190 protein-coding genes, 5 tRNA genes, 3 rRNA genes and 1 CRISPR repeat array (2 of these 199 running past the window's edge) are annotated in these 226677 nt (G+C 68.6%); of the genes, 108 read left to right on the top strand and 90 right to left on the bottom strand.

What is annotated here, in order from left to right; all coding sequences use genetic code 11:
* From cas2e to OCT48_RS18500, 3 genes are all read left to right on the top strand, one after another.
* Window positions 1-2 carry a 2-nt sliver of a type I-E CRISPR-associated endoribonuclease Cas2e gene (gene cas2e / locus OCT48_RS18510; RefSeq protein WP_263590595.1) on the top strand. Its footprint begins 295 nt before the window's first position, so just 2 of its 297 coding nucleotides fall inside the window; its start codon lies beyond the left edge, outside the window; the stop codon is cut by the window's left edge — 2 of its three bases fall inside, at window positions 1-2.
* Window positions 3-108: 106 nt separating this feature from the next.
* Window positions 109-8189: a CRISPR direct-repeat array (repeat unit 29 nt; unit sequence CCGGTCCCCGCAGGCGCGGGGATAACCCG).
* A 163-nt stretch (window positions 8190-8352) separates the two neighbouring features.
* A complete protein-coding gene (locus OCT48_RS18505; protein WP_263590594.1) occupies window positions 8353-8943 on the top strand; it encodes a DUF4202 domain-containing protein in 591 nt (196 codons plus the stop codon).
* A 101-nt stretch (window positions 8944-9044) separates the two neighbouring features.
* Window positions 9045-9302 (top strand): hypothetical protein, encoded by a 258-nt coding sequence (locus OCT48_RS18500; RefSeq protein WP_263590593.1) that lies wholly within the window; start codon window positions 9045-9047, stop codon window positions 9300-9302.
* On the opposite strand, the gene OCT48_RS18495 is transcribed toward OCT48_RS18500, so the two are convergent.
* The 4 genes from OCT48_RS18495 to OCT48_RS18480 form a co-directional block, all read right to left on the bottom strand.
* Window positions 9299-10152, bottom strand: a protein-coding gene (locus OCT48_RS18495; RefSeq protein WP_263589241.1) for an IS5 family transposase whose coding sequence is annotated in 2 segments (ribosomal slippage) — window positions 9299-9810 and window positions 9810-10152 — 855 coding nt in all. Because the reading frame shifts where the segments join, the coding sequence is not laid out codon by codon here. The two genes, OCT48_RS18500 and OCT48_RS18495, sit on opposite strands and share 4 nt — an antisense overlap.
* A 262-nt stretch (window positions 10153-10414) precedes the next feature.
* Complete coding sequence (locus tag OCT48_RS18490; RefSeq protein ID WP_263590592.1) at window positions 10415-11470, bottom strand: C45 family autoproteolytic acyltransferase/hydolase; 1056 nt, start codon at window positions 11468-11470, stop codon at window positions 10415-10417.
* A 79-nt stretch (window positions 11471-11549) separates the two neighbouring features.
* Window positions 11550-12806: a dicarboxylate/amino acid:cation symporter gene (locus OCT48_RS18485; protein WP_263590591.1), complete on the bottom strand. Its 1257-nt coding sequence runs from the start codon at window positions 12804-12806 to the stop codon at window positions 11550-11552.
* 117 nt (window positions 12807-12923) lie between these two features.
* The gene (locus tag OCT48_RS18480; RefSeq protein ID WP_263590590.1) at window positions 12924-13673 is read right to left on the bottom strand and encodes a dienelactone hydrolase family protein; all 750 of its coding nucleotides are present in this window, start codon (window positions 13671-13673) and stop codon (window positions 12924-12926) included.
* A 239-nt stretch (window positions 13674-13912) separates the two neighbouring features.
* Here OCT48_RS18480 and OCT48_RS18475 point away from each other — a divergent pair, with 239 nt between their 5' ends.
* Window positions 13913-15127 (top strand): ABC transporter substrate-binding protein, encoded by a 1215-nt coding sequence (locus OCT48_RS18475; RefSeq protein WP_263592647.1) that lies wholly within the window; start codon window positions 13913-13915, stop codon window positions 15125-15127.
* Window positions 15128-15293: 166 nt separating this feature from the next.
* On the opposite strand, the gene OCT48_RS18470 is transcribed toward OCT48_RS18475, so the two are convergent.
* The 7 genes from OCT48_RS18470 to typA form a co-directional block, all read right to left on the bottom strand.
* Window positions 15294-16595, bottom strand: a complete 1302-nt coding sequence (locus tag OCT48_RS18470; protein ID WP_263590589.1) for a branched-chain amino acid ABC transporter permease — start codon at window positions 16593-16595, stop codon at window positions 15294-15296.
* Window positions 16595-17599: a branched-chain amino acid ABC transporter permease gene (locus OCT48_RS18465; RefSeq protein WP_263590588.1), complete on the bottom strand. Its 1005-nt coding sequence runs from the start codon at window positions 17597-17599 to the stop codon at window positions 16595-16597. Before OCT48_RS18465 ends, OCT48_RS18470 begins: the two co-directional genes overlap by 1 nt.
* A gap of 31 nt (window positions 17600-17630) precedes the next feature.
* Window positions 17631-18335: an ABC transporter ATP-binding protein gene (locus OCT48_RS18460; RefSeq protein WP_263590587.1), complete on the bottom strand. Its 705-nt coding sequence runs from the start codon at window positions 18333-18335 to the stop codon at window positions 17631-17633.
* Between the two features lie 83 nt (window positions 18336-18418).
* A complete protein-coding gene (locus tag OCT48_RS18455) occupies window positions 18419-19189 on the bottom strand; it encodes an ABC transporter ATP-binding protein (RefSeq protein WP_263590586.1) in 771 nt (256 codons plus the stop codon).
* Between the two features lie 48 nt (window positions 19190-19237).
* The gene (locus tag OCT48_RS18450) at window positions 19238-20680 is read right to left on the bottom strand and encodes a sodium-dependent transporter (protein ID WP_263590585.1); all 1443 of its coding nucleotides are present in this window, start codon (window positions 20678-20680) and stop codon (window positions 19238-19240) included.
* 161 nt (window positions 20681-20841) lie between these two features.
* Window positions 20842-21165, bottom strand: a complete 324-nt coding sequence (locus OCT48_RS18445) for a hypothetical protein (RefSeq protein WP_263590584.1) — start codon at window positions 21163-21165, stop codon at window positions 20842-20844.
* Between the two features lie 116 nt (window positions 21166-21281).
* On the bottom strand, window positions 21282-23108 hold the full coding sequence (gene typA, locus OCT48_RS18440) for a translational GTPase TypA (protein ID WP_263590583.1): 1827 nt from the start codon (window positions 23106-23108) through the stop codon (window positions 21282-21284).
* A 532-nt stretch (window positions 23109-23640) separates the two neighbouring features.
* On the opposite strand from typA, the gene glnA reads away from it, so the two are divergent.
* The 5 genes from glnA (at window position 23641) to ntrC (ending at window position 28741) form a co-directional block, all read left to right on the top strand.
* Entirely contained in the window at window positions 23641-25047 is a 1407-nt protein-coding gene (glnA, locus tag OCT48_RS18435) for a glutamate--ammonia ligase (RefSeq protein ID WP_263590582.1), read from the top strand.
* Window positions 25048-25292: 245 nt separating this feature from the next.
* Window positions 25293-25877: a DUF4124 domain-containing protein gene (locus OCT48_RS18430; protein ID WP_263590581.1), complete on the top strand. Its 585-nt coding sequence runs from the start codon at window positions 25293-25295 to the stop codon at window positions 25875-25877.
* Between the two features lie 69 nt (window positions 25878-25946).
* On the top strand, window positions 25947-26132 hold the full coding sequence (locus OCT48_RS18425; protein WP_263590580.1) for a hypothetical protein: 186 nt from the start codon (window positions 25947-25949) through the stop codon (window positions 26130-26132).
* 163 nt (window positions 26133-26295) lie between these two features.
* The gene (gene glnL, locus OCT48_RS18420) at window positions 26296-27342 is read left to right on the top strand and encodes a nitrogen regulation protein NR(II) (protein WP_263590579.1); all 1047 of its coding nucleotides are present in this window, start codon (window positions 26296-26298) and stop codon (window positions 27340-27342) included.
* Window positions 27335-28741 (top strand): nitrogen regulation protein NR(I), encoded by a 1407-nt coding sequence (gene ntrC, locus OCT48_RS18415; RefSeq protein ID WP_263590578.1) that lies wholly within the window; start codon window positions 27335-27337, stop codon window positions 28739-28741. The genes glnL and ntrC overlap by 8 nt, the downstream gene beginning before the upstream one ends.
* Window positions 28742-28766: 25 nt before the next feature.
* Here the strand turns inward: ntrC and OCT48_RS18410 are convergent, their stop codons facing one another.
* From OCT48_RS18410 to OCT48_RS18380, 7 genes are all read right to left on the bottom strand, one after another.
* Entirely contained in the window at window positions 28767-29093 is a 327-nt protein-coding gene (locus OCT48_RS18410; RefSeq protein WP_263590577.1) for a type II toxin-antitoxin system RelE/ParE family toxin, read from the bottom strand.
* The gene (locus OCT48_RS18405; protein WP_263590576.1) at window positions 29090-29365 is read right to left on the bottom strand and encodes a type II toxin-antitoxin system Phd/YefM family antitoxin; all 276 of its coding nucleotides are present in this window, start codon (window positions 29363-29365) and stop codon (window positions 29090-29092) included. Before OCT48_RS18405 ends, OCT48_RS18410 begins: the two co-directional genes overlap by 4 nt.
* A gap of 33 nt (window positions 29366-29398) precedes the next feature.
* Window positions 29399-30658: a Wadjet anti-phage system protein JetD domain-containing protein gene (locus OCT48_RS18400; protein ID WP_263590575.1), complete on the bottom strand. Its 1260-nt coding sequence runs from the start codon at window positions 30656-30658 to the stop codon at window positions 29399-29401.
* A 1-nt stretch (window position 30659) separates the two neighbouring features.
* Complete coding sequence (locus OCT48_RS18395) at window positions 30660-34043, bottom strand: ATP-binding protein (RefSeq protein WP_263590574.1); 3384 nt, start codon at window positions 34041-34043, stop codon at window positions 30660-30662.
* Window position 34044: 1 nt separating this feature from the next.
* The gene (locus OCT48_RS18390) at window positions 34045-34662 is read right to left on the bottom strand and encodes a DUF4194 domain-containing protein (protein WP_263590573.1); all 618 of its coding nucleotides are present in this window, start codon (window positions 34660-34662) and stop codon (window positions 34045-34047) included.
* The gene (locus OCT48_RS18385; RefSeq protein WP_263590572.1) at window positions 34659-36125 is read right to left on the bottom strand and encodes a DUF3375 domain-containing protein; all 1467 of its coding nucleotides are present in this window, start codon (window positions 36123-36125) and stop codon (window positions 34659-34661) included. The genes OCT48_RS18390 and OCT48_RS18385 overlap by 4 nt, the downstream gene beginning before the upstream one ends.
* A gap of 137 nt (window positions 36126-36262) precedes the next feature.
* Window positions 36263-38083 (bottom strand): aminopeptidase P family protein, encoded by a 1821-nt coding sequence (locus OCT48_RS18380; protein ID WP_263590571.1) that lies wholly within the window; start codon window positions 38081-38083, stop codon window positions 36263-36265.
* A gap of 165 nt (window positions 38084-38248) precedes the next feature.
* Between OCT48_RS18380 and OCT48_RS18375 the strand changes: the two genes are divergently transcribed.
* Window positions 38249-39586: a deoxyguanosinetriphosphate triphosphohydrolase gene (locus tag OCT48_RS18375; RefSeq protein WP_263590570.1), complete on the top strand. Its 1338-nt coding sequence runs from the start codon at window positions 38249-38251 to the stop codon at window positions 39584-39586.
* Window positions 39587-39601: 15 nt separating this feature from the next.
* On the opposite strand, the gene OCT48_RS18370 is transcribed toward OCT48_RS18375, so the two are convergent.
* The gene (locus OCT48_RS18370) at window positions 39602-40411 is read right to left on the bottom strand and encodes an ATP-grasp domain-containing protein (protein WP_263590569.1); all 810 of its coding nucleotides are present in this window, start codon (window positions 40409-40411) and stop codon (window positions 39602-39604) included.
* A 4-nt stretch (window positions 40412-40415) separates the two neighbouring features.
* Here OCT48_RS18370 and OCT48_RS18365 point away from each other — a divergent pair, with 4 nt between their 5' ends.
* Window positions 40416-41261 (top strand): ribonuclease I, encoded by an 846-nt coding sequence (locus OCT48_RS18365; RefSeq protein WP_263590568.1) that lies wholly within the window; start codon window positions 40416-40418, stop codon window positions 41259-41261.
* A gap of 8 nt (window positions 41262-41269) precedes the next feature.
* Here OCT48_RS18365 and OCT48_RS18360 read toward each other — a convergent pair whose 3' ends face one another.
* Window positions 41270-42160, bottom strand: a complete 891-nt coding sequence (locus tag OCT48_RS18360) for a nuclease-related domain-containing protein (RefSeq protein WP_263590567.1) — start codon at window positions 42158-42160, stop codon at window positions 41270-41272.
* Between the two features lie 139 nt (window positions 42161-42299).
* Between OCT48_RS18360 and OCT48_RS18355 the strand changes: the two genes are divergently transcribed.
* On the top strand, window positions 42300-43157 hold the full coding sequence (locus OCT48_RS18355) for an NAD-dependent protein deacetylase (protein ID WP_263590566.1): 858 nt from the start codon (window positions 42300-42302) through the stop codon (window positions 43155-43157).
* Here OCT48_RS18355 and OCT48_RS18350 read toward each other — a convergent pair.
* Window positions 43138-43512, bottom strand: coding sequence for a translation initiation factor Sui1 (locus OCT48_RS18350; RefSeq protein ID WP_263590565.1), 375 nt, complete (start codon window positions 43510-43512; stop codon window positions 43138-43140). The genes OCT48_RS18355 and OCT48_RS18350 overlap by 20 nt on opposite strands.
* A 49-nt stretch (window positions 43513-43561) precedes the next feature.
* The gene (locus tag OCT48_RS18345; protein ID WP_263590564.1) at window positions 43562-44227 is read right to left on the bottom strand and encodes a helix-turn-helix transcriptional regulator; all 666 of its coding nucleotides are present in this window, start codon (window positions 44225-44227) and stop codon (window positions 43562-43564) included.
* Window positions 44228-44520: 293 nt separating this feature from the next.
* Between OCT48_RS18345 and OCT48_RS18340 the strand changes: the two genes are divergently transcribed.
* Both OCT48_RS18340 and OCT48_RS18335 read left to right on the top strand, forming a co-directional pair.
* Entirely contained in the window at window positions 44521-45933 is a 1413-nt protein-coding gene (locus OCT48_RS18340; protein ID WP_263590563.1) for an aminotransferase, read from the top strand.
* A gap of 114 nt (window positions 45934-46047) precedes the next feature.
* Window positions 46048-47454: an APC family permease gene (locus OCT48_RS18335; protein ID WP_263590562.1), complete on the top strand. Its 1407-nt coding sequence runs from the start codon at window positions 46048-46050 to the stop codon at window positions 47452-47454.
* Between the two features lie 87 nt (window positions 47455-47541).
* On the opposite strand, the gene OCT48_RS18330 is transcribed toward OCT48_RS18335, so the two are convergent.
* Entirely contained in the window at window positions 47542-48723 is a 1182-nt protein-coding gene (locus OCT48_RS18330; RefSeq protein WP_263590561.1) for an alpha-hydroxy acid oxidase, read from the bottom strand.
* A 134-nt stretch (window positions 48724-48857) separates the two neighbouring features.
* On the opposite strand from OCT48_RS18330, the gene OCT48_RS18325 reads away from it, so the two are divergent.
* From OCT48_RS18325 to uxuA, 8 genes are all read left to right on the top strand, one after another.
* On the top strand, window positions 48858-49595 hold the full coding sequence (locus tag OCT48_RS18325) for a GntR family transcriptional regulator (RefSeq protein ID WP_263590560.1): 738 nt from the start codon (window positions 48858-48860) through the stop codon (window positions 49593-49595).
* Entirely contained in the window at window positions 49592-50803 is a 1212-nt protein-coding gene (manD, locus tag OCT48_RS18320; RefSeq protein ID WP_263590559.1) for a D-mannonate dehydratase ManD, read from the top strand. The genes OCT48_RS18325 and manD overlap by 4 nt, the downstream gene beginning before the upstream one ends.
* 12 nt (window positions 50804-50815) lie before the next feature.
* The gene (locus OCT48_RS18315; protein WP_263590558.1) at window positions 50816-51838 is read left to right on the top strand and encodes a Zn-dependent oxidoreductase; all 1023 of its coding nucleotides are present in this window, start codon (window positions 50816-50818) and stop codon (window positions 51836-51838) included.
* Between the two features lie 68 nt (window positions 51839-51906).
* On the top strand, window positions 51907-52875 hold the full coding sequence (locus tag OCT48_RS18310) for a TRAP transporter substrate-binding protein (RefSeq protein ID WP_263590557.1): 969 nt from the start codon (window positions 51907-51909) through the stop codon (window positions 52873-52875).
* Between the two features lie 81 nt (window positions 52876-52956).
* Window positions 52957-53529 carry a TRAP transporter small permease gene (locus tag OCT48_RS18305; protein ID WP_263590556.1) on the top strand — a complete coding sequence of 191 codons (573 nt, stop codon included), beginning with the start codon at window positions 52957-52959 and terminating at the stop codon, window positions 53527-53529.
* The gene (locus OCT48_RS18300) at window positions 53529-54809 is read left to right on the top strand and encodes a TRAP transporter large permease (RefSeq protein WP_263592646.1); all 1281 of its coding nucleotides are present in this window, start codon (window positions 53529-53531) and stop codon (window positions 54807-54809) included. The genes OCT48_RS18305 and OCT48_RS18300 overlap by 1 nt, the downstream gene beginning before the upstream one ends.
* A 34-nt stretch (window positions 54810-54843) precedes the next feature.
* Window positions 54844-56319: a mannitol dehydrogenase family protein gene (locus tag OCT48_RS18295; RefSeq protein ID WP_263592645.1), complete on the top strand. Its 1476-nt coding sequence runs from the start codon at window positions 54844-54846 to the stop codon at window positions 56317-56319.
* A 16-nt stretch (window positions 56320-56335) separates the two neighbouring features.
* Complete coding sequence (uxuA, locus tag OCT48_RS18290; RefSeq protein WP_263590555.1) at window positions 56336-57514, top strand: mannonate dehydratase; 1179 nt, start codon at window positions 56336-56338, stop codon at window positions 57512-57514.
* 77 nt (window positions 57515-57591) lie between these two features.
* Here the strand turns inward: uxuA and OCT48_RS18285 are convergent, their stop codons facing one another.
* The 5 genes from OCT48_RS18285 to OCT48_RS18265 all read right to left on the bottom strand — a co-directional run bounded on the left by OCT48_RS18285 (window position 57592) and on the right by OCT48_RS18265 (window position 62747).
* Window positions 57592-58269, bottom strand: coding sequence for an HAD-IA family hydrolase (locus OCT48_RS18285; RefSeq protein ID WP_263590554.1), 678 nt, complete (start codon window positions 58267-58269; stop codon window positions 57592-57594).
* Window positions 58270-58570: 301 nt separating this feature from the next.
* On the bottom strand, window positions 58571-59554 hold the full coding sequence (locus tag OCT48_RS18280) for a sugar kinase (RefSeq protein ID WP_263590553.1): 984 nt from the start codon (window positions 59552-59554) through the stop codon (window positions 58571-58573).
* An 80-nt stretch (window positions 59555-59634) separates the two neighbouring features.
* The gene (locus tag OCT48_RS18275) at window positions 59635-60672 is read right to left on the bottom strand and encodes a LacI family DNA-binding transcriptional regulator (protein WP_263590552.1); all 1038 of its coding nucleotides are present in this window, start codon (window positions 60670-60672) and stop codon (window positions 59635-59637) included.
* Window positions 60673-60871: 199 nt separating this feature from the next.
* Entirely contained in the window at window positions 60872-61558 is a 687-nt protein-coding gene (locus OCT48_RS18270; protein ID WP_263590551.1) for an HAD-IA family hydrolase, read from the bottom strand.
* A gap of 157 nt (window positions 61559-61715) precedes the next feature.
* Window positions 61716-62747, bottom strand: coding sequence for a sodium:calcium antiporter (locus OCT48_RS18265; protein WP_263590550.1), 1032 nt, complete (start codon window positions 62745-62747; stop codon window positions 61716-61718).
* Between the two features lie 193 nt (window positions 62748-62940).
* Here OCT48_RS18265 and OCT48_RS18260 point away from each other — a divergent pair, with 193 nt between their 5' ends.
* Window positions 62941-63228, top strand: coding sequence for a DUF4235 domain-containing protein (locus OCT48_RS18260; protein WP_263590549.1), 288 nt, complete (start codon window positions 62941-62943; stop codon window positions 63226-63228).
* On the opposite strand, the gene OCT48_RS18255 is transcribed toward OCT48_RS18260, so the two are convergent.
* The 7 genes from OCT48_RS18255 to OCT48_RS18225 all read right to left on the bottom strand — a co-directional run bounded on the left by OCT48_RS18255 (window position 63225) and on the right by OCT48_RS18225 (window position 69880).
* A complete protein-coding gene (locus OCT48_RS18255) occupies window positions 63225-63809 on the bottom strand; it encodes a hypothetical protein (protein ID WP_263590548.1) in 585 nt (194 codons plus the stop codon). The genes OCT48_RS18260 and OCT48_RS18255 overlap by 4 nt on opposite strands.
* Before the next feature lie 235 nt (window positions 63810-64044).
* A complete protein-coding gene (locus tag OCT48_RS18250; protein ID WP_263590547.1) occupies window positions 64045-64353 on the bottom strand; it encodes a hypothetical protein in 309 nt (102 codons plus the stop codon).
* A gap of 126 nt (window positions 64354-64479) precedes the next feature.
* Window positions 64480-65073 (bottom strand): hypothetical protein, encoded by a 594-nt coding sequence (locus OCT48_RS18245; protein ID WP_263590546.1) that lies wholly within the window; start codon window positions 65071-65073, stop codon window positions 64480-64482.
* A gap of 1 nt (window position 65074) precedes the next feature.
* Window positions 65075-66451, bottom strand: coding sequence for an AAA family ATPase (locus OCT48_RS18240; RefSeq protein ID WP_263590545.1), 1377 nt, complete (start codon window positions 66449-66451; stop codon window positions 65075-65077).
* Between the two features lie 52 nt (window positions 66452-66503).
* Window positions 66504-67568 carry a class II fructose-bisphosphate aldolase gene (fba, locus tag OCT48_RS18235; protein ID WP_263590544.1) on the bottom strand — a complete coding sequence of 355 codons (1065 nt, stop codon included), beginning with the start codon at window positions 67566-67568 and terminating at the stop codon, window positions 66504-66506.
* 76 nt (window positions 67569-67644) lie between these two features.
* Window positions 67645-68808, bottom strand: a complete 1164-nt coding sequence (locus OCT48_RS18230) for a phosphoglycerate kinase (protein WP_263590543.1) — start codon at window positions 68806-68808, stop codon at window positions 67645-67647.
* 37 nt (window positions 68809-68845) lie between these two features.
* Window positions 68846-69880 (bottom strand): type I glyceraldehyde-3-phosphate dehydrogenase, encoded by a 1035-nt coding sequence (locus OCT48_RS18225; protein WP_263590542.1) that lies wholly within the window; start codon window positions 69878-69880, stop codon window positions 68846-68848.
* Window positions 69881-70062: 182 nt separating this feature from the next.
* Between OCT48_RS18225 and OCT48_RS18220 the strand changes: the two genes are divergently transcribed.
* From OCT48_RS18220 to OCT48_RS18210, 3 genes are all read left to right on the top strand, one after another.
* Window positions 70063-70524, top strand: a complete 462-nt coding sequence (locus OCT48_RS18220) for an Hsp20/alpha crystallin family protein (protein ID WP_263590541.1) — start codon at window positions 70063-70065, stop codon at window positions 70522-70524.
* A gap of 37 nt (window positions 70525-70561) precedes the next feature.
* Window positions 70562-70954, top strand: coding sequence for an Hsp20/alpha crystallin family protein (locus OCT48_RS18215; protein WP_263590540.1), 393 nt, complete (start codon window positions 70562-70564; stop codon window positions 70952-70954).
* A 255-nt stretch (window positions 70955-71209) separates the two neighbouring features.
* A complete protein-coding gene (locus tag OCT48_RS18210) occupies window positions 71210-72262 on the top strand; it encodes a class I fructose-bisphosphate aldolase (RefSeq protein ID WP_263590539.1) in 1053 nt (350 codons plus the stop codon).
* A gap of 228 nt (window positions 72263-72490) precedes the next feature.
* Here the strand turns inward: OCT48_RS18210 and tkt are convergent, their stop codons facing one another.
* On the bottom strand, window positions 72491-74494 hold the full coding sequence (tkt, locus tag OCT48_RS18205; protein WP_263590538.1) for a transketolase: 2004 nt from the start codon (window positions 74492-74494) through the stop codon (window positions 72491-72493).
* A 534-nt stretch (window positions 74495-75028) separates the two neighbouring features.
* Between tkt and metK the strand changes: the two genes are divergently transcribed.
* From metK to OCT48_RS18180, 5 genes are all read left to right on the top strand, one after another.
* On the top strand, window positions 75029-76249 hold the full coding sequence (metK, locus tag OCT48_RS18200; RefSeq protein WP_263590537.1) for a methionine adenosyltransferase: 1221 nt from the start codon (window positions 75029-75031) through the stop codon (window positions 76247-76249).
* A 102-nt stretch (window positions 76250-76351) separates the two neighbouring features.
* On the top strand, window positions 76352-78040 hold the full coding sequence (gene ligB / locus OCT48_RS18195) for an NAD-dependent DNA ligase LigB (RefSeq protein ID WP_263590536.1): 1689 nt from the start codon (window positions 76352-76354) through the stop codon (window positions 78038-78040).
* Between the two features lie 71 nt (window positions 78041-78111).
* Entirely contained in the window at window positions 78112-79521 is a 1410-nt protein-coding gene (gene ahcY / locus OCT48_RS18190; RefSeq protein ID WP_263590535.1) for an adenosylhomocysteinase, read from the top strand.
* Between the two features lie 48 nt (window positions 79522-79569).
* Window positions 79570-80745: a GGDEF domain-containing protein gene (locus OCT48_RS18185; protein ID WP_263590534.1), complete on the top strand. Its 1176-nt coding sequence runs from the start codon at window positions 79570-79572 to the stop codon at window positions 80743-80745.
* 84 nt (window positions 80746-80829) lie between these two features.
* On the top strand, window positions 80830-81651 hold the full coding sequence (locus tag OCT48_RS18180; RefSeq protein ID WP_263590533.1) for a UDP-2,3-diacylglucosamine diphosphatase: 822 nt from the start codon (window positions 80830-80832) through the stop codon (window positions 81649-81651).
* A 19-nt stretch (window positions 81652-81670) separates the two neighbouring features.
* Here the strand turns inward: OCT48_RS18180 and OCT48_RS18175 are convergent, their stop codons facing one another.
* From OCT48_RS18175 to OCT48_RS18165, 3 genes are all read right to left on the bottom strand, one after another.
* Complete coding sequence (locus OCT48_RS18175) at window positions 81671-82135, bottom strand: hypothetical protein (protein WP_263590532.1); 465 nt, start codon at window positions 82133-82135, stop codon at window positions 81671-81673.
* A gap of 21 nt (window positions 82136-82156) precedes the next feature.
* On the bottom strand, window positions 82157-82528 hold the full coding sequence (locus tag OCT48_RS18170) for a DUF6152 family protein (RefSeq protein ID WP_263590531.1): 372 nt from the start codon (window positions 82526-82528) through the stop codon (window positions 82157-82159).
* A 119-nt stretch (window positions 82529-82647) separates the two neighbouring features.
* The gene (locus tag OCT48_RS18165) at window positions 82648-83193 is read right to left on the bottom strand and encodes a TetR/AcrR family transcriptional regulator (RefSeq protein ID WP_263590530.1); all 546 of its coding nucleotides are present in this window, start codon (window positions 83191-83193) and stop codon (window positions 82648-82650) included.
* Window positions 83194-83305: 112 nt separating this feature from the next.
* Between OCT48_RS18165 and OCT48_RS18160 the strand changes: the two genes are divergently transcribed.
* A complete protein-coding gene (locus tag OCT48_RS18160; protein WP_263590529.1) occupies window positions 83306-83962 on the top strand; it encodes a glutathione S-transferase family protein in 657 nt (218 codons plus the stop codon).
* Between the two features lie 99 nt (window positions 83963-84061).
* Here OCT48_RS18160 and OCT48_RS18155 read toward each other — a convergent pair whose 3' ends face one another.
* Window positions 84062-84994, bottom strand: a complete 933-nt coding sequence (locus OCT48_RS18155) for an AEC family transporter (RefSeq protein WP_263590528.1) — start codon at window positions 84992-84994, stop codon at window positions 84062-84064.
* Window positions 84995-85279: 285 nt separating this feature from the next.
* Here OCT48_RS18155 and metF point away from each other — a divergent pair, with 285 nt between their 5' ends.
* Window positions 85280-86122, top strand: a complete 843-nt coding sequence (gene metF, locus OCT48_RS18150) for a methylenetetrahydrofolate reductase [NAD(P)H] (protein WP_263590527.1) — start codon at window positions 85280-85282, stop codon at window positions 86120-86122.
* An 87-nt stretch (window positions 86123-86209) separates the two neighbouring features.
* Here metF and OCT48_RS18145 read toward each other — a convergent pair whose 3' ends face one another.
* Together OCT48_RS18145 and OCT48_RS18140 are read right to left on the bottom strand one after the other, a co-directional pair.
* Window positions 86210-88399 carry a TRAP transporter permease gene (locus OCT48_RS18145; protein WP_263590526.1) on the bottom strand — a complete coding sequence of 730 codons (2190 nt, stop codon included), beginning with the start codon at window positions 88397-88399 and terminating at the stop codon, window positions 86210-86212.
* A 107-nt stretch (window positions 88400-88506) separates the two neighbouring features.
* Window positions 88507-89496, bottom strand: a complete 990-nt coding sequence (locus OCT48_RS18140; RefSeq protein ID WP_263590525.1) for a TAXI family TRAP transporter solute-binding subunit — start codon at window positions 89494-89496, stop codon at window positions 88507-88509.
* Between the two features lie 444 nt (window positions 89497-89940).
* Between OCT48_RS18140 and OCT48_RS18135 the strand changes: the two genes are divergently transcribed.
* Window positions 89941-91014 (top strand): TAXI family TRAP transporter solute-binding subunit, encoded by a 1074-nt coding sequence (locus OCT48_RS18135; protein WP_263590524.1) that lies wholly within the window; start codon window positions 89941-89943, stop codon window positions 91012-91014.
* Between the two features lie 457 nt (window positions 91015-91471).
* Here the strand turns inward: OCT48_RS18135 and lpdA are convergent, their stop codons facing one another.
* From lpdA to prlC, 7 genes are all read right to left on the bottom strand, one after another.
* Entirely contained in the window at window positions 91472-93583 is a 2112-nt protein-coding gene (lpdA, locus tag OCT48_RS18130) for a dihydrolipoyl dehydrogenase (protein WP_412031022.1), read from the bottom strand.
* A gap of 12 nt (window positions 93584-93595) precedes the next feature.
* Window positions 93596-95170 carry a dihydrolipoyllysine-residue acetyltransferase gene (gene aceF / locus OCT48_RS18120; protein WP_263590523.1) on the bottom strand — a complete coding sequence of 525 codons (1575 nt, stop codon included), beginning with the start codon at window positions 95168-95170 and terminating at the stop codon, window positions 93596-93598.
* Window positions 95171-95187: 17 nt separating this feature from the next.
* Window positions 95188-97857 (bottom strand): pyruvate dehydrogenase (acetyl-transferring), homodimeric type, encoded by a 2670-nt coding sequence (aceE, locus tag OCT48_RS18115; protein WP_263590522.1) that lies wholly within the window; start codon window positions 97855-97857, stop codon window positions 95188-95190.
* A gap of 36 nt (window positions 97858-97893) precedes the next feature.
* Window positions 97894-100164, bottom strand: coding sequence for an NADP-dependent malic enzyme (locus OCT48_RS18110; protein ID WP_263590521.1), 2271 nt, complete (start codon window positions 100162-100164; stop codon window positions 97894-97896).
* A gap of 367 nt (window positions 100165-100531) precedes the next feature.
* Window positions 100532-101509 carry a TAXI family TRAP transporter solute-binding subunit gene (locus OCT48_RS18105; protein WP_263590520.1) on the bottom strand — a complete coding sequence of 326 codons (978 nt, stop codon included), beginning with the start codon at window positions 101507-101509 and terminating at the stop codon, window positions 100532-100534.
* A gap of 366 nt (window positions 101510-101875) precedes the next feature.
* Window positions 101876-102118, bottom strand: coding sequence for a YheV family putative zinc ribbon protein (locus OCT48_RS18100; RefSeq protein WP_183383345.1), 243 nt, complete (start codon window positions 102116-102118; stop codon window positions 101876-101878).
* A gap of 303 nt (window positions 102119-102421) precedes the next feature.
* Window positions 102422-104470, bottom strand: a complete 2049-nt coding sequence (prlC, locus tag OCT48_RS18095; protein WP_263590519.1) for an oligopeptidase A — start codon at window positions 104468-104470, stop codon at window positions 102422-102424.
* Window positions 104471-104576: 106 nt separating this feature from the next.
* On the opposite strand from prlC, the gene OCT48_RS18090 reads away from it, so the two are divergent.
* The 3 genes from OCT48_RS18090 to OCT48_RS18080 all read left to right on the top strand — a co-directional run bounded on the left by OCT48_RS18090 (window position 104577) and on the right by OCT48_RS18080 (window position 107229).
* Window positions 104577-105917, top strand: coding sequence for a sodium-dependent transporter (locus OCT48_RS18090; RefSeq protein ID WP_263590518.1), 1341 nt, complete (start codon window positions 104577-104579; stop codon window positions 105915-105917).
* A gap of 15 nt (window positions 105918-105932) precedes the next feature.
* Window positions 105933-106481 (top strand): gamma carbonic anhydrase family protein, encoded by a 549-nt coding sequence (locus OCT48_RS18085; protein WP_263590517.1) that lies wholly within the window; start codon window positions 105933-105935, stop codon window positions 106479-106481.
* A gap of 76 nt (window positions 106482-106557) precedes the next feature.
* Complete coding sequence (locus tag OCT48_RS18080) at window positions 106558-107229, top strand: metal-dependent hydrolase (protein ID WP_263590516.1); 672 nt, start codon at window positions 106558-106560, stop codon at window positions 107227-107229.
* Here OCT48_RS18080 and OCT48_RS18075 read toward each other — a convergent pair.
* From OCT48_RS18075 to OCT48_RS18065, 3 genes are read right to left on the bottom strand one after another with little or no spacing between them, the layout of a single operon-like run.
* On the bottom strand, window positions 107205-108587 hold the full coding sequence (locus OCT48_RS18075; protein ID WP_263590515.1) for a sigma-54-dependent transcriptional regulator: 1383 nt from the start codon (window positions 108585-108587) through the stop codon (window positions 107205-107207). The genes OCT48_RS18080 and OCT48_RS18075 overlap by 25 nt on opposite strands.
* A complete protein-coding gene (locus tag OCT48_RS18070) occupies window positions 108580-110502 on the bottom strand; it encodes a sensor histidine kinase (RefSeq protein WP_263590514.1) in 1923 nt (640 codons plus the stop codon). The genes OCT48_RS18075 and OCT48_RS18070 overlap by 8 nt, the downstream gene beginning before the upstream one ends.
* Before the next feature lie 4 nt (window positions 110503-110506).
* On the bottom strand, window positions 110507-111280 hold the full coding sequence (locus OCT48_RS18065) for a GntR family transcriptional regulator (RefSeq protein WP_183383352.1): 774 nt from the start codon (window positions 111278-111280) through the stop codon (window positions 110507-110509).
* A 318-nt stretch (window positions 111281-111598) separates the two neighbouring features.
* Between OCT48_RS18065 and OCT48_RS18060 the strand changes: the two genes are divergently transcribed.
* The 9 genes from OCT48_RS18060 to rrf all read left to right on the top strand — a co-directional run bounded on the left by OCT48_RS18060 (window position 111599) and on the right by rrf (window position 122005).
* Complete coding sequence (locus tag OCT48_RS18060; RefSeq protein ID WP_263590513.1) at window positions 111599-112354, top strand: (Fe-S)-binding protein; 756 nt, start codon at window positions 111599-111601, stop codon at window positions 112352-112354.
* The gene (locus tag OCT48_RS18055; RefSeq protein WP_263590512.1) at window positions 112351-113790 is read left to right on the top strand and encodes a LutB/LldF family L-lactate oxidation iron-sulfur protein; all 1440 of its coding nucleotides are present in this window, start codon (window positions 112351-112353) and stop codon (window positions 113788-113790) included. The genes OCT48_RS18060 and OCT48_RS18055 overlap by 4 nt, the downstream gene beginning before the upstream one ends.
* The gene (locus OCT48_RS18050; RefSeq protein WP_263590511.1) at window positions 113787-114443 is read left to right on the top strand and encodes a LutC/YkgG family protein; all 657 of its coding nucleotides are present in this window, start codon (window positions 113787-113789) and stop codon (window positions 114441-114443) included. The genes OCT48_RS18055 and OCT48_RS18050 overlap by 4 nt, the downstream gene beginning before the upstream one ends.
* Before the next feature lie 151 nt (window positions 114444-114594).
* Window positions 114595-116271, top strand: coding sequence for a hypothetical protein (locus tag OCT48_RS18045; protein ID WP_263590510.1), 1677 nt, complete (start codon window positions 114595-114597; stop codon window positions 116269-116271).
* 518 nt (window positions 116272-116789) lie between these two features.
* Window positions 116790-118327, top strand: a 16S ribosomal RNA gene (locus OCT48_RS18040).
* A gap of 98 nt (window positions 118328-118425) precedes the next feature.
* Window positions 118426-118502, top strand: a tRNA-Ile gene (locus OCT48_RS18035).
* A gap of 105 nt (window positions 118503-118607) precedes the next feature.
* Window positions 118608-118683 (top strand) — tRNA-Ala (locus OCT48_RS18030).
* 230 nt (window positions 118684-118913) lie between these two features.
* Window positions 118914-121801: ribosomal RNA gene (locus OCT48_RS18025) — 23S ribosomal RNA — on the top strand.
* A gap of 88 nt (window positions 121802-121889) precedes the next feature.
* Window positions 121890-122005 (top strand): 5S ribosomal RNA (gene rrf / locus OCT48_RS18020).
* The 16S, 23S and 5S rRNA genes sit together here with 2 tRNA genes alongside, the layout of an rRNA operon.
* Window positions 122006-122289: 284 nt before the next feature.
* Here rrf and OCT48_RS18015 read toward each other — a convergent pair.
* Together OCT48_RS18015 and hisC are read right to left on the bottom strand one after the other, a co-directional pair.
* Window positions 122290-122703 carry a VOC family protein gene (locus tag OCT48_RS18015; protein WP_263590509.1) on the bottom strand — a complete coding sequence of 138 codons (414 nt, stop codon included), beginning with the start codon at window positions 122701-122703 and terminating at the stop codon, window positions 122290-122292.
* 63 nt (window positions 122704-122766) lie between these two features.
* Entirely contained in the window at window positions 122767-123822 is a 1056-nt protein-coding gene (hisC, locus tag OCT48_RS18010; protein ID WP_263590508.1) for a histidinol-phosphate transaminase, read from the bottom strand.
* A 119-nt stretch (window positions 123823-123941) separates the two neighbouring features.
* Here hisC and OCT48_RS18005 point away from each other — a divergent pair, with 119 nt between their 5' ends.
* The 5 genes from OCT48_RS18005 to mnmH all read left to right on the top strand — a co-directional run bounded on the left by OCT48_RS18005 (window position 123942) and on the right by mnmH (window position 129134).
* Complete coding sequence (locus tag OCT48_RS18005) at window positions 123942-124838, top strand: AEC family transporter (protein ID WP_263590507.1); 897 nt, start codon at window positions 123942-123944, stop codon at window positions 124836-124838.
* Between the two features lie 110 nt (window positions 124839-124948).
* Window positions 124949-125401, top strand: coding sequence for a copper resistance protein NlpE (locus OCT48_RS18000; RefSeq protein ID WP_263590506.1), 453 nt, complete (start codon window positions 124949-124951; stop codon window positions 125399-125401).
* Window positions 125402-125507: 106 nt separating this feature from the next.
* Window positions 125508-126887 (top strand): DNA repair protein RadA, encoded by a 1380-nt coding sequence (radA, locus tag OCT48_RS17995; protein WP_263590505.1) that lies wholly within the window; start codon window positions 125508-125510, stop codon window positions 126885-126887.
* Between the two features lie 88 nt (window positions 126888-126975).
* The gene (selD, locus tag OCT48_RS17990; RefSeq protein ID WP_263590504.1) at window positions 126976-128013 is read left to right on the top strand and encodes a selenide, water dikinase SelD; all 1038 of its coding nucleotides are present in this window, start codon (window positions 126976-126978) and stop codon (window positions 128011-128013) included.
* Complete coding sequence (mnmH, locus tag OCT48_RS17985; RefSeq protein WP_263590503.1) at window positions 128010-129134, top strand: tRNA 2-selenouridine(34) synthase MnmH; 1125 nt, start codon at window positions 128010-128012, stop codon at window positions 129132-129134. Before selD ends, mnmH begins: the two co-directional genes overlap by 4 nt.
* Window positions 129135-129137: 3 nt before the next feature.
* On the opposite strand, the gene OCT48_RS17980 is transcribed toward mnmH, so the two are convergent.
* Entirely contained in the window at window positions 129138-129830 is a 693-nt protein-coding gene (locus OCT48_RS17980; protein ID WP_263590502.1) for a type 1 glutamine amidotransferase, read from the bottom strand.
* Window positions 129831-129880: 50 nt separating this feature from the next.
* Between OCT48_RS17980 and OCT48_RS17975 the strand changes: the two genes are divergently transcribed.
* Entirely contained in the window at window positions 129881-130174 is a 294-nt protein-coding gene (locus OCT48_RS17975) for an MGMT family protein (RefSeq protein WP_263590501.1), read from the top strand.
* A gap of 182 nt (window positions 130175-130356) precedes the next feature.
* Window positions 130357-130938 (top strand): YjaG family protein, encoded by a 582-nt coding sequence (locus OCT48_RS17970; RefSeq protein ID WP_263590500.1) that lies wholly within the window; start codon window positions 130357-130359, stop codon window positions 130936-130938.
* A gap of 276 nt (window positions 130939-131214) precedes the next feature.
* Here OCT48_RS17970 and hisF read toward each other — a convergent pair whose 3' ends face one another.
* The 4 genes from hisF to hisB all read right to left on the bottom strand — a co-directional run bounded on the left by hisF (window position 131215) and on the right by hisB (window position 134123).
* Entirely contained in the window at window positions 131215-131988 is a 774-nt protein-coding gene (gene hisF, locus OCT48_RS17965; protein ID WP_263590499.1) for an imidazole glycerol phosphate synthase subunit HisF, read from the bottom strand.
* A 2-nt stretch (window positions 131989-131990) separates the two neighbouring features.
* Complete coding sequence (gene hisA, locus OCT48_RS17960) at window positions 131991-132743, bottom strand: 1-(5-phosphoribosyl)-5-[(5-phosphoribosylamino)methylideneamino]imidazole-4-carboxamide isomerase (protein WP_263590498.1); 753 nt, start codon at window positions 132741-132743, stop codon at window positions 131991-131993.
* Between the two features lie 116 nt (window positions 132744-132859).
* Window positions 132860-133501: an imidazole glycerol phosphate synthase subunit HisH gene (hisH, locus tag OCT48_RS17955; RefSeq protein ID WP_263590497.1), complete on the bottom strand. Its 642-nt coding sequence runs from the start codon at window positions 133499-133501 to the stop codon at window positions 132860-132862.
* A 28-nt stretch (window positions 133502-133529) separates the two neighbouring features.
* Complete coding sequence (gene hisB / locus OCT48_RS17950) at window positions 133530-134123, bottom strand: imidazoleglycerol-phosphate dehydratase HisB (RefSeq protein WP_263590496.1); 594 nt, start codon at window positions 134121-134123, stop codon at window positions 133530-133532.
* 195 nt (window positions 134124-134318) lie between these two features.
* Here hisB and OCT48_RS17945 point away from each other — a divergent pair, with 195 nt between their 5' ends.
* From OCT48_RS17945 to OCT48_RS17915, 7 genes are all read left to right on the top strand, one after another.
* Window positions 134319-134771, top strand: a complete 453-nt coding sequence (locus OCT48_RS17945) for a PanM family protein (RefSeq protein WP_263590495.1) — start codon at window positions 134319-134321, stop codon at window positions 134769-134771.
* Window positions 134768-137116 carry an AsmA family protein gene (locus OCT48_RS17940; RefSeq protein WP_263590494.1) on the top strand — a complete coding sequence of 783 codons (2349 nt, stop codon included), beginning with the start codon at window positions 134768-134770 and terminating at the stop codon, window positions 137114-137116. The genes OCT48_RS17945 and OCT48_RS17940 overlap by 4 nt, the downstream gene beginning before the upstream one ends.
* Before the next feature lie 65 nt (window positions 137117-137181).
* Window positions 137182-138294: an A/G-specific adenine glycosylase gene (gene mutY, locus OCT48_RS17935; RefSeq protein ID WP_263590493.1), complete on the top strand. Its 1113-nt coding sequence runs from the start codon at window positions 137182-137184 to the stop codon at window positions 138292-138294.
* Window positions 138295-138297: 3 nt separating this feature from the next.
* The gene (locus OCT48_RS17930; RefSeq protein ID WP_263590492.1) at window positions 138298-138570 is read left to right on the top strand and encodes an oxidative damage protection protein; all 273 of its coding nucleotides are present in this window, start codon (window positions 138298-138300) and stop codon (window positions 138568-138570) included.
* 93 nt (window positions 138571-138663) lie between these two features.
* A tRNA-Phe gene (locus tag OCT48_RS17925) sits at window positions 138664-138739 on the top strand.
* A gap of 6 nt (window positions 138740-138745) precedes the next feature.
* A tRNA-Gln gene (locus OCT48_RS17920) sits at window positions 138746-138820 on the top strand.
* A 47-nt stretch (window positions 138821-138867) separates the two neighbouring features.
* A tRNA-Thr gene (locus OCT48_RS17915) sits at window positions 138868-138943 on the top strand.
* A 546-nt stretch (window positions 138944-139489) separates the two neighbouring features.
* Here the strand turns inward: OCT48_RS17915 and OCT48_RS17905 are convergent.
* The 3 genes from OCT48_RS17905 to OCT48_RS17895 all read right to left on the bottom strand — a co-directional run bounded on the left by OCT48_RS17905 (window position 139490) and on the right by OCT48_RS17895 (window position 141666).
* On the bottom strand, window positions 139490-139720 hold the full coding sequence (locus tag OCT48_RS17905) for a hypothetical protein (protein ID WP_263590491.1): 231 nt from the start codon (window positions 139718-139720) through the stop codon (window positions 139490-139492).
* Between the two features lie 413 nt (window positions 139721-140133).
* Window positions 140134-140337 (bottom strand): hypothetical protein, encoded by a 204-nt coding sequence (locus OCT48_RS17900; protein ID WP_263590490.1) that lies wholly within the window; start codon window positions 140335-140337, stop codon window positions 140134-140136.
* A gap of 528 nt (window positions 140338-140865) precedes the next feature.
* A complete protein-coding gene (locus tag OCT48_RS17895; RefSeq protein WP_263590489.1) occupies window positions 140866-141666 on the bottom strand; it encodes a helix-turn-helix transcriptional regulator in 801 nt (266 codons plus the stop codon).
* Between the two features lie 122 nt (window positions 141667-141788).
* On the opposite strand from OCT48_RS17895, the gene OCT48_RS17890 reads away from it, so the two are divergent.
* From OCT48_RS17890 to OCT48_RS17810, 17 genes are all read left to right on the top strand, one after another.
* Complete coding sequence (locus tag OCT48_RS17890) at window positions 141789-142658, top strand: ornithine cyclodeaminase family protein (protein WP_263590488.1); 870 nt, start codon at window positions 141789-141791, stop codon at window positions 142656-142658.
* 83 nt (window positions 142659-142741) lie between these two features.
* Window positions 142742-144208 (top strand): Na+/H+ antiporter NhaC, encoded by a 1467-nt coding sequence (gene nhaC / locus OCT48_RS17885; protein WP_263590487.1) that lies wholly within the window; start codon window positions 142742-142744, stop codon window positions 144206-144208.
* Window positions 144205-145482 (top strand): NAD(P)/FAD-dependent oxidoreductase, encoded by a 1278-nt coding sequence (locus tag OCT48_RS17880; protein ID WP_263590486.1) that lies wholly within the window; start codon window positions 144205-144207, stop codon window positions 145480-145482. Before nhaC ends, OCT48_RS17880 begins: the two co-directional genes overlap by 4 nt.
* 109 nt (window positions 145483-145591) lie before the next feature.
* Window positions 145592-149257 carry a bifunctional proline dehydrogenase/L-glutamate gamma-semialdehyde dehydrogenase PutA gene (gene putA, locus OCT48_RS17875; protein ID WP_263590485.1) on the top strand — a complete coding sequence of 1222 codons (3666 nt, stop codon included), beginning with the start codon at window positions 145592-145594 and terminating at the stop codon, window positions 149255-149257.
* 117 nt (window positions 149258-149374) lie between these two features.
* Complete coding sequence (locus OCT48_RS17870; protein ID WP_263590484.1) at window positions 149375-150370, top strand: sugar-binding transcriptional regulator; 996 nt, start codon at window positions 149375-149377, stop codon at window positions 150368-150370.
* Window positions 150371-150503: 133 nt separating this feature from the next.
* Entirely contained in the window at window positions 150504-151814 is a 1311-nt protein-coding gene (locus OCT48_RS17865; protein ID WP_263590483.1) for an ABC transporter substrate-binding protein, read from the top strand.
* 63 nt (window positions 151815-151877) lie between these two features.
* Window positions 151878-152768: a carbohydrate ABC transporter permease gene (locus tag OCT48_RS17860; RefSeq protein WP_263590482.1), complete on the top strand. Its 891-nt coding sequence runs from the start codon at window positions 151878-151880 to the stop codon at window positions 152766-152768.
* Between the two features lie 16 nt (window positions 152769-152784).
* On the top strand, window positions 152785-153672 hold the full coding sequence (locus OCT48_RS17855; protein WP_263590481.1) for a carbohydrate ABC transporter permease: 888 nt from the start codon (window positions 152785-152787) through the stop codon (window positions 153670-153672).
* A gap of 13 nt (window positions 153673-153685) precedes the next feature.
* Window positions 153686-154831 carry an ABC transporter ATP-binding protein gene (locus tag OCT48_RS17850; protein WP_263590480.1) on the top strand — a complete coding sequence of 382 codons (1146 nt, stop codon included), beginning with the start codon at window positions 153686-153688 and terminating at the stop codon, window positions 154829-154831.
* Window positions 154832-154842: 11 nt separating this feature from the next.
* On the top strand, window positions 154843-155562 hold the full coding sequence (locus tag OCT48_RS17845) for an HAD family hydrolase (RefSeq protein WP_263590479.1): 720 nt from the start codon (window positions 154843-154845) through the stop codon (window positions 155560-155562).
* Window positions 155559-156335: an L-iditol 2-dehydrogenase gene (locus OCT48_RS17840; RefSeq protein WP_263590478.1), complete on the top strand. Its 777-nt coding sequence runs from the start codon at window positions 155559-155561 to the stop codon at window positions 156333-156335. The genes OCT48_RS17845 and OCT48_RS17840 overlap by 4 nt, the downstream gene beginning before the upstream one ends.
* 26 nt (window positions 156336-156361) lie before the next feature.
* Window positions 156362-156994: a nucleoside triphosphate hydrolase gene (locus OCT48_RS17835; RefSeq protein WP_263590477.1), complete on the top strand. Its 633-nt coding sequence runs from the start codon at window positions 156362-156364 to the stop codon at window positions 156992-156994.
* A 53-nt stretch (window positions 156995-157047) separates the two neighbouring features.
* Complete coding sequence (locus tag OCT48_RS17830) at window positions 157048-158535, top strand: mannitol dehydrogenase family protein (RefSeq protein WP_263590476.1); 1488 nt, start codon at window positions 157048-157050, stop codon at window positions 158533-158535.
* Entirely contained in the window at window positions 158535-160022 is a 1488-nt protein-coding gene (xylB, locus tag OCT48_RS17825; RefSeq protein ID WP_263590475.1) for a xylulokinase, read from the top strand. Before OCT48_RS17830 ends, xylB begins: the two co-directional genes overlap by 1 nt.
* A gap of 23 nt (window positions 160023-160045) precedes the next feature.
* Window positions 160046-161002: a transaldolase gene (gene tal / locus OCT48_RS17820; protein WP_263590474.1), complete on the top strand. Its 957-nt coding sequence runs from the start codon at window positions 160046-160048 to the stop codon at window positions 161000-161002.
* A gap of 179 nt (window positions 161003-161181) precedes the next feature.
* Entirely contained in the window at window positions 161182-162180 is a 999-nt protein-coding gene (thpD, locus tag OCT48_RS17815; protein ID WP_263590473.1) for an ectoine hydroxylase, read from the top strand.
* A gap of 76 nt (window positions 162181-162256) precedes the next feature.
* Window positions 162257-162922: a fumarylacetoacetate hydrolase family protein gene (locus OCT48_RS17810; RefSeq protein WP_263590472.1), complete on the top strand. Its 666-nt coding sequence runs from the start codon at window positions 162257-162259 to the stop codon at window positions 162920-162922.
* An 80-nt stretch (window positions 162923-163002) separates the two neighbouring features.
* Here OCT48_RS17810 and speA read toward each other — a convergent pair whose 3' ends face one another.
* The 3 genes from speA to OCT48_RS17795 all read right to left on the bottom strand — a co-directional run bounded on the left by speA (window position 163003) and on the right by OCT48_RS17795 (window position 166286).
* Window positions 163003-164925 (bottom strand): biosynthetic arginine decarboxylase, encoded by a 1923-nt coding sequence (gene speA, locus OCT48_RS17805; protein WP_263590471.1) that lies wholly within the window; start codon window positions 164923-164925, stop codon window positions 163003-163005.
* Window positions 164922-165881: a homoserine kinase gene (locus OCT48_RS17800; RefSeq protein ID WP_263590470.1), complete on the bottom strand. Its 960-nt coding sequence runs from the start codon at window positions 165879-165881 to the stop codon at window positions 164922-164924. The genes speA and OCT48_RS17800 overlap by 4 nt, the downstream gene beginning before the upstream one ends.
* A 111-nt stretch (window positions 165882-165992) precedes the next feature.
* Window positions 165993-166286 carry a DUF2782 domain-containing protein gene (locus tag OCT48_RS17795; protein ID WP_263590469.1) on the bottom strand — a complete coding sequence of 98 codons (294 nt, stop codon included), beginning with the start codon at window positions 166284-166286 and terminating at the stop codon, window positions 165993-165995.
* Between the two features lie 163 nt (window positions 166287-166449).
* Between OCT48_RS17795 and polA the strand changes: the two genes are divergently transcribed.
* The gene (gene polA, locus OCT48_RS17790) at window positions 166450-169209 is read left to right on the top strand and encodes a DNA polymerase I (protein ID WP_263590468.1); all 2760 of its coding nucleotides are present in this window, start codon (window positions 166450-166452) and stop codon (window positions 169207-169209) included.
* Between the two features lie 46 nt (window positions 169210-169255).
* Here polA and OCT48_RS17785 read toward each other — a convergent pair whose 3' ends face one another.
* Window positions 169256-170167 carry a LysR family transcriptional regulator gene (locus tag OCT48_RS17785; protein WP_263590467.1) on the bottom strand — a complete coding sequence of 304 codons (912 nt, stop codon included), beginning with the start codon at window positions 170165-170167 and terminating at the stop codon, window positions 169256-169258.
* Window positions 170168-170294: 127 nt separating this feature from the next.
* Here OCT48_RS17785 and OCT48_RS17780 point away from each other — a divergent pair, with 127 nt between their 5' ends.
* From OCT48_RS17780 to OCT48_RS17770, 3 genes are read left to right on the top strand one after another with little or no spacing between them, the layout of a single operon-like run.
* On the top strand, window positions 170295-171680 hold the full coding sequence (locus tag OCT48_RS17780) for a uracil-xanthine permease family protein (protein ID WP_263590466.1): 1386 nt from the start codon (window positions 170295-170297) through the stop codon (window positions 171678-171680).
* 4 nt (window positions 171681-171684) lie between these two features.
* A complete protein-coding gene (locus tag OCT48_RS17775; protein WP_263590465.1) occupies window positions 171685-173145 on the top strand; it encodes an amidohydrolase family protein in 1461 nt (486 codons plus the stop codon).
* Complete coding sequence (locus OCT48_RS17770) at window positions 173138-173851, top strand: sulfite exporter TauE/SafE family protein (protein WP_263590464.1); 714 nt, start codon at window positions 173138-173140, stop codon at window positions 173849-173851. Before OCT48_RS17775 ends, OCT48_RS17770 begins: the two co-directional genes overlap by 8 nt.
* Before the next feature lie 146 nt (window positions 173852-173997).
* Here the strand turns inward: OCT48_RS17770 and OCT48_RS17765 are convergent, their stop codons facing one another.
* Window positions 173998-175026 (bottom strand): Fe(3+) ABC transporter substrate-binding protein, encoded by a 1029-nt coding sequence (locus OCT48_RS17765; protein ID WP_263590463.1) that lies wholly within the window; start codon window positions 175024-175026, stop codon window positions 173998-174000.
* A gap of 242 nt (window positions 175027-175268) precedes the next feature.
* Between OCT48_RS17765 and OCT48_RS17760 the strand changes: the two genes are divergently transcribed.
* Window positions 175269-176462 (top strand): ABC transporter ATP-binding protein, encoded by a 1194-nt coding sequence (locus OCT48_RS17760; RefSeq protein ID WP_263590462.1) that lies wholly within the window; start codon window positions 175269-175271, stop codon window positions 176460-176462.
* On the opposite strand, the gene OCT48_RS17755 is transcribed toward OCT48_RS17760, so the two are convergent.
* The 4 genes from OCT48_RS17755 to dctP form a co-directional block, all read right to left on the bottom strand.
* Complete coding sequence (locus OCT48_RS17755) at window positions 176349-178061, bottom strand: ABC transporter permease (RefSeq protein WP_412031021.1); 1713 nt, start codon at window positions 178059-178061, stop codon at window positions 176349-176351. The genes OCT48_RS17760 and OCT48_RS17755 overlap by 114 nt on opposite strands.
* A 147-nt stretch (window positions 178062-178208) precedes the next feature.
* Window positions 178209-179537, bottom strand: a complete 1329-nt coding sequence (locus tag OCT48_RS17750; RefSeq protein WP_263590461.1) for a TRAP transporter large permease — start codon at window positions 179535-179537, stop codon at window positions 178209-178211.
* Window positions 179534-180037, bottom strand: a complete 504-nt coding sequence (locus OCT48_RS17745; RefSeq protein WP_263590460.1) for a TRAP transporter small permease subunit — start codon at window positions 180035-180037, stop codon at window positions 179534-179536. The genes OCT48_RS17750 and OCT48_RS17745 overlap by 4 nt, the downstream gene beginning before the upstream one ends.
* A 96-nt stretch (window positions 180038-180133) precedes the next feature.
* Complete coding sequence (gene dctP / locus OCT48_RS17740; RefSeq protein WP_263590459.1) at window positions 180134-181240, bottom strand: TRAP transporter substrate-binding protein DctP; 1107 nt, start codon at window positions 181238-181240, stop codon at window positions 180134-180136.
* Window positions 181241-181560: 320 nt separating this feature from the next.
* On the opposite strand from dctP, the gene OCT48_RS17735 reads away from it, so the two are divergent.
* Together OCT48_RS17735 and OCT48_RS17730 are read left to right on the top strand one after the other, a co-directional pair.
* Entirely contained in the window at window positions 181561-183723 is a 2163-nt protein-coding gene (locus OCT48_RS17735) for a tRNA(Met) cytidine acetyltransferase TmcA (RefSeq protein WP_263590458.1), read from the top strand.
* Window positions 183724-183755: 32 nt separating this feature from the next.
* A complete protein-coding gene (locus tag OCT48_RS17730; protein WP_263590457.1) occupies window positions 183756-185222 on the top strand; it encodes an aminoacyl-histidine dipeptidase in 1467 nt (488 codons plus the stop codon).
* Window positions 185223-185242: 20 nt separating this feature from the next.
* Here the strand turns inward: OCT48_RS17730 and OCT48_RS17725 are convergent, their stop codons facing one another.
* Window positions 185243-185590 carry a hypothetical protein gene (locus OCT48_RS17725; protein ID WP_263590456.1) on the bottom strand — a complete coding sequence of 116 codons (348 nt, stop codon included), beginning with the start codon at window positions 185588-185590 and terminating at the stop codon, window positions 185243-185245.
* A 161-nt stretch (window positions 185591-185751) separates the two neighbouring features.
* Between OCT48_RS17725 and rmuC the strand changes: the two genes are divergently transcribed.
* Entirely contained in the window at window positions 185752-187209 is a 1458-nt protein-coding gene (gene rmuC, locus OCT48_RS17720; protein WP_263590455.1) for a DNA recombination protein RmuC, read from the top strand.
* On the opposite strand, the gene OCT48_RS17715 is transcribed toward rmuC, so the two are convergent.
* A complete protein-coding gene (locus tag OCT48_RS17715) occupies window positions 187197-187670 on the bottom strand; it encodes a Dps family protein (RefSeq protein ID WP_263590454.1) in 474 nt (157 codons plus the stop codon). The two genes, rmuC and OCT48_RS17715, sit on opposite strands and share 13 nt — an antisense overlap.
* 173 nt (window positions 187671-187843) lie before the next feature.
* Here OCT48_RS17715 and OCT48_RS17710 point away from each other — a divergent pair, with 173 nt between their 5' ends.
* Together OCT48_RS17710 and OCT48_RS17705 are read left to right on the top strand one after the other, a co-directional pair.
* Entirely contained in the window at window positions 187844-188386 is a 543-nt protein-coding gene (locus tag OCT48_RS17710) for a hypothetical protein (RefSeq protein WP_263590453.1), read from the top strand.
* Entirely contained in the window at window positions 188383-188742 is a 360-nt protein-coding gene (locus OCT48_RS17705; RefSeq protein WP_263590452.1) for a hypothetical protein, read from the top strand. The genes OCT48_RS17710 and OCT48_RS17705 overlap by 4 nt, the downstream gene beginning before the upstream one ends.
* A gap of 6 nt (window positions 188743-188748) precedes the next feature.
* Here OCT48_RS17705 and OCT48_RS17700 read toward each other — a convergent pair whose 3' ends face one another.
* Complete coding sequence (locus OCT48_RS17700) at window positions 188749-189180, bottom strand: HIT domain-containing protein (protein ID WP_263590451.1); 432 nt, start codon at window positions 189178-189180, stop codon at window positions 188749-188751.
* Window positions 189181-189299: 119 nt separating this feature from the next.
* Here OCT48_RS17700 and OCT48_RS17695 point away from each other — a divergent pair, with 119 nt between their 5' ends.
* Both OCT48_RS17695 and OCT48_RS17690 read left to right on the top strand, forming a co-directional pair.
* Window positions 189300-190046 carry a sulfite exporter TauE/SafE family protein gene (locus OCT48_RS17695; protein WP_263590450.1) on the top strand — a complete coding sequence of 249 codons (747 nt, stop codon included), beginning with the start codon at window positions 189300-189302 and terminating at the stop codon, window positions 190044-190046.
* An 86-nt stretch (window positions 190047-190132) separates the two neighbouring features.
* Window positions 190133-190264: an entericidin A/B family lipoprotein gene (locus OCT48_RS17690; protein WP_263590449.1), complete on the top strand. Its 132-nt coding sequence runs from the start codon at window positions 190133-190135 to the stop codon at window positions 190262-190264.
* A gap of 4 nt (window positions 190265-190268) precedes the next feature.
* On the opposite strand, the gene OCT48_RS17685 is transcribed toward OCT48_RS17690, so the two are convergent.
* The 3 genes from OCT48_RS17685 to OCT48_RS17675 form a co-directional block, all read right to left on the bottom strand.
* Window positions 190269-190772 carry an acyl-CoA thioesterase gene (locus tag OCT48_RS17685; RefSeq protein WP_263590448.1) on the bottom strand — a complete coding sequence of 168 codons (504 nt, stop codon included), beginning with the start codon at window positions 190770-190772 and terminating at the stop codon, window positions 190269-190271.
* Between the two features lie 90 nt (window positions 190773-190862).
* Window positions 190863-192173 carry a short-chain fatty acid transporter gene (locus OCT48_RS17680; protein ID WP_263590447.1) on the bottom strand — a complete coding sequence of 437 codons (1311 nt, stop codon included), beginning with the start codon at window positions 192171-192173 and terminating at the stop codon, window positions 190863-190865.
* A gap of 113 nt (window positions 192174-192286) precedes the next feature.
* A complete protein-coding gene (locus OCT48_RS17675) occupies window positions 192287-193621 on the bottom strand; it encodes an MATE family efflux transporter (protein WP_263590446.1) in 1335 nt (444 codons plus the stop codon).
* A 429-nt stretch (window positions 193622-194050) separates the two neighbouring features.
* Here OCT48_RS17675 and OCT48_RS17670 point away from each other — a divergent pair, with 429 nt between their 5' ends.
* Window positions 194051-194380 carry a hypothetical protein gene (locus OCT48_RS17670; protein WP_263590445.1) on the top strand — a complete coding sequence of 110 codons (330 nt, stop codon included), beginning with the start codon at window positions 194051-194053 and terminating at the stop codon, window positions 194378-194380.
* Between the two features lie 111 nt (window positions 194381-194491).
* Here OCT48_RS17670 and OCT48_RS17665 read toward each other — a convergent pair whose 3' ends face one another.
* From OCT48_RS17665 to OCT48_RS17650, 4 genes are all read right to left on the bottom strand, one after another.
* Complete coding sequence (locus OCT48_RS17665) at window positions 194492-195115, bottom strand: outer membrane beta-barrel protein (RefSeq protein WP_263590444.1); 624 nt, start codon at window positions 195113-195115, stop codon at window positions 194492-194494.
* Window positions 195116-195495: 380 nt separating this feature from the next.
* Window positions 195496-195744 carry a YfhL family 4Fe-4S dicluster ferredoxin gene (locus OCT48_RS17660; RefSeq protein ID WP_263590443.1) on the bottom strand — a complete coding sequence of 83 codons (249 nt, stop codon included), beginning with the start codon at window positions 195742-195744 and terminating at the stop codon, window positions 195496-195498.
* Window positions 195745-195832: 88 nt separating this feature from the next.
* Window positions 195833-196312 (bottom strand): pantetheine-phosphate adenylyltransferase, encoded by a 480-nt coding sequence (coaD, locus tag OCT48_RS17655; protein WP_263590442.1) that lies wholly within the window; start codon window positions 196310-196312, stop codon window positions 195833-195835.
* The gene (locus OCT48_RS17650) at window positions 196309-198201 is read right to left on the bottom strand and encodes a beta-ketoacyl synthase (RefSeq protein WP_263592642.1); all 1893 of its coding nucleotides are present in this window, start codon (window positions 198199-198201) and stop codon (window positions 196309-196311) included. Before OCT48_RS17650 ends, coaD begins: the two co-directional genes overlap by 4 nt.
* 381 nt (window positions 198202-198582) lie before the next feature.
* Between OCT48_RS17650 and trmB the strand changes: the two genes are divergently transcribed.
* The gene (gene trmB, locus OCT48_RS17645) at window positions 198583-199272 is read left to right on the top strand and encodes a tRNA (guanine(46)-N(7))-methyltransferase TrmB (RefSeq protein ID WP_263590441.1); all 690 of its coding nucleotides are present in this window, start codon (window positions 198583-198585) and stop codon (window positions 199270-199272) included.
* Window positions 199273-199278: 6 nt separating this feature from the next.
* On the opposite strand, the gene OCT48_RS17640 is transcribed toward trmB, so the two are convergent.
* Window positions 199279-200172 carry a LysR family transcriptional regulator gene (locus tag OCT48_RS17640; protein ID WP_263590440.1) on the bottom strand — a complete coding sequence of 298 codons (894 nt, stop codon included), beginning with the start codon at window positions 200170-200172 and terminating at the stop codon, window positions 199279-199281.
* Between the two features lie 120 nt (window positions 200173-200292).
* On the opposite strand from OCT48_RS17640, the gene OCT48_RS17635 reads away from it, so the two are divergent.
* The 6 genes from OCT48_RS17635 (at window position 200293) to aroQ (ending at window position 206572) form a co-directional block, all read left to right on the top strand.
* Window positions 200293-200709, top strand: coding sequence for a PACE efflux transporter (locus OCT48_RS17635; RefSeq protein WP_263590439.1), 417 nt, complete (start codon window positions 200293-200295; stop codon window positions 200707-200709).
* Window positions 200706-201038 (top strand): DMT family transporter, encoded by a 333-nt coding sequence (locus tag OCT48_RS17630; protein ID WP_412031052.1) that lies wholly within the window; start codon window positions 200706-200708, stop codon window positions 201036-201038. The genes OCT48_RS17635 and OCT48_RS17630 overlap by 4 nt, the downstream gene beginning before the upstream one ends.
* Before the next feature lie 98 nt (window positions 201039-201136).
* Window positions 201137-202585, top strand: coding sequence for a D-alanyl-D-alanine carboxypeptidase/D-alanyl-D-alanine-endopeptidase (dacB, locus tag OCT48_RS17625; RefSeq protein WP_263590437.1), 1449 nt, complete (start codon window positions 201137-201139; stop codon window positions 202583-202585).
* Window positions 202586-202694: 109 nt separating this feature from the next.
* A complete protein-coding gene (locus OCT48_RS17620; protein ID WP_263590436.1) occupies window positions 202695-203066 on the top strand; it encodes a diacylglycerol kinase in 372 nt (123 codons plus the stop codon).
* A 72-nt stretch (window positions 203067-203138) separates the two neighbouring features.
* On the top strand, window positions 203139-206141 hold the full coding sequence (glnE, locus tag OCT48_RS17615; protein WP_263590435.1) for a bifunctional [glutamate--ammonia ligase]-adenylyl-L-tyrosine phosphorylase/[glutamate--ammonia-ligase] adenylyltransferase: 3003 nt from the start codon (window positions 203139-203141) through the stop codon (window positions 206139-206141).
* A complete protein-coding gene (gene aroQ, locus OCT48_RS17610; RefSeq protein ID WP_263590434.1) occupies window positions 206138-206572 on the top strand; it encodes a type II 3-dehydroquinate dehydratase in 435 nt (144 codons plus the stop codon). Before glnE ends, aroQ begins: the two co-directional genes overlap by 4 nt.
* Here aroQ and OCT48_RS17605 read toward each other — a convergent pair.
* Window positions 206569-207348, bottom strand: coding sequence for an IclR family transcriptional regulator C-terminal domain-containing protein (locus OCT48_RS17605; RefSeq protein ID WP_263590433.1), 780 nt, complete (start codon window positions 207346-207348; stop codon window positions 206569-206571). The genes aroQ and OCT48_RS17605 overlap by 4 nt on opposite strands.
* 363 nt (window positions 207349-207711) lie before the next feature.
* Here OCT48_RS17605 and OCT48_RS17600 point away from each other — a divergent pair, with 363 nt between their 5' ends.
* The 6 genes from OCT48_RS17600 to OCT48_RS17575 all read left to right on the top strand — a co-directional run bounded on the left by OCT48_RS17600 (window position 207712) and on the right by OCT48_RS17575 (window position 213629).
* The gene (locus OCT48_RS17600; RefSeq protein ID WP_263590432.1) at window positions 207712-208530 is read left to right on the top strand and encodes a CoA transferase subunit A; all 819 of its coding nucleotides are present in this window, start codon (window positions 207712-207714) and stop codon (window positions 208528-208530) included.
* Window positions 208530-209303 carry a CoA-transferase subunit beta gene (locus OCT48_RS17595; protein WP_263590431.1) on the top strand — a complete coding sequence of 258 codons (774 nt, stop codon included), beginning with the start codon at window positions 208530-208532 and terminating at the stop codon, window positions 209301-209303. Before OCT48_RS17600 ends, OCT48_RS17595 begins: the two co-directional genes overlap by 1 nt.
* 156 nt (window positions 209304-209459) lie before the next feature.
* On the top strand, window positions 209460-210665 hold the full coding sequence (gene pcaF, locus OCT48_RS17590) for a 3-oxoadipyl-CoA thiolase (protein ID WP_263590430.1): 1206 nt from the start codon (window positions 209460-209462) through the stop codon (window positions 210663-210665).
* 226 nt (window positions 210666-210891) lie between these two features.
* Window positions 210892-211722, top strand: a complete 831-nt coding sequence (locus OCT48_RS17585) for a 3-keto-5-aminohexanoate cleavage protein (protein WP_263590429.1) — start codon at window positions 210892-210894, stop codon at window positions 211720-211722.
* Between the two features lie 250 nt (window positions 211723-211972).
* Entirely contained in the window at window positions 211973-212764 is a 792-nt protein-coding gene (locus OCT48_RS17580; protein WP_263590428.1) for an alpha/beta fold hydrolase, read from the top strand.
* A 79-nt stretch (window positions 212765-212843) separates the two neighbouring features.
* A complete protein-coding gene (locus tag OCT48_RS17575) occupies window positions 212844-213629 on the top strand; it encodes a M48 family metallopeptidase (RefSeq protein WP_263590427.1) in 786 nt (261 codons plus the stop codon).
* Between the two features lie 51 nt (window positions 213630-213680).
* On the opposite strand, the gene gfa is transcribed toward OCT48_RS17575, so the two are convergent.
* The 3 genes from gfa to OCT48_RS17560 form a co-directional block, all read right to left on the bottom strand.
* On the bottom strand, window positions 213681-214253 hold the full coding sequence (gene gfa, locus OCT48_RS17570; RefSeq protein ID WP_263590426.1) for an S-(hydroxymethyl)glutathione synthase: 573 nt from the start codon (window positions 214251-214253) through the stop codon (window positions 213681-213683).
* 247 nt (window positions 214254-214500) lie between these two features.
* Window positions 214501-214896, bottom strand: a complete 396-nt coding sequence (locus tag OCT48_RS17565; protein WP_263590425.1) for a hypothetical protein — start codon at window positions 214894-214896, stop codon at window positions 214501-214503.
* A 104-nt stretch (window positions 214897-215000) separates the two neighbouring features.
* The gene (locus OCT48_RS17560; protein WP_263590424.1) at window positions 215001-216002 is read right to left on the bottom strand and encodes an LLM class flavin-dependent oxidoreductase; all 1002 of its coding nucleotides are present in this window, start codon (window positions 216000-216002) and stop codon (window positions 215001-215003) included.
* 147 nt (window positions 216003-216149) lie between these two features.
* Here OCT48_RS17560 and OCT48_RS17555 point away from each other — a divergent pair, with 147 nt between their 5' ends.
* Complete coding sequence (locus OCT48_RS17555; protein WP_183384298.1) at window positions 216150-216326, top strand: hypothetical protein; 177 nt, start codon at window positions 216150-216152, stop codon at window positions 216324-216326.
* Window positions 216327-216368: 42 nt separating this feature from the next.
* Here OCT48_RS17555 and OCT48_RS17550 read toward each other — a convergent pair whose 3' ends face one another.
* From OCT48_RS17550 to OCT48_RS17535, 4 genes are all read right to left on the bottom strand, one after another.
* Window positions 216369-216611 (bottom strand): hypothetical protein, encoded by a 243-nt coding sequence (locus OCT48_RS17550; RefSeq protein WP_263590423.1) that lies wholly within the window; start codon window positions 216609-216611, stop codon window positions 216369-216371.
* Between the two features lie 71 nt (window positions 216612-216682).
* A complete protein-coding gene (aguA, locus tag OCT48_RS17545; protein ID WP_263590422.1) occupies window positions 216683-217831 on the bottom strand; it encodes an agmatine deiminase in 1149 nt (382 codons plus the stop codon).
* A gap of 8 nt (window positions 217832-217839) precedes the next feature.
* On the bottom strand, window positions 217840-219222 hold the full coding sequence (locus OCT48_RS17540) for a Na+/H+ antiporter NhaC family protein (protein WP_263590421.1): 1383 nt from the start codon (window positions 219220-219222) through the stop codon (window positions 217840-217842).
* 198 nt (window positions 219223-219420) lie between these two features.
* Window positions 219421-220839: an aminotransferase gene (locus tag OCT48_RS17535; RefSeq protein ID WP_263590420.1), complete on the bottom strand. Its 1419-nt coding sequence runs from the start codon at window positions 220837-220839 to the stop codon at window positions 219421-219423.
* A gap of 318 nt (window positions 220840-221157) precedes the next feature.
* Between OCT48_RS17535 and OCT48_RS17530 the strand changes: the two genes are divergently transcribed.
* The 4 genes from OCT48_RS17530 to OCT48_RS17515 all read left to right on the top strand — a co-directional run.
* Window positions 221158-222396 carry a M20 family metallo-hydrolase gene (locus OCT48_RS17530; protein WP_263590419.1) on the top strand — a complete coding sequence of 413 codons (1239 nt, stop codon included), beginning with the start codon at window positions 221158-221160 and terminating at the stop codon, window positions 222394-222396.
* 15 nt (window positions 222397-222411) lie between these two features.
* Window positions 222412-223932 (top strand): aldehyde dehydrogenase, encoded by a 1521-nt coding sequence (locus OCT48_RS17525; RefSeq protein WP_263590418.1) that lies wholly within the window; start codon window positions 222412-222414, stop codon window positions 223930-223932.
* A gap of 61 nt (window positions 223933-223993) precedes the next feature.
* The gene (locus OCT48_RS17520) at window positions 223994-225889 is read left to right on the top strand and encodes an amidohydrolase (RefSeq protein ID WP_263590417.1); all 1896 of its coding nucleotides are present in this window, start codon (window positions 223994-223996) and stop codon (window positions 225887-225889) included.
* Window positions 225890-226073: 184 nt separating this feature from the next.
* Window positions 226074-226677, top strand: the 5' portion of a protein-coding gene (locus tag OCT48_RS17515) for a LysR substrate-binding domain-containing protein (RefSeq protein WP_263590416.1). It continues 308 nt past the right edge of the window; 604 of the gene's 912 nt are visible here — the first part of the coding sequence; the start codon lies at window positions 226074-226076; its stop codon lies off the right edge, out of view.

Below are 226677 nucleotides of genomic sequence, written 5' to 3'. Positions count from 1 at the left end.
GATTTTTCAGGATCTTTAACAATGTAGTCTGGTTAAAAAGTAAGCAAAATCGCCGGTGGAAACTCCGCTGGCGATTTTCTTCTTTGTAAACAAGTGGCTACAATTAGTCCGGTCCCCGCAGGCGCGGGGATAACCCGGTGGCGGCCCGCTGCCAGAGCAGCTCGACCTCCCGGTCCCCGCAGGCGCGGGGATAACCCGCCGGAGCCCGATGGTTCGGACGATGCGCCCCACCGGTCCCCGCAGGCGCGGGGATAACCCGTATCCGGCCGCCAGGGTAGCCTGGTCGATTGCCCGGTCCCCGCAGGCGCGGGGATAACCCGCAGTGCGCCGCCGCCGGGTGGTCGGCCAGGCCCCGGTCCCCGCAGGCGCGGGGATAACCCGCGCATCGCCAAGCTGGCCGGCCTGACCGTGGCCCGGTCCCCGCAGGCGCGGGGATAACCCGCCCGGCGAGTCGTTCGCCCGCCGCGGCGTCGACCGGTCCCCGCAGGCGCGGGGATAACCCGGAGCAGGCCGCCGGGCTCAAGGCGACGCTGCGCCGGTCCCCGCAGGCGCGGGGATAACCCGGCCTACGTCGTGCCGCAGGACAACATGACGGCCCGGTCCCCGCAGGCGCGGGGATAACCCGCCGGATACGGTCGAGACGGAAGCGGCGGATTCCCGGTCCCCGCAGGCGCGGGGATAACCCGCGCACCGAGGCCCTGGTCTCGCAGTACGACCGCCGGTCCCCGCAGGCGCGGGGATAACCCGGTGCCGCGCTCCACCAGGCCGACCTCCTGCCACCGGTCCCCGCAGGCGCGGGGATAACCCGGCTTGCATTTGGTGGATATCAGACGGCTTGGTCCGGTCCCCGCAGGCGCGGGGATAACCCGCTATACGCCCGAGCAGTTCCGTGACAGCGCAACCGGTCCCCGCAGGCGCGGGGATAACCCGCCGCCACCCGCACCTTCTGCACCACCACTCCCCCGGTCCCCGCAGGTGCGGGGATAACCCGGTGTTGAAGCCGTCGCCGGCGCCGAACGTCGTCCGGTCCCCGCAGGCGCGGGGATAACCCGACTGAGCCGCCATGCGATCCAGCCTAGCCGGCCCGGTCCCCGCAGGCGCGGGGATAACCCGCATGGCAGCCCGATTCCGCTGCATCGGCGGCACCGGTCCCCGCAGGCGCGGGGATAACCCGGCCATCACCGGGTACCGGCGACCGGCCGATGTCCGGTCCCCGCAGGCGCGGGGATAACCCGATGGCCATCACCGAGGAGGTGATCAAGGAGGACCGGTCCCCGCAGGCGCGGGGATAACCCGGTGGTCGAGCCGTCGCCGGCGCCATAGGTTTCCCGGTCCCCGCAGGCGCGGGGATAACCCGTTTAAGACTGTTACTGGTGTAACTGCAAGTAACCGGTCCCCGCAGGCGCGGGGATAACCCGCTCACGTGAAAAACCTGGTTGAAACGTATCATCCGGTCCCCGCAGGCGCGGGGATAACCCGATGGCTACGTGGCCATCGACGCTGACGAGCTACCGGTCCCCGCAGGCGCGGGGATAACCCGCTCGGCGCGCGGCGATAGGCCGGGTCGACCGCCCGGTCCCCGCAGGCGCGGGGATAACCCGCTGTTGATCTCGTTTTTCTCTTGGAATTACTACCGGTCCCCGCAGGCGCGGGGATAACCCGCTGTTTAGGGTTCTGGCACGTCAGGATGAAATCCGGTCCCCGCAGGCGCGGGGATAACCCGACGGGGCTCGTCACTCGGATGCGGTAGCCGGCCCGGTCCCCGCAGGCGCGGGGATAACCCGTACTTGTCGAGCACGGCGCCGATGGCGTTGCCCCGGTCCCCGCAGGCGCGGGGATAACCCGCAGCGCCTCGACGCTGCCGTAATGCTCGTCGCCCCGGTCCCCGCAGGCGCGGGGATAACCCGCTGGTGCCGCTGTTCACCGGCTGGGTGGACCGCCGGTCCCCGCAGGCGCGGGGATAACCCGTCCATGGCGCTCTGACTGCCTTCCTCGCTGGCCCGGTCCCCGCAGGCGCGGGGATAACCCGCGCATGAAGCGCCCATCGCTGGGCGGGTCGTCCCGGTCCCCGCAGGCGCGGGGATAACCCGGTGATGTAACCGGCCTCGTCCAGGCGCCCGTACCGGTCCCCGCAGGCGCGGGGATAACCCGCTTATGCAGTCTGCATCGACTCACGCAAACGCCCGGTCCCCGCAGGCGCGGGGATAACCCGTGATCTTGTACGCCGTCGATGTCGGTCATCGGCCGGTCCCCGCAGGCGCGGGGATAACCCGTATGCCGGCAACGCCTGCATTGCCCTCGAAGCCCGGTCCCCGCAGGCGCGGGGATAACCCGATCGACGGCGCGGTGGCCCTGATCATGGCCATCCGGTCCCCGCAGGCGCGGGGATAACCCGTGGCGCGAGGAGTTGGCCGAGGAGGTCGAGGCCCGGTCCCCGCAGGCGCGGGGATAACCCGTTCAGCCCCGGCTCGCTCAGGACCGAGGCGAACCGGTCCCCGCAGGCGCGGGGATAACCCGACCGCCTTCATGCTCAACATCCTGCGGGCCTGCCGGTCCCCGCAGGCGCGGGGATAACCCGCAGGCGTTTCACTACGCGAATCATCGGGCATCCCGGTCCCCGCAGGCGCGGGGATAACCCGGACGGTGACAAGCTCGGCCTGGTCGAGAACAACCGGTCCCCGCAGGCGCGGGGATAACCCGGCTGTAAACCCCTCGCGATACCAGTCGGCCCACCGGTCCCCGCAGGCGCGGGGATAACCCGGCGGCATGATCATGACATACGACGACTGGATGCCGGTCCCCGCAGGCGCGGGGATAACCCGGTCGGCGGGTTCTGCACGGAGGCGGGGAAGGTCCGGTCCCCGCAGGCGCGGGGATAACCCGCCCTCGATCACCGCCTGGAGATCCTCGGCGGTCCGGTCCCCGCAGGCGCGGGGATAACCCGGTGGCGAACCAGACGGCTCGAGAGTGGCGTATCCGGTCCCCGCAGGCGCGGGGATAACCCGTCTGTTGCATTGGCGCTGGCCGAAATGGAACGCCGGTCCCCGCAGGCGCGGGGATAACCCGGCGGTCAATGCGCCCAGGAGAAGCACAGCGGCCCGGTCCCCGCAGGCGCGGGGATAACCCGATGTCGGAATCGAAGATGCCCATGGTTGGCTCCCGGTCCCCGCAGGCGCGGGGATAACCCGGCGATGGCTTCGGCCGCGTCGCCGCCGGCGTTCCGGTCCCCGCAGGCGCGGGGATAACCCGGCGCCAGGTGGCGCGCGATCGAATAAGGGGGTCCGGTCCCCGCAGGCGCGGGGATAACCCGTTCTGCCAGGCTGCCGGCTGGCGATGATGTGGCCGGTCCCCGCAGGCGCGGGGATAACCCGCCCCTCTGCCTCGGAGAGTCCGTGCGCCCGCACCGGTCCCCGCAGGCGCGGGGATAACCCGCCCCGGCTTACTCTCGGGCATCCTCTCCTTGCCCGGTCCCCGCAGGCGCGGGGATAACCCGTCGGCGGAGAAGGTGAAGCCATTGCGGCCCCGCCGGTCCCCGCAGGCGCGGGGATAACCCGCTGGCCCCGGTAGAGCGCCAGACCATCTACCCCGGTCCCCGCAGGCGCGGGGATAACCCTTTTCCAGCCAGTGGGGTGTCTGGGACGAGACCCCGGTCCCCGCAGGCGCGGGGATAACCCGTACTCGTCGAGGTAGACGTCGCCGTGGTAGCCCCGGTCCCCGCAGGCGCGGGGATAACCCGTTCGTCGACGAGTACCTGGTGGACTTGAACGCCCGGTCCCCGCAGGCGCGGGGATAACCCAATTCAGGGACGTGTGGGACGCAGACAGCAGACCCGGTCCCCGCAGGCGCGGGGATAACCCGCTGGTCACCCTGGGGGAAAACAGCGCGGTCCTCCGGTCCCCGCAGGCGCGGGGATAACCCGCTCAGGAGGCAAATGTGGGAGGCTGGGCAAGCCCGGTCCCCGCAGGCGCGGGGATAACCCGTTGACGTTGGTGCAGCGCGACGTCTACGGCAACCGGTCCCCGCAGGCGCGGGGATAACCCGGTGGGCCGCCAGCGCTGCCAGCCGGGCATCATCCGGTCCCCGCAGGCGCGGGGATAACCCGTGGGAACGGCTGACCCGGGGCTCGATCACCTCCCGGTCCCCGCAGGCGCGGGGATAACCCGCCGAAGATCAACAGCAGGACCGCCCGACCCTCCCGGTCCCCGCAGGCGCGGGGATAACCCGCCGCTGGCCTACGAGCAGAAGCTGGAGATGATCCGGTCCCCGCAGGCGCGGGGATAACCCGCCTACTCGGTCAGCCGGATGCGCACCAACAAGCCGGTCCCCGCAGGCGCGGGGATAACCCAACTTATGCAACTCCGCGACCTGATTGGTCAGCCCGGTCCCCGCAGGCGCGGGGATAACCCGCTGCTCGAGCGCCTGATCCGTCACCAGGTGATCCGGTCCCCGCAGGCGCGGGGATAACCCGATCCCCCAGGAACAGACTCGTCAACTTTGAAGCCGGTCCCCGCAGGCGCGGGGATAACCCGTTCTCCAGCCTGACGCCGTTCGATCTGCTGCGCCGGTCCCCGCAGGCGCGGGGATAACCCGCCCGCAGCGAAGCCGCTGAGTTGGCGGAGGTCCCGGTCCCCGCAGGCGCGGGGATAACCCGCTGTGCTTGCTGGGCGCCACGGATGCTGAGCTCCGGTCCCCGCAGGCGCGGGGATAACCCGTTTTATTCCCCGGCTTCGGTCGGGGGTTTTATCCGGTCCCCGCAGGCGCGGGGATAACCCGAACCATAGAGCAAATAGCCAGAAACTGAACCACCGGTCCCCGCAGGCGCGGGGATAACCCAGCCGTGGCCGACTTATAAGCATCGAATAGTTCCCGGTCCCCGCAGGCGCGGGGATAACCCGATCGACGGCGCGGTGGCCCTGATCATGGCCATCCGGTCCCCGCAGGCGCGGGGATAACCCGTACCCTCCTGTGACGCCCAAGGAGATCGGAACCCGGTCCCCGCAGGCGCGGGGATAACCCGAATTTCATACATTGTTGAGGTGGCCATTTCACCCGGTCCCCGCAGGCGCGGGGATAACCCGTTCTTGAGGATCAGGCGGTATAGTACACGCGCCCGGTCCCCGCAGGCGCGGGGATAACCCGAGTACCGGATTGCCGTGCAGGGTGAGCGAGCGCCGGTCCCCGCAGGCGCGGGGATAACCCGGTCCAGACGATCGAGCAGGCATTCCAGCAAGTCCGGTCCCCGCAGGCGCGGGGATAACCCGATCCCCGGCCTGACCCTGGAGGTTGACCCATGCCGGTCCCCGCAGGCGCGGGGATAACCCGGCGCCAGGCGTCCGGTATGTTGCGCGGAGCGTCCGGTCCCCGCAGGCGCGGGGATAACCCGTCGTCAGGGTCGAGGCCATGGCACTCGGCCTCCCGGTCCCCGCAGGCGCGGGGATAACCCGGCAGGCCCTCGAAGACCCCCGGGTTCTCGCCGCCGGTCCCCGCAGGCGCGGGGATAACCCGGTAGCGGGCCACCGTCAAGGCGTCAACCGTTGCCGGTCCCCGCAGGCGCGGGGATAACCCGGCTGCGCGGGCTGGGTCAGATGGTCCGAGAGGCCGGTCCCCGCAGGCGCGGGGATAACCCGACGTCGCCCTTCTTGGCGCCGCCCCTGACGCCCCGGTCCCCGCAGGCGCGGGGATAACCCGCCCTGGGCGAGCTGGACGAGATCCACCTCGAGCCGGTCCCCGCAGGCGCGGGGATAACCCGTGGGAACGGCTGACCCGGGGCTCGATCACCTCCCGGTCCCCGCAGGCGCGGGGATAACCCGCCGAAGATCAACAGCAGGACCGCCCGACCCTCCCGGTCCCCGCAGGCGCGGGGATAACCCGCCGCTGGCCTACGAGCAGAAGCTGGAGATGATCCGGTCCCCGCAGGCGCGGGGATAACCCGTGGTAGATCGCGCTGCCGCCTTCGCTGAACCGCCGGTCCCCGCAGGCGCGGGGATAACCCGCGCTTCATGTCCTGCTCGAAGCTCATGCGTAGCCGGTCCCCGCAGGCGCGGGGATAACAAGTGCTGATAGCAGCGGTCGAGGTATTCGGTCAGCCGGTCCCCGCAGGCGCGGGGATAACCCGCTGGTGGCCGCCCTGCTGGCCGACAGCAACGACCGGTCCCCGCAGGCGCGGGGATAACCCGCTCCTCGAAGCTCACCCCGGCAGTGGCAGCCACCGGTCCCCGCAGGCGCGGGGATAACCCGGCGACCGGCTGGCCGACTTCATCACCCTGGCCCCGGTCCCCGCAGGCGCGGGGATAACTTCCAGTGGAATATCAGCCGCCTCGGTGATGCCCCCCGGTCCCCGCAGGCGCGGGGATAACGGAGCTTATCGAGTCTGCCTTGAGGATGAAGCCCCCCGGTCCCCGCAGGCGCGGGGATAACCCGCCGAGCGTTTGGCCATGGCCCGCACGACACACCCGGTCCCCGCAGGCGCGGGGATAACCCGGTTGAGACGACCGCCGACAGCTTGACCGATTCCCGGTCCCCGTAGGCGCGGGGATAACCCGCTACATATCTCAGGCGCGACACCTGGGCGCCGCCGGTCCCCGCAGGCGCGGGGATAACCCGCTGGTAGTAGGCGAGGGTCTCGCTGAAGGCGACCGGTCCCCGCAGGTGCGGGGATAACCCGTAGCCGCCGGCGTCCGGCGCGTGGTCGAGCCCCCGGTCCCCGCAGGTGCGGGGATAACCCGCCGTCATAGGTCCACTTGGTGTCGTCGGTCTGCCGGTCCCCGCAGGTGCGGGGATAACCCGCCGGCAAACGACATCGCCGACTCGCTGATCGCCCGGTCCCCGCAGGTGCGGGGATAACCCGACCGAGGCGGCGGTACTGCGCTCGATCATGGGCCGGTCCCCGCAGGTGCGGGGATAACCCGACGGCGTGGACACGCTGCTTCCACATGCGAAGCCGGTCCCCGCAGGTGCGGGGATAACCCGGTTGAGCCCACCGGCCCGCAGTACGACTACATCCGGTCCCCGCAGGTGCGGGGATAACCCGCCGGCGAGCGCCAGCGGCAGTCTTTCTGCGCGCCGGTCCCCGCAGGTGCGGGGATAACCCGACCAGGTCCATATCCGTCTCAGTCACGCGGGGCCGGTCCCCGCAGGTGCGGGGATAACCCGATCCCGGTGTTCTACCCCGGCACGAAAATGAACCGGTCCTCGCAGGTGCGGGGATAACCCGGTCAGCGACACCTTCAAGGACCGGGTGCGCTGCCGGTCCCCGCAGGTGCGGGGATAACCCGCGGTGCATGGCCGACACCAGGGCGCCCAGCTCCCGGTCCCCGCAGGTGCGGGGATAACCCGGCGCAATATGCCAAGGCCGTGGCCGCCGCCCTCCGGTCCCCGCAGGTGCGGGGATAACCCGACCATGGTCAAGAACGACGACATCACCTTCATCCGGTCCCCGCAGGTGCGGGGATAACCCGACACCCTGACAGTGGAGGTTACCTGATGGCCCCCGGTCCCCGCAGGTGCGGGGATAACCCGGCTATACGCCCGCCGACCGAAGATCCCGTCTTCCGGTCCCCGCAGGTGCGGGGATAACCCGGAGGCCACGGCCGCCGTCAACCGTGCCGTGCGCTGGTCCCCGCAGGCGCGGGGATAACCCGTTGTAGAGGTCGAGGGCGGCGCCGGGCGAGATCCGATCCCCGCAGGCGCGGGGATAACCCGCCCAGTGATAAGCACCACGTCCTGGGTAGCAACCGATCCCCGCAGGCGCGGGGATAACCCGGCCCTCGAGGAGTTCCGCCATGGTGAATGCGCCCGGTCCCCGCAGGTGCGGGGATAACCCGCATTCATACTCGGTCTCGATGTGCTGCTTGAGCCGGTCCCCGCAGGTGCGGGGATAACCCGGAGCCTAAGCCTGTCGATTTTCTTTACCACAACCGGTCCCCGCAGGTGCGGGGATAACCCGGGGCTTTCGGGGGGCGGGACTCGATGCCGGCCCCGGTCCCCGCAGGCGCGGAGATAACCCGTCATAAGACAAAGCCCCATTGGATGCGAGCAGCCGATCCCCGCAGGTGCGGGGATAACCCGTGCTTCTCCAGCGTGGACTCGTCCTTACTCGCCCGGTCCCCGCAGGCGCGGGGATAATCCGCAACAGCACGCCATTACCGACGCCGGGGACCACCGGTCCCCGCAGCCGCGGGGATAACCCGGCTGGATTTTCTTGTTCACCGGCCTTGAACGGTGATGCCCGACTCGGGTTCGCCTCGCAGGCCTACCCTCGATATGACGGCATGCCCGCATTCGGCTGCCATCTCGCCCGAGACGTGCTTTCATGGAGGCATAACGACGATAGTGAAGCCAGAAGGAGTCCCCATGACGTCGACGTCTCCCTACGACCAGACCCTCGCCGCTCTGGATGCCCTGCACGCGGAGGATCCTCGCCGGGTGACGGTGGACGGCGAGTCCCTGCCCATGGAGCTGTGGCATGCCGGGCGCATGAGCGCCTGGCTGGAGCGGCTGGACGCCTCCCCCGACGAGCTGGTGCGCCTGGCGGTGCGCGGCCAGCACCTGCAGCGCTGGCAGGTGCCGCGCAGCGATTATCCCGAGGGCCGGGTGGGCTATCTCACCTGGCGGCGCGACCAGGGCAAGCGGGCCGGCGAGACCACCGCGGCGCTGATGCGCGAGGCCGGCTACCCGGAGGAGGCGGCCGAGCAGGTGGCGCGGATGATCCGCAAGCAGGGGCTGGGTCGCGAGGCCGGCACCCAGGCGGTGGAGGACTGCGCCTGCCTGGTGTTCCTGGAGAACTACTTCGCCGACTTCTCCAAGCAGATCGACCACGATCACCTGATCCGCATCGTGCAGATGACCTGGAAGAAGATGTCGCCCCAGGCCCATGCGCTGGCCCTGGGGCTGCCGATGACGGCCGAGGCGCGCGCGCTGGTGGAGGAGGCGCTGGCGGGCTGAGGCCAGGGCGGGGCTACCCCTCGCCTTGACAGGGCCGCGATGGCCGACGACTATTGCAAATGATAATCGTTGTCATTTGTTGAGTCGATCGAGAGGACGGCATGGCCTACCACATCAAGACGGCATTTCGCGGCGCGAATCCCACCCTCGAGATCTGCGACATCAGCTCCGGCTCGGTGCGGATGGCCTGGGAATACCCCAAGGCCGACCTCGCCGGGCACGAGGACCCGGAACTCGCGGCGCTGCGCCGCGAGGAGGCCATTCATGAGCTCTTCCGGCGGCTCTTCCTGGTGACCACCGAGCAGTATCTCAAGGGCGAGCTGGACGCGGTGCCGCGGTTAGGCGCCTGGCGCCGCTAGGTTCTGTCTGGAAAGTCGGCACGTAGGCAGCGGTCTATGCACGCCAGGCATACCATGGCCCGGAAGCTGCTGGCCAACTTGTCGTAACGGGTGCAGACCCGGCGTAGTTCTTTGATCCAACCGAAGCAGCGCTCAATGATGTTTCGCTCCCGATACCGGGGCTTGTCAAAGCCCCTCGGAGCACCAGGGCGCGGTTTTCGCTTCATCTTGCGCCGGGCAATGATCGGCTTCATGCGATGCCGGTCGCAGTAGCGGCGAAGCGGGTCGCTATCGTAGCCCTTGTCCGCCACGATGAAGCGGCAACGCTTGCGAGGCCTGCCCTTGGCCCCAGGCAGATGAACGTTCTCCATGGTGGGAATGAAGTGCCGCGTATCCGAGTCCTGTCCCGGCGACAGCGTGAAGGTCAGCGGCCAACCATGCCGGTCACAGAGCATGTGGATCTTGGTCGTCAGGCCGCCTCTACTCCGTCCCAGGGCATGGTCTACGGGTTCGTGCTGTCCCCCTTTTTGCCGCCCCCAGAGGCGGCCCGGGTGGCGCGGATCGATGTCGAATCGATCATCCAGGTGTCCAGATCCATCAGGCCATCCTCTCGCAGGCGAAGTTGGAGGCGCGCCAGAATTGCCTCGAAGGTGCCATCATCGCGCCACTGACGGAAACGGTCATAGACGGTCTTCCAGGGGCCGTAGCGCTCTGGCAGGTCTCGCCACTTGGCGCCCGAGCAGAGGATCCAGAAGATGCCGTTCAACACCTGGCGGTCATCGCGACGGGGACGGCCCGTCCTCTGCGGCGGCGAGACGATGTCTTCGATGAGGGCCCAGCCGTTGTCGGAGATCTCGTAGCGTCCTGCCATGGGTCACCTATGCTGCTGAGGCATAGGTGACATTAGCAAATTCGAGTTTTCGGACAAAGCCTAGGCAATGCCCGAAAAGTGGCTGCGCTCGGTTATACGGCGTTAAAAATCGGCTCAAACTGCTCATTTACTACCTGTAAACTCCGCTTTTTCGCCGAGTTTTGCCTTGTGACCCACAGGGAGGTGGGAAATGCGTTGGCCCGCCGGGAGCGGGCCTAGCCCTAACCTTCGCTCGCCGACTTTTCAGGCACTGCCAGGATATCTAAGTGGCGCCGAGGTGGACCGTGAGTGAGTCGGTGCTCTCGCAGGGCTTGCCGTGACGCAGGGTCAGGCGGCCCTCGCTGAGGTTCATGACCACCGCGAACAGCGTCTCCATGCGCTCTTCCGGGGGCTGCTGCGGGTTGAAGTGACGGCAGATGGCCATGGGGGCGTTGTCGTGGTCGGCGAGGATGCCGAACAGCGCCGACTCGTCGATCGCCACGCCGAGCGGCAAGCGCTCGTTGAGCAGCCGGTCGAGGCGGGCGAGGCGCGCGCGGGAGTCGGGGCGGGGAAAGTCCTCCACCTGGCAGGTGGCGGTCTCGGCGACCAGGTGGTTGGTGTGGGTCACGGCGCCGGCATGGGAGGGCAGGCGCCCCGGGGGGCCGGGATGCACCTCGAAGCCGGCGGCCTGGCCATCGCGGCTGGCCAGCAGGAAGTGGGCGGGGGAGCAGACCCGGTCGTGGGTGGCGACGCGCACCGCCTGCTCCAGGTCGGGGCTCTCGAGGATCTTGCGCAGGGCCACGTGGATCGGTAGCCCCTGGCCGCAGGTGCGCGAGCGGATGGCGTTGAGGCAGACCCCGAGGCCGCGATCGTTCATGCCGATCTTGGCCACCATGCCGGCCTCGCCGATGCTGACCAGGGCCGGGGCGTCCTCGGGATGCAGCTCGAGGGCCACCACGTTGTGCAGCTGGTCGGTGCGCCAGTCCCAGTTCTGGGCCAGCCACTGGGTGCCGTCGCGCTGCAGCGAGAAGGCGGTGCAGCCGCCGCTGGCCTGGGTCAGGGAGATCTCGCTGCGGCAGTTGAGGGTGAGGATGTCGGCGAAGTCGAGCCCGGCGCCCCGGGCGATGCCGGCCATCTCGTCGAGGATCGCCGGGAAGCCGCGCTCGATCATCGGCAGGAAGGCCTCGGCGGCGGTGCGCGCCTCGGCCCAGCCGATGCCGACGAAGTCGTGGAACAGCCGGTCGTAGACCTCGAGGCTGTGGGTGATCAGGGCGGCGTGGAGGCGGCCATGGGCCTCGCCGATCTCGCCGCGACTGCCGGAAAGCACGCTGAGTTGCATGGTGACCTCACGCTGCAGTGCATCATGGAATCACTCTAGCATAGCCGGCGCCGCGCCGGTCGTCCGGCGCGGCACGGCATCAACTCTTGCCCGGGGCGTTGTAGACGTCCTCGTCCAGCTCGCCTTCGCTCTTGCCAACCAGGGTGGTGACCATCAGGTCGCCGGCCACGTTGACGCTGGTGCGGGCCATGTCGAGGATGCGGTCGATGCCGGCGATCACCGCGATGGCCTCCAGGGGCAGGCCGATCTGGGCCATGACGATGGACAGCATCACCAGGCCCGCGCCGGGCACGCCGGCGGTGCCGATGGAGGCCAGGGTGCCGGTGACGATGATCATGCCGTAATCCATCAGGCTCAGGTCGACGCCCAGCAGCTGGGCGATGAACACCGCGACCACGCCCTGGTAGATGGCGGTGCCGTCCATGTTGATGGTGGCGCCCACCGGCAGCACGAAGCCGGCCACGCCCTCCGAGACCCCGAGGTTCTTCTGGGCACAGCGCAGCGAGACCGGCAGGGTGCCGGAGGACGAGGCCGAGGAGTAGGCCACCACCAGGGCGTCGAGGATGCCCTGCAGGTAGCGCACGGGGTTCAGGCGGCCGAGCAGGGCCAGCAGGCCCGAGTAGACCACCAGCACGTGCAGCACGCTGGCCAGGTAGGCCACGCCGATCACCTTGGCCAGCGGCAGCAGCACCTCGAGGCCGTAGCTGCCGGCCACGTGGGCGATCAGGCCGAAGACGCCGAAGGGCGCGAAGGCCATGACCAGGTTGGTCAGCTTGACCATCGCCTCGGCGAAGCTCTCGAAGACGCGCACCGTGGGCTCGCCCTTCTCGCCGATCAGGGTCAGCGAGATGCCGAGCCCGATGGCGAAGACGATGATCTGCAGGATATTGCCGCTGGCCAGGGCGTCGATGGGATTCTGGGGCACCAGGCCGACCAGGATTTCCACCAGGCTGGGCGCCTGCTTGGCCTCGACCCCGGACTCGAAGCTCATCTCCAGGCCGACCCCGGGCTGGAACACCCAGGAGGCGAGCAGGCCGATGGCGATGGCGAAGGCCGTGGTCACCAGGTAGAGGGCGATGGTCCGGGCGCCGATCCGGCCCATCTTCTGGGGATCGCGCATGGCGGTGATGCCCACCACCAGGGTGGAGAACACCAGCGGCACGATCAGCATCTTGATGGCGCTGATGAAGATATCGCCGATGGGCTTGAAGACGCTGGCGTCCTCGCCCAGCAGGGCGCCGGCCAGCACGCCGAGCACCAGGCCGGCGAGGATCTTCTGCCACAGGGGGATGCGCCGCCAGAGGCTCTCGCCGGCGGCCGTCGCGGAATGAGACAAGGGGTGGCTCCTTTCTGAAATGACGCTCTTGGTTAGTGAATATCAATAGAGCGTCGCGATTCTACAGAAAGGAGCCCTTTAAAACTTGCACAAATGCGTCCGTGGCTGTCGCCGGCGTCACAGTGCCTCGTCGAGCAGGGCCTGGAAGGCCGCCCAGGACTTCTCGTCCGCCCGGGCCTGGTAGCGCTCCTCGTCGAAGACGGTGAAGGCGTGGGGCGCCCCGGAGTAGATCTCGATCTCGTAGTCGACTCCGGCGGCCTCCAGCTGGCGCGACAGCGCCGTCACATCTTCCAGTGGTATCGAGGTGTCCGCGCCGCCGTGGGCGATCAGGATCGGCGGGGTGTCCGCGCCGTACTGCTGGCCCTCCGGGGTGGCCAGGCCACCGTGGAAGGTGGCGTAGCCCTGCACGTCCTGGGCCGCGCCGCTGCGTGCCAGTTCCAGCACCACGGCGCCGCCGAAGCAGTAGCCCATCACCACGGTCGGCCTGGCCGCGCCCTGGTCGCGGGCCTCGGCCAGCCCGGCCAGGGTCAGCTCGCGCATGCGCGCGCGGTCATCATAGAGCCGGGCCGTCTCGGCCTTGCGGGCCGCCGTCTCCACCGGGCGGTTGCCCTTGCCGTAGAGGTCGAGGGCGAAGGCGTCATAGCCTTGCGCGGCGAGCATCTCGGCGCGCTCGCGCTCGTAGTCGGTGAGGCCGTCCCAGTCGTGGACGATCAGCACCGTGCCGCGGGCCTCGTCGGCGGCCGGGGCGAAATAGCCGGTGAAGGCCTCGTCGCCCACGCGGTAGTCGATGTCCTGGCCGGCGGGGGTGTCGGCCAGGGCCTGGGGGGCCAGCAGGGCCAGGGCGAAGGTCGTCAGCAGTCGCGTCATGGGGAACCTCGTCGGGGATGGGCGCGGTCCTCAGTATAGGCCGGGGGAGCGCGACAGCGTTGAAGCGCCCGTTCGAACGCTTAAACACCCGGGCGACGCCTTGCCAATCAGGGGGTTGCCGAGCGCCGACGGGCCGGGAGCGTTGGCAGGCCCGGCTTGTGTTTTGCGCCCCGCCCTTCCAGATTGAGAGTGTGTGATTCATGCAGTTCATGATCCGAGCAACCAGAGCGAGACCAACAATCATGAAGAAACGCGTTCTAGCGACGGCGGTGACGGCGACCACCCTGGCCCTGTCCGGCATGGCCCAGGCCGAGGTCAAGGTGGGCTTCCTGGGAGGCTTCACCGGCGGTATCGAGAGCCTGACCCCGCCGATCTTCGACGGCGCCCAGCTGGCGGTGCAGCAGATCAACGAGCAGGGCGGGGTGCTGGATGGCGAAGAGATCGTCATGCCCACCGGCGATACCACCTGTTCCGACGCCTCGGCGGCCTCCAACGCGGCCGACCGCATGGTCAACACCGAGCAGGTCACCGCCATCGTCGGCGCCCTGTGCACCGGCGCGACCATCGCCGCGGCCAACAATGCCGCCATCCCGGGCGGCGTGACCATGGTCTCGCCGGCCTCCACGGCGCCGGCGGTCTCCGAACTCGACGACAACGACCTGGTGTTCCGCACCGTGCCCTCGGACGCCTTCCAGGGCAAGATGCTGGCCAAGCTGCTGCTCGCCAAGGGCATCGAGGAAGTGGCGGTCACCTACGTCAACAACGACTACGGGCGCGGCCTGGCCGACGCCTTCGTCGCGGCCTTCGAGAATGGCGGCGGCGCGGTGCTCGAGAACCTGGCCCACGAGGACAACCGTGCCGACTACCGCGCCGAGCTGGGCACCCTCTCCGCCACCGGCGCCCAGACCCTGGTGGTACTGGCCTACGCCGACACCTCCGGCCAGACCGTGCTGCGCCAGGCCTACGAGAGCGGCATGTTCACCCAGTACGTGGGCGGTGACGGCATGGTCGGCGACAGCCTGGTCGAGGCCATCGGCGCCGACGTGCTCGACGGCATGATCGCCACCCGGCCGGGCAGCCCGGAGCTCCCCGGTACCGCCATCTTCAACCAGGCCGCCCAGGAGGCCGGCATCGATCCGAGTGCGGTGTTCGCCGCCCAGGCCTATGACGCCGCCTTCCTGCTGGGCCTGGCCATCGAGCAGAACGGCAGCGCCGAGCGCGAGGGTCTCAACGAGGCGCTGCGCAGCGTCGCCACCGCCCCGGGCGAGACGGTGCTGCCCGGCGAATGGGAGAAGGCCAAGGAGCTGATCGCCGCCGGCACCGAGATCAACTACGAGGGCGCCTCCGGCACCCACGAGTTCGACGAGAACGGTGACGTGCCCGGCGTGGTGCAGGAGATGGCGGTCGAGGACGGCACCTTCACCATCCAGGGCTACGTCGAGGCCGACGACTGATCGCCTCACTTTCCAGGCGCAATGAAGGCCCCGGCGGTTACCCGCCGGGGCCTCGTCGTTGGGTGGCACCCAGGTAAGGGGTAAGGGGTAAGGAGTCCGGAGTAAGGCGATGCTCCTCACCCCTCACCCCACACCCCACACCCCACACCCCACACCCGCGGGCGCCTCAGGCGATGTGCTTGACCTTCTCGGGCAGCAGACCCTTGGGCGCGAAGCGCAGCACCAGGGTGATCAGCAGCCCGATGACGAATACCCGGGCCTGCAGGGCCCGGCTGTCCAGGTTGGTGGGGGCGTCCCAGCCGAAGGCGCCCTCGCCGAAGGACACCGCCAGTTCCATCAGGAACAGCGCCAGGGGTTCGGACATCAGCCAGATGATGTACACCGCCACGGCGCCGAAGATGGTGCCCAGGTTGTTGCCGGGGCCGCCGAGGATGACCATCACCAGCACCAGGAAGGTGTGGTTGAGCGGCAGGTAGCCCTGGGGGTCGAAGAGGCTGTTGAAGCTGCCCAGCACGGCGCCGCCGATGCCCATCAGGATGCAGCCCAGCACGAAGATCTCCAGCCGGCGCCGGTTGATGTTCTTGCCCATCGCCGAGGCCGAGACCTCGTTGTCGCGGATGGCGCGGATCATCCGTCCCCAGGGGGCGTGATAGGCGCGATGCAGCAGGAAGAAGATCCCCGCGATCAGTACCGCCGTCACCGAGAAGTACAGCGCCCGGGCCAGGGTGAAGCCGACCTCGGCGGGCCCCGGCACCGGCCAGGGCAGCGGCGAGACGGTGGCCGTGCCGCGGGTCAGCCAGTCGGAGTTCTTGAGGAAGGCCTTGATGATCTCGGCGATGCCGAGGGTGGCGATCGCCAGGTAGTCGCTGCGCAGGCCCAGACAGATACGGCCGATGAAGTAGCCCACGCCCCCGGCCAGGGCCCCACCGAAGATCCAGCCCACCCAGGGCGGCAGGCCCAGCCCACCGACGAAGTCGGCCCGGGACTCGATCTGGTCGGTCACCTCGCGTAAGGCGCTGATCACCACCAGGTAGAGCACCACCGCCAGCAGCACGGCGCTCACGGTGCGCAGCTTCTTCGGCACCCCCAGGCGGTCGAGGCGGGAGGCGCCGACCACCAGGAGCACGGCACCGACGCCGTACAGCAGCACCCGGGCCAGCTCGCCGGGCAGCTCGCTGCCCCAGAAGGCCTCGTTGACCGGCACGCTGAAGAACATGGCGCAGAAACCGCCCAGGGCCACGAAGCCCATGACCCCGGCATTGAACTGGCCGGCATAGCCCCACTGGATGGTCAGGCCCAGCGCCAGGATGGCGTAGCAGGCGGCCTCCACCAGCATGCGGGTGCTGTAGGCCGCCCCCATGACGCCGTAGACGCCGAGCACGGCGGCCAGCAGGACCAGGAAGAGGATGACTTCGCGCAGCGGGAAGCGGCGCGGGGCGGCGACGCTATCGGTTGTTGTCTTGTCCATCAGATCACCTTGCCCTTGAAGATGCCGGTGGGGCGCCACACCAGGATGACGACGAGGATGAAGAAGGGCACCACGATCTTGTATTCGGTGCCGACGAAGGCCAGGTTGCCGGGCAGCGACAGCCATTCGGGCAGGCTGTCGCGGAAGGGCCGCAGCAGCACGTTCCAGTTGAACACCGCCAGGGTCTCGGCGAAGCCGACCACGAAGCCGCCGGCGATGGCGCCATAGGGATGGCCGACGCCGCCGACGATGGCCGCGGCGAAGATCGGCAGCAGCAGGAAGAAGCTGAGGTCGGGCTTGAAGGTGACGTCCAGCGACAGCAGGGTGCCGGCGATGGCGGCCAGCCCGCCGGCGATCATCCAGGTCACCGCGACGATGGTGTGGGTGTTGATGCCCGAGGCCTGGGCCAGGTCGGGGTTGTCGGACATGGCGCGCATGGCCTTGCCCAGCCGTGAGCGGCTGAGGAAGAAGTGCAGGCCCACCACGGCGACGATGGTCAGCACGAAGAGGTAGAGCTGGGGCTCGGTGATCACCACCGGCACCCGCACGCCCTCGATGGGCAGCGCCAGGCGGAAGATCTCCTTGCGGTCGTCCACGTAGAGGCTCTGGCCGCCGGTGCCGGCGAACAGCCGGATCAGCCCCTGCAGCATCAGGGCCACGCCCAGCGAGGCGATGACGAAGACGATGGGCTTGACCCCGTGGGCGCGCAGCGGCTTGTAGAAGGCCCGGTCGATGCCCACCGCCAGGGCGGCGGTGAGGACCATGGCCAGGGGCAGCATGACCAGCGGGGTGGGCACGCCGATGGCGGCGCCGGCCTGGGGGAAGAGGGTGGTCAGCAGCAGCACCATGAAGGCGCCGAAGGTCATCATGTCGCCATGGGCGAAGTGGGCGAAGCGCATGATGCTGAAGATCAGCGTCACGCCCACCGCGCCGATGGCGTAGATCGAGCCGGTCACGCTGCCGGCGATCACCACGTTGTTGATGAAGAAAACGAGTTCGTTCACGGGACGTCTCCGATGGTCCGGCGTGGCGGGCTCAACCGCCCAGGAAGCTCTTGGCGACCTCCGGGTCGGCCAGCAGGGCCGCCCCGGTGTCGGTGAAGCGGTTCTGGCCGTTGGCCAGCACGAAGCCCTTGTCGGCGATGGCCAGCGCCTGCTTGGCGTTCTGCTCGACCATCAGGACGCCGACCCCGGCCGCGTTGATGGCCTTCACCCGTTCGAGGATCTCGTGCATGTACAGCGGCGAGAGCCCGGCGGTGGGCTCGTCGAGCAGCAGCAGCTCGGGTTCGGCCATCAGTGCCCGGCCCATGGCCACCATCTGGCGCTGGCCGCCGGAGAGCTCGCCGGCGGGCTGGCGGCGCTTCTCAAAGAGCGGCGGGAAGAACTCGTAGACCCGGGCCAGCATGCGCTTGACGTTGTCCGGCTTGAGGTAGGCGCCCATCTGCAGGTTTTCCTTCACCGTCAGGCTCGGGAAGACGTTGTATTCCTGGGGCACGAAGCCCATGCCCTTGTGCACCAGCTTGTTGGTCGGCAGGTTCTGGATGGGCTCGCCGCGCAGCCGGATCTCTCCCTGGCTGACGTGGAGCAGGCCGAAGATGGCCTTGAGCATCGTGGACTTGCCGGCGCCGTTGGGGCCGATGATGACGCCGATCTCGTCGGCCTCGATGGTCATGTCCACCCCGTTGAGGATGTTCATGCCGCCGTAGCCGCCATGCACGTCCCGTGCGTCGAGTAATGCCATAGGTGCTTCTCTGCGTTGGTGGGCGGGATCATGCCGCCCTTGTTGTTGTACCGGCGCCCGGCCGTCAGGCGGCACCGGTGTCCTCAGGCGGTGGTAGAGCCAAAGTAGGCCTCGATGACCTCGGGGTTGTTCCGGATCTCCTCGATGGTGCCCTCGACCATCACGCTGCCCTGGGCGAGCACGATGACCGGGTCGCAGAGCCGGGCGATCATTTCCATGTCGTGCTCGATGACCAGGAAGGTGTAGCCCATCTCGCGGTTGAGGCGCTCGATGTTGCCGACCAGGTCGCCGAGCAGGGTGCGGTTGACCCCGGCGGCGATCTCGTCGAGCAGCACCACCCGGGCGTCGGTCATCATGGTGCGGCCGAGCTCGAGGAGCTTCTTCTGGCCGCCGGAGAGGTTGCCGGCGAGCTCGTTGCGCACATGGTGCAGGCTGACGAAGTCGATGACCTCGAGGGCCCGGCGGCGCACCTCGGCCTCCTCCATGCGCACCAGGCCCGGTTGGAACCAGGTGGAGAAGAGGTTCTCGCCGGCCTGGTGGGGCGGCACCATCATCAGGTTCTCCAGCGCCGTCATGTTCGAGAACTCGTGGGCGATCTGGAAGGTACGCAGCAGGCCCTTGCGGAAGAGCTCGTCGGCGGGATGGTTGGTGATGTCCTCGCCGTCGAACAGCACCTGGCCGCTGTCCAGCGGCAGGGCCCCGGCGATGATGTTGAACAGCGTCGACTTGCCGGCGCCGTTGGGACCGATCATGCCGGTGATCGAGCCCTCCTCCACCTGAAGGGAGCAGTCGTTGATGACCGTCAGGCCGCCGAAGGCCTTGTTGACGTGTCGTACGTCGATGATGGCTGACATGTCACACCCCTGGTGAGTGGTTCGTTGTTGTGGTTGGTGCGCGGCGGTTCATGATTCCTGGCGCTCGGCCAGGAAGGTGCGACCGGCGGCGAAGGCACCGACGATCACCACGGCACCGATGGTGGGCAGCAGGTAGCCCTCCACCTGGGGAATGGTGCGCAGGAAGACGAAGGCCACCGCCGCCGGGGCGATGAAGCGCACCAGGAAGCGCCAGACGCGGAACCAGGTCTCGTTGGTGCGCATCTCCTTCATCACTTCGCCATGGGTCAGGGCCCAGCCGGCAAACAGCGCGATCAGCATGCCGCCCAGCGGCATGAAGATATTGGTGAGCAGCTCCAGCAGCCCGAAGGCACTGCGCCCGAACAGGGTGTGGAAGAGGGTCGCCTCGGCCATCAGGTTGAAGCTGAACACCGTGAGCAGGCCCAGGGCCCAGCTGGCGATGACCATGGCCGACACGGCCTGGGGACGCTCGAGGTCGAAGCGCTCCACCAGGAAGGCGGCCACCGGCTCGATCAGCGAGATCGCGGAGCTGATGGCGGCGCCCAGCACCAGGATGAAGAAGACCCCGCCCAGCAGGGCGCCGCCGGGCATCTCGGCGAAGGCCAGCGGCAGGGTGACGAACATCAGCCCGGGCCCTTCGCCGGGGTCGAGGCCGGCGCCGAAGACCAGGGCGAAGATCGCCAGGCCGGCGATCATCGCCACGGCGGTGTCGACCACGGCGATGGCGAAGGCGGTGCGGGTCAGGGAGGCGTCGCTGGACATGTAGGCGCCGTAGGCCATGATGGCGCCCATCCCCAGGCTCAGGGTGAAGAACGACTGGCCCATGGCCTGCAGCCAGCCTTCCAGGCTGAGGTCGGCCACGTTGAAGGTGAACAGGAAGGTCGCCGCCGCGGCCAGGTCGCCGATGGCCGCGGAATAGGCCAGCACCACCATGAGGATCACGAACAGCGCCGGCATCAGGATGCGCAGGCCGTTCTCGATGCCGCGGTGGATGCCCAGGCCGACGATCAGCGCCGAGGCGCCGATGAACAGGGAATGGTAGAGGGTCAGCAGCGGCGGGGAGGCCAGCAGGGCGTCGAAGCTGGCGGCGATGGTCTCGGCGTCGGCGCCGTCGAGGCTGCCGGTGAGCATCAGCCCGGTGTAGTGCAGCGCCCAGCCGGCGATCACCGAGTAGAAGCTCAGGATGATGAAGGCCGAGGCCGCCCCCAGCCAGCCGATCGTCTCCCAGCCCCGGGAGGTCTTGTGGGTGCGGGTCAGGAAGCGCATGCCCATGATCGGGCTGCGCCGGCTGTTGCGGCCGAGCATGATCTCGGCGATCAGGATGGGGATGCCCACGGCGAAGATGGTCAGGGCGTAGATCAGGATGAAGGCGCCGCCGCCGTTCTCCCCGGTGAGATAGGGGAAGCGCCACAGGTTGCCGAGGCCCACCGCCGAGCCGACCGCGGCCAGCAGGAAGGTGCCCTTGTGCGTCCAGACGTTGTGCGTGCTCATCGGGTGTCCGCAATTGCGTGTCGGCCTTGTGGGCCGGCGATGGTCTCTGCGCCGGGGTTGCCGGCTCGTCTGACGACCACTGTGCGATATCGAACGACCGCTTGACCAGTCGACTTGCGTTTAGGGGCCGTTGGCGGGGCGGATGGTATCCCCGCGGCGAATCAGTCCCGTTCGTCGTCGTCTTCCGCCTCCGGGTGGTGGGGCTCCATGGCACGGCTGGCGTCCGGCAGGCGCACCGTGTCCCCCAGCGCCAGGTCGCCCACGCTCTGCTTGCGTCGGCCGTTGTCCGCGGCGATCAGCGCCACCACCTCGCCGATGCTGGTGTCCTCGACCCGGGCATCGACCCGCACCCGTACGGTGAAACCGCGCAGCCGCGCGCTGATGATGCTGCCCACGCGGGGCTCCGGGTAATCCTGGGGATGGTCGGCGTAGTAGCGCAGCACGCTGGCGCTGCCGGGATCGTCCCACTCGACATGCTTGTGCATCGGGGCCACCTCCATGAAGAATGACTGAAGCTTCAGCATAGTCCCCGGCGGCGGGCGGAGGCCATAACGCAAGAGCCCGCCGGGTGGCGGGCTCTTGATGGGGCGGCGCAGCGGGCTTACTTCTTCTTGGCGCGCTTGCGCTCGTTCTCGCTGAGGTGCTTCTTGCGCAGGCGGATGTGGTTGGGGGTGATCTCCACCAGCTCGTCGTCATCCAGGAACTCGATGGCCTGCTCCAGGGTGAAGCGCACCGGCGGGGTCAGCACGAGGTTCTCGTCGTTGCCGGAGGCGCGCATGTTGTCGAGCTTCTTGGCCTTGGTGGGGTTGACCACCATGTCATCGGCGCGGTTGTTGATGCCTACCAGCATGCCCTCGTAGACCTCGGTGCCGTGCTCGACGATCAGCTTGCCGCGATCCTGCAGGGCGAACAGCGCATAGGCCAGCGCCTTGCCGGAGACCATGGAGACCAGCACGCCGTTGCGCCGCTCGATGGAGGCGTCGGGCTTGAGCGGGCCGTAGTGGTCGAAGCGGCTGGTGAGGATGCCGGTCCCGGAGGTCAGGGTCAGGAACTGGCCGCGGAAGCCGATCAGGCCGCGCGCGGGGATGATGAAGTCCAGGCGCACCCGGCCCTTGCCGTCGGGGTTCATGTTGGACAGCTCGCCCTTGCGGTAGCCGAGCTCCTCCATGATGGCGCCCTGGTGCGCCTCCTCGCAGTCGATGATGACCTCTTCGTAGGGCTCCTGCTTGACGCCGTCGATCTCGCGGATGATCACCTCGGGGCGACCCACGGCCAGTTCGAAGCCCTCGCGACGCATGGTCTCGATCAGCACCGAGAGGTGCAGCTCGCCGCGGCCCGAGACGATGAACTTCTCCGGGGTCTCGCCCTGCTCGACGCGCAGCGCCACGTTGTGGATCAGCTCCTGGTCGAGGCGATCCTTGATGTTGCGGCTGGTGACGAACTTGCCGTCCTTGCCGGCGAAGGGCGAGTCGTTGACCTGGAAGGTCATGGACACGGTGGGCTCGTCCACGGTCAGCGGCGGCAGCGCCTCGACGGCGGCCGGGTCGCACAGGGTGTCGGAGATGGCCAGGGCGTCGATGCCGGTGATGCAGACGATGTCGCCGGCGGTGGCCTGCTCGGTCTGCACCCGCTCCAGGCCCATGTGGGTCATCACCTGGCCGACCTTGCCCTTGCGTTCCTTGCCTTCCTTGGTGACCACCATGACCTGCTGGTTGGGCTGGATGGCGCCGCGGGTGATGCGGCCCAGGCCGATGACGCCCACGTAGCTGTTGTAGTCCAGCGCCGAGATCTGCATCTGCAGCGGGCCGTCGAGCTCGACCTTGGGCGGCTCGACGATGTCGACGATGGCCTGGAACATCGGGGTCATGTCGTCGGCCAGCTCGTCGGGCTCGGGGCCGGCGACGCCGTTGAGGGCGGAGCAGTAGATGATCGGGAAGTCGAGCTGCTCATCGGAGGCGCCGAGGTTGTCGAACAGGTCGAAGATCTGGTCGATGACCCAGTCCGGGCGGGCGCCGGGACGGTCGATCTTGTTGACCACCACGATCGGCTTGAGGCCCTGGTCGAAGGCCTTCTGGGTGACGAAGCGGGTCTGCGGCATGGGGCCGTCCACCGCGTCGACCATCAGCAGGACCGAGTCGACCATGGACATGACGCGCTCGACCTCGCCGCCGAAGTCGGCGTGTCCGGGGGTGTCGACGATATTGATGTGGTAGTCCTGCTCTTCCGGGCTCTGCCAGCGGATCGCCGTGTTCTTGGCCAGGATGGTGATGCCGCGTTCCTTCTCCTGGTCGTTGGAGTCCATGATGCGCTCCTGGCCCTCCGCCTTGCGGTCCAGGGTGCCGGACTGCTGGAGGAGTTTGTCGACCAGGGTGGTCTTGCCGTGGTCGACGTGAGCGATGATGGCGATGTTGCGAAGATTCTCGATCACGACGGGATCCTGCTGGGAAAAGTGGGGCCGCATTATAGGGTCAGGGCCATGACCGCTACCAGCCTTGTTGGCGGGAATCCGTCCAACAAGTTCGGCGAGTCCATGGATTCAATGACCTGCAGGGACGGCGCCGGTTCCCCAGCGGGGCCCCGACGGGCGAGGCGGGGCACGGCGAGTCGCCGCCGTCGTGCATCATTGTGGTGCATCCCTTTTTCTTGTGCGCCATAAGAGGGCATTTTCGGGGCGCCGACATGCTTCATGGCGGGGCATTCCTCGGGCACCGATGCAGGGCAATGTCGCGGGAGAAGTTTTTTCCTGTTCCTGTTCAGCGTCTTATCGTGGTTACGGGAGGAGGCATCGGCAAGCTGGCATGCTTTCTGCTTGCTCATGGGCAGTGCCATGGTCGTGCATGGCGTCGTGGGCAGTGAGCCCATGGCATGCTACAACGTCGTCTGGACAGGCCGGCTTGCCGGCACCCGGCGGCAGAGAACAAGCGGAATACCCGAAACCAAGCCATCTAGTGGAGGACCTCATGTCCGAGAAGACGCTCGCCCTGATCGAAGAGCATGATGTGAAGTGGATCGACCTGCGCTTCACCGACACCCACGGCAAGGAACAGCACGTCACCATTCCGGCCCGCGACGTCGATGAGGAGTTCTTCGAGAACGGCCAGATGTTCGACGGCTCCTCCATCTCCGGCTGGAAGGGCATCAACGAGTCCGACATGATCCTGCGTCCGGAGGACGGCACCGGCTTCCTCGACCCCTTCACCGAAGACGCCACCCTGGTGCTGCGCTGCGACATCATCGAGCCGGCCACCATGCAGGGCTACGAGCGCGACCCGCGCTCCATCGCCAAGCGCGCCGAGGCCTACCTGCAGTCCACCGGCCTGGGCGACACCGCCTTCTTCGGCCCGGAGCCCGAGTTCTTCATCTTCGACGAGGTGCACTGGAAGGCCGACATCGAAGGCGCCATGTACAAGATCACCTCCGAGGAGGGCGCCTGGGCCACCGACCGTCAGGTCGAGGGCGGCAACCTGGGCCACCGTCCGCGGGTCAAGGGCGGCTACTTCCCGGTGCCCCCGGTGGACAGCTTCCACGACATCCGCGGCGCCATGTGCAACACCCTGGAGGCCATCGGCCAGTCCGTCGAGGTGCATCACCACGAGGTGTCCAACGCCGGCCAGAACGAGATCGGCGTGAAGTTCAACACCCTGGTGAAGAAGGCCGACGAGCTGCAGGAAATGAAGTACGTCGTGCACAACGTGGCCCATGCCTACGGCAAGACCGCCACCTTCATGCCCAAGCCCCTGGTCGGCGACAACGGCTCCGGCATGCACGTCCACCAGTCCTTCTGGAAGAACGGCCAGAACCAGTTTGCCGGCGACGAGTATGCGGGCCTCTCCGAGATGGCGCTGTACTACATCGGCGGCATCATCAAGCACGCCCGGGCCCTGAACGCCTTCACCAACGCTTCCACCAACTCCTACAAGCGTCTGGTGCCGGGCTTCGAGGCGCCGGTGATGCTGGCCTACAGCGCCCGCAACCGCTCCGCTTCCATCCGCATCCCCTACACCGCCAGCCCCAAGGGCAAGCGTGTCGAGGCCCGCTTCCCGGACCCGACCGCCAACCCCTACCTGTGCTTCGCAGCGATGCTGATGGCCGGTATCGACGGCATCAAGAACAAGATCCACCCCGGCGATGCCATGGACAAGAACCTCTATGACCTGCCGCCGGAAGAGGGCAAGGAAGTGCCTACCGTGGCCGAGAGCCTCGACCAGGCGCTCGCGGCGCTGGACGCCGATCGCGCCTTCCTGGTCGAGGGTGGCGTCTTCACCGACGACATGATCGATGCCTACATCGAGCTCAAGGAAGAGGACGTCGAGCGCCTGCGCATGACCACCCATCCGGTCGAGTTCGACATGTACTACAGCTGCTGATGGCGGCGGCGCCCAGGCGCCGCGTCCGGCACTCAGAGGCACGCCCATCGGGCGTGCCTCTTTTTTTCAGGGCAGCCGCACATGCCCGGCGACGCCTCGGGCGAAGCCCATCACCGCGCTCCGGCCATCCGGCGAGGCTGCAACGGCGTTCCGTGAGCCGCCACTTCTGGGCTAGGCTTGTCATAGGGTGCCGCCCTGCTGCCTCATGGGGCAGGGAGCGCCCAACGGCCATCCAGGAGAGACGCATGAACAAGGCACTCGTGATGCTGGTGCTGGGCCTGTCGGTGAGCCTGACGGCCGGTGCCGAGACCATCTATCGCACCACTGACGCCCAGGGCAATGTCGTCTTCACCGACGATCCGGAGCGCGGCGGCGAGGCGGTGAAGCTGGACCCGTTGACCGTGGTGCCCTCCCGGGAGGTCCGCGCGCCGAGCCTGTCGCCGGTGGTGCAGGGCGAGGAGGCGCCGAGCGCCGCGGGCACCGCCCCGGGGCAGCCGTTCATGCCCTATGACATGTTCTCGATCCTGTCGCCGGATAACCAGGCCACCCTGTCCACCGGGGCCGCCGGCAATGTCCAGGTGCGCCTGGGCATCCAGCCCGCGCTGCGCGAGGACCATCGGGTGCGCCTGCTGCTCGATGGCCGGGTCAGCCAGTCGGCCATGCATACCGATACCTTCCTGCTCTCCAACCTCAACCGCGGCGAACACCAGCTGCAGGCCGAGCTGCTCGATGCCACCGGCGCCGTGCGCCACCGCACGGCGCCGTTGACGCTCTATGTCCAGCGGGCCAGCGTCAACCTGCCCCAGAATCCCAACAACCCGGGCAGTTAGCTGCCCCTTCGCCGGCCACATCGACCGCTGTGTCCGGACGGCACCTTCAGGCCCTGTCATCCGCCCCCGGTGCGCGATGACGGGGGCTTCAATGCCTTCGACCATGCCGACCGGGTCAAGGAAGGCAGCGCCTTCGAGCATGCCGAGCAGCTGCGCGATGGCGGCGGCCTGCGCGACGGCGAGGGCGACCGCGAACGCCATGAGCGCGAGCGTCGCTCCCGGTTGCGCCATCATCGGCATCCCGATGCCCCCTGAGTCGCCTTCCCGGCGTGCGTGCACCTGCCTGGTGCACTAAAGTGGTGCAAGACGTCCGCGCCGATCCACCCTGTCGCGCCGCCCTGTCGCGCCTCCCCGAAGTGGCGCGCTTCTTGCACCGCTTTATGGCCAGTCCACGACCGCCTCTTGCCGGGAACGCACCATGTATCAACGCCTGATGGAACATCTCACCACCGCCGTCCTGCTGCTGGACGGGGAGCTGCGCCTGCGCTGGATGAACCCCGCGGCGGAGGCCCTGCTCGCGCTGAGCCGTTCCCGGGTGGTGGGCCAGCCCCTGCCCGGCCTGGTGGTGGGCGAGGAGGACATCGGCGAGGTGCTCACCAAGGCCCGCGACGAGTTCCATCCCTTCACCCAGCGCGAGGCGCGCCTGATCCGGCCCACCGGTGAGCCGCTGACCGTGGACTATACCGTCACCCCGCTCTCTGCGGACGAGCTGCTGCTGGAGATGGAGCCCCGGGACCGGCTGCTGCGCATCTCCCGGGAGGAGGCGCTGCAGACCCGCCAGGAGACCATCAAGGTGCTGGCCCGGGGGCTGGCCCACGAGGTGAAGAATCCCCTCGGCGGCATCCGGGGCGCGGCCCAGTTGCTGGAGCGTGACCTGGAGAGCCCGCAGCTCGCCGAATTCACCCGCATCATCGTCGAGGAGGTCGACCGGCTGCGCGACCTGGTGGACTCGATGCTGGGCCCCAATCGCCTCAATCGCCACGAGCCGCTGAACATCCACAGGGTGCTGGAGCGGGTTCGGGCCCTGCTGGCCGTGGAGCATCCCGAGGTCGCCATCAGCCGCGACTACGACCCCAGCCTGCCGGACCTGATGGGCGACGAGTCGCAGATGATCCAGGCCATGCTCAACGTGGCCCGCAACGCGGTCGAGGCCATGACCGAGTCGGGCATGGACGCGCCCACCCTGGTGCTGAAGACCCGGGCCCGCCGCCAGTTCACCCTGGGCGCGGAGCGCCATCGGCTGGTCTGCGAGGTGTCAATCATCGACAACGGGCCGGGCATCCCCGACGGCCTGCGCGAGACGCTGTTCTATCCCATGGTCTCGGGGCGCGCCGAGGGCAGCGGCCTGGGACTGTCCATCGCCCAGTCGATCCTGCACCAGCATCAGGGCCTGATCGAGTGCGACTCCGCGCCGGGCCAGACCGAATTCCGACTGCTGATACCGCTGGAGAAGTGCCATGACTGAAGCCGCTCGCGTCATGGTCGTCGATGACGATCGTGCCATCCGCTGGGTCCTCGAACGCGCCCTGGCCCAGCCCGACCTGGCCGTCGAATGCCTGGAGCGGGCCGACCAGGTGCTGCCACGGCTGCTCGAGGATCCGCCCGATGTCCTGGTCACCGATATCCGCATGCCGGGCATCGACGGCCTGGACCTGATGGCGCGGGTGCGCGATGCCCATCCGGACCTGCCGGTGATCGTGATGACCGCCCACTCCGACCTCGACAGCGCGGTGGCCTCCTACCAGGGCGGGGCCTTCGAGTACCTGCCCAAGCCCTTCGACGTGGACGAGGCCCTGGCCCTGGTACGCCGCGCCGTGGCCCATGCCCGCGAGCGCAAGCGTCCGGTCAGTGCCCCGGAGGGGCTCGACACCGAGATCATCGGCGAGGCGCCGGCGATGCAGGAGGTGTTTCGCGCCATCGGCCGCCTCTCCCAGTCGCATATCACGGTGCTGATCAACGGCGAGTCGGGCACCGGCAAGGAGCGCGTGGCCCAGGCGCTGCATCAGCACAGCCCGCGGGCCGGCAAGCCCTTCATCGCCCTGAACATGGCGGCGATTCCCCGCGACCTGATCGAGTCCGAGCTGTTCGGCCACGAGAAGGGCGCCTTCACCGGGGCCACCGCCCAGCGCCAGGGGCGCTTCGAGCAGGCCAATGGCGGCACCCTGTTCCTCGACGAGATCGGCGACATGCCCGCCGAGACCCAGACCCGCCTGCTGCGGGTGCTGGCCGACGGCGAGTTCTACCGGGTCGGCGGCCACACCTCGGTGAAGGTGGACGTGCGCATCATCGCCGCCACCCACCAGAACCTGGAGGGCCTGGTGGACGAGGGGCGCTTCCGCGAGGACCTCTTCCACCGCCTCAACGTGATCCGTATCCACCTGCCGAAGCTGGCGGATCGCCGCGAGGACATCCCGCGGCTGGCCCGGCACTTCCTGGCCGAGGCGGCCAAGGAGCTCTCCACCGACGTCAAGGTGCTGACCCGGGAGGCCGAGGAGCACCTGACCCGTCTGGCCTGGCCGGGTAACGTGCGCCAACTGGAGAACACCTGCCGCTGGCTGACGGTGATGGCCTCGGGGCGCGAGGTGCTGGTCGAGGACCTGCCGCCGGAGTTGCGCGAGGGCGGCGATGGCGGGGTCTCCGGCGACTGGCGGCTGGCCTTCCGCGACTGGGCGGATCGCGCCCTGGCCGCCGGCCATACCCACCTGCTGGAGGAGGCCGTGCCGGACTTCGAGAAGATCCTGATCGAGACGGCGCTCAAGCATACCGGCGGGCGCAAGGGCGAGGCCGCCGAGCTCCTGGGCTGGGGGCGCAACACGCTGACCCGTAAGCTCAAGACGCTGCTGCCGGAGATGGCGGAGGATTGACGGAAGAGGAAAGAGGGAAGCTCGGCTAACCGCCGAGGAGCCGGCGCGCTAGCAGGCGTTGCATGTCGCGCCGACCATCGGCGATCAGGTAGACGATCGCCCGGTCGTCGAAGACACGATAGAGGATTCGCGTCGGCCCTTCGATCAGCTGGCGGTAGTCACGAATGCCGAGGGCCAGCAGCTCCCGGGGGTGGCTACCACGCTCGGGGAGCTCGGCCAGCTCCTGCAGGCGGTGTTCCAATCGATCCAGGACGCGACCGGCGGCGGCGGGGGAGTCATTTTCGGCGATGAAGTCATAGAGGTCGCGCAGGTCCTCGGCCGCCGAGTCCGTCAGCTGCACGCGGAAGCTCATGAATCCGCCTGGCGACGGCGCAGCTCGGAAAAGACGCTATCGGCATCCTGAACGGCGTCGCGTGCCACTTCCTGGTTGCCCAGGGCCAGGATCTTCAGCAGGGCCAGGGTTTCCTGGGTCTGCTCGAAGCTCTTGATGTCCTGCACCACCAGACGGGCCTCGCCATTCTGGGTGATGATCAGGGGCTCGCGCCGCTCGCTCAGGGACTTGGCCACCTCGGCGGCATGCGCCTTGAGGTAGCTGATCGGCTTGATGTTCTCGGAATACTTCATGGCGTAGCTCGTCGGAGGACTATGTGACCAAATTTAGTCCTTATTATTCCTGGGCACAAGATGGCCTCGGTCTCCGACTCCTTGTCGCTGCAGGGGGGGCAACGCCGCCTCCAGATGGCCAAAGCCGATGCGTTCCTGCTCCAGGCGCACCCGCTCGCCCAGTCGGTCGTCGCGCAGGGCGGTGAACAGGGCGAGCTCGGCGTCGGTCAGGCGGGTAGGGGTATGGCCCAGGCGCTTATCCAGGGGTTCCTCGCCCCACAGCGGGCGGTGGGCCAGCAGGGTGGCCTCATCCATCAGCAGCGACCGGGCCCGGGGCAGGTAGGCGCGCAGCCGGTCGAGGATGCCGAAGCCGTGAGTGTCGATATCGCCCCAGTAGTGGATCTCGACCTCCTGGAGCCAGGGCATGCGGGCCAGGGACTCCAGGCCGTAGCCGAGGCCGAAGACCACCAGGGCGCGCGGCACCTCGGGAAAGGCCAGGCCATTGGTCAGGTTCTCGGTGATGAAGACCCGCTCCACGGCGGGCCGCCAGGCGGCGAACTGCTCCACCGGCACGCTGAGGTCGCCCAGGCCGTGCAGCGACAGGGCCGGGTCGAGCAAGCGGAGCCGCACCAGCGGCGAGGGCTCGCGCAGCCCGTAGCGACGGTTGAAACCCCGCACGCCGCTTGCCTCGCAGTCGATGGCGGCCGGGGGCAGCACCGCATCGAGCAGCGAGGCGAGCAGGCCGCGACGGGCCTCGATGAACTTGGTGTCGACGCCGGGTATGTCCAGCTGGCGGAGATAGACGCCGGGGCGCGGCCGGCGCTGGAAGTGGGCGAGTACGGCCAGCAGTCGCGGCCACTCCGCGGCATGCTCGAGGGCCTTGAGCGGCTGGCGGCGCAGCCAGCCGGCCAGGCCGGGCTGGCGGGTCAGGATCTCGTCGGCCAGGGCATCGAAGCGCGCGGCCTCCTGCTGCTTGCGCAGCAGGCGCAGGGCGTCCTGGTCCTCGGGAATCTGGAGGCTGGCGGGCAGTTCGTTGCTGCCCTGGACCCGGTTGCCCTGGCGGCGAAACTCGATGATATAGCCGTAGCCCAGGGCGTCGCGGCTGCCTCCTTGCAGCGTTCGGACCCAGTCGGCCACCTCGCCGAAGCGTTGGGTGACGTCCCGGGCCGTGGGGCGGCGCAGGCGCAGCGTCAGCGGAAACAGCGGTTCGCCGTCGTCGCCGTCGGCCGGCAGGCGCGCGGCAAGGATGGCGCCGCTGTCCCAGTGGCGCTGCAGCTGGCGGCGGATGTCCTCGGGGCTGGTCCAGGCGCTCACCTCACAGGACCTCGATGTGCTCGCGGGCGGCCTTCTCCTGGCGATACTCCTCGATGCTCAGGTTGCGCAGCATCGACTGGCGGCCCTCCTCGTTGTGCACGAAGCCGACGCTGGCCACATAGGGCTCGATGATGTGGATCTTTTGCAGCGGAGTGACGATCAGCAGTTGCAGGTTGAGGCGCGCGAACAGTTCCAGGCCATAGCGGGCGGATTCGTCCGAGCCGCGGCCGAAGGCCTCGTCGATGACCACGAAGCGGAACGAGCGCGAGTGGCTCTCGCCCCACTCCAGGCCGAACTGGTAGGCCAGGCTGGCGGCCAGCACGGTGTAGGCCAGCTTCTCCTTCTGCCCGCCGGACTTGCCGCCGGCATCCGAGTAGTGCTCGTGCTCGCTGTCGTCCTCGCGCCAGCGCTCGGAGGCCGAGAACAGGAAGTGGTGGCGCACATCGGTGACCTTGAGCGTCCAGCGCCTGTCCAGCTCGGTGCTGCCTTCCCGGCCGCGGAAGCGCTCGATGATCGCCTTGACCTGCAGGAACTTGGCCTCCGAATACTGCTCGTCGTCGCTGCCGCTGAGGGCATTCTCGGTGCAGGCTCGCAGCTGCTGACGGAAGTCGCGGATCTCGGCGTCGGGGCTGGGCTCGGCGAGCAGGCGGATATAACGCCCCGGGTTGTAGTCGATGTCGTGCAGCGAGGCGTTGATGGTGGCGACACGCCCCTTGATGTCCTCGCGCTGCTGGTTGAGGAAGGCCTGGAAGCCGGCGATCTCGCGGATGGTGTTCTCGTTGAGCAGCTGCTTGAAGCGGGCCTCGAAGCGCGGCAGATCGTCGGCCTCGAGGGCGACGAGCATGGCGCGGTAGTCGTCGCCGGCGGCCAGGCTGGCGTCCACCTCCTCGGTGTCCTGCGGCCACTGGGTCATGATGTGCTGCATGGCCTTGATGATCGCCTCGCGCAGGCGGTCGAGCTGCTTCTGGCGCGCGTCGATGTCGGCCTGCAGCCAGTCGCGCATCTCGCGTTCGCGGTTGTCGCAGGACTCGACGCTGAGCTGATGCTCGCCCAGCGCCGGCTCACGCCACTCGTCGAGTCGCGCGAAGCACGCCTCGCGTCGCGCGGCGTCGAGGCTCTCCACCAGCGCCCGGGCCTCGTCGTGCTGGGCGGCGGCCGTGTCACGGCGAGTGTTCAGGCTGCCCTGCTCGCCCTGGGCCTCGGCCAGGGCGTCGTCGGTGGCCCGGCTGGCCTCGTCCAGCTCGCGGAGCTGGGCCTGGAGCAGCTTGAGCCGGTCGGAGCTGGCCTCCAGGCCACGGCGCTCGGCTTCGCACGTCTCGAGGCGCGCCGCGGGGGTGCGCCAGTCGAGCTCCTGGAAGTCGCCGAAGCCCTGCAGGCGGCTCAGGTCGCTGCGCCTTTGGCTCAGGCCGCGCTGCTCGCGCTGGACCGCGGCGACCCGCTCGGCACTGGCCTGCAGGCGGCGCTGCAGGGCAGCCGCCTCGTCCTCCAGGGCGGCGATCTTGGCCGCGTTGCTCCAGCCCAGCACGTAGCGGGTGCGATCGTCGAGGCGGTGGCGGTCGTCCTTCTCGTGACGCTCGCCGCCGGTCTTGAGCTGGCCATTGCGGGTCAGGGCGCGTTGTTCGCGGCGAAACTGGGTGAGGTCGTCGCAGCAGGCGTAGTCGAAGCGCTTGCCCAGTTCCTGCTCCAGCCAGGCGTAGTGCTCGCTGTCGGGGCGGATCGCCAGCTTGCGCACCAGCGAGGCGGGATGCAGCGACGGTGCCGCCGCCTGGGGCTCGCGCACCCGGTAGTAGACCAGCCGACCGCGCAACTGGGTACGCTCGACCCAGTCGGCGACCGCGGCGTAGTGGGCCTCCGGTACCAGCAGCGACAGCGCGAAGTTGTGCAGCACCCGTTCGGCGGCGCCCTCCCAGTCGCGGGCCTCGTCGCGCACCTGGAGCAGCTCGCCGGCGAAAGGCAGGGTGTCGGCGTCCAGGCCGGTGGCCTCGCATAGCCGTTCACGCAGAGTCAGTATCCTGGCCGGCAGGTTGGAGCGGCGCGAGCGCAGCGAGTCCAGTTCGGCATCGAGCTCGTCGTGCTGGTCCTTGAGGTGGCGCAGTTCCAGCTCGAGCTCGGTGCGCCGGTTGACCAGCGCCGTCTCGTCGTCGTCCAGCGCGTTCAGCGCCTGCTCGATGGCGGTGGCATTGGCCTGGAAGGCGTCGGCGTCCTCGGCGACCTCGAGACCCACGGCGGCGGCCAGTTCGCGGTAGTGGTCGGCGCGGCGACGACACTTGTCGCGTGCCCGGCCGAGCTCCTCGATCTCGCGGGCCAGTTGCGCCAGGCGATCGCCGCCGCTGGCGGCAATCGCCTGCTTGAGCTGGTCGCGCTGGTGGGCCTCACGGTGCCGCCGTTCCTGGAGCTCCTCGAGCCGGTTGGCCAGGCGCGCCAGTTCGCCGCCGAGTCGCTCGAGGCGGCGCTCGAGAAGGGTCGCCTTGTGGTGGGCGAAGTAGCTCTTCAGCGCCTCGCGGGCCTCGACCCGCTGCGCCTGCTGGTGCTCGAGGTCGGCGTGGCGCTCGAGGTTGGCCACCAGCGGGGTCAGCGCCTCGATCTTGCGGCGTGCCTCGAGCACCGCCGCGTGGGCGCGGTCGAGGTCGTCGAAGTGGCGGATCAGGGCGGCGATGCGCTCCTCCATGGGCAGCGCCTCGAGCATATGGGTGCGCACGAAGTCGGTGAGGTTGCCCACCGACTTCATCGATACCGTCTGGTTGAACAGCTCCATCGCCTGGTCGTTGGCGGCGCCCAGGCCGAAGCGGCGACGGAAGGCGGCGCCGTAGGGCGGGAAGCTGTCGTGCAGCTCGACGTGCGGCGTGTCGCGCAAGCGCTTGCGCAACTGCTTGAGATCGCTGCCGAAGTCATCGAAGTCGCCGGCGATGGCCAGTTCGCGGTCGGCGACCACGTAGAAGCGCTCCGGCTGACCCTTGGTGTCGGCGATCCAGAACACCTGGGCCAGGGTGACATGGGTGTCGAAGCCCTCGTTGTAGAAGTGGCCGAGGATCACCGAATAGCCGTTGTGGTCGCGCAGGCCCACCGCCTTGGCGCTGAGGCCCGCCTCGCCACGCTCGGTCTTGTAGTAGCCCAGCACATAGGAGCGCAGGCTGCGTTCCTTGGCCTCGGCGCCGGCGGCCTTGTTGTAGGTGATGCGCTGGGCGGGCACCAGCAGGGTGGTGATGGCATCGACCAGGGTCGACTTGCCGGAGCCGATGTCGCCGGTGAGCAGGGCGTTGTCGCCGCTGGCGTCCAGGCGCCAGACGCGCTGGTGGAAGGTGCCCCAGTTGTAGACCTCCAGGCGCTGCAGGCGAAAGCCGGCGCGCGCCGGGTCGGACCCGAAGTCGAATTCTCCGAGCTGCATGTCAGCGGTCTCCCTCGGCGTGCTCACGGTACTCGGCCAGGCGCTGCTCGAATTCGGCCAGCCACTGGGCGTCGACGAACGACTTGAGGATGCGGCGCACCTCGTAGCGCGGCGCCTCGCCCTTGAGGCGGCGCAGGAAGCCCAGCTCCACCACCTTGTTGATGTGGTTGTCGATGCGGTCCAGCAGCCGTGCCTCGTTGCTGGTGTCGGCCAGGAACAGCTTGAGCATCTCCTGGATCTGCTCGCGGGACAGGATCAGGCGCAGCTCGTCGCCGCCGGCGTCCTGCTCGGCGAGCTTCTTGCGCAGCAGCGCCAGCAACAGGCTGACGGGGTAGCTGAGCGGCTGGCGGCGCACCAGACGCGGCAAGTCATCCGCCTCGTCGTCCGCGGCCTTCTGGCTCAGGTAGGCATGGCCCTCGGCCTCGTCGAGCATCAGCGTCAGGCCCAGCGGGGCGATATGGTCGCGAATGCGCGCCTGGTGGTCGAGCAGGTCCTGCCACTGGCCGGGGGCGCGGTCCTGATAGAGCACGCCCTTGAACAGGGCGATCAGCACCAGCGAGAAGCGCCGCTCGCCGGCGTCCGGGCTGGCGTCGCGGGACGGATCGTGAAAATCGTTCATTCAGTGAGCGCCCCCTGGCGGGTGAAGATGACGCGCGGCAGGCGGGCGCGACGCCAGCGGCCGCGGTCGTCCTGCCATTCGAGCTGCTGGGGATGGTCGTCGTCGAGCAGTCCCTGGCCGCCTTCGGTGGCGATGGCCAGCCAGGCGACCAGTTCCGCCAACCCCTGGCGCAGAGGTTCCTCGTCGAGCAGCTCGGCGAGACCGACCTGGTCGCGGGTCTGCAGGGCGCGGCGCACCCGGGCGCGCAGCCGCTCCTTGTCGACATGGTGCTGGTCGAACAGCGCCGCTGCCTCGATGGCCTCGTCGCCGCTGGCCAGCCGCTCGGCGGCGATGCGCGGCTTGAGCGGCGGCGTGAACAGCGGCCGTTCCATGGGCAGCTCGAGGTGGGGCGCCGGCTCGTCGATGGCCATCGGCTCCCCCCGGGGCGGGGCGTCGCGCAGTGCCAGGGCGTGGCGTTCGACGTCGCGCAGGATGGCCATGATGCGGCGATTCTCCAGCCAGCCCTGGTCGTCCAGGTAGCGGCGGAGCTGTTCGGAGAGCCGGGCCACGGTGCGTTGGGCGACCTCGCTGGCGGTCAGCCAGTCGTAATGGATGCGGGCCAGGCGAGGGTCGGGCGCCATTTCCGCCACGGGCTCGAGGGTCAGGATGCGTTCGAGCAGTTCGGTGAGTTCCTCCTGGCGGGCCGGCGACATCAGGAAGTCCCAGAAGGCGTGGAAGCTGCGTCCCTGGTCGGAGTCGCGGATGGCGTCGTGGTCGCCGAAGATCTCCTCCAGCAGTTCGCCCTTGCCGCCTTCCCAGGTGGCGATGCGCTCGCGCACCTCGCGGTCGAGATCGCGGAAATTCTGCTCCACCTGGCGGAAGTCGGCCAGCAGCGCGCGGGCGGTGTCGGTCATCTGCTGGAAGCGCTCGCGCAGGGCGGTGGCGTCCATCAGCGTCAGGTGGCCGGCGCGGATCTCGGCGATCTCGGCATCGAGGGCATCGCGGCGCCGCTCCAGTTCGCGGATGCGCGCCTCGGGGTCGGTCTCGTTGCCCTGGTCGATCTCGCGCAGCAGCTCGAAAACCTGCTTGAGGCGTGACTCCGCGCCGATGAACTGGCGCTGCTCGAGTCCCGCCAGCCAGTGCAGGGCCTGCTCGGCGGCCGGTGTTAGATCGAAGTGCGGCTCGTCGCCCTCGGCGGGGTAGTACTTGCGCAGCCAGCGATGGCGGTCGTCGGCCCATTCGTTGAGGTAGGCCAGTGCTTCGCGCGGGAAGGGGTCGTCGTCGAGGCGCTGGCGCAGGTGATACAGCCAGTCGTCGAGCTGGGCGGCCAACGGCTGTTCCGCCATGCTGCGCACATTGGGCGCGATGAAGGCGCGGTAGAGGAAACCGATCACCATGGGGGCGTGTTCGGCGCGCAGCAACGTCCAGGCCGGGTGGCCGCGGCGTAATTGCTGGAGGTGGTCGAAGTCCAGGGCGTGGGTCATGACTCGCAGGATACCGCGTGGCGGCCGCCACTCCCAAGCCGCCAAGCGGCGAGTCGTAGGTCGGAAAAGCGAGCCCGCGTGCGCATCCGACGAGCCAGCCGCATGCCGGATGCGCTCGCTTCGCGGGCTTATCCGGCCTACTCGCCGCGCTCGAGCGGTGCGGTGCGCGCCTCGAGCCAGACCAGGGCCTCGCCCTCGAGCCTGGGGGCGAGGCGCTCGCGGACCTCGGCGTGGTAGGCGTCGAGCCAGTCGGCCTCGGCGGGGTCGAGCAGCTCGACGTCGATGGGCCGGGTGTCGATGGGGCACAGGGTCAGCGTCTCGAAGCGCAGGAAGTCGCCGAACTCGCTCTCCGCGGCGGGGCGGTTGGCGGCCAGGTTCTCGATGCGGATGCCCCACTGGCCCGGGCGGTACACGCCGGGCTCGATGGAGGTGATCATCCCCGGCTGCATGGCGGTATGCGGCGCGGGCGGCGCGTACCAGGCGATCACCTGGGGCCCCTCGTGGACGTTGAGGAAGTAGCCCACCCCGTGGCCGGTGCCGTGGCCGTAGTCGCGGCCGCTGGCCCACAGCGGCGCCCGGGCGATGGCGTCGAGCTGCGGCGAGGGGATGCCCCGCGGGAAGTGCGCCCGGGACAGGGCGATGGTGCCCTTGAGCACCCGGGTGTAGTCCTCGCGCTGGGCCTGGGAGAGGGTGCCCACCGGCACGACGCGGGTGATGTCGGTGGTGCCGCCGTAATACTGGCCGCCGGAGTCGATCAGCAGCAGGCCGTCGCCGGCGATGGTGGCATGGGCCTGCGGGGTGGCGTGGTAGTGGGGCAGGGCGCCGTTGGCATTGAAGGCGGCGATGGTGCCGAAGCTGCGGCTGACGAAGCCGGGGCGACGGGCACGGGCGGCGGTCAGCCGCTCGTCGACGGTCAGCTCGCTGATCGTCTCGCCGCGCGCTAGCGCGTCCTCCAGCCAGGCGAAGAACTCGCACAGGGCGGCGCCGTCCTCCGCCATGACCTCGCGCACATGGGCCAGCTCGGCCTCGCTCTTGCGGCCCTTGGCCAGGGTGCTGGGCTGGTAGGCCTCGACCAGGGTCACGCCCTCGGGCAGTGCCTGGCGGGTGCCCAGGGTCAGCTTGGCCGGGTCGAGCAGCACCCGGGTCCCGCTGGCCAGCGCGCCGAGCCGGCGCTGCCAGTCGGCATAGTCCGCGACCTCGATGCCGTCGGCGGCCAGCGCCTCGGCCAGGTCGTCGCCCAGCTTGCCCGGGGCGACGAACAGCGTGGCCGTCTCGCGGCCCACCAGCAGGTGGGCGAGGAATACCGGGTTGAACTCGACGTCGGCGCCGCGCAGCTGGGTCAGCCAGGCGATGTCGTCCAGCGTCGAGATCGGGTGCCAGTCGGCGCCGTGCTCGGCCATGGCCGCGCGGACCCGGGCCAGGCGCTCGCCGCGGGATTCGTCGAGATAGGCGGCCGGATGGGCGTAGAGGGGGGCCTCGGGCAGCGCCGGGCGCGCCGGCCAGATGGCATCGAGCAGGTCCCGGTCGCCGCGCAGGCGGATGCCCGCCGGAGCCAGGTGGGCTTCCAGCCGGCGGGCATTGGCCAGCGATACCACGTCGGCGTCGAAGCCCAGGGTCGCGCCCTCGTCGAGCCGCTCGGCCAGCCAGCGCATCGGGGCGTCGGCCTGGCCGGGCTGGAGCTTCATCAGCGCGATGCCGCTGCCGGCCAGTTGTGCCTCGGCCTGCACCCAGTAGCGGCTGTCGACCCACAGCCCGGCGGCCTCCCGGGTGACCACCAGGGTGCCCGCCGAGCCGTCGAAGCCCGACAACCAGGCGCGGCCGGCCCAGTGCGCCGGCAGGTACTCGGAGTTGTGCGGGTCGGAGGACGGCAGCCACCAGGCATCGATGGCGTGTTCGCGCATGGCCTCGCGCAGGGCGGCGAGGCGGGCCGCGGGGGTGGGATCGGCGTCGCGGGACATAGCGGGCTCCGGTGGGGGGTGGACGGTGCCGGGCCGGCCGCACGGCCGGCCCCGGGGGAGGATCGGCTCGCCCCGGTATGGGAACAGCGATGATCGCCCGATTCCAGCGCGATGGCAAAGTGCCGTGGCCCGGTGACAGAATGGGGGCCTCAAGGAGGAAAGCCCATGACGCAGATGACCTGGGAGCGGCTGCTCGACCCGGCCCGGCTCCATGACCGGCGCGGCGTGGCCCGCGACGAGGTCGGTCGCAGCCCCTTTCACAAGGACCACGACCGCATCGTCTTCGCCGGTTCCTTTCGCCGCCTGGGCCGCAAGACCCAGGTGCATCCCCTCACCGACAACGACCATATCCACACCCGCCTGACGCACTCCCTGGAGGTGGGCTGCGTGGGCCGCTCGCTGGGCATGAGCGTCGGCGAGGAGCTGCGTCATCGGCTGCCGGCGTGGATCACCCCGGCGGACCTGGGGGTGATCGTCCAGGCCGCCTGCCTGGGGCACGACATCGGCAACCCGCCCTTCGGTCATGCCGGCGAGTACGCCATCCGCGACTGGTTCACCCGGGCCGAGGGCGACGGCAGCGGCCTGCTCGACGGGCTCACCGACGCCGAGCGGGCCGACCTGCTCACTTACGAGGGCAATGCCCAGGGCTTTCGCATCGTCACCCAGATCGAGTACAACCAGTTTCGCGGTGGCATGCGCCTCACCGCCGCGACGCTCGGCACCCTGCTCAAGTACCCCTGGACGGTGGAGCACGGCGGCAGTGCCGGCAAGTTCGGCTGCTACCAGAGCGAGGTGTCGCTGCTGGCCGAGGTGGCGGGTCGCCTGGGGCTGCTGCCCCAGGGCGACAACCGCTGGTGCCGGCATCCCCTGGCCTGGCTGGTGGAGGCGGCCGACGACATCTGCTATGCGCTGCTGGACCTGGAGGACGGCCTGGAGATGGGCATCCTGGGCTTCGACGAGGTGGCCGAGGTGCTGATCCAGATCGCCGGCGGCGACCCCCCGGACTATGCCGCCATGCAGCAGCAGGGCGTCTCCCAGCGGCGCCGGGTCGCCGCCCTGCGCGGGGCGGCCATGGAGCGTGCGGTCACCGACGTGAGCCAGGTGTTCGTTCAGCACGAGGGCGAGCTGCTCGGCGGGCGCCTCGACAACGACCTGCTGGAACTCTGCCACCCGGACCTGGACTGGGGGGTGAAGGCCGCCAAGCAACTGGCCCGCGAGCGCATCTTCCGCAACGAGCGCAAGGCCAAGCTGGAGATCGGTGCCTACACCACCCTGGGTATCCTGCTCGAGGCCTTCATCGGCGCCGCTCATGAGCTTCACCACTCCGGCGCCTCGACCTTCAAGCACCAGCGGGTGCTGGCGCTGATCGGCGAGAACACCCCGCGGCCTTCCTGGTCGCTCTACGACAGCTACCGGCGCATGCTCGACTTCATCGGCGGCATGACCGACCACTATGCGGTGGACCTGGCGCAGGAGATGGGCGGGCGGTTGAAGGCGGACTGAGCCCGGGCCCCTCGGTCAGGCGGTCAGCTGCAGCGGCGGCTCCCCGTCGGGATCGCGGTCGTCGTCGCCGATACCCAGCACGCGCTGGATGGCGGCGCCGATGCGTCGACTGCTGTCGCGGATGCCCTGGTTGCCGAACAGGCGGTTGAACTCGAAGACGTAGGGATGGCCGTCGACCATGGCGATGTCGAAGCCGGCGTGGTCGAGGTCGAGCGCCCGAGCCAGCCGCCGGGCCAGCGCGATGGCCGCCTCGGGAATGGCCGCGTGGCTGACGCGCCCGCCCTGGCTGACGTTGGCCCGGTAGTCGCCGAGGGGCGTGACCCGCCAGTAGGCGGCGATCACCTCGCCGCCGACCAGCACGATGCGCAGGTCGCGGTCGATGGGCAGCCGTTGCTGGGCGTAGAGGACCGTTTCCGTCGTCACGTGCTCGAGCAGCGCGTGCCGGGAGGCGATCAGGCTCACGCCCTCGCCCATGGCGCTCTTGATGCGCTTGGCGATGAAGGGATAGCCGAAGCGGGCCTCGACATGGTCGAGAGAGGCCCGGGAGGTGCCGAGGATCTCGGTGGGCGGCACGTGTTCCGGGCACAGCGCCAGGAAGGCCCGGGTCTGCTCGACCTTGTTGTGGCCCAGGTGGTAGCAGGCCAGGCTCGGGAAGATCCGCTTGCCGAGCCCGTAGACCAGGCTGTTGACCTGCCAGTATTCGGGGAACAGCAGCCAGTCGGCCTGGCGGATCTCCTCGAGGTGATCGTACATGCGCTCGGGCTTGATATAGCGCACGCCCGGGATGCCGAGGGTGCGAAAAACGTCGAACGTGATGAGTTTCATGGTTGTGAAAAGGCCATCTCCAGAGAAGCGCGCGGATTATTATCCGCCTTTCCGCCCCTGGCAAGCGTTATCGTCGCCCCGGGGCCGCGGCGTCCTGCTGGCGCTGCTGCTGGGCTGGCTCGTCGCGGTCGGCGGGGTGGCCCGGGCCGAGGTGCCGGCCCTCGCGGCCGAGGGCGTCGGTCACTACACCCTGGCCCTGACCTGGCACCCCGGCTTCTGCGCCACCCGCTCCCGGCCGCCCCGGGAGTGTCGCGAGCCGTCTCTGCGCCGCGGGGCAGAGGACGGCTTCGTGCTGCATGGGCTCTGGCCCTCGCTGCCGGCGCGCTTGCGTGCGCAAGGCGTGGCGCGGCGGCGCTGGTGGCGGGAGGGCTGCTTCCTCGAGAGGCCACGGCCGGATGGCGGCTTCTGCCGGGCCCATCCGCCGCTGGCGCTGCCCGAGGCCCAGGGGGACGCGCTCGACCGGGCGATGCCCGGCCGCGCCAGCTGTCTCGACCGCTACCAGTACGCCAAGCATGCCGCCTGCCTCGGAATCGCGGCCGAAGACCTCTTCGCTACGGCGCTGGCCATGGTGGCGGCGGTCAATGCCAGCGCCTTCGCCGACTTCGTCAGCGTCCATCGGGGCGGTGAGGTGAGGCGCAACGACCTGATCGGCGCCTTCGAGGCCGCCTTCGGCGAGGGCACGGGCCGGGCGTTGCGCCTCGAGTGTCGCGGGCGGGGGCGGCGTCGGCTGACCGAGGTGCGCATCGGCATCGACGCTGAGGCCCTGGCGCGGTTTCCCGACGCCGGGAGCCTGGTGCGGCTGGATCGCGGCGACTGTCCCCGCCGCGTGGGGATCGCGGCCTTCGACTGAGGCCGGCCCTAGTCCGCGAGACTAGGGGCCGCGTGGCGGTGCAGGGCGCCGATCACCGCCTCATGGGTGGCATCGTCGAGCTCACCGACCCGCTGGCCGGCGAGCCGCTCCGCCAGGGCCTCGCCGCTGACCACCAGCAGGTCGCTCGCGGCGCCGTCCGTATCGATCCGCCAGCCCGGCAGGGCCAGCACCCCCTGCACCGGCACCGTCCGGCCCACCTCCTTCTCCAGCCAGACGCCCAGCCAGCGCACGGCGCGCCGGGTCTCGTCCAGCGGGCGTCGCTCGAACCCGCCGGGGAAGCGTAGCCGTTCGCGTTCCACGGTGACCCGGTTGTCCTCCTCGCCGGACGGCGTCACGGCCGGCGTGCGGGCGCGGGTCTCGATGGCGAAGACGCCGTGGGGCGTCACCGCCACATGGTCCAGGGTGTCGTCGCCGCCGGGCACGTCGTGGAAGACGACGTAGGGGTGGGACTCGGGGCGGATCATCCGCTCGAGCTCCTGGCCCACCGCCAGTTCGCAGGCCAGCCCCAGCTTGAGGCGCCGGATGCGCTGGAAGTCGCGGATCAGCCGGAAGCAGAACACCAGCACCAGTGCCGTGGAGAGGGCGCCATAGAAGGTCCACTCGAGCCAGTTCTGCTCGCTGGCGAACAGCATGCGGCCCATGCCGTAGACCAGTGGCGCCAGTGTGACGATGGGCCCCAGGGCGCCGTTCAGGAAGAGCCCGGCGAAGGCCCGGTCGAGGCGGTCGCGCAGCGATTGCCCGGGTTCGCGCAGCGGATGGGCATCGAAGGGGGAGCTCACGCGGGCGTCGTGGAGGTTGCGCAGCGCCACCACGATCACCGCGCACGCCGCCAGGGGAAACAGGAAGATCAGGGGGAGCAGGTATTCCAGCCAGGCCATCGGGTATCCTTGCCCGTGGGGTATCCTGCCCATTCTAGACAACCTTGCCCCCCGGGGGCCATGCTCGGTTCGTGCGAGGGGCGAGGAGTAAGGAGTGAGGTGTAAGGAGCCGCCAAGCACCGAGGAGTGAGGGCGAGGTATGAGGAGCGAGATAAGCGGCATCGCGGCACTGGCGCACTTCGTGGCGCGCACGCCCCGGCTCGCCGTGCTCAGCGGGGCGGGCATCAGTACCGCCAGCGGCATCCCCGACTATCGCGACGACCACGGCGACTGGAAGCGCTCGCCGCCCATGCAACACCAGGTATTCATGGCCAGCCATGCCGCCCGGCAGCGCTACTGGGCGCGGGCCTTGATCGGCTTTCGGACCCTGCAGCAGGCCGAACCCAATGCCGCCCATCGGGCCCTGGCCCGGCTCGAGGCGGCGGGGCGGGTCGGCGGGGTGATCACCCAGAACGTCGATGGCCTGCATCGGCGGGCCGGCTCGCGGCGGGTGATCGACCTGCATGGTCGGGCCGATGTGGTGCGCTGTATGGGCTGCGGGGCGACGCGGATGCGCCACGACCTGCACGCCGAACTGGCCCGCCGCAACCCGGCCTGGCTGGAGGCCGGCGCCCGGGCCGGTCCGGACGGCGATGCCGACCTCGAGGCCGACTTCGGCGACTTCCAGGTGCCGGCCTGCACGCGCTGCGGGGACGGCATCTGGAAGCCCGACGTGGTGTTCTTCGGCGACAGCGTGCCCAAGGCACGGGTAGCCGAGGCCTTCGCCCTGCTGGACGACTGCCGGGGCCTGCTGGTGGTGGGGTCCTCGCTGATGGTCTATTCCGGCTTCCGCTTCGCCCGGGCGGCCGCGAAGGCCGGCAAGCCCGTGGCCTGTCTCAACCTGGGGCGCACCCGGGCCGACGACCTCTACGCCCTCAAGGTGGCGACCCGCGCCGAGGCGGGGCTGACCGCGCTGGTCGACGCCCTGGAAGGGGACCCTAGCCGCCGGCCAGCTTGACCTTGAACCCTCTCCTTTCCAGCTCGTCCTTGAGCATCTCGCGCTGGTCGCCCTGGATCTCGATCACCCCCTCCTTGAGGGCGCCGCCGGTGCCGCAGCGCTTCTTGAGCGCCTTGGCCAGCGCCTTGAGCTCGTCGGCCTTGAGCGGCACGCCCTCGACCAGGGTCACCCCCTTACCCTTGCGTCCCTTGGTCTCGCGACGCAGGCGCACGATACCGTCCAGGCCCGCCAGGCGATCCTCCTCGGCGGTTTCGGCGCAGCGGCAGTCGGCAAGCGGCTGGCGACAGTCGGGGCAGATGTCGCCGTGCTCGGTGGAGTAGACCAGGCCGCGCAGCTGGTCCTGCAGGGATGCCATGGGGTCTCCTGGGTCATGTGAATGAGCCCCGATGATACGAGGGCAGAGGTTAGCGGTCGATCCAGTCGATGAAGATCGCGAAGAGTTCGGCCTGGGAGCTCACCGCGAACTTGGCGTAGAGGTTCTTGCGGTGCATGCGGACCGTCTCCGGCGAGATGTCGAGTGCCCGGGCGCTGGACTTGGCTGAGTGACCGCGCAGCAGCAGCCGGCACACCTGCTGCTCGCGTTCGGTGAGGCGATCGGCGCCGAAGCGCTGGAAGGCGCCGCGAAGGCGGTCGGTGAGCGGGTTCGGCGAGGCGTCGGCCGGCGGCGTGTCGGCGGTCTGCCAGTGGCGGTGCCCCAGGGCGAGGACCATCGGCGCCAGGGCGCGCAGGGTGTCCAGTTCCGGCCGGGTGAAGGGCGTGGCGCTCAGGCCGTGGTAGAGGCAGAGGGAAATGCGCTGCCCCGGCGCCAGGTCGAGCAGGAAGTAGCAGTCCTCCACCGAGCCCGCCTCCAGGTAGTAGACCCGGTAGTATTCGCTGTGGAAGAAGTCGTCCGGGGCGATCTCGGCCAGGTGGTGGAAGCCCTCGCCAAGCCCCTGGTCGACGGCCAGGCAGAAGGGGTCGAGCAGGTAGCCGCGGGAGAAGTAGCGGCCGAGGATCCGGTCGCGGTCCTCGGGCGGGATGCCGCGCTGGTACAGCAGCCGGGGCGCCTGGCGGGCGTCCTCCAGGATCACCAGGGCCGATTCGGTGGGTACCAGGCTGTCGATGGCCGCGATCAGGGCCTCGGTGAAGCCCGGCCGGCGGCACCTGGCATGGGCCTCGGCCAGGGCGAGGTGCCAGCCTTCGAGCGCGGCGAGCGATAGGTCCGGCGGGGGCGTGTCGGGGGTGCGGGGCGATGGCGTCGCGATGGTCGGCCTCCGGGGCGGGGCATGGGCGCGGGGCGCTCACACCCACCCAATTGGGGTATGGGGGCGGCGGCGGGGGGCTGCCTATACTGCCGCCACTCCTTGCCGCCGTCAGGATGCGTATGACCAATATCACCGAAATGAAATGTTTTTCCAATCTCGACAACGCCCGCCTCACCGACGCCGACAAGGCGCACTACATGCACGGCTACCACGTCTTCGATGACCATCGCGAGCAGGGTTCCCTGACCATCGTCGACGGCGAAGGGGCCCATATCCAGGACGCCGAGGGCCAGCGCTACCTGGATGCCGTGGGCGGCATGTGGTGCACCAACATCGGCCTGGGCCGCGAGGAGATGGTCGAGGCCATCGCCGACCAGACCCGTCGCCTCGCCTACTCCAACTCCTTCGCCGACATGGCCAACGACCGCGCCATCGAGCTCAGCGAGAAGCTGGCCGAGCTGGCGCCGGGGGACCTGAACCGCGTCTTCCTGACCACCGGCGGCTCCACCGCGGTCGATACCGCCATCCGCCTGGTGCACTACTACCAGAACTGCCGCGGCAAGCCCGAGAAGAAACAGGTCATCACCCGCATCAACGCCTACCACGGCTCGACCTACCTGACCATGTCGCTGGGCGGCAAGCAGGCCGACCGCCCGCCGGAGTTCGACTTCCTCTCCGAGGGTATTCACCACCTGAGCTGCCCCTACCCCTACCGGGAGGCACGGGGCCGCAGCGAGGCCGCGTTCCTCGACGCCCTGGTCGCGGAGTTCGAGGCCAGGATCGCCGAGGTCGGCGCGGAGCGCATCGGCGCCTTCCTGGCCGAGCCGATCATGGGCTCCGGCGGCGTGATCATTCCCCCCGAGGGTTATCACCGCCGCATGTGGGAGGTCTGCCGGCGCCACGACATCCTCTACATCTCCGACGAGGTGGTGACCTCCTTCGGCCGGCTCGGCCACTTCTTCGCCTCCGAGGACGAGTTCGGCGTGGTGCCGGACATCATCACCACCGCCAAGGGCCTGACCTCCGGCTATCAGCCGCTGGGTGCCTGCATCTTCTCCGAGCGGCTGTGGGAGGTGATCGCCGAGCCCGGTACCGGGCGCTGCTTCAGCCACGGCTTCACCTACTCCGGCCACCCGGTGGCCTGCGCCGCGGCGCTGAAGAACATCGAGATCATCGAGCGTGAGGCGCTGCTGCCCCGAGCCCGCGAGGTGGGGCGCTACTTCGAGGAGCGCCTGGCCACCCTGGCCGAGCTGCCGATCGTCGGCGAGGTGCGCGCGAAGCGCTTCATGGCCTGCGTGGAATTCGTCGCCGACAAGGCCTCCCGCGAGCTGTTCCCCGAGGAACTCAACATCGGTGAATGGGTGCACCTGCGCGCCGAGAAGCGCGGCCTGCTGGTGCGGCCGATCGTGCACCTCAACGTCATGTCTCCCGCCGTGACCCTGACCCACCAGGAGGTCGACGTCATCGTCGACGTGCTGCGCGACAGCATCCTCGAGACCGTCGAGGACCTGCGCACTGCCGGGCACTGGTGAGGCCCGCTCGCGCGGCGCCAGGCCGCGCGGGCCCCTCGTCCCTGCCCATCTCGCGTGTCGTGCGCCGGCCCGGCGCCCGCCACGCTGCATTTCCTCCTGGCTGGAGTCTTTCTGATGGAAGTCAACAAGAATAAGGTACTGCGCTGCCGCGACGTCACCCTCTATACCGTCTCGGCGATGCTGTTCATGGACCAGATCGCCCTGGCCGCCTCGCTGGGCTCGAGCAGCCTGTTCTGGTGGGCCTACGTGCTGGTGCTGCTGTTCCTGCCCATGGCGATGATGACCTCGGAGCTCGGGACCGCCTACCCGAGCAACGGCGGCGTCTATCACTGGGTACGCCTGGCCTTCGGCTTTCGCTGGGGCGCCAGGGTGTCCTGGATGTACTGGGTCAACAACGCCCTGTGGATGCCCTCGGTCTACATCCTGTTCGCCAGCATGCTCAGCGCTTTCTATTTCCCCGGCATGAGCCTGTGGCTGCAGATCTTCATCGGCTGCAGCCTGGCGCTGGTGACCTCGCTGTGCACCAGCGCGAGCCTGCGCATCGGCAAGTGGCTGCCCAACCTGGGGGCGGTGCTGAAGCTGATCTCGGTGCTGGTGCTGCTGGTGGGCGGCCTGCGCTACGGGTTCAACGAGGGTTTCGCCAACCCCTTCACCCTGGATGGGATCGTGCCGTCCTCGCCGGCGGCCATCGCCGCCCTGGGGGTGATGGTCTACGGCATCATGGGCACGGAGCTGGCCTGCTGCAGCGCCGCCGAGATGGTCGCGCCGCGCCGCGACATCCCCCGGGCGGTGCTGGCCTCGGGGCTGTTGATCGCCGTCTTCAACGTGCTGGGCACCATCGGGGTGCTGGCCGCGGTGCCCACCGACCAGACCGACGTCACCACCATCTTCGCCGAGTCGCTGTTCAACATGTACGGCCACGAGGGCTGGGGCGGGTGGCTCGCCAACCTGGTGGGCGGCTTCGTGCTCTTCACCTTCTTCACCAACATGGTGACCTGGAGCATGGGCACCAACCGGGCCGCGGTAGAGGCCGCCCACGCCGGCGAGTTCCCCCCGGTGTTCGGCATCGTGCACCCGCGCCACGACACCCCGGTGGGCTCGGCGCTGCTCGCCTCCACGGTGAGCATCCTGGTGATGCTGGTCTATGGCCTGGTGGCCGACACCGCCGAGGGCCTGTTCTGGACCCTGCTGTCGATCTTCGCGATGATCTTCATGATGCCCTACGTGCTGATGAGTCTGGCCTTCATCAAGCTGCGGCTAAGCAGCGACGCGCCGCGGCCCTTCCGCCTGCCGCTGGGCAACCGCCTGGCCTGCCTGTGGGCTGCCGTGGTGGGGCTGCACGTGGTCGCCGGCATCGTGCTGTTCGTGGTGACTCCCGGCGAGCCGATGGACTGGGACTACGCGGGCAAGATCCTCGCCGGCGTGCTGCTGGCCCTGGCGATCGGCGAGGTCATGATCGGCCTTGGACGGCGGCAGCAGCGCCGCCGTCGGCTCGCCGCGGAGCCGGCGCTGCCGACCTGAGGCAAGTCACGCTGACATGAACGCACAGGCCCATCCCGCCAGGGGTGGGCCCGTGCGTTCATGGCCAGCAGGAGGCCTGGAAGCCCGCTAGCCGCGGTGGCGGCTCACCAGGGCGCTCGCCTCCAGGTCGGAGATCCGGTCGACCCCCAGCAGGCCGATCGTGCGGTCGATTTCCCGTTGCAGGATCCCCAGGGCGTGCTCGACGCCCGCTTGCCCGCCCGCGGCCAGTCCATAGAGAGTGGCACGCCCGAGCCAGACCGCATCGGCGCCCAGCGCCAGCGCCTTGACGACCTCCGTTCCCCGCCGATAGCCGCTGTCGACGAACAGCTGGCAGCGCTGGCCGACGCGCTGCCTGGCCTCGGGCAGCACCTCGAACGGCGAGCGCGCATGATCGAGCTGGCGTCCGCCGTGGTTGGAGAGCACCACCGCATCCACGCCGAGCGCGGCGGCCCGCTCGGCCTCGGCAGGCGACAGGATGCCCTTGACGATCAGCTTGCCAGGCCAGCGGTCGCGCAGCCAGGCGATGTCGTCCCAGTCGAGGGTCGGATCCAGCTGCTGGCCGATCACCGCCGAGGCCCCCTGCACGCTCTGCTTGCCGGGCGGCAGCAGGTCGCCCAGGTTCTTGAAGGTCGGCATGCCGTCGGGAATCAGCACATCGGCGATCCAGCCTGGCCGTGTCAGCAGGTGCAGCAGGTTGCGCAGGGTCGGCTGCATGGGCTTGCGGAAGTTGCGCAGGTCCCACTCGCGATTGCCGTAGATGGCGCTGTCGGTGGTGACCACCAGGGTCTCGTAGCCGGCTGCCTGGCAGCGGTCCACCAGTTGCCGGACGTAGTCGCGATCGCGATAGAAGTAGATCTGCATCCAGGCATTGAGCCCCTCGACGGCGGCGATGTCCTCCAGGGCGGTCGTGGCGACATTGCTGAGCACGAAGGGGATGTTCGCGCCGGAGGCCGCCGCCGCCAGCTTGAGGTCGCCGTGGCGGGTCAGCATGCCGTTGTAGCCGGTGGGCCCGATGACCAGGGGCAGGGCATGGCGCTGGCCCAGCAGCGTGGTCGAGAGATCCCGGCGGCCGACCCGGGTCAGGGTACGGGGCTCGAACAGGTAGTCGTCGAAGACCTCGCGGTTGCGACGCAGCGTCCGCTCGTCGTCGGCGCCGCCCTCGAGGTACTCGAACACGAAATTGGGCAGCCGGCGTCGTGCGATGCGGGCCAGGTCGGCGATGTTGAGTGCCCGGCGGTGGTCGGTGCCGGCATAGGGGCGGCGTTTCATATGAGCCTCCAAGCGATGGTCATCCCACCAAAGTCTAAGGCGAGGGCGCTTTCTGTTTCCATGCCATACTACCATACTAGTCATATCAGAGAGGCGTCGGCCAGAGGCCACGTCGACAGATCGGGGTGAAACACATGAACGCGACATTGCAAACGCTATGGCAGGACACCCGCGAGAGCGACTCGGTGCGCCAGCGGCTCTATCAGGTGCTGCGCCAGTCGATCATCCGCATGGTGCTGGCGCCGGGGCAGGCGCTGTCGGAAAAGGAGCTCGCCGACACCTTCTCGGTGAGCCGTCAGCCGGTCCGCGAGGCCTTCATTCGGCTGTCGGAGGCGGGGCTGGTCGAGGTGCGGCCGCAGCGCGGCACCTTCGTGGTCAAGATCTCGCAGCAGGCGGTGCTCGAGGCGCGCTTCGTGCGCGAGGCGGTGGAGGTGGCCGTGGCCCGCGAGGCTGCGACCCGCGGGCTGGGGAAGCCGGTGCTCGCCGATCTTCGTGAGCTGATCGAGCGCCAGCGTCGCTGCATCGAGCCGGCCGACCACGACCGCTTCTTCCTGCTCGACGAGGCCTTCCATCGCACCCTCTCACTGGGCATCGGCCAGCAGACCGCCTGGAAGGTGACCGAGGAGGTCAAGGCGCAGCTCGATCGCGTGCGCTACCTGAGCATCCCGTCGAGCACCCCCATCGACAAGCTGATCGAGCAGCACGTGGCCATCGTCGATGCCATTGAGCGGCGCGACGTCGAGGCGGCGGCGGAGGCCATGCGCGTCCACCAATGCGAGATCCTGCAGTCGCTGCCCGAGCTGGTGCGCCGCTTCCCCGAGATGTTCCAGACACCCCAGACACCATCGCTCGCCGAGGAGGCCGAGGCATGAAGATCGAACGGGCCTATACCATCGTCACCGCGCCGGGGCGCAACTTCGTCACCCTCAAGATCGTCACCGACGAGGGCATCTACGGCATCGGCGATGCCACCCTCAATGGTCGCGAACAGGCGGTGGTCGCCTACCTCGAGGAACACGTGATTCCCGCCCTGATCGGCCGCGACCCGCAGCGCATCGAGGACATCTGGCACTACCTCTACCGCGGCGCCTACTGGCGGCGGGGGCCGGTGACCATGAGCGCCATCGGTGCCGTCGACATGGCGCTGTGGGACATCAAGGCCAAGGCCGCCGGCATGCCGTTGTACCAGTTGCTGGGCGGCAAGAGCCGCGAGCGCGTGATGGTCTATGGCCACGCCACCGGCAAGGACATCGAGGCCTGCCTCGACGAGGTCGCCCGGCATGTCGAGGAAGGCTACCGCGCGGTGCGGGTGCAGGCCGGGGTGCCGGGCATCGCCAGCATCTACGGCGTGGCCAAGAAGCCCGGCGAGCGCTACGAGCCCGCCGACGCCGAGCTGCCGGCCGAGCATGTCTGGAACACCGCCAAGTACCTCAACCACGCGCCCAGGCTGTTCGCCGCCGTGCGCGAGCGCTTCGGCGACGACCTGCACGTGCTGCACGACGTCCACCACCGGCTGACGCCCATCGAGGCGGCACGGCTGGGCAAGGAGGTCGAGCCCTTCCACCTGTTCTGGCTGGAGGACTGCGTGCCGGCAGAGAACCAGGAGAGCTTCCGGCTGATCCGCCAGCACACCACCACGCCGCTGGCGGTAGGCGAGGTCTTCAACAGCCTCTACGACGCCAAGGCGCTGATCGAGAACCAGTGGATCGACTACATCCGCGCCACCCTGACCCACGCCGGCGGCATCACTCACCTGCGGCGGCTGGCCGACCTGGCCGGGCTCTATCACGTGCGCACCGGCTTCCACGGCCCCACCGACCTGTCACCGGTGTGCCTCGGGGCGGCGATCCACTTCGATGCCTGGGTACCCAACTTCGGCATCCAGGAGTACATGCCCCACGAAGCCGTCACCAATGAGGTCTTTCCCCACGACTACCGCTTCGAGGACGGTCACTTCCTGGTCGGCGAGACGCCCGGACACGGCGTCGACATCGACGAGGAGGCGGCCGCCAAGTACCCCTATCGCCGTGCCAGCCTGCCGGTCAACCGGCTCGAGGACGGCACCCTGTGGCACTGGTAACGAGGTGAACCGATGAAAGCCTTTCAGGTAAACGCGCCCCAGGACTACCGCCTGGTCGACACCGAGGTTCCCGACGCCGCCCCCGGGGAGGTGCTGGTGAGGGTGGCCTTCGCCGGGATCTGCGGCTCGGACATGCACATCATCCATGGCGACAACGCCTTCGTGCGCTTCCCGCGGATCACCGGGCATGAGTTCGCCGGCCTGGTCGAGGCCGTGGGCGAGGGCGTCGAGGACCTCGCCGTCGGCGATCGGGTGTGCATCGACCCGGTGATCAGCTGCGGCCACTGCTATCCCTGCCGCATCGGTCGCCCCAACGTCTGCACCGCGCTGGAGGTGATCGGCGTGCACCGCAACGGTGGCTTCGAGGAGCGGGTCAACGTGCCGGCCGGCAACGTCCATCGCCTGCCCGAGAACCTGGGGCTGGACGCCGCGGCGCTGGTGGAGCCCTATACCATCGCCGCCAACGTGCTGGGACGCATGCAGCCCCATCCCGGTGATCGCCTGCTGATCCTCGGCGCCGGGGTGATCGGCCTGACCATCCTGCAGGTGGCCCGCGCCCAGGGCATCGAGGACATCACCGTCAGCGACGTCATCGACACCCGCCTGGCCACCGCCCGGGAGCTGGGCGCCACCCGCACCCTCAACGGGGCACAGCAGGACGTCGAGGCCGAGGTCGCGGCGCTGACTGGTGGCGAAGGCATGCCGTTGATCGCCGATGCCGCCTGTGTGCCGGCCCTGCTGCCGCAGATGCTGCGCATGGCCTCGCCGGCGGGGCGCATCGGCCTGCTCGGCTTCAATCCCACCCCCAGCGACCTGGTGCAGCTGGAGGTGATCAAGAAGGAGCTGACCCTGGTCGGCTCGCGGCTCAACAACCGCAAGTTTCCGGAGGTGATCGAGTTGATGGCGTCCGGGCGGCTCGACCCGCTGGCGCTGGTCAGCCATCGCCTGCCCTTCGATGACATGCCCGGTGCCATCGAGATGATCGATCACCATCCCGAAAGGGCCCGCAAGGTGCTGATCCAGATCGGTGCCTGACGGCCATTCACGCACGTAGTCCGCACGCCACCAACAACCCACAACCGCAAGTGCCAGGAGACAACGCCATGATCAAACGACTCGTGACCAGCGCCGTCCTGGGCGCCGCCATCCTCGGCAGCCAGGCCGGCCTGGCCGCCGACTACACCCTGAAGTTCGGCCATCTGGCCAACGAGCAGCACGTCTGGCATCAGGCCGCCGTCAAGTTCAAGGAAGTGGTCGAGGAGAACTCCGAGGGGCGGATCGAGGTGCAGGTCTACCCCAACGAGCAGCTCGGCGCCGAGATGGATGTCATCAACAGCATCCAGCTGGGCACCGCCGACATGACCATCACCGGGGAGAGCCTGCAGAACTGGGCGCCCAAGGCGGCCATGATGGCCGTGCCCTACGCCTTCCGCGATTCCGCGCACCTGGAGCAGGCCGTGGAGGGCGAGATCGGCGACCAGATCGAGGCCCAGATCACCGAGCGTGCCAACCTGGTGCCGCTGGCCTGGTTCGAGCGCGGCCCGCGTCACCTGACCAGCAACCGGCCCATCGCCTCGCCCGACGAGCTGGACGGCATTCGCCTGCGGGTGCCCAACGTGCCGCTGTTCGTCGATACCTGGGAGGCGCTGGGCGCGCGGCCCACCCCGATGGCCTTCAGCGAGGTGTTCACCGCGCTGCAGCAGAGCACCATCGAGGCCCAGGAGAACCCGCTGAGCCTGATCGAGAGCGCCAGCTTCTACGAGGTGCAGGATTACGTGAACCTCACCGGCCACGTGCGCAGCTGGATCTACGTGGTGATCGGCAGGAACAAGCTCGAGGCCATGCCCGAGGAGCTGCAGCAGGTGGTCCGCGATGCGGCCCAGGAGATGCAGGCCTACGAGGCCGAGCTGTTCGCCGAGGATCAGGAGCGCCTGCGCCAGAGCCTGCAGGAGCGCGGCATGGAGTTCGTCGAGGTCGATACCGAGGCCTTCATCGAGAAGGCGCGCCCGGCCGTGCTGGAGGCGCTCGACGAGGAACAGCGCGAGCTGTTCGACGCCATCCAGAACCTGTGAGCCTCTGCGGCGGGCACCTTTCGTGCCCGCCGCTTCCCATGTCGCCACCGGGGTGACCGATCACCCCCATGAGGTGTATCCATGGATGCCTCCGAGCAGCGGGTCGTCGAGGAACTCGACGCCCTGTCGACGGTTCCCCGCCTGGCGGGATTCGCCGGCCGCATGATCGGCTGGCTCGATACCCTGTTCACCACCCTCGCCACCCTGGCGCTGGTGGGCATCGCCGGCACCGTGCTGCTGCAGATCGCCGGTCGCCTGGTGCTGCCTTTCTCCCCGGCCTGGACCGAGGAGCTGTCGCGCTACCTGTTCATCTACATGGTCGCGCTCTCGGCGGGGGTGGTGATCCGCCAGCACCGCAATGTCAATGTGGAGCTCTTCCACCACTGGCTCGGGCCCCGCGCCCGGGCGGCCTACCAGGCCCTGGTGTGCCTGCTGATGGGCGCCTTCGCCCTGATCGTGCTGCCCTATGCCTGGCAGTACGCCGCCAACGGCGCCTGGCAGACCTCGCCGACGCTGAAGGTCCCCATGCTCTACATCTTCTTCTCCACCGTGGTGTTGTTCGCGCTGGTCGTGCTGTACAGCGCCATCGGTGTCGTCGAGGGCCTGCTGGCCATGTGCCGCAAGCCCTCCCAAGCCGATACGGAGGCCCCGTGATGGAAGTGATCGCGCTGTTTGCCGTCTTCCTGGTGCTGCTGCTGGTCGGGGTGCCGATCGCCTTCTCGCTGGGCATTGCCTCGCTGAGTTACCTGCTGCTGGCGGGGATCCCGCTGACCATCGTGCCCCAGCGCCTCTACTCGGGGATCGACACCTTCGTGCTGCTGTGTATCCCCGGCTTCGTGCTGGCCGGCAACCTGATGAACGTCGGCAACATCACCGAGCACATCGTGCGTTTCTCCAACGCCCTGGTCGGGCATATCCGCGGCGGGCTGGGCCTGGCCAACGTCGGCGGATCGATGATCTTCGGCGGCATTTCCGGCACCGCCGTGGCCGATGCCGCCAGCATCGGCTCGGTGATGATCCCCGGCATGGCCAAGGCCGGCTACGACAAGCCGTTCTCCGCCGCCGTCACCGCGGCGTCCTCGACCATCGGGCCGATTATCCCGCCCAGCGTGCCGATGATCATCGCCGGCTCGCTGACCGGGGTCTCGGTGGGACGCATGTTCCTGGCCGGCGCCATCCCCGGCATCCTGCTGGGCCTGGCGATGATGGTCACCGTCTATCTGCTGGCCATTCGCCGCGGCTATCCCAAGGAGCGTCGCGTGCCTTTCCTCGAGCTGCTGCGCGAGGGGCGCACCGCCTTCTGGGCGCTGCTGATGACCGGCATCATCCTCTACGGCATCATCGGCGGCTTCTTCACCCCCACCGAGGCCTCCATCGTCGCCAGCCTCTACGCGCTGGTGGTCGGCATGTACGTCTACAAGGGCCTCTCCTGGCGCAAGCTGCCGGCCATCCTCTCCGACACCGTGCTGACCTCCTCGGCGCTGCTGCTGCTGGTGGGCCTGGCCAACCTGTTCGGCTGGATCCTGACCAGCCAGCAGATCCCGCAGATGGTGGCCGCCGGCATCCTGGCGATCAGCGAGAACCCGCTGGTGGTGATCCTGATCCTCAACCTCATCATGCTGTTCGTCGGCGCCTTCATGGAGACCATCGCCGCGCTGATCATCCTCTTCCCGGCGCTGCTGGGCGTGGCCACCGGGGTGGGCATGGACCCGGTGCACTTCGCGGTCATGGCGGTGCTCAACCTGATGATCGGCCTGACCACCCCGCCGGTGGGGGTGTGCCTGTTCGTCGTCGCGGGCATCGGCAACCTGCAGATGATGGCCGTGGCCCGGGCCATCCTGCCGTTCCTGCTCTGCAACCTGGTGGTGCTGCTGCTGGTGGCCTATGTGCCGTTCATCTCGCTGTGGCTGCCCAACCTGATCCTGGGCCAGTGAGGCGACCGGGAAACCCACTGACATGGAGACCATGATGCAGGATGTCACACGGCTGTCGGCCCGCCCCGGCAGCGGCCGAATCGGCGTCGTCCACCTGGGCCTGGGGGCCTTCCACCGCGCCCATCAGGCGGTCTATCTCGAGCGCTATCGCCAGCGCAGCGGCGATACCGCCTGGGGCCTGAGCAGCGCCAACCTGCGTTCCAGCGTGGGTCTGGTGGACGCCCTTCGCGAGGCCGGCCACCGCTACCACGTGGCCGAGTACGCCGACAGCGCGCATGTCACCGTCCGCGAGATCGGCGTGATCGAGGAGACCCTCTTCACCGGGAAGGATCCCGCCAGTGGCCGCTGGGGGCGCGACCGCGAGGCGCTGCTCTCGCGCCTGGCCTCCCCCGAGACGCGCATCGTGACCCTGACGGTGACCGAGAAGGGCTATTTCCTGAGTCCGGCCAGCGGCCGCCTGCTCGAGGACGATCCCTTGATCGCCGCGGACATCGCCGACCCCGAGGCGCCGTGCACCGCGCCGGGGCTGCTGGTCGAGGCACTGGCGCGGCGCCGGGCGGCGGGGCTGGCGCCGTTCACGGTGCTCAGTTGCGACAACATGCCCGATAACGGCAAGCGCACCCGCGCCGCCGTGACCGAGCTGGCGGCCCGTCGCGACGGCGAGCTGGCGGCGTGGGTCGAGCGCGAGGTGGCCTTCCCGTGCAGCATGGTCGATCGCATCGTGCCGGCCATGACCGAGGCGGACTTCACCCGCCTCGCCGAGCTCGGCGTCGAGGACCCCAATGCCGTGGTCGGCGAGGCCTTCAGCCAGTGGGTGGTCGAGGACGACTTCCCCCGGGGGCGTCCCGACTGGGAGGCGGACGGCGTGGAGATGGTCGCCGACGTGGCGCCCTTCGAGACCATGAAGCTGCGGATGCTCAACGGCAGCCACTCGCTGCTCGCCTACCTGGGCGCCCTGGACGGCATCGAGACGGTGGCCGATGCCGTGGGCCGCGACGCCCTGGTGGCCCTGCTGCGCCGTTACATGCTCGACGAGGCCGCCCCCACCCTGGCCATGCCCGAGGGCACCGGTCTCACCGCCTACGCCGAGCAGCTGCTCGAGCGCTTCGCCAACGACAGCCTGCGCCATCGCCTGCAGCAGATCGCCATGGACGGCTCCCAGAAGCTGCCCCAGCGCTGGCTGCACGGCGCCCAGGCACGCCTGGCGGCCGGTGGCGAGGTGCCCTGCACCGCGCTCGGCGTGGCCGCCTGGATCCGCTATACGGCCGGCGACGATCTGGCCGGCCGGCCCCATGCGGTGGACGACCCCCTGGCCAGCCGGCTGGCGGCCCTGCACGCGCGCCACGGCGACGATGTCGAGGCCCTGGTGCCGGCCTTCCTGGCCGTGGAGGACGTCTTCCCGCCGGCGCTGGCGGCCGAGCCGCGCTTCGCCCGGGCGGTCGTCGCCGCCACCACCACCCTGACCCGACAGGGGCTCGCCGGGGCGCTGGCCGCCCTCGAACGGGCCTGACCGAGAGGACCCTCCCATGGAACACACCTGGCGCTGGTTCGGCCCCGCCGACCCCATCGGCCTCGACGAGATCCGCCAGACCGGGGCCACCGGCATCGTCACCGCCCTGCACGAGATCCCCAATGGCGAGGTCTGGCCGCTCGAGGCCATCGCCGAGCGCCAGCGCATGATCGAGGCGGCCGGCCTCACCTGGTCGGTGGTGGAGAGCGTGCCGGTGCACGAGGCCGTCAAGCAGGGGCTGGCCGGCCGCGACGCCTATATCGCGGCCTACCAGCAGACGCTGCGCCACCTGGCGGCCTGTGGCATCGATGTGGTCTGCTACAACTTCATGCCGGTGCTCGACTGGACGCGCACCGACCTGGCCTGGCGCCTGCCGGACGGTGGCCTGGCGCTGCGCTTCGACCAGACCGCCTTCGCCGCCTTCGACCTCTACCTGCTGGCCCGCCCCGGCGCCGAAGAGGAGTACTCCGACGCCGAGAAGGCCGAGGCCCAGGCCTATCTCGACGGCCTCGACGACGCCGGTCGCGAGCGGCTGGTGAACACCATCATCGCCGGGCTGCCCGGCGCCGAGGAGCACTATACCCTCGAGCGGTTCCGCGGCGTGCTCGCGGAATATGCCGAGATCGATGCCGAGCGGCTGCGCGAGCACCTGGGAGACTTCCTCGCGGCGGTCGTCCCGGTGGCCGAGGAGGTGGGCGTGCGTCTGGCGATCCACCCCGACGACCCACCCCGCCCGATGCTCGGCCTGCCGCGGGTGGTATCCGGGCCCGAGGATGCCCGGTGGCTGCTCGAGCGCGTGCCGAGCCCGGCCAACGGCCTGACCCTGTGCACCGGCTCCTACGGGGTCAGCGCCGACCTCGACCTGGTGGCGATGGCCGAGCGCTTCGCTCCGCACATCCACTTCGCCCATCTGCGCGCCACCCGGCGGGAGTCGCCGGACCCGCGCTCCTTCCACGAGGCCCATCACCTGGGCGGCGACCTGGACATGGTCGGCGTGGTCCGGGCGCTGGTCGCCGAGGAGCGCCGCCGCGAGCGGGAGGGCGGCCCACGGCTGCCGCTGCGCCCCGACCATGGCCACCATATCCTCGACGACCAGCATCGCGACACCGCGCCGGGGTACCCGCTCTATGGCCGCCTCAAGGGGCTGGCCGAGCTGCGCGGCGTGGAGCTGGCGGTGCGCTCGCTGACCGCCTGAGCCCGGAAGCGAACGCCCGAAACGCGACGCCCCCGCCGGTGCCACCGGCGGGGGCGTCGTCGTCTGGCGCGGCCGGCTCAGACCGGCTGCGGCACCTTGGCGGCCAGCTCGGCGATCATCGCCGGCAGCTCGCCGGGGTGGCCGATGGCGATGGCGCCCTCGGGGGTGGTCTCCTCGTCGGGGAAGCGATTGAGGTGCACCACCCGCATACCGGCGGCGAGCCCGGCGGCCACGCCCACCGCGGCGTCGTCGATCACCACGCAGCGCTCCGGCGCATAGCCCATCGCCTCGGCGGCCTTGAGGTAGAGCGCCGGGTCGGGCTTCCACACCCCCAGGGTGTAGGCGCTGAACAGCCGCTCGCCGAAGTGGGGGGCCAGGCCGGTGCTGGCCATGGCGCAGCGGATCTTGCGCTCGGGGCCGTTGGAGACCACCGCCCGGGGGTAGGCGGCCAGCGCCTCGAGCGCCGCGGGCATGCCGTCGATCGCCACGAGCTCTTCGCGCATGCGGTCCTCCATGCGCGCGCGCATGGCATCTTCCATTGCCTGGAAGCGGACGTCGTCGAGGGCGCCGTGCCGTGTCTCCAGCTGCTGGACGATGGCCAGGAAGCGCACGCCGCGGAACTCCTCCATGTACTGGCGGGCGGTGAACGGCAGGCCGAAGTGCGGCAGCGTCTCCGCCATCACCTGGGCGAGCAGGATCTCGCTGTCGACCAGGGTGCCGTCGGAGTCGAAGAGCAGGCAGAGGGGGAATGTCATGCGGACCTCGCGGGGGCAGGGGAGTGGGCGGTCGAGCGGCGTGCGGGGTCAGATACTACCAGCAATAGTCGACACCCTTGAGTGGCAAGCCCGAGGTGGCTGGGCAATCGCAGTTAGTAGCCGCGTCGAGCAGTTCGGGGGTGATTCGCCGGCTGGCACCGACCAGGCCATGGGCCTCGCGCAGGGCGGCGCGGAAGGCCGGGTCGTCGAGATCCTCGAGGTGTTCGAAGACGTCGACATGGAAATCGCGACGCAGCTGCGCGTCCTGGAGACGACGATGCGCTTGGTCATGGGAAGGTCCTCAATCCGGGGTGGGGAGGCTGGCCTCGAGCTCGTCGAGGCGCGCACGGCTGGGCAGGCCCTCCATGTCGCCGAGCACCTGCACCGCCAGGGCGCCGATCAGGTTGCCGCGGTTGAGCGCCTCGCGCGGCGAGCGGCCGTCGAGCAGCGCACTGACCACCCCGACCGCGAAGCCGTCGCCGGCGCCCACGGTGTCGACGACCTCGCGCACCGCGATGCCGGGCACGTCGAGGCTTTCCTCCTGGCCGCCGAGGGTGCCGCGATAGTAGCTGCCCTCCGGTCCCAGCTTGATGATCACCGCCCGGGCGCCGCGGTCGAGGTAGAAGCCGGCGATGTCGTGGGGCGTCTCCAGGCCGGTCAGGCGGCGCCCCTCGGCCAGCCCCGGCAGCACCCAGTCGGCGTGACCGGCCATGGCGTTGAGGGTGTCGCACATCTCGGCCTCGCTGGCCCACAGGCCGGGGCGCAGGTTGGGGTCGAAGGAGATGCTGGCCCCGGCGCGGCGGGCGTGCTCGAGCATGTGCCAGGACAGCTCGCGGCAGCTCGCCGAGATCGCCGGCGGGATGCCGGTGGCGTGCAGGTGGCGGGCCGAAGCGAAGTCCACGGCGGCGGCGTCGTCCGGCGCCAGCCGGCTGGCGGCGCTGCCGCGACGGTAGTATTCGACGTGGGGATCCGCGCCGCCCTCGGCGCGTTCCTTGAAGACCAGGCCGGTGGGGTGGGCCGGGTCACGGGCCAGGTGGCGACAGTTCAGGCCCTCGGCCTCCAGGGTGCGGCGAATGTAGCGGCCGAAGGCGTCGTCGCCGACCCGGCTCAGCCAGCCGACATGGAAGCCCAGGCGGGCCAGGCCGATGGCCACGTTGGTGTCGGCCCCGGCGATGCGGCGCTGGAAATGCTCGACCTCGGCCAGGTCGCCGGGGGCATCGGCGACGAACAGGGTCATCGCCTCGCCGAAGGCGAGGATCTCGGGAGGTGTCGCGGTAGCTGTCATGGACAATGCCTCATATAAAGTGGGAACGATACCATCCGGTAGATGGGCCCTGCCGGACGAGCGCTTCGACCGGGCTCATGTCAGCGGCCCGATGCCGGGCGGCGGGTCGAGCCGCGAGCGATGAGCCGGGCCTGGTAGTGGATGTGCCGCGGCGGGGCGGGACGTTCGCGCTGCGTACGGCGTTGCAGCAGGCTGTCCACCGCCGTCCGGCCGATGTCCTCGGTGGGCTGGGCGAGGGTGGTGATGCCGGGGGCGACTAGGGCGCACCAGTCGAGCTCGTCGATGCCCATCAGCCCGGTCTCGCCCAGGGGGACGCCGAGGGCCTGCAGCGCCCGGGTCACCGCCAGGGTGACGTTGCCGTTGGCGCACAGCAGTGCCCGGGGCCTGTCGGCCGGGGCGTCCAGGAAGGCGGCGATGGCGCGCTCCAGCGCCGACGCATGGCCGTCGAGCGCCAGGCAGCACGCCTCGCCGCTCAGCTCGCGGGCGGCGAGCTGCTCGTGGAAGCGCGCCAGGCGGGCCCGGCGCGAGCTGGCCTCGGCTGGCGGTTCGCTGACGTAGAGCAGCTCGCCGTAGCCCTGGGCCTGCAGATGGTCGAGGGCGCTATCGATGGCGCTGGCGTTGTCGAGTCCCACCACGTCGGCCTCGAAGTCGCCCAGTGAGCGGTCGAGCAGCACCAGGGGGGTGCCCTGGGCGGCCAGGGCCTCGAGCTCCCGGCTGGGCCGGCCGGCGACGTTGATGACCAGTCCCTCCACCTGGTAGCCGGCGAGCAGGGCCAGGTGCTCTCGTTCCAGGGCCGGGTCGTTGTCGGTGTTGCAGACCATCAGCGAGAGGCCCTGCTCCCGGCAGGCCTGCTCCACCCCGTGCATCACCGCGATCGAGAAGGGGTTGCGGATGTCCGCCACCAGCATGCCGATCAGGCGCGAGCGACCGCCCTTGAGCCCGCGGGCCATCTGGTTGGGACGATAGCCCAGGCGCCTGGCGCTGGCCGCGATGCGCCGCTGCATGTCCCGCGACAGGCGCTCTCGCTCGCCGCCGAAATAGCGGGAGACGCTGGTCTTGGAGACGCCGGCGTCGCGGGCGACTTCCAGGAGGGTGGCGCGTTGGGCGTTCTTGGACATCGGCGGATCGGCCTGGGATGGGAACGTTACCATCGTAGGCGCGGGGAGTGCCGGCTGGCAAGGCGTCCGGGGCTAGACAAAGGTCGGGGGGCGGGTGGCTGTCCTCGGGGGCACCGACTCCCGGGCGCCGTCACGGCTCGGGAGGTCACCGGCTGCACCCTGCCGTGTGGGGGCCTGACCGAGGCCAGGGGCGGCGGCATCAGGCCTGGGAAGTCGCCAGGTGGCGGGAGCTCTCCAGGCGCGAGATCACGGTGGGCAGCTGGAACATGCTGGTGATCGTGATGGCGCCCTCGGGGGTCTCCTCGGCGTCCGGGAAGCGGTTGAGGTGGATCACCGTCATGCCGGCGGCCAGCGCGGCCCTCACCCCGACGATGGCGTCGTCGATGGCCACGCAGTCCTCGGCGGCATAGCCCATCAGGCTGGCGGCGTGGTGATAGAGGCAGGGGTCGGGTTTCCAGCACTGGGCCTCGTAGGCGCTGAACAGGTGATCGCCGAAGACGGCTTCGAGCCGGGTCGCCATCAGGGAGGTGCGGATCTTGTTCACCGGGCCGTTGGAGACCACGCCCATGGGGTGGCCGGTGAGGCTGGCCAGGGCCTCGGTGGCGCCGGTGATGGGCTTGAGGTCGGTGGCCAGGCGGCGATTGAGGTTGGCGCGCATGTCGCGTTCCAGCACCTCGAGGTGGCCGGGGTCCACCGCGCCGTGGCGGCGTTCCAGCTCGGCGACGATATGGCGGAAGCGGGCGCCCCGGAACTCGCCGATGTAATCGCTGGCCTGGAAGGGCAGGCCCACGGCGGTGAGGCTCGTCTCCATCTCGTCGGCCAACAGGGGTTCGCTGTCGACCAGGGTGCCGTCGCAATCGAAGAGCAGGCAGAGAGGGCGTGCCATCACCAGACCTCGCGGGCGTGTCAGGAAGTTGTGAACGCCATTGTGTCATATCGCCAGCGCTCATCATTCATTAAAGCCCAGTTTCCCTATTTTGTGAACACTGTTTTTAAAGTTGCAGGCCCCGTCTCCCGCGGGAGACGGTCTCAGCCGGAGGTGATCAGCCGGAGGTGAACAGCAGGGACAGCACGCCGGCCAGGTAGCAGCCGGCGATGGCCAGGCTCTCGAAGCCGATGCGGCCCGGCCCCAGCCGCTCGCGGTGGATCATGCCGACCATCAGGATGGCGGTCATCAGCAGCGACAGCGCGACCCACAGCGCCACCGGGTCGGGGATGGCGTGATAGATGGACCCGCCCCGATAGGCGACGTCCGAGGCGGCCACGAAGAGGGTATCGAAGGCGTTACCGCCGATGATGCCGGCCACGGCCAGGGTCAGGGCGCCCCGTCGCACCGCCGCCACCGAGGTGACCAGCTCCGGCAGCGAGGTCACCACCGCGGTCATCAGGGCGCCCACCACCGACTGGCCGAGGCCGGTCTCGGCGGCGATCACCGAGGCGGCGCGCTCGAGCAGCCAGCCGCTGGCCCCGAGCGCCAAGGCCAGGCCCAGGAAGCTCAGCCACAGGCTCAGGGCCGAGCGGGCCATGGCCTGCTCGTCGGGGATGTCGGGCTGTGTCTCGCGGGTCTGGGCCGGGCGCCACATGGGCCTGTCCTTGGTGCGGTCCGCCAGGCGCAGCCCGAACAGGTAGGCCAGCAACAGCAGCGGGGTCACCGGGTGCACCTGCCACAGGGTCCACTCGGGGGCGAAGCGACCCACCAGCACCAGCGCCAGCAGGCACAGCAGCAGCCCCCCCTGCATCAGGTTGCCGATGGAGGCGGCGGCATGTTCCAGGTTGGCCCGCCGATGGACCAGGTCCGCGATGGTCAGGAACAGGGTCTGCACGGCGATGCCGCCCAGGGCATTGCTCATGGCCAGGGTCGGGCGGTCGGCCAGCGCCGCGGAGACCGACAGCACCAGCCCCGACAGGGAGGTGGCCATGCCCAGCAGCACGGCCCCGGCGATGGCCTCGCCGAGCCCGGTGCGATCGGCGAGGTCGTCGACGATATGGGCCAGCCGGGTGCCCGCCACGCCGATCACCAGGGTGCAACCGACGAACAGGGCGACGGCGGTGACGAGGGCGAGGTCCGTCAGCAAGGGGAGGGCCTCGTCGCGCGGGAGGGGCGGGGCGCGTGGTGCCCGTTACCTGCCGTTCGGGCGCTGAGGGTGTCGGACATGTCGGCTCCTGCCGAGGGGCGCTGGGCGATGATGGCGGCGCCCTGCCATGATACTCAGGGAGGGGCGGCACTGATCCGCCAGTCCACAGCGTTCACCCGGAGGCCGTCAAGTCATGAAACGGAAAATGCTCTGGTCGGTGGTCGGCTACACGGCCGTCATCGGCGCCGGGCTGTTGACCCGGCACACCGCCCGGGAGGCCTACCGCAAGGCGGCCGGGGCCGCCCCGCCGGAGAACCCCGGGCGCCGCGATACCCGGTGGCGGGAGGCCCTGGTCTGGGGCATGGCGAGCGGCGCCCTGGTCGGCGTGGCCCGGGTAGTCGGCCATCGCCTGGGCGAGGAGGCGCGCCGCCGCAGCGAGCGCCGCCGGCCGCGGCGCGCCCTGGAGCATCCGGGAGACTAGTCCCCGGGGCTCCCCTGCGGCGCGTCGGGGGCCGATTGGCGCTGGCCCTGCTCGATCTTCTCGCCTGCCGGCGAGACCAGGTACCAGGGCGCGCCCAGGTGCAGCACATCCTGGCCGAGGGCGTCGCCGGCCTCCTTGTCGCCGCTGAAGTAGTAGAGCGGCCAGCCGGCATAGGTCACCTGGCGGGTGCCGTCCTCGCGCTCGATGGTGCCGAGCTTGTCGGCATCGACGCCCTTGCCGGCCTGGGGCGCCTGGCGAGTAGTGTAGGGCGGCCAGGCGATGGCGCAGGACTGCGCGCAGTGGCTGCCGCTCCCCGGCTCCTCCATCGCGAACAGGTACAGGCTCATGCCCTCGCGGTCGGTGAGGTAGGGACCGTAGTCGGCCTGCTGCCGCGTCTCGAGACGCGCCTGCTCGACCGGCTCGGGCACGCTCTCCAGGTCCTTGGTGGCCTCGTCGGCCTCCTGGCCTGCCACCGTGTCATCCGTCGCCGTCTCCGACGCCGCCTGCAGGGGGACGGGGACCGCCAGCAGCAGTGCGGCCATCATCAGCACCGATCCCGGGCGTGGTATTCGTCCCTTCATCTCGCTCTCCCGTTTGAAGACGTCACCTCCACTCTAGGACACGCGTCGGGCCGCCGTCTGCTCGGCTTTCCCAGGGGATCTGGGCCCCGGTGAGGATCACCGGCTTGTCCGGGGCCGGGCATGAAGGGCTGTGCCGCGCGGTGGCTGGGCCAGGTTGAACGCACCGACGAACTGCTACCCACTCCAGGAGGCGCCGATGCCCCGCTCGAGACCGATGCCGCGCCGCCGATGCGTCTCAGCGGGCGAGTCGGGCGCAGTTGTCGCGGTAGAGGGGCGCGGCGTCATCCAGCGCCAGGCGCTCGGTGACGGTGTGGTAGTAGAAGCGGGCGGTGGGGCCGCCGGGCAGCGCGTAGTCGCCGCACAGGCCATAGCCCTTGTTGACCTCGCTGAGGTGAGAGAGGTCGACGCGCTCGGTGGTGTCGAGGCGCTCGGCGATGGCGGCAGAGATGCGCTCGTCGCGCTTGGCGTCGGAGACCGCCTGGGCGCCGACGATCAGGCCGGCGGCGACGAGGATGGCAACCACAGGGATCAGTAAGTTGTGCATAGCGGGTCAGGTGGAGGCCAGGCGCAGGTCGGTGTCGATGTTGACCTTGCGCACGCCCTCGTCGACCTCCTTGCTTGAATCAATCTAATGCCCATAAATATTTCTGTATAGAGGTTTTTTCTTTTGCTAAAGGAAAAGCTCATCAATTTTTTGTGTGAAAGCATTGTAGGATGCCAGCATACTCACGGGGCCTTCGGGTCTGAGTTCTTGACAGAGTTGGGCCCTAGCTCTATAAAAAGTCGTCTTTTTCTGCTTCTTTTTAACGCCAGAGGTCAAACAGTCCATTAGGATTTCTTTTGCCCTTCCACTTTTTTCAAGGTTTTTTAAAGGAGGTATGTTGTTGGGTTCGACTCCGGTTATCTCTGTGATTTTTTCTTTGTCTGCTAGAAGCCATGTCTCAGTTATTTTGACCGGGATGAGAGGGATGGTAGTTTTTGGAAAATTTTCGCTTTGCTCTTTAATTTCATTAGCTCTTTCTTCAGCACCTTGGTTGTCAGCGTCACGGTGAATGAAGACGACATTTGCTTCTGGGTACAACTCATTGATTGCATTAAGTTTTTCGCGTACTGACCCACCAGGTGGTTTCCGCAGAATTGATAAATCTGCATGTTGGCCGCTTACTTCATCTGCCCCTCGCTGAATTAAGAGGTTCTTTAAATGCTCAACCAAGTTAGCGTCTGAAGTCCCTTCGCATGTTAGGATAAAGTTTATTTCTTGCATGTTAGATTTCCAGCTTGATTTGTGCGTCCTTGGGAAGAGACAGGTATGCACCTATGGAAGCCTTGCTGATATATTTTCCAGACTCTTTGCTTCTCCAGGTGCCATGCAAGCTTTTTGTTCGTAGCGTGTTTGTGGGAAGTCCATTTGGGCCTTTTGTTTTTACGCTTTCAACATATACAAGATCTTCTTCATTCTGAAGTTGTACCATTGTTGGGGAGTGCGTGGCGATTATGACCTGGCGCATAGGGTTCTCTTCATTGACCACGTCGTGGGTGTCTACAGACATCCCGGTAAGCAAGTCATAGATTTCTCTCATCTTGGCTGGGTGTATCCCATTTTCGGGCTCTTCAAAGCAAAGCAACCCTTCAAAATCGCTGTCTTCTGCCATTATGCATAGCGTCAAGAACCGAAGTGTTCCGTCGGATAGTGCTCTTGTTGGAAGGTATGCGCCTGATCGTTCTTTAACTTCAATGGTAAGGAGTTGGCGTATCTCATTGGTGTCAAGGCGTACACCTGATACGGGTAAGATTGTAGAAAGCTGTTGGGAAACTCTGAACTTCGATTTAAGGTCTTTTTTGAGTAACTTTTGGAAAGTAGATGCTAAATAATCACCTGATGTTGATATTTTTTGAGGGTCGTACATATTGTTAGAGCGGCGCATTGCGCTTGGCTCTAGAGCTAAAAAGCGCCAGGAAAGCATTTCTCTTCGGGCTGCGAGAATTGTTGGCCAAGCATTGTTGTTGGTGTTGGCTAAGACGGTTTTGGGTGCTTGCTCTGCGGGAAAGGTTTGAGGTTTTCCTCGGCTTCCATCGTCTTGATGAAGTCTAATTTCAATGATGTCGCCATCTCTGGATGTCGAAATGTAGCTCTTTCCCCTTCTTTTGTTCATTACGGTGGATTGGCGAAAGAGTGATGCGCTATGAGGGAATAGTATATGGGAAGGGGTTTCATGCTTGGTGAAGTAGTCAAGCTGTTCGTGGGAAAGGAAAAGTGATGCTCTTGTGGCTCCGTTTGAGTTTTCATGGTTTTTTGCAATTTTCACTTCATACCTTAGAAAGGTAGATGTTGCGGTTGCTTCCCTGCCAAAATCGTCATGCACTTCCTTGTTTATTAGCATTTCCGCTGCCAAGAAGATTTCATCAAGGCTGCTTTCTCCATCAGTCCAAAAGATGTCCTCGGGTGAAGATGAGTCAGAGTCTCTAACCTTTTGGGCGGCATCCATGATGGTGTCGTTGCTTAATAAAGATAGGAATTTTATAGCATCAAATATATTGGACTTTCCTACACCATTCAAGCCGGCTAGGCAAGTGAATGAGCCAAGGTGGAGTTCAAAGTTTAGCAGGTTCTTGAATCCGTGAACTTCTAGCTTGGTTAACATTTTTTCACCAATAAAAAGCCCACTGTTGTAGTGGGCTTCAAAAATGTGTTTGTTACTTCACCCGCGGCTCCAGTTCGCCGCGCTCGTAGCGCAGGAACATCTCCTCGAGGTTGATCGGCTTGATCCGCGAGGCGTGGCCGGCGGTGCCGAAGGCCTCGTAGCGGGCCTTGCAGACCTCCTTCATGGCCGCGGTGCTGACCTTGAGGAACTTGCGCGGGTCGAACTCGGCCGGGTTCTGCGCCAGGAAGCGACGCACGGCGCCGGTGGAGGCCAGGCGCAGGTCGGTGTCGATGTTGACCTTGCGCACGCCGTGGCGGATGCCCTCGACGATCTCCTCGACCGGCACGCCGTAGGTCTCGGGGATGGCGCCACCGAACTCGTTGATGATCTCCAGCCATTCCTGGGGCACCGAGGAGGAGCCGTGCATCACCAGGTGGGTCTCGGGGATGCGGGCGTGGATCTCCTTGATGCGCTGGATGGAGAGGGTGTCGCCGGTGGGCGGCTGGGTGAACTTGTAGGCGCCGTGGCTGGTGCCGATGGCGATGGCCAGGGCATCCACGCCGGTGGCCTTGACGAAGTCGGCGGCCTCTTCCGGGTCGGTGAGCAACTGGTCGTGGTCGAGCTTGCCCTCGGCACCCACGCCGTCTTCCTCGCCGGCCATGCCGGTCTCCAGGCTGCCCAGGCAGCCCAGCTCGCCCTCGACGGAGACGCCGCAGGCGTGGGCCATCTCGACCGTGCGCCGCGTGACGTCGACGTTGTAGGCATAGTCGGCGGGAGTCTTGCCGTCTTCCTTGAGCGAGCCGTCCATCATCACCGAGGAGAAGCCCAGCTGGATGGAGCGCTGGCACACGGCGGGGCTGGTGCCGTGGTCCTGATGCATGACCACCGGGATGTGCGGGAACTCCTCGACGGCGGCCAGGATCAGGTGGCGCAGGAAGGGGGCGCCGGCATACTTGCGGGCCCCGGCGGAGGCCTGGACGATCACCGGAGAGTCGGTCTCGTCGGCGGCTTCCATGATGGCGCGCATCTGCTCGAGGTTGTTGACGTTGAAGGCCGGGACGCCGTAGCCGTGCTCGGCGGCGTGGTCCAGCAGTTGGCGCATGCTGATCAGTGCCATGAAGTCACCTTGTCGTGCGTGATGGGACGCGGCGGGCCAGCGCCGCGTCCTGTCTCGTTGGGTAGGGAAAAGGGGGTTAGCGGGCCGCCGCTTCCAGGGCCGCCACGGCCGGCAGGGTCTTGCCTTCCACGTACTCGAGGAAGGCGCCGCCGCCGGTGGAGATGTAGGAGACCCGGTCGGCGATGCCGTACTTGTCGATGGCCGCCAGGGTGTCGCCACCGCCGGCGATGGAGAAGCCGTCGCTCTCGGCGATGGCCAGCGACAGCGCCTCGGTGCCCTTGCCGAACTGGTCGATCTCGAACACCCCCACCGGGCCGTTCCACAGGATGGTGCCGGCGGCCTTGAGCTGCTCGGCCAGGCGCCCCGCGGTCTCGGGGCCGATGTCGAGGATCATCTCGTCATCATTCACCTGGTCGACGGGCTTGGTCACGGCGGTGGCGCTCTCGGAGAACTCGGTGGCCACTACCACGTCGGAGGGCAGCGGGATCTCGACCTTGGCCATCAGCGCCTTGGCCTGGTCGATCAGGTCGGCCTCGTGCAGCGACTTGCCGACGTTGTAGCCCGCCGCGGCGATGAAGGTGTTGGCGATCCCGCCGCCGACGATCAGCCGGTCACACTTCTCGGACAGCGCGGTGAGCACCTCGAGCTTGGTGGAGACCTTGGAGCCGCCGACGATGGCGGTCATCGGGCGCTTCGGCGTGGCGAGGGCCTTCTCCAGCGCCTCGAGCTCGCTGGCGAGCAGCGGGCCGGCACAGGCGGCGGGGGCGAAGCGCGCCACGCCGTGGGTGGAGGCCTGGGCCCGGTGGGCGGTGCCGAAGGCGTCCATCACGAAGACGTCACACAGGGCGGCGTACTGCCGCGCCAGGGTCTCGTCGTCCTTCTTCTCGCCGGCGTTGAAGCGCACGTTCTCGAGCAGGGCGACCTCGCCGTCGTCGAGGGTGACCTCCTGGCCCAGGTAGTCCTTGACCAGCCGGACCCGGCGCTCCAGCAGGCCGCCCAGGTGGTCGGCCACCGGAGCCAGCGAGAACTCCTCGGCCGGCTCCCCCTCGGTGGGACGCCCCAGGTGGCTCATCAGCAGCACCTTGGCGCCGGCCTCCAGGGCGGCCTTGATGGTCGGCAGACAGGCCCGCAGGCGGGCGTCGCTGGTCACCTGGCCGTGCTTGACGGGCACGTTGAGGTCCTCGCGGATCAGCACCCGCTTGCCGCGGAGGTCGAGGTCGGTCATCTTGCGCACGTTCATGGAAGCAGGTTCCTCGTCTGGGAAAACCGAAGGGAAGTCAGGCGTCGGCGGGGGGCACCGGGCCCAGCTTGGCGATGCGGTCGGCGACGTCGAGCATGCGGTTGGCGAAGCCCCACTCGTTGTCGAACCAGCACATCAGCTTGATCAGGCGGCCGCCGGCCACCCGGGTCTGGGTGGCGTCCACGATACCGGAGCGCGGATCGTGGTTGAAGTCGACCGAGGCCATGGGTTCCTCGGTGTAGCCCAGCAGGCCGGCCAGTCGGGTCCGGGTGGCCTCGCGCAGCAGGGCATTGACCGCCGCGGTCGAGGTATCGCTGCGCACGCACAGCGACAGGTCCATGGCCGAGACGTTGATCGTCGGCACCCGTACGTGCAGGCACTCGAAGCGGCCGTGGAGGTGCGGCATCAAGCGGTCGATGCCCCGCGCCAGTCCGGTATCCACCGGCACGATGGAGTGCATGGCGGAGCGGGTCAGGCGCAGGTCGGTCTGGTGATAGGAGTCGATCACCGGCTGGTCGTTCATCGCCGAGTGGATGGTGGTGGTCACCCCATGCTCGATGCCCAGGGCCTCGTCGAGCACGGTGAGCACCGGCACCAGGCAGTTGGTGGTGCAGGAGGCCGCGGAGACGATGCGGCAGCCCGCGGCCAGCTCGGCGTCGTTGATGCCGGTGACGATGGTGGCGTCGACGTCGCTCTCGGCCGGCTGGGAGAACAGCAGGCGGCCGGCGCCGGCCGCCAGGTGGCGCTCGGCGGTGGCGCGGTCCTTGAAGCTGCCCGAGCACTCCAGCACCAGGTCGATGCCCAGCGCATCCCAGGGCAGCCGCTCGGCGTCGGCCTCGCTGAGCACCCGGATGGCGCGGCCGTCGATCACCAGGTGGTCGCCGTCCACCTCGACATGGCCGGGGAAGCGGCCATGGGTGGTGTCGTAGCGGGTCAGGTAGGCGATGGTGTCGAGGCCCGACAGCTCGTTGATGGCCACCACCTCGAGCTCCGGCTCGTCGCGCTCGATGAGCGCACGCAGCACGCACTGGCCGATGCGGCCGTATCCGTTGATGGCGATGCGTAGGGCCATGACGTTGCCGGGACTCCAGAACCGTTGCACACAAACCGGCGATTCTACCGCAATTCGCGCCCGTCGTCGCGGCCTCCCCGGTCTCTTGAAAATCGCCCGGGAGCCCCTATCTCAGCTAGTGGAGGGCGGTGGTCCACGCCCGCACGACATCATCCACAGCAGGTGATCAGGAGGTGTTCGACATGTTCGGAGATCTCAGGCGGTTCGATACCGATTGGGCGCCCGGCACGGAGTGGTTCCGGCGCTTCTTCGACGAGATGTGGCCCGACCCCGGCGTCGCCGATATCCGCTCGGTGCCGCGGGGCAGTTTCCCGATGATCAACGTGGGGCGCACCGACGACGCGGTGCGGGTCTATGTCTTCGCCCCCGGGCTCGCGCCCGAGGAACTCGAGGTCAGCCTGCAGGACAACGTGCTGACCGTCAGCGGCGAACGCAGCGAGTCGACGGCCGAGGACGAGGCGTCGAGCCAGCGCAGCCACTTTCGCCGCGAGCGACATCAGGGCGCGTTCAGCCGTTCCCTGTCCCTGCCGGAGGGTCTCGACCCCGACCGCGCCGAGGCGCGCTTCCACGACGGCATCTGCGAGGTGGTGCTGCCCAAGCGCGAGGAGCTCAAGCCGCGTCGCATCGAGATCCAGGCATCGTGACGCCCGTCGTCGCATCCCTGAAAGGAGGTGAGTCGTCATGAACGAGGTTGCCAAGCAAGATGCCCCCCGTGAGGTCGTCGAGGGGCGCGAGCGTCGTCTCGAGGCGATGCTGCCCGCGGTGGACATCTTCGAGGAGGACAACGCCCTGCACCTGATCGCCGACATGCCGGGCGTGCAGCGCGACACCCTGTCCATCGAGGTCAACGACAACGTGCTCAGCCTCGAGGGCGAGCTGTCCCTGGCGATGCCCGAGGGACTCACGCCCCTCTACGCCGAGGTGCAAGCCCAGCGCTTCGCGCGGCGTTTCACCCTGAGCCACGAGATCGACGTGGACGGCATCCAGGCGCACATCGACAACGGCGTGCTGCAGTTGGTCCTGCCCAAGAAGGAGACCCACCGCCGGCGACGCATCGATATCAAGACGGCCTGAGCCGGCACGCTTCCCGCCCCCGTCAAGGGGGCTTTTCTTTGCCTGGCCACCGACCGCGGCGACCGACCGCGGCGGGCCCGTCACGCCTGTCACCGTTCCGGTACGGTAGCGGAGAAGCACGACGACAAGTCTGATTCGGCTCGGGGCAGTCCACGCTCCTTTTGCCCGCCGATGGGCTGTCGGCGGCCGCCGCTTGCTCTAGGCTAGGGGGAGTACCGATAACCCGTCAGTCAACCATCAAGGAGAGAGGGAGCGATGACCGATATAGCGCAGCTGCTCGGCAACGAGACGGAAAGCCTGCTGACCCATGAGTGCCGGGGCATCCCGGCCGCGTCGATCCACGCGCCGGGCCCGGACTACATCGATCGGGTGATGGCCCTCAGCGATCGTCAGCCCCACGTGCTGCGCAACATGCAGGCCCTGTTCGACCACGGACGGCTGGGCGGCACCGGTTACCTCAGCATCCTCCCGGTCGACCAGGGGATCGAGCACTCCGCCGGGGCTTCCTTCGCGCCCAATCCGATCTACTTCGATCCGGCCAACATCGTCGAGCTGGCCATCGAGGGCGGCTGCAACGCCGTGGCCTCGACCCTGGGTGGCCTGGCCTCGGTGGCGCGCCGCTACGCCCACAAGATCCCCATGCTGCTCAAGCTCAACCACAACGAGACGCTGACCTATCCGGCGGCCTACGACCAGACGCTGTTCGCCCAGGTCGAGCAGGCCTTCGAGATGGGCTGCGTGGCGGTGGGCGCCACCATCTACTTCGGCTCGCCGGAGAGCCGTCGCCAGATCACCGAGATCAGCGAGGCCTTCGAGCGCGCCCACCAGCTGGGCATGGTCACGGTGCTCTGGGCCTACCTGCGCAACCCCGAGTTCAAGCGCGAGGGCCGCGACTACCACACCGCCGCCGACCTCACCGGCCAGGCCATCCACCTGGCGGCGACCCTCAAGGCCGACATCGTCAAGCAGAAGATGGCCGAGACCAACGCCGGCTACCGGGACATCGGCTTCGGCCACACCCACGACAGGGTCTACGACGAGCTGACCTCGTCCCACCCCATCGACCTGGCCCGCTACCAGGTGGCGAGCTGCTACATGGGCCGGGCCGGGCTGATCAACTCCGGCGGCGCCTCGGGCGGGGCCAGCGACCTGGGCCAGGCGGTGCGCACCGCGGTGATCAACAAGCGCGCCGGCGGCATGGGGCTGATCTCCGGGCGCAAGGCCTTCCAGAAGTCCATGACCGAGGGCGTCGAACTGCTCAATGCCATCCAGGATGTCTACCTGGACGAGTCCATCACCCTCGCCTGAGAAAAGGTCGATCTATTGCTGCGCTTGATATCTTGGCCGCCGGCGGTGCTCGCAATCCTCATTGAGCAGCCAGTCAACTCCGGATGCTGTGCTCCGGCGGCGGCCAACCTCTCATCGCTCGCGACATAGATCGATACTTTTCAGATCAGATAGGGCCTGAAGCTGCGGGCCCCAACGAAAAGGGCACGGCCGAAGCCGTGCCCTTGTGCTTGTGCCGAGACGCCGGGGTCAGTCGTCGGCATCCTCCAGCAGCTGCTCGGCCTCGGCCACCAGGTTCTCCACGGTGAAGCCGAAGTACTTGAACAGGTCGCCGGCCGGGGCGGACTCGCCGAAGGTGCTCATGCCGAGGATGCGGCCCTCGAGGCCCACGTACTTGTACCAGAAGTCGCGGTGGCCGGCCTCGATGGCGATGCGGTTGCCCACTTCCGCCGGCAGCACCCGCTGGCGGTACTCGGCGTCCTGGGCGTCGAAGACGTCGCTGGACGGCATGGACACCACTCGCACCGCGCGGCCGGCCTCGACGAGGGCGGTGGCGGCGTCCATGGCCAGGGCGACCTCGGAGCCGGTGGCGATGATGATCAGCTCGGGGGTGCCCTCGCAGTCCTTCAGCACATAGCCGCCGCGCTGGATCTCGGCCACCTGCTGCTTGGTGCGGGCCTGGTGGGGCAGCCCCTGGCGGGACAGCACCAGGGCGCTGGGGCCGGACTGGCGCTTGAGCGCGGCGTCCCAGGCCGTGGCGGTCTCCACGGCGTCGCAGGGCCGCCAGGTGGAGAGGTTCGGCGTGGAGCGCAGGGTGGTCAGCTGCTCCACCGGCTGGTGGGTGGGGCCGTCCTCGCCCAGGCCGATGGAGTCGTGGGTGAACACGTGGATCGCCCGCACGCCCATCAGCGCGGCCATCCGCACGGCGTTGCGCATGTACTCCATGAAGGTCAGGAAGGTCGCGCCGTAGGGCACGAAGCCCCCGTGCAGGGCGATGCCGTTGATGATCGCCGCCATGCCGAACTCGCGCACGCCGTAGTGCAGGTAGTTGCCGCCCGGCTCCTGGCCGGAGATCGCCTGGGCGCCCTGCCAGAAGGTCAGGTTGGACGGCGCCAAGTCGGCGCTGCCGCCGAGCAGCTCGGGGAGCTGCGGGCCGAGCGCGTTGAGGCAGGCCAGCGAGGCCTTGCGGGTGGCCACGTTGTCGCCCTGCTCCTGGGCCTGCTCGATCAGCGCCTCGCTGGTCAGTTCCGTCGGCAGCTCGCCCTTGATGCGGCGGTTGAACTCCCGGGCCAGCTCCGGGTGGGCCGCGGCGTAGCGTTCGAAGCGCTCCTGCCAGGCGGCCTGGCGGGACTGGCCGGCCTCGGCGGCATCCCAGCCCCGGTAGATCTCCTCGGGCACGTGGAAGGGCGCGTGGGGCCAGTCGAGCTGCTCGCGAGCCGCGGCGACCTCGTCCTCGCCCAGCGCCGCGCCGTGGCACTCTTCCTTGCCCTGCTTGTTGGGCGCGCCGAAGCCGATGATGGTCTTGCAGATGATCAGGCTGGGCCTGTCGTCGTGGCTGCGGGCCAGCTCGATGGCGGCCTTGACCTCGTCGGGCTTGTGGCCGTCGACGTTGGGCACCACGTGCCAGCCGTAGGCCTCGAAGCGCTTGGCGGTGTCGTCGGTGAACCAGCCCTCGACCTCGCCGTCGATGGAGATGCCGTTGTCGTCGTAGAAGGCGATCAGCTTGCCCAGCCCCTGGGTGCCGGCCAGCGAGCACACCTCGTGGGAGATGCCCTCCATCAGGCAGCCGTCGCCCAGGAAGCAGTAGGTGTAGTGGTCGACGATGGTGTGGCCGTCACGGTTGAACTGGGCGGCCAGGGTGCGCTCGGCGATGGCCATGCCCACGGCGTTGGCCAGGCCCTGGCCCAGCGGGCCGGTGGTGGTCTCGATGCCCGGGGCGTAGCCGAATTCCGGGTGGCCGGCGGTCTTGGAATGCAGCTGGCGGAAGTTCTGCAGTTCCTCCAGGCCGAGCTCGTAGCCGGACAGGTGCAGCAGCGAGTAGAGCAGCATGGAGCCGTGGCCGTTGGACAGCACGAAGCGGTCGCGGTCGGGCCAGTGCGGGTCGGCCGGGTTATGCTGCAGATAGTCGTTCCACAGCACCTCGGCGATGTCGGCCATGCCCATCGGGGCGCCGGGGTGGCCGGACTTGGCCTTCTGGACGGCATCCATGGACAGGGCGCGAATGGCATTGGCCAGTTCGAAACGGGACGGCATGGGGGTCAGCTCCTCGCCTGCGGCAATAGTAGCAATGACACGGTCGGGCCGGGGGGTGGCCGGACGTGGATTCTGGCTGGGATGCGCCGCGAGACGCGGGCGGCGCGGTCAAAGTCGGTCGCTTATTGTCGCCGAGATGGGCCCGGCCTTCAAATGGCGGCGGCCGGGTAGCTCGGCGGAGGCCGCCCGGGGCGCCGCTCGGCGTGTCGCTGTCGGTAGCAGCCTGCCGGACTTAACGCTGATCGACTTCGAATCCCGGGCTTTCGGCCACTTTCATTCGATCGGATTCGTTAAATAGCGCGCTATTCGCCTCATTCGATCGATAAAATCGTCTCGAAATCCGTGACTCTCGCGACGACCGGTCAAGCCCGACAGGCTGCTAGGAAGGGCCGCGGCGAGGGTGTAGAATCCGCCCCCAGCCGGTCCGCCCGGGCCCCTGGGGCGACGCGCCGCTGTCCCGCGGCGGCGCCACACCGTTATCCTGGCTTCGAGCCCAGACGCCGTCATCCCACCATGTAGAGGGTCGAGGACGCCATGAGCGAATACTCCCTGTTCACCTCCGAGTCCGTGTCCGAGGGACACCCGGACAAGATCGCCGACCAGATCTCCGATGCGGTGCTCGACGCCATCATCGCCCGCGACAAGAACGCCCGGGTGGCCTGCGAGACGCTGGTCAAGACCGGGGTGGCCATCGTCGCCGGCGAGATCACCACCTCGGCCTGGGTCGACCTGGAGGACCTGGTGCGCCGGGTGATCCTGGACATCGGCTATACCTCCTCGGATGTCGGCTTCGACGGCGAGACCTGCGGCGTGCTCAACCTGATCGGCAAGCAGAGCGTCGACATCGCCCTGGGGGTCGACCGCACCAAGCCCGAGGACCAGGGCGCCGGCGACCAGGGCCTGATGTTCGGCTACGCCACCGACGAGACCGACTCCTACATGCCGGCGCCGATCCACTATGCCCACCGCCTGGTGGAGCGCCAGGCCGAGTTGCGCAAGCACGGCCTGCTGCCCTGGCTGCGCCCGGACGCCAAGAGCCAGCTGACCTTCCGCTACGACGAGCACGGCAAGCCCTGCGCCGTCGACGCGGTGGTGCTGTCGACCCAGCACGACCCTGACATCGACCAGGACGAGCTGCGCAAGATGGTCAAGCGCGAGATCATCGAGCAGGTGATCCCCGACGAGTGGCTCACCGAGACCACCCAGTACCACATCAACCCCACCGGCAAGTTCGTCATCGGCGGCCCGGTGGGCGACTGCGGCCTGACCGGGCGCAAGATCATCGTCGACACCTACGGCGGCATGGCCCGCCACGGCGGCGGCGCCTTCTCCGGCAAGGATCCCTCCAAGGTCGACCGCAGCGCCGCCTATGCCGGCCGCTACGTGGCCAAGAACATCGTCGCCGCCGGCCTGGCCGAGCGCTGCGAGATCCAGGTCTCCTACGCCATCGGCGTGGCCGAGCCGACCTCGGTGTCGGTGAACACCTTCGGTACCGGCAAGATCAGCGACGAGCGCATCGTCGAACTGGTCCGCGAGCATTTCGACCTGCGCCCCAATGCCATCACCCGCATGCTCGACCTGCTGCATCCCATGTACCGGCTGACCGCGGCCTATGGCCACTTCGGTCGCGAGCCCTTCGAGACCCACTACACCTGGACCGACACCCAGGGCGAGCAGCACACCGAGACCTTCACCGCCTTCCCCTGGGAGAAGACGGATCGCGCCCAGGTGCTGCGCGACGCCGCCGGCCTCTGACCGCCTGTCGGTGATCTCGCACGCCGATTGAGGGCCCCGCCGGCAGCGCCGCGCGGGGCCCTCGTCTAGGGTCGAGGCAAGCCCCCGTCGGGAGGTCTCGCCATGGCCCGCCTGCTGCTCCTGGTGCTCGGCTGCCTGCTCGCGGCCCCCCTGTCGGCCGCCTGCCCGGACTGGTCGTCCGCCCGCGCCGGGCGCGAGCTCGCCGCCCTGCATGCCCGCCTCGAGGCCTGGAACACGGCCTATCGCCGCGATGGCCGCTCGCCGGTGAGCGACGCCGTGTACGATCAGGCCCGGGGCCGCCTGACGGCCTGGCGGCGCTGCTTCCCCGCCCAGGCCCCCGCCTCCCTACCCGCCACGACCGGCCCGGCCGGCGAGCTGACCCATCCGGTGGCCCAGACGGGGCTGGCCAAGCTCGCGGACCGTGACGCGGTGCGCGCCTGGCTGGCCCGCCACGGGCCGGCCTGGATCCAGCCCAAGGTGGATGGCGTGGCGGTGACCCTGCTCTACGAGCGAGGACGGCTCGTCCGTGCCATCAGTCGCGGCGACGGCCGCTCGGGCCAGGACTGGACGGCCCGGGCCCGGCGCCTCCCCGGGGTGCCCGGGCGGCTGCCGGACGGGGCGCCGGCCAGGGTGGTGCTGCAGGGCGAGCTGTACCGGCGCCTGGACGGCCATGTGCAGGCCGAGCGCGGCGGCGTCGGGGCGCGCAGCACGGTGGCGGGGTGGCTGGCGCGGGAGCGGCTCGACGCGAGCCTGGCCGGCGAGATCGGCCTCTTCGTGTGGGGCTGGCCCGACGGGCCGGCGACCATGCAGGCCCGCCTGGCAGGCCTCGCGGCCCTGGGCTTTCCCGACACCGCCCGCTGGACCCGGCCGGTCGAGGGCCCGGCGGCGGCCGGCCGCTGGCGCGAGGCCTGGTACCGCGACCCGCTGCCCTTCGCCACGGATGGGGTGGTGCTCAAGCGGGGCCGCCGCCCGCCGGGGCGAGACTGGCGGCCGGCGCCGCCGGACTGGGCGGCCGCCTGGAAGTATCCGCCCCGGGAGGCGCTGGCGGCGGTGCGCGGCGTGGCATTCCGCATCGGCCGCACCGGGCGCATTACCCCGCTACTGCAGCTGCGGCCGGTCGAGCTTGACGGCCGCACCATCCGCCGGGTCTCCGCAGGCTCGCTGGAACGCTGGGAGCGGCTCGATATCCGCCCCGGCGACCGGGTGGTCATCGCCCTGGCCGGCGCCACCATCCCGCGCCTCGAGGGCGTGGCCTGGCGGGCCGCCGAGCGTCCCGCCGTGTCGCCACCGGACCCCGCCGCCTATCACGGCCTGAGTTGCTGGCACCCGACGCCGGGCTGCGAGCAGCAGTTCCTGGCGCGCCTGGAATGGCTGGCCGGTCCCGAGGCCCTCGACCTGCCGGGGCTGGGCCCCGGCACCTGGCGTACCCTGGTGGCGGCGGGCCATCTCGAGGGGGTGCTCGACTGGCTGGCGTTGTCCCCCGGCGCGTTGCGCCGGGCGGAGGGCATCGGCGAGGTGCGGGCGGGGCGGCTGGCGGCGGTCTTCGCCGCGGCCCGCCGGCGGTCCTTCGCCGCCTGGCTCGCGGCGCTGGGTGCGCCGCCCGGCTGGGATGCGGGGAAGGCCGCGGGATGGACGGCGTTGGCGGGGCGTAGCGAGGACGAATGGCGGGCCCTGCCCGGAGTGGGGCCCGTGCGGGCGGAGGCCCTCCGTGGCTTCTTCGCGCATCCCGAAGTGCGCCGCCTGGGGGCTCGGCTCGCCGCGGCGGGCATCGACGGCTTCCCGGCGCCCTAGCGTTGATTGTCCGCTTTTCCTGCCGCCGCCTATAGTGAAGGTCACGTTTTTCCCCGGGAAAGAGGTGACGCATGAACCAGCCTGTCGTATCCGCGCCCACCGCCACGGACTACAAGGTCGCCGATATCGCCCTGGCCGACTGGGGCCGTCGCGAGATTCGCATCGCCGAGACCGAGATGCCGGCCCTGATGGCGATCCGCGAGAAGTACCACGCCGCCCAGCCGCTCGCCGGGGCACGGATCGCCGGCTGCATCCACATGACCATCCAGACCGCGGTGCTGATCGAGACCCTGATCGATCTCGGGGCCTCGGTACGCTGGTCCTCGTGCAACATCTTCTCCACCCAGGACCATGCCGCCGCGGCCATCGCCGCCGCCGGCATTCCGGTATTCGCCTGGAAGGGCGAGAGCGAGGAGGACTTCTGGTGGTGCATCGGCCAGACGGTGGAGGGCCCGGAGGGCTGGGTACCGAACCTGGTGCTCGACGACGGCGGCGACCTCACGGCGCTGCTGCACGACAAGCGCCCGGAGCTGCTCGATGCCGTCCATGGCATCAGCGAGGAGACCACCACCGGCGTGCACCGCCTGCTGGAGATGTGGCGGGAGGGCACCCTGCGGGTGCCGGCGATCAACGTCAACGATGCCGTGACCAAGTCCAAGAACGACAACAAGTACGGTTGCCGCCACTCGCTGAACGACGCCATCAAGCGCGGCGTCGACCACCTGCTGGCCGGCAAGCAGGCGCTGGTGATGGGCTACGGCGACGTGGGCAAGGGCTCGGCGGCCTCGTTGCGCCAGGAGGGCATGATCGTCCGGATCGTCGAGATCGACCCGATCTGCGCCATGCAGGCCTGCATGGACGGCTTCGAGGTGGTCTCGCCCTACCGCGATGGCCTCAATGCCGGGGTGGAGAGCATCGATCGTCAGCTGCTCTCGCGCATCGACCTGGTGGTCACCGCCACCGGCAACATCGATGCCTGCGATGCCGCCATGCTCGAGGCCCTCAAGCCGGGCGCGGTGGTCTGCAATATCGGCCACTTCGACAGCGAGATCGACACCGCCTACATGCGCCGTCGGTGGCACTGGGAGGAAGTGAAGCCCCAGGTGCACAAGGTCTATCGGGACAGCGAGCCAGGGGACTACGACCCCGACAGCCGCGACTACCTGATCCTGCTCTCCGAGGGCCGGCTGGTGAACCTCGGCAATGCCACCGGGCACCCCTCCCGGGTCATGGACGGCTCCTTCGCCAACCAGGTGCTGGCGCAGCTCCATCTCTATGCGGGGCGCTTCGCCGAGCGCTCCGAGGCCGAGCGGCGCGAGGCCCTGGGCGTCAGCGTGCTGCCCCGGCACCTGGACGAGGAGGTGGCCCGCTACATGGTCGAGGGCTTCGGCGGCGTCATCACCCGCATGAGCGAGGCCCAGGCCGAGTATACCGGCGTGCCGGTGGAGGGGCCCTACAAGCCCGATGCCTATCGTTACTGACGCCCGCCGGTCTCATGGGCGGGCCCGAGCCCGCCCCGGGAGGAGTTCGTGCCGGACGACCGGCAGGCCAGACTCTCGGCAGAGGAGTGCGAGCAGCAGGCGCGCCTGAATGCCGCCCTGATGGCCTGCGCGAGCATCGGCCTGCTCTGCTACCTGCCCTTCGACTACTGGATGGTCCCCGAGCGCTGGCCGGCCCTGTGGGTCGGCCGGTTGCTGGTGGTGGGACTGCTGGCGCTGTGCCTGGCCTGGCAGCATCGCCGGCCCGTGCGCAGCGAGCGGGCGCTGCTGGTGGCGGCCCTGGGCACCACGCTGTTCCTGGCCTGGGGGGCCGCCCAGGTCACGGAGCCCTTCGCCTTCTTCTTCTGGAACCAGAGCCTGGCGGTGGCCATGTTCATCCTCCTGCCGGTGGTGTCCGTGTGGCGGCCGGTCTGCATGCTGGTGCACAACGCCGTGATGCTGGTGGCCTATGGCCTGTGCTTCGTGCTGTGGAGCCCCTTCGACCTGGTCGAGCTGCTGCGCCTGGGTGGGGTCTTCCTGCTGATCGGCTGGCTGATCTCGCCGCTGCTCTCCCATGTGCGCTATGGCATCTTCCATCGCACCGCCGCCCTGAGCCATGCGCTGCGGGAACGCAATGCCGAGCTGACCGCCGCCAACGAGGAACTGGCCGCCCATCAGCAGGAGCTGACCTACCTGGCCAACTTCGATGCCATGACCGGGCTGGCCAACCGCCGCTGGGGGATGACCTTCCTGCGCGAGAACCTCGACGACTGCTATCGCAAGCGCTGGCCACTGTCCCTGCTGCTGGTGGACATCGATCGGCTCAAGGTGGTCAACGACAGCCGCGGGCATGCCAGTGGCGACCGGCTGATCTGCCACGTGGCCCGGGCCATCGCCGGCCAGCTGCGCAGCGGCGAGCTGGCCTGCCGCCTGGGCGGCGACGAGTTCCTGATGATCATGCCCGACGCCGATGCGGCCGAGGCCGGCGACCGGGCGCGTCGCCTCTCGGCGGCGCTGGCGTCGGCGCGGCTCGAGAGCGACCCGCAAGTGGTGGCCACGGTCAGCGTCGGCGAGGCCACCTACCGGCCCTGGCAGGAGGGAGTGGCGGACATGGATATCCTCATCCAGCGGGCCGACAGCGCCATGTACAGCCGCAAGCGGCACAGTCGGCGGCATAGCCGTGCCACCGATGAAGCGCCCAAGCGCGCCCGGCGCCGCGGCGACTAGCCCTGTCACGCCAGTGACACGCGATCGCCATGGCGGCGTCACCGCGGGGCACCAGGCTGGTCGGGCCTGTCGAGGAGACCGCCCATGCCGATCCCGCTCACTGCCCGCACCCTCTTCGTCTCGGATGTCCACCTGGGCACCCGGGACTGCCAGGCAGAGCTGCTGGCGAGCCTGCTGCGTCGCGTGCGTCCCGAACGCCTCTACCTGGTCGGCGACATCGTCGACCTGATCGCCATGCGCAAGCGGGCGGTGCTGCTGCCGGCCCAGCAGCGCCTGGCCGCCCGGTTGCTGCGCCTGGCCCGGGGGGGCTGCGAGATCATCTACATCCCAGGCAACCATGACGCCGCCCTGCGCCGGCTGTGTGGCCTGCGCGTCCACCGGGTGCGCATCGAGCGGCGCATGATCCATACCACCGCCGATGGTCGCCGCCTGCTGGTCAGCCACGGCGACGAGTTCGACACCCATGTGCGCATCGCTCCCTGGCTGCTGACCCTGGGCGACGGCATGCATCAGTTCGTGCTGGCGCTCAATCGCTGGTGCAACCGCACCCGGAGCCTGCTGGGCCTGCCCTACTGGTCGCTGGCCAGCGCGCTCAAGCGCCGGGTCGGTGCCGCCCAGCGCTATGTCGCCCAGTTCGAGCAGGCGGCCTTGCACCAGGCGGTCCGGGAGGGGCTCGATGGCTACGTCGGCGGGCACATCCACAAGGCCGGGTTCCGCACCCGGGACGGGGTGCTCTACTGCAACGACGGCGACTGGGTGGAACACTGCACGGCGCTGCTGGAGACGCCCGACGGGCGACTGCAGCTGGTCGACTGGCGGGGCGAGGTGATCGAGCGGGAGCCCGCCTTGGAGGCCTCGCCCATCCCCGAGGGCGCAGCACTGTCCGCCGCCGGTCGCGCCTCCTGACGCCCCGCGCCCGGAGGTCTCATTCTGCGACGAAGGCGAGCAGCCGGCCGCAGGCCAGCACCGCCAGCCACAGCAGCAGCGACGCGCCGCCGGCCAGCCTGAGCCGGCGGCGCGTGGCGCGGGCGAGCCCCGGGCCGAGATTCAGCCACAACGCATTGCCGATGGCCAGGGCGATCAGGGTCAGCTTGAGCAGGAACAGCGGCATCGCCAGATAGTCGCCGGGACCGGCGAGGAACAGCAGGGCGCCGGTGACCAGCGCCAGGACGAGCCCGATGATGGCGGGCGGTTGCAGCAGCCGGGCCGTGTCGGCCAGTGGCAGCTCGGGACGCCGGCCCATCAGGCGCAGGTCCAGCGGCAGGATCGCCCCGACCAGCAGGGCGATGCCCAGCACATGCAGGGTGTTGATACCGGCATAGCCCCAGCGCGACAGCCGCATCCAGTCGGCCAGTGCCGTCTGTGCCAGCCACGCGAGCGGACTATCCACAAGGCGTCGCGGGGCGAGAGGTCACAGGCGGCCCGGGTAGAGGGGGAAGGCTTCGCCGTCGATCCACAGCTGCACGGCCTTTATCCGCTTCTCGTCCGGGTCGCGGGAGGGCGCACCCAGCACCCGGATCTCGACGCCCTCGGCCAGGTCGCCGGGCTCGAGGCCGGCGCGCCGGTTGCGCCAGGGCTGGCCGACTTCCACTGTCCAGGCGGTGCCGTCCACGTCCAGGGTCAGGTCGCCATGGGGGTTGCCCAGGCGTACCGCGGTGATGGTGCCGGTCAGCGTGATGGGCTCGTCCTCGGCCCAGGCCCAGCCATGGTGGGCCTGGGCGGGAAGAGCGAGGGTCGCCAGGACGGCCAGGAGCAGGCCGAGACAGGTGCGTCGTCGCATCATGGTGACAGCCTCCGAGTGGGGTGCAGGGGAATGGAGTGCCGGCGATCGGGACAGGTTAACCATAGTCCGCCAATGGCCCGGCTGCCGCATGCCGCGGATCTTCGGCGCGCTCGGAGACATCAGGCGCCGTCGGCCATCGCCAGGGTCCGGCAGGCCGCCAGCACCTCCTCCGCCAGGGCGTCGTCGCTCAGGGTGCGGGCGATCGCCATGCCGCCGATCAGGGTCACCGCCTGTTGCAGGGCGCGTTCACGGTCGGACGGCGATGCCTCGGCTGCCTGACAGTGGCTCACGAAACCGGCGAACAGGCGAGTGTAGGTATCGCGGACCCTGTCGTCCTGCTGGGCGACGTCGCTGACCAGGCAGGCCAGCGGACAGTTGATGGCCTCGCCCTGGCGATGGGCATCGCTGAGGTAGTCGAGGACCCGCTCGCGAGGGGCACCGTGCACCAGGCGGGCGGCGTTCGCCTGGGCGGCGTGACGCAGGGCCTCGGCATGGAGGTCGCCCTTGGAGGCGAAGTGGGCGTAGAAGGCGCCGCGGGTCAGGCCGGCGTGATGCATCACGTCATCGATGCTCACGCCGGCGAATCCCTGTCGGGTGAACAGGGTCGCGGCGGCGTCCAGAATACGCTGGCGAGTGCGGGTCTTGTGGTCGTCGCTCCAGGGCATGGGGCCTCCTCGGGGGGATGGGCTCAGGATGGCATGGATCCACCATATGTTCTTGAACATATGGTGTGGCGGGCTAGCCTGCCATGAGTCCCCCCACGACAGGAGTCCTGCCATGACCGGCCCCGTGCATATCGTCGGCCCCCAGTTCAGCACCTTCGTGCGCAGCGTCCAGCTGTGCTGCGAGGAGAAGGGCATCCCCTACACCCTGGGTGCCGAGGTCGACGGCCGGCCCCTCGGCCTGCACTCTCCCGAGCACTACGCCCTGCACCCCTTCGGCAAGATCCCGATCCTGCTCCACGGCGAGCGGCGCCTGATCGAGACACCGAGCATCTGCCGCTACCTCGACGCCGCCTTCGAGGGCCCGCCCCTGCAGCCGGGGGATCCCTGGGCGCGGGCCCAGGTCGACCAGTGGACCGGGATCCTCGCCCTCTACGTGGACCAGGCCCTGGTGCGTCGCTACCTGCTGGAGTTCGTCTTTCCCCAGGGCGAGGGGGGCGCCGTGCGCCAGGAGGCGGTCGCCGCGGCCCAGCCGGAGGTGGCGCGCCTGCTGGGCCTGATCGAGGGGCAGCTGGCCCAGGGTGACTACCTGGTCGGCGGTGCCTTCAGCATCGCCGACGCCATCGCCGCGCCGATGCTCGACTACCTACTGGGCCTGCCCGCCGCCGAGGCGTATCTCGCCGAGACCCCGCGGCTGGTGGCCTACACGCAGCGGCTGCGGGCACGCCCCGCGGCCCAGCGGGTGCTGGTGGCGCCGGAGCTGCCATCCTAGGAGCCTGTCGGATTCGACCGATCGTCGCGAGACGCCCGGATTTCGAGACAAGTTTATCGATCGGAGAAGGCGAATAGCGCGCTATTTACCGAATCGCGCCTAGCCGCCGACCAGCGGTAGCATCCAGCCCAGGTACAGCGGGATCAGCACCGGCGCGGCCAGGGTGGTGAGCAGCACGGCCAGCGCGCCCTTCTCCGGGGCGATGCCGAGCTCCATGGCCACCACCACCACGTTGGCGGCCATGGGCACCACGCCGATCAGCAAGAGCGCCATGGCGAGCTCCGGCGAGAGGCCCAGGGTGGCCTGCAGCCCCAGCACGACGCCCAGGGCCAGCAGCGGCCAGAGGCCGTAGCGCACCGCCACGCAGGCACCGATAAAGCGCAGGTCGAATTCCCGCACCGTCACCCGGCCCAGCGTCATGCCGATGATCATCATGCCGAGCAGGGTATAGGTGGGCGGGAAGGCCTCGAGGCCCTCCATGACGGCCGCCGGCACCGTCAGTCCCGCGGCCTCGACCAGCAGCGCCGCCAGGAAGGCGTAGATCATCGGCAGGCGCAGGATCTTGGCGAGGCTCTGGCGCACCGAGAAGCGTCCCCGGGCGCTCAGGTAGAAGCCCAGGGTGAACTCGTAGAGGGTCACTCCCAGCACCCCGAACAGGTAGAGGGTCACCCCCGAGGGTGGCAGCAGCACCAGGGCCACCGGCAGGCCGAAGTAGCCGGTATTGCCGGTGCCCGCCGAGAAGGCCAGCACCGCGCTCTCCTCGTCGGGCAGGGCGCGGCGGGCCAGGCGGCTGACCAGCAGGGCGACCAGGCTGGCCGCGACGAACAGCGCCCCGGTGATCAGCAGGTAGGCCGGCGTGGGCCCGCCCAGTGTCAGGCCGCGGAAGAAGGTCAGCGGCGCGATCAGGTAGATCAGCAGGGTGGCGATGGGGCGGGGGTCCACCGCCAGGTGGCGGGCGGCCAGCCAGCCGAGGCCGACAAAGGCCAGCAGCGTCCACAGCGGGCCCATCAGGGTGGCGGGATCGAGGCTCATGCGTCACGTCCATGTCGAGGCAAGGCCCCTATCTTGCCTGGCTCCCCGCGGCCTGTCAGTCGCCGGGGACGGGGCCCGGTCTGGCGGCCTTTTAGCACGTCTGGTTATACTGGATTCGCTTCTTATATGAAGGAAATCGATGCAGAGTGACGAAACTTTCATTGGTCGCCCTGCCCCCGAATCGTCACAATGGCGCCAACTTCTCGCATCGCCCGGCCGGCGCCGGGCGCCTGCGCAACCCGACACCACGTGTCCGAGGCGACGCGAACCATGAGGACCGGATCGATGAGTGCACACGAGCATCCGCTGGGCATCAGCTTCGAATTCTTCCCGCCCAACACCGACGCCGGGCGCGACAAGCTGATGCGCACCCGCGATGCCCTGGCCCGTCGCCAGCCGCGGTTCTTCTCCGTCACCTACGGCGCCGGCGGCTCTACCCAGCATCGCACCCTCAATACCGTGCAGGCCGTGCGCGAGTCCGGCATCACCACCGCGCCGCACCTGTCCTGCATCGGTAGCGAGAAGGCGGTGCTACGCGACCTGCTGGCCCAGTACCGGGAGCAGGGCATCGACAGCCTGGTGGCCCTGCGCGGCGACCTGCCCTCCGGCATGGGCGGCATCGGCGAGCTGCGCTATGCCAACGAGCTCGTCGAGTTCATCCGCGAGGAGACCGGCGACCACTTCGAGATCGCCGTGGCGGCCTATCCGGAGTCCCACCCCCAGGCGCCCAGCCTCGACCGCGACGTGGAGAACTTCGCCCGCAAGATGAAGGCCGGGGCGAACCTCGCCATCACCCAGTACTTCTTCTCCGCCGACGCCTACTTCCACTTCGTCGAGCGAGCCCGCGCCCTGGGCGTCGAGGCGCCGATCGTGCCCGGCATCATGCCGATCACCAACTACACCAAGCTGGCGCGCTTTTCCGATGCCTGCGGCGCCGAGATCCCCCGCTGGATCCGCAAGCAGCTCGAGGCCTACGGCGACGACAGCGAGGCCATCGCCGCCTTCGGCGAGGAAGTGATCTCGCGGCTCTGCCAGCGCCTGCTCGACGGCGGAGCCCCGGGGCTGCACTTCTATACGCTGAACCAGGCCGAGCCGACCCTCAAGGTACTCGACAACATCTCCGCCTGAACCCGCGTATTCCTGATTTTCCCGCCAGACAAACGAAGGGCCCCGCCATCCGGCGGGGCCCTTCGCGTGGTGTGTGACGCTGAGGCGTCAGCCGGAGGTCACCGGCTGGGCGCCGCCGCCGTTGCGGCCGCGCTGGTACAGGAACAGCGCCGTGCCGATGGCCAGGCCGGCCACGTCGGTGTAGATGCCGCCGTAGATCATGCACAGCGCGCCGACCAGCATCACCAGGCGCTGCCAGGCCTTCACCGGCCCGAAGAACCAGGCCTGGACGGTGGCCGCCAGCAGCACGATGCCCAGGGTGGCGGTCACGCCGACCCGCAGGATCTGCAGCCAGGAGCCTTCCATCAGCATCGCCGGGCTGTAGAAGAACATGAAGGGCACGATGAAGGCGGCCAGACCGACCTTGAAGGAGGCCACCGAAGTCCCCATGGCCTTGTCGCCGGAGATGCCCGCCGCCGCGTAGGACGCCAGTGCCACCGGCGGGGTGATCGCCGAGACCACCGCGAAGTAGAACACGAAGAAGTGCGCCACCAGCGGCTGGATGCCGATCTCGATCAGACCCGGGGCGACCACCGAGGCGGCCACCGCGTAGGCGGCGGTGGTGGGCATGCCCATGCCCAGCAGGATCGAGATGCACATGGCGAAAAACAGCGCCAGCAACTGGCTGACACCGGCCAGGCCCAGCAGCAGTGAAGAGAAGCGCGCGCCCACGCCGGTCATGGCGATCACGCCGACGATCAGGCCGGCACAGGCGCACACGGCGATGATCTGGATCGCCATGGTGCCGGCCAGATGCAGCGCTCGCAGGATGGCGAGCAGCCCCATCTTGTTGGGCGAGAACCAGCTCACCACAGCGGCCGAGGCGGTGGCCAGGGTGCCGGCGCGGATCACCGAATAGCCCATGAACAGCGCGGCGATCAGGATGATGATCGGTGCGAACAGATAGACATGCTTGACCAGGCGGCGGAACTTGGGAATTTCCTCCTTGGGCATGCCGCGCATGCCCTTGCGGGCCGCTTCGAAGTCGACCATGCAGTAGACCGACAGGAAGTAGAGGATAGCCGGGATCAGCGCCGCCACGGCGATCTCGGTATAGGGGATGCCGGTGACCTCGGCCATGATGAAGGCCCCTGCGCCCATGATCGGCGGCATGATCTGCCCGCCGGTGGAGGCGGCGGCCTCGATGGCCCCGGCGCTGCGGCCCGGGTAGCCCACCTTCTTCATCAGCGGGATGGTCAGCGAGCCGGTGGAGACCACGTTGCCGGCGCTGGTGCCGTTGATCATGCCCATCAGCCCGGAGGCGAAGATCGCGACCTTGGCCGGGCCGCCTCGCGCGCGTCCGGCGGCGGCGAAGGCGAAGTTGATGAAGTATTCCCCCACCTTCGAGGCCTGCAGGAAGGCGGCGAAGATGATGAACAGGATGATGTAGGTGGATGATACCGCGGTGGTCGGTCCCAGGATGCCGGTGTCGGTGTAGACCTGGCTGAAGAAGCGCCCCACCGAGAGGCCCGGATAGCCGAGGAAGCCCGGCAGGTAGGGGCCGGCGAAAACATAGGTCAGGAAGATCGCCGAGATGATCACCAGCGCCAGGCCGGCCACGCGGCGGGTGAGCTCGAGGATCAGTAGCGAGCCGGCGATGCCCGACCAGGTGAGGCCCACCGGGGCGAAGGAGGTGCCGGTGGAGGCACGCAGCGGGCTGTTGAATATCACCAGCAGATAGCCTGCCACCGCGAGGGCGCAGACCATCAGCACCAGGTCGGCCGGGTTGATCCGGTGGCGCGCCTCGCGCAGGCCCCAGGAGAGTACGATCGCCCCTGCGGTGGCAAGTATCAGTGGGTAGCCGAAGTGCCAGGTCTCCACCTCGGGGGCGATGCGCATCGCTCCTGCCTGCATCTCCTGATACATCATGACGGTGCGCACCAGGGCGTAGCCCGCCGGTACCAGAAGCGCGTAACCGAGCGAGGTGAGCACGCGCCTGGCGGGGGCCCCCTGTGGATCGGCGAAGCGTGCCCCCGCATAGAAGCCGAAGCCGAGGATAAGGGCACCGGCGATGTGAATGATGCGGAACGACCAGGTCTCCAAGGGGAACATGTTCAGGACGACCAGGTGGAAGACGCAATAGGCGATGGCCAGGCCGGCAAACAGTAACCAACGCCAGCCGCCATAGAGGCGTCGATTCGATTCGACGACTTCGTCGTCGGCCCCGTCGGCAACGGACTCGGACGCCGCGACGACGGGGTCTTCGTTGCTGGGGCGATTCTCGGGTGTGTGATTCATGAGGGGAAACCCCTTGGTGTGGGAACGGTGGGGAGTGGGTCATGCCCCGTGCCGAGGGCGACACGGCGCATGGGTTCAGGCGCTAGGTGGCCGACTTTCGGACAAACCTAGTCGAGCTTGAGCTCGTCAGGGATTTCGTAGCCGTTCTCCTCGTACCAGCGCACGGCACCCGGATGGAAGGGCAGTACGGTGTTGTACTGGATGTTCTCCGGCACGCTGAACTGGGCGCTGCGATGGATGTCGCGCATCTTGTCGTTGTTCTCCATGCTCAGCTTGGTGATTTCGTAGACGAAATCCTCCGGCAGGTCGCAGCCGGCGATGGTGAAGTTCCACATGGAGACGGCGCGGGCATCTTCCTCGAGGGTCTGGTAGGTGCTGGCCGGGATCTGGAACGGCGACACCGGGAAGGCGTCGATGACTTGCTGCTGCTCCTCCTCGGTGAACTCGATGATGTTGACGTCGGTCTGCACCTCGAGCTGGCTGACCGCCGGGATCGGGATGCCGGCGGCGAAGGCGATGACGTCGATCAGGCCGTCCTGCAGCTGGCCGCCCAGATCGTTCCAGCCGCCATTGCGGCGTTCGAAGTTCACGCCCAGCTCCTCGAGGATGGCCGGGAAGTAGGTGTCGGAGGTGGAGGCCGCCGGGCCGAAGCCGATGGTGGCGCCGTCGGGGATGTCGGAGATCGACTCGATGCCGCTGTCGGCGAGCGTGGCGATGGAGAAGGGCGTCTCGTACATCGGGAAGAGCGCGCAGACGTTGTCCATCGCCACGCCCGGGGCCAGCGGGCTCTCGCCGGCCAGTGCCTCGGCGGCCGGGCCCATGGTGGTCAGGCCCAGGGCCAGGTCACCGGTGTGCACCAGGGCCAGGTTCTGGTTGGGGCCGCCGGTGACCTCGCCGCCGCCGGAGACGCCCAGCTCGTCGGCGATCAGGTTGGCCCAGCCGGAGCCGTAGACGAAGTAGGTGCCGCCCTGGCTGGCGGTGCCCACGGTGAAGCTCTGCGGCCAGTCGCTGCGGTCCGACTGGGCCGAGGCCGAGGCGGCGACAAGCAGGGAGCCGGCCAGGGTGCCGGCGAGGATCCGTGAGGTGGCGTTGCGCATGGTGTCTCTCCTGTTGTGCTCTTGTTAAATGCCCGGGCGGTCGTGCCCCGGGGCTGCATGCCGTCGTCCCCCAGTATGGTCACCGGTTGCGGGACCTGTCGTGATCTTGGGCCGGGGTGGCATCAACGCCTGTTATCAAGCAATGGCCATGCCCATTTATTGGAATATGTCAAATTTCATGCGGTTACGAGATCATGCTTCGACCTTGGTCGAGGCATGATGGGCGGGGCGGGGCCGGAATTCCGCACGGAATGGGTGTCGCGGTGTGCGGATTTCCGCACAGGTCCTCGCGCGGGGGCGCCGTCAGGCGTCGTGCGGTGAGGTCAGGGCCGCCGCTGCCTCGATCCCCAGCCGCTCGAGCAGGCGGCGCTGCGGCACCCGGCCAGATAATCAGCTAGCTTGGTGGGGGAAGTGAGCCACACCACCGCGATCGAAGGAGCTGCCATGACTGACGAACGCTTTTTCTGCCTTCCCACCCTTGTCGCGGCAGGTGGCCTGCTGATCTGGGGGGCCACGGCCATGGCTCAGGAGCGTGCGGACTGGCCGGAGCGGATCAGAGTGGCTACTGCCTCCATCGGCGGCACCTACCATGTCTACGGCCACGGCCTGTCCGAGCGCATCACAGATGAGCTCGACATACTCGCCGATACGCGTACCACGGGCGGGCCCTACCACAACATGACTCTGGTCCACACGGGTGAAGCGGAGCTGGGCTTTGTCACCCTGGGGCCGGCAAGAGAGCTTTGGGAAGGCGAGGCCGAGTTCGCCGATGGTGAGAAGATGCGCAACGTGCGTGCCCTCTTTCCCATGTACCGAACCCCCTTCCACATAGTCACCCGGGCCGATTCAGACATCGAAAGCATCGATGACCTGAGTGGGGCCCGTGTCGGGGTGGGGCCCATGGGTGGCACCTGCGCCACCTATTGGGAGCGGTTCTTCGATGAGCTGGGGGTCGAGGATGTCCGCCTGCAGTATGCCGGCGCCAACCTGCTGGCGGATTACGTGCTTGGCGGTCTCAGCGATGCTTTCGCCTTCTGTGCCGGCCTGCCTATCCAGGCCTTCGAGCATGTGGAGAGTCGCCAGGAGGTACGGATGTTCGGCCTGACCGAGGAGCAGCAGGCGATCCTGGTGGACGCCTTTCCGGTGACTCCTTACGAGATCCCTGCCGACACCTATGCGTCGATGGATGCCCCTCAGGCCTCGGTCGCCTTCTGGAATTTCGCCATCGGCCACAAGGACCTCGATGAGGGTTTCGTCCATGAACTCATGACCTTGGTGCTCGAGGACAACGGCGCCATGGAGGAGATCCACCCCGCAGCGGCCGAGACCCGGCCGGAGCACATGGGGAAGAACAATGTGATCTGGTTCCATCCCGGCGCGGTACGCTATTACCGAGAGCAGGGGCTCGAGGTGTCCGAGGCGATGATGCCGCCCGAGATGCGTCAGGAGGGAGAAGCAGGGGAGGCCGAAACGGAAGGCGAAGCGGGTAGCCGGGCCGAGGAGGGCGCCGAGCAATAATAGCCGCGGTCGCCTTCTGTGCGTGGCCATTCGATGATTGCACGCGTCCGCCCGCCGGGTCGCCAGCGGGACAACCGGGCGGTGCTGCATCGTACCGGGCAAGAGCCCGTCGCGGCACCGCCTCGGTCATCCACCAGACCGCTATCAGGGTGGCGATCATCGCCACCCAGCCCGCGTCCGACGACAGCCCCTCGGCGAAACCCATGGCAATCCACACCATCAGCGCCATGATCAACCCGAAGACATGCAGGCCCCGGGTCAGCTTGGCGGATCGCCCGCCGGACCCTTGCCCCCGGATGATTCCTTGTGCCCTTTCTGCTGGCGCGGTTGTTCGGCCATTGTTTTCATGTCCTCCCCCCTGGCTTGCATTCAGTCATGGTCAGTCGTTCCAGTTTTAACGGCTGAGGTGGGGTAGCCGCGTGAGCGCGGCGGCATCGGCAGCCCGTTGGAATTCCTCCTATCGCTTCTTCTGCGGCGGCAGATCGGTACACACGCCTTCGAAGAGTTCGGCGGCCATGCCGACCGATTCGCCCAGGGTCGGATGCGGGTGAATGGTCTTGCCGATGTCGACCGGGTCGCAGCCCATCTCGATGGCCAGGCAGAGTTCGCTGATCAGATCCCCCGCCTGGGTGCCGACGATGGCGCCGCCGATGATGCGATGGGTGTCCTCGTCGAACAGCAGCTTGGTGAAGCCTTCGTCGCGGCCATTGGCGATCGCCCGACCGCTGGCCGCCCAGGGGAAAATCGCCTTGCCGTACTTGATGCCCTCGGCCTTGCATTCGGTCTCGGTCTTGCCGGCCCAGGCGACTTCCGGGTCGGTGTAGGCCACCGAGGGAATCTGGCGGGCATCGAAGAAGCTCTTCTGTCCGGCGGCGGCCTCGGCGGCGACATGCGCTTCATGCACCGCCTTATGGGCCAGCATCGGCTGGCCGATGATGTCGCCGATGGCGAAGATGTGCCCGACGTTGGTGCGCAACTGCTTGTCGACATTGATGAAGCCGCGCTCGTCGACCGCCACCCCGGCGTTTTCGGCACCGATCTTGTTGCCGTTGGGGCGGCGCCCGACCGATTGCAGGATCATGTCGTACACCTGCGGCTCAGCTGGGGCGTTGTCGCCCTCGAAGCTGACCTTGAGGCCGCTCTTCTGGGCTTTCACGGCGGTGGTCCGGGTCTTGAGCATCACCTTGTCGAAGCGTGGCGTGTTGACCTTTTCCCAGACCTTGACCAGATCGCGGTCGGCACCGGTCATCAGCCCGTCGAGCATCTCGACCACGTCGATGCGGGTGCCCAGGGTGGAGTAGACCGTGGCCATCTCCAGCCCGATGATGCCGCCGCCGATGACCAGCATGCGCTTCGGAATGGAGGTCAGTTCCAGCGCACCGGTGGAGTCGACGACCCGGGGGTCGTCGGGAATGAAGGGCAGTGTCACCGACTGGGAACCGGCGGCGATGATGCACTTGTCGAACTTCACCACCTGCTTGTCGCCGGTCTGCTCCTGGCCGTCGCCGCGGGTCAGGGCGACTTCCAGGTGATGCGGATCGAGGAAGGTCCCGACCCCACGCACGACCTGGACCTTGCGTGCCTTGGCCATGCCGGCCAGCCCACCGGTGAGCTGGCCGACGACCTTTTCCTTCCAGCCGCGCAGTTTGTCGAGATCGATTTTCGGCTTGCCGAAGGCGATGCCGTGATCAGCCATGGCTTTGGCCGCATCGGTGACCGCCGCGACATGCAGCAGCGCCTTGGAGGGGATGCAGCCGACGTTCAGGCACACCCCGCCGAGGCTGGCATAGCGTTCCACCAGCACCGTCTTCATCCCCAGGTCGGCGGCCCGGAAGGCGGCCGAGTAGCCGCCCGGGCCGGCGCCGAGCACCAGCATCTCGCACTCGAGGTCGGCCCCGCCGGTATGGGTGGCCGCCTGTGGGGCGGGCGCGGCGGCCGCCTTCCCTCCCGCTCCCTGCGCGGAAGATGGCGGGGAGGCGGGGGATTTCCCCTCCGCTTCCAGCATCAGAATCGCCGACCCTTGCGCGACCTTGTCGCCGACTGACACCAGCACCTCGCCGACCTTGCCGGCCTTGGGCGCGGGCACGTCCATCGAGGCCTTGTCGGACTCCAGGGTGATCAGCGGGTCCTCGGCACGGATCGTATCGCCCGCGCGTACCAGCACTTCGATGATCGGAACATCGTCGAAATCGCCGATGTCCGGCACTCGAACCTCTTCCAGGCTGCCGCCGCCATAACCCCCGCCGGCATCGCCGGGCGCCGCCGAGCCAATCCCTTTGTTATGGACCGTCGGATGCGGTTCGTGGTCCGCCACCCGGGATCCGGTCTCGGCCGGTTCCAGCATCAGGATGGTCGAGCCTTCGGAGACCTCGTCACCCTCCTTGACCTTGAGTTCTCCGACCGTGCCCGATATCGGGGACGGCACGTCCATGGAGGCCTTGTCGGTCTCCAGGGTGATCAGCGGCGTGTCGATGTCGATCGCATCGCCCGGTTTCACCAGCACCTCGATGATCTCGACGTCCTTGAAATCCCCGATGTCGGGTACCTTGACTTCGATTGCATTGGCCATGTCGTCGACTCCTCACATGATGATGCGCCGCATGTCGGCGAGCAGGTTGGCGAAATGGACGTTGAAACGGGCCGCGGCGGCGCCATCGATCACCCGGTGATCCCAGGACAGCGACAGCGGCAGCATGAAGCGCCACGCCGACTGCTTGCCGTCCGGCGAGACCTGCTTCCAGTAGGAGCGACACACGCCCATGATGGCCACTTCGGGGGCGTTGATGATGGGCGTGAAGTAGAGCCCGCCGATCCCGCCCAGCGAGGAGATGGTGAAACAGCCGCCCTGCATCTGATCGGGCTTGAGCTTGCCGTCGCGGGCCAGCTTGGCCAGCGCCCCCATTTCCTGGGCGATCTCGACCACGCCTTTCTGGTCCGCATCGCGGATCACCGGCACCACCAGGCCGTTGGGCGTGTCGGCGGCGAACCCGATGTGGTAGTACTGCTTGAGGATCAGATTGTCGCCTTCCAGCGAGGCATTGAACTCGGGGAACTGCTTCAGGGAGGCGACCGCGGCCTTGATCATGAACGCCAGCATGCTGACCTTGATGCCGGCCTTCTCGTTGGCCTTGTTGAACTGCACCCGGAAGGCTTCCAGGTCGGTGATGTCGGCCTCGTCGTGGTTGGTGACGTGGGGAATTCTCACCCAGTTGCGATGCAGATTGGCACCGGAGATCTTCTTGATGCGTGACAGCGGCTTGGTCTCCACCGGACCGAACTTGCTGAAGTCGACCCTGGGCCAGGGCAGCAGATCCATACCCTCTCCACCGGACGGGGCCCCGGCCGCCGGGTGTGCCGCCGGTGCGCCGCCCTTGGCGAAGGCCTGGATGTCCTCCTGGGTGACCCGGCCCTTGAGGCCGGTCGGCGGTACTCGGGTCAGGTCCACCTCCAGTTCGCGGGCCAGGCGGCGAGCCGAGGGACTGGCGTGAACCCGGCTGAAATCGGCAACCGGGCCGGTCGGCGGTGCGCTGGTGGATGCAGAGGGAGCAGCCGCCGGTTGCGGTGTCTTCTCTTCTCCCCCGGCGAAAGCCGCGGCCTTTTCTCCCGCTCCCGCCGCGCTCTCCAGCAGCAATATCGAGCTGCCCTCGGAAACCAAGTCACCGACCTTGACCTTGACCTCCTTGACGGTGCCGGCCTTGGGCGCGGGCACGTCCATCGATGCCTTGTCAGACTCCACGGTGATCAGCGGGTCCTCGGCCTGGATGCTGTCGCCGGCCTGGACGTGGATTTCGATGATCGGCACATCGCTGAAGTCGCCGATGTCGGGGACCTTGATCTCCTCGACCCCGCCACCGGACGGTGCCGGTGCCTCTCCCCCAGAGGCGGAGGGGGCAGGAGATGAAGGTGAATCCCCTTCGCCCTCTGCCTCGAGCATCAGAATCGTCGAGCCTTCGGAGACCGAGTCGCCGAGCTTGACCTTGACCTCCTTGACCGTGCCCGCTGCAGGCGCGGGCACGTCCATGGAGGCCTTGTCGGACTCCACGGTGATCAGCGGGTCCTCGGCCTGGATGCTGTCGCCGGCCTGGACGTGGATTTCGATGATCGGGACATCGCTGAAGTCGCCGATGTCCGGTACCTTGATTTCTTGGATGGCCACTGTTCTTCTCCTCCGGCTCAGGCGTACAGGGGGTTGGGCTTTTCGGGGTCGATACCGTATTTGGCGATGGCGTCCCGGACCTTGCCGCTCTTGAGCTTGCCCTCGTCGACCAGTGCCTGCAGCGCGGTCACGGTGACGTAGTGACGATCCACCTCGAAGTGGCTGCGCAGGGCCTGGCGGCTGTCGGAGCGGCCGAAGCCATCGGTGCCCAACACCTCGTACCGCCGTGGCACGAAGGGTCGGATCTGTTCGGCGAACAGCCGGATGTAGTCGGTAGAGGCGATGACCGGCCCTTCGGTCCCTTCCAGGCACTGCTCGACATGGCTCTTGCGCGGCCTCTTCCCGGGATGCAGCCGGTTCCAGCGCTTGACGGCGTGGCCGTCGCGGGCCAGTTCATTGAAGCTCGGACAACTCCAGACATCCGCCGCCACGCCCCAGTCGTCGCGTAGCAGGTCCACCGCGGCAATCACCTCGTTGAGGATGCTGCCACAGCCCAGCAGCTGAACCCGCGGTCCCTTGCCCTTGCCCTCGGCCTTGCTGAGCGAGTACATGCCCTTGATGATGTCGTCTTCGGCGCCTTCGGGCAGTGCCGGATGATGGTAGTTCTCGTTCAGGGTGGTGATGTAGTAGAAGACGTTCTCCTGGTCCTCGTACATGCGCTTGAGGCCATCGCGCACGATCACTGCCACCTCGTAGTGGAAGGTGGGGTCATAGGCCATGCAGTTGGGAATGAACTGGGCGAACAGCTGGCTGTGTCCGTCCTGGTGCTGCAGGCCCTCGCCATTCAGGGTGGTACGCCCCGAGGTACCGCCGATCAGGAAACCCCGCGCCAGCATGTCGCCGGCCGCCCAGGCCAGATCGCCGATGCGCTGGAAGCCGAACATGGAGTAGTAGACGTAGAACGGGATCATGGTGACCCCGTGGTTGCTGTACGACGTGGCCACGGCGATCCACGACGACATGGCCCCGTCCTCGTTGATGCCTTCCTGCAGGATCTGGCCTTTCTGGTCCTCCCGGTACGGCATGATCTCCTCGGCATCCATGGGCACGTACTTCTGCCCTTCGGGCGCGTAGATACCGATCTGCCGGAACATGCCCTCCATGCCGAAGGTACGCGACTCGTCGGCGACAATCGGGGTCAGCCGCGGGCCCAGGGTCTTGTCCCGGGCCAGGGACACCATGATGCGCACCATGGCCATGGTGGTGGACATGGTGCGCTCACCGGTGTCCGCCAGCACCTGTTTGAACATGTCCAAAGGGGGCGCCTTGAGCAGATCGCCGTTGCGCCGGCGCTGGGGCAGGTAGCCCCCCAGCGCCTTGCGCTGCTCGTGCAGGAACTGCATCTCGGCGCTGTCCTCGGGCGGCTTGAAGAATTCCGCCTGGGTGACCTGTTCGTCACTGAAGGGCAGGTCGAAGCGCTGGTGAAAGTGCCTGAGGTGATCCTCGCCCAGTTTCTTCTTCTGGTGGGTGATGTTCTGGCCTTCACCCCCCTCGCCCATGCCGTAGCCCTTGACGGTCTTCATCAGCAGCACCGAGGGCTTGTCCTTGGTGTTGACCGCCGCGTGATAGGCCGCGTAGACCTTCTGCGGGTCGTGGCCACCGCGAATCAGCTTGTAGTAGATGTCGTCGTCCGACATGTGGGCGACCATTTCCTTGAGCTCCGGATACTTGCCGAAGAAGTGCTCGCGGATGTAGCCGCCTCCCTTGACCTTGAAGTTCTGATACTCGCCGTCGACGCACTCCTCCATGCGCTGGCGCAACAGCCCCTTGGTGTCCTTGGCCAGCAGTTCGTCCCAGCCCGACCCCCACAGGCACTTGATGACGTTCCACCCCGCGCCCCGGAAGTTGCCTTCCAGTTCCTGGACGATCTTGCTGTTGCCCCGCACCGGGCCGTCCAGACGCTGCAGATTGCAGTTGATCACGAAGATCAGATTATCCAGCTTCTCGCGGTTGGCCAGGGAGATGGCGCCCTGGGACTGGGGCTCGTCCATCTCGCCGTCGCCCAGAAACGCCCAGACCTTGCGGTCTTCGGTGTCGGCAAGCCCCCGGTGCTGGAGGTACTTCATGAAGCGTGCCTGATAGATGGCCATGATCGGTGCCAGACCCATGGACACGGTAGAGACTTGCCAGAAGTCCGGCATCAGATACGGATGGGGGTAGGAGGAGAGCCCCTTGCCGTCCACTTCCAGGCGGAAGTTCTCCAGTTGCTCCTCGGTGAGCCGTCCCTCCAGGAACGCCCGCGCGTAGATACCCGGCGCGCAATGGCCCTGCACATAGATGATGTCGCCACCGTGGCTGTCGCTGGGGGCATGCCAGAAATGGTTGAAGCCCACCTCGTACATCACCGCCGAAGACGCGTAGCTGGCGATATGCCCCCCGGGTTCGGCGGGTTTCTTGTTGGCGCGCACCACCATGGCCATGGCGTTCCAGCGCAGGTAGGCGGTCAGCCGCTGCAGCAGGGCCGCGTCGCCGGGCAGCTTGGCCTCCTTGTGAGGCGGGATGGTATTCACATAGGGCGTGCGGGTGGTGTCCGGCGCCTCGGCGCCGGTCCGGTAGGCTTCTTCCACTGCCTTGTGCAGCAGGTAGGTGGCTCGCTCGGGACCCACCCGCTCCACCACCACGTCGACGGCTTCCTGCCACTCCCGGCTTTCCTGTGGATCGAAGTCGTAGTAGTTTTCGAATGCCATGGATCGTCTCCCTTGGTTGGGTCGGCATTGTTTTCGTTATCGATCGGTCTGTGCCTCGACCACGGCGAAGGCGCTCATGTTGGTGATACCTCGCGCGGTGACCGTGCGGTTGAGCACATGTACCGGCTTGGCGGCCCCCAGCAGGATGGGGCCCACGGAGACGCCGTTGCCCAATGCCTTCAGGGCGGTAAAGGCGATGTTGGCCGCGTCAATATTGGGCATGATCAACAGGTTGGCCTCGCCGTCGAGCAGCGAATCGGGCAGGATGCGTCCGCGCACGCCCGTCGACAGCGCCGAGTCGGCTTGCATTTCGCCGTCCACCACCAGATCCGGTGCGCGTTCCCGGATCAGTGCCAGTGCCTGGCGCATCTTCCCGGCACTGTCGAAGTCGGAACTGCCGAAATTCGAGTGGGAGACCAAAGCGGCCCGGGGAGTGATGCCGAAGCGGCGAATCTGCTCCGCGGCCAGCAGGGTGATCTCAGCGATCTGACCGGCATCGGGGTCGTAATTGACGAAGGGATCGGCAATGAACAGGGTGGCTCGTTCGAGGATCAGCAGTTGCAGGGCGGCCGCCGTGCCGACGCTCTCGCGCAGACCGATGACGTCCAGTACCAGGCCCAGGTGCTCACGGTAGGTGCCCACCGGGCCGGCGATCATGGCGTCCACCTCGCCCCGTCGCAGCAGCAGCGAGGCCAGGATGGTGGCCCGGCTGCGGACGCGCTTCTCGGCGGCTTCGGGCTGCACACCGCGCCGTCCCATCAGTTTGTGGTAGTCGCTGGCCAGGTCGGCGTAGCCGGGATAGTCCTGCGCGTCGATCAGCTCGAAATCGACCCCGGGCCTCACCGGCAGGCCCAGTTCCTCGATGCGTGCCTCGACGACCGCACGGCGGCCGATCAGTACGGGTCTGGCATAGTGCTGACTGACGCAGACCTCCATGGCGCGCAGGACGCGCTCGTCCTCGCCTTCGGCGTACAGCAAGCGGAGGGGATTCTGTCGAGCTCGCTCGAACACCGGCTCCATCACATTGCCGGAGCGGTAGACCAGTTTTGACAGCGAGCGGGTATACGCATCCATATCCGCGATGGGGCGAGCGGCCACACCGCTGTCCATGGCGGCCTTGGCCACCGCCGGCGGGATGGTGTCGATCAGGCGCGGATCGAAGGGTTTGGGCAGAATGTACTCGGGGCCGAAGGTCAGCGCCTGTCCGCCATAGGCCACCGCCACCGTTTCCGGCACCGTGGTGGTCGCCATGTCGGCGATGGCCTTGACGGTGGCCAGTTTCATCTCCTCGTTGATGGTGGTGGCGCCGCAGTCCAGGGCGCCCCGGAAGATGAACGGAAAGCACAGGACGTTGTTGACCTGGTTGGGGTAGTCCGAGCGTCCGGTGGCGATCACCGCATCCGGGCGCACCGCCTTGGCGTCCTCCGGCATGATTTCCGGGATGGGATTGGCCATGGCCAGGATCAAGGGGCGATCGGCCATGGTCGCCACCATCTCCGCTTTGAGCGCGCCCCCGGCCGAGAGACCGAAGAACACATCGGCCCCGTTGACGGCATCGGCCAGGGTGCGGGCCTCGGTCCGGGCCGCGTAGCGCGCCTTGTAGGGATCGAGGTCCTCGGTACGGTCGGTGTGGATCACGCCGCTGCGGTCGCAGACCAGGATGTTGTCCTGGCGTACCCCCAGGGCCACCGCCAGATCCAGACAGGCCAGGGCCGCGGAGCCCGCGCCGTTGCAGACCAGGCGAATGTCGTCGAGGTCCTTGCCTACCACCCGCAGGCCGTTGAGCAGGGCGGCCGCCGAGACGATGGCGGTGCCGTGCTGGTCGTCGTGGAAGACCGGGATCTTCATCCGTTCGCGCAGCCGCCGCTCGATCTCGAAGCATTCCGGTGCCTTGATGTCTTCCAGATTGATGCCGCCGAAGGTGGCCTCCAGACCGGCGACGATCTCGATCAGCTTGTCCGGGTCGCGCTCCTCGATCTCGATGTCGAACACGTCCACGTCGGCGAACTTCTTGAACAGCACGGCCTTGCCTTCCATGACCGGCTTGGAGGCCAGGGCGCCGATGGCACCCAGCCCCAGCACCGCCGTGCCGTTGCTGACCACGGCCACCAGATTGCCGCGGGCGGTGTACTCGGCCGCCTGCAGGGGGTCACGTTCGATCTCCTCGCAGGCCGCGGCCACCCCGGGCGAATAGGCCAGCGACAGATCCCGCTGGCTGGCCATGGGCTTGATCGCCTGGATCGCCAGCTTGCCGGGGCGGGGGAATCGATGGTACTGCAAGGCGCTGTCGCGCAAATCGTCTGCCATGTGCTTTACCTCGCTGCTTTCACTCGCGGCGACAGCGGCATTGATGACCGCCTTGCCGATCGCACTCTCGAACTGCTGCCAGACCGGCTTCCACCAGGCCGAGCCACACTCCCCTTTCCGCCGGATTCGGCTCGATAAACCTATGGGAAATGTAGAAGACATTAACGATAGACGGACGGTCAGCGGCGATTGGATGCCACGGCATCGTCATCTACGCCCTCGGCGACGACGGGGCGGATGTCCTCGTCGTCGTGTGCGTCGTGGCGGGGAGCATGGGTCTGGGACATGGGACTCACCCTTGGGTGAGGGACGAACGTGCGGGGGGCGATCCCGCGTCGGGGACGCGGGATCGCGGGTGGTCAACGGTTCAGAGCTTCAGGTCGGCGGGGATCTCGTAGCCGTTCTCCTCGTACCAGCGCACGGCGCCCGGGTGGAAGGGCAGCACGGTGTTGTACTGGATGTTCTCCGGCACGCTGAACTGGGCGCTGCGATGGATATCGCGCATCTTGTCGTTGTTCTCCATGCTCAGCTTGGTGATTTCGTAGACGAAATCCTCCGGCAGGTCGCAGCCGGCGATGGTGAAGTTCCACATGGAGACGGCGCGGGCATCTTCCTCGAGGGTCTGGTAGGTGCTGGCCGGGATCTGGAACGGCGACACCGGGAAGGCGTCGATGACTTGCTGCTGTTCCTCCTCGGTGAACTCGATGATGTTGACGTCGGTCTGCACCTCGAGCTGGCTGACCGCCGGGATCGGGATGCCGGCGGCGAAGGCGATGACGTCGATCAGGCCGTCCTGCAGCTGGCCGCCCAGATCGTTCCAGCCGCCGTTGCGGCGTTCGAAGTTCACGCCCAGCTCCTCGAGGATGGCCGGGAAGTAGGTGTCGGAGGTGGAAGCCGCCGGGCCGAAGCCGATGGTGGCGCCGTCGGGGATGTCGGAGATCGACTCGATGCCGCTGTCGGCGAGCGTGGCGATGGAGAAGGGCGTCTCGTACATCGGGAAGAGCGCACAGACGTTGTCCATCGCCACGCCCGGGGCCAGGGGGCTCTCGCCGGCCAGTGCCTCGGCGGCCGGGCCCATGGTGGTCAGGCCCAGGGCCAGGTCACCGGTGTGCACCAGGGCCAGGTTCTGGTTGGGGCCGCCGGTGACCTCGCCGCCGCCGGAGACGCCCAGCTCGTCGGCGATCAGGTTGGCCCAGCCGGAGCCGTAGACGAAGTAGGTGCCGCCCTGGCTGGCGGTGCCCACGGTGAAGCTCTGCGGCCAATCGCTGCGATCGGCCTGGGCGCTGCCGGCGATCAGCATGGCGCCGGCCAGCGTGCCGGTGAGGATCCGGGTGGTAGTGGTCATGGCGTTTCTCCCGTTCGGGTTATGGTTGTGCTCGGCCGGCCCAGGCGGAGCCGGGTCGGCTGTCGTTCGACACCCTGACTAGCGGCAAGAGGTGTTCCATAACGGGGAAAGCCGATTGTTTTCAGGAGGATGAAAAACCCTTCTGCGACCAAGGTCGAAAGGTCGGCGAGCGTGCGCGTCCGGGGATCCGCACACCTGGGGGTATTCGCTGTGCGGAAATCCGCACGCTCGTCAGTCGACGGCCTCCGGGGGCGCCAGGGCAGCCATGAGGCGACTGGCCTGGTGCAGGTCGTTCATCGGCGAGGCGGCCAGCCGCGCATGGAGGCGCCGGGCGGGCACCCGCCCCGGGTGCCGCGAGGCTCGGGATCATGCCTTGGGGTCGAGGATCTTCACGGTCTGCAGGTCGTCGCGGTGCGGCTCCTCGCGCTCGCGGTTGACCCGGGTCTCGAGTTCGGGGAGGGCCTCGTCCTCGATGGGCAACTGCTCGAAGAAGTCACAGCTGACGCAATCCCGGTAGCGAATGCCGTGCTGTTCCCAGGCACGGATGCGATCCATCTCGGCACAGCGGGGGCAGATGGCGCCGGCGATAAAACGTTTCTGGATGGCCATGGGGGCTCCTGAAAGGGGGCCGCCGGGGCGGCGTATGTGCATGTCAGGCGGCGCGGATGCGATGCCGTTTCATCTTGCGGCACAGCGGGGAGAGGTGGCGCCGGCGATAAGACGTTTCTGGATGGCCATAGGGGCTCCTGAAAGGGGGGCCGCCGGGGCGGCGTAGGTGCATGTCAGGCGGCGCGGATGCGATGCCGTTTCATCTTTCGGCACAGCGGGGGCAGATGACTCCGGCGATAAGACGTTTCTGGATGGCCATAGGGGCTCCTGAATGGGGGGCCGCCGGGGCGGTGTAGGTGCATGTCAGGCGGCGCGGATGCCGCTGTGGCGCAGCAGCGGCTCGACGCTGGGCTCGCGCCCGCGAAAGGCGCGGAACAGCTCGGCGGCGTCCCGGGAGCCGCCCCGCTCGAGGATCTCGGTGCGGAAGCGACGGCCGGTCTCGGGATCGAAGATGCCGGCTTCCTCGAAGGCGCTCCAGGCATCCGCGGAGAGCACTTCGGCCCACTTGTAACTGTAGTAACCCGCCGCGTAGCCGCCGGCGAAGATATGTCCGAAACCGTTCTGGAAGCGGTTGAAGTCGGCCCGCGGCACCACCGAGACGCCGTCGCGCACCTCGTCGAGCAGCGCCTGGATGTCGGCGGCGGACGGGGCGGCGGCCTCCAGGTGCAGGCGGAAGTCGAACAGCGAGAACTCCAGTTGGCGCACCATGCCCATGGCCGACTGGAAGTTCTTGGCCGCCAGCAGCTTCTCGAACAGCGCCTCGGGCAACGGCGCACCGGTCTCGACGTGGCCGGCGATCAGGTCCAGGCCCTCGCGCTCCCAGCAGAAGTTCTCCATGAACTGGCTGGGCAGTTCCACGGCGTCCCAGGCCACGCCGTTGATGCCGGAGATGTCGGCGACGGTCTGGCGGGTCAGCATGTGGTGCAGGCCGTGGCCGAACTCGTGGAAGAGGGTGGTGACCTCGTCATGGGTCAGCAGGGCGGGCCTGTCACCCACCGGGCGGGTGAAGTTGCAGGTCAGGTAGGCCACCGGCAGCTGCAGCTCGCCGGCCTCCAGGCGGCGGACCCGGCACTCGTCCATCCAGGCGCCGCCGCGCTTGCCCTCCCGGGCATAGAGGTCCAGATAGAAGCCGGCGATGGGCGCGCCGGCCTCCATGATGCGGAAGTAGCGCACGTCGGGATGGTAGCGCGGCGCCCTGGCGTCCTCCTCGAAGCTCACGCCGTAGAGTCGCTCGACCACCCGGAACAGGCCGTCGACCACCCGCGGGGCGGGGAAGTAGGGGCGCAGCTGCTCGTCGGAGATGGCGTAGCGGGCCTCGCGCAGCTTCTCGCTGGCATAGCCCACGTCCCAGGGCGCGAGCTCGGCCATGCCCAGCTGGTCGCGGGCGAAGGCCGCGAGTTCGGCATATTCCTCCCGGGCCTGGGGCACGGCACGCTCGGCCAGGTCCTCGAGGAAGGTAACCACTCGGGTGGGCGACTCGGCCATCTTGGTGGCCAGCGAGTAGTCGGCGTAGGTGGCAAACCCCAGCAGCTCGGCGAGCTCCCGGCGCAGGGCCAGGGTCTCCTCCATGATCGGGGCGTTGTCGAACTGCCCGGCATTGGGGCCCTGGTCGGAGGCCCGGGTGACGAAGGCGGTGTAGACCTCGCGGCGCAGCGCGCGGTCGTCGGCGTGGGTCATCACCGGGAAGAAGCTGGGGAAGTCCAGGGTGATGCGGTAGCCCTCGCGTCCCTTGGCCTCGGCGTTGGCCTTGAGGGTCGCCAGGGCGCTCTCGGGCAGGCCGGCCAGGCGGCTGGCATCGTCGAGGTGCAGCTGCCAGGCCTGGGTGGCGTCCAGCAGTTGGTTGGAGAAGGCGTTGGCGAGGCTCGACAGGCGGGCCTTGATCTCGCCGTAGCGCTGCTTCTGCGCGGGCGGCAGGTCGACCCCGGCGAGCCGGAAGTCACGCAGGGCGTTGTCCACGCTGCGGCGCTGCCCCTCGTCGAGCTCGGCCCAGGCCGGGCCGTCCTTCAGCGCCTGCCAGGCGCGGAACAGGCCCTCGTGCTGGCCGAGCCAGGTGGTGTACTCGGAAAGCAGCCCTAGGCCCGTCTCGTAGGCGCCCCGCAGCGCTTCGTTGTTCATGGTGCCGTTGAGGTGCGAGACCGGCGACCAGGCCCTCGACAGGCGGTCGTTGAGGGCCTCCAGGGGCGCCGCCAGGCTTTCCCAGGTGGGTGGCTCGCGTTCGGCGCGAGCCACCAGCTCCTCGATGGCGTGACGGTTCTCGGCCAGCAGGGTCTCGATGGCCGGCACCACCTGCTCGGGCCTGATCTCGGCGAAGGGGGGCAGCGAGTGGGAGTCGAGCAGTGGATTTGCGGACATGCGCACCTCGAAACGTGATGGGAAACATGCCTTAGATGCGGGCGGCCCGGGCGGGTTTCAATGTGCTAGGCTTGCGCCCTTTGCAACGACCGCCCGGAGCAGAGCGATGAACGAGACCCTGGAGCGCTGGAGCAGCCGACGCGCCTTCATCCTGGCCGTGACCGGGGCCGCGGTGGGGCTGGGCAACATCTGGCGCTTCCCCTACATCACCGGCGAGTACGGTGGTGCGGCCTTCCTGCTCCTCTACGTGGCCTTCGTGGTGCTGCTGGGCCTGCCGGTGATGATGGCCGAGATCCTGATCGGTCGTGCCGGGCGGCGCAGCCCGATGCAGTCCCTCGGCCACCTGGCGACCCAGGCCGGCCGCAGCCCCCACTGGCGCTGGCTGGGACTGTTCGGGGCCTTCACGGTGTTCTGCATCCTCTCCTTCTACTCGGTGGTCTCGGGCTGGTCCATCGAGTTCCTGGTCGCCGCGGTCAACGGCGACTTCGTCGGCCAGGGCGCGGCGGAGATCGGCGCCGGCTTCGACGCCTTCCTCGCCGACCCCGGGCGCATGACCTTCAACCACACCCTCTTTTTGGCCATGACCATGATGGTGGTGGCCGCGGGGGTGGCCAAGGGCCTGGAGCGGCTCAACAACCTGCTGATGCCGCTGCTCTACCTGCTGCTGCTGGTGCTGGCCGGTCACGCCGCCACGACCAGCGGCTTCGGCCCGGCGCTCGCCTGGCTGTTCACGCCGGACCTCGCGGCGGTCACGCCGACGGTGCTGATCGCCGCCATGGGGCATGCCTTCTTCACCCTGGCGGTGGGCGCCTGCGCGCTGATGGCCTACGGCGCCTACATGCCGGACCACCAGAGCCTGCCCCGGGCGGCGGCCGGCGTCGCGGTGCTCGACGTCACCGTGGCACTGCTGGCCGGCATCGCCATCTTCTCGGTGGTCTTCGCCCAGGGCATGGACCCCGGCGAGGGGCCCGGCCTGATGTTCGTGACCCTGCCGGTGGCCTTCGCCGACCTGCCCTTCGGCGCCCTGTGGCTGTCGCTGTTCTTCCTGCTGCTGCTACTGGCCACCTGGACCTCCTCGATCAACCTCGCCGAGCCGATGGTCGCCACCCTCCAGGGCTGGGGCCTCGGTCGTGGCCAGGCCTCGACGCTGGTGGGCATCGCCGTCTGGATGCTGGGCCTGCTGTCGGTGCTGTCCTTCTCGACGCTGTCCGAGCTCCGGGTGCTGTTCGGGATGAACGTCTTCGGCCTGGTCAGCACCATTCCGCCGGAGATCTTCCTGCCGGTGGGGGGGCTATTGATCGCGATCTTCGCCGCCTGGGTGCTGCCCGAGCACGTCGCCCTGCGTGCCCTGGACGCCGGGCCCAACGGCTTTCGCCTGTGGCGGTTCCTGGTGCGCTGGGTGTCGATCCCGCTGACGCTGGTAGTATTGGTCTCGGGACTGATCTGACAAGCGAGGTGCAAGATGAGTGATTCGACGGTCATCCGGCCCTGGAAGGGCGTGACGCCGCAACTGGGCGAGCGGGTCTACATCGATCCCGCCAGCGTGGTGCTGGGCGACGTGGTGCTCGGCGACGACAGCTCGGTCTGGCCGATGGCGGTGGTCCGCGGCGACATGCACCGCATCCGCATCGGCGCACGGGTCAGCGTCCAGGACGGCAGCGTGCTGCACATCACCCACGCCAGCGACTTCAACCCCGACGGTTTCCCGCTGACCATCGGCGACGACGTGACCATCGGCCACAAGGCGATCCTGCACGGGGCCACCCTGGGCAGCCGCATCCTGGTGGGCATGGGCGCCATCGTCATGGACGGCGCCGTGGTCGAGGACGAGGTGATCATCGCCGCGGGCGCGGTGGTGACCCCGGGCAAGCACCTGGCCGGCGGCCATGTCTATGCCGGCAATCCGGCCAAGGCGCTGCGGCCGATCCAGGACAAGGAGCGCGCCTTCTTCCCCTACACGGCCGGCAATTATGTAAAGTTGAAGGACGAGTACCTCGCGGCCCGGGGTTGAGCCGCCAAGCGATTGTTCTCTCCCGCCATTCGGGGCGATAATATGGATGTTTATCCAGTTCTTGGAGGCGCCCGGGATGGCCGATTTCCGCACCCATATCAGTGCCGCCGCGGGAGGCGGCGTGCTCCTGGCCCTGGCCGGCTGGCGAGCCGAGCTGTGGACCCCCGACCAGGCCCTGCCGCTGGCGGTGCTGGTCGCCTTCGGCGGCGTCCTGCCGGACATCGATTCCGACCACTCCCATGCCGTGAGGCTGATCTTCAGCGTGATGGCGGTGCTGGCCGTGGTGGCCGGGGCGCTGCTGCTGAGCCCCTGGCTGAACCTGGGGGCGCTGCTGGTGGCCTGTGGTGGCCTCTACATCGGGGTGCGTTACGTGCTGAGCCCGATCTTCAAGCACTTCTCCGTGCATCGCGGCATCTGGCACTCGCTGCTGGCCGCGGGCCTGTGCGGGCTGGCCACCAGCGCGGGCAGCTACCGCCTGCTGGAGCTGGAGGCCGGGCTGGCCTGGGCCCAGGGGCTGGCGCTGGTGCTGGGCTGCTGCATCCACCTGCTGCTCGACGAGCTGTACAGCGTCGACCTCACCGGGGCGCGGATCAAGCGCTCCTTCGGCAGCGCCTTCAAGCTGTTCGCCTACCGTGAACCGCTGAACTCCGGGATCATGCTGCTGCTGGCCGTCGGCCTCTCGCCCTGGCTGCCCCCCTGGGGCTCGCTGGGCGAACTGCTGGCTCAGGGCTCGGCGCTCTGGCGGTAGTCCTCGGCCTTGAGGCCGTGCTTCCTGAGCTTGTCGTAGAGGGTCTTGCGGGGCAGCCCCAGGCCCTCGCAGACCTCGCTGACCCGTCCCTGGTGGCGGGCCAGGGCCTGGCTGATCAGGCCCTTCTCGAACAGCTCCACCTGCTGGGGCAGCGGCAGCTCGCCGCTGTCGCTCTCCACGCCGGCCAGCAGGGTCTCCAGTCGGTAGTCGCAGGTCACCCCGAGCAGCACGTAGCGCTCCGCCAGGTTGCGCAGCTCGCGCACGTTGCCCGGCCAGTCGTGGGCCATCAGCGCCGAGGTGCCGGCGGCGTCCAGGGGCGGCGCCTCCAGGCCGCTGCGGTTGGCGGCCAGCACCGCGAAGTGCTGGAACAGCAGCGGGATGTCCTCGCGGCGCTCGCGCAGCGGCGGGATCGGCAGGGTCACCACGTTGAGCCGGTAGTAGAGGTCCTCGCGGAAGTCCCCGGCCTCCGCGGCGGCCTTGAGGTCCACCTTGGTGGCGGCGATCACCCGGATATCCAGCGGTACCGGTTGGTTCGAGCCCAGCCGCTCGATGGTGCGCTCCTGGAGCACCCGCAGCAGCTTGACCTGCAGGCCCAGCGGCATCGACTCGATCTCGTCGAGGAACACCGTGCCCCCCTCGGCGTGCTCGAACTTGCCGATGCGCCGCTCCACGGCGCCGGTGAAGGCGCCCTTCTCGTGGCCGAAGAGCTCCGACTCGATGGTGCTCTCCGGCACCGCGCCGCAGTTGATGGCGACGAAGGGGCGCCCGCCCCGGGAGCTGCGCTCGTGGATGGCACGGGCGACCAGGTCCTTGCCGGCACCGGTCTCGCCGAACAGCAGCACGTCGGTCTCGACCTGGCTGATGCGCTGGACCATGGAGGCCAGCTTCTGGATCGCCGGAGTGCGCCCCACCAGGCGTGGCCCCGGGGCCGCTTGCTGCGCCTCCAGCTCGGCCTTGAGGGTGCGGTTCTCGAGGCTCAGTCGTCGCTTCTCGGTGCCGCGGCGCACCACCTCGACCAGCCGCTCCCCGGCGAAGGGTTTCTCCAGGAAGTCCCAGGCGCCCTCGCGCATGGCCTCCACGGCGGTGGAGATGTCGCCATGGCCGGTGATCAGCACCACCGGCAGGTCCGGGTCGCGGCTGCGCACCTCGCGCAGCAGCGCCATGCCGTCCATGCCGGGCATGCGGATGTCGCTGACCACCACGCCGGGAAAGTCCGGCGTCAGGGCCGCCAGGGCGGCCTCGGCGTTCTCGAAGGGCTGGGGGGCGTAGCCGGCCAGCTCCAGGGTCTGACCCACGGTGATGCGCAGGTGGGCCTCGTCGTCGATGATCATCACCGGAGGGGCCGGGGACTCATGCATGGTGTGACTGCTCCTTGGCTTGCGCCCGTTTGCCGTCCGGGCCGCTGTCCCGGGGAAGGGTAATGGTGAAGCGGGCACCGCCGCCAGGGGCGTTGCGGGCCTCGAGGCGACCGCCGAGGTCGTCGATGATGCGGCCGGAGATCGACAGCCCCAGCCCCAGGCCGCTGCCGGTGGACTTGGTGGTGAAGAAGGGCTCGAAGATCCTGGCGAGATGGTCCTCGGGGATGCCCGGGCCGTTGTCCGCCACCTCGATGGAGACCCGCTCCGACGTGGTCTCGATGCCCAGCGTCAGGTGCGGGGACGGCGTCTCGGCCAGGGCCTGGAGGGCGTTGCCGATCAGGTTGACCAGCACCTGCTCGAGGCGCACCGGGTCGGCGCGCACCCAGGCCGTCTGCTCGGGCCAGCGGCGCTCGATGTGGATCGCGCCCTCGCTGAGGCGAGCCTGGAAGAGGCGCAGGGCATAGTCGAAACAGGACTGCACCGAGACCGCGGTGAGGGTGTCGCCGCTCTTGCGGGAGAACTGACGCAACTGGGCGCTGATCTCGGCCATGCGCCCGGTGAGCTCGACGATCTGGCCGAGGTTGGCATCGGCGGCCTCGGCGCGGCTGCGGGCGATGAAGGCGCGGGCGTTCTCGGCGTAGGCGCGGATCGCCGCCAGGGGCTGGTTGAGCTCGTGGTTGATGCCGGCGGCGAGCTGGCCCAGCACGGCCAGCTTGGCGGCCTGGACGAGTTCGTCGCGGGTCTCCCGCAGGCTCTGTTCGGCGCGGCGACGCTCCTCGATCTCGTCGGACAGGCGACGGTTGGTGGCCACCAGGTCGCGGGTGCGGTTGGCCACGTTGCGTTCGAGCTCGTCGCGGGCCCTCGCCAGGGTCCGGCGCTCGCGCTCGGCGAAGCGCTCGCGCTCCCGGCGCAGGCGCAGGCGCTGCCAGCCGATACCGCCCCCCAGGGCCACCAGGCCGTAGAGGCCGCCGGCCAGCAGCGCCGAGACCCACTGGGCGCTGATCACCGGGGTCAGGGGCTTGAGGATGTGCATATGCCAGTCGAAGGCCGGCATGGGGCGGGTCAGGCTGAAATAGGGTTGTCCCGCCAGGGGCCCTTGGGCGAAGCCCACCAGGCGGGTGCGCTCGTCGCGGTGCTCGATCTCGCGCAGGCCGGAGGGCGGCAGCGGCTCGTCGCCATAGCGCCGCGAGGCCCGCAGGGCCACGCGCTGCGCCTCGCCGAGCGGCTTCATGGCGGTCAGCCGCAGTGCCGGCTGGCTGGCCAGGAAGATCACGCCGTCCCGGTCGGTGACCAGCAGTTCGGCATCCTGTTCGGCCCAGCTGTCCTCCACGGCGTTGAGCAGCACCTTGAGCACCATCACCCCGTCGGGGCGGGCGTCCGGCGCCGTCTCGTCCAGCCACACCGGGGCCGAGAAGTAGTAGCCCCGTTCCCCGGACTGCACCCCCAGGCCGAAGAAGCGGCCATTGCGGCCGGCGATGGCCTCCTGGTAATAGCGCCGGTAGCGGTAGTTCTGGCCGATGAAGGTGTCGGGGCGATGCCAGTTGCTGGCGGCCAGGGTGTCGGCGTGGTGGTCGAGCAGGTAGATGTCCGAGACGTCGGCGGTGGCCCGGAAGCGGTCGAGCAGGCGGTTCAGCGGCATCGGGTCCTGGCTGGCCGGCGACGCGAGGAAGCGCTTGACCGCCTCCCGGCTGGCCAGCAGCTCCGGCAGGTAGTCATGGCGCGACAGGTGGCCGGTCAGCCCGGCCGCCGACAGGCGCAGCTCGTTCTCGGCATCCTGGCGCAGGCTCTGCAGGGCCTGTTCCCGGGCCACCTGGGCGGTCTGCCACATGCACAGGGCGAGCCCGGCGAGACCCAGCCCCCATAGCAGCAGGCGGATCAGGCGACGACGCTTCGAGGCAGGCGTGGCATGGGGCATGGGCTCAATGACTCGCCGTGGGCATCGCCTGGGCGCGACGCAGGGAGCGCTGGGCGCGAGTCTCGGCGCGTGCCGCCTCGAGCAGGCCCTCCTCCACATAGACCAGGTGCTCGTGGGCCCGGCTGCGGGCCTCCTCGGCACGGCCCTGGAGGATGGCATCGAGCAGGGCGCGGTGCTGGGTCATCAGGTGCTTGCGGGCATCGGGCTTGGCGAACAGGTGCTCGAGGTTGTCGACGATGCTCTTCTCCAGCAGGTGGAAGATGCCGCGGATGGTATGCAGCAGCATGACGTTGTGGGCGGCTTCGGCGATGGCCAGGTGGAAGGCGGCATCGGCCTTGGCCTCCCGGGGCGGGTCCTGCTCGTTGAAGCGAGCCTCCAACTCCTCGAAGCGTTCGATCAGCACCGCCTTGTCGGTGGGGGTGGCCCGCAGGGCGGCATAGTAGGCGGACAGGCCTTCCATGGCGTCACGGAACTCCAGCAGGTCCAGATGGAACTCGCCGTGACGGGACAGCATCTCCAGCAGCGGGTCGCTGTAGCCGCTGTGCAGGTCCTCGGTGATGAAGGTGCCGCCCCCCTGGCGGCTGGTCAGCAGGCCGCGGGCGGCGAGCTTCTGGATCGCCTCGCGCAGCGACGGGCGCGACACGCCGAAGCGTTCGGCGAGCTCACGCTCCGGCGGCAACCGTTGGCCGGGCTTTAGGCTACCCTCGAGAATCAGGGCCTCGAGGCGCTCGGTGATGACATCGGCCAGGCGCGGCTGGCGGAGGGATTGATAGGACATGGTGGTGTTTCCTGGGCACGGGGTCACGGTTCTCATGATAGCGTCGACGAATTGGTATTACCAATGTGTCGTCGTGATGGCGGGCAGGGAGGGGATGGGGTTTTCCTGCCACTTCAGCCGGTTGTCGCCGGCGCTGGATGGCCATAGACCAAGGTCTAGCCGTCTGGGCGGTGTCCTGGGCGCCCGGGATTTGACAGTCACAGCGCCGCCCCATACCGTGCAGTGACATTTCGCTGTAAATTGGTTTTACCAATCATCGGCAATCCAGGCTCATCAAGACAGCGCTCCGCCACCCGGCCGGCGCCGAGGACCCTGATCATGACGCCCGTCAAGCTCTACCCTGCCAGGCCCGACAAGGTGTACTTCTATGGCACCTGCCTGGTCGACCTCTTCTTCCCCCAGGCCGGCCTCGACGGCATTCGCCTGCTGGAGCGGGAAGGCATCGAGGTGAACTTCCCCGAGGACCAGACCTGCTGCGGCCAGCCGGCCTACACCTCGGGCTACCAGGACGAGGCGCGAGCCGTCGCCGCGGCCCAGCTGGACCTCTTCCCCGAGCCCTGGCCGATCATCGTGCCCTCCGGCTCCTGCGGCGCCATGATGCGGGTCCACTATCCCGACCTCTTCGTCGGAACCGAGCGGGAGGCGCAGGCCAGGGAGGTCGCCGACCGGGTGTTCGAGCTGACCGAGTTCCTGGTGCATGTCTGTCACCTGCGCCGCGCTGACCGCGGGGCCCCGGAGAAGGTGGCCATGCATACTTCCTGCAGCGCCCGGCGCGAGATGGGGTTGGCGGAGACCGGCCCGGCGCTGCTGGGGCGGCTCGAGGGCGTGGAGCCGGTGGAGCCGGCCCGGGCAACCGAGTGCTGCGGCTTCGGCGGCACCTTCGCGGTGCGTCACCCCGAGATATCGGCCGCCATGGTCGAGGACAAGAGCCAGGCGATCGAGGCGACCGGCGCCGAGCGTTTCGTCACCTCCGACTGCGGCTGCCTGATGAACATCGCCGGGCGCCTCGAGCATCGGCAGGGTGCCGTGCGCGGCGAGCATATCGCCAGCTACCTGTGGCGGAGGACGTCATGAGCGTGCAGACCTTCACCCCCGATGCCTTCCATCGCCAGGCCCACGAGGCCCTGGAGAACCCGCAGATCCGGGCCAACTTCCGCAAGGCCATGGACGGTCTGATGAGCAAGCGCCGGGACAGCTTCGGCGACTGGGACCTGGAGACGCTGCGCGAGCTGGGGGCCAATATCCGCCTGCGGGCCCTGGCCGGGCTGCCCCGCCTGCTGGAGCGGCTCGAGGCCAACTGCCAGGCCAACGGCATCCAAGTGCACTGGGCCGAGGACGGCGAGCAGGCCTGCCGCATCATCCGCGAACTCTGCGAGGCCCGCGAGGCGACGTCGGTGATCAAGGGCAAGTCGATGGTCTCCGAGGAGATGCATCTCAACGCCCACCTGGAGGCGGCCGGCATCACCGCGCTGGAGTCCGATCTCGGCGAGTACCTGGTGCAGCTCAACGAGCAGACGCCCTCGCACATCATCATGCCGGCGATCCATCTCAATACCGACGAGATCGCCGGCATCATGCACGACAAGACCGGCATCGAGCGCACCCGGGACGTCGACGCCATGACCGGCGCGGCCCGCTTCCAGCTGCGCGAGCGCTTCATGGCCGCCGACGTGGGCATTTCCGGCGTCAACTTTGCAGTGGCCGAGACCGGCACCCTGTGCCTGGTGGAGAACGAGGGCAACGGCCGCATGACCACCACGGTGCCGCCGGTGCACATCGCCGTGACCGGCATCGAGAAGGTCGTCGAGCACCTGCGCGACGTGGCGCCCCTCTACTCGTTGCTCACCCGCTCGGCCACCGGCCAGCACGTCACCACCTACTTCAACATGATCAGCGGGCCGCGCCGGGCCGGCGAGCACGACGGTCCGGAGGAGGTGCACCTGGTGCTGGTCGACAACGGCCGCTCCGGCATCTACCAGGACGACCAGTTGCTCGACACGCTGCGCTGCATTCGCTGCGGGGCCTGCATGAACCATTGCCCGGTGTACACCCGGGTCGGCGGCCACACCTACGGCACCACCTATCCCGGGCCCATCGGCAGCATCCTGATGCCCCACCTGGAGGGGCTGGAGTCGACCAGGGATCTGCCTACCGCCTCGAGCCTGTGCGGGGCCTGCGGCGAGGTCTGCCCGGTGAAGATCCCGATCCCCGACCTGCTGGTGCGGTTGCGCCGCGAGGCGGTGGGCGAGGGGCGTGGCAACGTGCGCGGCGCCGGGACCAAGCGCTCGCGCAAGGAACTGGCGGTCTGGAAGGGCTGGCAGTGGCTGGCCACTCATCCCGGGCTGTGGCGCAGCGGCACCGCCATGGTCGGCAGGCTGCGTGGCCTGACGCCGGCCCATCTGGGGCCCTGGACCGACTCTCGCACCGCGCCGAAGCCGGCGAAGACCACCCTGCACGGCCTGCTCAAGCAGCGCCGTGCCCGCCAGTCGTCAGAGGAGAAAGACGCATGAGTGCGCGCGAGGCCATCCTGAAGCGACTGCGTGAGCGGACCGACGGCCCCCTCGAGGCTCCCGAGAGCGACTTCGCCGTGATGACCGGTCGTGGCTGGACGGCACAGGAGCGCCTCGAGCGTTTCGAGCGCTGGATCGGCTCCGTGCATGGCGAGGTGATCCACACCTCACGGGACGGCTGGACCGAGGCTCTCGCCGGGGTGCTGCGCGACAAGGGCGTGCGACGGCTGGCGCTGGGGCGTGAGCATCCGGTGGCGGCGGCGGCGCGCGAGGCCCTCGCCGGGGGCGACGTCGAGCTGGTCGCGGCCGATCGGGACATCGAGACCTGGCAGCGCGAGCAGTTCGAGAGCGTGGACGCCGGCCTGACCTCGACCGGTGGCGGAATCGCCGAGACCGGCAGCCTCTGGCTCTGGCCCACCCCGGACGAGCCTCGCCTGCTGAGCCTGGTCCCGCCGATCCATATCGCCGTGCTGGATGCCGAGTCCCTCGAGGATACCCTCCACGACGTCATGGCCCGCCACGACTGGGCCGCGGGGATGCCCGCCAACGCCCTGCTGGTGTCCGGCCCCAGCAAGACCGCCGATATCGAGCAGACCCTGGCCTACGGGGTGCATGGCCCCCGTGAGCTGGTGGTGCTGGTGCGCCACGCCTAGGGCGCCGGCGCCAAGCGTCATGGTTTTCGCTATAGTGCGGCTTGTCCGGCGGAGGAAGGCCGGGCTCTCGCAACCACATGTAGGGAGACATGACGTGCATATCAAGGAGTCAGGGAGGTCGCGCCGGCGGACCGTTCGCCAGGGGTGTGTGATGGCCGGTCTCGCCGGCCTGGCACTGCTGGCGGGGTGCAGCGACGGGGAGGCGCGTTTCGTCAGCGCCCCCGAGGCGACGCTCGGCGACGAGATCCAGGGCGAGCTCACCACGGCGAGCCCCGTCAACCTCAACAACGGCACCCGCTACTCGGCGCACTGGCTCTGTGCCGGCGCGTCCGCTGGCACGGGGCAGTCCTACGCGCTCGAGGCGCCCTTCGCGGCCGAACTGTCCGCCTTCGACGCCCAGGGGCAGTGGCTGGGCAGCGCCCGGGACGGTGTCGAGGCCGGGCCGTTGACCCTGCTGGCCGGGCCGGCGGACGACGCCTGCATGCTGGTGGTGGTCAATGGCCGTGGCCATGACGCCTTCGGTCCCTATCGGCTGACCGCCGAGCCGATCGGCACCCGCGACGAGCTGGTGCCGGGCCGTGCATTGACCAGGCGTCTGGAGGCGGGCGAGACCGAGTACCCCATCCGCCTCGACGGGCCGGCGCTGCTCTCCCTGTCGCTGAGCGGCGTCGAGGACCTCGGCCTGCAGCTGGAGGGAAACGGCGTCTCGCAGTCGGCCCGCGCCTGTGCGGCCGGCGAGTTGCGTCTCGAGGCCTATCTGGAGGCCGGTGACTATCGCGTGCGCCTGCGGCCCGACCATGCTCCCGCCGTCGGCAGAGAGGCGAGCTGCACCAGCCGCGTCCTCGGCACCGGGCAGGCCTATCGGCTGCTGGCCGAACGCCGCGATCTGGCTGACGGCTGGCGCAACGGCGGGCCGCTGCGGGATGGTGATCGCGTCAGCGGCACCCTCGAGGGGCAGGCGCCGAATGCCTACAGCTTGCACCTCGATCGCCCCTCCGAGATCGGCCTGTCACTGCGTTCGCGGGCCTTCGATACCGTGCTGCGGGTGACCGGGGAGGGCGCCGACATCGCCAATGACGACGATGGCAACGGGACCGACTCGCGTCTCGATACCGTGCTGATGGCGGGCGACTATCGCGTCGAGGTCGACAGCTACGGCGATAGCGTCGGCGACTATGCCCTCGCGCTGACTCGTCGAGACTTCGACGGCGAGTTCCGCAACGAGGGCGCGCTGACTCTCGGTGAGAGCCTGCGCGGGCAGTTGACCGGCCTCGGCGAGAATCGCTATCGGCTGACGGTCAACGAGCCGGTCGAGGCGCGGTTGGCGCTGGATTCCCGGGACTTCGATCCGATGCTGCGCTTGCACGGCAATGGCCTGGACCTGAGCGACGACGACGGCGGCGGCGATCGCAATGCCCTCATTACCAGCATTCTCCAGCCCGGCGAGTACGTCCTCGAGGCGCAGAGCTATAGCGGCAGCGGCATCTACCGTCTGCAGGCCGAGGGCGAGGCCTTCGAGGGGCGCACCAGCGACGGCGGTGAGGTGCGCCCCGGCGAGACTCTCTATGGCAACCTCGCCGGTGGCGGTAGCCTCGCGTATGAACTGGTGATCGACGAGGCGCGCTCGGTGGTGGTCGAGGCCACCTCGGCGGCGGTGGACACCATGCTGCGGCTGTCGGGTCATGGCGTCGACGCCCAGAACGACGATGCCGACGACCTGGGGCTCGGTTCGCGGATCTCGCAGCACCTCGAGCCCGGCACCTACCGTGTCGAGGTGGATAGCTTCGGCAGCGGGGCCGGCATGGTGCGCCTCGAGATCGGCGGCTGATGTCGGCCGGGGCGCCGCTGGCGGTGCCCCGGAACTTTTTCCCCGCAGGGCTTGCGTCCTCCCCGGAGAATCCGTAAAGTACGCATCCGCTGCCGGCGACGGGCAACGTTGCAGGCGGTGATGAGTGGCAGAAGTGCTTGTTTCTTCAAGGGTTTTTGAAAAGACTCGGTTGACAGGCTCGCCGGAAGCGGTAGAATGCACGCCACTCGATCGGCAGTCACTCCACGACGGAATGACGCTTCGGTCGCCCGGATCGCTTCCTCGGAAGCCGTCGAAAAGGGCTTGACGCGAAACGCCGATCACGTAGAATACGCCTTCCTTGCAGGGCGCCGGGCAAGACGGCCAGTTTGGTCGGCACGGCAACGCAAGATGCTCTTTAACAATCGATCAGGTAATTCATGTGGGCGCTTGTCGAGATGTCGGTGACCAGTCACTGAATATCAAGGCAAGCGACTCGTCAAACGAGACGTTTGAACCTTGAGCCAAGTTTGGTGCACTCAATGCACTATCAAGCTTTGAAACTGAAGAGTTTGATCATGGCTCAGATTGAACGCTGGCGGCAGGCCTAACACATGCAAGTCGAGCGGAAACGATGGAAGCTTGCTTCCAGGCGTCGAGCGGCGGACGGGTGAGTAATGCATAGGAATCTGCCCGGTAGTGGGGGATAACCTGAGGAAACTCAGGCTAATACCGCATACGCCCTACGGGGGAAAGCAGGGGCTCTTCGGACCTTGCGCTATCGGATGAGCCTATGTCGGATTAGCTGGTTGGTGAGGTAATGGCTCACCAAGGCGACGATCCGTAGCTGGTCTGAGAGGATGATCAGCCACATCGGGACTGAGACACGGCCCGAACTCCTACGGGAGGCAGCAGTGGGGAATATTGGACAATGGGCGAAAGCCTGATCCAGCCATGCCGCGTGTGTGAAGAAGGCCCTCGGGTTGTAAAGCACTTTCAGTGAGGAAGAACGCCTTCGGGTTAATACCCCGGAGGAAGGACATCACTCACAGAAGAAGCACCGGCTAACTCCGTGCCAGCAGCCGCGGTAATACGGAGGGTGCGAGCGTTAATCGGAATTACTGGGCGTAAAGCGCGCGTAGGCGGCGTGATAAGCCGGTTGTGAAAGCCCCGGGCTCAACCTGGGAACGGCATCCGGAACTGTCAGGCTAGAGTGCAGGAGAGGAAGGTAGAATTCCCGGTGTAGCGGTGAAATGCGTAGAGATCGGGAGGAATACCAGTGGCGAAGGCGGCCTTCTGGACTGACACTGACGCTGAGGTGCGAAAGCGTGGGTAGCAAACAGGATTAGATACCCTGGTAGTCCACGCCGTAAACGATGTCGACTAGCCGTTGGGGTCCTTGAGACCTTTGTGGCGCAGTTAACGCGATAAGTCGACCGCCTGGGGAGTACGGCCGCAAGGTTAAAACTCAAATGAATTGACGGGGGCCCGCACAAGCGGTGGAGCATGTGGTTTAATTCGATGCAACGCGAAGAACCTTACCTACCCTTGACATCGTGCGAACTTGGTAGAGATACCTTGGTGCCTTCGGGAGCGCACAGACAGGTGCTGCATGGCTGTCGTCAGCTCGTGTTGTGAAATGTTGGGTTAAGTCCCGTAACGAGCGCAACCCTTGTCCCTATTTGCCAGCGATTCGGTCGGGAACTCTAGGGAGACTGCCGGTGACAAACCGGAGGAAGGTGGGGACGACGTCAAGTCATCATGGCCCTTACGGGTAGGGCTACACACGTGCTACAATGGCCGGTACAATGGGTTGCAAAGCCGCGAGGTGGAGCTAATCCCATAAAGCCGGTCTCAGTCCGGATCGGAGTCTGCAACTCGACTCCGTGAAGTCGGAATCGCTAGTAATCGTGAATCAGAATGTCACGGTGAATACGTTCCCGGGCCTTGTACACACCGCCCGTCACACCATGGGAGTGGACTGCACCAGAAGTGGTTAGCCTAACTTCGGAGGGCGATCACCACGGTGTGGTTCATGACTGGGGTGAAGTCGTAACAAGGTAGCCGTAGGGGAACCTGCGGCTGGATCACCTCCTTAATCGACGACGTCGCCGGCACTCGGCAAGTGCCCACAATGAATTACCTGATCGGCCAGAGCAAAGACTGTTTGGGTCGCGGACCCAGTGGTTAGTCGCCGGGTCTGTAGCTCAGTTGGTTAGAGCGCACCCCTGATAAGGGTGAGGTCGGCAGTTCAAGTCTGCCCAGACCCACCAAATTTGCGCAATACGTCGTTGCTTTCCACCTCGTGTAGCAGGCTACACGTCGGCGAAAAGCGCCTCGTCTTGCACAAATTTCCCTATAGGCAACGGGAAGTCAGAGGGGCCTTAGCTCAGCTGGGAGAGCGCCTGCCTTGCACGCAGGAGGTCAGCGGTTCGATCCCGCTAGGCTCCACCACTCTCAACCCCCGACAGTCCTTGAAGTTTTAAGCTAGACGCTGAATGTGTCGCCTCGATGACGGGTGTTCACTTACAGCTTCCAGCTTAAAGCTTCCAGCTTTAAATGCTCTTTAACAATGTGAATCATGCTGACAAACGTTCTTTCGAAAGAAAGGACGCGAGATACGTCTCAAGCGTATCCGGCAATTGTCGTGTTGTCATCGCGGATCAGACCCCTTGGGGTTATATGGTCAAGCGATGAAGCGCATACGGTGGATGCCTAGGCAGCCAGAGGCGATGAAGGACGTGGAAGCCTGCGATAAGGTTCGGCGAGGTGGCAAACAACCTGTGACCCGGACATTTCCGAATGGGGAAACCCACCCAGGGTAACCTGGGTATCCCACACTGAATCCATAGGTGTGGGAGGCGAACCGGGGGAACTGAAACATCTAAGTACCCCGAGGAAAAGAAATCAACCGAGATTCCCCCAGTAGCGGCGAGCGAACGGGGACCAGCCCTTAAGCAGGTGACTGATTAGGCGAATGAGCTGGGAAGCTCAACGATACAGGGTGATAGTCCCGTAGCCGAAAATCTGATCCTGTGAAATCGAGTAGGTCGGGGCACGTGAAACCTTGACTGAAGACGGGGGGACCATCCTCCAAGGCTAAATACTCCTGGCTGACCGATAGTGAACCAGTACCGTGAGGGAAAGGCGAAAAGAACCCCGGAGAGGGGAGTGAAATAGATCCTGAAACCGTATGCGTACAAGCAGTGGGAGCCGATTCGTTCGGTGACCGCGTACCTTTTGTATAATGGGTCAGCGACTTATTTTCAGTGGCGAGCTTAACCGTATAGGGGAGGCGTAGGGAAACCGAGTCTTAACTGGGCGACCAGTCGCTGGAAATAGACCCGAAACCGGGCGATCTATCCATGAGCAGGTTGAAGGTTGAGTAACATCAACTGGAGGACCGAACCAGGATCTGTTGAAAAAGATTTGGATGACTTGTGGATCGGAGTGAAAGGCTAATCAAGCCCGGAGATAGCTGGTTCTCCTCGAAAGCTATTTAGGTAGCGCCTCACGTATCACCGCCGGGGGTAGAGCACTGTTTCGGCTAGGGGGTCATCCCGACTTACCAACCCGAGGCAAACTCCGAATACCGGTGAGTGGCAGCGTGGGAGACACACAGCGGGTGCTAACGTCCGTTGTGAAAAGGGAAACAACCCAGACCGTCAGCTAAGGTCCCGAAATCCTGGTTAAGTGGGAAACGATGTGGGAAGGCTCAGACAGCTAGGAGGTTGGCTTAGAAGCAGCCATCCTTTAAAGAAAGCGTAATAGCTCACTAGTCGAGTCGGCCTGCGCGGAAGATGTAACGGGGCTCAAACCAGGTACCGAAGCTACGGGTGCGTCGAATGACGCGCGGTAGAGGAGCGTCGTGTACGCCGACGAAGGTCTGTCGAGAGGCAGGCTGGAGGTATCACGAGTGCGAATGCTGACATGAGTAACGACAAGGGGAGTGAAAAACTCCCCCGCCGGAAGACCAAGGGTTTCTGTTCGACGCTAATCGGAGCAGAGTGAGTCGGCCCCTAAGGTGAGGCCGAAAGGCGTAGCCGATGGGAAACGGGTCAATATTCCCGTACCTCACAGTATTGCGATGGGGGGACGAAGAAGGCTAGGTGAGCCAGGCGTTGGTTGTCCTGGTGAAAGTCAGTAGGCTGGGGATTCAGGCAAATCCGGATCCCTAAGGCCGAGAGACGAGACGAACAGACTACGGTCTGGAAGTCATCGATGCCACGCTTCCAGGAAAAGCCTCTAAGCTTCAGATACTGTGGGACCGTACCCCAAACCGACACAGGTGGTCAGGTAGAGAATACCAAGGCGCTTGAGAGAACTCGGGTGAAGGAACTAGGCAAAATGGTGCCGTAACTTCGGGAGAAGGCACGCCGCATTAGGGTGAGGGTCCTCGCGACCGGAGCCCGACGCGGTCGAAGATACCAGGTGGCTGCAACTGTTTATTAAAAACACAGTACTCTGCAAACGCGTAAGCGGACGTATAGGGTATGACGCCTGCCCGGTGCCGGAAGGTTAATTGATGGTGTTAGCTTCGGCGAAGCTCCTGATCGAAGCCCCGGTAAACGGCGGCCGTAACTATAACGGTCCTAAGGTAGCGAAATTCCTTGTCGGGTAAGTTCCGACCTGCACGAATGGCGTAATGATGGCCACGCTGTCTCCACCCGAGACTCAGTGAAATTGAAATCGCAGTGAAGATGCTGTGTACCCGCGGCTAGACGGAAAGACCCCGTGAACCTTTACTACAGCTTCACACTGGACGCTGATGTTGCTTGTGTAGGATAGCTGGGAGGCTTGGAAACCCGGACGCCAGTTCGGGTGGAGCCGACCTTGAAATACCAGCCTGGCATCATTGGCGTTCTAACTCAGGTCCGTGATCCGGATCGAGGACCGTGTGTGGTGGGTAGTTTGACTGGGGCGGTCTCCTCCCAAAGCGTAACGGAGGAGCACGAAGGTACCCTCAGCACGGTTGGAAATCGTGCAATGAGTGCAAGAGCATAAGGGTGCTTAACTGCGAGACAGACACGTCGAGCAGGTACGAAAGTAGGTTCTAGTGATCCGGTGGTTCTGTATGGAAGGGCCATCGCTCAACGGATAAAAGGTACTCCGGGGATAACAGGCTGATACCGCCCAAGAGTTCACATCGACGGCGGTGTTTGGCACCTCGATGTCGGCTCATCACATCCTGGGGCTGAAGTCGGTCCCAAGGGTATGGCTGTTCGCCATTTAAAGTGGTACGCGAGCTGGGTTTAGAACGTCGTGAGACAGTTCGGTCCCTATCTGCCGTGGGCGTTGGAGATTTGAGAAGCGCTGCTCCTAGTACGAGAGGACCGGAGTGGACGTACCTCTGGTGTTCCGGTTGTCATGCCAATGGCACTGCCGGGTAGCTAAGTACGGACGGGATAACCGCTGAAAGCATCTAAGCGGGAAGCCCCCTTCAAGATGAGATCTCCCCGAGGCCTCGAGCCTCCTGAAGGACCCAGCAAGACCAGCTGGTTGATAGGTCGGATGTGGAAGCGCTGCAAGGCGTTGAGCTAACCGATACTAATTGTCCGTGAGGCTTGACCATATAACACCCAAGCGGTCTGTCGATGACAGCCGACAAGGGCCGGGTACGACGAGACGACTCGCGTCAGCATGATTCGCAGCCTTTTTCGCCTGACGACCATAGCGTGCGGGAACCACCTGATCCCTTGCCGAACTCAGCAGTGAAACCGCTCAGCGCCGATGGTAGTGTGGGGTCTCCCCATGCGAGAGTAGGTCATCGTCAGGCACTTATTTCGAGAAACCCCCGGTCGCGACAGCTGCCGGGGGTTTTTCATGTTGGGCCGATAGCACCGGCAAGGGACTCCCCATGGAGAGCAGCGGGGAGCTGCCCTCCGGATGGCCGGCCGCCGGAAGCCCGGCGCGCACATCGTCAGGCACTTATTCCGGAAAAGCCCCGGCCTCGAAAGAGGTCGGGGCTTTTTCACGTTCAGGCACCTATTTCGAGATAACCCCGCTGCACAGGCAGCGGGGGGCATGCCTGGGCCCGGTGTGTCGGGCCGTTACCCGGGCTCAGCCGCCCACCTCGTAGAACTCGATCGGCGTGCCATCGGGGTCGGCGAGGAAGGTGAATCGGGCCCCGCTGACCTCGTCGACGCGTATCGGCTCGGGACGGGCCCCGCGGGCCTCGAGCAGCGCGACGCAGGCATCGAGGTCGGGGGTGGCGAGCGCCAGGTGGCGCAAGCCGCAGGCCTCGGGGTAGCTCGGTCTCGGCGGGGGCGAGGGGAAGGAGAACAGCTCGAGCTGGATGCCGCCCGGCAGGCGCAGGTCCAGCTTGTGGCTGTCGCGTTCCTCACGGTAGGCCTCGTTGAGGATCTCGGCACCCATCACCTCGAGGTAGAAGCGTCGGGCGCGGGGGAAGTCGGCGGTGATCAGGGCCACGTGGTGCACGCGGGAAAGCGGCAGTGGCTCTCGTGTAGCGTCCATGCAGACCTCGTCGGTGGCGGGGGGAAGACGCCCCGAGGGGCGCCGGCGATAAAGCGCCGCGCGTCAGCGGCAGAGGGTCTCGAGAACCTCGATCAGGCTGTCCATCTCGTCTTCGGTGCCGATGGAGATGCGCAGCTGTTCGCTGAGGGTGTCGGTGTTGAAGTGGCGCACCAGGATGCCGCGCTCGCGCAGGCCGACGAACAGCTGGGCCGCGTCGTGGTCCGGGTGGCTGACCAGCAGGAAGTTGCTCTGTGACGGCAGCACCCGGAAGCCCAGGCTCTCCAACCGGGTGCGGGTACGCTCCCGGGTGGTGATGACCGCTTCGCGGCAGGCGTCGAAGTGCTCGCGGTCCTCCAGGGCGGAGATGCCGATGGCACTGGCCAGGCTATCGATGGGGTAGGAGTTGAAGGAGTCCTTGACCCGCTCCAGGCCCTCGATCAGCTCCCGCGAGCCCACTGCATAGCCGAGCCGCAGGCCGGCCAGGCTGCGCGACTTGGAGAAGGTGCCGGTGACCAGCAGGTTGGGGTGGTCTGCCACCAGGGGCACGGCGCTCTCGCCGCCGAAATCCACGTAGGCCTCGTCGACCAGCACCACCGAGTCGGTGATCCGCTCGAGCAGCCCGGCGATGGCCTCCCGGCCGTGACCGTGGCCGGTGGGGGCATTGGGGTTGGCGAAGATCACCCCGGCGCTGTCCGGGGAGAAGGCATCCAGGTCGACTCGCCACTGGTCGTCCAGCGGCAGCGCGCGGCGCTCCACGTCATAGAGCCGGCAATACACTGGATAGAAGCTGTAGGTGATCGCCGGCATCTGAAGCGGCCGGTCGTGGCAGAAGAAGGCCTGGAAGGCCAGGGCCAGCACCTCGTCGGAGCCGTTGCCGACGAACACCTGCTCCACCTCGACCCCGAACTCCCGGGCCAGGGCCTCGCGCAGGGCGCGAGACTCCGGGTCCGGGTAGCGGCGCAGGTGATCGGCCGGGAACTCCCGCAGCACCGCCTCGACGCCCGGTGCCGGGGGATAGGGGTTCTCGTTGGTGTTCAACTTGATCAGGCGCTCGCGGGGCTGCTCGCCGGGGACATAGGGCGTCAGCTCACGGACCTTGGGGCTCCAGAACTTGCTCATGGTCACTCTCAGGGTGTTGGGGCAATGCGGCCATGGTCGCCCGCCCGGCGTGCCCGCGCAAGCCGCGGGCCATGCTAGGCTGTGCCCTCGCCTCTTCGCCTGCTATGGAAGTTCCCCCGATGATCGGCCAGATCCTCGCCACGCTATTGCCGGTGTTCCTGATCGCCGGTTGCGGCACCCTCTACGGCCGCTATCGTCGTCCCGACATCCGCGGCCTCAACACCCTCAACATGGAACTCTTCGTGCCCATGCTGGTGTTCGCGGTACTCGCCGATCGCGAGGCGCCGTTGACCGACTATGCGCGGTTGGCCCTGGCCGCCACCGTCGTGGTGCTCGGCTCGGGACTGCTGCTCTGGCCGCTGGTCAAGCTGCTGCGCCTGGAGACCAGGACCTTCCTGCCGCCGATGATGTTCAACAACTCCGGCAACATGGGCATCCCGCTGATCGTGCTGGCCTTTGGCGAGGCGGCCCTGCCGGCGGCGGTAGTGCTGTTCATCGTCGAGATGCTGCTGCACTTCTCGGTGGGGCTCTACATGCTCGACCCGCGCATCCCGCTGTGGCGCCTGCTGCGCATGCCCATTGTGCTGGCCAGCCTGGCCGGGCTGGGACTCAACATCGGTGGGGTCGCCCTGCCGGGCTGGCTGCTGGAATCGCTGGACATGCTCGGCGGGGTCTGTATCCCGCTGATGCTGTTCGCCCTGGGCGTGCGCATGCTCGATATCGACTTCGACGACTGGCGCACCGGCCTGCTCGGTGCCGTGCTGTGCCCGCTGTCGGGGCTGGTCCTGGCCTGGCCGATGGTCCTGTGGCTGGATCTCAGTGGCCTCTCGGCGGCGGCGCTCTGGGTGTTCGCGGCCCTGCCGCCGGCGGTGCTCAACTACCTGGTGGCCGAGCAGTACCGCCAGCAGCCGCACCGGGTGGCCTCGCTGGTGTTGATCGGCAACCTGGGCAGCCTGGTGGTGATGCCCCTGGTGCTGTGGCTGGTGTTCGAGCACGTCCAACCGATGGCATCATGAGAGGGCGAAACCGGCGGTGTCGAGACTGTCCGCCATGGTCACGAGAGGTTATGCTGTCAGGCAGGCTGCCGTGGATTGCGGCGTCATGCCCATTGGTTAGGAGGACGAAGATGCAAATCAGGACCTTGCTGGCTGGCTCTGCCATGCTTGCCGTGCTGGCAGGCTGCGCCACCGGCCCCACCGGCCAGGGAGCCGCCGATGACGGGATGGAGGCCGCGCAAGCGACCTATCAGGGCACGCTGCCGTGCCGCAACTGTGAGGGCATCGACCTGGATGTGACCCTGGTCGGCGATGCCGAGAGCGCCCCCGAGGATCGCACTTTCGACCTGCAGGCATCCTATCGGGCCCACCCCCAGAATCCGCCGGACGAGAACTACGAGGGTAACTGGGAGGTGCTGAGCGGCACCGCCAACAACCCCGAGGCCACCGTCTACGAGCTCACGCCGAGCGGCGAAGGCCAGGTCTACTACTTCCTGCGCCTCGACCCGCAGACCCTGGAACTGATCGACCCCCAGCGTCGTCGCTTCCAGAACAACGAGATGCTGCGCCTGAAGCGCCTCTGAGGCCATCGGTAACGCATGTCTCGAGGGGCGGCCACCGAGCCGCCCCTCGTCATTGCGGGCCACCCGCCGGTGGCCCGTGTCGCGAACGTCACCTCCCGGGGAGCCCATGGCCAAAGCGAAGAGCGCCTTCGTGTGCACCGAATGCGGTGCCGAATACCGCAAGTGGCAGGGGCAGTGCAGCAGCTGCCAGGAATGGAACACCTTGAGCGAGGTCCGCCTCTCGGCGGCCCGGCCCGGCGCCGCGAGCGGCGGGGGTGCGGCGGGCCGCGGCGGCTATGCCGGCAGCCTGTCCCGGGAGGTCGTCGACCTGGCCCAGGTCGATCTCGGCGAGGTGCCGCGGCTGTCCTCGACCTTCGAGGAGTTCGACCGGGTGCTGGGCGGCGGCCTGGTGCCGGGCTCCGCCGTCTTGCTGGGCGGCCACCCCGGCGCCGGCAAGTCGACCCTGTTGCTGCAGACCGCCTGCAAGCTGGCCCAGCAGCGCCGGGTGCTCTACGTCACCGGCGAGGAGTCGCTGTCCCAGGTGGCGATGCGCGCCCATCGCCTGCAGCTGCCGACCCAGGGCCTCAAGATGCTCGCCGAGACCAGCATCGAGACCATCCTCGGCGTGGCCGAGCGCGAGCGCCCGGACATCCTGATCATCGACTCGATCCAGACCACCCACCTGGAGGACATCGCCTCGGCGCCGGGCGGCGTGGCCCAGGTGCGCGAGTCCGCCGCGGCGCTGACCCGCTTCGCCAAGCAGTCGAGTACCGTGCTGCTGCTGGTCGGCCACGTGACCAAGGACGGCACCCTGGCCGGCCCCAAGGTGCTCGAGCACATGATCGATGCCTCGCTGCTGCTCGAGGGCGGGGCGGACTCGCGCTTCCGTACCCTGCGCGGCCAGAAGAACCGCTTCGGCGCGGTCAACGAGCTGGGCGTGTTCGCCATGCTCGAGCACGGCCTCAAGGAGGTGAAGAACCCCAGCGCCATCTTCCTGTCGCGCACCGAGGAGCAGGCCCCGGGTAGCCTGGTGATGGTGGTCTGGGAGGGCACCCGGCCGATTCTGGTGGAGGTCCAGGCACTGCTCGACGACTCGGCGCTGGGCAACCCACGGCGGGTGGCGCTGGGCCTCGACCAGAACCGCCTGGCCATGCTGCTGGCGGTGCTGCACCGCCATGGTGGCCTGTTCACCGGCGACCAGGATGTCTTCCTCAACGTGGTGGGCGGGGTCAAGGTGCTGGAAACCAGCGCCGACCTGGCCGTCCTGCTGGCGGTGGTCTCCAGCCTGCAGAGCCGGCCCCTGGCCAGGGAGCTGGTGGTGTTCGGCGAGGTGGGCCTGTCCGGCGAGATCCGCCCGGTGCCCAGCGGCCAGGAACGCATCGTCGAGGCCGCCAAGCACGGCTTCCGACGCGCCATCGTGCCCCGCGCCAATGCCCCCAGGCAGGCCCCGGCGGGCATGGAGGTGGTGGCCGTGGACAAGCTTGCCGATGCCCTGGAAGCGTTGTAGCCCATCGGCGCAGCGTGAAATCGGCGTCCAGCGACGGGCCGGGGGCGCTGTGTTGTAGAATGCCGGTATCGACGCCAAGGAGAACGAGATGAGTGCCATCCGCCTGACCCAGTACAGCCACGGCGCCGGCTGTGGCTGCAAGATCGCCCCCGACGTCCTGGACGGGATCCTCGCCAAGGCCGGGCCGGGCGCCAGCCATTCTCGATTGATCGTCGGCAACCAGGGTCGCGAGGACGCCGCCGTCTACGACCTGGGCGACGGCCGCGGCATGATCGCCACCACCGACTTCTTCATGCCCATCGTCGACGACCCCTTCGACTTCGGGCGCATCGCCGCCACCAATGCCATCAGCGACGTCTTCGCCATGGGCGGCTCGCCGGTGTTGGCGCTGGGCATCCTCGGCTGGCCCCTCGACAAGCTCGGCGCCGATATCGCCGGCGACGTGGTGGCCGGGGCCCAGGCGGTGTGCCGCGAGCTCGGCCTGGCGCTGGCCGGCGGCCACTCTATCGACGCGCCCGAGCCGATCTTCGGCCTGGCGGTCAACGGCCTGGTCGACCTGGAGCACCTCAAGCTCAACAAGGGCGCCCAGGTCGGGGACCTGCTCTACCTCACCAAGCCGCTGGGTGTGGGCATGCTGACCACCGCGGAGAAGCGGGGGCTGCTCGAGGCCGGCCACCAGGGCCTGGCGCGGCGCAGCATGCTGGAGACCAACCGCATCGGCACCGAGTTGGCCAGGATCCGCGGCGTGCACGCCATGACCGATGTCACCGGCTTCGGCCTCGCCGGCCACCTGGCCGAGGTCTGCGAGGCCAGCGGCGTCGCCGCCCGGATCGACTTCCGACGCCTGCCGCGGCTGGCCGAGGCCGAGGCCTACCGCCGCCAGGGCGCGGTGCCGGGTGGCACCCAGCGCAACCGCGATGCCCTGGGCGCGGCCCTGCCGGCCATGGACGACGTCCACTGGCAATGGCTGTGCGATCCCCAGACCTCCGGCGGCCTGCTATTGTCGGTGCATCCCTCCTGGGAGGACGACGTCGAGCGCGTCGGCCGCGACCACGGCCTCGAGCTCGAGCCCTTCGGCCAGGTCGTCGCCGCCAAGGGCGAGGCGCGCATCGAGGTGAAGGGATGAGCCTACCGCTGGTCGAGCCGTCGCTGGACCTGCTTCGGGAGGAGCGGGTGCTGATCGACGTGCGTGCGCCGGTGGAGTTCTCCCATGGCGCGTTGCCCGGCGCCGTCAACCTGCCGCTGATGGACGACGAGGAACGCCACCGGGTCGGCATCGAGTACAAGCACGCCGGCCAGCAGGCCGCCATCGCGCTGGGCGAGCGGCTGGTCAGCGGCGGCATCAAGGCCGCCCGGGTCGCGGCCTGGCGGCGCCTGCTCGAGGTCCATCCCGATGCCATCATCTACTGCTTTCGCGGCGGGTTGCGCTCCCAGGTCGCCCAACAGTGGCTGGCCGAGGCGGGCCTCGAGCGGCCGCGCATCCGCGGCGGCTGGAAGGCCATGCGCCAGGCGCTGTGCGAGCGCATCGACGCCGCGGCCGGCCAGCCGCTGCTGGTGGTGGGCGGCCTCACCGGCTGCGCCAAGACCAGCCTGATCCAGGCCCTCGACAGCGGCCTGGACCTGGAGGCCTGCGCCCGCCACAAGGGCTCGGCCTTCGGCCGGCATCCCCTGCCGGCGCCGTCGCAGATCGACTTCGAGAACGCCATGGGCCGGCGCCTGCTGGCGCTGCCGGGCCCGGTGGTGGTGGAGGACGAATCGCGCCATATCGGCGCGGCCAACGTGCCGCTGGCCTTCTGGCGGGGCATGGAGCAGGCGCCCCGGGTGCGGGTCGAGATGTCGCTGGACTGGCGCCTGGCGCAGATCCACAAGGACTACATCGACGACCTCTGGGAGGTCTATCGCCACCACTTCGGCGACTGGCTGGGCTGGGCGCTGATGCGCAAGCAGCTCGCCACCGCCCTGGGGCGTCTGCGCAAGCGGCTGGGCAGTGCCCGGCTGGCCCGCCTGCAGCGCCTCCAGGCGCTGGCCTTCCGCGAGCACGAGGCCGGCAACCGCCAGGCCCACGAGGCCTGGCTGGCGCCGCTGCTCACCGAGTACTACGACCCCATGTACCGCCACCAGCTGCAGAAGCACGACGACCAGCGCTGCCTGCATGTGGGCGACTGGGAGAGCTGCCTGGCCGTCGCCCGGGAGTGGAGCGCCGAGGCCGCCCGCCGCGGCGACGCGCGGAGGGCCACGCCGGCCTGACCCTCAGCTCGCCGGCCTGGCGCGCAGCCACTGGGAGAGCAGCCGGTCGAGCAGCGGGGCCAGCCGGTCGAAGCGTCTGGGATCGGTCAGCATCGCCTCGCGGTCCTGGTGGTGAGGGCTGGTGTCGTCGCCGCTGGGGCGGGGCAGGTGGTCGAGCATGGCGGTCACGCTCTCCAGGGTGGCCTCCAGGTGGCAGAGCAGACCCACCACCCGGCCGCCGTCCCAGGTGAAGCCCTGCAGCGGGCTGGCCTGGCTGCCACCCAGCGGCAGGGCATCCTCGGGCAGGGCGAACACCTCGCGGTGCCACATGAAGGCATCGAAGTGGTCCGGCAGGTCGAAGGGGCTCTCCGGGGCCTGCACGACCCGGTGCCAGCCGGTCTCGGCATAGGTGCCCCGGGCCACCGTGGCGCCCAGGGCCTCGGCGATCAGCCGCGCCCCGTAGCCGATGCCGAGCAGCGGCTTGCGACCGTCCAGGGCCTGGTCGATCAGCTTGCGCTCGCGGCGCTCCCAGTCCGGGGGCGGGGTGCCGTCCTCGGGGCCATCGAGCACGATCAGCGCATCGCCATCGGCCAGCCGCGGCGGCAGCTCGCCCTGGTCCAGATGGAAGACGGTATGGCTATGGCCCATGCTGTCGAGCCAGTCGCCGATGCGAGCGGGCCCGTGGTGCGGGCTGTGCTGAAGCAGGTGGAAGTGCATGCGCGATCTCGCCGGTTGCCTGAAACGAAGGGAAAGCTGCGGAAGGGTACATGAAGCCAGCGCTGAAGGAACAGATACTGACCATCATCGCCGCGATCCCCCCGGGTCGGGTCACCACCTACGGGCGCATCGCCGCCATGACCGAGGGCGGCACGCCACGGCTGGTGGCCCGGGCGCTTCGCGAGCTCCCCGCGGGGCATGAGCTGCCCTGGTTCCGGGTGATCACCGCCTCGCGGCGCCTGGCCGACCATCCCGGGGCCGACGAGCAGCGCCGCCGGCTGATCGATGAGGGCGTGGCCTTCGATGTTCGGGGGCGGGTCTCGCCGGAGCGGTTATGGCCCTGAGTAAGCCCGGGGGCGCCGGGGGAAAGGGTCGAAGAGGAGGTCCTCCGCCATGAATGGTGTCGGAAGCGCCCAGGGATGGGGTCACAGCGCCTCCTCGAGGCCTGTCCCCGGATCAGCCCCGAGTCAGCCTACGGGTCGAGCAGGCAGACAGAGCTGAGACAACGATATTCCAAGGAGAGTCCATGAGCGGTTTCTTCCAGCGCCTGCAGGCGCTTCCGCCGCGTCGCCAGCAGGCCTTCATGGCGGCCCTCTGCGAGCGGCTGCTGCCCAACTACGCCCTCTACGCCGAGACCACCGGCCACGGTGAGGCGAAGGGACTGCGTGCCGTGCTCGACCTGGTCTGGGAGCGCCTGGCGGTCAAGGAGGCGCGCATCGACTTCGAGCGCCAGGCGGAGAAGCTCGCCGGACTGGAACCGCCCGCCGAGGATGACAGCTTCGGCGCCCGCCGGGCCCTCGAGGCGGTGGTGGCGATCTCGGCGCTGCTCGACACCCTGCGCGGCGAGGCGCCGGAGGCGGTCCTGGAAGTGAGCAGGACGTCTAGAGGAGGCGTGCGGGCCTTTATCGAGCTGACCGAGGGCGAGGAGGACGGCGAGCGCCTCGCCGCCCTGGTGCGCGAGCATCCGCTGATGGCGGACGAGAACGACTTCCAGGACGCGGTGCTCGAGGCGGTGGAGGGCGAGCTCGACCGCGACGGCCTCAAGGCGCTGCGCCGGCTGGGCCGCAACGAGGGGGTCAGCAACCTGGGGCTCGGCCCCGAGGAGTAGGGCGCCGTCGCGGGCGGCACCAACGACGAGGGCCCGCCGAATGGCGGGCCCTTCGTTTTCTTCAGAAAAGGAAAAGAGAGGATTTATGTCGCGAGCGACGAGAGGCTGATCGCCGCCGGAGCGCAGGAACCGGAGTGTAGCTTGCTACATGAGGATTCCGATCGGACCGGCGCCCCGGCACCGCCGGCGGTCAGGATAGCTAGGTTCGTTCCCGACGAACCTGCGCACTTCCTACGTCCCTGTAGGTCGTCGAGCGCAGCAATAAATCCCCTTTTCCTATAGCCGCATCTCGATCCCCCGCTCGGCCATATACCGCTTGGCCTCGGGGATGGTGTACTCGCCGAAGTGGAAGATGCTGGCGGCCAGCACCGCGTCGGCGCCGCCGTCCTTGACGCCCTCCACCAGGTGGTCGAGGTTGCCGACGCCCCCCGAGGCGATCAACGGCACACTGACCGCCTCGCTGATGGCGTGGGTGATGCCGATGTCGAATCCGGCCTTGGTGCCGTCGCGGTCCATGCTGGTGAGCAGCAGCTCACCGGCGCCGAGTTCCACCATCTTCTTCGCCCATTCCACGGCGTCGAGGCCGGTGGGGCGGCGGCCGCCGTGAGTGAAGATCTCCCAGCGCGGCGTCTCGCCCTCCGCGGAGACCCGCTTGGCGTCGATGGCCACCACGATGCACTGGCTGCCGAAGCGCTCGGCGGCCTCGTGCACGAACTCGGGGTTGTTCACCGCCGCGGTGTTGATCGAGACCTTGTCGGCGCCGGCATTGAGCATGGTGCGGATGTCCTCACAGGTGCGGATGCCCCCGCCCACGGTCAGCGGGATGAACACCTCGCCGGCGATGCGCTCGACCATCTCCACCGTGGTGCCGCGGTCCTCGTGGCTGGCGGTGATGTCGAGGAAGGTAATCTCGTCGGCACCCTGCTGGTTGTAGCGCTGGGCGATCTCCACCGGGTCTCCGGCGTCACGGATACCGATGAAGTTGACGCCCTTGACCACGCGGCCGGCGTCGACGTCCAGGCAGGGAATGATGCGCTTGGCGAGTCCCATGGTCAGCTCCCGTCTCGTTGGCCGGTGAGTTCGTCGCACAGCGCCTGGGCCTCGGCCAGGTCCAGGCTGCCCTCGTAGATGGCGCGGCCGGTGATGGCGCCGAGGATGCCCGGCTCCCCGGCCTCGATCAGCGCGCGCAGGTCGTCCAGGTTGGTGACGCCGCCGGAGGCGATCACCGGCAGTCCACCCTGGCGGGCCAGCTCGGCGGTGGCCTCGACGTTGACGCCGCCCATCATGCCGTCCCGGGCGATATCGGTGTAGACGATGGACGAGACCCCGTCATCGGCGAAGCGCTTGGCCAGGTCGGTGGCCCTGATCTTGGACACCTCGGCCCAGCCGTCGGTGGCGACGAAGCCGTCGCGGGCGTCCAGGCCGACGATCACGTGGCCGGGGAAGGCCTGGCACATCTCGGTGACGAAGGCCGGCTCCTTGACCGCCTTGGTGCCGATGATCACCTGGGAGACGCCGGCCTCCAGGTAGTGTTCGATGGTCGCGGCCGAGCGGATGCCGCCGCCGATCTGGATCGGCAGTTCGGGATAGGCGCGGGCGATGGCGGTGACCGCCTCGCCGTTGACCGGCTCGCCCTCGAAGGCACCGTTGAGGTCGACCAGGTGCAGCCGCCGGGCGCCGGCCTCGACCCAGCGCGCGGCCATGGCCACCGGATCGTCGCCGTAGGTGGTGGAGTCGTCCATCCGGCCCTGCTTGAGCCTGACGCACTTGCCGTCCTTGAGATCGATGGCGGGGATTACCAGCATGTCCAGTCCTCTTGGGGCGCGGCAGCAGGCGCCCTGTTGTCATGGGCGCGGCAGCGGGCGCCCTGGAAAGTCGTCACGGGCGCGATGAGCGGCGCCCGGGCACTCGGCGGTGCCGTTCAGGGCATCCACTGTACGAAGTTTTCCAGCAGCTTCAGGCCGGCCCGGGAGCTCTTCTCCGGGTGGAACTGCACGGCGAAGGTGGCGTCGCGGCCGGTGGCCACGTGGGCCGTGACCCGCCCGTAGTCGGTGGTGCCGAACACCTGGGTGTCATCGGCGGCGTCCACGTAGTAGCTGTGCACGAAGTAGAAGTGCTCCTGGTCGTCGATGCCCTGCCACAGAGGGTGCTCGTGGTGCTGACGGACCAGGTTCCAGCCCATGTGCGGCACCTTGAGGCGATGGCCCTGGTCGTCGCGCATGTCGGCGGGGAAGCGGCGCACCTCGCCGCCCATGAAGCCCAGGCAGTCGATGCCGCCGTTCTCCTCGCTGTGGTCGTGCAGCATCTGTTGGCCGACGCAGATCCCCAGCAGCGGCTTGGACTGTTGGTCGAGCAGTTCCTGGACCAGGCCGCGCAGCTCGGTGCGTTCGAGCTCGCCCATGCAGTCGCGGATGGCGCCCTGGCCGGGCAGGACCAAGCGGGTGGCGCCATGGATGCGGCGGGCGTCGCGGGTCACCACTACATGCTCGTGGGTGACATGTTCCAGTGCCTTGGCGACGGAATGCAGGTTGCCCATCCCGTAGTCGATGACGGCAATGGTCATGGGGCGCTCCTCGTAACGGTCGGCGGTCTCACAGGCTGCCCTTGGTGGACGGCATCTGGCCGGCCATGCGCGGGTCTTCGGCGACGGCCATGCGCAGCGCCCGGCCGAAGGCCTTGAAGATGGTTTCCGCCTGATGGTGGGCGTTGAAGCCCTTCAGGTTGTCGATATGCAGCGTGACCCGGGCATGGTTGACGAAGCCCTGGAAGAACTCCCAGAACAGCTGGGTATCCAGACGGCCGATGCTGGCGCGGGTGAACTCGACGTCCATGAACAGGCCCGGGCGACCCGAGAAGTCTACCACGACCCGGGACAGCGCCTCGTCGAGGGGCACATAGGCATGGCCGTAGCGGTAGATGCCGCACTTGTCGCCTATCGCCTGGTCGAAGGCCTGACCCAGGGTGATGCCGAGATCCTCGACGGTGTGGTGGTCGTCGATATGCAGGTCGCCCACCGCCTTGATGTCCAGGTCGATCAGGCCGTGGCGGGCCACCTGGTCGAGCATGTGGTCGAGGAAGGGCACGCCGGTCTCGCAGGTCAGCCGGCCCTCGCCGTCGAGGTTCACGGTGACGGTGATCTGGGTTTCCTTGGTGTCGCGGGTGACCGTGGCGATACGCTCGGACATGTCGGGTCTCCAGCGCCTGGGCGCTTTTCGGGGTGAGGGCGGGCTCCCTGACGCCGGGCGCCGTCCGGAGCCTAGAATGCAGGGATGTGCCTGCCGTCGCAGGACAGCCATTATAGTGAAACGCCGCCCCCATCCGCTACAATGCCTGCCACTTCAGCGGTGGCGGCAACGGCCACCCCTCAGGGAGAATCTCGCATGCCGGTAACGCTCCACCGAGTCGACCAGGCGGTCTGGGAGGCGGATGCCCAGGTGCAGCAGGACCTGCTGCGCATCTACGCCGACGCCCCTCCCGAGCGTTTGCCGCTCCCCCCGAAGGACTTCATCTGCCGCCACCTGGCGGCGGGTCGCTTCTTCTGCTGTGCCCGCTTCAATGACCGCCTGCTGGGCGCCCTGGCGGTGCAGCGTGACCAGGAGGCCTGGTGGCTCTCGCACCTGTGCGTGCGCAAGACCACTCGTCGCCGGGGCGTGGGCACGCGCCTGCTGACCCTGACCGGCGAGGCCGCCCATGCCGAGGGGCGGCGGCTGTGCGTGGCCAATCCCCGACTGCCCATGGCCGACCAGCTGCTGCTGAGCCGTCTCGGCTACCGGTTGACCAAGACCGGTGACTACTTCGAACTGGATCTGTCGCCCAAAGGAGCCGGGCAATGAAGCGAATCTTGCGAACCCTGCTGGCCGCCATCGGTGTGCTCGGGCTGGTCATGGTGGGAGCCGTTGTCTTCGTGACGACCTTCTTCGACCCCGAGGATCTCAAGCCGCGCCTCGTCGACGTGGTACGGCAACACAGCGGCCTCGAGCTGGAGCTGGAGGGCCCGCTGGCATGGTCCTTCTATCCCCGCCTGGGGGTCAGCGTCGAGTCCGCCGAGGCCCGCCTGCCCTCCCAGCCTGCCGACGATACGCCCTTCGCCGCCTTCGACCATGCCGAGGTCAGCCTGGCCCTGGCGCCGCTGCTGCGCGGCAAGATCGCCATCGATGGCCTGACCCTGGACGGCCTGGCCTTCCACCTGGAGCGCGATGCCGAGGGGCGCGGCAACTGGGAGACGCTGATCGAGCATCTCGAGGAGCGCGGCGAGGAGGCCGAGGCCGTGCTGGCGCCGGCCAGTGCCGGCCCCAACCCGGATGACAGCGGCGGCCTGGCCGTGGCGCTCAACATCGCCAGCGTGCAGGTTCGCGACGGCCGGGTGCGCTATCGGGATGCCCAGGCCGGTCGCGAGCTGGCCTTCGAGCAGGTCGACATCTCCGGCAGCAACGTCAATCCCGACAGTCCCTTCCCGCTCAGCGCGAGCCTGCAGGTGGCGGTGGAGAACGGCGCCGAGGCCCAGGCCGAGGGCGCCGCCGGACTGGTCAGCCAGGTCGAGCTCGAGACCCGGGTCAACCTGGGGCTGGCCGAGGGCCGCCACGTGCTGAGCGACCTGAAGCTGGACACCACCACCCGTCTTGCGAGCGACGAGGAGGAAGAGGAGGCCCAGGAGGGCCGGCTCAGCGCCAAGGAACTGGTGCTGGATCTCGCCGGCGGGCAGATCAAGTCGAGCGGCAGCCAGCTGGAACTCAGCCTGCTCCACCCGCGCCTCGGCGAGAAGCGCCTGCCGCTGACCCTGGCCTTCCAGCTCGACGCCAACCTGCAGCAGGACACCGCCCGGCTGCGGGAGATGGAGCTGACCGGCCCCGACGGCCTCGAGGCCAGCGGCAACCTGGCCATCAACGAGCTGCGCCAGACACCCAGCTACGAGGGCCAGCTGCGTCTGGCCTCGTTGTCGCTGCGGCCCTGGCTGATCCGCTTCCAGGCGATGCCGACCACGGCCAGCAACCAGGCGCTGAGCGAGGTGGCCCTGGCCAGCTCGGTCGAGGGCGACCTGGAGAGCCTCGCCCTCGACGACCTGACGCTGAGCCTCGACGGCGGCACCTTCAACGGGCACCTGGCCGGGCGCTTCGACGGCTCCCGCCTCGCGGCCGACCTCAAGGGCGACAGCCTGAACCTGGACGATTACCTGCCGCCCACCAACGGCCCGCCGATGACCGCCTCCGGGAGGGCGCTCATCCAGAGCGCCGCCGCCCAGGAGGAGACCGGTGGCCTGGTGCCCGCCGAGTGGTTGGGCGAGCTTGTCCTCGACGCCCACCTGGTGCTCGGCCGGCTCACGTTCATGGAGCAGACCTTCGAGAACGTCGAGCTGACCCTCCAGGGAAGCGATGGTCGCCACCGGCTGGCGGCCTTCGAGTCGGACTTCCACGACGGCAACCTCGCCGCCAGCGGCGAGCTCGACGCGCGCGAGATGCCCCTGCACTGGCGGCTGACGCCGCGGGTGGAGAACGTCCGCCTGGGCTCGCTGCTGGATAGCCTGAGCAGCGAGCCCGCCCCGCTGCGCGGCCGCCTGCAGGGCGAGGGCGAGCTCGAGAGCCGCGGCAACAGCGTGGCCGAGCTCAAACGCGCCCTGGGCGGCCGGCTGGCCACCCGGGTGGCCGAGGGCAGCATCGCCGGCGTCAACGTCTCCCGTGAGCTGTGTACCGCCGCGGCCCGCCTGGAAGGCGAGACCCCGAGCCGCGAGTGGCGCGCGGACACCGAGTTCGAGCGCGCCGAGGCCAGCTTCCGGATCCGTGAGGGCGTGGCCGAGAGCGACGACCTGCTGGTGACCATCCCCGGGGTCGCCCTGGATGGCGAGGGCCAGCTGGATCTCGCCAGCGAACAGTTCGACCTCAAGGCCGCCGCCCGCTTCACCGATTCCGTGGATGCCGCCTGCGAGGTGAACCCGCGGCTGGTCGACGTGCCCTTCCCGGTGCGCTGCGAGGGCCAGCTCGGCGGCGACAGCAGCGAGTGGTGCCGCTTCGACCGCGAGGCCTTCCAGGATACCCTGGCCGGGCTGCTGCGCCGGGAGGCCAGCCAGCGGGCCGGCGAGGAGGTCGAGAAGCGCCTCGACGACGCCGTGAAGGAACTCGACGAGCGCCTCGGCGAGGGCTCCGGCAGTGAACTTCGCGACACCCTCGAGGGTCTGTTCAAGTGAGCAGCTAGTAAGCCAGTCCTGCGCCGACGTTCCGTCGGCGCTTTTTTTCGTGTCGAGATCGCCCCATGACGGATCATCCGCCCGCCATCCTCGCCCCCCAGACCTTCCAGCGGCGCCTGCTCGACTGGTTCGAGCTCCACGGCCGCCATGACCTGCCCTGGCAGCAGGACCGCACGCCCTACCGGGTGTGGGTCTCGGAGATCATGCTGCAGCAGACCCAGGTGGCCACCGTGATTCCCTACTTCGAGCGCTTCATGGCGCGCTTCCCGGACGTGCAGGCCCTGGCGGCGGCCTCCCGGGACGAGGTGCTGCACCTGTGGACCGGGCTCGGCTACTACGCTCGTGGGCGCAACCTGCACAAGGCGGCACGCACGGTGGTGGCCGAGCACGGCGGCGCCTTCCCGGTAGACAGCCTCGAGGCCATGGCCGCGCTGCCGGGTATCGGCCCCTCCACCGCCGGGGCGATCATCGCCCAGAGCACCGGCCAGCGCGCGGTGATCCTCGACGGCAACGTCAAGCGAGTGCTCACTCGCCTGCATGCCGTGGAGGGCTGGCCGGGGCGGCCGGCCGTGGAGCGCCGCCTGTGGGCGTTGGCCGAGCACTACACCCCACGTGAGCGGCTGGTGGATTTCACCCAGGCGATGATGGACCTGGGCGCGACGCTGTGCAGCCGCGGCCGTCCCGATTGCGCGGCCTGCCCCTTCAACGACGCCTGCCTGGCCCATGCCCGCGGCGAGGAGCGCTGCTTCCCCGAGCCCAAGCCCAGGAAGGCGCTGCCCACGCGCCACGCCGCCATGCTGGTGCTCCAGGATGACCAGGGGCGGGTGCTGCTCGAGCAGCGCCCCTCCAGCGGGCTGTGGGGCGGGCTCTGGAGCCTGCCTCAGTTCGAGGACGAGGCGGGCCTGCAGGGCTGGCTCGACCAGCATGCGCCCCGGGCCGAGCTCGACGCCGCCTGGTCGCCGTTCACCCACGTGTTCAGCCACTTCCGCCTCGAGATCACCCCGCGGCCGGCCCGGGTGACGCGGCTCGACGCCGTGGGCGAGGGCCGGCGCTGGTTCGACCCCGAGGCGCCGGACAGCATCGGCCTGGCCGCCCCGGTGAAGGGCTTGCTGGAGTCGCTGCGGCCCTTCACCCTGTCCGCACCCGAGAATCCCCGTTCCGATGTCCAGGAGAAGTGACCGATGAGCCAGACCGTTTTCTGCCGCAAGTACCAGCAGGAGCTGGAAGCCCTGCCGTTCCCGCCGCTACCCGGCAAGAAGGGCCAGGAGATCCAGGCCAGCGTCTCGAAGAAGGCCTGGGAGGAGTGGCAGGCGCTGCAGACCCGCCTGATCAACGAGAAGCACCTCAACATGCTCGAGCCCTCCGCCCGGGAATACCTGATGGAACAGCTGGAGCGCTTCCTCGACAACGAGGAAACCGACCAGGCCGAGGGCTATGTTCCCCCCGAATCGTGACCGCTGGAGGATCCCACTGGCGCCGCCATCTTTTTGAAACGGAAAGGGTTGACGCGAGCGGGCCGGTGGGGTTTAATACGCACCGTTGGCGAGGGCCAGATAGCTCAGTTGGTAGAGCAGGGGATTGAAAATCCCCGTGTCGGCGGTTCGATTCCGTCTCTGGCCACCACAATGCTGGGGTATAGCCAAGCGGTAAGGCACCGGTTTTTGGTATCGGCATGCGCAGGTTCGAATCCTGCTACCCCAGCCACGTCAACCCCGTTTCCGTTCTGCATCTCGACCCGCAGTCGGTCCCGAGCCGGCATAGCTCAGTTGGTAGAGCAACTGACTTGTAATCAGTAGGTCCCGGGTTCGACTCCTGGTGCCGGCACCATCGAAACATCGGGATTTACAACGAGTTGCAGTATATAAGAAGCCGCCCATCGAGGCGGTTTTTTTGTGTCTGTCTACGGCTACCCATGGGGCGTGGACAACCTGCCTGCCAAAAAAAGGACCCGCCAATATGGCGGGCCTGTCAAATGCTCCTAGTCGGGAACCTCTCAGAGTGCTGCCATTGCTTGCGTCAATAGCACCCTTATCATTGCTCAGGATTCTTGCAGCAGTGTGACAGCCGGGTTCAGCTTTGTCGCATCTTCGAGATGTCCGGGGCGAAGTGGGCATAGCGCATGGTCATGGTGATCGACTGATGGCCCAGGATGCGCTGAAGGACCAGGATGTTGCTCGCCGTTCATCATGAACTGGCTGGCGAAGGTATGGCGAAGTACCTGGGTCAGCTGCCCCTCGGGGAGATCTATGCGAGTCTCCTGGCTAGCCGAATGAAGAGCCTTGCAGGACTCGGCAAACAGCTTGCCGATCTTTCGACGCCGGCGGGGGGCGACAGAGAACGGCCCGTGCATAACGACGAGAGCGTGCCGGGAGGCTACAGCTTGAGGTAGCGCCTCAGGTGGGCGAGGACGTGCTTGTTATCCGGATCGTCGACCTCGATCAGCAGCCGGGTGGCAAAGGGCGGTTTCTCTTTCAGGACGACATAGAGTCCGTAGCGAGGATCTCGCTGGTTGCGGGGGATGACACCGATCACGTCAAAGGCCAGGTGATCGATGCCATCGAGGTCTTCAACCGAGATATACCTCTCGGAGGCTGGCTTCTGCATGGGCGGCGCTTCTGTTAGTTCAACCAATTGAAAAGATAGTTTGTGTTTTTGTAAACGGCGCCGCTGATGGCATGTCTCGGGTGTGGGTCACGACGGAGCAAGAGCAACAGGCACGTCCAGCATCGTGGTGGGCAACTCCTTGATCACCGTGACAATTGGACAACGTTTTTCCGGCTTATGTTCGCGACGAAAGCATTGGGCAATCCGCCCTGTAGAGGTCCCGTAGGGGCATGCTTTTTATCAGTCGCTGCCGGATCATTTGTCGGGAGAATCCTCGGAAAAACGCCTGACCATTTACCAGAAAAATGAGTTAGGGTCCTCTTGTCCCGGTGGCATTCGACAGGGTGTCTTCACCCCGCCGAGAGACGGATAGGGCTAGTGCTCGGCATGCCTCCTCCCATTGGCCGGAGAGACTACAGGTCCAGGCGGCGCCTGAGCTCAGAGAGGGCGATCAGGCAGTCGGGATCGTCCACCTCGACCAGCAGCCGGCTGGCGTAGGGGGACTCCTCCTTCAAGACGACATAGATCCCCGCGCGGGGATCATGCTTGTGACGGGGCGTCGCCCCAATCACGTCGAAGGCTCGATGATCGAACGCCTCGAGATCATCCGCTGACATTCGTGTCTCGGCAGCCGGCCTGTGCATCCACCATCCCTCAGCGGCCATTGTAATTTCATGAAACAATAGTTTATTTCACGTAAGCGCCGAGAGGTGTTTGATGCTTTTCTAATTTTTCTTAGCATTTTTGTCGCAGACAAAAAAAGCCCACCGTGGTGTTGGTGGGCAACATGCTCACCCATGGGGTGAAGTGAGCATTACTTGCCATGGAGGGTGCCGAAGCGTGCACGCTTCTGGATGCCTAGCAACTTCCCGCGCTCTCTCTGCTTCCCGCTGGAGCGAATCAACAGGACGTCCCGTCATCGAGATGAATCGTTCGCCCGCCACGTCGGGCGGGCGAAAGGGGTTAACCACCCCCTGACTTGTCATGCAAAGAACACCATCCAGGCTTTCTCAGCTTAGGCACAGTTCGGCTCCATTGTCAGGATTTCTTCTCATTGATTGCCATGACGCCTAGCAAGTGGGTTCACCCGGTGCCGGGCCGGCGGTGGCCAGGTGGACAGTCGACATCGGCAGGACGCGGCGGAGTCAGCGATCGTTGCCGGCACGGCGTTCGGCACTGGGGGCATGGCCTGTGCAGCGGCGAAAGGCCCGGGAGAAGCTCGAGACCTCGGTGAAGCCCAGGTCGAGGGCGATCTCGCCCACGGGCCGCCGGGTATGGCGCAGCCAGTGGCGGGCCCAGCTCAGGCGGCGGTTCATCACGTATTGCTGCGGGGTGACGCCGAACTGGCGCTGGCAGAGCAGGTGCAACTGGCTCTGGCCGAGGTGCATGGCCTCGGCCAGAGCCCGGTTGTCGGGCGGCATGGTCAGGCGCTCGTCGATGAAGGCATCGAGGGCCGCGGCGCACAGGCGACCAGGTTTGAGCGCCTCGATCTCGCCCTGAGCGAGCAGTTGACTGCACTGGCTGACGAACAGCACTGCCAGCTGTTGGTTGATCAGGGCGCGCTGCTCCAGCGTATGGGCCAGCTTCAGCTGGCCGGTGGCGAACTCCACCATGGGCAACAGGGTGGGGGGGAGGTTCAGCGCCCGGGGCTCGGCGAACAGCGACTCGCGCAGGTCCAGGGCACAGCTCTTCTCCAGCGAGGCCAGGCAGGGGTCGTCGGTGCCGAGATCGATCACCAGGACCTCGCTGTCTTCCCCCCGGCCCAGGTAGCTATGCGGTTCGCGGGTGGGGAGGATGGCCGCCTGGCCGAGCACCAGTCGTTCGCTTCCCCGGCTGAATTCGTAGTCCATGGCGCCGCGCCACCCGAGCATCAGCTGGGGGTGGGCGTGGCAATGCTCGCCTGAGCGGCGGGCGATGCGATTGCAGCGGGCCTGGGTGTGTGACATGGCGTTCCCCTCGGGCCCGCGACGATTGCGGAGCCTGAATCAACGCTTGCGGAGACAGGGTCAAGAGCCCGCGTCGAGCCCCTCTATAGACTGGCCTTGGACACAGTAGAAATGAGGTTGACATGTATCTCGACGCCGAACAAGTCACCACCAGCCTGCCCTGGGGGGCCCTGGTGGAAGCGCTGGACGACATCTTTACCCGCACCGTGCATTCGCCGGTGCGCCACCACCATCACCTGAGCGTACCGGGCGACCCGGACGCCACCCTGCTGCTGATGCCGGCCTGGATCGAGGGCCAGTACCTGGGGGTCAAGCAGGTCAACGTCTTCCCCGGCAACAGTGCCCGGGGTCTGCCCGGCCTTACCGGCCACTACCTGTTGAGCTGCGCGCGGACCGGCCACCACCTGGCCCAGTTCGAGGCCAACGAGCTGACTGCCCGTCGCACGGCGGCCGCTTCCGCCCTGGCGGCGCGCTACCTGGCCCGCGAGGACGCCAGCGAGCTGCTGATGGTCGGCGCCGGGCGCATGGCCCGTCGTCTGATCCCGGCGCACCAGGCGGTTCGGCCGATCCAGCGGGTGCGTATCTGGGATATCCGCGAGGCCTCGTCCTGCGCCCTGGCGGAGGAGTTCCGGGCCGAGGGGATCGACGCCGAGGCGGTAGCGGAGGACGGCCTGGCCGAGGCCGCCGGCCGGGCCGACATCATCAGCTGCGCCACCCTGAGTCGCGATCCGCTGATCCAGGGCGAGTGGCTGTCGCCCGGCACGCACCTGGACCTGGTCGGCAGCTTCATGCCCTTCATGCGCGAGGCCGACGACGCGGTGATGCGCCGTGGCGCGATCTTCGTCGATACCCGTGAGGGGGCCACCAGCGAGACCGGCGACCTGATCGATCCGCTGAAGACCGGGGTCATCCAGGCGTCCGACATCCTGGCCGACTTCCCCGACCTGGAGGCGGCCATCCTGGCCTACGAGCGCTGTACCGCACAGCCCTGAGCTCTCTGCATCGCCCAGTCCCTCGACTCCTGACACAACGACAACAGCGTGGGGCAATACCCCGCCCGGGAGTGTTACGCAAGATGAAAGACGACGCAGTCCCTGACATCCCCGTACCGAGCCTGCCGCTGGCCTTGATTCCCATCGTGCTGACCATTGGCCTGCTCGGCATGCAGATCTTCTACTACGACGACTTCACCCCGCATATCCCGCTGGCCATCGGCTTCGCCATCACCGCCCTGGTGGGCTGGCTGCAGGGCTATCGCTGGCAGGACATCGAGGCCGGCGCCTTCAAGGTGCTGCACGTGGCGATGCCCTCCATCGGTACCCTGATCATCGTCGGTATGCTGGTCGGCACCTGGCTCGCCAGCGGCACCGTGCCGATGCTGATCTCTCTGGGCCTCGAGCTGATCGACCCGAGCTGGTTCCTGGCCGCCGCCATGCTGATGTGCTCGATGGTCTCGCTGTCCATCGGCTCCTCCTGGACCACCGTCGGCACCGTGGGCCTGGCGCTGATCGGTATCGGCGATGCCTTCGGCGTGCCCATCTACTGGACCGCCGGGGCCGTCGTCTCCGGGGCCTTCTTCGGCGACAAGATTTCGCCGCTGTCCGATACCACCAACCTGACGCCGGCGGTCACCGAGACCAATATCTTCGAGCATATCCGCTACATGATGCCGGCCACCGTCCCCGCCATGCTGATCGCCCTGGCGATCTACTGGGTCGTCGGTGGCGCCGAGGCCGGGGTGGGGCATTCCCTCGAGCGCATCGACCTCATCAAGCAGGGGCTGGCCGACAACTTCGAGATGGGCATCTGGCAACTGCTGCCGCTGGTGGTGGTCATCGGCCTGGCCTGCTTCAAGGTGGCGCCGATCCCGGCGCTGTTCACCGGGGTGATGCTGGGCGGGGGTGTCGCCATCCTGACCCAGGGGGCGTCCCTCCATGATGCTCTGACCTTCGCCCACGGTGGCTATTCCATCGCCAGTGGCAGCGAGACGCTGGACAGCCTGCTCAACCGCGGCGGCGTCACCTCCATGACCTGGGTGGTGACCCTGATGATGTTCGCCCTGGCCTTCGGCGGTGCCCTGGAGCGCACCCGCTGCCTGGAGGCCATCGTCGGGACCATCATGAAGCGCCTCAAGAGCTTCCGGGGGCTGCAGACCAGCGCCATCCTGACCTCCATCACCACCAACGTGGTGTCCGGTGACGTCTACCTGTCCATCGCCTTGCCGGGGCGCATGTACAAGCCCGCCTACGACCAGATGGGTTACTCACGGCTAAACCTGGCCCGGGCCATCGAGGAGGGCGGTACCCTGGTCTCGCCGCTGGTGCCGTGGAACGCCGGCGGCGCCTTCGTGATGGGCGCGCTGGGGCTGACCGTGGCCGGGGGTGACTTCAGCCAGCTGCTGTATATCCCCCTGGCCTTCGCCTGCTGGCTGTCGCCGGTGATCGGTATCCTCTATGCCCAGCTCGGCTGGTTCTCCTGGCGCGCCGAGCCCGAAGAGGCAGCCGATGCCCAGCCCATGCCCGCGGCGGAGGAACGCGAATGACCCGAGGTGAAGGAGGGGATCGCACCGCGGTGATCGGCGCGGGTGTCATCGGCATGACCACCGCGCTGGCCCTGCAACGCCAGGGGCATAGGGTCAGCGTGCTCGATCCCCGGGGGCCGGGGGAGGGTGCCTCCTACGGTAACGCCGGCTTCCTGGCCACCGAGCTGATCGATCCCTTGTCGACGCCGGCCACCCTGCGCAAGGCGCCACGGCTGTGGCTCGACCCCCACGGGGCCCTGGCCCTGCCGCTGCGCTACCTGCCGCGGCTGGCGCCCTGGCTTGCGCGCTTTATCGCTGCCGCCCGTCCCGCCCGGGTCGCCAAGGGGCGTCAGGCACTGGCGGCCCTGAACGGGGCGGCGGTGGCCGCCTGGCAGCGCTGCCTGGCCGATATCGGCGCCAAGGAGGAGTTGCTGGTCTCGGGGTATCTCCTGGTGTGGGAGTCTGACCGAGGCCGGGCGGCGGCCAAGGCGCAGATGGCCCACCTGCAGCGTTGGGGATATGAGGTGGAGTGGCTCGAGGCGGCGGCGCTACGCAAGCGCGAGCCGGGACTGACGGGCGAGCTGAGCCACGGGCTCTACTTCCCCGGCGCCCACCAGATGCGCGACCCCTATGCCCTGGTGCGGCGCCTGGCCGCGGCCTTCGAGGCCCGCGGCGGCGAGCTGTGCCGGGTGCGAGTGAGCCGGCTGGAACCCCATGGCGAGGGCGTGCGCCTTCACACAGATGCGGGCGAACTGGAGGCGGACCGGGCAGTGGTCGCCGCGGGCGCCTGGAGCCATCGACTGGCCGCCGGGCTCGGCCTGTCGGTCCCGCTGGAGACCGAGCGCGGCTATCACCTGACCCTGCCCAAGCGAGGGCAGGCCCTGCGCCAGCCGGTGGGCTCGGCGGAGCGCCGCTGCGTGATGACGCCGATGAGTTGCGGCCTGCGGGTGGTCGGCTTCACCGAGCTCGGCGGGTTCTCGCTGTCCCCGGTCAAGCGCCGCTATGCGTCGCTGCGCCATCATGCCGAAGCACTGCTGCGCGACCCCACCGGTCTCGATGAGGGCGCCGAGGAGTGGATGGGCTTCCGCCCGACCCTGCCCGATTCCCTGCCGGTGATCGATACTCATCCGGACTACCCGGCGGTGCACTTCGCCTTCGGCCACCAGCACCTGGGGCTGACCCAGGCGGCGATCACCTCGGAGTTGCTGGCCGCACGCATGGCGGGAGAAAACCCGGCCCTGGACCTCGCTCCCTACCGGGTGACCCGCTTCTCACGGCGCTGGAAAACGGAGTAGGCGCAACCCCGGCTGGGGCGCCTACGCTAGATGAATGACTTTCGACAATGACGACGCCATCCGAGACGGCATATCGACGAGGCGATGCGTGTCGCTGGGGAGATCCATCATGAACGAAGCCAACCTTCATCCGAATACCGTCGTGAGCGAACCGCGGGCGCGTATCCGTGCCCACTATGCGGCCGACGAGGCCGAGGTGCTGCGTGGGCTCGTCGAACGCATCACGCTGTCGGAGGACGACCGCCGCCGGGTAGCCGAGGTCGGCGCCCACTATGTGGAGCGCGTGCGCAAGGAGACTTCGCCTTCGATGATGGAGGCGTTCCTGGCCGAATACGGGCTCTCGACCGAGGAGGGCGTCGGCCTGATGTGCCTGGCCGAGGCGCTGCTGCGCGTGCCCGATGCGGAGACCATCGACGACCTGATCCACGACAAGATCGAGCCCTCCGACTGGGGCGCGCACCTGGGCAAGTCCTCGTCGTCGATGGTCAACGCCTCGACCTGGGCGCTGATGCTGACCGGCAAGGTGCTGGAAGAGGATCCCAAGGGTCCGGTGCGGGCGCTGCGCGGCCTGGTGCGCCGCATGGGCGAGCCGGTGGTACGCACCGCCGTCGGGCAGTCGATGAAGGTCCTCGGCCGCCAGTTCGTGCTCGGCCAGACCATCGAGGAGGGCATGAAGAATGCCCGCGAGCTCGAGAAGCAGGGCTACACCTACTCCTACGACATGCTGGGCGAGGCGGCGCGCACCGACGCCGACGCGCGGCGCTATCACCAGGCCTACGCCACGGCGATCGCCGCCATCGCCAAGCAGGCCCAGGGCGACGTGCGCGGAAGCCCCGGGATCTCGGTGAAGCTCTCGGCGCTGCACCCGCGCTATGAAACCACCCACCGCGACACGGTGATGACGACCCTCGTACCGCGCGCCCTGGAGCTGGTGCAGCAGGCGGCCAAGGCCAATATCGGTTTCAACATCGACGCCGAGGAACAGGACCGCCTGGACCTGTCGCTCGACGTGATCGAGGCGCTGCTCTCCGACCCCGGTCTCGCCGGCTGGGACGGTTTCGGGGTGGTGGTGCAGGCCTACGGGCGCCGCGCCGCGCCGGTGATCGAGGCGCTCTACGAGCTGGCCGAGCGGCTCGACCGCAGGATCATGGTGCGGCTGGTGAAGGGCGCCTACTGGGACACCGAGATCAAGTTGTCGCAGGAGATGGGGGTCGAGACCTTCCCGGTCTTCACCCGCAAGGTCAACACCGATGTGAGCTACATGGCCTGCGCGCAGCTGCTGCTCGACCGGCGCGATCGTATCTATCCGCAGTTCGCCACCCACAACGCCCATACCTGCGCCGCCGTCGTCGCCATGGCGGGCGACGACAAGGACAGCTACGAGTTCCAGCGCCTGCACGGCATGGGCGAGTCGCTGCACCATATCGTCAAGCAGGCGGAGGGCACGCGCTGCCGGATCTACGCCCCGGTCGGCGCGCACCGTGACCTGCTGGCCTACCTGGTACGCCGCCTGCTAGAGAACGGGGCGAACTCCTCGTTCGTGAACCAGGTAGTGGACGACTCGATTCCCCCCAGCGAGGTCTCCAAGGATCCGGTGGCCGGGATGCAGCGCCTGGGCGACGCCATCGCCAGCCCGTTGATCCGCCAGCCCGGCGAGCTCTTCGCCCCCGAGCGCAAGAACTCCCGCGGCTACCGGATCAACGAACCCGCCTCGATCCTGCCGCTGCTGGCGGCGCGCGAGGAATTCGCCGACACCACCTGGACCGCCGGGCCCATGCTGGCGGGAAGCCCGGCACCGCAGGGGCCGGCCCGCGATGCCGTGTCGCCCGCCGACGGCTCGCGCCTGGTCGGCAGGGTGCATGAGGCGACGCCGGCCGAGGTGGCGGCCGCGCTCGACGCCGCCGAGGACGGCTACCGCGACTGGTCGGCACGGCCGGTGGCCGAACGGGCCGAGGTGCTGCGCCGGATCGCCGATCTCTACGAGCAGCACATCGCCGAGCTGACCGCGATCGCCACTCGCGAGGCCGGCAAGATGATTCTCGATGGCATCGCCGAGGTGCGCGAGGCGGTGGATTTCCTGCGCTACTACGCCAACGAGGGCGAGCGGCTGGAGGCGGAGGAGCCCGGCGGCGCCCGCGGCATCTTCGTCTGCATCAGCCCGTGGAACTTTCCGCTGGCCATCTTCACCGGCCAGATCGCCGCGGCGCTGGCGGCCGGCAACGCGGTGCTCGCCAAGCCCGCCGAGCAGACACCGCTGATCGCCGCCCGGGCCGTCGAGTTGATGCGCGAGGCCGGCCTGCCCGAGGCGGCGCTGCAACTGCTGCCCGGCGATGGGCCGACGGTGGGCGGGCCGCTGACCCACGATCCGCGGATCGCCGGCGTCTGCTTCACCGGCTCGATCGAGGTGGCGCAGATCATCCACCAGGCCCTGGCGCAGAATGCCGGGCCGGATGCGGTGCTGATCGCCGAGACCGGCGGGCTGAACGCCATGATCGTGGACTCCACGGCGCTGACCGAGCAGGCGGTGCGCGACATCCTGATCTCGTCCTTCCAGTCGGCCGGCCAGCGCTGCTCGGCGCTGAGGATGCTGTATGTCCAGGAAGAGGCGCGAGAGCGGCTGCTGACGATGCTCGACGGCGCCATGGACGCGCTCACCATCGGCGACCCCTGGAACACCGACACCGACGTCTCGCCGGTGATCGACGCCGACGCCCAGGCCGACATCGGCGCCTACGTGGCGGCGCAGGAGAAGGCCGGCAAGGTGCTGAAGACGCTGCCCGCGCCGGACGTCGGCACCTTCGTCACCCCGGCTGTGGTCGAGGTCGGGGGCATCGACGATCTCGAGCGCGAGATCTTCGGCCCGGTCCTGCACGTGGCGACCTTCAAGGCGCGGGACCTCGACGGCGTGGTCGACGCGATCAATGCCAAGGGGTATGGGCTGACCTTCGGCCTGCATACCCGCATCGACGACCGCGTGCAGCAGATCGTCGAACGACTCCATGTCGGCAACATCTACGTCAACCGCAACCAGATCGGCGCCATCGTCGGCTCCCAGCCCTTCGGCGGCGAGGGCCTGTCAGGGACCGGGCCCAAGGCCGGCGGCCCGCTCTACGTCAACCGCTTCCGCCGCACCGCCGCCACCGAGCGCCACGAGGCGCCCCAGGACGCCGCCGTGGCGCTCGGCGATCTCCAGTCGGCCCTCGACGGCCTGGACCCGCGCAACTGGGCGGCGCGCCCCGACCGGGTCGAGGTGCTGCGCAAGGCGCTCTCCGGCAAGCGCGGCGTGATCCGCAAGGCGCTCGCCGAGACCGCGGCCCTGGACATGACGCCGCAGACGCTGCCGGGGCCGACGGGGGAAAGCAACCGGCTGTCGTTCTATCCCAAGGGCCCGGTACTCTGCCTCGGGCCGACGCTCGACATCGCCATCGCCCAGGCGGTGCAGGCGCTCGGCGCGGGCTGTGCGGCGGTGCTCGCAGCACCTGGCGCGGTACCGGCCGTGCGGCCGCTGGTCGAGGCCGGGGCGCCCGTCGCCGCGCGCGACGGCCGCGTCGCGGCCGAGACGCTGAGCGCGGTCCAGGGCATCGCGGCGGTGGCCGCTTCCGGCGCCAGCGACTGGACCCGCGAGCTGCGCCTCGCGCTCGCCCAGCGCGACGGCCCCATCGTGTCGCTCGAGACCCAGACCATCGCGCCGGAGCGCTACGTGGTGGAACGCCACCTGTGCATCGACACCACCGCCGCGGGCGGCAACGCCAGCCTGCTGGCGACGGCCGAATAGGCGCGAGGGCCCGATGGCGGCGCCGGCTCGTGTCCGGGGCGTCGACGCCGCATTTGTGCAATGGCGCCCGCCTTGCGATGATCGGCCGGTCACAGGCTATGCGGAGTGGGGCGACCCGTGGACAAGTTCGAGAGAAAGCTGGACCAGGCGGCCCGGGCCGCCTGGCTCTCCTATGTGGGCGGTCACACCCAGGACGAGATCGCCAGCCAGCTCGGCGTGTCGCGTCCCGGCGTGCAGCGTCTGCTGGCTCTGGCCCGCCAGGAAGGCCTGGTCAAGGTACATATCGACCATCCCATCGCCGGCTGCATGGCGCTCTCCGAGGCGATCGGCGAGCGTTACGGGCTGGAGTTCTGCGACGTGGTGCCCGCCGACCCGCAGGGCGCGCCCGGCGGCAGTACCCGCTACCTGGCGGTGGCCGCGGCCGAGCGCCTGTCCCACTACCTGGACCGCAGCGAGCCGCTGACCCTGTCGCTGGGCACCGGCCGTGCCGTGCGCGGCATGGTCGAGGCGCTGAGCCGCATCGATCGCCCGCAGCATCGCTTCGTCTCGCTGGTCGGCAATGTCGCCCGGGATGGCTCCTCCAACCGCTACGACGGCGTCATGGTGCTGGCCGACAAGACCGGCGGCGAGCGCTTCCTGCTGCCGGCCCCGGTGGTAGCGGGCTCGGTGGAGGAGAGCGAGGCCCTGTGCGGGCAGCGGCTCTACCAGTCGGTGGCCGAGGTCGCCCGCGAGGCCGAGGTGGCCTTTATCGGGGTCGGGCGCATCGACCGCCAGGCGACGCTCTTCCAGGACCACTTCATCAGCGAGGCCGAGCTCGACGAGCTGCTGGAGCGCAAGGCGGTGGGCGAGTTGCTGGGCTGGCCGCTGAGCCAGGACGGCGAGGTCATCGACTGCTCCATCACCCGGCGGGTGACCAGTCTGCCGCTGTCCATCTTCCGTGACCGTCCCCTAGTGGCGGTGGGCGGTGGGCGCGACAAGGGGCCGGCGCTGCTCGCCGCGCTGCGTGGTGGCTGGCTCAAGGGCCTGGTCACCGACGAGCACGCGGCGCGCTACATCGTCGAGGCGGAGCGCGGATCCGCTCTCCACGGCGCAAGCCCTGCAACTAAGGTCTAAGCGTCTAAAGTCTAACGCTGCGGTTTTGCTTTTTTTGGGGTCGTGATCGATCATTTGTTCGTGCATTGATTGAAATGATCAAAAGCCGAATCACGCGTCGACAACAACACAAGACTTCCCAAAGGAGCCAACCATGAAGCTCTCTCGTGTGCTCCCGCTGGCCGGCATCGCGGCCGTGGGCGCCAGCGCGGCCCAGGCGGAAACGATCACCGTGGCCACCGTCAACAACAACGACATGGTGATCATGCAGGGCCTGACCGATGCCTTCGAGCAGGCCCACCCGGATATCACCCTGGACTGGGTGGTGCTCGAGGAGAACGTGCTGCGCCAGCGCCTCACCACCGATATCGCCACCGGCGGTGGCCAGTTCGACGTCATGACCATCGGCACCTACGAGGTGCCCATCTGGGCCGAGCGCGACTGGCTGACCCCACTGGACGACCTGCCCGAGGACTACCGGGTCGATGACCTGCTGCAGTCGGTCCGCGACGGCCTGAGCGAGGACGGCACCCTGCACGCGCTGCCCTTCTACGCCGAGAGCTCGATGATGTACTACCGCCAGGACCTCTTCGACGCGGCCGGCATCGAGTTGCCCGAGCAGCCCACCTGGCAGCAGGTGCGCGACTGGGCCGAGACGCTCCATGCCCCCGACGAGCAGACCTACGGGATCTGCCTGCGCGGCAAGCCGGGCTGGGGCGAGAACATGGCCCTGGTCTCGACCATGATCAACACCTTCGGCGGGCGCTGGTTCGACATGGACTGGAACCCCCAGATCGACTCGCCGGCCTGGCAGGAGGCGATCGGCTTCTACGTCGACCTGCTGGGCAACTATGGCCCGCCCGGCGCCAGCTCCAACGGCTTCAACGAGAACCTGGCGCTGTTCTCCCGGGGCAATTGCGCCATCTGGGTCGACGCCACCTCGGCGGCGGGCAAGCTCTACGACGCCGACGAGTCCCAGGTCGCCGACCAACTGGGCTTCGCCCCGGCGCCGGTCGCCGAGACCCCGAAGGGCTCCCACTGGCTGTGGTCCTGGGCGCTGGCGATTCCCGCGACCTCCGATTCCAAGGACGCGGCCCGCGAGTTCATCACCTGGGCGACCTCCCAGGAGTATGTCGAGCTGGTCGGCGAGCAGGAGGGCTGGACCAGCGTGCCCCCGGGTACCCGCAAGTCCACCTACGAGAACCCCGACTACCAGGAGGCCGCGCCCTTCGCCGACTTCGTGCTGCAGGCCATCCAGGGCGCCGACCCCACCGACGCCACCCAAGAGCCGGCGCCCTACATCGGCGTGCAGTTCGTCGGCATTCCCGAGTTCCAGTCCATCGGGACCCAAGTCGGCCAGATGGTGGCCTCGGCGCTGACCGGCGAGACCTCCGTCGAGCAGGCCCTGCAGGCGGCCCAGCGTGCCACCCAGCGCACCATCGAGCGTGCCGGCTACCAGGACTGACCCTGTCCGCCGGCCGGGGTGACCCGGCCGGTGGCCCCTTCGCGACCCTTCACGGTTACCGACATGAACAAGACCAGAACTTCCGGGCGTACCGTCGGGGGGCTTAGGTCCCTCTCGCTCCAGGCGCCCGCCGTCTCCCTGCTGTTGCTCTGGATGCTGATCCCGCTGGGCATGACCCTGTGGTTCTCCTTCCAGCGCTATAACCTGCTGATGCCCGGCATGACCGGTTTCGCCGGGCTCGAGAACTACGAGTACCTGTTCACCGACCCCGCCCTGTGGTCGGCCATGGGCACCACCCTGCTGATGGTCGGCTGGGTGCTGGTGATCACCGTGGTCGGCGGTACCCTGCTGGCGGTGCTCTTCCAGCAGGAGTTCATGGGCCAGGGCATCGCTCGGGTGCTGGCGATCTCGCCGTTCTTCGTCATGCCCACCGTCAGCGCCCTGGTCTGGAAGAACATGATGATGCACCCGGCCAACGGCGTGCTGTCCTGGCTCGCCGAGCTGTTCGGGCTGCCGGCGGTGGACTGGTTCTCGTCGCTGCCGCTGACCTCGATCATCATCATCGTGGCCTGGCAGTGGCTGCCCTTCGCGCTGCTGATCCTGCTGACCTCCCTGCAGTCGCTCGACGAGGACCAGGTGGAGGCCGCTCGCATGGACGGCGCCGGCCCGATCGCGATCTTCTTCTTCATCACCCTGCCGCACCTCAAGCGGGCGATCAGCGTGGTGATCATGATCGAGATGATCTTCCTGCTGACCATCTTCGCCGAGATCTTCGTGACCACCTCCGGCGGCCCGGGACTCGCCACCACCAACCTGGCCTACCTGATCTACATTCGCGCCCTGCTCGACTTCGACGTGGGCATGGCCTCCGCCGGTGGGGTGATCGCGATCATCCTCGCCAACATCGTCGCCATCTTCCTGGTCCGCATGGTGGCCAGGAACCTGGAAAGCTGACGCGGGAGCGCCTCTCATGACGACTGCAAGAACCAAATCGCTGCCCACCAGCCACGCCGCCCCCCTGGCGCAACGCGCGCCGCGGCTGGGCATCCTGCACAGCCGCCGCCTGTGGCTGGGCGTGCTGGGCTGGTCCGTGGCCCTGCTGATCTTCTTCCCGATCTTCTGGATGGTGCTGACCGGCTTCAAGACCGAGGCCGAGGCCATCGCCGAGCCGTCGCTGGTCTTCTCGCCGACCCTGGAGAGCTATGCCGAGGTCCAGAACCGTGCCGGCTACGCCAAGTTCGCCATCAACAGCGTGGTGGTGGCCTTCGGCTCGACGCTGCTGGCGCTGCTGATCGCGATCCCGGCGGCCTACTCCATGGCCTTCCTGCCCACCAGGCGCACCAAGGGCACCCTGCTGTGGATGCTCTCCACCAAGATGCTGCCGCCGGTCGGCGTGCTGGTGCCGATCTACCTGCTGTTCCGCGATGTCGGGCTGCTGGATACCCGCACCGGGCTGGTCATCGTCTATACCCTGATGAACCTGCCGATCGTGGTGTGGATGCTCTACACCTTCTTCAAGGACATGCCCAAGGACATCCTCGAGGCGGGACGCATGGACGGCGCCGGCACGCTGCAGGAGGTGCTCTACCTGCTGCTGCCGCTGACCCTGCCGGGGATCGCCTCCACCGGCCTGCTGTCGGTGATCCTGAGCTGGAACGAGGCCTTCTGGAGCCTCAACCTCACGTCCTCCCAGGCGGCCCCGCTGACGGCCTATATCGCCTCCTTCTCGAGCCCCGAAGGGCTCTTCTGGGCCAAGCTCTCCGCGGCCTCGACCATGGCCATCGCGCCCATCCTCGTCTTCGGGTGGCTCACCCAGAAGCAGATGGTACGTGGCCTGACCTTCGGCGCCGTCAAATAACGAGGAAACCAAGATGGCAACGCTACAACTCAAGCAGATCAAGAAGAGCTTCGGCGAGACCGACGTCATCAAGGGCGTCGACCTCGAGGTCAACGACCGGGAATTCGTGGTCTTCGTCGGTCCCTCCGGCTGCGGCAAGTCGACCCTGATGCGCATGATCGCCGGGCTCGAGAGCGCCACCAGCGGTGACATCGTGATCGACGGCCAGCGCATGAACGAGGTCGGCCCCGCCGACCGCGGCCTGGCCATGGTCTTCCAGAGCTATGCGCTCTACCCGCACATGACGGTCGAGGACAACATGGGCTTCAGCATGCGCCTGGCCGGGGTGGCCAAGGCCGAGCGCCGCCGCAAGGTCCTCGAGGCGGCCAGGATCCTGCAGCTCGAACCGCTGCTGGATCGCAAGCCCAAGGCGCTCTCCGGCGGCCAGCGCCAGCGCGTGGCGATCGGTCGCGCCATCGTGCGCAACCCCAGCATCTTCCTGTTCGACGAGCCGCTCTCCAACCTGGATGCCGCCCTGCGCGTGCAGATGCGCATCGAGCTGGCGCGGCTCCACGAGGCGCTCGATGCCACCATGATCTACGTCACCCACGACCAGATCGAGGCCATGACCATGGCCGACAAGATCGTCGTGCTGCACGACGGCGAGGTCGAGCAGGTGGGCTCGCCCATGGAGCTCTACCACCATCCCCGCAACCGCTTCGTGGCCGGTTTCATCGGCTCGCCGAAGATGAACTTCCTGTCCGTCGAGGCGGCCGAGGCCGACGCCGATGGCGTCGGCGTGCGCCTGCCGGGCGGTGGCGTGACCCGGGTGCCCGTGGAGGGGCAGGGCCTGGCCAGCGGCGCGGCCCTGGAGCTGGGGATCCGCCCCGAGCACCTGGTGCTGGACGACCAGGGCCCCCTGGCAGGGGAGATCCAGGTCCTCGAGCGGCTGGGGGGCCAGACCTCGCTGTACGTGCAGATGGGCGAGGCCATGGTCACCATCATGGCCGACGGCGATGTCGCGCACCGCGTGCATGACCGGGTGCATTTCGGCTTCGCGCCGGGCCGGGCGCATCTCTTCGCTGATGACGGGCTGGCCCTGCCGAGCCTTCACCAGCATCCCCTGGCCGGCCTGCGTCGCCAGGACAACCGTGCCCCCTCCGACGCCGTCGGCCAGTGACCGGAGGTCGCATGGACAACCTGATCTTCGATTGCGACGGCGTGCTGGTGGACAGCGAGGCCATCGCCGAGGCCACCCTGCTCGAACTGCTCGGCGAGTGGCTGCCGGACCTGGCGGCCCGGGCCGAGCTGAAGGCGGCGCTGGGCATGACCACGGCGAACATCCTGGACCATCTCGAGGCGCGTAGCGCTTATCGGCTGCCGACGGATGCCGCCGCGCGGGTCGACGGCGCCATCGAGGCCCGCCTGGCCGACGAACTGCGCCCCGTCGACGGCGTCGCCGCGGTCCTCGACGCGCTCGAGCTGCCGCTGGCGGTGGTCTCCAACAGTCGCCGTCAGCGGGTGCTGGCCTCGCTTGCCACCACCGGGCTCGACGCCCGGCTGGGGGATATCCCGATCATCACCGCCGACCAGGTGGCCCAGCCCAAGCCGGACCCGGCGATCTACCGCCTGGCCGCCGAGCGGCTGTGCTGTGCGCCCGGCGACTGCCTGGTGGTGGAAGACAGCGTCTCCGGGGTGACCGCGGCCCATGGCGCCGGCATGACGGTGATCGGCTTCACCGGCGCCAGCCATGTTCCCCCGGGGCAGGGCGAGCGGCTTCGCCAGGCCGGCGCCTGGCGCATCCTGCCGCACATGCAGGGGCTCGAGGCGCTGGTACAGCAGTGGCGCGAGGGGCGGCCATCGACGCCGGGGGCGCCGCAACATCATCGAACGACAAGGACAAGAGCATGAAACTACAAGACAAGGTGGCCGTGGTGACCGGCGGCGCGCGGGGCATCGGCCTGGCCATCGCCGAACGCTACCTCGCCGAGGGGGCGCGGGTCGTGGTCGCCGACATCGACATCGCCGCCATCGACGAGGCCGTGGCGCGGCTCGCCGGCGGCGAGCGCGTCAGGGGCATGCGCCTGGACGTCTGCGACCGGGCCTCCGTCGTGGCCCTGGTCGACGAGACCCGGCGCGATTTCGGCGGCATCGACATCCTGGTCAACAACGCCGCGGTGTTCGACATGGCGCCGGTGCTCGAGGTCACCGAGGCGAGCTACGACAAGCAGTTCGCGGTCAACGTGAAAGGGGCCTTCTTCACCCTGCAGGCCGTGGCCCGCGCCATGGTCGAGCGCGGCCAGGGCGGCAAGATCATCAACATGGCCTCCCAGGCGGGGCGGCGCGGCGAGCCGCTGGTCAGCCTGTACTGCGCCTCCAAGGCCGCGGTGATCAGCCTGACCCAGTCCTGCGGCCTGGCGCTGATCGAGCACGGCATCAACGTCAACGGCATCGCCCCGGGGGTGGTCGACACCCCGATGTGGGACGAGGTCGATGCACTGTTCGCTCGCTACGAGGGACGACCCCTGGGCGAGAAGAAGCGCCTGGTCGGCGAGGCCGTGCCCTATGGGCGCATGGGACGGCCCGAGGACCATGCCGGGGCCGCGGTCTTCCTCGCCAGCGACGACAGCGACTATGTGGTCGCCCAGACCCTCAACGTCGACGGCGGCAACTGGATGAGCTGATGTCCCCCCAACCGTCTGGAGACCTCATGACCCCCAATATCCATGACATGGCCGTACGGCTGCTCGAGGCGGCGACGGGGCGCGAGCGCTTCGTCGTGGCCCTGGCGGGTCCGCCGGCGGCCGGCAAGTCCCTGCTCTCCGAGTGGTTGTGTCGCGAGATCAACGAGCGCCAGCCGGGCATCGCCGCGGTGGTGCCGATGGACGGCTACCACTTCGACAATGCCGTGCTCGAGCCCGAGGGGCTGGTGCCGGTGAAGGGCGCCCCCGAGACCTTCGATACCGACGGCCTGCTGCAGGACCTGGCGCGCATCCGCCGGGCCGATCGTAGCGTTGCCGTGCCGGTCTTCGACCGGCCCCTGGACCTGGCCCGGGCCGGCGGGCGGCTGATCACCCTCGACCACCGCCTGGTGATCGTCGAGGGCAACTACCTGTTGCTGGACCAGGGGCCCTGGCCGGAACTGCGGGCGCTGTTCGACATGACCCTCTTCCTCGAGGTGCCCGACGAGGTGCTCAAGGCGCGGTTGATCCAGCGCTGGCTGAACATGGGCCAGGACCATGACGGGGCCATCGAACGCGCCCGCCACAAGGACATGCTCAATGCCCACTTGATCAAGCGCGCGTCCGTTCCCGCCGACGTGCACTGGGCCGCCACGGTCTGAGCGACGACACCAGCCCCCGACACCGATTCGCCACACGTGGCAGGAGATCCAAGATGACGCGACTCAACACCGACACCCTGGGGCGATTGGCCCCGGCGGTCGCCGTGCCCGCCTACGACCGCGGCGCCGTCCGCGCCGGCATCGTCCACTTCGGCGTGGGCGGCTTCCACCGTGCCCACCAGGCCATGTACCTGGATGACCTGATGAACCAGGGCCAGGCGCTGGACTGGGGCATCGTCGGCGTCGGCGTGATGCCCGGCGACCGGCGCATGCAGGAGGCCCTGGCCGCCCAGGACCACCTCTACACCCTGGTGGTCAAGCATCCCGATGGCGAGGTCGTCCCCCGGGTGATCGGCTCGATCATCGACTATTGCTATGCCCCGGACGACCCCGAGGCGGTGATCGAGACCATGGCCGACCCGGCCATCCGCATCGTCTCCCTGACGGTCACCGAGGGCGGCTACAACTTCCATCCGGTGAGCGGCGAGTTCGACCTCGGCAATGCCGACGTGCGCCACGACCTGGCCAATCCCGCCGCCCCGACGACCACCTTCGGCCTGATCACCGAGGCCCTGGCCCGGCGTCGGGCACGAGACATTCCGCCCTTTACGGTGATGTCCTGCGACAACATCCAGGGCAACGGCGAGGTGGCGCATCGCATGTTCACGGCCTTCGCCCGGGCCCGGGATGCCGGGCTCGCCGCCTGGCTCGAGGCCGAGGTGCCGTTTCCCAATTCCATGGTCGATCGCATCACGCCGGTCACCATGGCCGCCGATATCGCGGAGCTGGCCACCCGTTTCGCCCTCGAGGACGCCTGGCCGGTGGTCTGCGAGCCCTTCACCCAGTGGGTGCTGGAGGATCGCTTCGCCGCCGGGCGGCCGGCCTTCGAGCATGTCGGGGTGCAGGTGGTGGACGACGTCGAGCCCTACGAGCTGATGAAGCTGCGGCTGCTCAACGCCAGTCACCAGGCGCTGTGCTATTTCGGCTACCTGGCCGGCTATCGCTACGCCCACGAGGTCTGCCAGGACCCGCTGTTCGTCGACTTCCTGCTCGACTACATGGCCCGCGAGGGGACGCCGACCCTGTCCGCCGTCCCCGGGGTGGACCTCGATGACTATCGCCATACCCTGATCCAGCGCTTCGCCAACCCCCAGATCAAGGACACCCTGGCCCGGCTGTGCGCCGAGAGCTCGGACCGCATCCCCAAGTGGCTGCTGCCGGTGATCCGTGAGCAGCTGGCCCGCGGCGGCGAGATGCACCGCGCCGCCGCGGTGGTGGCGAGCTGGGCCCGCTATGCCGAGGGACGCGACGAGCATGGCGAGCCCATCGAGGTGGTCGATCGCCTGCGGGACGAGTTGATGACCCGTGCCGGTCGGCAGCGCGAGGCCCCCGCCGCCTTTATCGACAACCGCGAGCTGTTCGGCGACCTCGCCGATGACGAGCGCTTCCGCCAGGCCTACCTCGCGGCCCTGGCCTCGCTGCATGAGCACGGTGCCCGTGCCACACTCAAGGCCCTGGCGACGACCCGAGGAGGCGACTGATGTATATCGGGGTGGATTGCGGCACCCAGAGCTCCAAGGTGGTAGTGGTCGATATCGAGGGAGCGCGGATCCTCGGCGAGGCCAGCCGTCCCCATGCCCTGCAGGAGGGCGACAATGGCCGTCGCGAGCAGGCCCCGGCCGACTGGCGGGCGGCCTTCCTGGGCGCCTTCGCCGAGGCGGTGGCCGCCGCCGGCATCGATGCCCGGGCGATCCGCGCCATCGGCGTGTCCGGCCAGCAGCATGGCCTGGTGGCCCTGGATGCCCGGGGCGAACCGGTGCACCCGGCCAAGCTGTGGTGCGACACCGAGACGGCCGCGCACAACGCCGCCCTGGTCGAGCGCCTGGGCGGCGAGGCGGGCTGTCTCGACCGGCTGGGGCTGGTGCTGCAGACCGGCTACACCGCCTCCAAGCTGGCCTGGTTGCGCGATACCCGGCCCGACGCCTACCGGCGCATCGACAGCCTGCTGCTGCCCCACGACTATCTCAACTTCTGGCTCACCGGCGAGCGGGTCGCCGAGGCCGGCGACGCCTCGGGGACCGGCTACTTCGACATCCGCGCGCGGCGCTGGCGCGAGGACGTGTTCGCCGAGATCGCCCCGGAGCTCGACCCCGAACGGGTGCTGCCGCGCCTCGTCGCGTCCCACGAGCCGGCCGGCACGGTACGCCCCGAACTGGCCCGCGAGCTGGGGCTGGCCGACGCCGTGGTGGTTTCGAGCGGCGGCGGCGACAACATGCTCGGCGCCATCGGCACCGGCAACATCACCCCGGGGCTGGTGACCCTGAGCCTGGGCACCTCGGGCACGGTATACGCCCATGCCGAGGCCCCGGTGATCGGCGACAGCGCCGAGGTCGCGAGCTTCTGTGCCAGCCACGGCGGCTGGCTGCCACTGATCTGCACCATGAACGTGACCTCGGCCACCACCCGGATCCGCGAGCTGTTCGGCCTCGACCTGGCGGCCTTCAACGAGCGGGTTGCCCGCGCGCCCATCGGCGCCGAGGGGCTGACGCTGCTGCCGTTCTTCAACGGCGAGCGGGTGCCGCCGCTGCCCCAGGCCACGGCGAGCCTGGCGGGCCTCACCGGGCGGAATACCACCCCGGACAACCTGTGCCGGGCAGTGGTCGAGGGCGCCACCTTCGGCCTGCGCTACGGCCTCGAGCGGATCGGCCCCCTGGCCCGGGGCGCCAGCGAGATCCGCCTGATCGGCGGCGGTGCCAGGAGCCCGGTCTGGCGCCAGGTGGTCGCCGATATCACCGCCGCACCGGTCATCTGCCCCACGGTCGGCGAGGCCGCCGCCCTGGGGGCGGCGCTGCAGGCGGCCTGGTGCGATTGCTACCCCGACCTGCCCCTCGAGGCCCTCTGCCAGCGCCTGGTGCACCTCGACGAGAGCACCCGGGCCACCCCCGACGCCGAGCGCGTCGCGGCCTACGAGGAGGCCTACGCTCGCTACCGGCGGGCGCTGGCCGAGCGGCACGCCATCCCCGCCTGAACCCCTGACTTACGGAGTCCGTCATGCCCTCCCAACTCGATGCCCTCAAGTCGCTCTCCCTGGTGGTCGCCGACACCGGCGACCTGGATGCCATCCGCCGCTACCGGCCCCACGACGCCACCACCAACCCCTCGCTGCTGCTCAAGGCCTTCGACCTCGACGAATACCAGGCGCTGATCGAGGCGGAGCTGGCGGCCGTCAAGGCCGAGACCGGCGACCGCCAGGCGCGGATCGATCACGCCGTGGACCGCCTCGCCGTGGCCAAGGGCAGCGAGATCGCCAAGCTGATCCCCGGCCGGGTGTCCACCGAGGTGGCCGCCAGGCTGTCCTTCGACACCGAGGCCAGCATCCGCAAGGCCCACGAGCTGATCGCGCTCTACGACAAGCGCGGCATCTCGGCGGATCGCGTGCTGATCAAGCTGGCCTCGACCTGGGAGGGCATCCGCGCCGCCGAGCGACTGGAGCGGGAAGGCATCCACTGCAACCTGACCCTGCTGTTCAGCGAGGCCCAGGCTCAGGCCTGCTTCGATGCCGGCGTGTTTCTGGTCTCGCCCTTCGTCGGCCGGGTCACCGACTGGTACAAGCAGGCGACCGGCCAGGACTTCACCCCCGACACCGACCCCGGGGTACAGTTCGTGCGGGCGGTCTGCCGGCGGGTCGGCGAGGGCGGCTACGACACCGTGGTGATGGGCGCCAGCTTCCGCAATACCGGGCAAGTGCTGGCGCTGGCCGGCTGCCCGCGGCTGACTATCTCGCCGGCGCTGCTCGAGGAGCTGGCCGGCGCCGAGGGCGAGGTGACCCGCCAGGTGAACCTCGAAGGCGGCGGTTCGCGGCCGGCACCGCTCAGCGAGGCCGAGTTCCGCTGGGGCCACAATCAGGATGCCATGGCCAACGACAAGCTGGCCGAGGGCATCCGTCGCTTCGCCGAGGACCAGCAGCGCCTCGAGGCACTCATCGCCGTGCGGCTGGCGAGCCGCTGAATGCCTGCCGCCGGCCCGCCCTCGGAAGCCGCGCGGCAGCGTCCTTTTCCCCGCGGGCGGGGCCTTGAAACCCCGCCCGGGCGTCACCACATCTCCAGCGCTGGTCCACGCCGTGCGGCTGACCGCCGTCGGATGCGAGATCGAATCTGAAACTGATCACGACGCAAGGAGGTGATTGGATGTCAGTGCAGGCATCGTCCAACCGACCGCTGGAACAGGCGACAGTCCATACCGTCATCGATTCTCCCGATCCCCAGAGCCGGGTGCGCAGCGCGCCGCTTCCCGGGGAGGATCCCTACCCGACCCGTCTCGCCGAGCCCCTCGACCTGCCGTGGCTCAACCGCCAGGAGCCGGTGGTCAAGGGACGCGACCGGGAGGGACCGCTCAGCGCCGAGCAGCTCGACGCCTTCGAGCGCCGCGGCTTCCTCTTCGAACCGGACTTCCTGGACGGCGCAGAGCTCGACGCGCTGCGCCGGGAGCTGTCCGCCCTGCTGGCCCGCGATGATTTCCGGGGCCGTGACTTCAGCATCACCGAGCCCCGGGGCAACGAGATCCGCTCGCTGTTCGCCGTGCATTTCCTGTCGCGGCTCTTCGGCCGCCTGGCCAACGACGAACGGCTGATGGGCCGCGCCCGGCAGATCCTCGGCGGCGAGCCCTACGTCCATCAGTCCCGCATCAACTACAAGCCGGGCTTCGAGGGCAAGGGCTTCAACTGGCATTCCGACTTCGAGACCTGGCACGCCGAGGACGGCATGCCGGCCATGCATGCGGTGAGCGCCTCCATCGTGCTGACCGACAACCACACCTTCAATGGCCCGCTGATGCTGGTGCCCGGCTCCCATCGGGTGTTCGTGCCCTGCCTCGGCGAGACCCCGGAGGACCACCACAAGCAGTCGCTCAAGACCCAGCAGTTCGGCGTGCCGAGCCGCGAGGCGCTGCGCCGGCTGATCGACCGGCACGGCATCGAGGCCCCCACCGGGGCGGCCGGCGGCTTGCTGCTGTTCGACTGCAACACCCTGCACGGCTCCAATGCCAACATGTCGCCGGACCCGCGCAGCAACGCCTTCTTCGTCTACAACCGCCGCGACAACCGCTGCATCGAGCCCTTCGCCGCCGCCAGGCGCCGCCCGCGCTTCCTGGCCCACGCGCCCGACGAGGACTGGTCGGCGGACGCCTGACGCGGGCCCCGGGGGGGAGTAGACTGATGGCACCGGCACCCGTCCGCGGGCAGCCCCGAACAAGGAGTCGACAGGCATGCGCTTCGTCCCCCGTTTCACCGATGGTCAGGCCTTCCCGGAGCCGTTGGGCAAGATCGTCTGTGTCGGCCGCAACTACGCCGAGCACGCCCGGGAGCTCGACAACCCGGTGCCCAACGAGCCGCTGCTGTTCATCAAGCCGGCCACCAGCGCCGTGACCCTCGAATCCCCCATCGCCGCGCCCTTCGAACGGGGCAATGTGCACTTCGAGACCGAGCTGGCGCTGCTGGTCGGCCAGCCGCTGACCCATGCCACCGCCAAGGAGGCGGAGCGGGCCATCGTCGGCATCGGCCTGGCCCTGGACCTGACCCTGCGCGACGTCCAGGCGGAGCTCAAGGAGAAGGGCCAGCCCTGGGAGGTGGCCAAGGCCTTCGATGGCGCCTGCCCGCTGTCGGCCTTCCTGCCCCTCGAGGCGTCGCCCAACTGGAACGGCCTGGAATTCACCCTGACGGTGGACGGCGAGGCCCGCCAGCATGGCCGGTGCGCGGACATGCTGTTCCCGGTGCCGGAGCTGGTCGCCGAGATGAGCCGCCACTTCACCCTGGAGCCGGGGGACGTGGTGCTCACCGGCACCCCCGCCGGGGTCGGCAAGCTGCCGCGCGGCGCCGAACTGCGCCTGGAGCTGGTCGACGGCATGGTGGTGACCACCCGCGTCGTGGACTGATCAAGGCGCCCGCGCCACATGACAGGGGCCCCGCCGGCGATGTCGGCGGGGCCCCTGTCGTCCCGGTCGCGGGCCTGCACTCACTCCAGGTAGGTGTAGCCCTCGAGGCCGTCGGAGAGGTCGTCGAGGAAGCGCGCCTGGTCGTCGCTGGCCAGGCCGCTGGCGGCGAGCTGCTCGGCCAGTCGGCGGCGCAGCACCTCGGCATCGAAGTCCACATAGCCCAGCACGTCGGCGACCCGGTCGCCGCGGCGCACGTGGTCGAAGCGCCAGTCGCCGGCCGCGTCCAGGGCGACGTCCACCGAGTCGGTATCGCCGAACAGGTTGTGCAGGTCGCCGAGGATCTCCTGGTAGGCCCCCACCAGGAAGAAGCCCATCAGGCGCTCCTCGCCCTCCCGCCACTCGGGGAGCGGCAGGGTGGCCTCCACCCCCTGGCCGTCCACGTAGCCGTCGATACGCCCGTCGCTGTCGCAGGTGATGTCCTGGATCACCGCCCGCCGCGAGGGCTCGCGGTCCAGGCCGGAAAGCGGCAGCACCGGGAAGATCTGGTCGATGCCCCAGACGTCGGGCACCGACTGGAACAGCGAGAAGTTGACGAACAGCTTGTCGGCCAGCTTCTCGGCCAGCTCGTCGTGGATCTCGCGGTGGGCGCGGTTGCGCGGATCGAGCCGCTCGCGTAGCCGGGCGCAGGCGGCGGCATAGACCCCTTCGCCCTCGGCGCGGGTCTCGAGGCCGGCCAGGCCCATGACGAAGCGGTCCTGCAACTCGCCGATGGCCTGCACCAGGTCGTGCCAGGCCTCGACCAGGCCCCGCGGGTCGTGCATGGCCCGGAGCTCGTCGTGGACCCGCCACAGCTCGTCCACCTGGGGGTCGCCCTCGACCCGGGGCGGCGGCGGCTGGGTGTCGACGCGCTCCTCGCCGATCACGTTGGTGACCAGCACGGCGTGGTGGGCGGTCAGGGCCCGGCCGGACTCGCTGATCAGGTGGGGGTGGGGAAGCCCCTCCGCCTCGCACACCTGGGCGAAGGCCGCGACCACGTTACGGGCATACTCGCGCATCGAGTAGTTGATCGAGCAGAAGCTGCGCGAGCGGGTGCCCTCGTAGTCGATGCCGAGCCCGCCACCCACGTCCACGGTGTCCACCGGCGCGCCCAGCGCCAGCAGGCTCTGGTAGAAGCGCGCGCACTCGCGCAGGCCGCGCTGGATGTCGCGGATGTTGGCGATCTGCGAGCCGAGGTGGAAGTGCACCAGCTGCAGGCTGGCCAGGGCGTCGGCCTCCTCGAGGCGGGCCACCACGGTCTGGATCTGGCCGGCGGTGAGGCCGAACTTGGACTTCTCGCCGCCGGTGTTCTGCCACTTGCCCTTGCCCACCGAGGCCAGCCGGGCACGCAGGCCGATCCGCGGCGTGACGCCGAGCCGGCGGGCCTCCTCGAGGATCAGCGGCAACTCGGAGAGCTTCTCCACCACCAGGTAGACGCGGTGGCCGAGCTTCTCGCCCATCAGCGCCAGGCGGATGTACTCGCGGTCCTTGTAGCCGTTGCAGACGATCAGCGAGGGGCCGTCGCCGGACAGCGCCAGCACCGCCAGCAGCTCGGGCTTGCTGCCGGCCTCCAGGCCGACCCGGCCGTGGCCGCGCTCCTGGGTGGCCAGGATCTCCTCGACCACCCGGCGTTGCTGGTTGACCTTGATCGGGTAGACCGCGGTGTAGCCGCCCGTGAAGCCTTCCTCGCCCATGGCGCCGTCGAAGGCGGCACACAGCTGCTCGACCCGGTCGTGGAGGATATCGGTGAACCGGATCAGCACCGGCAGGCGCAACCCGGCCTGGCGCAGTCGGGCGATCAGTGGGGCGAGCGGCAGCGAGGGGCCGTCGGTCTCGCCGCCGAGCGGGCGCACCAAGGCCTGGCCGTCGTCGTCCACGTCGAAGTAGCCGCTGCCCCACTGGTCGATGTTCCAGGTGTGCCGGGCGCGGTGTGCGGGGCCCGCGGCGCTGCCCATCGCCAGGCTCATGGCCGGGCCTCGGGCAGCGGCAGGGCGCCTTCCTCGAGTCGCCGCAGCAGGATGGTGCGGAACTGCTCCGGGTCGTGGGGGGTGAGGTCGTGGGCCGGCGGGTCCACGTAGACCACCAGCAGCCGGGACAGCCAGTAGCGCAGCGCCGTCAGCCGCAGCATCATCGGCCAGGCGTCCCGCTCGGCCGGTGCCAGCGGGCGGCGGGCCTGGTAGGCGGTGAGGACGGCCTCGTAGCGCGCCGGATCGAGGCGGCCATCGGGCTCGGTGGCCCAGTCGTTGATGACGATGGCCAGGTCGAACAGCAGGTCACCGGTGCAGCCGTTGTAGAAGTCGATGATGCCGCCCAGTTCGTCGCCGTCGAACAGGGTGTTGTCGCGGAACAGGTCGCCGTGGAGCGCGCCCCGGGGCAGCTCGGGGGCCTCGTCGAAGAAGCCCTGGTAGATCTCCACCTCGTCCTTCATCAGGGTCTGGTCCGCCGGCGAGAGGTAGACCAGGACCTTGTGGTGCATCGGCAGCAGCCAGTGCAGGTCACGGGGGTTGGGCCGATTGCCGGGAAAGTGCTGCGACACCCGGTGCATGTGGCCCAGGGCATCGCCCAGGGCCCGGCACTGGGCCAGGTTCGGGTCGCGGGGATGCTTGCCCGGCAGCCGCGGGAACAGCAGCGCCGGCTTGTCGGCCAGGCTGTGCAGGGCGATGCCGTCACGGTCGTGGAGGGGGCCCGGTACCGGCAGGCGGTGCTCGTCCAGGTAGTCGAGAAGCTCGACGAAGAACGGCAGCTCCTCGTGCTCGCCCTGCTCGAACAGGGTCAGCACCAGCTCGCGACGGTCGGTGGTGACGAAGAAGGTGCTGTTCTCGGTGCCGGCGGGCACGCCCTGGAGGGAAACCAGCGAGCCGGCGTCGAAGCGGCTCAGGAAATCCGCGACCTGGGAGTCGGTAAGCGGTGTGAATACGGCCATGAGTCTCTCGCCCGGGAATGCCAAGCCGTCTATTGTAGCGGCTTGTCGCCGCGATGCACGAACCGGATGGAACGGGGCCCGCCGATCGCCGGCAGGCCCCTGGCGGCGAGGTCAGAAGCGCTTGATCACCCACTGGGGCACGGCGATGCGGTCGCCTTGCTGGCGCTCGAAGTTGCCGTCGCCGTCGTGGTCGACCAGGTAGTAGGAGGGGCCCGTCGAGGGCCGGATCTCGATGGCATACAGCTCGCCGTTGACCCGGTACTCGCGGATGGTGCGGTCCTCCTCCTGGCGGATGGTGATGTCGGGCTCGACGTCGCCACTGGACTGGGCCAGGACCGGTGCCGCGGCGGCGCTCAGGCAGGCGCCGACCAGCAGCGCGGAGAGCAGGCGAGGGATGGGCATCATGGGTCCTCCTGGGCCACGGGATGTATCCCCAGTGTAAGTGCTTGGCGTGACGAGGCCTACCTTCCCGGGGCAAACGCCGCCGCCTATGCGTATCATGGGTGACCAGGATCAGGCTTTCAGCCCCGACATTGACTTCCGCCCAGACCTCAAGGGATGCCGATACATGGCCGACACCCCCATCGTACTCGTCGACGGTTCCTCCTACCTCTACCGCGCCTTCCACGCCCTGCCGCCCCTGACCACCTCGGACGGGCAGCCCACCGGCGCCATCAAGGGCGTGCTCAACATGCTCAAGCGGCTGATCAAGGACTACCCCGACAGCCCCATGGCGGTGGTCTTCGACGCCCCGGGCAAGACCTTCCGCGACGAGCTCTATGAGCAGTACAAGGCGCAGCGGCCGCCCATGCCGGACGACCTGCGCGCCCAGGTCGCGCCACTCCACGAGTGCGTGAAGGCGCTCGGGCTGCCGCTGCTGTGCATCGAGGGCGTGGAGGCCGACGACGTCATTGGCACCCTCGCCAGGCGGGCCACCGAGGCCGGCCGGGACGCGGTGATCTCCACCGGCGACAAGGACATGGCCCAGCTGGTCAACGCGCACATCACCCTGGTCAACACCATGAAGGACGAGACCCTGGACGTGGCCGGGGTGAAGGAGAAGTTCGGCCTGCCGCCGGAGCGGATCATCGACTTCCTGGCGCTGATGGGCGACAAGGTCGACAACATTCCCGGCGTGCAGGGCGTCGGCGAGAAGACCGCCCTGGGCTTGCTGCAGGGCATGGAGGGAGGCCTCGAGACCGTCTATGCCGACCTGGAGAAGGTCAAGACGCTGGGCTTCCGCGGCGCCAAGACGCTACCCAAGAAGCTCGAGGAGCACCGCGACCAGGCCTTCCTGTCCTTCGAACTCGCCACCATCAAGACCGACTGCGACCTGCCGGTGGGCCTCGACGACCTGGACATCGCCCACCCGGACCGGGAGGCCCTGCTCGAGCTCTACCGGCGGCTGGAGTTCAAGGCCTGGCTGTCGGAGCTGCTGGAGGGCAGCGACGAGGGCGTCGACGACGTGGCCGGCGGCAGCGCGACCCCGGCGGGCGAGGGCGGCGAACGCGGCAGTGCCGGCCGCCAGGACAGCGTGATCCTCGAGCAGGCACAACTGGACGACTGGCTGGCGCGGCTCGTGGACGCCGAGGCCTTCTGCTTCGACCTGGAGACCACCAGCCTCGACTACATGGAGGCCGAGATCGTCGGCGTCGGGCTGGCGCTCGAACCGGGGGAGGCCGCCTACATCCCGCTGGGCCACGACTATCTGGACGCCCCGGTGCAGCTCGATCGCCGGGCGGTGCTCGAGGCCCTGCGGCCGCTGTGGGCCGATGCCGGCAAGGCCAAGGTCGGCCAGAACCTCAAGTACGATATCTCGGTGCTGGGCCGGCACGGCTATGAGGTCGAAGGCGCCCTGGACGACACCATGCTCGAGTCCTACGTGCTCGACTCCACCGCCACCCGCCATGACATGGACTCGCTGGCGCTCAAGTACCTGGGCGAAAAGACGGTGAGCTTCGAGGAGATCGCCGGCAAGGGCGCCAAGCAGCTGACCTTCAACCAGGTCGCCCTGGAGCAGGCCGCGCCCTATGCCTGCGAGGACGTCGATATCACCCTGCGCCTGCACCGGGAGCTGCGTCCCCGGGTCGAGGCCGAGGGGCGCCTGGCCGAGGTCCTCGACACTCTCGAGCGGCCGCTGATCCGGGTGCTGTCGCGCATGGAGCGGGGCGGCGTGGCGCTCGACGCCGAGCGCCTGCATACCCAGAGCCGCGAGCTCGGCAAGCGGATCGGCGAGCTGGAGGAGAAGGCCTTCGAGCTCGCCGGGCGCGAATTCAACCTCGGCTCGCCCAAGCAGCTCGGCCAGATCCTCTTCGAGGAACAGAAGATCCCGGTGATCAAGAAGACGCCCAAGGGCGCGCCCTCCACCGCCGAGGCGGTGCTCGAGGAGCTGGCCCTGGATTATCCGCTGCCCAAGGTGATCATGGAGCACCGCGGCCTCTCCAAGCTGCGCTCCACCTACACCGACAAGCTGCCCAAGCTGGTCAACAAGGCCACCGGCCGGCTGCACACCAGCTACCACCAGGCGGTGACCGCCACCGGCCGGCTGTCGTCCTCCGACCCCAACCTGCAGAACATCCCGATCCGCACCGAGGAGGGACGGCGCATCCGCCAGGCCTTCGTGGCGCGGCCGGGCTATCGCATCGTCGCCGCCGACTACTCGCAGATCGAGCTGCGCATCATGGCGCACCTGTCCGGCGACAAGGGGCTGCTCGCGGCCTTCGCCGAGGGCCGCGACATCCACGCCGCCACCGCCGCCGAGGTGTTCGGCGTGGCGCTTTCCAAGGTCTCCGGCGACCAGCGGCGCAGTGCCAAGGCGATCAACTTCGGGCTGATCTATGGCATGAGTGCCTGGGGGCTGGGTCGCCAGCTGCACATCGACCGCAACCAGGCGCAGACCTATATCGACCGCTACTTCGACCGCTACCCCGGCGTGGCCCGCTACATGGAGCGGATTCGTGCTCAAGCGGCCGATGACGGATTCGTCGAGACGGTGTTCGGCCGGCGCCTCTACCTGCCGGAGATCCACTCCCAGAACCGGGCGCGACGCCAGGGGGCCGAGCGGACGGCCATCAACGCCCCCATGCAGGGCACCGCGGCGGACATCATCAAGCGCGCCATGATCGACGTCGACGCCTGGCTCCAAGGCCAGGACATGGACGCCATGATGGTCATGCAGGTCCACGACGAGCTGGTCTTCGAGGTCAAGGAGAGCGAGGTCGAGGCCTTCATCGAGCAGGTGAAGCGCCGCATGCAGGCCGCCGCCGAGCTCGACGTGGCGCTGATCGTCGAGGCCGAGTCGGGCGCCAACTGGGACGAGGCGCACTGACCCGTCCCCGCCCACGACAAGGCCCGCGGCCACGGTGCGGGCCTTGTCATGTCCGGGGCGCCAGCTCCCGGATCGCCACGCTCAACTCCTCCACCAGGACCTCCACCGCCAGCGGCAGGGTACGCCCCGCGGCGCCGCACAGCACCAGCCGCGCGCCGTCGATGCGCGGGTCCCGCAACGGCTTGAACACCAGCTCGCCATGCGCCAGCTCGCGGGCGACGTCGAGCTCGTTGAGGAAGGCCACCCCCAGCCCCGCCCGCGCCAGCGACTTGATCGCCAGGATCCGGTTGCAGCCGGCCAGCGGCGAGAGCTCGATATCGGACTGGGCCAGTACCCGCTCCAGGGTCGAGCCGCGGAACATCTCGGCATCCGGCAGGATCGCCGGATAGTCGCGGCAGTCTTCCAGGCGAACGTCCGGCCGCTCGGCCAAGGGGTGGGAGGGGGCGACGACCGCCCCGAAGCCCAGCTCCACCGACTCGATGAAGCGGATCCGAGGCGTCGGGTGCGGGTTCATGCAGATGCCGATATCGGCCTCGCCGGTGGCGACCTCCTCGAGGATGGCCTCGGTCAATCCGGTGCGTAGCGCGAAGCGGACCCGGGGGAAGCGCTCGCCGAAGCGGCCCAACAGCCTGGGCAGGACCTCATCGGTCAGCGACTCGACGGTGGCGATGCGCACCTCGGCGCAGCCGGTGCCGCGGATATCGCCGAGGGTTTCGAGCAGATGGCGCTCGTCGCGCTGCCACTGGCGGATCTGGGCGAGCATCAGCTCGCCCGCCGGGGAGACCCGCAGGCCGCGTGGCAGCCGCTCAAACAGCGGCACGCCCAGCTCGTCCTCCAGCTTGAGGATCTGGCGATTCACCGCCGAGGCGGCGACATGCAGCCGCTCCGCCGCCTTGCGCAGCGAGCCCTGACGGGCGACCTCCTCGAAGTAGCGCAATCCCGTGAGCAGTAGGTGCATGGCCGTCTCCCGAGGCACGTCCGTTGCCTTTTCGGCAACGAAATGAGCGAAACATTATTATGGACCAGTACGATCAGGCGGCGCTAGCTTGAAACTACCTCCACAACAACAAGCGAGGCTCTCTGCTATGTGCACTCCCCACGAGCCACTCGGCTCACGCGACTCCCGGGTCGAACCGGTCGACCAGAAGCTGCCGCTACCCTCCATGCTGCTGTACGGCGTGCAGCACGTGCTGGTGATGGCCGCCGCGCCGATCACCGCCGTCTTCCTGGTCGGCCAGGCGATGGGCTTCGGCAACGACGTCATGGTCGCCCTGATGAGTGCCACCTTCCTGGTCTGCGGCCTGGGTACCCTGCTGCAGTCCTTCGGCCCCTTCGGCATCGGCGCCCGCCTGCCCTTCGTGCAGGTCCCGGGCGGCGCGCCCCTGGTGATCTTCCTGACCATCGCCCAGGCCACCGACCTGCAGACGGCCACCGGCGCGGTGATCCTCACCGGGCTTTTCTACTTCCTGGCGTTGCCCTTCTTCACCCGGGTGCTGAAGTTCTTCCCGCCCATCGTGATCGGCACCATGCTGCTGCTGGTCGCCATCAACCTGGTGCGCATCTTCGGTGGCCTGATCACCGGGCAGGAAGGCACGCCGGGGTTCGCCAACCTGCCGGCCATCGCCCTGGCACTGGGCACCATGGCCGCCATCGTGCTCTGCGCCCGGATCTTCACCGGCATGCTGCAGCGCATCGCGGTGATGCTGGGGCTGCTCACCGGCGCGGCGCTCAGCGCGGTGTTCGGCATCATGGAGTTCGACGGCGTGCTCTCCGGGCCGGTAGTGGCCTTCCCGTCGCTGTTCCCCTTCGGCATGCCCAAGTTCGACCTCTTCGCCTCCCTGCCGCTGATCATCTTCAGCGTTGTGTCGATGACCGAGGCCACCGGCCAGACCATGGCCACCGCCGAGATCGTCGAGAAGAGCGGCGACTCGCGCGCCCTGGTGCCGCGCAACATCCGCGCCGACGCCCTGGGGTCGCTGATCGGCGGCTGCTTCGGCACCTCGCTGATCATCACCAGCGGCGAGAACATCGGTATCGTCCGCGCCACCGGGGTGCGGTCGCGCTACGTCACCGTCGCCGCCGGCCTGATCCTGGTGGTGCTCGGCCTGTTCGCCCCGCTCGGCCGGCTGGCGTCGCTGCTGCCCACCGCGGTGGTGGCGGGGACCGCGGTCATCGTCTTCGCCATCATCGGGGTGATGGGCATCAACATCCTGCGCCGGGTCGACCTCAACGAGCACGGCAACATGTTCACCCTGGCCTCCGCGCTGGCCATGGGCCTGCTGCCCATCCTGGTGCCCGGCTTCTACAGCACCTTCCCCGAGCACCTGCAGATCATCCTCGGCAATGGCCTGGCGATGGGCACCCTGACCGCGGTGATCGTCAACCTCCTCTTCCATCACCTCGGCCGCCGTGCGGATACCCCCTCGCCCCGGGGCGCCGAGCTCCCCAGCCAAGAGATCAAGGGAAAGTAATCGTATGACGCCTTCATCACGGACTCGCGCCGGCACGACGCCGGCCCTCACCCCCGCGGCCTTCGCCGACGAGACTCTCCTGCTGCTGCCCGAGGAGGTGCTGCTGGAGGGGGGCTGCGCCCGCGACCAGGCGGTGCTGGTGGCGGACGGCCGCTTCGTCGAGGTCGGCGACCGCCGGGAGCTGCTCGCCCGTCATCCGCGGCTCCCCCCCCTCGAGCTCCCCGGTAAGCTGCTGATGCCGGGGTTCATCGACGCCCATCACCACCTGACCCAATCGCTCGGCAAGTCGCTGGTGTTCGGCGAGCCCTCGGAGATCTTCAAGCGCATCTGGGTGCCGCTGGAGGGCAGCCTGGACGAGCGGCTGCTGCATCTCTCGACCAAGCTCGCCGCCCTGGAGGCGCTGCGCGGTGGTTTCACCACCGCCGTGGACGCCGGCACCCGGGCCTCGGCGGAGCTCGCCGGCATCGCCGGTGCCGCCGAGGAGACCGGCCTGCGCTGCGTGCTGGGCTTCATCTGCAACGACCAGGGCGGTGACCGCCCGGACGGCGGGGCGATCCGCCGCGCCGCCGAGCGTCACCTGGCGGACTGGGCGGGCCATTCGCTGGTCCATCCGTCGCTGGCGGTGTCGATCCCCGAGGTGGCCAGCGATGCCATGCTCCGCGACGCCGCGGCGCTCTGCGTCGAGGGCGGGGCCATCTTCCAGACCCACGTCAACGAGCACCTGCAGGCCGTCGAGCGCTCCCTGGTGGCCCGGGGGCAGCGACCGCTGGAGCACCTGAACGCCGTCGGCGCCCTGGGCCCGCAGACCCTGGTCGCCCACGCCACCCTGGTGACGCCCTGGGAGCTCAACCTGCTGCGCGACACCGGCACCGCGGTGGCCTTCAACCCGGTGGCCAGCAGCTGGAAGGGCAACGCCGTGGCGCCGGCCTTGCAGATGGCGGCCCAGGGCATCCGCTTCGGGCTGGGCACCGATGGCACGCGCAGCGACGCCTTCCGGCTGCTCGATGCGGCCGAGACCAGCCAGCGCCTGGCCTTCGGGCTGGCCAGCGGCGATTCCTCCTGCGGCGGCGGCTGGCTGTGGCTCGACCACGCCACCCGTGCCGGCGCCGATGCCGCGGGGCTTTCGGGCGTGACGGGGACGATCGCCCCGGGCCTGGCCGCCGACTTCCTGCTGGTGGATCTCGACGTCCCGGAGATGACGCCGTCCTGGGATCGCCCCTGGGAGCTGGTGCGCTATGCCAATCGCGACCAGATCGACGCTGTCTTCACCAACGGCCGGCTGCGCCTGTGGCGGGGCTGGCCGGTGGACTGGGACGCCCGGGCGCTGCTGGGCGAGGTGCGGGAAGCGGCCGGCGCCGCGGTGGAGCGCGCGCCGATCCAGCGGGTCCATCCGACCTCCACGGCGCATCGCGCCCGCCTCGTGGCATCACGACGGGCCGCGCAGGGGCGGGCGCCCCATGAGTGAGCTTGTCGTCTTCGCCACCCTGGCCGTGTCCACCGGCATCGCCGCCTTCATGCAGGGAGCGATCGGCATCGGCTTCGCGCTGATCGTCGCCCCGGTGATGGGCTTCCTGCGTCCCGACCTGCTGCCGGTCGCCTTGCTGGTGCTGATGCTGCCGCTCAACCTCTACGTGGCGCTGCGCGAGCGTGAGGCCATCGACTGGCGGGGCACGGCCTGGATCGGGGTGGGACGCCTGCCGGGTACCTTCCTGGGACTGGGGATCCTGCTGATCATGAGCACCAATGGCCTCAACCAGTTGATCGGCGCTTCCACGGTGATCGCCGTGCTCGCCGCACTGTTCGCCCCGGTCTTCCGTCCCCGGGCCGGGGCCTGTGCCTCGGTGGGGTTGGTCACCGGGGTGACCGAAACCGCCACCGGCGTCGGTGGCCCACCGCTGGCGCTGCTCTACCAGCACCGCCCCGGGCCGGAGCTGCGTTCGACCATCGCCTGCTGTTTCCTGGTGGGGGAGCTGGTCTCGCTGGCGATCCTGGCGGCGGCGGGCAAGGTCCAGCCGGACCAGCTGATGTGGTCGTTCTACCTGCTGGTCCCGCTGCTTGTCGGAAGTGTCGCCAGCCGCGTCATGCACCAGCGCCTCGATGCCCGTCGGCTGCGTCAGGGAGTCCTGATGTTCGCACTGGTTTCTGGCGTGGTGTTGATGATCCCGCGCTAGTCGGCACGCCAGAAGTGAAAACAAGAGGCCCGCGGCACTGCCGCGGGCCTCTTGTTATCGGCGCATGACGGAGGTGGAGCCTGCAAACTGGTGGATGCGCTGGCGCTCATCCACCCTACGAGGGTCCAGCTCCGCCATGAGACGGCTTATCGCCAGCCGACGCGATCGAAGATACGTACCGCCTGGGGGTTGTTCTCGCCCAGCACGCTGACGTTCAGGTCGTCCGTCTTGAAGTCGCCCCAGGAGGCCAGGACCTCGTCGAGCTCCACCCCGTCGACGACCGGGAACTCATGGTTGCCGGCGGCGAAGATCGCCTGGGCCTGGTCGGAGGCCAGGAACTCCAGGAAGCGCACGGCGTTCTCCGGATGCGGGGCGCCCTGGACCATGCCGGCGCCGCCGATGTTGACGTGGGCACCGCGGTCGTCCTGGTTCGGGAACAGGATCTGGACCTTCTCGGCGGCCTCGCGGTCGCCGGCGTTGTCGGAGCTCAGCAGGCGCACGTAGTAGTAGTGGTTGGCCACGGCCAGGTCGCACTCGCCACTGGCCACGCCGAGGATCTGGTCGGTATCGCCGCCCTCGGGCTGGCGCGCGAAGTTGTCGACCACGCCCTGGGCCCACTGCTCGGCGCCTTCCTCGCCGTGGTGGGCGATCATCGAGGCCAGCAGGGACTGGTTGTAGATGTTGTTCGAGGAACGGATGCAGACCTCGCCCTCGAAGCGCGGGTCGGCGAGATCCTCGTAGCTGGCGATCTCGTCGGCACCGATCGCCTCGGGATTGTAGAAGATGGCCCGCACGCGCTGGCTGAAGCCGAACCACTTGCCCTCGGGGTGGCGCATGGCCTCGGGCAGGCGCTCGGCCAGCACCTCGGACTCGACCTCCGCGAAGATGCCCTCCTGCTCGGCGCGCCACAGGCGGCCGGCATCCACGGTCATCATCACGTCGGCCGGGCTGGCCTGGCCCTCGCGGGTGATGCGCTGGATGAGCTGGTCGGAGCCGCCTTCGAGGACGTTGACCTCGATGCCGGTCTCCTCGGTGAAGGCGTCGTAGAGCGCCTGGTCCGAGTCGTAGTGGCGTGCCGAATAGATGTTCACCTCATCGGCCGAGGCCTGGGTGGCGAAGGCCGCACCGGCCAGCAGGGCGGCGAGCGGCAGGACGTGACGGCGGTGCTGGATCATCGAGAACCTCATGGGTGGCGGGCGGAATGCAATCTAGAATGAGAATGCGTTGCATTATGTCTAGCCATTGAAGCGCCTGGCCCGGCCGGCGTCAACTGCGGCAATGGGCGGAATCTGATCTGGGTCAATATCGGGTCCCGCTCGGGGCACTCGGCAAGGCGAGGATTAAAGTGCAACGTACTTACGAAGCTTTCGCGTTACCATGTACGCCCATTTCTCACTCGGCCGATCCGATTGTGCCTATGACCAGCCAACAGCCGCTGTCCACCGCGGGACACGTCGCGCCGGGCCGGGCCCCGGTGCTTGCCATGCACAGTATCCGCCATGCCTACGGCCATCATCTGGCCGTGGAGGATGTCGGCCTGGAGGTGCGCCAGGGCGAGGTCGTCTGCCTGCTGGGGCCGTCGGGTTGCGGCAAGACCACGCTGCTGCGCATCGTCGCCGGCCTCGAGGTCCTGCAGCGGGGCCGGGTGGATCTCAACGGCCAGGCGATCGGCAGCCCCGGACGTGCCCATGTGCCGCCGGAGAAGCGCAACGTGGGCCTGGCCTTCCAGGACTCGGCGCTGTTTCCCCATCTCAGCGTGCTGGAGAACGTCACCTTCGGCCTGGAATCCCTGCCGGGCCGCCAGCGCCGCCGGCGCGCCATGGAGCTGCTCGACCAGCTGGGCATGGGGCGCTATGCCGATAGCTACCCGCATACCCTGTCGGGCGGCCAGCAGCAGCGCGTGGCCCTGGCCCGGGCGCTGGCTCCGGCACCGCAGCTGATGCTGCTGGATGAGCCCTTCTCCAGCCTCGATGCCCGGCTGCGTGACCGCATCCGCGACGACACCCTGCATGTGCTGAAGCGGGTCGGGTCGGGGGCGCTGCTGGTGACCCATGACCCGGAAGAGGCGATGTTCATGGCCGACCGCATCGCCCTGATGCGCGATGGCCATATCGTCCAGATGGGCACGCCGCGGGAGCTCTACTGTGCGCCCGTCGACCCCTTCGTGGTCAGTTTCTTCGGCGAGGTCAACGAGCTGGGGGGCGTGGTGCGCCAGGGCCGGGTGAACACGTCGGTGGGGGAGGTCATGGCGCCCGGGCTGCCGGACGGCGCGCGGGTGCGGGTGATGATTCGCCCCGAGGCGCTGCGGGTGGTGGCCCTCGACGAGCCCCCGGCCGACCACCACAGCCATGTGATCATGGCCAAGCTGCTGGGGCGCACCAGCCTGCTGCACATCTGTGCCCACACCGGCGGCGGCCGCGAGTCCCACCTGCATGCCCGGGTGCCCGGGGTCTTCCTGCCCGACGAGGGGCAGCCGGTCACGATCCGGCTGGATCCGTCACAGGTCTTCGTCTTTCCGGCCGATCCGGGCGCGGCTGCCGGGGCGGGAGCCGCGCATGGCGAGGCTGAGGAAGATCACCGGGAGTATGCCTACGGCCACGATGGTCAGTGAGGCGGTGGAGGCCTCGGCGAGGCGCTCGTCCGCGGCCAGGTTGTGGGCCCGCACCGCCAGGGTATCGAAGTCGAAGGGGCGCAGGATGATGGTCGCCGGCAGTTCCTTCATGACGTCGACGAACACCAGGATGCCGGCGGCCAGCAGGCTGCCGCGCATGATCGGGGTGTGCACCCGGCGCAAGGTGCCGCCGGCGGTCTGCCCCAGGGTGCGGGCCGCCGCGTCCATGCTCGGTGTCACCTTGCCGAGGCTCGCCTCCAGGGCATTAAAGGACACCGCCAGGAAGCGCACCACATAGGCATAGATCAGGATGAAGGCCGAGCCGCTGAAGATCAGCCCGGCGATCACCCCGTAGTGCTCGCGCAGCAGGCCGTTGATGGTGTCGTCCAGCCAGGCGAAGGGAATCAGGATGCCCACCGCCACCACCGAGCCGGGCACGGCATAGCCCATGGCGGCGATGCGCGTGGCGGTGCGGGTCACGGGCCCCGGATGCAGCCGCGCCCCATAGCTCAGCACCAGCGCCAGGCCCACGGCGACCAGGGCGGCCAGCGCGGCCAGCAGCAGGCTGTTGCCGGCGAACTCCAGGAACTGGGCGCCGAACAGCGAATCCCCCCCGCGCACCGAGAGATAGCCCAGCAGGCCGCTGGGAATCAGGAACCCCACCATCACCGGCGTCAGGCAGGCCAGGCAGGCCGCCAGGCCCCGCCAGCCCTGGAGCCGGAACTCGGGAAGCTGCTGGTAGCGGCTCGAGGTGTGGAAGTAGCGCCGCCTGCCCCGGGACCAGCGTTCCAGCAGCACGAAGACGATCACGAAGGCCAGCAGGCAGGCCGCCAGCTGGGCGGCGGCGACCTGCTCGCCCATGCCGAACCAGGTGCGGTAGATGCCGGTGGTGAAGGTGTCGACGCCGAAGTACTGCACGGCCCCGAACTCGTTGAGGGTCTCCATCAGGGCCAGCGACACGCCGCCGACGATCGCCGGCCGCGCCAGCGGGATCGCCACGCTGGTGAACAGTCGCCAGGGGCCGCGCCCCAGGGTGCGGCCCACGTCCAGCACGCACACCGACTGCTCGAGGAACGCTGCCCGGGCCAGCATGTAGACATAGGGGTAGAGCACCAGCGTGATCAGGGTCGCGGCGCCGCCCAGGGAGCGCACGTCGGGGAAGAAGTAGTCGCCACGCCCCCAGTCGAAGGTCTCGCGCAGCCAGCTCTGCAGCGGGCCGGCATACTGCAGGAAGTCGGTGTAGGCATAGGCGATCACGTAGGTGGGCACCGCCAGCGGCAGCAGCAGGGCCCACTCGAACAGCTTGCGCCCGGGAAAGCGGCACATCACCACCAGCCAGGCCGTGCCGGTGCCGATCACGAAGGTGCCGATGCCCACCGCGACCACCAGGAACAGGGTGTTGGCGAGATAGCGGCCGAGGACCGTGCTGGCCAGGTGCTGCCAGACGCCGCCGGCGGGCATGATGATATGGGCGAGTACCGTGATCACCGGCAACGCCACGACCAGGGCGATGCCGAGGGTCAGCAGGCTCCAGGCATCGAGGCGCAGCGGCCACCGGCGGGCGGGCGAGGCGGGCCGACGGCTGGCGGGATGGGACAAGGATGGACTCCTTCCGGTGGCGGGCGTGAACCGGCTGAATGCGACGACAGTGCAGGCGAGAATACTATCAGCTGACCGGGGAGGCTGCACCGGGACGCGACGCCGCCCGCCGCGGGGGCGGCGGGCGGCGTCGTGCCGTGGCTCGCCTCAGTAGCCGACGAGGACGGCGGGCAGACCGGTGATCAGCGCCGGGAAGGCGGCCATCAGCAGGCAAGCCAGCACGATCAGTGCGCAGAAGGGGATCACCGCCCGGTAGAGATCCAGCGTCTCCACGCCCTTGGGGGCCACGCCCTTGAGGTAGAAAAGCGCATAGCCGAAGGGCGGGGTGAGGAAGGAGGTCTGCAGCACCACCGCCACCATCACCACGAACCACAGCACGTCCACCCCCATGCTCTCCACGATGGGCAGCATGATCGGGAAGCTGAGCAGCACGATGCCGGTCCAGTCCAGGAACATGCCCAGGATGAACACCAGGAAGAACATCAGGATCAGTGCGCCGGTGGTGCCGCCGGGCATGGCCATGACCACCTCGTGGATCACCTCCATGCCGCCGCCGATCGAGAAGACGCCGGTGAAGGCGGTGGCGCCCACCAGCACCAGCATCACCATGGTGGTGGTCTTGCTGGCCTCGATCAGGGTGCGGTAGCAGGTGGAGGCTTTGCGGTCGCCGAAGATCAGGAACAGCACGAAGGCGATGGCCACGCCGATGCCCGAGGCCTCGGTGGCGGTGGCGATGCCGGTGAACAGCGAGCCCAGCACGCCCAGGATCAGCGCCATCGGCGGCAGCACGTACTTGCCGAGCATGATCAGCAACTCGCCGGTGGAGGTTTCGGCGCGTTCCTCGGCGGGGACCGGCGGGCCGTAGCTGGGCTTCAGGTGGCAGATCACCAGCACGTAGAGGGCGTACATCACGCCGAGCATCAGCCCGGGCACCAGGGCGCCGGCGAACAGCGCGCCGACCGACACCGGCGAGTAGCTGGCCATCAGGATCAGCATGATGCTGGGCGGGATCAGGATGCCCAGGCAGCCGCTGGCCATGATCACCCCGGTGCTGAGCTCCTTGTTGTAGGAGTACTTGAGCATCGGCACCAGGGCGATCATGCCCATCACGGCGATGGAGGCGCCGACGATGCCGGTGGTGGCGGCGAGCAGCACCGAGACGACCACCACCGTCAGGGCCAGGCCGCCGCGCAGGTTGGCCAGCAGCAGGCGCATCGACTCGAACATCTTCTCGGTGACGCCGGAATCGTTGAGGAAGCGGGCCATGAGGATGAACAACGGGATCGCCACCAGGACGTAGTTGTCCATGGAGTTGCCGTAGATGTTGTTGATCAGGATGCCCAGCGTGTTGGCGCCGGGCCCGAGCCAGGCGCCGAGCACCGCGACGCCGCCAAGCACGAAGGCCAGCGGATGACCCATGAACAGGCCGACCAGCAGGCCGCCGAACATGAACAGGGTGAGCATCTCGGCGCTCATGCGGTTTCCTCCTTGCCCAGCGCCTGCACGGCGCGGATGACGACGGCGACGGCCTGCAGCAGCAGCAGCACGGCGGCGACCACGATCACGCCCTTCACCGGATAGACCGGAATGGCCATCATGCCGTAGGTGGTCTCACCGCGGCTGAAGGAGCGCTCGAAGAAGGCCCAGCCCAAGGTGAGCAGCATCCAGATGAAGGGGACGAAGAAGATCAGGTAACCGAGGAGCTCGATGGCCGCCTGCTTGCGTCGCGACAGCAGGCGCTTGAGCACATCGACCTCCACATGGGCGTGATGGCGCAGGCCGTAGGCGGCCATCAGCATGAAGTGGGCGCCGAACAGCATCTTCGTCACGTCGAAGGCCCAGTCGCTGGGGCGCCCGATGAAGAAGCGCATGGCGATGTCGTAGATCACGATCAGCGTGATCACGGCGAGCAGCGGGGCGATCAGGCGTCCGAACCCCTCGTTGAGGGCGTCTATGACCCTGGCAATGGCGTTCATGGTGGGAGCTCTCGGCATCGGGCGAATCGTTCGGGAAGGAGGTCGGCGGAGACGCCGGCGGAGGGACCGGCCCCACCAGGGGCCGGCCCGAACCGGTTACTGGTTCATGCAGGCCTCGATCTCCTCGAGGGACGGCAGGTTGTCGGTGACCCGGCTCATGTTGTAGGGCACCGAGATGTCGCGCCAGTTGGCGTAGTGCTGCATGTAGCTGATCATGGAGTGGTAGACCTTGGCGTGCATCGGGTCCTCGCAGGCCCCCTGCACGATCACCTCGTTGGTGATCTCCTGGATCCGGGCCAGGTCCTCCTCGGAGAGCTGGTTGATCTCGGTGCCGTCCTCCAGGAACTTCACCGTGCCCTCGGTGGACTCGCGCTCGGACCAGGCCAGCGACCAGGCCATGGTGGCCTCGGCGGCGATCTTCAGCTTCTCCTGGGTCTCCTCGGAGAGGGCGTCCCAGGCCTCCTGGTTGATCATCACCCCGAACACGCTGGCGGACTGGTGCCAGCCCGGCACCGACCAGTAGTCGGCCACCTCGGAGAAGCCGGCCTTGTAGTCCACGCCCGGGGTGGAGAACTCGGCGCCATCGACCACGCCCCGCTCGATGGCCTGGTAGATCTCGCCGCCCGCCAGGGTGACCTGGGAGCCGCCGAGTTGCTCGAGCACCCGGCCCTGGTCGCGGCCGGAGAGGCGCAGGCGCTTGCCTTCCAGGTCGGCGAGGCTCTCGATGGGCGTGCCGCCGCGGAAGCCGGACTCGTTGTTGGTGATGCCGTAGGGCAGGTAGACCATGTTGTACTCGCCGTAGACCTCCTGGTAGAGCTCCCAGCCGCCCCACTCCATGATCCAGTTCAGGTAGTCGACGCCATTGAACAGGCTGGTGGTGGTGGCCAGCGGCGAGAAGGCCGGGCTAAGGCCGGCCCAGTAGCCGGGCCAGTCGCCGGCGGCCTGGATGGCGCCGCTCTGAGTGGCGTCGAACACCTCGGTGCCGGGCATCAGGGTGCCGCCGGCGCGGAAGTTGATCGTGAGCTCGTCGCCGGCCAGCTGGTTGACCAGCTCCACCCAGTGGCGGTCGATCTGGATCAGGTCGAGGTTGTCCGGCCAGGTGGTGGTCATGGTCCAGGATTCCTGGGCCTGGGCGGTGGTGGCCAGGCCGGCCAGGGCGATGCCGGCGGCCAGGCCGGTGAGGGCGAAGCGAGTCGAGGTCATGGCATTCCTCTCCTGAGGATTGTTCTGCTGGTGGAGATGGGGCGATGTCAAAGCGTGTGGCCTCCCGGCCCGGCGCCTGCGCCTGCCGGGGCGACCGTAGCCTCAAGCTAGCATGGGCGCCGCAGGGCGCTCGACGGACTCCGAACGTCGCACCGGCGCCACCGGGGTGGCGGCGAGGGGCGCGTCTGGCGAGAAAAATTCCTTGCATTTCAGTTGTATAAAACAAGAGTATGACCGCCATGTTGCAGTGCCGAAGGGTGTCAGGCCGTTGAAAGGCCGTCATATTCTTAGACCAAAGTTCAGCAATAAAGAGAATGCTCATGAGTGTTTGCGTGCCCGCCGCCCTGCTGACCTGCCGATGGCGGCTGACCGAGCGGCGCTGGCGAGGGCTGGTGTGGTGCCGGGGCCTGGCCGCGGAGGGACGGCGGCGGGCCCTGGCGCTGTGGCAGGCCGAGCCCCTCGAGGCACCGCTGTGGGTCGGGCCGGCGCCGCCGGAGGAGCTCGCCGATGCCGCCTGGCTGCCCGCCGCCAAGGCGCGCACCCGACTCGGCGGCGAGCACGACTTCATCGTCTATGATGCCGCCTCGCCCGGGGCGGGCTTCGACCCCGACGCCTTCGGGGCGCTGTCCGGCACCCTGCGCGCCGGGGGGCTGCTGGTGCTGCTCACGCCCGACGACTGGGGCCGTCGCCCCGACGCCGACTATACCCGCCTGGCCGCGCATCCCTGGCGCGCCGACGCGCTATCGGCGCACTACCTGGCGCGGCTCGCCCGGGTGCTGGCCGAGTCCCCGGAGACGATCCGCTGGCCCGCCGGCGGGCCGCCCGTGCTCCCGGCCTGGCCGCCGGCGACGCCTCCCCCGCCAGCGCCGGCGGATCCCGACTGCCTGACCCGTGATCAGGCCGAGGCCGTGGCGCGGCTCGTGCGACTGCGCCGTCGGCGGCCGCTGGTGCTCACCGCCGACCGGGGGCGCGGCAAGACCGCCGCCCTGGGCATCGCCTGTGCCCGGCTGCTGGCACGGGGCGAGTCGGACCTGCTGGTCACGGCGCCACGTCCCGCGGCGGTGGCGGGGCTCTTCGAGCGGCTGGTCGCGCTCTGCCCGGAGGGGCGCCGCGAGGGCCATCGCTTCCGGGTCGGGAGTGCGACGCTGACCTTCCTGGCCCCCGATGAACTCGGCGCCCGGGTCGAGCGCGGCGAGGCCGGCGGCGCCGGGGCCCGCCTGCTGGTCGACGAGGCCGCGGCGATTCCCGCCGGCCTGCTCGGCCAATGGCTCGCGGCCTTTCCGCGGATCGCCTTCGCCACCACGGTGCATGGCTACGAGGGGGCGGGGCGCGGCTTCGCGCTGCGCTTCCGCGAGCGCCTGGAGCGGCTGACGCCGGAATGGCGCGAGTGGCGGTTGGGCGAGCCGATCCGCTGGGCCGAGCAGGACCCCCTGGAGGCGCTGACCGCGCGGCTGTTGATGCTGGATGCCGACCCCGTGGCCCCCGGCGCCGGGCCGCTGCGCTGGCAGGTGGCCGGCCGCGCCGCCCTGGGCCGTGACGAGTCGCGCCTGCGAGCCCTGTTCGGCCTGCTGGTGCAGGCCCACTACCGCACCACCCCGAGCGACCTGCGGCGCCTGCTGGATGCTCCGGGGGGCCGCATCGCCACCCTCCAGGACGACCGGGGGCCCCGGGCGGTGGTGGTGACCGGTGACGAGGGGGGCTTCGAGGCGGGGCTCGCCGAGCGGGTGGCCCGGGGCGAGCGCCGCCCCCGGGGCCACCTGCTGGCCCAGTCGCTCGCCGCCCACGCCGGCGAGCGGGCGGCACTGACCGCTCGCCTGCGCCGGGTGCTGCGCATCGCCGTGCATCCGGCGGCCCGCCGCCAGGGGCTGGGGGCCCGGTTGCTCGAGGCCGAACGGCAACGGGCCCGGGCGGCGGGCCTCGACCTGCTCGGGGCGAGCTTCGGTGCCGAGCCGGGACTGCTGGCCTTCTGGCAGGCCCAGGGCTTCCGGGCCGTGCGCCTCGGCCTGACCCGGGAGGCCGCCACCGGCGAACATGCCCTGATGGTGGTGCAAGCCACCAGCGAGGGCGGCGAGGGCCTGGCCCGGCGCCTGGCACGGCGTTTCCAGCGACAGCTGCCGGCCCTGCTGGCCTTCGAGCTGGCCGACCTCGACCCGGGCGTGGTCCTCGCCCTGCTGGCCGAGGGGGAGCGCAAGCCACTGTGCGACGAGGACCGGGTGGATCTGGATGACGTGGCCCATGGACACCGCGAGCCGGCCCTGGCGCGCCCGGCGCTGCAGGCCCTGATCCGCCTGGCGGCGACGGGCGCGGGCGGCGACCCCGAGCTTGGCCTGCTGGCGGCCTGGGCCTTCCAGGGCCGCGACGAGGCCTGGCTGGCGAGCCAACTGGGCCTGACCGGCTCGCGCCAGGTCGCGGCCTGGCGGCGGCGCACCGTGGCCGCCTGGCTGAGCTCGTCGAGGCTTTCCAGCGGCGAGGCCGGCCGGTAGAGTTTCCGGGTCAACCCCGATACAGAAGCGCCATGAACGCACATCTCGAGCAGCTCTCGCCGCGCCCCCTGTGGCGGCATTTCCGCACCCTGTGCAACACGCCGCGTCCCTCGGGCCACGAGGCCGCGCTGGTGGCCAAGCTGGAGGCCTGGGCCGATGCCCGCGGCCTGGCCCACGACCGCGACGCGGCGGGCAACCTGCGCATTCGCAAGCCGGCGACGCCCGGCCACGAGGCCGCTCCCGGCCTGGTCCTGCAGGGCCACCTGGACATGGTGGCCCAGGCCAACGCCGACCACCCCCATGACTTCACCCGGGAGCCCCTCGACACCTATGTCGAGGACGGCTGGCTGCACGCGCGCCATACCACCCTGGGCGCCGACAACGGCCTCGGCGTGGCGGCGTCGCTGGCGGTGCTCGAGGCCGAGGACCTGGCCCATGGCCCCCTGGAGGCGCTGTTCACCCTGGAGGAGGAGTCCTCCATGGGCGGCGCCCTGCACCTCGCCGAGGATTGGCTCGAGGGTCGGCTGCTGCTCAACCTCGACTCGGAGGACCGCGGCCAGGTGTATATCGGCTGCGCCGGCGGCGCCGACGTGGTGGTCGACGCCCAGCTGCCCACTGCCGCGCTGGGCGAGGACGAGAGCGCCCTGGTGCTGGCGCTGACCGGGCTGGTCGGCGGCCATTCCGGCATCGACATCCACAAGGGACGCGGCAACGCCAACCGCCTGCTGGTGCGGGTGCTGCGCGCCCTGGAGGCCCTCGACGCGCGGCTGGTGGACTATCGTGGCGGCACCCTGCGCAATGCCCTGCCGCGGGAGGCCTTCGCCACCCTGGCCCTGCCGGCCGTGGAGGTCGAGGCCGCCCGCGAACGGCTGATGGCCCTGGAGATCGAGCTGCGCGACGAACTGGCCGGGGCCGACGACGGCCTGCAATTGGCGTTGACGCCCGCCGAGGCGCGACCCGCCGAGGCCCTGACCCGGGATGCCAGCCGCCTGCTGATCGCGGCCCTGCATGCCGCGCCCTGTGGGGTCGAGCGCATGAGCGTCGATGTGCCCGGGGTGGTCGAGACCTCCAACAACCTGGGGGTGGTCAGCCTGACGGAGGGGCGCTTCCACCTCTGCGCGCTGGTGCGCTCGCTGCGTGACAGCGCCACCGCCGACATCGCCGACCGCTTCCGGGCGCTGTTCGAGCTGATCGGGGCGCGAACCCGGGTCGAGAACGCCTATCCGGGCTGGACCCCGGACCCGGAGAGTCCCTTGCTGGCGCGCTTCTGCGAGCTGCACCGCGCCCGGCTGGGCGTCGATCCGGAGATCAAGGTGATCCATGCCGGCCTCGAGTGCGGGATCCTCGGCGCCAAGTATCCCGACATGGAGATGATCTCCTTCGGGCCGCTGATCCGCGGCGCCCACTCCCCGGACGAGCGGGTCGAGATCGCCTCGGTGGAGGAGTTCTGGGGCGTGCTGCGCAGCCTGATCGAGGACCTGGCGCGCCCGGCGTCCTGAGGCGGCCGGGCGCGCTTCTCTCAGTGATTCACCCGGATGCGCAGCAGCGGATAGCCGTCGACGGTGACCAGCGGGATGTCGCTGTGGTAGCGGTGGCCGCCATGGCGATGCCGATCGTGCCGGTGGCGGTGACGATGGTGGCGGGGCGTCACGTAGTAGACGTGACGCTCCACCCGGTGCGTGTGGTGCCCGTGGCGCAGCGGGGCCCGGTGATGGCGCTGGAAGTGGATACCCTGGCTGTAGCGGGCTGGAGAGTGGAAGTCGCTGCCGAAGCGGCCGGACGGATGGTGGCCGCGCTCGGCCATGGCCGGCAGACTCAGGGCCAGGATCAGGGCCGCCAGGCAGGCGGCCAGTAGATGTCGGTTCATGGTGGGGTCCTCGGAAGTCCTGACGAGCGGTCGACGCCTTCATCCCTTCGTTCCCTGTCATCCAGTATAGTGGCGCCCGGCGCCGGGTCGTTCACGTTTTCCTGATATGAGAGGGGAGCCCAGATGTCTTCACAATTCGCCGACACACCGCGGAGATGACCATGCTCGACTGGCAGGAAGGGGTGCGGCAGGGCTGGCCATGGCTGGTCGGCCTGGGGGCCCTGGCGCTGCTGGCCGTCGGCTGGGGGATCGTCCAGCGACGGCGGCTGGCGGCGGCGGGCGCTCGCCTGGCCGAGCGCGAGGCCGCCGCGGTGCGCCTCGAGCAGGAGTTGACCCAGAGCGACGCCCAGCTGGATGGCTGCCGGGAGCACCTGGCCGCCGTGGAGGCCGAGCTCCTCCAGGCTCGCGACCGGCTGGCCGAGCAGCGCGAGCGGGCGGCCCGGCTGGAGACCGAGCGCGAGCAGGCGGCGCTGCGGCACCGTGAGCAGCTGGCCCTGCTCGAGGAGGCCCGCGAGCGGCTCAAGGAGGAATTCCACCAGCTCGCCGGCCGCGTCTTCGAGGAGCGCCAGCAGGCCTACAGCGCCCAGAGTCGCGAGAGCCTCGAGGCGCTGCTCAAGCCGTTTCGCGAGCAGGTCGAGCAGTTCCGCCAGCGGGTGGAGCACCTCCACGGCCAGGAACAGCGCGAGCGAGGCTCGCTGAAGGCCCAGCTCGAGCAGCTGGCCGGCCTCAATGCACGCCTCGGCGACGAGGCGGCGGGCCTCGCCCGGGCGCTGAAGGGCGACCAGAAGGCCCAGGGCAACTGGGGCGAGTTGATCCTGGAGACGGTGCTCGAGCGCAGCGGCCTGCGCCGCGATATCGAGTATCGGCGCGAGGTGTCGCTGTCCGGCGAGCAGGGGCGTCAGCGCCCGGATGCGATCATCTACCTGCCCGAGGACCGTCACCTGATCGTCGACGCCAAGGTGTCGCTCAGCGCCTGGACCCGGGTGGTCAATGCCGAGGAGGACGCCGAGCGCGAGACGGCGATGCAGGCCCACCTGCAGTCGCTGCGCAGTCACGTCCAGGGGCTCTCGGCCAAGGACTACCCGGGCCTTCCGGGCCTGCGCTCGCCCGACTTCGTGTTCCTCTTCGTGCCGGTGGAGCCGGCCTTCGCCGCCGCCTTCGAGCGGGACCCGACCCTCTTCCAGGAGGCCTTCGACCGCCAGGTGGTGATGGTCACCCCGACCACCCTGCTGGCCAGCCTGCGCACGGTGGCCGGCCTGTGGAGCCTCGAGCGCCAGAACGAGAATGCCCGCCTGATCGGTGCGCGCGCCGAACGGCTGCTGACCAAGTTCAGCGGCTTCGTCGAGAGCCTCGAGGAGGTCGGCCGCCACCTGGAGCGCGCCGGCGACAGCCATCGCCGGGCCATGAACCGGCTCGCCGAGGGGCAGGGCAGCCTGGTGGCCCAGGCCACGGCCCTCGAGCGCCTGGGGGTGCGCATGAAGAAGCCGCTGCCCGCCGAGCTGGTGCGCGCCGCCGAGGGCGAGCGGCAAGACGCTGACGAGGCCGGCGACCGGCCATGCAAGACGCCGCCCGCAGGCGGCGTCGACACACGGGCTCGGGACGGGCGTCAGCCCAGGTAGGCGCCCAGCATCCAGACGGTCTTTTCCTGCTCGCGGATGTAGTCGCCGACCTGGGCGGCGGTGCCCTCGTCGTCGGCATCCGAGGCCAGCGAGAGGATCTCGCGCTGCAGCTCGATCAACGACTGGTAGCCCTGCAGGACGCCGCGCACGCAGGCCTCGCCATCGTGGACGTCCTTGTCTTCCTGGATGCTGGCGATGCGCACGTAATCGCTGTAGGCGTGCACCGGCTGGTGACCCAGGGTCAGCACGCGCTCGGCCACCTCGTCGACCTTCATCAGCAGGTCGGTGTAGAGCTCCTCGAACTTGGTGTGCAGCTGGAAGAAGTCATGGCCCTTCACGTTCCAGTGATAGCCGCGCACGTTCATGTAGAAGATCTGGTAGTTGGCCAGCAGGACGTTGAGCCGCTCGGCTAGCTGGCTGGCGCTGGACTCGTGCAGGCCGATGCTGTTGGTGTCGCTCATGCGAATGCCTCCTTGATCGCGTGTGATGCCAGTGTAGGCAGCGGGATGGCGCAGGGAGTAGCGAATTCCGTGCATCGCCATCATAGGCTGATTCCATGACGTGCGGGCGACGGCCTGATGCTTCAAGGGCCTGGCCGGGCTAGACTCACCAGAGGCCATGGGGGAGTGGGGCGATGCAGCGAGCGTGGTGGTTATGCCTGCTGGTGGGACTGGCCGGCTGTCAGGGCGTGCCCTCGAGCCTGCCGGTGGCCGAGCCGCCACCCGACCCGGCCTGTCAGTGGCCCGTCGATGCCGACACCCCGCCGACGACCCTGCCACGAGTCGTCGCGGCTCTGGAGGACCAGGACTTCCTGGTGCGCCACACCTCGGTCGACCTGGGCCTGGTCAGCGCCGAGCGGGCCAGGCGGACCATCTACCACAACGCCGTCGACCCCGGCCCCCGGCTGGGCGGCTTCGTGGTGGGCGGCAGCGGCGGACGCGTCGCCTCGGGCGTGGTGCTGGGCATGGGAGTGGGCTATGCCTCGGTCGACGAGGAGGCCACCGAGATCGAGCGCGTCTCGGCGGTGGTGGGGCCGGAGCGGGTCCAGGTGACCCGCGACTACCGGCTGTTCGACTGGCGCGGCGCGATGCGGGAGTCGCGTACCGCCAGCGATGAGGCCTTCTGTCGCCGGCTGCGCCTGGCGATCCGGCGCCAGCCGGCGGAGGCGACACCATGAGGGCACGGCTGATGGCGGTGGGGCTGGTGCTGTGGCTGGCGGGCTGTGCGTCCACGCCGCCCCCGGCCACCCCGGCGGTACGGGAGCTGTCGGTAGCGTCCCGGACGGTGCTGGTGGAGAGCCTGGAGCTGCTGATGGCGCGGGGCTACGTGATTCGCCACGCCGATGCCGGGCTGGGGCGGCTGGAGGCGGTGATCGCCCGCTGGCCGGGCTACCGGGTGAAGCTGGAGGTGCAGGACAGCGGCACGGCGAGCCGGGTCGCCATGACGGCCTACCGCGGCAACCGCCCCTTGCCCCCATCGCTGGTCGAGCCGCTGCTCACCGAGCTGAATTCCCGCCTCGAGATGGCCCGCTGAGGGCCCTCAGGCCTCCCGGGACCAGTCGATCCCCTCGACCTGGGCGAGCAGACGATCGCGCATGGCGGCCAGGGCATCCAGGTCGTAGGCCTCGGCCTCGCCATGGCCCCAGACCGGCCCCGGCCAGGCCGCATCGTCCCGACGGCGCAGGATCACGTGCAGGTGCAACTGGGGCACCATGTTGCCCAGGGTGGCGATGTTGAGCTTGTCGCCGCCGAACCCTTCCTTGAGGGCGCGCCCGACCAGGGTGGCCTCGCGCCACAGCTGACGCTGCTCGGCCTCGTCGAGCTCGAAGACCTCGCTGACGGCGGTGCGACGCGGTACCAGCAGCAGCCAGGGAAAGCGGGCGTCGTTCATCAGCCGCAGCTGGCAGAGCGGCAGCTCGGTGACGGGGTAGCTGTCCTCCACCAGACGGGCATCCGGCTCGAAATTCGACATGGCGCTCTCCTTCGATTCGTTGGCTGATCCCGCTGCCATCATGGCACAGCGGGCGACGACCCGGGAGCGAATCGCTATGCTGGACGGCCGTCCCGTGTCATGCAGCAAAGGATTCCGTCATGACCCTTCTCGAAGCCCTGGCCCTGCTCGGCATCGGCACCCTGGCCGGTTTCATCAATGTCCTCTCGGCGGGCGGCTCGATGCTCACCCTGCCGATGCTGATGTTCCTGGGGCTTCCCCCCCAGGCCGCCAACGGTACCAACCGGGTCTCCATCGCCCTGCAGAGCGTCTCGGCCGTGGTCAGCTTCCTGCGCGTCGGCGCCCGCCATATCGGCCTGAGCCTGCGTCTCGCGGTGCCGGCGGTGCTCGGCTCGCTGCTCGGCGCCTGGCTGGCCCTGCGGGTCAGCGATGCGCTGTTCGAGGCGATCCTGATCGGCGTGATGGCCGTGGCCGCGGTGCTGATGCTGCTGCCCCAGCCGCGCCTCGAGACCCGCCCGCTGACCCCCGAGCGACTGACGCCGGCGGTCTACCTGGCGATGTTCGTCATCGGGGTCTACGGCGGCTTCATCCAGGTCGGGGTGGGGATCCTCTTCATCGTGGTGCTCTACCGTCTGCTGCGCATCGACCTGGCCCAGGTGAACGTCTTCAAGGTGCTGATCGTGCTGGTCTATACCCTGCCGGCCCTGGGCATGTTCCTGTACCAGGACCAGGTCCGCTGGGGCCACGGGCTGGCCCTGGCCGCCGGCAGCATGCTCGGGGCCTGGCTGGCGGTGCAGGTCAACATGAGCCCGCGCGGCGCCCTGTGGGTGAAATGGCTGACCCTCGCCGTGATCGTCGCCATCATCCTGCGGCTGCTGCTGGCCTGAGATTGCCCCTCGCCGATTGAGGGAGATGCCTGCTAGATTGAATAAGCGATTGCTGGTTGCTTGATCACCGACTCGAGGAGGCCCCCATGAAACGCACACTGTCACTGGTACTGGTCGCCCTGTTCACCTTGTCGCTGCTCGCCGGCTGCAACACGATGCGCGGCATGGGGCAGGACATCGAGGAGGGCGGTGAGGCGATCCAGGAGGAATCCTACTGAGACTCTAGGGGGTGTCGTGCTCGAACTGGGTGCGGCGCTCCTCCTCCTCGGCCTGCTTGCGTAGCTTCTTGCGCAGGGCCGCCTTCTCGAAGCGCAGCTTCTGGGCTCGGGTCTCCAGCTTGAGCGGTGGGACCGGTGCCGGCTTGCCGTCACCGTCCACGGCCACCATGGTCAGGTAGCAGCTGTTGGTGTGGCGGATCAGCTTGTTCTGGATGTCCTCGGCCACCACCTTGATGCCGATCTCCATGGAGGAACGGCCCACGTGGTTCACGCAGGCCAGGAAGGTGACCAGTTCGCCGACGTGAATGGGCTGCTTGAAACGCACCTGGTCCACCGAGAGGGTCACCACATAGTGGCCGGCATAGCGGCTGGCGCAGGCGTAGGCCACCTCGTCGAGCTTCTTGAGGATGGCGCCGCCATGCACCTTGCCGCTGAAGTTGGCCATGTCGGGGGTCATCAGCACGGTCATGGTGAGTTCGTGCTGGCCGGGAAGGGCTTGTTCGTCCATCGAGGGGAGGTCCTTTGCGCTATTGTCCCTCCAGCATAACGCCTTGGCCCCGCCGAGGGCACAAGGCGTTTCCTTCCTCGGGTGCCGGGATCAGAGCCAGGTCAGCCCCGCGCCGATGATCAGGCCGGTGAGCAGCAACTGGACCAGGCAGAAGCCCATGATGTCCTTGGCCTTGAGCCCGGCGATGCCGAGCACCGGCAGGGCCCAGAACGGCTGCAGCAGGTTGGTCCAGGCATCGCCCCAGGCCACGGCCATGGCGACCCTGGGGATGTCCACGCCCAGGGCCTCGGCGGCCGGCAGCATGACCGGCGCCTGCACGGCCCACTGGCCGCCCCCGGAGGGTACGAAGATATTGACGATGCCGGCACTGATGAAGGTCCAGACCGGCAGGGTGGCCTCGGTGGCCAGTGAGATCAGCGCTTCCGAGAGCGTCTCGGCCAGGCCGGACTGGACCATGATCGCCATGATGCCGGCGTAGAAGGGGAACTGGATGACGATGCCGGCGCCGCCCTTGATGGCCTCGTGGAGACTCTCGAGCAGGCTGCGGGGGGTGCGGTGCAGCACGACGGCCAGGAACAGGAACAGGAAGTTGACCACGTTGAGGTTGAGCCCGCCGCCCTGCAGCACGAAGTGGTCGAGCAGGAACAACAGCCCCGGGATGCCCACCAGCCAGGCCAGGGTCATGCTGTTCTCCAGGTGCTCGGCGGGGCGGGTGATGCGCACGCGGCGCGCCTCGCCGTCGTCGAGCAGGCTGGGGTCGACGAAGACGCTGTCCTGCTCGTCGGGCAGCATCAGGCGGTTGAACAGCGGCATCGCCACGAACAGTGCCAGCACGATGACCAGGTTGAACAGCGAGAAGATGGTCTCGCCGGTGCCGATCACGCCGATCCGCTCGGCGGTGAAGTGGCCCTCGGTGGCGATGGTCAGCGGCACCGAGCCGGCCAGGCCGCCATGCCAGACGATGAAGCCCGAGTAGGCGCTGGCCACCAGCAGGCGATAGTCCACCCGGATCTGCCGGGCCAGCTCCTTGGCGAACAGCGCCCCCACCACCAGGCCGAAGCCCCAGTTGATCCAGCTGGCGGCCAGCGACACCAGGGTCACCAGCACGATGGCGGCCCCCGGGTTATTGGCCAGGCCGGCCAGGCGCTGCAGCAGGCGCTTGACCGGCGGCGAGCTGGCCAGCATGAAGCCGGTGACCAGCACCAGCAGCATCTGCATCGAGAACGTCAGCAGGTTCCAGAACCCGTCGCCCCAGAAGCGCAGCACCGCCAGCGGGGTCTGGCGCTCCACGGCGATGGCCGCGCCCGCGGCGATCACCGTCAGCAGCAGGACGAAGATGTAGGGGTCGGGAAGGTAGCGCTCGACCATCTTGACGGCCGGGCGTGACAGCAGCTTCAGCATGGAGATGTCCCTTTTCCGTTGCGGGAGCCTGCGGATCCGCGGCCGGTGCTCGGCCTGCAGGCTGGGGTATCACGTTGCCGCGGGGGCGAAATGTTGTCAAAGGCGACGAATGTCTAGGTTTTGGCGCTCGCCCAGCGTGTCCGTCGGTAGTGACGGTAGTAGGCGACCAGCACCGTCGAGCGCACTGCGGTGAAGACGAGAAAGGCCAGCCACAAGCCGTGATTGCCCAGTCCCCGGGTGAGCCACCACACCGGCAGGTAGATTGCCAGGCCGACGAAGATGCTGTTGCGCATCTCGCGGATCGCCGTGGCGCCGATGAAGACCCCGTCCAGCAGGTAGCTCCACACCGCGATCAGCGGCATGACCACCATCCAGGGCAGGTAGTGGCCGGCCGTGTTCCGCACGTCCGGCAGGCCGGTGAGCAGGGCGATCAGCCACTCGCCGCCCAGGGCGAAGGCCAGGGCGGCGCCCCCCGCGGTGGCCAGCGAGAAGCGGGCGGCCGAGCGGACCGTGGCGGCGAACTCGTCCCAGCGCCGGCGTCCCACCGAGCGACCGGTCAGGGCCTCGGCGGCGTGGGCGAAGCCGTCCAGTCCATAGGAGGTCAGCATGATGAACTGCAGCAGCACGGCGTTGGCGGCCAGCACGGTGTCGCCCTGGGCCGCCCCTCGGGAGGTGAAGAAGGCCATGGCGAAGAGCAGGCCCAGGGTCCGCACGAAGAGGTTGGCGTTGACCTGGAAGAGCTCGCGATAGGCGGCCAGTCGGCACAGCCGGCCGCGGCGGAAGCGGCCCTCGAGGTTTCCCAGCTGGCGCGACACCAGCCACAGGCCGAAGGCCAGGGCGCTGTAGTCGGCGATCACCGTGGCCCAGGCCACGCCGTCGCTGGTCATGCCCAGTCCCACCACGAACACCAGGTCGAGGAGGATATTGACGCCGTTGGTCAACACCAGCAGCCACAGCGTGATCCGGGAGTTCTGCTGGCCCAGGAACCAGCCGAGGATGGCGTAGTTGGCCAGCACCGCCGGGGCCGAGAGCAGGCGGATCCGCGCATAGTCCGCGGCCAGCGCGGTGGCCTGGTCGCTGCCATCCAGCAGCCACAGCCCGAACTCGACCAGCGGGCCGCCGGCCAGCACCAGCAGGACGCCGATGGCGCCGGCCAGCAGCAGCGACTGCCCCAGCAGGGTACGGACGGCCTCGTCATCCTCGCGGCCGACCGCCTGGGAGGTGAGACCGGTGGTGCCCATGCGCAGGAAGCCGAAGCCCCAGTAGAGGAAACCGAACAGGGTCGCACCCAGGGTCACGGCGGCGAGGTAGCGGGAGTCCGGCAGGTGGCCGACCACGGCGGTATCGACCAGCCCGAGCAGCGGGACGGTGATGTTCGAGAGGATGATCGGCCAGGCCAGGGCCCAGATGCGCTGGGGGGCCTGGGTGGTGGTCGCGGGCGAGGTCACGGTGGCTCCGGTCGGCGGGCGGGGCCGGCAGCATGGCGTCCCGCCGCCCGCAACGCAACAGCCTCGCAATAGTGGGGCCGTGGGGCATCGTGGGCCCGGGGCCCGATTCAGAAGCGGTAGCCCAGGCTGGCCGAGAGCGGCGATCGCGAAGGCTTCCCCGCTGTCACTGATCATGTGGATGGCATACCCCACGGCTTCGGCATCGTCGTGAGTAGCCCGGTCGGTGGCGTCATCATGCGCTATCTGCCATTGGGGAGGGGAGATTTCCGAGGGTTGGGGAACCCGGGAAAGCCGACTACCCTAATGTAAGGTTCTGTGAATGCGTGTATCCGTCGGGTGGTTCCAGGGGCTGGTCTGTCGGAATGCCATGATCCGGCTCAGGTAGACGATCCGGCCACATGCTGGCCGGCAACCAGGGGAGCGGGGACGATGAAGGCATTGGGCAAGTACGCGATGGGTGCCATGCTGGCCATGGTCATGGTGGTGGGGAGTCAGTCGGCCATGGCCCAGGACGACTACGGTCATGACACCGAACGGCCGAGTGGCGGGGCGATGGTGGCGGACGCGCTGCTGGCCCGGCCCCTGCTGGCCGTGGCCACGGTCGGGGGCGCGGCGGTCTTTCTGGTGTCGCTGCCGTTCAGTGCCCTGGGGGGGAACGTCGACGCCGCCGCCGAGACCCTGATCAAGACGCCCGCGGAGGCGACCTTCCGTCGCTGCCTGGGTTGCGAGGTAAGCCGTCGTGCCGACGATCGCCATTAGTCGTAGGGTCCCGGATGATCGACAGCTGTTGGTTGATGAGGAGAGGCCGCGCCCAGCTCGCGAAAGATTGAGCGCGGCTCGTGGCGAGCAAGTAACCGAGTCGTTCATGAGTCAAAACAGGTAACTCAAGCTCAAGGAAAACATGTCGATCTGGAAACTCTCATCGCCATCGGCGAGTGAGTAGCGGGTGTATTCACTGCGAATGGCCGAACGGCCAAGGTTGTATTCGGCACCTAGCCCGAAGAACGGATCTGTCCCTTCGGCCTGGAATTCGAGTTCCATGAACGTTTCGTCATCCATGCTGGCGACATCGAGCGTTGTGCTCTCCCAGGAAATGATCCCGGCCTTGGTGTAAAAGCTAAAGCCGCGTGTCACCGGCATCTTCCCGACCAGTGCCAATCCAGTCCCTTCGATGCCGGTTTCTATGTCTTCTTGCAGAGTACTGCCCTGCACCGGCAGGGAAATCTCGGAGGTGTAGTCGCCAAAGTCGGTATAGCTCAGCTCGAGCCCGACATTGGGGGTGAAGTTATAGCCGATATGTATTTGATAGCCGCTGGTGGTTTCATCGTTACTGAAGCCATGGTTGCTGAGTCGTTCGAAGGTATTGTTGTTTAGTTCGGCACTCCCGGCGCTGGCGCCGAAATAGATTCCCGTATGGCGAGAGGAATAATCCTGGGCCATCGCGAGATTGCATGACAGTAATACCAGGGTGCTCAAGGGGATGACGCCTTTCATGATTCCTCCCTGCCGATTTTCATATGGCATTTTTCTGAAGTGGGAAAACCGCGAGGGAAGATCCTGTGTATCTGCGCGGTTAGTGTTAGTAACAAAGTGTTACATTTCTAGCCTAGGAGGAATGGCTGTACTTCTTCCAGATGGTTTTATTGGCACTAATCGGACGAAGAAAGTAGTCGCTTTGATGAGATGATGGCGTCTATATCTAGTCCTTAATGACTAGATAAATGGTACTTTGGGGCTGCGACTGGCTGGGGAGGGGCGGGGCGGCAACTCTGCACTGGATAGCGTCGACAGGGCTTGAAAGCATTAGCCTCAAGCCAACGAAAGCGCCCCGCTCGATGAGCGGGGCGCTTTCATGGGGCACCAATAGCGCCGAGTCAGGCGGCGGTGATGGTCCGGTACTTCTCCATCAGCTCATCACGGCTCTCCGGGCGCTCCGGGTCCAGCGGGATGCAGTCCACCGGACAGACCTGCTGGCACTGGGGCTCGTCGTAGTGGCCGACACACTCGGTGCACAGGTTGGGGTCGATGACGTAGATCTCCTCCCCCGGCGAGATGGCGCCGTTGGGGCATTCGGGTTCGCAGACGTCGCAGTTGATGCATTCGTCGGTGATCATCAGGGCCATGGGGTACCTCACGGAAGTCGCGGCCGGTCACGCCGGCCCTTGCCCTTGGAGCAGTCGATCTCGGGCGCGAGATGCCCGAGTGCCATGGTCAGGTATTGTAATGGCTCTTCAGCGCCGCGGCGACCTCGGGATGCACGTGCTGCGACACGTCGCCGCCGAGCCGGGCGATCTCGCGGACCAGGGTGGAGGAGATATAGGAGTTCTCCACCTCCGGCGTCAGGAACACCGTCTCCAACTCCGGCATCTGGGCGCGGTTCATGTTGGCCAGCTGTAGCTCGTACTCGAAGTCCGACACCGCCCGCAGTCCGCGCAGCAGCACGCGGGCATGCTGCTGCTTCATGAACTCGGTCATCAGTCCCGAGAAGCCGACCACCTCGACGTTGTCCAGGCCGGCCACCACCTCTCGGGCCAGGGAAATCCGGGTGTCGAGGTCGAGCACCGGCCCCTTGCCGGGGCTCGTGGCGATGGCCACCACCACCTTGTCGAAGAGCCGCGCGGCGCGCTCGATCAGGTCATAGTGGCCGTTGGTGATGGGGTCGAAGGTGCCGGGATAGACGGCGATGTTCATGAGTCCTCCCCGTCGTCGAGGCGCCCGAAGGGATTGTCGGCGACCAGCGAGACCGGCCGTGCATAGCCGGGGATGCGGATGGCCGCGTCGCTGACCTCGAGCTCGGGCCCCTCCAGCACCCCCTCGCCGAAGCGGTACCGGGGATGGAAGCGGCCGAAGTCGGCGTTTCGGCAGTAGCCGGCGGCGGCCTCTCGGGTCGCCTCGCGGCGCGCCTGCCAGGCCGCCACCGCGGCCTCGCCGTGGCGGGCCACCAGCAGGCGCTCGGTCACCGCGGGCGAGAGCACCACGCCGGTGGCGTTGTTGCCGCCGAAGCCCTTGGCGTTGATGAAGGCCGCGTCGGCCTGGAAGCGCTGCGGGTCGCGGAAGAGGCGCAGCCGCTCGGCGTGGACGTCATCGGCCACGGCCTCCAGGGTCGGGATGCCCGGCAGCAGCCCATGGGCGAAGCTGCCCAGGGCGCTGGCCAGTTGGTCGCCGGCGGCGCTGCCCTGGGAGTGGCCGACGAAGGCCTTCACCGCCACCACCGGCCAGGCCTGGATGCCGTGGGCCTGGGCGACCAGGTCGAGGACATGGGACTCGGTGACGCGGTTCTTGGGGGTGCTGGTGCCATGGGCGTGCACGATGGTGCGTTCGCGCAGGGCCTTGTCGCCGAGCATGTCGCGTACCAGTGAGGCCGCCTTGCCCAGGGTGATGTAGTTGCCGATGCCCGGGGCCGAGATCGAGCGCTTCCAGCCATCGGCATTGACGAAGACCTCGGGCACGCTGCCGAGCACCTCGGCGCCGACCTCTAGGGCCAGCGCATCATCCATCAGCATCAGGAACTGGCTGGACTCGCCCATGGTGAAGCCGCAATTGCGGGCGAAGGGGCGGCAGGCGCGCTGGTAGTCGGCATCGGTGAGCAGCTCCAGGGCGTCCAGGGCCTTCAGGCTGTCGTCGTCGGCCAGGGCGCCCATGGCGCGGAAGCCCTCGACGATCTCCGGGGTGATGGGGGCGTCGGCGGTGCCGACCATCACCACGCGACGTCGTCCGGCGCGGATGTCGTCCACGCCCAGGCGCAGGTTGTAGAGGAAGCTGGCACAGGCACCGAGCATCGCCCCGGTGCCACCCACGCTGCCTAGCACGTAGGCGTTGAGGAAGTCGGCAGGCATCTGGCCATAGCCGAGCGGCATCTGCTTGGAGGTGGCCCGCTTGCCGGAGACGAAGCTCTTGAGCAACCCTCCCCAGCCCTCGTCGTCGAGCTGGCCGATGGAGTTGCCGGCGTAGACCGCGATCTGGTCGGGATCGAGGCGGTCGCGCAGGTCGTCCCAGTCCAGGCCGCTGTCGCCCAGGCAGTCGCTCGCGGCGAAGATCGCCATGGACAGGCCCCGGGGGTGGTGGACGCTGCGGTACAGGCGGCTGGGCTCGAAGCCCGAGGGCAGCTGGCCGGCGGCGCGCACCTGGGCGGGGCGGGTCTCGGGCAGCATCACGTTCATCTCGCCGGCCGGCACCGTCACCTCCAGGGTGCGGCGGTCGAGCTCGCGGACCTGCCAGGTGGGCGGCAGGCTCTCGGGCAGTTGGCGGCGCCGCACGCGGAAGGTCATCGGTGCCTCGAGGGACAGGCTCGCACGACGATTGGCGGGCAGACCCTCGGCATTGAAGCGGGGATCCTCGATGCGCCGGATCAGGGTGTGGTCCAGCACCCGCTGGCGGGTCTGCTCCACAATGGCGGCGGCGTCGAGGGTCTGGCCATCGGCGTCGTGCCAGGTGTCGTCCGCCTGGGCATGGGCCAGGCGCATCATCGCCGCCAGGCCGAGCAGGGTCCGGGCCTGGTCGTCAGCGGGCAGGGCGTCGAGCACGGTGCGGCGAAACGCCTGATGGCCCGAGGTTCGGCCGGCGGGATTCACGCCGCCCATGCCCACGATCACCGGTAAATGTGACAAGCCGGGTTCCTCGTTGTGCGGTTGATGTCTGGGCTTCATTGCCGCTATTTGGGCAAGGATCATAGCACCCGGCCCGCCACGGCGTCATGCCGGGGCATGGCGGCTCAAGGCAATCGCAGCGGGACACGGCGAGGGGCGCCGGGGGCAGGTCGAAAAAAGAAGGGGGCCTTCGCCAGGGGGGAGGCGGACTCCGCCGAACGGGTTGGCCAGGGATGGCCCACCCGGTCCGGCCAGCGGACCAGCCCCGAGCGATACCGCTATCTGCGATAACCCTGCATGGCGCCTCTCGGCCTGCGCGGGCCGGGTACCGGCTGCTAGAATGGCAGACTTCGTCGTCGCCCAGCGGTTCCCGTCATGCCAGAGCGCTCGCGCATCGTCACCTCCAGCCAGTCCGGCCCCCACCAGGACCTGTCGCGCCGCGTCGCCCGGGCCCTGACCCATCCGCTGCGCAAGCCGCTGGCCGCGCACACCCGCGAGGCCTTTGCCGCGACCGACGCCTGGCGGGCCGAACGCGCCGGGGCGCCGTTGATCCTGGATGCCGGCTGTGGCGTCGGCCTGTCGACGCGCCAGCTGGCCGAGTGGCACCCCGAGTGCGCGGTGATCGGCATCGACCGCAGCGCGGATCGGCTGTCCCGGGACCACGGTCCGCTGCCCGACAACGCCCGGTTGGTGCGAGCGGACCTGGTGGATTTCTGGCGGCTGGCGCTGGCCGGCGACTGGCGTCCGCTGCGTCACTACCTGCTCTACCCCAACCCCTACCCCAAGGCCGCGCACCTCAAGATGCGCTGGCAGGGCCATCCGGTGTTTCCCGCCATCCTGGCGCTGGGCGGTTGCCTGGAGCTGCGCTCCAACTGGCGCCTCTATGTCGAGGAATTCGCCCTAGCGGTCGAGCAGGCGACCGGCCGCCAGGCGGCGGTGGAGGGCTTCGACCCCGGCGGCGACTGCCTCACGCCCTTCGAGCGCAAGTACCACCACAGCGGCCAGCCGCTGTGGCGCCTGGTGGTCGACCTGCCGCATCGCCCCGAGCTGGTGCCCGTCGCCTGAGCGAGCTCAGCGACGGCGGCGATCGCGGAAGCGTTCCCCCAGGGTCTGGCGCAGCCAGCGGGCGATCGGTCCCTGGGCGGCGTCGCGCCGCGAGACCGTCTCCACCTCGATGACTGGCGGTCGGCCCAACGCCTCGCCGGACAGCTCGACGAGGTCCTCCCGGAAGGGCGGGTACTGGGCGATATGCTGCGGCACCAGGGCCCAGCCCAGCCCCCGGGTGGCCAGCTCGCCCATCGAGTAGAAGCTGTTGAGGCGCCAGAACTGGGCGCTGAGCGTCGCCCCGGCGTCGCCCTCGGAGCGCGAGGCGATCAGCAGCTGGCGGTGGTCGGCCAGGTCGCCGGCGGTGAGGGCGGGGAGCCCGGCCAGGGGATGGTCGCGCCCCACCACCAGGACCTGCTGCAGGTGGGCGATCCGGATGCCTTCCAGCACCGGGCCCTGGCTCTGCTGGCGCAGCAGGATGCCCAGGTCGGCGGTGCGGTCTTCCACCCAGCCGGCGATGTCACCCTGGGCCCCGTAGAGCAGGGTGAGCTGCAGGGCCGGGTAATGCCGGGCCAGGGCCTCCAGGGTCTCGTCCACCGGCGGCATCTCCACCAGGGCCTCATCGATGGCCAGCACCAGCTGGGCCTCCTCGCCCTGGGCGATGGCCCGGGCGCGGGACTCCAGCCGCTGGCACTGGCGGATCACCGCCCGAGCCTCGTGGAGCAGGGCCTTGCCCGCCTCGGTCAGCCGGGGCAGCCGGCCGGTGCGGTCGAACAGCTGGCAGCCGAGGTCGGCCTCCAGGTGGGCGATGGCGGTACTGACGGCGGACTGGGCGCGGCCCAGGTGGCGGGCGGCCGAGGAGAAAGAGCCCCGTTCGGCACAGGCGACAAGCACTTCCAACTGGTCGAGGCTCCAGCGCATGGTCTTGACCTATCTGTTTTCCTGATGGAGTCCAACTCGTATCCATCGTCATCGTGGCGAGAATGGGAAACCATGTCGAGGCCATCCCGGCCTCGGCGAGTGCTCGGAGGGGAGATCACCATGCGCTCCTGGAAGGAACGGCTGACCCATACCCTGCTCTTCGAGGCGGGTGGCCTGGTCATGGTGACGCCGCTGGCGAGCTGGGTCAGCGGCCATGGGCCCGGCGAGATCGGCGTCCTGGCCCTGGGGCTCGCGACCACCGCCATGCTGTGGAACCTGGTATGGAACCGGCTCTTCGATGGCTGGGTGCCGACCCGGCGGCGCAGCCTGGTCCAGCGCCTCGCCCAGGCGCTCGGCTTCGAGCTGGGGCTGCTGGTGATGACCCTGCCGGTGGTAGCCTGGTGGCTGGCCATCGGCCTGGTCGAGGCCTTCTGGCTCGACCTCGGTTTCATGCTGTTCTTCCTGGCCTATGCGCTGGTGTTCAATACGCTGTTCGATCACGTGATGCGCCGTCGGCTGGCGCAGAGGGGGTGCTGATGTCCTATGTGTACCTGGCCCTGGCGATCATCGCCGAAGTGGTGGCCACCAGTTCCCTCAAGGCGTCCCAGGAGTTCACTCGCTTCTGGCCGAGCGTGGTGGTGGTGGTCGGCTACGGCCTGGCCTTCTACACGCTCACCCTGGCGCTGCGGACCCTGCCAGTGGGCATCGCCTATGCGTTCTGGGCGGGCCTCGGCATCGTGCTGGTGACCCTGATCGGCTTTCTGGTCTACGGTGAACGCCCGGATCTGCCCGCCGTGCTGGGCCTGGCGATGATCGTTGGAGGCGTGGTCGTCATCCAGGCGTTCTCCTCGGTGACGCCCCACTGAAACGGGACCGGTCGAATCCCGGCCGGTGGGCGGGTAGACTGCGGCCGGGTGGCGCCCCGGCCCGGGCGCCGTCGACTCACGCCGCCTGGAAGTCGCTCATGCTGTACCGCCCGCTCTCGCTCTGCCTGCTCCTGCTCCTGCTCCTGCCGCTGACCGCCCTCGGGCACGGCTTTACGCGCCTCTCGAGTCTCGCCGATGACGGCTTCGTGATCGGCGCCGAGGCTCGCCTGCTGGGCAACGGCGAGCCAGGGGAGACCCTGGGCAGCCTCGCCCCGCAGCGGCTGCTGTCGCCGGCCTCGGTGACCAAGGTCTACCTGGCCGCGGCGGCCCTCGATCGTTTCGGTCCCCAGCACCGCTTCACCACCCGCCTGGTCAGCACCGCCGAGCCGGATGACCAGGGCGTGCTGCATGGCGACCTGGTGCTCGAGGGCGGCGGCGATCCGGCGCTGACCACCGAGGACCTGTGGCGCCTGGTGCAGCGCCTGCACCAGGCGGGGGTGCGCGAGGTAACCGGAAGCCTGGTGGTCAGCCAGTGGCGCTTCGGCCCGGTGACCTGCATCACCACCGACCGCTGCGAGGGCGAGCGGCGGGTGGACAACGCCTACAGCGCCCTGCTGTCGTCGGCCGCGGTCAACTACGGCAACTGGTGCGTGACCGTCGCGCCGGCGCGTATCCCCGGCGACCCGGCGGAGGTCACCAGCTGCGACAGCCAGTCCCGCCTGCCACGCATCGACAACCGCGTGGCGACCCGGCCGGACGACAGCGGCACCGAGCTCACGGCGGAGCGTCTGACCGACGGCGACGGCGACCTCATGCGGGTCGGTGGCCAGATCTCCACCAATGCCCATCCTCGTGAGGTCTACCGCACCAGCGCCGATCCCGCCGCGCAGGCCGCGGACATCCTGATGGCCATGCTCGGCCAGGCCGGCATCCCGGTGCAGGGCGGCCATGCCACCAGCACCGCCCAGCCGCCGGCCTCGGCGCGGCGGCTCGCCGCGGTGGACAGCGAGCCGCTGCAGGAACTGCTGTTGCGCACCCTGAACTACTCCAACAACTTCATGGCCGACACCCTGGCCCTCGACCTGGCCGAGGTCCCCCGGCCGTCACTGTCCCAGGCCGGCGATGCCCTCGAGGCCTTCGCCGGCGCCATTCCGGGGCACGGCCCCGCCACCCTGGAGAGCGGCAGCGGCCTGACCCCGGAGAACCGGACCACCGCGGCCGGCGTGAACGCCCTGCTGGAGCACATGTTTCGCCGCCCGTCGCTGTTCCCGAGCTTCGTGGCGGCCCTGCAGTCGCCCGGCAATGGCGTGATGCGCTTCATCCGGCGGGGCTCGGCGACCTTCCAACACCACGTCATGCTCAAGACCGGCACCCTCAACCAGCCGGTGACGGTGCGCGCGGTGACCGGCTACTTCCGCACCCTGTCGGGTCGTTGGGGGGTGTTCACGGTGCTGATCAACGGCACCGGCGCGACGCCCTACCTGAGCTGGACGACGGTGCTGGATCGCCTGTCGCGGGACCTGGACGCGATGATCCAGGCCCATTGAGTCGCCCTCCTGACCCGGTCGCCGGGGCCCAGGCGTCGACGGCGCGCCGGGCGGCCGGCTCTGCTACCATCGCCGCTTACGCCGACGACTGATCGATGGACGCTCGCAGATGAAACCCGGACACACCGGCTGGCGCCACCTGGTGCATTCCACCCGCTACTCCCTCAAGGGCCTCAAGGCCGCCTTTCTCCACGAGGCGGCCTTCCGCCAGGAACTGGGCATCTGCGTGGTCCTGCTGCCGCTGGCCGCCTGGATCGGGCGGGAACCGGTGGAGTGGATCCTGCTGGTCGGCAGCTGCCTGCTGGTGCTGATCGTCGAGCTGCTCAACAGCGCCATCGAGAGCGTGGTGGATCGCATCGGCCCCGACCGCCACGAGCTCTCCGGCCGGGCCAAGGACATCGGCTCGGCGGCGGTGATGTTGTCGCTGGTCATCGCCGGGCTCACCTGGGGCTTGCTGGCCTGGCAGCGCTTCCTGGTCTGAGCCCGGTCGCTATCGCCGGGCGCCCCGGCTTGGGTATGCTGAGGGTATTCATCAACCGGATGCGAGACGCCCATGGCCCTGCCCGACGACTTCCTGCCGCTGGATGCCATTCCCGAGCCGCTGGTGGCGCCGTTGCGACATGCCTGGGAGCGCCTCGGGGCGTCCCTCGAGCAGGCCGACAACCTGGCCTCGATGCAGGACCAGGACGGCCCCGGCGAGACCTGGTCGGCGCTCTCGGCGACCCGTCGCGCGCAGCTGGCGCGGGTGCTCGCCGTCTCCGACTTCGCCGGCGAGACGCTGATCCGCCATCCCGACTGGCTGGTCCACCTGGACGCCGCCGGCGAGCTGGAGGCCGCGCCGGCCCCCGAGGCCCTGCGCGAGACCCTCGCCGAGCGCCTGGAGGCCGCCGACGACGAGGCGGCCCTGCACGCCGCTATCCGCCGCTTTCGCCGGGCGCGCATGCTGGGCATCGTCTGGCGGGACCTGACGCGCCCGCCGGGCATCGACATGTGGGCCACGGCGACGGCCGTCACCCAGCTGGCGGAGGCCTGCCTGGAACTGGCCCTGGACTGGCTGGAGACCCATTTCGCACCCCGCTGGGGGCGCCCCGCGACCCGGGCCGACGGCAGCGAGCAGCGCCTGGTGGTGCTCGGCATGGGCAAGCTCGGGGCCGGCGAGCTCAACCTGTCCTCCGACATCGACCTGATCTTCGCCTTCCCCGAGAAGGGCGAGACCGAGGGCGGGCGCAAGGCCCTCGAGCACCAGGAGTACTTCACCAAGCTCGGCCAGAAGCTGATCACCGCCCTGGACGCCGTGACCGCCGATGGCTTCGCCTTCCGCGTCGACATGCGCCTGCGTCCGCTGGGCGACGGCGGGCCGCTGGTCGGCAGCTTCGCCTCGCTGGCCGGCTACTACCAGGACCAGGGCCGCGAGTGGGAGCGCTACGCGATGCTCAAGGCGCGGCCGGTGGCCGGCGACCTGGGCGCCGGCGCCGAGCTGCTGGCCAGCATCCGCCCCTTCGTCTACCGCAAGTACCTCGACTTCGGCGCCATCGAGTCGCTGCGCGAGCTCAAGGCGATGATCAACCGCGAGGTACGCCGCCGCGGCATGCAGGGCAACATCAAGCTCGGTCCCGGCGGCATCCGCGAGGTGGAGTTCGTGGTCCAGGCCTTCCAGCTGATCCGCGGCGGGCGCGATACCGAACTGCAGGTCGCCTCCCTGAAGACCGCCCTGGAGCGCCTGCCGGCGCTGGGGCTGCTGCCCGAGGAGGTGGTCGACGAGCTGATCCCCGACTACGTCTTCCTGCGTGACATCGAGCATATCCTCCAGGCCCTGGAGGACCGCCAGACCCAGAGCCTGCCGGTCGAGGAGGTGGATCGCGAGCGGGTCGCCCTGGCCCTGGACATGGAGGACTGGCCCGCGGTCATGGCCCGGCTCGACGAGGTCCGCGCCCGCGTGCGGCGCCACTTCGACGCGGTGATCGCCGAGCCCGAGGAGGAGGCCGAGGAGGCGGCCGCGTCCACCGGTGCAGGGGAGGTCGAACTGGACGAGTGGCGGGCCCTGTGGCGCGACGAGCTCCCCGAGCAGGAGGCCGAGTCCCGGCTGGAGGAGGCCGGTTTCGGCGACGCCGCGGCCGGCCAACGCCGGCTACGGGCGCTGCGCCACTCCCGGCAAGTGCAGGCCATGCAGCGCATCGGCTTCGAGCGACTCGATGCGCTGATGCCGTTGCTGCTCGATGCCGTGGCCGCCAGCGAGGCGCCGGACACCGCCCTGGAGCGGGTCCTGCCGCTGGTCGAGGCCGTGCTGCGGCGGACCGCCTACCTGGCCCTGTTGCGCGAGAATCCCGATGCGCTGGAGCACCTGATGCGGCTGTGCAGCGCCAGCCCCTGGATCGCCGAGCAACTGGCCCGCCACCCCATTCTGCTCGACGAGCTGCTGACGCCGGACACCCTCTATACCCCGGCGGACAAGGCACGGCTCGCCGACGAGCTGCGCCAGGCGCTGGGGCGCATCCCCGAGGACGACGAGGAGGCCCAGCTCGAGGCGCTGCGAGTCTTCAAGCACGCCCAGGTGCTGCACGTGGCCGCCTCCGACATCGCCGGCACCCGCCACCTGATGAAGGTCAGCGACTACCTGACCCATATCGCCGAGGTGATCCTCCAGACGGTGCTGGCCATGGCCTGGAAGCACCTCACTCGCAAGCATGGCGCCCCCGAGCGGCGCGACGGCGAGCGGTGCGGCCAGGCGCCGGAGTTTCTGATCGTCGGCTATGGCAAGCTCGGCGGCATCGAGCTGGGCTACGGCTCCGACCTGGACCTGGTGTTCTTGCACGACGGTGCCACCCAGGGCAGCACCGACGGCGAGCGGCCCATCGACAACGCGGTCTTCTTCACCCGACTCGGCCAGCGCATCATCCACCTGCTCACCGCCGTGACGCCCGCGGGCAGCCTCTACGAGGTCGACATGCGCCTGCGGCCCTCGGGCAACGCCGGCCTGCTGGTCTCGAGCCTGGAGGCCTTCGCCGACTACCAGCGTCGCGAGGCCTGGACCTGGGAGCACCAGGCGCTGGTTCGGGCCCGGGTGGTAGCCGGTCACGAGGCACTGGCGGAGCGCTTCGACGCCGTGCGCCGCGAGACCCTGGGCCGACAGCGCGACCTCGAGGCGCTGCGCGAGGAGGTGGTGGCGATGCGCCACAAGATGCGTGACCACCTGGCCGGCAACGGCGAGGGCGACGACTTCGACCTCAAGCACGATCCCGGGGGCATGGTCGACATCGAGTTCCTGTGCCAGTTCGCGGTGCTCTCCATGGGGCACGAGACCCCCGAGCTGCTGACCTACAGCGACAACATGCGCATCCTCGAGACCCTGGAGGCCAGCGGGCGCCTGCCGGCCGACGACTGCCAACGGCTGCGCGAGGCCTACCTGGCCTGTCGCACCGCGGCCCACCGCTCGGCCCTGACCCGGGATCCCGCACGCGGCCACCGCGACGACTTCGAGGCCCACCGCCAGGCGGTGATCGCCGTCTGGCAGCGCCTGCTCGAGCCCCGCAACGATCAAGGAAACACGACACCATGAACAAGGTTCTGGTCCTGCACGGCCCCAATCTCAACCTGCTGGGCACCCGCCAGCCGGAGATCTACGGTCGCGAGACCCTGGAGGACATCGACGACGCCCTGCGCGAGCAGGCCCTGGGGGCGGGCTGGGAGATCGACTGCCGACAGAGCAATCACGAGGGCGAGCTGATCGACGCCATCCATGCCGCCCGGCTCGACGGCACCGTGGCGATCATCATCAATCCCGCCGCCTATACCCACACCTCGGTGGCGATCCTCGACGCCCTCAACGCCTTCGACGGCCGGGTCATCGAGGTCCACCTCTCCAACGTCCACAAGCGCGAGGCCTTCCGTCACCACTCCTATGTCTCGTTGCGCGCCGACGGCGTGATCGCCGGCCTCGGCAGCCAGGGCTATCGCGCCGCCCTGGAGGCGGTGATGGTCGGCTCCTAACGCACCTGCTCGCGGATCTGTGCGGCCTTGCGCTGCAGCAGCGGCAGGTAGTCGCCGAGCAGGGTGTCGAGATCAACCCGGGCGGCGTTGGTGCTGATGTTGATGGCACCGATCAGCCGTCCGGTGGCATCGAAGGCCGGCACCGCCAGGGAGCGCAGGCCGGAGTCCAGCTCCTGGTCGGCGATGGCGTAGCCCTGGCGGCGCACCTCCCGGATGCGCTCGCGCAGCACCGCCTTGTCGGTAACAGTCTGCTCCGTGTGGCGCTCGAGGGTCACCCGTTCCAGGTAGGCCGCCAGCTCGTCGTCGGGCAGCTGGGCGAGCAGGACCCGGCCCATGGAGGTGTGGGCGGCAGGCAGCCGGGTCCCTACCGAGAGGCTGATGGCCATCAGCCGGTGCTTGGCCGCCGAGCGCGCCACATAGGTCACCTCGTCGCCGTCCAGCACCCCCAGCGATGAGGATTCCCCACACTCGGCGGTGATGTCCTCGAGCACCTGCTGGATGACGCTCTGATAGCCGTTGGCCGACAGGAAGGCATAGCCGAGCTGCAGGACCTTGGGCGCCAGCTCGAAATGGCGCTGCGTCTTGCGCACATACCCCAGCGAATGCAGCGTCAGCAGGAAGCGCCGGGCCCGGGCCCGGTTCATGCCGGTGCGCGTCGCCACTTCACTTAGCGTCATTCTCGGGTGGTCCTCGTCGAAGGCCAGGATCACCTCCAGCCCGCTGGCCAGGGCCGTGACGAAGTCCCGGTCATCCGGGCTCAATACCTCTTCCTGCATCCTGTCTGTCTCCCCCTCAGCCCGATGATGGCGGCGGGTGTCGCCTATTGTGGCCCAATCTAGCACACATGTTCGGTAGGCGAACATGGTGATCGTCACCTTTCCTGAAGGTGGGATATCGGCAGCCTATAAGACCTTGGTCGCAGTTCGATGCCTGGCTCGGGACGAGGAAATACCGTCCCGGCGGGGGGTTAGCGGACGTTTCGCTCCCGTGGACCAGGGTCAGGGGCGGCGTGGGGTTTGACGATCACCGACGGTGACGCTAATTTGTTCGCATATAGAATTGATGTTCGCTAAACGAACAAGGTGGCCGTCGCCTGGCAGGCATCGGCCGCCGAGCTCTCCCCAACAGAGGTGCACCATATGGCCGAGTTCCTCAGCTTGCCTGACGCGGTGGCCCGCTACGTCGAAGACGGCGCCACCGTATGCATGGAAGGCTTTACCCACCTGATCCCCTTCGCGGCGGGCCACGAGGTCATCCGTCAGGGCAAGCGTGACCTGACCCTGATCCGCATGACCCCGGACCTGGTCTATGACCAGCTGATCGGCGCCGGCTGCGCCAGGGAGCTGATCTTCTCCTGGGGCGGCAATCCCGGGGTGGGCTCGCTGCACCGCCTGCGCGATGCGGTGGAGAAGGGCTACCCGCACAAGGTCGAGATCCTCGAGCACAGCCACGCCGCCATGGCCTGCGCCTTCGAGGCCGGCGCCGCCGGGCTGCCGCTGGCCGTGCTGCGCGGCTACGTCGGCAGCGACCTGCCCAAGGTCAACGACCAGATCAAGTTCATCGAGTGCCCCTTCACCGGCGAGCGCCTGGCCGCGGTGCCCTCGATCCGGCCCGACGTCTCGGTGGTGCACGCCCAGAAGGCCGACCGCAAGGGTAACGTGCTGGTGGAGGGCATCGTCGGGGTGCAGAAGGAGGCCGTGCTGGCCGCCAGGCAGAGCATCGTCACCGTCGAGGAGATCGTCGACGACCTCGACGTCGAGCCCAACGCCTGCGTGATCCCCGGCTGGGCGATCAGCGCCATCGCCGTGGCCGAGAAGGGGGCCTACCCCTCCTACGCCCACGGCTACTACGACCGCGACAACCGCTTCTACAAGGAGTGGGACGCCATCGCCCGCGACCGTGACGCCTTCACCGCCTGGCTCGACGACAACGTCTACACCGCAGGGGGACAGTCCTGATGAGCACCGAATACACCTCCTCGGAGATGATGACCGTCACCGCCGCCCGGGCGCTCGAGAACGGCATGACCTGCTTCGTGGGCATCGGCCTGCCCAGCGAGGCCGCCAACCTGGCGCGCCTGACCCATGCCCCGGACGTGGTGCTGATCTACGAGTCCGGCACCCTGCAGACCAGGCCGAACGTGCTGCCGCTGTCCATCGGCGACGGCGAGCTGTGCGAGTCGGCGCTGACCACCGTCTCGGTGCCCGAGATGTTCCGCTACTGGCTGCAGGGCGGGAAGATCGACGTGGGCTTCCTGGGTACCGCCCAGATCGACCGCTACTGCAACCTCAACACCACCCTGATCGGCGACTACCACGATCCCAAGGTGCGCCTGCCGGGCGGCGGCGGGGCGCCGGAGATCGCCACCAACGCGGGTGAGGTGTTCATCACCCTCAAGCATTCGCCGCGGGCCTTCGTGAAGGACGTCGACTTCGTCACCACCCTGGGCTTCGGCCGCGACGGCCAGGGCCGCGACGGCGTGCCCAACATCGGCAAGGGCCCGACCCGGGTGATCACCGACCTGTGCGTGATGAAGCCCGACCCCGAGACCAAGGAGCTGGTGGTCGTCTCGCTGCACCCCGGCGTGTCCCGCGAGGACGTGATGGAGGCCACCGGTTGGGAGATCCGCTTCGCCGAGGCGCTCGAGAGCACCCCGGAACCCTCGGCCCGCGAACTGGAGATCCTGCGCGAGCTGAAGGAGAGGACCAACCGAAAACATGCCGGCGAGTAAATTCACCTTAAAACGGCCTGCGCTCGGCCATACGGCGTTGAGAGTCAGCTCAAAATGCTCATTTACCACACATGTAAACTCCGCGTTTTCGCTGACTCTCGCCTTGTCTGGCCATCGCTCGTCGCGTTTTAAGTGCGAATTTCAGGAGATTTTTCAATGAGTAACGTCTACCTGTGTCATCCGCGGCGTACCGCCGTGGGCCGCTTCGGCGGCACCCTGGCCGCGGTGCGTCCCGACGACTTCGCCGCCACCCTCTTCCAGGCGGTGCTCGCCGAGGCGCCGGATCTCGACCCGGCCGCCATCGACGAGGTGATCATGGGCTGTGCCAACCAGGCCGGCGAGGACAACCGCAACGTGGCACGCATGTCGTCGCTGCTGGCGGGTCTGCCGACCTCGGTGCCCGGTACCACCATGAACCGCCTGTGTGGCTCGGGCATGGACGCGGTGGGCACCGCCTTCCGCGCCATCAAGGCCGGTGAGTTCGAGCTGGCGCTGGCCGGCGGCGTGGAGTCCATGTCGCGGGCGCCGTTCGTGATGGGCAAGGCCGAGACCGCCTTCTCGCGCACCCAGACGATCGAGGACACCACCATCGGCTGGCGCTTCATCAACCCGCTGATGAAGCAGCAGTACGGCGTCGACGCCATGCCGGAGACCGCCGAGAACGTCGCCGAGCAGTACCGCATCTCCCGCGAGGATCAGGACGCCTTCGCCCTGAAATCCCAGCAGAAGGCCGAGCGCGCCCAGCAGGAAGGGCGGCTCGAAGAGGAGATCACCGCCATCGAGATCCCGCGGCGCAAGCAGGAGCCGCTGATCTTCGACCAGGACGAGCACCTGCGCCCGGGCACCACCCTGGAGAAGCTGGCCAAGTTGCCGACACCGTTCCGTGACGGCGGCAGCGTCACCGCCGGCAATGCCTCCGGGGTCAACGACGGCGCCGCGGCGATGCTGGTGGCCAGCGAGGCCGCGGTGAAGCAGCACGGCCTCACGCCCATGGCACGCATCCTGGGCATGGCCACCGCCGGGGTGGAGCCGGCCACCATGGGCATCGGCCCGGTGCCGGCGGTGCGCAAGCTGCTCGACCGCCTGGGTGTGTCGCTCGACGAGATCGACATCATCGAGCTCAACGAGGCCTTCGCCTCCCAGGCCCTCGCCTGCATGCGCGAGCTGGGCATCGACGATCACGACCCGCGGGTCAACCCTAACGGCGGCGGCATCGCCCTGGGCCACCCGCTGGGCATGTCCGGCGCCCGCCTGCTGATGACCGCGGCCGTTGAGCTGCAGAAGACCGGCAAGCGCTACGCGCTTTGCACCATGTGCGTCGGGGTGGGGCAGGGCATCGCCACGCTGATCGAGCGGGCGTAAGCGCCCGCGGCACCGCCAGATCAGAGCCCTTGAAACCCATCCATTCCCCCTGAACGAGCCCTTGGGCTTTGTCTGAAAAGTCGACGAGCGAAGGCTAGACAAGGCAAAAATTGGTAAAAAGGCGGAGTTTACAGGTAGTAAATGAGCACCTTGAGCCGATTGTTAACGTCGTATAGCCGAACGCAGGCACTTTTCGGACATGGCCAAGGCGTCACGCGAGGTTCCCATGTCGCAGCCCTGTATCATCTGTGTGGCCATCACCGGCAGCCTGCCGCGCAAGGAAAACAACCCTGCCGTTCCCGTGACCCTCGACGAGCAGGTCGAGAGCACCCAGGCGGCCTTCGAGGCCGGGGCGAGCATCGTCCATTGCCATGTCCGCAATGACGACCAGTCGCCGAGTTCGGACCCCGAGAAGTTCGCCAGGCTGATGGAAGGCCTCAAGACGCACTGCCCGGGGATGATCATCCAGCTCTCCACCGGCGGGCGCTCGGGGGCGGGTGAAGAGCGTGGCGCCATGCTGCCGCTGAAGCCCGACATGGCCAGCCTCGCGGTGGGCTCCAACAACTTCCCCACCCGGGTCTACGAGAACTCGCCACAGCTGGTGGAGTGGCTGGCCGACGGGATGCTGACGTACGACATCAAGCCCGAGATCGAGGCCTTCGACCTGTCGCATATCCACCAGGCGGCGACTCTCGCCAAGCAGGGCAAGCTCAAGGCGCCGCTCTACGTCCAGTTCGTGATGGGGGTCAGGAACGCCATGCCGGTGGACAAGCCGACCTTCGATTTCTATGTCGAGACCCTCGAGCGCCTGGCGCCGGGCTCCCAGTGGTGCGGGGCCGGCATCGGCGCCAACCAGCTGGTCCTCAACGAGTGGTCCATCGCCGCGGGCGGCCACACCCGCACGGGGCTCGAGGACAACGTTCGCTGGGACAAGGAGACCCTCGCCCCCTCCAATGCCGCGCTGGTCGAGCGGGTGGCGAAGCTGTGCGAGCAATACGAGCGCCCGGTGGCCACCTGGCAGCAGGCGCGCGAGATCCTCGGGCTCAAGGCGGGCTGACGACTCGCCCCAGCGCCCGCTCCTGCCGTTTCAAGGCGAGCGGCGCCGGTCATCGTGCTGACGCAGGATAACCGGGCCAGCGCCCTGTCGGCCATCACGGTCCCGGCATCCAGGGGGCGATGAGGTCGTATCTCATGTTCGAGCGGCACGCCTTCACCCCGCTGACCGGCACTGGGGAGCGAGACGAGGGCATTTCCAAGGTGCTGCATGTATTGCTTTAGTTTTGACGTTAGGCATCAGGAGAGACTCCATGGCATTTCTGAACATCGATGGACGCAGCGTGGCCTACCGCCTGCTGGGTGCCGAGGCCAACCCGCTGGTGGTGCTGGCGCACCCCCTGGGCATGACCCAGGCGGTCTGGGACGACCTGCTGCCGGCGCTGCTGCCACGCTACCGGGTGCTGACCTGGGACCTGCCCGGGCACGGCGCCAGCCAGGCCTGGCCGGCCGACGGCGGCGAGATCACCCCCGCCGCCCTGGCCGCCGAGGCGCTGGCGCTGGTCGATGCGGCCGGGGCGGCGCGTTTCCATTTCGTCGGCACCTCCATCGGCGGGGTGGTGGGCCAGCAGCTGCTCGCCGAGCACGCCGAGCGGCTGCTCACCGCCACCCTGACCAACACCGGTGCGGTGATCGGCAATGCCGAGCTGTGGACTACTCGGGCCGCGCGCGTGCGTGACGAGGGGCTGGCGGCGATGGCCGGCGAGATCGTGCCGCGCTGGTTCGCCGCCGAGCGACTCAAGCGCGACCCGGCGCTGGAAAGCGGCTGGTGCATCCAGATGGCCAGGACCGACGCCGAGAGCTATGCCCGGCTCTGCGAGATGCTTGGCCGGACCGACTTTACCGGTCGACTCGCGGGACGGGGTGTGCGTGTCCGGTTGCTGGGCGGCACGGAAGACCTCGCAACACCGACGGCCACCCTGGAGGCCTTGGCCGCCGAGCTGGACGGGGCGCCGCTGGAGATCCTGGAGGGAATCGGCCACGTGCCCTCCGTGGAGCTCCCCGGTCCCATCGCCGAGCGCCTGCAGGCGAACCTGGCCGGATGATCGATCGGAGAGCGTGAGTTGCGCGACGTGTTGCGCAGGGTATGCTGGCGGCGTGACCCGTTCGAGGAGTGCTTGCAAGATGCGCCTGGCCTTGCTGCTGCTCGCCCTGCTGGCCCTGGCCGGCTGCGAGAAGACCCCCACCGGCCGCACCCAACTGGCGCTGGTGCCCGATACCCTGATGGCCAAGCTGGGCGCGGACACCTTCGGCCAGCTGCGCGAGCGCCAGCTCGTCGCCGGTGACGCCTCCCTCGACCGCCGCGTGCAGTGCGTGGCCGGGGCGGTGGTGGCGGCCGCGCGGCGCCACTATCCCGGAGCGGCGATGCCCGAGGCCTGGGAGGTGGTGGTGTTCGACGACCCGTCCCCCAACGCCTTCGCGCTGCCCGGCGGCAAGATCGGCGTCAATGCCGGCCTGCTGCGGGTGGCGCAGACCCCGGCCCAGCTGGCGGCGGTGGTCGGCCATGAGGTCGCCCACGTGCTGGCCGACCACGGCAACGAGCGGCTCACCCAGCAACTCGGCATCAAGGCGGTGCTGCTGGTGGTCGGGCTGGTCAGCGAGGGGGAGGTGGGGCAGGAGTCCCTGCTCCAGGCCCTGGGGATCGGTGCCCGACTGGGCATCGCCCTGCCGTTCAGCCGCACCCACGAGGAGGAGGCCGACCTGATGGGCCTCGAGATCATGGCCGAGGCCGGTTTCGACCCGCGGGAGAGCGTGACGCTGTGGCGCAACATGGGGGAGGCGGGCGGCGGCCAGCCGCCGGAGTTCCTCTCCACCCATCCCGCCCACGAGTCTCGCATCGAGGCGCTCCAGGGCCATCTGGAGAAGGCCCGACGCCTGGGCCAGGACGCCGCGCCGCCGGGCTGCGGCTGAGGTGTCATCCGGCGGCGGCCGTTCCGCCCCCTGCCAAGGCCAGGGGCGGCCTCAGAGGACGCCCCTGGCCTTGGCGGTGTGGGTCGCGATGGCATCCATCAGTGGCGGGGAGAGACAGTCATAGGGCGTCAGCCCCAGCGCCTCGAGCCGTGCCCGCACCGCCCCCATGCGCTGCGGATCGGTGCCCGACTCGATGATCGAGGAGGTGAAGGCGGCGAACTCCGGGGCCGCCCACCCCGTCTCGTCGGACAGCTCGGGATGGATGAAATCCAGGCCGTGGAAGGGATGGTCGGGATTCTCGATGCGCCCGAACATGTGCACCCCGCAGTCGCGGCAGGCGTGCCGCTGGATCGCCGCGGAGGCATCGACGATGTCCAGCTTGTCCTCGTTGGCGGTGACGCTGAGGGCGTCTCGTGGCACCACGGCGACCATGGAGAACAGCGCGCCTTCCGGTTTCCAGCACTTGGTGCAGCCGCACACGTGGTTGTGCGCACACTGGGCATTGATGGTCACTTCCACCGGCCGCTCCGTGCAGTGGCAGTGCAGGGTCCCGCCGGTGAAGTCGTCGCGACCGGGGCGGACGCCGCCGTCGACGGCGGGGTGGATGCAGAAATCGTGGCTCATGGCGTGTCTCCCCCTTGAGTGGCGCGATGATGGTCCGCAGGGGCGATGAAGCTGTCATGCGCTGCGGTGGGAGCCGATCCCATAGCCCGAGTATAGGAGGCGAGCGGCCGATCCGGGGAGGCGCTCGGCAGGGGGGAGGCTTCGAGCCGCACGGCGAAGTGCGCGCGCTGGGGTGAGGCGGCGGGAGCGCGGGAAACCGGCCTGCCGCGAGGAGCAGGCCGACAGGGTCGAGAACCGGCAGTGACGCTTAGCGCCACTCGTCGTCGCGGTCGGCGTCCTTGACCTCGTAGTCCCCTTCCAGGACCTGTTGCTCGTGGCGACGTCCCTCGCCGCTGCGGGTCTCGCGATAGCGGGTTTCCCGATAATGGAAGCTGCCCCCCACATCCTCGGCCTGGTCGGCGCGCATGCGTTCCATGCGCTTCTTCATGCGGTAGCGCAGGATGGGCAGCATGGCCCAGCCGACCAGCAGGAAGAACAGGCCCAGCACCACGCCGACGATCATCAGGGCGCCGAAGACCAGCCAGGTGAAGAACAGCCGCAGGCCACCGGCGTTGCCGCCGGGGTGGGCCTGGCGGGCGCGTTCCTGCCACTGCTGCGCCGCCCGCCAGGCGGCGTTGTGGCGCGGATCCTTGGGGTCGGGCATGGGAATCTCCTGGGTGGGCGAGCGACGACTCGCCGTGAATGGCTGCCCGTTGGAAAGCGCCGGTGGGGAAACGTTCCTGCCCCTCGCCGGGCGCCGACCCGCCGTCAGGCCCCTGCCTGCCAGAGGTCGGCGACGATCTCGTAGCTGCGCAGGCGATCCTCCAGGGCGAAGACATCGGTATGCAGCATCAGCTCGTCCGCCCCGGTCGCCGCGAGGAAGGCCTCCAGGCCCTCGCGCACCGTGTCCGGCCCGCCGATCACTGCCGCCCCCAGGAACTGCTCGACCTGAGCCTGCTCGAGGGGCGTCCAGTCGAGGTGTTCCACCGGCGGCTTGGCCTGGGTACGCCGGCCGCGGACCATGCCGAGGAACTTCTGGCGCGCCGTGGAGGCCAGGTACTCGGCCTGGGTATCGCTGTCGGCGGCGATCACCGGCAGGCCGACCATGGCATGGGGCGCCTCGAGCACCGCCGAGGGGCGAAAGTTGTCGCGATAGAGCCGCAGCGCCTCGTGGAGCTGGGCCGGGGCGAACTGGGCGGCGAAGGCGAAGGGCAGCCCCTCATGGGCCGCCAGGCGTGCGCTGTAGTCGCTGGAGCCGAGCAGCCACAGCGGCACCCGGGTGCCCTGGCCGGGCACGGCGCGGACCCGCTGGCCGGGCCGGGCCTCGTCGAGGAAGCCGCGCAGTTCCTCGAGGCGCGCCGGGAAGTCGTCCACGCCGGCCCGCGGGTCCCGGCGCAGGGCCGCCATGGTGGCCCCGTCCGAGCCCGGGGCGCGGCCCAGGCCGAGATCGATGCGGTCAGGGTAGAGAGTCTCCAGGGTGCCGAACTGCTCGGCCACCACCAGCGGCGGGTGATTGGGCAGCATGATGCCGCCGCTGCCGACCCGGATGCGCGAGGTCTGCCCCGCGACGTGGCCGATCAGCACCGCCGTGGCGGCGCTGGCGATGCCCTCGATGCCGTGGTGTTCGGCCAGCCAGAAGCGCGTGAAGCCACGCCGTTCGGCGAGCCTGGCCAGGGCGACGCTGTCGCGGAAGCTGTCGGCGGCGCTGCCGCCCTGGCGAATCGGCGCGAGGTCCAGCACCGATAGTGGAATCTCCTTGAGACGGGGCATGCGAGGCTCCATAGATTAGCGTGCTTACTACCTATCTGGGGGCGAGGCCGCCCGGAAACAACGGGTGGCAGGCGGCAGCAAACGCTAGCCGGGCGCGTCGCCAGCCCCTAAGCTCAGGATACTTGGATACCAAACGGGAACCCGACCATGACCTTGATACGTTCCGGCCAGCGGGTCCCGCGGCGGGGGGCCACGCGTCGTCGCCGGAAGCGACGATTCGACTGGAGCGTCTTCGACCGCTGGCTGGATCGGCTGGTGACCCTGGCGGTGGTGACCGCCCTGGTAGTCGGGGGGGCGGCCCTGCTGATCAGCCTGGTGCTCTAGGGGAGGAGGGCACCGGCGGGAGGCCGGTGCCCAGGCCGGGACTTACCGGTAGCGATTGAGGTCGATGTCGTCCGAATCCGTGGCGGCCCCGGTGGCGGCGCCGACGCCACCGCCGATCACCGCGCCGCGGGTGACGCTGCCGCCGGTCACGGCGGCCGCCCCGGCGCCCACGGCAGCGCCCACGCCGGCGCCACTCAGGGCGCGCTCACTCGTTGTGGTGCCGCAGCCGGCGAGTCCCAGCGCGAGCATCATGCTGACCAGTCCCGTTGTCACGATACGCTTCATAGCCTTCATCCATTGAGGGGTGTGCGCATTAGAGTAGCGGCCCCGGGAACAAGTTTCAAAACGCTGTTCGATTACGCCCCGCCGATCGGCTCCCTACCCGGGCTGCGTGGCTGCTGCTGGGTGATGCAGTGGATGTTGCCGCCGCCGAGGAGGATTTCCCGGGCCGCTACGCCGACTACCCGCCGGGTGGGGAACAGGCCCTGGATGATGGCCCTGGCCTCGTCGTCCCGCTGCGGGTCGAGCAGCGGCATCACCACCACCTCGTTGCCGATGTAGAAGTTGACGTAGGAGCCGGCCATGCGGTCGCCGGGACGCCGCGGGTGCGAATGGCGCAGGCGGTCGATGCCGCTGGCCTCGTCCTCGGCGATATGCAACGGCCCCGGCTGGGGCAGCTTGTGCACCTTGAGCGTCCGGCCCCGGGCGTCCACCGCCGCCTCCAGCACCGCGAGCGCCTCCCGGGAGATGGCGTGCTGGGGGTCGTCCGGGTCGTCGCACCAGGTCAGGGCCACCTCGCCGGGGGCGACGAAGCAGCACAGGTTGTCGACGTGGCCGTCGGTCTCGTCCTGATAGCAGCCCCGCGGGAGCCACAGGATGGTCTCCACCCCCAGGGTGTCGCGCAGCACCCGCTCCATCTGGGCTCTGGTCAGGTCGGGGTTGCGGTTGGCGTTGAGCAGGCATTCCTCGGTGGTGATCAGGGTGCCCTCGCCGTCCACGTGGATGGCGCCGCCCTCGAGCATCACTGGCACCGTGAAGCGCTCGGCGCCGAGCATCTCGGCGATCTTGGTGCGGATGCGCCGGTCCTTGTCCCAGGGGAAGTAGAGGCCGCCGTCGAGGCCGCCCCAGGCGTTGAACTCCCAGTCCACCATGGCCAGGCGCCCGTCCGGGTGGGTCAGGAAGGTGGGCCCCACGTCGCGCATCCAGGCGTCGTTGCTCGACAGCTCCACCACCCGGATATGGTCGGGCAGCTGGATGCGGGCGTTCTCGTACTGGTCGTCGTTGACGCCGACGAATACCGTCTCGCTCTCGGCGATGGCGGTCGCCACCTCGATGAAGGCCTGCTGGGCGGGCTTGGCGCCGTAGCGCCAGGTGTCGGGACGCTGCGGCCACAGCATCCAGCAGGCGTCGTGGGGGGCGAACTCGGCCGGCATGGAAAAGCCCAGTTCGGACGGGGTCCCGTGGGCGGCGCCCGCCGGGGCGCCGGGGTGATCGTGTGTCGTCATGGCATCTCTCACAGGTGGCCGACCATCAGGAATACACCGGTGGCGATGGTCGCGGCAATCAGCACGTAGGGCAGCTGGGTCAGGGCATGGGACATGGGGGTGCAGCCGCTGCCCTGGGCGGACAGCACGGTGGAGTCGCCGTAGAAGCAGGCGTGGCTGCCGAAGGCGCTGGCGGAGATCAGCGCGCCCACCACCAGCGGCATGCTGGCATCGACGCTGGCCGCGAGTGGCAGCACGATGGGCATGGCCACGGCGAACAGCCCCCAGAAGGAGCCGGTGGCGAAGGCCAGGAAGGCCATGGTCACGAAGACCACCGCCGGCAGCATGCCTGAGGTCATCAGTGGCTGCACCGTGCTGATCACGAAGTCGGTCAGCCCCAGCACGTCGTTGACTTCCTTGAGGGTGAAGCCGGCGACCAGGGTGCCGAGCGGCATGATCATGGCCTTGAAGCCCTCAAGCGCCGTGTCGAAGGTGTCATGAAAGCTCAGCAGCCGCTGGGCGCCGATCAGCACCAGGGTCACCGCCAGGGCGACGATCACGCCGCGCAGGATGTCGATCTCGAAGTACCAGGTGAAGAAGATCAGGGTGGCGATGGGCAACAGGAAGTTCAGCAGGTGAGGGCGCGGCTGGTTCTCGTCCACCTCCAGGGCGGCGTCGTCGACCCCCTCGGGCATCAGCTGGCCGCCGGCGGCCCGCGCCTCGGCGGCCTTCATGGGGCCGATGTCGGGGATCCAGCCGAGCGCCACCAGCGGCACGATGGCCGCGGCCACCCAGGCATAGAACATGTAGGGAATGGCCTCGATGTACAGGCCCATGCCGTTGCCGGTCACGTCGTTCTCCTCCAGCAGGCCGGCGAAGAACACCGCCCAGGTGGAGAAGGGCACCAGGATGCAGATCGGTGCCGCGGTGGAGTCGACGATGTAGGCGAGCTTCTCCCGGGAGATGTTGAAGCGGTCGGTGATCTTCTTCATCGAGGCGCTGATGGTCAGGGCGTTCAGGTAGTCGTCGACGAAGATGATCAGTCCCAGGAACCAGGTGGTCAGCAGGCTCTGGTGCTTGGTGTGGATGCGCCGGGTGACGGTGTCGCCGAAGCTGAGCACCCCGCCGGTCTTCACCAGCAGGGCGATCAGGCTGCCGAACAGGCCGCAGACCAGGATGATCCAGGTGACGGTGTCGTTGCCCAGCACGCCCAGCAGGATATCCGAGCCCTGGGTGACCACGGAGGTCGGGTCGACCATCAGCAGGCCGACCAGGGTGCCGGCCAGCAGCGATTCGATGGTGCGTCGGGTGAGGATGGCCATGCCCAGCACCACTGCGGTTGGCAGCAGGCTGTAGAGGCCATAGTCGTCGCCGTCGACGAGTGCGACGTTGCTGAGGCTGGCAATCAGCACGACAACGAGAACTATCAGGCCACCCTTAGTGGCGCTGCCGAAGCCTATGGGGTGGGCCTTCGAGCCCGAAGGAGAGTGTGACATGGTCATTAACCTTTGTTGTTGAATTGTTGTGGTTGATCATTGCGCCGTGGCTCGACCCGCCGGGAAATGCCGAGTGATACATGCGGCGGTTGCCGGCGGGTTACCGTTAACCGTTTACAGGTAACCGTCCTTGCGCAGGGAGACCGTGGTGGCCGTGAGCGCCTCGTCGAGGATAGCGACCACCCGGTCGACGGTCCCGCGGGTCCAGATCAGCGGCGGCGAGACGATGTTGAGATGGCCCACCGGGCGGATGATCAGCCCGCGCTGCTGGGCCTCGGCCGCGACCCGGTCGCCGACCCGCGCCTCCACCGGCAGCAGCTCCTTGGTAATCTTGTCGGCCACGTTCTCCAGGCACATCATGAAGTGGCTGCCGCGCACGTCGCCCACGGTGGCGTGGTGCGACAGGGTCCGGAGTTGTTCCTCGAGGTAGGGCCCCACCTCGCGGACGTTCTCGCAGATCCCCTCGCACTCGATGATCTCGATGTTCTTGAGCGCCGCCGCACAGCTCACCGGATGGCCGGAGTAGGTGAAGCCGGTGCTCAGCACGCCGCCCTTGCGCTGCGGGGTGCCCAGCACCTCGTAGATCTCGTCGGAGATCAGGGTTGCGCCCAGCGGCGCATAGCCCGAGGACAGTCCCTTGGCGCAGTTGATGATGTCCGGCTGGGTGTCGAACACTGCCTCGGAGGCGAAGAAGTGCCCCAGGCGGCCGAAGCCGGTGACCACCTCGTCGGCGATGAAGAGGATGTCGTTGGCGCGGCACACCGCCTGCATGCGCGCATGATACCCCTCGGGTGCGACCAGCACCCCGCCGGCCCCCATGATCGGCTCGGCGATGAAGGCGGCGATGTTGTCGGCGCCGATCTCGGCGATGGTGTCCTCGAACTCTCGTACCAGGTGATCGCAGTACTCTGCCTCGCTCATGCCCTCGGGGCGACGGTAGCAGTTGGCCTCGCTGAGGTGGGTCACCAGGTGGTCGAGGGTGTCGAAGTCCCAGTTGTTGCTCTCGATGCCGGTCAGGGTGGCGGCCAGGTAGGTGGTGCCGTGGTAGGCGTTGTTGCGCGAGAGTATGCGTTTCTTGTTCGGCTTGCCCAGGCGGTTGAAGTAGTAGTGCACCAGGCGGATGGTGGCGTCGTTGGCCGCCGAGCCGCCACAGCTGTAGAAGACGTGGTTGAGGTGCGCGGGCGCCAGCTCGGCGAGCTTGGCGGCGAGCTCCGTGGCCGGGGCGTTGGACAGGTTGTTGAAGGTCGAGAAGTAGGCCATGCGGGTGGCCTGGTCGGCCATCGCCTGGCCGATCTCGGCCCGGCCGTGCCCGACGTTGACGCACCACAGCCCGGCGATGCCGTCGATGAAGCGATTGCCACGGGAATCCTCCACGTGGATGCCCTCGCTGTCGGTGATCAGGTCGCAGCCGTCCTCGTGGAAGACGCTGAAGTCGGTGAAGGGGTGGATGAAGTGATCCTTGTCCTTCTGCCATAGGGTCTCGGTATCGAGGACGGGGCGGTCGGTCGTCGGGCGGATGGTTGTTGTGGTCATGGCGTTACCTCCTGTCGTGTGGAGGCCAGCCTAGCCAGGCCCGGGGAGCGGGCGACATATCCTGATTGGGGTATATCGGGGGCTCGCGCCGCCCTCGTAAGGTGATCTCACGGCACGCATTGCCCCGAATGACCGAGGCCACCGGCGGTGAACGTATCGAGGGGCGCCGGGGACAGGTCGGAGGAGGTCCTACGCCATGGATGGCGTCGGTAGCGCCCATGGAAGGGTTTACAGCGCCTCCTCGTAGACCTGTCGACGGAGCAGCCCCGCGCGACAACGTCAACGGCCCTGCCCGAACAACGACCAAAGAGGCGCACCATGACGACTTCCATCGACGGCCAGCGGCTGTGGGACACGCTGATGGCCATGGCCGAGATCGGCCCTACCGCGAACGGCGGCAGCTGCCGCCTGGCCCTGACTCCCGAGGATGCCGCCGGCCGGCGCCTGCTGCTCGACTGGTGTGAGGCGATCGGCTGCACCTGGCGGGTCGACCGGGTCGGCAACCTGTTCATCCGCCGTGCCGGCAGGCGCGACGACCTGGCGCCGGTGGCCACCGGCAGCCATCTGGACACCCAGCCCAAGGGTGGCCGCTTCGACGGCATCCTCGGCGTGCTGGCCGGGCTCGAGGTGTTCCGCAGCCTGCACGACCGGGGCATCGTTACCGAGCGTCCCCTCGAGCTGGTGGTGTGGACCAACGAGGAGGGCAGCCGCTTCGCCCCGGCGATGGTCGCCTCGGGTACCTATGCCGGCGAATTTTCCGTCGAGGACACCCTGAGCCGCCGCGACGCCGACGGCGTGACCCTCGGCGAGGCCCTGGCGGCCTGCGGCTTCGCCGGCGACATGCCGGTGGGCGAGCCGCGGCTCGACAGTTTCCTGGAGCTGCATATCGAGCAGGGGCCGGTGCTCGAGGATGCGGGAGAAGCCATCGGCGTGGTCACCGGCGTGCAGGGCATGCGCTGGTTCGATGTCACGCTCGAAGGCCAGTCGGCCCATGCCGGCCCCACCCCGATGCGGTTGCGCCACGATGCCCTGGCGGCGGCGGCGCGCCTGATCGACCGCCTGCAGGCCCATGCCCTGGCCGACGCCAGCGGCGACACCAAGGTCACCTGCGGCTGCCTGGACATCGAGGCCGCCTCGCGCAACGTTATCCCCGGCGAGGTGCGCCTCACCGTCGACCTGCGCCATGTGGTGGAAACCGAGCTGGACGCCCTCCAGGCGCTGTTCGAGCGCGAGCTGGCCGCCGCCGGCGAGACCTTCGGCGTGGCCGTCTCCCAGCAGCGGATCTGGGCCTCGCCGGTGGTGGCGTTCGCCCCTGAGTGCATCGCCGCGGTGGAGGCCGCGACCCATGCCCAGGCGGTGCCCTATCGGCGCATGATGAGCGGCGCCGGGCACGACGCCGTTTACGTGTCCCGCGTTGCCCCCACCTCGATGATCTTCATCCCTTGCCGCGACGGCATCAGCCACAACGAGGCCGAGTACGCCACGCCGGAGCACTGCAGCCTGGGCGCCCAGGTACTGTGCGACGCCATGGTCGCCCGCGCCGACCGTCCGGCCTGATCACGGGAGTCTCCCATGACCGAACATCGCCGCATTCCCCAGACCCGCTACGACTGGCAGGCGCTGGCCGCCTCGCTGGTCGAGCAAGGCCTCGAAACCCGCGCCTATATCGACGACGCCTTCGTCGACGCCGCCGACGGCGCGACCCTGACCACCATCAATCCGGCCACCGGCGAGACGCTCGCCGAGGTGGCGAGCTGCGACGCCGCCGACGCCGAGGCGGCGGTGGCGGCCGCCCGGCGCGCCTTCGACGGCGGCGAGTGGTCGCGGCGCTCCCCGGCCGGCCGCAAGGCCGTGCTGCTCAAGCTCGCCGAGCTGATGGAGGCCCACCAGCACGAGCTGGCGCTGCTCGACACCCTGGACATGGGCAAGCCGGTGACGAGCTCGCTGGGCGACATGGCCGGCGCCATCGGCTGCCTGCGCCATCACGCCGAGTCCATCGACAAGCTCTACGGCGAGGTCGCGCCCACCGGCGATGACGCCCTGGGCCTGGTGCTGCGCGAGCCGCTCGGCGTGGTGGCCTCCATCGTGCCGTGGAACTTCCCGCTGATGATGACCGCCTGGAAGATCGCCCCGGCGCTGGCCGCCGGCAACAGCGTCATCCTCAAGCCCTCCGAGAAGTCGCCGCTCTCCGCGCTGCGCCTGGCCGGCCTGGCCCGCGAGGCCGGCCTGCCGCGCGGTGTGTTCCAGGTGCTGCCGGGCTTCGGCCACACCGTGGGCAAGGCCCTGGCGCTGTCGATGGACGTCGACTGCCTGGCCTTCACCGGCTCCACCGGGGTCGGCAAGCAGCTGATGCAGTACGCCGGCCAGTCGAACCTCAAGAAGGTGTTCCTGGAGTGCGGCGGCAAGAGCCCGAACCTGGTCTTCGCCGACTGCAAGGATCTCGACAAGGTCGCCGAGCACGCCGCGGGGGCGATCTTCCACAATCAGGGCGAGGTGTGCATCGCCGGCTCGCGGCTGCTGGTCGAGAATGCGATCCGCGAGGCCTTCGTCGAGAAGGTGCTGGCCGCCGCCGAGCGCATGCAGCCCGGCGACCCGCTGGACCCCGAGAGTTTCATGGGCGCCATGGTCGACCAGGCCCAGCACGAGCGGGTGCTCGACTATATCCGCCGCGGCGTGGCGGAGGGCGCGACCCTGCGGGTCGGCGGCGAGGCCACCCAGGTCGATGGCAAGGGGCTGTTCATCGGCCCGACGGTGTTCGACGGCGTCACCGACGCCATGGCCATCGGCCGCGAGGAGATCTTCGGCCCGGTGCTGTCGGTGTTCGGCTTCGACAGCGAGGAGGAGGCCGTGCGGCTGGCCAACGACAGCGACTACGGCCTGGCGGCCGGGCTGTGGAGCCAGGACATCGACCGCATCATGCGCGTCACCCGCCGGCTGCGCTCGGGCCAGGTGTTCGTCAACAACTGGGCGGACATGGACCAGACGGTACCCTTCGGCGGCGTCAAGCAGTCGGGCAATGGCCGCGACAAGTCCCACCACTCGCTGGAGGAGTACTCCGATCTGAAGAGCGTGTGGATGATGCTCGCCACTTGAGTGTCGTCTGGTCCCTAGGCGGGGGCGTGAATCCCGCATCACCAACGGAAGGACAACAACAATGCCCATCAAGACTTCGACGCCGAATCGCGTCCTGCTGGCCGGCGCGCTGACCACCCTGAGCGTCGGTGCCGCCGCCGGGGCACCGACGCCCGCCGATACCGTGCTGCGCGACGGCAGCCTCTACACCGTCGATGCCGAGAATCCCAGCGCCGAGGCGCTGGCGGTGCGCGACGGGGAGATCGTCTACGTCGGCGACGAGGCCGGCGTGGACGCCTACGTCGGCCCGGACACCCGGGTGATCGACCTCGACGGCAGGATGGTGATGCCGGGACTGCAGGACGCCCATATCCATGGCATCACCGCCGGCCGTGCCCAGTGCGACCTCGACTACCGGCCGCTGAGCGTCGACGAGTTTACCGCGCATCTCGAGGGCTGCCTCGCCGATCCCGATTTCGGCACCCAGCGAGACGACTGGCTGACGGTCGAGCACTGGTACGTGCAGTTCCTCAAGCCCCGCGGCACCGAGGTGGACAAGGCAGTGCTGGACGCCATCGACACCGAGCGGCCGATCATCGTCTACGACGTCTGGGGCCACGCGGCCCTGGCCAATTCCCGGGCCCTCGAGCTGGCCGGCATCGACGCCGACACCCCGGACCCGCAGGGCGGGGTCATCAAGCACGACGACCGGGGCCGGCCGAACGGCTGGCTCTATGACGACGCCCAGTTCCTGGTGGACGAGGCCATGCCCGAGCGGCCGCCGCTGGATCCCGTCGACGCGGCTCGTCGCGGCCTGGCGGTGCTCGCCGAGGAGGGCATCACCAGCTTCCAGGCCCAGAGCGAATCGCGGGACACGGTCGAGACCTTCGCCGAGCTGCGCGAGGCCCACGGTCTGACCGCTCGGTCCCACTTCCTGATCGACTCCGGGGCCAGGACCGGCGACGAGCTGGCGGCCTTCATCGACGAGCTCGACGCCATCCGCGAGGCCGTCGAGAACCCCGAGCGGCTGCCGCTGCAGGTGCGCGCCTGGCGGCCCGGCGAGCAACAAGGCCCCCGCCTGGTGGCCGAGCCCGGGGTCGCAGTGGCCGGCGTCGGCGAGGTGATGGCCGACGGCATCCTGCAGGCGCCCACCCAGACCGCGGCGCTGCTCGAGCCCTATCGCGTCAACGCCGGCAGCGAGGACGCACTGGACTGGCGGCCCGGGGACAACCGCGGCGAGGCCTACATCGACGCCGAGACCCTGGGCGAGATGGCCTCGCGGTTCGCCGAGCGTGGCTACCAGACGCAGATCCACGCCATCGGCGACCGCGCGGTACGCAACACCCTGGACGCCTTCGCCATGCTGCGGCAGGCCGACGCCACCGCGCCGGAGGCCAGCGGTTACGACCGCCCCGGCGACTCGCGGCCGCTGATGTCCCACGCCGAGCTGGTCGACGCCGCCGATCACGAGCGCTTCGCGGGCCTCGGCGTGGTGCCGGTGATGTCCTACCAATGGGCCAAGCCGGCGCCGGACTCCACCGATGCGGTGAAGCCCTACCTCGGCGCCGAGCGCTGGGCCGGCTACGAGCCGGAGGGCGAGCTCGCCGCGGCGGGCGCGAAGATCGCCTACGGCAGCGACTACCCGGTGGATCCGCTCGATCACTGGTTCGCCCTCGAGGCGGCGGTGCTGCGCGAGGCGGACTGGGGGCCGGAGTTCCCGGCCTACGCCGGCGACCTCAACGCCGAGGAGCAGGCCCTGTCGCTGGACGCGGCGATCCGCGGCATCACCCTGAACGCCGCCTACGCCATGCACCAGGACGAGGTCACCGGCTCGCTGGAAGTCGGCAAGCTGGCCGACCTGCTGATCCTCGACCGGAACCTGTTCGAGATCCCGGCCGAGGACATCTCCGAGACCCAAGTGCTGATGACCATGGTCGGCGGCGACATCGTCCATCGCGCCGAGGACTTCCAGCCCTAGGCTGCTCCCACGCCCGTCGGGGCGCCACCAGCGGCGCCTTCGGGGTTCATCGACGTGCCATTGGAAAACGCTTTCCACGTCGTTTGCCGGCCCTCGGGCCGGCCTTTTTTCGTGGCGTGCGGCGGGCGGGAATCGCGTATCCTGTCGGCCACCCGTCGAGAGAGCGCCCGAGGAGGCTCCCGCCATGCGTCGTCTGCCCTCGTTGACCGCGCTGCGCACCTTCGAGTGCGCCGCCCGCCATGCCCACTTCGGCCGCGCGGCGGCGGAGCTGTGCGTCACCGACAGCGCCGTCAGCCACCAGGTCCGCCAGCTGGAGGAGCAGCTCGGGGCGACGCTGTTCGTGCGCCGCGGGCGCCACATGCAGCCCACGCCCCAGGCCCGGCGCCTGCTGCACAGCCTGCAGCAGGCCTTCGAGCGGGTCGGCGAGGCCTGCGAGGCGATCGCCGCTCCGGATACCCAGGCCGCGCTGCAGGTGGCCGTGCCCGCCGAGCTGGCCCAGAAGTGGCTGGTGGGGCGGCTGGACGACTTCTGCCGCCGGCACCCGCACATCGACCTGCACCTGCATGCCCGGGCCTACGACGTCCAGGACGTTGGCCCCGACCTCGACCTGGCGATCATCTACGGTGCCGGGCCGGCGGATGCCCACGAGCTCTTCGTGCGCCCCCTGCCGCCGCTGCACTTCTTCCCGGTGTGCAGCCCGGGGCTGTTCAATGCGGGCGGCCTGACCCGACCCGAGGACCTGGCCCGTTGCCGGCTGCTGCACGACGACCAGGACGGCGGCACCTGGG

It is taken from the genome of Halomonas sp. M4R1S46 (assembly GCF_025725685.1).
GTDB lineage: Bacteria > Pseudomonadota > Gammaproteobacteria > Pseudomonadales > Halomonadaceae > Halomonas.
The sequence above is the reverse complement of the archived record's forward strand: the minus strand, read 5'-3'. Positions and strand labels throughout refer to the sequence as shown.

Excerpts from the sequence above, each read along its gene's own strand:
- OCT48_RS17830 (WP_263590476.1), top strand. The coding sequence starts at position 157,048 with ATGACGCGACTCAACACCGACACCCTGGGGCGATTGGCCCCGGCGGTC.
- OCT48_RS18360 (WP_263590567.1), bottom strand. The coding sequence starts at position 42,160 with ATGGCCTGGCTGGAATACCTGCTCCCCCTGATCTTCCTGTTTCCCCTG.
- OCT48_RS18300 (WP_263592646.1), top strand. The coding sequence starts at position 53,529 with ATGGAAGTGATCGCGCTGTTTGCCGTCTTCCTGGTGCTGCTGCTGGTC.
- OCT48_RS18390 (WP_263590573.1), bottom strand. The coding sequence starts at position 34,662 with ATGAACGATTTTCACGATCCGTCCCGCGACGCCAGCCCGGACGCCGGC.
- OCT48_RS17695 (WP_263590450.1), top strand. The coding sequence starts at position 189,300 with ATGACCCTTCTCGAAGCCCTGGCCCTGCTCGGCATCGGCACCCTGGCC.
- OCT48_RS17975 (WP_263590501.1), top strand. The coding sequence starts at position 129,881 with ATGAAGCCAGCGCTGAAGGAACAGATACTGACCATCATCGCCGCGATC.
- radA (WP_263590505.1), top strand. The coding sequence starts at position 125,508 with ATGGCCAAAGCGAAGAGCGCCTTCGTGTGCACCGAATGCGGTGCCGAA.
- OCT48_RS18500 (WP_263590593.1), top strand. The coding sequence starts at position 9,045 with ATGGCCTACCACATCAAGACGGCATTTCGCGGCGCGAATCCCACCCTC.
- OCT48_RS18350 (WP_263590565.1), bottom strand. The coding sequence starts at position 43,512 with ATGGCATCCCTGCAGGACCAGCTGCGCGGCCTGGTCTACTCCACCGAG.
- selD (WP_263590504.1), top strand. The coding sequence starts at position 126,976 with ATGAGTGCCATCCGCCTGACCCAGTACAGCCACGGCGCCGGCTGTGGC.
- OCT48_RS17635 (WP_263590439.1), top strand. The coding sequence starts at position 200,293 with ATGCGCTCCTGGAAGGAACGGCTGACCCATACCCTGCTCTTCGAGGCG.
- OCT48_RS18225 (WP_263590542.1), bottom strand. The coding sequence starts at position 69,880 with ATGGCCCTACGCATCGCCATCAACGGATACGGCCGCATCGGCCAGTGC.
- metK (WP_263590537.1), top strand. The coding sequence starts at position 75,029 with ATGAGCGAATACTCCCTGTTCACCTCCGAGTCCGTGTCCGAGGGACAC.
- OCT48_RS18285 (WP_263590554.1), bottom strand. The coding sequence starts at position 58,269 with ATGACATTCCCCCTCTGCCTGCTCTTCGACTCCGACGGCACCCTGGTC.
- OCT48_RS17735 (WP_263590458.1), top strand. The coding sequence starts at position 181,561 with ATGAGTGTTTGCGTGCCCGCCGCCCTGCTGACCTGCCGATGGCGGCTG.
- OCT48_RS17775 (WP_263590465.1), top strand. The coding sequence starts at position 171,685 with ATGACGCCTTCATCACGGACTCGCGCCGGCACGACGCCGGCCCTCACC.
- fba (WP_263590544.1), bottom strand. The coding sequence starts at position 67,568 with ATGGCACTGATCAGCATGCGCCAACTGCTGGACCACGCCGCCGAGCAC.
- OCT48_RS17605 (WP_263590433.1), bottom strand. The coding sequence starts at position 207,348 with ATGCAGGAAGAGGTATTGAGCCCGGATGACCGGGACTTCGTCACGGCC.
- OCT48_RS17715 (WP_263590454.1), bottom strand. The coding sequence starts at position 187,670 with ATGAGCGACACCAACAGCATCGGCCTGCACGAGTCCAGCGCCAGCCAG.
- OCT48_RS18330 (WP_263590561.1), bottom strand. The coding sequence starts at position 48,723 with ATGAAACGCCGCCCCTATGCCGGCACCGACCACCGCCGGGCACTCAAC.
- OCT48_RS18145 (WP_263590526.1), bottom strand. The coding sequence starts at position 88,399 with ATGAATCACACACCCGAGAATCGCCCCAGCAACGAAGACCCCGTCGTC.
- OCT48_RS18310 (WP_263590557.1), top strand. The coding sequence starts at position 51,907 with ATGATCAAACGACTCGTGACCAGCGCCGTCCTGGGCGCCGCCATCCTC.
- OCT48_RS18250 (WP_263590547.1), bottom strand. The coding sequence starts at position 64,353 with ATGCACAACTTACTGATCCCTGTGGTTGCCATCCTCGTCGCCGCCGGC.
- OCT48_RS18470 (WP_263590589.1), bottom strand. The coding sequence starts at position 16,595 with ATGGACAAGACAACAACCGATAGCGTCGCCGCCCCGCGCCGCTTCCCG.
- OCT48_RS18060 (WP_263590513.1), top strand. The coding sequence starts at position 111,599 with ATGACGCCCGTCAAGCTCTACCCTGCCAGGCCCGACAAGGTGTACTTC.
- OCT48_RS17780 (WP_263590466.1), top strand. The coding sequence starts at position 170,295 with ATGTGCACTCCCCACGAGCCACTCGGCTCACGCGACTCCCGGGTCGAA.
- OCT48_RS18100 (WP_183383345.1), bottom strand. The coding sequence starts at position 102,118 with ATGGCCATCCAGAAACGTTTTATCGCCGGCGCCATCTGCCCCCGCTGT.
- tkt (WP_263590538.1), bottom strand. The coding sequence starts at position 74,494 with ATGCCGTCCCGTTTCGAACTGGCCAATGCCATTCGCGCCCTGTCCATG.
- hisA (WP_263590498.1), bottom strand. The coding sequence starts at position 132,743 with ATGCTGGTAATCCCCGCCATCGATCTCAAGGACGGCAAGTGCGTCAGG.
- OCT48_RS18295 (WP_263592645.1), top strand. The coding sequence starts at position 54,844 with ATGCAGGATGTCACACGGCTGTCGGCCCGCCCCGGCAGCGGCCGAATC.
- OCT48_RS18135 (WP_263590524.1), top strand. The coding sequence starts at position 89,941 with ATGACTGACGAACGCTTTTTCTGCCTTCCCACCCTTGTCGCGGCAGGT.
- OCT48_RS18065 (WP_183383352.1), bottom strand. The coding sequence starts at position 111,280 with ATGTCCTATCAATCCCTCCGCCAGCCGCGCCTGGCCGATGTCATCACC.
- manD (WP_263590559.1), top strand. The coding sequence starts at position 49,592 with ATGAAGATCGAACGGGCCTATACCATCGTCACCGCGCCGGGGCGCAAC.
- OCT48_RS18230 (WP_263590543.1), bottom strand. The coding sequence starts at position 68,808 with ATGAACGTGCGCAAGATGACCGACCTCGACCTCCGCGGCAAGCGGGTG.
- OCT48_RS17520 (WP_263590417.1), top strand. The coding sequence starts at position 223,994 with ATGCCCATCAAGACTTCGACGCCGAATCGCGTCCTGCTGGCCGGCGCG.
- OCT48_RS18140 (WP_263590525.1), bottom strand. The coding sequence starts at position 89,496 with ATGCGCAACGCCACCTCACGGATCCTCGCCGGCACCCTGGCCGGCTCC.
- ligB (WP_263590536.1), top strand. The coding sequence starts at position 76,352 with ATGGCCCGCCTGCTGCTCCTGGTGCTCGGCTGCCTGCTCGCGGCCCCC.
- OCT48_RS17945 (WP_263590495.1), top strand. The coding sequence starts at position 134,319 with ATGCCGGTAACGCTCCACCGAGTCGACCAGGCGGTCTGGGAGGCGGAT.
- OCT48_RS18090 (WP_263590518.1), top strand. The coding sequence starts at position 104,577 with ATGAACGAGACCCTGGAGCGCTGGAGCAGCCGACGCGCCTTCATCCTG.
- OCT48_RS17535 (WP_263590420.1), bottom strand. The coding sequence starts at position 220,839 with ATGACCACAACAACCATCCGCCCGACGACCGACCGCCCCGTCCTCGAT.
- OCT48_RS17680 (WP_263590447.1), bottom strand. The coding sequence starts at position 192,173 with ATGCTGAAGCTGCTGTCACGCCCGGCCGTCAAGATGGTCGAGCGCTAC.
- OCT48_RS18085 (WP_263590517.1), top strand. The coding sequence starts at position 105,933 with ATGAGTGATTCGACGGTCATCCGGCCCTGGAAGGGCGTGACGCCGCAA.
- OCT48_RS18505 (WP_263590594.1), top strand. The coding sequence starts at position 8,353 with ATGACGTCGACGTCTCCCTACGACCAGACCCTCGCCGCTCTGGATGCC.
- xylB (WP_263590475.1), top strand. The coding sequence starts at position 158,535 with ATGTATATCGGGGTGGATTGCGGCACCCAGAGCTCCAAGGTGGTAGTG.
- OCT48_RS18410 (WP_263590577.1), bottom strand. The coding sequence starts at position 29,093 with ATGAGCTTCCGCGTGCAGCTGACGGACTCGGCGGCCGAGGACCTGCGC.
- OCT48_RS17580 (WP_263590428.1), top strand. The coding sequence starts at position 211,973 with ATGGCATTTCTGAACATCGATGGACGCAGCGTGGCCTACCGCCTGCTG.
- OCT48_RS17795 (WP_263590469.1), bottom strand. The coding sequence starts at position 166,286 with ATGATGCCCATCCCTCGCCTGCTCTCCGCGCTGCTGGTCGGCGCCTGC.
- OCT48_RS17685 (WP_263590448.1), bottom strand. The coding sequence starts at position 190,772 with ATGGACGAACAAGCCCTTCCCGGCCAGCACGAACTCACCATGACCGTG.
- OCT48_RS18105 (WP_263590520.1), bottom strand. The coding sequence starts at position 101,509 with ATGACCACTACCACCCGGATCCTCACCGGCACGCTGGCCGGCGCCATG.
- OCT48_RS17555 (WP_183384298.1), top strand. The coding sequence starts at position 216,150 with ATGACCTTGATACGTTCCGGCCAGCGGGTCCCGCGGCGGGGGGCCACG.
- OCT48_RS17650 (WP_263592642.1), bottom strand. The coding sequence starts at position 198,201 with ATGGGCGGCGTGAATCCCGCCGGCCGAACCTCGGGCCATCAGGCGTTT.
- OCT48_RS18240 (WP_263590545.1), bottom strand. The coding sequence starts at position 66,451 with ATGTTAACCAAGCTAGAAGTTCACGGATTCAAGAACCTGCTAAACTTT.
- polA (WP_263590468.1), top strand. The coding sequence starts at position 166,450 with ATGGCCGACACCCCCATCGTACTCGTCGACGGTTCCTCCTACCTCTAC.
- OCT48_RS18260 (WP_263590549.1), top strand. The coding sequence starts at position 62,941 with ATGAAACGGAAAATGCTCTGGTCGGTGGTCGGCTACACGGCCGTCATC.
- OCT48_RS17880 (WP_263590486.1), top strand. The coding sequence starts at position 144,205 with ATGACCCGAGGTGAAGGAGGGGATCGCACCGCGGTGATCGGCGCGGGT.
- OCT48_RS17810 (WP_263590472.1), top strand. The coding sequence starts at position 162,257 with ATGCGCTTCGTCCCCCGTTTCACCGATGGTCAGGCCTTCCCGGAGCCG.
- OCT48_RS18455 (WP_263590586.1), bottom strand. The coding sequence starts at position 19,189 with ATGTCAGCCATCATCGACGTACGACACGTCAACAAGGCCTTCGGCGGC.
- OCT48_RS18110 (WP_263590521.1), bottom strand. The coding sequence starts at position 100,164 with ATGGCAGACGATTTGCGCGACAGCGCCTTGCAGTACCATCGATTCCCC.
- thpD (WP_263590473.1), top strand. The coding sequence starts at position 161,182 with ATGTCAGTGCAGGCATCGTCCAACCGACCGCTGGAACAGGCGACAGTC.
- mnmH (WP_263590503.1), top strand. The coding sequence starts at position 128,010 with ATGAGCCTACCGCTGGTCGAGCCGTCGCTGGACCTGCTTCGGGAGGAG.
- metF (WP_263590527.1), top strand. The coding sequence starts at position 85,280 with ATGAGTGCACACGAGCATCCGCTGGGCATCAGCTTCGAATTCTTCCCG.
- hisB (WP_263590496.1), bottom strand. The coding sequence starts at position 134,123 with ATGTCCGAGCGTATCGCCACGGTCACCCGCGACACCAAGGAAACCCAG.
- OCT48_RS18275 (WP_263590552.1), bottom strand. The coding sequence starts at position 60,672 with ATGTCCAAGAACGCCCAACGCGCCACCCTCCTGGAAGTCGCCCGCGAC.
- uxuA (WP_263590555.1), top strand. The coding sequence starts at position 56,336 with ATGGAACACACCTGGCGCTGGTTCGGCCCCGCCGACCCCATCGGCCTC.
- OCT48_RS17575 (WP_263590427.1), top strand. The coding sequence starts at position 212,844 with ATGCGCCTGGCCTTGCTGCTGCTCGCCCTGCTGGCCCTGGCCGGCTGC.
- OCT48_RS18385 (WP_263590572.1), bottom strand. The coding sequence starts at position 36,125 with ATGACCCACGCCCTGGACTTCGACCACCTCCAGCAATTACGCCGCGGC.
- OCT48_RS18165 (WP_263590530.1), bottom strand. The coding sequence starts at position 83,193 with ATGCCCTGGAGCGACGACCACAAGACCCGCACTCGCCAGCGTATTCTG.
- OCT48_RS18155 (WP_263590528.1), bottom strand. The coding sequence starts at position 84,994 with ATGAGCCTCGATCCCGCCACCCTGATGGGCCCGCTGTGGACGCTGCTG.
- ntrC (WP_263590578.1), top strand. The coding sequence starts at position 27,335 with ATGACTGAAGCCGCTCGCGTCATGGTCGTCGATGACGATCGTGCCATC.
- OCT48_RS18305 (WP_263590556.1), top strand. The coding sequence starts at position 52,957 with ATGGATGCCTCCGAGCAGCGGGTCGTCGAGGAACTCGACGCCCTGTCG.
- OCT48_RS17640 (WP_263590440.1), bottom strand. The coding sequence starts at position 200,172 with ATGCGCTGGAGCCTCGACCAGTTGGAAGTGCTTGTCGCCTGTGCCGAA.
- OCT48_RS17700 (WP_263590451.1), bottom strand. The coding sequence starts at position 189,180 with ATGTCGAATTTCGAGCCGGATGCCCGTCTGGTGGAGGACAGCTACCCC.
- trmB (WP_263590441.1), top strand. The coding sequence starts at position 198,583 with ATGCCAGAGCGCTCGCGCATCGTCACCTCCAGCCAGTCCGGCCCCCAC.
- OCT48_RS17835 (WP_263590477.1), top strand. The coding sequence starts at position 156,362 with ATGACCCCCAATATCCATGACATGGCCGTACGGCTGCTCGAGGCGGCG.
- OCT48_RS17600 (WP_263590432.1), top strand. The coding sequence starts at position 207,712 with ATGGCCGAGTTCCTCAGCTTGCCTGACGCGGTGGCCCGCTACGTCGAA.
- OCT48_RS18005 (WP_263590507.1), top strand. The coding sequence starts at position 123,942 with ATGATCGGCCAGATCCTCGCCACGCTATTGCCGGTGTTCCTGATCGCC.
- OCT48_RS17850 (WP_263590480.1), top strand. The coding sequence starts at position 153,686 with ATGGCAACGCTACAACTCAAGCAGATCAAGAAGAGCTTCGGCGAGACC.
- OCT48_RS17890 (WP_263590488.1), top strand. The coding sequence starts at position 141,789 with ATGTATCTCGACGCCGAACAAGTCACCACCAGCCTGCCCTGGGGGGCC.
- OCT48_RS18180 (WP_263590533.1), top strand. The coding sequence starts at position 80,830 with ATGCCGATCCCGCTCACTGCCCGCACCCTCTTCGTCTCGGATGTCCAC.
- mutY (WP_263590493.1), top strand. The coding sequence starts at position 137,182 with ATGACGGATCATCCGCCCGCCATCCTCGCCCCCCAGACCTTCCAGCGG.
- dacB (WP_263590437.1), top strand. The coding sequence starts at position 201,137 with ATGCTGTACCGCCCGCTCTCGCTCTGCCTGCTCCTGCTCCTGCTCCTG.
- OCT48_RS17670 (WP_263590445.1), top strand. The coding sequence starts at position 194,051 with ATGAAGGCATTGGGCAAGTACGCGATGGGTGCCATGCTGGCCATGGTC.
- OCT48_RS17595 (WP_263590431.1), top strand. The coding sequence starts at position 208,530 with ATGAGCACCGAATACACCTCCTCGGAGATGATGACCGTCACCGCCGCC.
- OCT48_RS17725 (WP_263590456.1), bottom strand. The coding sequence starts at position 185,590 with ATGAACCGACATCTACTGGCCGCCTGCCTGGCGGCCCTGATCCTGGCC.
- OCT48_RS18055 (WP_263590512.1), top strand. The coding sequence starts at position 112,351 with ATGAGCGTGCAGACCTTCACCCCCGATGCCTTCCATCGCCAGGCCCAC.
- OCT48_RS18430 (WP_263590581.1), top strand. The coding sequence starts at position 25,293 with ATGAACAAGGCACTCGTGATGCTGGTGCTGGGCCTGTCGGTGAGCCTG.
- OCT48_RS17530 (WP_263590419.1), top strand. The coding sequence starts at position 221,158 with ATGACGACTTCCATCGACGGCCAGCGGCTGTGGGACACGCTGATGGCC.
- OCT48_RS17840 (WP_263590478.1), top strand. The coding sequence starts at position 155,559 with ATGAAACTACAAGACAAGGTGGCCGTGGTGACCGGCGGCGCGCGGGGC.
- hisF (WP_263590499.1), bottom strand. The coding sequence starts at position 131,988 with ATGGGACTCGCCAAGCGCATCATTCCCTGCCTGGACGTCGACGCCGGC.
- OCT48_RS17705 (WP_263590452.1), top strand. The coding sequence starts at position 188,383 with ATGAGGGCACGGCTGATGGCGGTGGGGCTGGTGCTGTGGCTGGCGGGC.
- OCT48_RS17770 (WP_263590464.1), top strand. The coding sequence starts at position 173,138 with ATGAGTGAGCTTGTCGTCTTCGCCACCCTGGCCGTGTCCACCGGCATC.
- OCT48_RS17800 (WP_263590470.1), bottom strand. The coding sequence starts at position 165,881 with ATGGCCGTATTCACACCGCTTACCGACTCCCAGGTCGCGGATTTCCTG.
- OCT48_RS17760 (WP_263590462.1), top strand. The coding sequence starts at position 175,269 with ATGACCAGCCAACAGCCGCTGTCCACCGCGGGACACGTCGCGCCGGGC.
- OCT48_RS17730 (WP_263590457.1), top strand. The coding sequence starts at position 183,756 with ATGAACGCACATCTCGAGCAGCTCTCGCCGCGCCCCCTGTGGCGGCAT.
- OCT48_RS18490 (WP_263590592.1), bottom strand. The coding sequence starts at position 11,470 with ATGCAACTCAGCGTGCTTTCCGGCAGTCGCGGCGAGATCGGCGAGGCC.
- OCT48_RS17560 (WP_263590424.1), bottom strand. The coding sequence starts at position 216,002 with ATGCCCCGTCTCAAGGAGATTCCACTATCGGTGCTGGACCTCGCGCCG.
- OCT48_RS18000 (WP_263590506.1), top strand. The coding sequence starts at position 124,949 with ATGCAAATCAGGACCTTGCTGGCTGGCTCTGCCATGCTTGCCGTGCTG.
- glnA (WP_263590582.1), top strand. The coding sequence starts at position 23,641 with ATGTCCGAGAAGACGCTCGCCCTGATCGAAGAGCATGATGTGAAGTGG.
- OCT48_RS17845 (WP_263590479.1), top strand. The coding sequence starts at position 154,843 with ATGGACAACCTGATCTTCGATTGCGACGGCGTGCTGGTGGACAGCGAG.
- OCT48_RS18380 (WP_263590571.1), bottom strand. The coding sequence starts at position 38,083 with ATGTCCCGCGACGCCGATCCCACCCCCGCGGCCCGCCTCGCCGCCCTG.
- OCT48_RS18405 (WP_263590576.1), bottom strand. The coding sequence starts at position 29,365 with ATGAAGTATTCCGAGAACATCAAGCCGATCAGCTACCTCAAGGCGCAT.
- OCT48_RS18325 (WP_263590560.1), top strand. The coding sequence starts at position 48,858 with ATGAACGCGACATTGCAAACGCTATGGCAGGACACCCGCGAGAGCGAC.
- OCT48_RS17765 (WP_263590463.1), bottom strand. The coding sequence starts at position 175,026 with ATGATCCAGCACCGCCGTCACGTCCTGCCGCTCGCCGCCCTGCTGGCC.
- OCT48_RS17525 (WP_263590418.1), top strand. The coding sequence starts at position 222,412 with ATGACCGAACATCGCCGCATTCCCCAGACCCGCTACGACTGGCAGGCG.
- OCT48_RS18335 (WP_263590562.1), top strand. The coding sequence starts at position 46,048 with ATGGAAGTCAACAAGAATAAGGTACTGCGCTGCCGCGACGTCACCCTC.
- OCT48_RS17895 (WP_263590489.1), bottom strand. The coding sequence starts at position 141,666 with ATGTCACACACCCAGGCCCGCTGCAATCGCATCGCCCGCCGCTCAGGC.
- glnE (WP_263590435.1), top strand. The coding sequence starts at position 203,139 with ATGGCCCTGCCCGACGACTTCCTGCCGCTGGATGCCATTCCCGAGCCG.
- tal (WP_263590474.1), top strand. The coding sequence starts at position 160,046 with ATGCCCTCCCAACTCGATGCCCTCAAGTCGCTCTCCCTGGTGGTCGCC.
- OCT48_RS18370 (WP_263590569.1), bottom strand. The coding sequence starts at position 40,411 with ATGAAACTCATCACGTTCGACGTTTTTCGCACCCTCGGCATCCCGGGC.
- speA (WP_263590471.1), bottom strand. The coding sequence starts at position 164,925 with ATGAGCCTGGCGATGGGCAGCGCCGCGGGCCCCGCACACCGCGCCCGG.
- OCT48_RS17785 (WP_263590467.1), bottom strand. The coding sequence starts at position 170,167 with ATGCACCTACTGCTCACGGGATTGCGCTACTTCGAGGAGGTCGCCCGT.
- OCT48_RS17710 (WP_263590453.1), top strand. The coding sequence starts at position 187,844 with ATGCAGCGAGCGTGGTGGTTATGCCTGCTGGTGGGACTGGCCGGCTGT.
- gfa (WP_263590426.1), bottom strand. The coding sequence starts at position 214,253 with ATGAGCCACGATTTCTGCATCCACCCCGCCGTCGACGGCGGCGTCCGC.
- OCT48_RS17620 (WP_263590436.1), top strand. The coding sequence starts at position 202,695 with ATGAAACCCGGACACACCGGCTGGCGCCACCTGGTGCATTCCACCCGC.
- aroQ (WP_263590434.1), top strand. The coding sequence starts at position 206,138 with ATGAACAAGGTTCTGGTCCTGCACGGCCCCAATCTCAACCTGCTGGGC.
- OCT48_RS17550 (WP_263590423.1), bottom strand. The coding sequence starts at position 216,611 with ATGAAGCGTATCGTGACAACGGGACTGGTCAGCATGATGCTCGCGCTG.
- ahcY (WP_263590535.1), top strand. The coding sequence starts at position 78,112 with ATGAACCAGCCTGTCGTATCCGCGCCCACCGCCACGGACTACAAGGTC.
- OCT48_RS18480 (WP_263590590.1), bottom strand. The coding sequence starts at position 13,673 with ATGACGCGACTGCTGACGACCTTCGCCCTGGCCCTGCTGGCCCCCCAG.
- OCT48_RS18210 (WP_263590539.1), top strand. The coding sequence starts at position 71,210 with ATGACCGATATAGCGCAGCTGCTCGGCAACGAGACGGAAAGCCTGCTG.
- OCT48_RS18015 (WP_263590509.1), bottom strand. The coding sequence starts at position 122,703 with ATGGACGCTACACGAGAGCCACTGCCGCTTTCCCGCGTGCACCACGTG.
- OCT48_RS18450 (WP_263590585.1), bottom strand. The coding sequence starts at position 20,680 with ATGAGCACGCACAACGTCTGGACGCACAAGGGCACCTTCCTGCTGGCC.
- OCT48_RS18220 (WP_263590541.1), top strand. The coding sequence starts at position 70,063 with ATGTTCGGAGATCTCAGGCGGTTCGATACCGATTGGGCGCCCGGCACG.
- OCT48_RS17865 (WP_263590483.1), top strand. The coding sequence starts at position 150,504 with ATGAAGCTCTCTCGTGTGCTCCCGCTGGCCGGCATCGCGGCCGTGGGC.
- aceE (WP_263590522.1), bottom strand. The coding sequence starts at position 97,857 with ATGGCATTCGAAAACTACTACGACTTCGATCCACAGGAAAGCCGGGAG.
- hisH (WP_263590497.1), bottom strand. The coding sequence starts at position 133,501 with ATGACCATTGCCGTCATCGACTACGGGATGGGCAACCTGCATTCCGTC.
- OCT48_RS18255 (WP_263590548.1), bottom strand. The coding sequence starts at position 63,809 with ATGAAGGGACGAATACCACGCCCGGGATCGGTGCTGATGATGGCCGCA.
- OCT48_RS18170 (WP_263590531.1), bottom strand. The coding sequence starts at position 82,528 with ATGATGCGACGACGCACCTGTCTCGGCCTGCTCCTGGCCGTCCTGGCG.
- nhaC (WP_263590487.1), top strand. The coding sequence starts at position 142,742 with ATGAAAGACGACGCAGTCCCTGACATCCCCGTACCGAGCCTGCCGCTG.
- lpdA (WP_412031022.1), bottom strand. The coding sequence starts at position 93,583 with ATGGCCAATGCAATCGAAGTCAAGGTACCCGACATCGGGGATTTCAAG.
- OCT48_RS18395 (WP_263590574.1), bottom strand. The coding sequence starts at position 34,043 with ATGCAGCTCGGAGAATTCGACTTCGGGTCCGACCCGGCGCGCGCCGGC.
- OCT48_RS18270 (WP_263590551.1), bottom strand. The coding sequence starts at position 61,558 with ATGGCACGCCCTCTCTGCCTGCTCTTCGATTGCGACGGCACCCTGGTC.
- putA (WP_263590485.1), top strand. The coding sequence starts at position 145,592 with ATGAACGAAGCCAACCTTCATCCGAATACCGTCGTGAGCGAACCGCGG.
- OCT48_RS18375 (WP_263590570.1), top strand. The coding sequence starts at position 38,249 with ATGACGCAGATGACCTGGGAGCGGCTGCTCGACCCGGCCCGGCTCCAT.
- aguA (WP_263590422.1), bottom strand. The coding sequence starts at position 217,831 with ATGACGACACACGATCACCCCGGCGCCCCGGCGGGCGCCGCCCACGGG.
- OCT48_RS18245 (WP_263590546.1), bottom strand. The coding sequence starts at position 65,073 with ATGCAAGAAATAAACTTTATCCTAACATGCGAAGGGACTTCAGACGCT.
- OCT48_RS17980 (WP_263590502.1), bottom strand. The coding sequence starts at position 129,830 with ATGCACTTCCACCTGCTTCAGCACAGCCCGCACCACGGGCCCGCTCGC.
- OCT48_RS17690 (WP_263590449.1), top strand. The coding sequence starts at position 190,133 with ATGAAACGCACACTGTCACTGGTACTGGTCGCCCTGTTCACCTTGTCG.
- OCT48_RS18160 (WP_263590529.1), top strand. The coding sequence starts at position 83,306 with ATGACCGGCCCCGTGCATATCGTCGGCCCCCAGTTCAGCACCTTCGTG.
- OCT48_RS17970 (WP_263590500.1), top strand. The coding sequence starts at position 130,357 with ATGAGCGGTTTCTTCCAGCGCCTGCAGGCGCTTCCGCCGCGTCGCCAG.
- OCT48_RS17750 (WP_263590461.1), bottom strand. The coding sequence starts at position 179,537 with ATGAGCGCCGAGATGCTCACCCTGTTCATGTTCGGCGGCCTGCTGGTC.
- OCT48_RS18075 (WP_263590515.1), bottom strand. The coding sequence starts at position 108,587 with ATGCATGAGTCCCCGGCCCCTCCGGTGATGATCATCGACGACGAGGCC.
- OCT48_RS17860 (WP_263590482.1), top strand. The coding sequence starts at position 151,878 with ATGAACAAGACCAGAACTTCCGGGCGTACCGTCGGGGGGCTTAGGTCC.
- rmuC (WP_263590455.1), top strand. The coding sequence starts at position 185,752 with ATGCTCGACTGGCAGGAAGGGGTGCGGCAGGGCTGGCCATGGCTGGTC.
- OCT48_RS18045 (WP_263590510.1), top strand. The coding sequence starts at position 114,595 with ATGGCCGGTCTCGCCGGCCTGGCACTGCTGGCGGGGTGCAGCGACGGG.
- OCT48_RS17660 (WP_263590443.1), bottom strand. The coding sequence starts at position 195,744 with ATGGCCCTGATGATCACCGACGAATGCATCAACTGCGACGTCTGCGAA.
- OCT48_RS18445 (WP_263590584.1), bottom strand. The coding sequence starts at position 21,165 with ATGCACAAGCATGTCGAGTGGGACGATCCCGGCAGCGCCAGCGTGCTG.
- hisC (WP_263590508.1), bottom strand. The coding sequence starts at position 123,822 with ATGAGCAAGTTCTGGAGCCCCAAGGTCCGTGAGCTGACGCCCTATGTC.
- OCT48_RS17900 (WP_263590490.1), bottom strand. The coding sequence starts at position 140,337 with ATGTCAGCGGATGATCTCGAGGCGTTCGATCATCGAGCCTTCGACGTG.
- OCT48_RS17565 (WP_263590425.1), bottom strand. The coding sequence starts at position 214,896 with ATGCCCGACCCCAAGGATCCGCGCCACAACGCCGCCTGGCGGGCGGCG.
- OCT48_RS17745 (WP_263590460.1), bottom strand. The coding sequence starts at position 180,037 with ATGAACGCCATTGCCAGGGTCATAGACGCCCTCAACGAGGGGTTCGGA.
- dctP (WP_263590459.1), bottom strand. The coding sequence starts at position 181,240 with ATGACCTCGACTCGCTTCGCCCTCACCGGCCTGGCCGCCGGCATCGCC.
- OCT48_RS18215 (WP_263590540.1), top strand. The coding sequence starts at position 70,562 with ATGAACGAGGTTGCCAAGCAAGATGCCCCCCGTGAGGTCGTCGAGGGG.
- glnL (WP_263590579.1), top strand. The coding sequence starts at position 26,296 with ATGTATCAACGCCTGATGGAACATCTCACCACCGCCGTCCTGCTGCTG.
- pcaF (WP_263590430.1), top strand. The coding sequence starts at position 209,460 with ATGAGTAACGTCTACCTGTGTCATCCGCGGCGTACCGCCGTGGGCCGC.
- OCT48_RS18315 (WP_263590558.1), top strand. The coding sequence starts at position 50,816 with ATGAAAGCCTTTCAGGTAAACGCGCCCCAGGACTACCGCCTGGTCGAC.
- OCT48_RS18050 (WP_263590511.1), top strand. The coding sequence starts at position 113,787 with ATGAGTGCGCGCGAGGCCATCCTGAAGCGACTGCGTGAGCGGACCGAC.
- OCT48_RS17930 (WP_263590492.1), top strand. The coding sequence starts at position 138,298 with ATGAGCCAGACCGTTTTCTGCCGCAAGTACCAGCAGGAGCTGGAAGCC.
- OCT48_RS18280 (WP_263590553.1), bottom strand. The coding sequence starts at position 59,554 with ATGACAGCTACCGCGACACCTCCCGAGATCCTCGCCTTCGGCGAGGCG.
- OCT48_RS18080 (WP_263590516.1), top strand. The coding sequence starts at position 106,558 with ATGGCCGATTTCCGCACCCATATCAGTGCCGCCGCGGGAGGCGGCGTG.
- OCT48_RS17940 (WP_263590494.1), top strand. The coding sequence starts at position 134,768 with ATGAAGCGAATCTTGCGAACCCTGCTGGCCGCCATCGGTGTGCTCGGG.
- OCT48_RS18340 (WP_263590563.1), top strand. The coding sequence starts at position 44,521 with ATGACCAATATCACCGAAATGAAATGTTTTTCCAATCTCGACAACGCC.
- OCT48_RS18355 (WP_263590566.1), top strand. The coding sequence starts at position 42,300 with ATGAGGAGCGAGATAAGCGGCATCGCGGCACTGGCGCACTTCGTGGCG.
- OCT48_RS17855 (WP_263590481.1), top strand. The coding sequence starts at position 152,785 with ATGACGACTGCAAGAACCAAATCGCTGCCCACCAGCCACGCCGCCCCC.
- coaD (WP_263590442.1), bottom strand. The coding sequence starts at position 196,312 with ATGAACATCGCCGTCTATCCCGGCACCTTCGACCCCATCACCAACGGC.
- prlC (WP_263590519.1), bottom strand. The coding sequence starts at position 104,470 with ATGTCCGCAAATCCACTGCTCGACTCCCACTCGCTGCCCCCCTTCGCC.
- OCT48_RS18070 (WP_263590514.1), bottom strand. The coding sequence starts at position 110,502 with ATGCCCCATGCCACGCCTGCCTCGAAGCGTCGTCGCCTGATCCGCCTG.
- OCT48_RS17665 (WP_263590444.1), bottom strand. The coding sequence starts at position 195,115 with ATGAAAGGCGTCATCCCCTTGAGCACCCTGGTATTACTGTCATGCAAT.
- OCT48_RS17585 (WP_263590429.1), top strand. The coding sequence starts at position 210,892 with ATGTCGCAGCCCTGTATCATCTGTGTGGCCATCACCGGCAGCCTGCCG.
- OCT48_RS18460 (WP_263590587.1), bottom strand. The coding sequence starts at position 18,335 with ATGGCATTACTCGACGCACGGGACGTGCATGGCGGCTACGGCGGCATG.
- OCT48_RS17905 (WP_263590491.1), bottom strand. The coding sequence starts at position 139,720 with ATGCAGAAGCCAGCCTCCGAGAGGTATATCTCGGTTGAAGACCTCGAT.